General features: G+C 74.0%; 205 protein-coding genes, 3 tRNA genes, 1 rRNA gene, 9 pseudogenes and 4 other annotated features (2 of these 222 only partly in view). Of the genes and pseudogenes, 99 read left to right on the top strand and 119 right to left on the bottom strand.

Annotated features, from left to right (window positions below):
- Positions 1 to 204: the 3' portion of an HNH endonuclease signature motif containing protein gene (locus KPF47_RS27315; RefSeq protein WP_224391696.1), read on the top strand. 1065 nt of this gene lie to the left of the window's left edge; 204 of the gene's 1269 nt are visible here — the last part of the coding sequence; its start codon lies off the left edge, out of view; its stop codon occupies positions 202 to 204.
- A 254-nt stretch (positions 205 to 458) separates the two neighbouring features.
- On the opposite strand, the gene KPF47_RS27310 is transcribed toward KPF47_RS27315, so the two are convergent.
- From KPF47_RS27310 to KPF47_RS27280, 7 genes are read right to left on the bottom strand one after another with little or no spacing between them, the layout of a single operon-like run.
- On the bottom strand, positions 459 to 1211 hold the full coding sequence (locus KPF47_RS27310; protein ID WP_224391695.1) for a DivIVA domain-containing protein: 753 nt from the start codon (positions 1209 to 1211) through the stop codon (positions 459 to 461).
- Positions 1212 to 1270: 59 nt separating this feature from the next.
- Positions 1271 to 1753, bottom strand: coding sequence for a pantetheine-phosphate adenylyltransferase (gene coaD / locus KPF47_RS27305; RefSeq protein WP_224391694.1), 483 nt, complete (start codon positions 1751 to 1753; stop codon positions 1271 to 1273).
- A 30-nt stretch (positions 1754 to 1783) separates the two neighbouring features.
- Entirely contained in the window at positions 1784 to 2530 is a 747-nt protein-coding gene (locus KPF47_RS27300) for a GntR family transcriptional regulator (RefSeq protein ID WP_224391693.1), read from the bottom strand.
- 8 nt (positions 2531 to 2538) lie between these two features.
- Positions 2539 to 3321, bottom strand: a complete 783-nt coding sequence (locus KPF47_RS27295) for a glucosamine-6-phosphate deaminase (RefSeq protein ID WP_224391692.1) — start codon at positions 3319 to 3321, stop codon at positions 2539 to 2541.
- Positions 3321 to 4499: an N-acetylglucosamine-6-phosphate deacetylase gene (locus tag KPF47_RS27290; protein WP_224391691.1), complete on the bottom strand. Its 1179-nt coding sequence runs from the start codon at positions 4497 to 4499 to the stop codon at positions 3321 to 3323. The genes KPF47_RS27295 and KPF47_RS27290 overlap by 1 nt, the downstream gene beginning before the upstream one ends.
- Before the next feature lie 30 nt (positions 4500 to 4529).
- On the bottom strand, positions 4530 to 4796 hold the full coding sequence (locus tag KPF47_RS27285; protein ID WP_224391690.1) for an HPr family phosphocarrier protein: 267 nt from the start codon (positions 4794 to 4796) through the stop codon (positions 4530 to 4532).
- Positions 4797 to 4822: 26 nt separating this feature from the next.
- Positions 4823 to 6109, bottom strand: coding sequence for a PTS transporter subunit EIIC (locus tag KPF47_RS27280; protein WP_224391689.1), 1287 nt, complete (start codon positions 6107 to 6109; stop codon positions 4823 to 4825).
- A gap of 167 nt (positions 6110 to 6276) precedes the next feature.
- On the opposite strand from KPF47_RS27280, the gene KPF47_RS27275 reads away from it, so the two are divergent.
- From KPF47_RS27275 to KPF47_RS27265, 3 genes are read left to right on the top strand one after another with little or no spacing between them, the layout of a single operon-like run.
- Positions 6277 to 6507, top strand: a complete 231-nt coding sequence (locus KPF47_RS27275; RefSeq protein ID WP_224391686.1) for a glucose PTS transporter subunit EIIB — start codon at positions 6277 to 6279, stop codon at positions 6505 to 6507.
- A 17-nt stretch (positions 6508 to 6524) separates the two neighbouring features.
- Positions 6525 to 6965 carry a PTS glucose transporter subunit IIA gene (locus KPF47_RS27270; protein WP_224391684.1) on the top strand — a complete coding sequence of 147 codons (441 nt, stop codon included), beginning with the start codon at positions 6525 to 6527 and terminating at the stop codon, positions 6963 to 6965.
- A gap of 8 nt (positions 6966 to 6973) precedes the next feature.
- The gene (locus tag KPF47_RS27265; protein WP_224391683.1) at positions 6974 to 7630 is read left to right on the top strand and encodes an HAD family phosphatase; all 657 of its coding nucleotides are present in this window, start codon (positions 6974 to 6976) and stop codon (positions 7628 to 7630) included.
- 19 nt (positions 7631 to 7649) lie between these two features.
- Here KPF47_RS27265 and rsmD read toward each other — a convergent pair whose 3' ends face one another.
- Both rsmD and KPF47_RS27255 read right to left on the bottom strand, forming a co-directional pair.
- Positions 7650 to 8204: a 16S rRNA (guanine(966)-N(2))-methyltransferase RsmD gene (gene rsmD / locus KPF47_RS27260; protein ID WP_224391682.1), complete on the bottom strand. Its 555-nt coding sequence runs from the start codon at positions 8202 to 8204 to the stop codon at positions 7650 to 7652.
- A gap of 21 nt (positions 8205 to 8225) precedes the next feature.
- A pseudogene (locus tag KPF47_RS27255) lies at positions 8226 to 11605 on the bottom strand (pyruvate carboxylase).
- A 274-nt stretch (positions 11606 to 11879) separates the two neighbouring features.
- Between KPF47_RS27255 and KPF47_RS27250 the strand changes: the two are divergent.
- From KPF47_RS27250 to KPF47_RS27240, 3 genes are read left to right on the top strand one after another with little or no spacing between them, the layout of a single operon-like run.
- Positions 11880 to 12023, top strand: a complete 144-nt coding sequence (locus KPF47_RS27250) for a hypothetical protein (protein WP_224391681.1) — start codon at positions 11880 to 11882, stop codon at positions 12021 to 12023.
- A gap of 60 nt (positions 12024 to 12083) precedes the next feature.
- Positions 12084 to 12482: a hypothetical protein gene (locus KPF47_RS27245; RefSeq protein ID WP_224391680.1), complete on the top strand. Its 399-nt coding sequence runs from the start codon at positions 12084 to 12086 to the stop codon at positions 12480 to 12482.
- Entirely contained in the window at positions 12476 to 12652 is a 177-nt protein-coding gene (locus tag KPF47_RS27240; RefSeq protein ID WP_224391679.1) for a hypothetical protein, read from the top strand. The genes KPF47_RS27245 and KPF47_RS27240 overlap by 7 nt, the downstream gene beginning before the upstream one ends.
- Positions 12653 to 12662: 10 nt before the next feature.
- Here KPF47_RS27240 and recG read toward each other — a convergent pair whose 3' ends face one another.
- The 5 genes from recG to KPF47_RS27215 all read right to left on the bottom strand — a co-directional run bounded on the left by recG (position 12663) and on the right by KPF47_RS27215 (position 17622).
- Positions 12663 to 14828, bottom strand: a complete 2166-nt coding sequence (gene recG / locus KPF47_RS27235) for an ATP-dependent DNA helicase RecG (protein ID WP_224391678.1) — start codon at positions 14826 to 14828, stop codon at positions 12663 to 12665.
- Positions 14829 to 16559, bottom strand: coding sequence for a DAK2 domain-containing protein (locus tag KPF47_RS27230; RefSeq protein ID WP_224391676.1), 1731 nt, complete (start codon positions 16557 to 16559; stop codon positions 14829 to 14831).
- 10 nt (positions 16560 to 16569) lie between these two features.
- Positions 16570 to 16938, bottom strand: a complete 369-nt coding sequence (locus KPF47_RS27225) for a transposase (RefSeq protein ID WP_374108899.1) — start codon at positions 16936 to 16938, stop codon at positions 16570 to 16572.
- A gap of 68 nt (positions 16939 to 17006) precedes the next feature.
- Positions 17007 to 17219 carry a hypothetical protein gene (locus tag KPF47_RS27220; protein WP_224391674.1) on the bottom strand — a complete coding sequence of 71 codons (213 nt, stop codon included), beginning with the start codon at positions 17217 to 17219 and terminating at the stop codon, positions 17007 to 17009.
- The gene (locus tag KPF47_RS27215) at positions 17170 to 17622 is read right to left on the bottom strand and encodes an IS5 family transposase (protein WP_224387966.1); all 453 of its coding nucleotides are present in this window, start codon (positions 17620 to 17622) and stop codon (positions 17170 to 17172) included. The genes KPF47_RS27220 and KPF47_RS27215 overlap by 50 nt, the downstream gene beginning before the upstream one ends.
- Before the next feature lie 194 nt (positions 17623 to 17816).
- Between KPF47_RS27215 and rpmB the strand changes: the two genes are divergently transcribed.
- A complete protein-coding gene (gene rpmB, locus KPF47_RS27210; RefSeq protein ID WP_020627372.1) occupies positions 17817 to 18008 on the top strand; it encodes a 50S ribosomal protein L28 in 192 nt (63 codons plus the stop codon).
- A gap of 9 nt (positions 18009 to 18017) precedes the next feature.
- Here rpmB and KPF47_RS39230 read toward each other — a convergent pair whose 3' ends face one another.
- Genes KPF47_RS39230 through KPF47_RS27195 form a run of 4 tightly spaced genes read right to left on the bottom strand, consistent with a single transcriptional unit; the run spans position 18018 to position 20022 of the window.
- Positions 18018 to 18152: a hypothetical protein gene (locus tag KPF47_RS39230; RefSeq protein ID WP_255660512.1), complete on the bottom strand. Its 135-nt coding sequence runs from the start codon at positions 18150 to 18152 to the stop codon at positions 18018 to 18020.
- Positions 18153 to 18204: 52 nt separating this feature from the next.
- Entirely contained in the window at positions 18205 to 18792 is a 588-nt protein-coding gene (locus KPF47_RS27205; RefSeq protein ID WP_224391672.1) for a DUF1707 domain-containing protein, read from the bottom strand.
- 28 nt (positions 18793 to 18820) lie between these two features.
- Entirely contained in the window at positions 18821 to 19501 is a 681-nt protein-coding gene (locus tag KPF47_RS27200; protein WP_224391947.1) for a uracil-DNA glycosylase, read from the bottom strand.
- Entirely contained in the window at positions 19498 to 20022 is a 525-nt protein-coding gene (locus KPF47_RS27195; RefSeq protein WP_224391671.1) for a gamma carbonic anhydrase family protein, read from the bottom strand. Before KPF47_RS27195 ends, KPF47_RS27200 begins: the two co-directional genes overlap by 4 nt.
- A 188-nt stretch (positions 20023 to 20210) precedes the next feature.
- Between KPF47_RS27195 and mbhE (KPF47_RS27190) the strand changes: the two genes are divergently transcribed.
- From mbhE (KPF47_RS27190) to mnhG (KPF47_RS27165), 6 genes are all read left to right on the top strand, one after another.
- Positions 20211 to 22949 (top strand): hydrogen gas-evolving membrane-bound hydrogenase subunit E, encoded by a 2739-nt coding sequence (mbhE, locus tag KPF47_RS27190; protein WP_224391670.1) that lies wholly within the window; start codon positions 20211 to 20213, stop codon positions 22947 to 22949.
- Positions 22946 to 23254, top strand: coding sequence for a sodium:proton antiporter (locus tag KPF47_RS27185; protein ID WP_062400935.1), 309 nt, complete (start codon positions 22946 to 22948; stop codon positions 23252 to 23254). Before mbhE (KPF47_RS27190) ends, KPF47_RS27185 begins: the two co-directional genes overlap by 4 nt.
- A 112-nt stretch (positions 23255 to 23366) precedes the next feature.
- On the top strand, positions 23367 to 24779 hold the full coding sequence (locus tag KPF47_RS27180) for a monovalent cation/H+ antiporter subunit D family protein (protein ID WP_224391669.1): 1413 nt from the start codon (positions 23367 to 23369) through the stop codon (positions 24777 to 24779).
- Positions 24776 to 25180: a Na+/H+ antiporter subunit E gene (locus KPF47_RS27175; protein ID WP_224391668.1), complete on the top strand. Its 405-nt coding sequence runs from the start codon at positions 24776 to 24778 to the stop codon at positions 25178 to 25180. The genes KPF47_RS27180 and KPF47_RS27175 overlap by 4 nt, the downstream gene beginning before the upstream one ends.
- Positions 25177 to 25449, top strand: a complete 273-nt coding sequence (locus tag KPF47_RS27170) for a monovalent cation/H+ antiporter complex subunit F (protein ID WP_224391667.1) — start codon at positions 25177 to 25179, stop codon at positions 25447 to 25449. The genes KPF47_RS27175 and KPF47_RS27170 overlap by 4 nt, the downstream gene beginning before the upstream one ends.
- Positions 25446 to 25802 carry a monovalent cation/H(+) antiporter subunit G gene (gene mnhG / locus KPF47_RS27165; protein ID WP_224391666.1) on the top strand — a complete coding sequence of 119 codons (357 nt, stop codon included), beginning with the start codon at positions 25446 to 25448 and terminating at the stop codon, positions 25800 to 25802. The genes KPF47_RS27170 and mnhG (KPF47_RS27165) overlap by 4 nt, the downstream gene beginning before the upstream one ends.
- On the opposite strand, the gene mnhG (KPF47_RS27160) is transcribed toward mnhG (KPF47_RS27165), so the two are convergent.
- From mnhG (KPF47_RS27160) to KPF47_RS27110, 11 genes are all read right to left on the bottom strand, one after another.
- Positions 25730 to 26188: a monovalent cation/H(+) antiporter subunit G gene (gene mnhG, locus KPF47_RS27160; RefSeq protein WP_308015506.1), complete on the bottom strand. Its 459-nt coding sequence runs from the start codon at positions 26186 to 26188 to the stop codon at positions 25730 to 25732. The genes mnhG (KPF47_RS27165) and mnhG (KPF47_RS27160) overlap by 73 nt on opposite strands.
- Positions 26170 to 26436, bottom strand: coding sequence for a monovalent cation/H+ antiporter complex subunit F (locus tag KPF47_RS27155; RefSeq protein WP_062400930.1), 267 nt, complete (start codon positions 26434 to 26436; stop codon positions 26170 to 26172). Before KPF47_RS27155 ends, mnhG (KPF47_RS27160) begins: the two co-directional genes overlap by 19 nt.
- Positions 26433 to 27248 carry a Na+/H+ antiporter subunit E gene (locus KPF47_RS27150; protein WP_224391665.1) on the bottom strand — a complete coding sequence of 272 codons (816 nt, stop codon included), beginning with the start codon at positions 27246 to 27248 and terminating at the stop codon, positions 26433 to 26435. Before KPF47_RS27150 ends, KPF47_RS27155 begins: the two co-directional genes overlap by 4 nt.
- Complete coding sequence (locus KPF47_RS27145; RefSeq protein ID WP_224391663.1) at positions 27245 to 28885, bottom strand: Na+/H+ antiporter subunit D; 1641 nt, start codon at positions 28883 to 28885, stop codon at positions 27245 to 27247. The genes KPF47_RS27150 and KPF47_RS27145 overlap by 4 nt, the downstream gene beginning before the upstream one ends.
- Positions 28882 to 29340, bottom strand: a complete 459-nt coding sequence (locus KPF47_RS27140) for a Na(+)/H(+) antiporter subunit C (protein WP_308015505.1) — start codon at positions 29338 to 29340, stop codon at positions 28882 to 28884. Before KPF47_RS27140 ends, KPF47_RS27145 begins: the two co-directional genes overlap by 4 nt.
- Complete coding sequence (locus KPF47_RS27135) at positions 29337 to 29921, bottom strand: MnhB domain-containing protein (RefSeq protein ID WP_224391662.1); 585 nt, start codon at positions 29919 to 29921, stop codon at positions 29337 to 29339. Before KPF47_RS27135 ends, KPF47_RS27140 begins: the two co-directional genes overlap by 4 nt.
- Positions 29918 to 32290, bottom strand: a complete 2373-nt coding sequence (mbhE, locus tag KPF47_RS27130; RefSeq protein WP_224391661.1) for a hydrogen gas-evolving membrane-bound hydrogenase subunit E — start codon at positions 32288 to 32290, stop codon at positions 29918 to 29920. The genes KPF47_RS27135 and mbhE (KPF47_RS27130) overlap by 4 nt, the downstream gene beginning before the upstream one ends.
- A gap of 173 nt (positions 32291 to 32463) precedes the next feature.
- Positions 32464 to 32898 carry a GNAT family N-acetyltransferase gene (locus KPF47_RS27125; RefSeq protein ID WP_224391944.1) on the bottom strand — a complete coding sequence of 145 codons (435 nt, stop codon included), beginning with the start codon at positions 32896 to 32898 and terminating at the stop codon, positions 32464 to 32466.
- Positions 32899 to 32959: 61 nt separating this feature from the next.
- Positions 32960 to 34180 carry a cytochrome P450 gene (locus tag KPF47_RS27120; RefSeq protein ID WP_224391660.1) on the bottom strand — a complete coding sequence of 407 codons (1221 nt, stop codon included), beginning with the start codon at positions 34178 to 34180 and terminating at the stop codon, positions 32960 to 32962.
- 199 nt (positions 34181 to 34379) lie between these two features.
- The gene (locus KPF47_RS27115; RefSeq protein ID WP_374108898.1) at positions 34380 to 35561 is read right to left on the bottom strand and encodes an MFS transporter; all 1182 of its coding nucleotides are present in this window, start codon (positions 35559 to 35561) and stop codon (positions 34380 to 34382) included.
- 83 nt (positions 35562 to 35644) lie between these two features.
- The gene (locus KPF47_RS27110) at positions 35645 to 37795 is read right to left on the bottom strand and encodes a malate synthase G (RefSeq protein ID WP_224391659.1); all 2151 of its coding nucleotides are present in this window, start codon (positions 37793 to 37795) and stop codon (positions 35645 to 35647) included.
- 175 nt (positions 37796 to 37970) lie between these two features.
- Here KPF47_RS27110 and KPF47_RS27105 point away from each other — a divergent pair, with 175 nt between their 5' ends.
- The 3 genes from KPF47_RS27105 to KPF47_RS27095 are packed head-to-tail and all read left to right on the top strand — an operon-like array spanning position 37971 to position 42020.
- Positions 37971 to 39425 (top strand): FAD-linked oxidase C-terminal domain-containing protein, encoded by a 1455-nt coding sequence (locus KPF47_RS27105; protein ID WP_224391658.1) that lies wholly within the window; start codon positions 37971 to 37973, stop codon positions 39423 to 39425.
- 56 nt (positions 39426 to 39481) lie between these two features.
- Entirely contained in the window at positions 39482 to 40624 is a 1143-nt protein-coding gene (locus KPF47_RS27100) for an FAD-binding oxidoreductase (RefSeq protein WP_224391657.1), read from the top strand.
- Positions 40625 to 40631: 7 nt separating this feature from the next.
- The gene (locus KPF47_RS27095; RefSeq protein WP_224391656.1) at positions 40632 to 42020 is read left to right on the top strand and encodes a (Fe-S)-binding protein; all 1389 of its coding nucleotides are present in this window, start codon (positions 40632 to 40634) and stop codon (positions 42018 to 42020) included.
- Positions 42021 to 42032: 12 nt separating this feature from the next.
- Here KPF47_RS27095 and KPF47_RS27090 read toward each other — a convergent pair whose 3' ends face one another.
- Positions 42033 to 42917 carry a LysR family transcriptional regulator gene (locus KPF47_RS27090; protein WP_224391655.1) on the bottom strand — a complete coding sequence of 295 codons (885 nt, stop codon included), beginning with the start codon at positions 42915 to 42917 and terminating at the stop codon, positions 42033 to 42035.
- Between the two features lie 98 nt (positions 42918 to 43015).
- Between KPF47_RS27090 and KPF47_RS27085 the strand changes: the two genes are divergently transcribed.
- Entirely contained in the window at positions 43016 to 43906 is an 891-nt protein-coding gene (locus tag KPF47_RS27085; RefSeq protein ID WP_224391654.1) for a TIGR03564 family F420-dependent LLM class oxidoreductase, read from the top strand.
- A gap of 48 nt (positions 43907 to 43954) precedes the next feature.
- On the opposite strand, the gene KPF47_RS27080 is transcribed toward KPF47_RS27085, so the two are convergent.
- Positions 43955 to 44374, bottom strand: a complete 420-nt coding sequence (locus tag KPF47_RS27080) for a hypothetical protein (protein ID WP_224391653.1) — start codon at positions 44372 to 44374, stop codon at positions 43955 to 43957.
- 307 nt (positions 44375 to 44681) lie between these two features.
- On the opposite strand from KPF47_RS27080, the gene KPF47_RS27075 reads away from it, so the two are divergent.
- Positions 44682 to 44906: a hypothetical protein gene (locus tag KPF47_RS27075; RefSeq protein ID WP_224391652.1), complete on the top strand. Its 225-nt coding sequence runs from the start codon at positions 44682 to 44684 to the stop codon at positions 44904 to 44906.
- A gap of 52 nt (positions 44907 to 44958) precedes the next feature.
- On the opposite strand, the gene KPF47_RS27070 is transcribed toward KPF47_RS27075, so the two are convergent.
- Complete coding sequence (locus KPF47_RS27070) at positions 44959 to 45960, bottom strand: thiamine-phosphate kinase (RefSeq protein WP_224391651.1); 1002 nt, start codon at positions 45958 to 45960, stop codon at positions 44959 to 44961.
- 85 nt (positions 45961 to 46045) lie between these two features.
- Between KPF47_RS27070 and KPF47_RS27065 the strand changes: the two genes are divergently transcribed.
- Both KPF47_RS27065 and KPF47_RS27060 read left to right on the top strand, forming a co-directional pair.
- On the top strand, positions 46046 to 46282 hold the full coding sequence (locus tag KPF47_RS27065; RefSeq protein WP_020627802.1) for an Lrp/AsnC family transcriptional regulator: 237 nt from the start codon (positions 46046 to 46048) through the stop codon (positions 46280 to 46282).
- Positions 46283 to 46294: 12 nt separating this feature from the next.
- Positions 46295 to 46831 (top strand): DUF3515 domain-containing protein, encoded by a 537-nt coding sequence (locus KPF47_RS27060; RefSeq protein ID WP_224391650.1) that lies wholly within the window; start codon positions 46295 to 46297, stop codon positions 46829 to 46831.
- Here KPF47_RS27060 and KPF47_RS27055 read toward each other — a convergent pair whose 3' ends face one another.
- Both KPF47_RS27055 and KPF47_RS27050 read right to left on the bottom strand, forming a co-directional pair.
- A complete protein-coding gene (locus tag KPF47_RS27055) occupies positions 46832 to 47902 on the bottom strand; it encodes a D-alanine--D-alanine ligase family protein (RefSeq protein ID WP_224391649.1) in 1071 nt (356 codons plus the stop codon).
- Between the two features lie 80 nt (positions 47903 to 47982).
- Complete coding sequence (locus tag KPF47_RS27050; protein ID WP_224391648.1) at positions 47983 to 49320, bottom strand: PLP-dependent aminotransferase family protein; 1338 nt, start codon at positions 49318 to 49320, stop codon at positions 47983 to 47985.
- Positions 49321 to 49387: 67 nt separating this feature from the next.
- On the opposite strand from KPF47_RS27050, the gene KPF47_RS27045 reads away from it, so the two are divergent.
- The 3 genes from KPF47_RS27045 to KPF47_RS27035 are packed head-to-tail and all read left to right on the top strand — an operon-like array spanning position 49388 to position 51527.
- Positions 49388 to 50041, top strand: a complete 654-nt coding sequence (locus KPF47_RS27045; RefSeq protein WP_224391645.1) for a pyridoxamine 5'-phosphate oxidase family protein — start codon at positions 49388 to 49390, stop codon at positions 50039 to 50041.
- Between the two features lie 50 nt (positions 50042 to 50091).
- Entirely contained in the window at positions 50092 to 51120 is a 1029-nt protein-coding gene (locus tag KPF47_RS27040; protein ID WP_224391643.1) for a mechanosensitive ion channel family protein, read from the top strand.
- A 23-nt stretch (positions 51121 to 51143) separates the two neighbouring features.
- Positions 51144 to 51527 (top strand): globin, encoded by a 384-nt coding sequence (locus tag KPF47_RS27035; protein ID WP_224391641.1) that lies wholly within the window; start codon positions 51144 to 51146, stop codon positions 51525 to 51527.
- Positions 51528 to 51847: 320 nt separating this feature from the next.
- On the opposite strand, the gene KPF47_RS27030 is transcribed toward KPF47_RS27035, so the two are convergent.
- The gene (locus tag KPF47_RS27030; protein WP_224391639.1) at positions 51848 to 52318 is read right to left on the bottom strand and encodes a hypothetical protein; all 471 of its coding nucleotides are present in this window, start codon (positions 52316 to 52318) and stop codon (positions 51848 to 51850) included.
- 1 nt (position 52319) lies between these two features.
- Between KPF47_RS27030 and KPF47_RS39775 the strand changes: the two genes are divergently transcribed.
- The 3 genes from KPF47_RS39775 to KPF47_RS27015 all read left to right on the top strand — a co-directional run bounded on the left by KPF47_RS39775 (position 52320) and on the right by KPF47_RS27015 (position 56462).
- Positions 52320 to 53030: a hypothetical protein gene (locus KPF47_RS39775; RefSeq protein WP_305080474.1), complete on the top strand. Its 711-nt coding sequence runs from the start codon at positions 52320 to 52322 to the stop codon at positions 53028 to 53030.
- Positions 53031 to 54582: 1552 nt separating this feature from the next.
- Positions 54583 to 56325, top strand: a complete 1743-nt coding sequence (locus KPF47_RS27020; RefSeq protein WP_224391637.1) for a YncE family protein — start codon at positions 54583 to 54585, stop codon at positions 56323 to 56325.
- The gene (locus KPF47_RS27015; RefSeq protein WP_224391635.1) at positions 56322 to 56462 is read left to right on the top strand and encodes a hypothetical protein; all 141 of its coding nucleotides are present in this window, start codon (positions 56322 to 56324) and stop codon (positions 56460 to 56462) included. The genes KPF47_RS27020 and KPF47_RS27015 overlap by 4 nt, the downstream gene beginning before the upstream one ends.
- Positions 56463 to 56487: 25 nt before the next feature.
- On the opposite strand, the gene KPF47_RS27010 is transcribed toward KPF47_RS27015, so the two are convergent.
- The 6 genes from KPF47_RS27010 to KPF47_RS26985 all read right to left on the bottom strand — a co-directional run bounded on the left by KPF47_RS27010 (position 56488) and on the right by KPF47_RS26985 (position 68796).
- Entirely contained in the window at positions 56488 to 57132 is a 645-nt protein-coding gene (locus tag KPF47_RS27010) for a hypothetical protein (protein ID WP_224391633.1), read from the bottom strand.
- Positions 57129 to 57554 carry a thioesterase family protein gene (locus tag KPF47_RS27005; protein ID WP_224391632.1) on the bottom strand — a complete coding sequence of 142 codons (426 nt, stop codon included), beginning with the start codon at positions 57552 to 57554 and terminating at the stop codon, positions 57129 to 57131. Before KPF47_RS27005 ends, KPF47_RS27010 begins: the two co-directional genes overlap by 4 nt.
- A gap of 11 nt (positions 57555 to 57565) precedes the next feature.
- Positions 57566 to 62371, bottom strand: coding sequence for an NAD-glutamate dehydrogenase (locus KPF47_RS27000; RefSeq protein ID WP_224391631.1), 4806 nt, complete (start codon positions 62369 to 62371; stop codon positions 57566 to 57568).
- Between the two features lie 150 nt (positions 62372 to 62521).
- A complete protein-coding gene (locus KPF47_RS26995; protein WP_224391630.1) occupies positions 62522 to 66466 on the bottom strand; it encodes a hypothetical protein in 3945 nt (1314 codons plus the stop codon).
- A 101-nt stretch (positions 66467 to 66567) separates the two neighbouring features.
- Positions 66568 to 68244, bottom strand: a complete 1677-nt coding sequence (ettA, locus tag KPF47_RS26990; RefSeq protein ID WP_224391629.1) for an energy-dependent translational throttle protein EttA — start codon at positions 68242 to 68244, stop codon at positions 66568 to 66570.
- Positions 68245 to 68268: 24 nt separating this feature from the next.
- Positions 68269 to 68796 carry a single-stranded DNA-binding protein gene (locus tag KPF47_RS26985; protein WP_224391628.1) on the bottom strand — a complete coding sequence of 176 codons (528 nt, stop codon included), beginning with the start codon at positions 68794 to 68796 and terminating at the stop codon, positions 68269 to 68271.
- 263 nt (positions 68797 to 69059) lie between these two features.
- Here KPF47_RS26985 and KPF47_RS26980 point away from each other — a divergent pair, with 263 nt between their 5' ends.
- The gene (locus tag KPF47_RS26980) at positions 69060 to 70565 is read left to right on the top strand and encodes an IS1634 family transposase (protein ID WP_374108799.1); all 1506 of its coding nucleotides are present in this window, start codon (positions 69060 to 69062) and stop codon (positions 70563 to 70565) included.
- 936 nt (positions 70566 to 71501) lie between these two features.
- Here KPF47_RS26980 and rrf read toward each other — a convergent pair.
- Positions 71502 to 71742 (bottom strand): 5S ribosomal RNA (gene rrf, locus KPF47_RS26975).
- A gap of 158 nt (positions 71743 to 71900) precedes the next feature.
- On the opposite strand from rrf, the pseudogene KPF47_RS40475 reads away from it, so the two are divergent.
- From KPF47_RS40475 to KPF47_RS26960, 3 pseudogenes are all read left to right on the top strand, one after another.
- Positions 71901 to 72119, top strand: a pseudogene (locus KPF47_RS40475) (DUF6444 domain-containing protein); the annotation flags it as partial.
- Position 72120: 1 nt separating this feature from the next.
- Positions 72121 to 73212, top strand: a pseudogene (locus tag KPF47_RS41140) (IS66 family transposase); the annotation flags it as partial.
- A 155-nt stretch (positions 73213 to 73367) separates the two neighbouring features.
- Positions 73368 to 74236, bottom strand: a sequence feature (23S ribosomal RNA rRNA prediction is too short).
- Positions 74237 to 74269: 33 nt separating this feature from the next.
- Positions 74270 to 74490: a sequence feature (23S ribosomal RNA rRNA prediction is too short), on the bottom strand.
- 93 nt (positions 74491 to 74583) lie between these two features.
- Positions 74584 to 75441, top strand: a pseudogene (locus tag KPF47_RS26960) (IS5 family transposase).
- A 46-nt stretch (positions 75442 to 75487) separates the two neighbouring features.
- Positions 75488 to 75728: a sequence feature (16S ribosomal RNA rRNA prediction is too short), on the bottom strand.
- Positions 75729 to 75793: 65 nt separating this feature from the next.
- Positions 75794 to 76769: a sequence feature (16S ribosomal RNA rRNA prediction is too short), on the bottom strand.
- A 581-nt stretch (positions 76770 to 77350) separates the two neighbouring features.
- On the opposite strand, the pseudogene KPF47_RS26955 reads toward KPF47_RS26960, so the two are convergent.
- Positions 77351 to 78208: pseudogene (locus tag KPF47_RS26955) on the bottom strand (IS5 family transposase).
- Positions 78209 to 78488: 280 nt separating this feature from the next.
- Between KPF47_RS26955 and KPF47_RS26950 the strand changes: the two are divergent.
- Positions 78489 to 79112 (top strand): methyltransferase domain-containing protein, encoded by a 624-nt coding sequence (locus KPF47_RS26950; protein WP_224391627.1) that lies wholly within the window; start codon positions 78489 to 78491, stop codon positions 79110 to 79112.
- 3 nt (positions 79113 to 79115) lie between these two features.
- On the opposite strand, the gene KPF47_RS26945 is transcribed toward KPF47_RS26950, so the two are convergent.
- Positions 79116 to 79919 (bottom strand): Stp1/IreP family PP2C-type Ser/Thr phosphatase, encoded by an 804-nt coding sequence (locus tag KPF47_RS26945; RefSeq protein WP_224391626.1) that lies wholly within the window; start codon positions 79917 to 79919, stop codon positions 79116 to 79118.
- 193 nt (positions 79920 to 80112) lie between these two features.
- Here KPF47_RS26945 and KPF47_RS26940 point away from each other — a divergent pair.
- Positions 80113 to 80186: transfer RNA gene (locus KPF47_RS26940), tRNA-Arg, on the top strand.
- A 59-nt stretch (positions 80187 to 80245) separates the two neighbouring features.
- Here KPF47_RS26940 and xerC read toward each other — a convergent pair.
- The 7 genes from xerC to KPF47_RS26905 all read right to left on the bottom strand — a co-directional run bounded on the left by xerC (position 80246) and on the right by KPF47_RS26905 (position 85677).
- A complete protein-coding gene (xerC, locus tag KPF47_RS26935; RefSeq protein ID WP_224391625.1) occupies positions 80246 to 81391 on the bottom strand; it encodes a tyrosine recombinase XerC in 1146 nt (381 codons plus the stop codon).
- Entirely contained in the window at positions 81391 to 81579 is a 189-nt protein-coding gene (locus KPF47_RS26930) for an AlpA family transcriptional regulator (RefSeq protein WP_224391624.1), read from the bottom strand. The genes xerC and KPF47_RS26930 overlap by 1 nt, the downstream gene beginning before the upstream one ends.
- A gap of 17 nt (positions 81580 to 81596) precedes the next feature.
- Positions 81597 to 83126 carry a replication initiator gene (locus KPF47_RS26925; RefSeq protein WP_224391623.1) on the bottom strand — a complete coding sequence of 510 codons (1530 nt, stop codon included), beginning with the start codon at positions 83124 to 83126 and terminating at the stop codon, positions 81597 to 81599.
- Positions 83126 to 83425 (bottom strand): hypothetical protein, encoded by a 300-nt coding sequence (locus tag KPF47_RS26920; protein WP_224391622.1) that lies wholly within the window; start codon positions 83423 to 83425, stop codon positions 83126 to 83128. Before KPF47_RS26920 ends, KPF47_RS26925 begins: the two co-directional genes overlap by 1 nt.
- A 26-nt stretch (positions 83426 to 83451) precedes the next feature.
- The gene (locus KPF47_RS26915) at positions 83452 to 84357 is read right to left on the bottom strand and encodes an FtsK/SpoIIIE domain-containing protein (protein WP_224391621.1); all 906 of its coding nucleotides are present in this window, start codon (positions 84355 to 84357) and stop codon (positions 83452 to 83454) included.
- A gap of 61 nt (positions 84358 to 84418) precedes the next feature.
- Entirely contained in the window at positions 84419 to 85228 is an 810-nt protein-coding gene (locus KPF47_RS26910) for a hypothetical protein (protein WP_224391620.1), read from the bottom strand.
- A gap of 125 nt (positions 85229 to 85353) precedes the next feature.
- A complete protein-coding gene (locus tag KPF47_RS26905) occupies positions 85354 to 85677 on the bottom strand; it encodes a hypothetical protein (protein ID WP_010228114.1) in 324 nt (107 codons plus the stop codon).
- 157 nt (positions 85678 to 85834) lie between these two features.
- Here KPF47_RS26905 and KPF47_RS26900 point away from each other — a divergent pair, with 157 nt between their 5' ends.
- Positions 85835 to 86578: an XRE family transcriptional regulator gene (locus tag KPF47_RS26900; RefSeq protein WP_224391619.1), complete on the top strand. Its 744-nt coding sequence runs from the start codon at positions 85835 to 85837 to the stop codon at positions 86576 to 86578.
- A 5-nt stretch (positions 86579 to 86583) separates the two neighbouring features.
- The gene (locus KPF47_RS26895; RefSeq protein WP_224391617.1) at positions 86584 to 87051 is read left to right on the top strand and encodes an NUDIX hydrolase; all 468 of its coding nucleotides are present in this window, start codon (positions 86584 to 86586) and stop codon (positions 87049 to 87051) included.
- On the opposite strand, the gene KPF47_RS26890 is transcribed toward KPF47_RS26895, so the two are convergent.
- Together KPF47_RS26890 and KPF47_RS26885 are read right to left on the bottom strand one after the other, a co-directional pair.
- Positions 87042 to 87596 (bottom strand): HD domain-containing protein, encoded by a 555-nt coding sequence (locus KPF47_RS26890; protein ID WP_374108908.1) that lies wholly within the window; start codon positions 87594 to 87596, stop codon positions 87042 to 87044. The two genes, KPF47_RS26895 and KPF47_RS26890, sit on opposite strands and share 10 nt — an antisense overlap.
- A gap of 133 nt (positions 87597 to 87729) precedes the next feature.
- Positions 87730 to 89592 (bottom strand): IS481 family transposase, encoded by a 1863-nt coding sequence (locus KPF47_RS26885; RefSeq protein ID WP_224388005.1) that lies wholly within the window; start codon positions 89590 to 89592, stop codon positions 87730 to 87732.
- A gap of 364 nt (positions 89593 to 89956) precedes the next feature.
- Between KPF47_RS26885 and KPF47_RS26880 the strand changes: the two genes are divergently transcribed.
- The gene (locus tag KPF47_RS26880; RefSeq protein ID WP_255658826.1) at positions 89957 to 91021 is read left to right on the top strand and encodes an IS630 family transposase; all 1065 of its coding nucleotides are present in this window, start codon (positions 89957 to 89959) and stop codon (positions 91019 to 91021) included.
- Between the two features lie 24 nt (positions 91022 to 91045).
- Here KPF47_RS26880 and KPF47_RS26875 read toward each other — a convergent pair whose 3' ends face one another.
- Complete coding sequence (locus tag KPF47_RS26875) at positions 91046 to 91888, bottom strand: IS5 family transposase (RefSeq protein WP_224386276.1); 843 nt, start codon at positions 91886 to 91888, stop codon at positions 91046 to 91048.
- 561 nt (positions 91889 to 92449) lie between these two features.
- Between KPF47_RS26875 and KPF47_RS26870 the strand changes: the two genes are divergently transcribed.
- The gene (locus tag KPF47_RS26870; RefSeq protein WP_224391614.1) at positions 92450 to 92788 is read left to right on the top strand and encodes a beta/gamma crystallin domain-containing protein; all 339 of its coding nucleotides are present in this window, start codon (positions 92450 to 92452) and stop codon (positions 92786 to 92788) included.
- Between the two features lie 376 nt (positions 92789 to 93164).
- On the opposite strand, the gene KPF47_RS26865 is transcribed toward KPF47_RS26870, so the two are convergent.
- Positions 93165 to 94172, bottom strand: coding sequence for a PHB depolymerase family esterase (locus KPF47_RS26865; protein WP_224391613.1), 1008 nt, complete (start codon positions 94170 to 94172; stop codon positions 93165 to 93167).
- 170 nt (positions 94173 to 94342) lie between these two features.
- Between KPF47_RS26865 and KPF47_RS26860 the strand changes: the two genes are divergently transcribed.
- Both KPF47_RS26860 and KPF47_RS26855 read left to right on the top strand, forming a co-directional pair.
- A complete protein-coding gene (locus KPF47_RS26860) occupies positions 94343 to 94939 on the top strand; it encodes a DUF3887 domain-containing protein (protein WP_224391612.1) in 597 nt (198 codons plus the stop codon).
- Complete coding sequence (locus tag KPF47_RS26855; protein WP_224391611.1) at positions 94936 to 95925, top strand: CPBP family intramembrane glutamic endopeptidase; 990 nt, start codon at positions 94936 to 94938, stop codon at positions 95923 to 95925. Before KPF47_RS26860 ends, KPF47_RS26855 begins: the two co-directional genes overlap by 4 nt.
- A 268-nt stretch (positions 95926 to 96193) precedes the next feature.
- Here the strand turns inward: KPF47_RS26855 and KPF47_RS26850 are convergent, their stop codons facing one another.
- Both KPF47_RS26850 and KPF47_RS26845 read right to left on the bottom strand, forming a co-directional pair.
- On the bottom strand, positions 96194 to 97105 hold the full coding sequence (locus tag KPF47_RS26850; protein ID WP_224391610.1) for an arginase family protein: 912 nt from the start codon (positions 97103 to 97105) through the stop codon (positions 96194 to 96196).
- A gap of 151 nt (positions 97106 to 97256) precedes the next feature.
- Positions 97257 to 98069 carry a serine/threonine-protein kinase gene (locus KPF47_RS26845; protein ID WP_224391609.1) on the bottom strand — a complete coding sequence of 271 codons (813 nt, stop codon included), beginning with the start codon at positions 98067 to 98069 and terminating at the stop codon, positions 97257 to 97259.
- A 404-nt stretch (positions 98070 to 98473) separates the two neighbouring features.
- On the opposite strand from KPF47_RS26845, the gene KPF47_RS26840 reads away from it, so the two are divergent.
- Positions 98474 to 99286 (top strand): LmeA family phospholipid-binding protein, encoded by an 813-nt coding sequence (locus KPF47_RS26840; RefSeq protein WP_224391608.1) that lies wholly within the window; start codon positions 98474 to 98476, stop codon positions 99284 to 99286.
- 123 nt (positions 99287 to 99409) lie between these two features.
- Here the strand turns inward: KPF47_RS26840 and KPF47_RS26830 are convergent, their stop codons facing one another.
- Positions 99410 to 100909, bottom strand: a complete 1500-nt coding sequence (locus KPF47_RS26830; RefSeq protein ID WP_224391606.1) for an FAD-dependent oxidoreductase — start codon at positions 100907 to 100909, stop codon at positions 99410 to 99412.
- Positions 100910 to 100922: 13 nt separating this feature from the next.
- The gene (locus KPF47_RS26825; RefSeq protein WP_224391604.1) at positions 100923 to 101867 is read right to left on the bottom strand and encodes a diiron oxygenase; all 945 of its coding nucleotides are present in this window, start codon (positions 101865 to 101867) and stop codon (positions 100923 to 100925) included.
- 215 nt (positions 101868 to 102082) lie between these two features.
- Between KPF47_RS26825 and KPF47_RS26820 the strand changes: the two genes are divergently transcribed.
- Both KPF47_RS26820 and KPF47_RS26815 read left to right on the top strand, forming a co-directional pair.
- Positions 102083 to 102874, top strand: coding sequence for a collagen binding domain-containing protein (locus tag KPF47_RS26820; protein WP_224391603.1), 792 nt, complete (start codon positions 102083 to 102085; stop codon positions 102872 to 102874).
- A complete protein-coding gene (locus tag KPF47_RS26815; RefSeq protein WP_224391602.1) occupies positions 102867 to 103670 on the top strand; it encodes a YceI family protein in 804 nt (267 codons plus the stop codon). The genes KPF47_RS26820 and KPF47_RS26815 overlap by 8 nt, the downstream gene beginning before the upstream one ends.
- A 127-nt stretch (positions 103671 to 103797) precedes the next feature.
- Here the strand turns inward: KPF47_RS26815 and KPF47_RS26810 are convergent, their stop codons facing one another.
- From KPF47_RS26810 to KPF47_RS26755, 12 genes and pseudogenes are all read right to left on the bottom strand, one after another.
- Positions 103798 to 104127: a hypothetical protein gene (locus KPF47_RS26810; protein ID WP_224391601.1), complete on the bottom strand. Its 330-nt coding sequence runs from the start codon at positions 104125 to 104127 to the stop codon at positions 103798 to 103800.
- A gap of 38 nt (positions 104128 to 104165) precedes the next feature.
- Complete coding sequence (locus KPF47_RS26805; RefSeq protein WP_224391600.1) at positions 104166 to 105461, bottom strand: YeeE/YedE family protein; 1296 nt, start codon at positions 105459 to 105461, stop codon at positions 104166 to 104168.
- A gap of 23 nt (positions 105462 to 105484) precedes the next feature.
- The gene (locus tag KPF47_RS26800; RefSeq protein WP_224391599.1) at positions 105485 to 107491 is read right to left on the bottom strand and encodes a hypothetical protein; all 2007 of its coding nucleotides are present in this window, start codon (positions 107489 to 107491) and stop codon (positions 105485 to 105487) included.
- Entirely contained in the window at positions 107491 to 109323 is a 1833-nt protein-coding gene (locus tag KPF47_RS26795; RefSeq protein WP_224391598.1) for a selenium-binding family protein, read from the bottom strand. Before KPF47_RS26795 ends, KPF47_RS26800 begins: the two co-directional genes overlap by 1 nt.
- A complete protein-coding gene (locus tag KPF47_RS26790; RefSeq protein WP_224391596.1) occupies positions 109320 to 109670 on the bottom strand; it encodes a hypothetical protein in 351 nt (116 codons plus the stop codon). Before KPF47_RS26790 ends, KPF47_RS26795 begins: the two co-directional genes overlap by 4 nt.
- 778 nt (positions 109671 to 110448) lie before the next feature.
- Positions 110449 to 111321 carry a 4-hydroxyphenyl-beta-ketoacyl-CoA hydrolase gene (couO, locus tag KPF47_RS26785; protein WP_224391595.1) on the bottom strand — a complete coding sequence of 291 codons (873 nt, stop codon included), beginning with the start codon at positions 111319 to 111321 and terminating at the stop codon, positions 110449 to 110451.
- A gap of 14 nt (positions 111322 to 111335) precedes the next feature.
- Positions 111336 to 111725 carry a 3-hydroxyacyl-CoA dehydrogenase family protein gene (locus KPF47_RS26780; protein WP_224391942.1) on the bottom strand — a complete coding sequence of 130 codons (390 nt, stop codon included), beginning with the start codon at positions 111723 to 111725 and terminating at the stop codon, positions 111336 to 111338.
- Between the two features lie 66 nt (positions 111726 to 111791).
- Positions 111792 to 112225, bottom strand: a pseudogene (locus KPF47_RS26775) (3-hydroxyacyl-CoA dehydrogenase NAD-binding domain-containing protein); the annotation flags it as partial.
- A 53-nt stretch (positions 112226 to 112278) separates the two neighbouring features.
- Entirely contained in the window at positions 112279 to 114225 is a 1947-nt protein-coding gene (locus KPF47_RS26770; RefSeq protein ID WP_224391594.1) for an acetoacetate--CoA ligase, read from the bottom strand.
- Complete coding sequence (locus KPF47_RS26765; protein ID WP_224391593.1) at positions 114222 to 115013, bottom strand: crotonase/enoyl-CoA hydratase family protein; 792 nt, start codon at positions 115011 to 115013, stop codon at positions 114222 to 114224. The genes KPF47_RS26770 and KPF47_RS26765 overlap by 4 nt, the downstream gene beginning before the upstream one ends.
- Positions 115010 to 116518, bottom strand: a complete 1509-nt coding sequence (locus KPF47_RS26760; protein ID WP_224391592.1) for a long-chain fatty acid--CoA ligase — start codon at positions 116516 to 116518, stop codon at positions 115010 to 115012. The genes KPF47_RS26765 and KPF47_RS26760 overlap by 4 nt, the downstream gene beginning before the upstream one ends.
- Before the next feature lie 57 nt (positions 116519 to 116575).
- Positions 116576 to 117055, bottom strand: a complete 480-nt coding sequence (locus KPF47_RS26755) for a MarR family winged helix-turn-helix transcriptional regulator (RefSeq protein ID WP_224391591.1) — start codon at positions 117053 to 117055, stop codon at positions 116576 to 116578.
- A gap of 85 nt (positions 117056 to 117140) precedes the next feature.
- Between KPF47_RS26755 and KPF47_RS26750 the strand changes: the two genes are divergently transcribed.
- Entirely contained in the window at positions 117141 to 118472 is a 1332-nt protein-coding gene (locus tag KPF47_RS26750) for an MFS transporter (protein ID WP_224391590.1), read from the top strand.
- A 90-nt stretch (positions 118473 to 118562) separates the two neighbouring features.
- Here KPF47_RS26750 and KPF47_RS26745 read toward each other — a convergent pair whose 3' ends face one another.
- Positions 118563 to 120029, bottom strand: a complete 1467-nt coding sequence (locus KPF47_RS26745; protein WP_224391589.1) for a DHA2 family efflux MFS transporter permease subunit — start codon at positions 120027 to 120029, stop codon at positions 118563 to 118565.
- A 147-nt stretch (positions 120030 to 120176) separates the two neighbouring features.
- Here KPF47_RS26745 and KPF47_RS26740 point away from each other — a divergent pair, with 147 nt between their 5' ends.
- The 4 genes from KPF47_RS26740 to KPF47_RS26725 all read left to right on the top strand — a co-directional run bounded on the left by KPF47_RS26740 (position 120177) and on the right by KPF47_RS26725 (position 123644).
- A complete protein-coding gene (locus tag KPF47_RS26740; protein WP_224391586.1) occupies positions 120177 to 121250 on the top strand; it encodes an NAD(P)/FAD-dependent oxidoreductase in 1074 nt (357 codons plus the stop codon).
- A gap of 97 nt (positions 121251 to 121347) precedes the next feature.
- Positions 121348 to 121887 carry an isopentenyl-diphosphate Delta-isomerase gene (gene idi, locus KPF47_RS26735; protein ID WP_224391584.1) on the top strand — a complete coding sequence of 180 codons (540 nt, stop codon included), beginning with the start codon at positions 121348 to 121350 and terminating at the stop codon, positions 121885 to 121887.
- Between the two features lie 24 nt (positions 121888 to 121911).
- Positions 121912 to 122907: a small ribosomal subunit Rsm22 family protein gene (locus tag KPF47_RS26730; protein ID WP_224391582.1), complete on the top strand. Its 996-nt coding sequence runs from the start codon at positions 121912 to 121914 to the stop codon at positions 122905 to 122907.
- Between the two features lie 164 nt (positions 122908 to 123071).
- The gene (locus KPF47_RS26725; protein ID WP_224391581.1) at positions 123072 to 123644 is read left to right on the top strand and encodes a hypothetical protein; all 573 of its coding nucleotides are present in this window, start codon (positions 123072 to 123074) and stop codon (positions 123642 to 123644) included.
- A gap of 16 nt (positions 123645 to 123660) precedes the next feature.
- Here the strand turns inward: KPF47_RS26725 and KPF47_RS26720 are convergent, their stop codons facing one another.
- Positions 123661 to 124662 carry a GTP-binding protein gene (locus tag KPF47_RS26720; protein ID WP_224391579.1) on the bottom strand — a complete coding sequence of 334 codons (1002 nt, stop codon included), beginning with the start codon at positions 124660 to 124662 and terminating at the stop codon, positions 123661 to 123663.
- A 98-nt stretch (positions 124663 to 124760) separates the two neighbouring features.
- On the opposite strand from KPF47_RS26720, the gene KPF47_RS26715 reads away from it, so the two are divergent.
- Positions 124761 to 125783, top strand: coding sequence for a carbohydrate kinase (locus tag KPF47_RS26715; RefSeq protein ID WP_224391577.1), 1023 nt, complete (start codon positions 124761 to 124763; stop codon positions 125781 to 125783).
- Between the two features lie 3 nt (positions 125784 to 125786).
- On the opposite strand, the gene KPF47_RS26710 is transcribed toward KPF47_RS26715, so the two are convergent.
- Positions 125787 to 126695, bottom strand: coding sequence for a glycoside hydrolase family 16 protein (locus tag KPF47_RS26710; protein WP_224391575.1), 909 nt, complete (start codon positions 126693 to 126695; stop codon positions 125787 to 125789).
- 373 nt (positions 126696 to 127068) lie between these two features.
- Here KPF47_RS26710 and KPF47_RS26705 point away from each other — a divergent pair, with 373 nt between their 5' ends.
- Positions 127069 to 127470, top strand: coding sequence for a cupin domain-containing protein (locus tag KPF47_RS26705; protein WP_224391574.1), 402 nt, complete (start codon positions 127069 to 127071; stop codon positions 127468 to 127470).
- A 99-nt stretch (positions 127471 to 127569) separates the two neighbouring features.
- Here KPF47_RS26705 and KPF47_RS26700 read toward each other — a convergent pair whose 3' ends face one another.
- The 4 genes from KPF47_RS26700 to KPF47_RS26685 all read right to left on the bottom strand — a co-directional run bounded on the left by KPF47_RS26700 (position 127570) and on the right by KPF47_RS26685 (position 132834).
- Positions 127570 to 128604 (bottom strand): PHP domain-containing protein, encoded by a 1035-nt coding sequence (locus KPF47_RS26700; protein WP_224391573.1) that lies wholly within the window; start codon positions 128602 to 128604, stop codon positions 127570 to 127572.
- 10 nt (positions 128605 to 128614) lie between these two features.
- Positions 128615 to 130201, bottom strand: coding sequence for a CHAD domain-containing protein (locus KPF47_RS26695; protein ID WP_224391572.1), 1587 nt, complete (start codon positions 130199 to 130201; stop codon positions 128615 to 128617).
- Between the two features lie 60 nt (positions 130202 to 130261).
- A complete protein-coding gene (locus tag KPF47_RS26690) occupies positions 130262 to 131749 on the bottom strand; it encodes an FAD-binding oxidoreductase (RefSeq protein WP_224391571.1) in 1488 nt (495 codons plus the stop codon).
- Positions 131750 to 131880: 131 nt separating this feature from the next.
- On the bottom strand, positions 131881 to 132834 hold the full coding sequence (locus KPF47_RS26685) for an NAD(P)/FAD-dependent oxidoreductase (RefSeq protein ID WP_224391570.1): 954 nt from the start codon (positions 132832 to 132834) through the stop codon (positions 131881 to 131883).
- A gap of 73 nt (positions 132835 to 132907) precedes the next feature.
- On the opposite strand from KPF47_RS26685, the gene KPF47_RS26680 reads away from it, so the two are divergent.
- Entirely contained in the window at positions 132908 to 133519 is a 612-nt protein-coding gene (locus KPF47_RS26680; RefSeq protein WP_224391569.1) for an MSMEG_1061 family FMN-dependent PPOX-type flavoprotein, read from the top strand.
- Here KPF47_RS26680 and KPF47_RS26675 read toward each other — a convergent pair.
- A complete protein-coding gene (locus tag KPF47_RS26675; protein ID WP_224391568.1) occupies positions 133506 to 134465 on the bottom strand; it encodes an o-succinylbenzoate synthase in 960 nt (319 codons plus the stop codon). The two genes, KPF47_RS26680 and KPF47_RS26675, sit on opposite strands and share 14 nt — an antisense overlap.
- A gap of 50 nt (positions 134466 to 134515) precedes the next feature.
- Here KPF47_RS26675 and KPF47_RS26670 point away from each other — a divergent pair, with 50 nt between their 5' ends.
- Genes KPF47_RS26670 through KPF47_RS26655 form a run of 4 tightly spaced genes read left to right on the top strand, consistent with a single transcriptional unit; the run spans position 134516 to position 138200 of the window.
- Positions 134516 to 135121, top strand: a complete 606-nt coding sequence (locus tag KPF47_RS26670; RefSeq protein ID WP_224391567.1) for a TetR/AcrR family transcriptional regulator — start codon at positions 134516 to 134518, stop codon at positions 135119 to 135121.
- A 26-nt stretch (positions 135122 to 135147) separates the two neighbouring features.
- A complete protein-coding gene (locus KPF47_RS26665; RefSeq protein ID WP_224391566.1) occupies positions 135148 to 135909 on the top strand; it encodes a siderophore-interacting protein in 762 nt (253 codons plus the stop codon).
- A gap of 48 nt (positions 135910 to 135957) precedes the next feature.
- The gene (locus KPF47_RS26660) at positions 135958 to 136698 is read left to right on the top strand and encodes a response regulator transcription factor (protein WP_224391564.1); all 741 of its coding nucleotides are present in this window, start codon (positions 135958 to 135960) and stop codon (positions 136696 to 136698) included.
- A gap of 5 nt (positions 136699 to 136703) precedes the next feature.
- On the top strand, positions 136704 to 138200 hold the full coding sequence (locus tag KPF47_RS26655; RefSeq protein ID WP_224391562.1) for a cell wall metabolism sensor histidine kinase WalK: 1497 nt from the start codon (positions 136704 to 136706) through the stop codon (positions 138198 to 138200).
- Here the strand turns inward: KPF47_RS26655 and KPF47_RS26650 are convergent.
- Entirely contained in the window at positions 138186 to 138980 is a 795-nt protein-coding gene (locus KPF47_RS26650) for a MerR family transcriptional regulator (protein WP_224391561.1), read from the bottom strand. The genes KPF47_RS26655 and KPF47_RS26650 overlap by 15 nt on opposite strands.
- Before the next feature lie 349 nt (positions 138981 to 139329).
- A complete protein-coding gene (gene speG / locus KPF47_RS26645) occupies positions 139330 to 139869 on the bottom strand; it encodes a spermidine N1-acetyltransferase (RefSeq protein ID WP_224391560.1) in 540 nt (179 codons plus the stop codon).
- Positions 139870 to 140283: 414 nt separating this feature from the next.
- Here speG and KPF47_RS26640 point away from each other — a divergent pair, with 414 nt between their 5' ends.
- The 3 genes from KPF47_RS26640 to KPF47_RS26630 all read left to right on the top strand — a co-directional run bounded on the left by KPF47_RS26640 (position 140284) and on the right by KPF47_RS26630 (position 144014).
- On the top strand, positions 140284 to 141942 hold the full coding sequence (locus KPF47_RS26640; RefSeq protein ID WP_224391559.1) for an AMP-binding protein: 1659 nt from the start codon (positions 140284 to 140286) through the stop codon (positions 141940 to 141942).
- Between the two features lie 281 nt (positions 141943 to 142223).
- On the top strand, positions 142224 to 143066 hold the full coding sequence (locus KPF47_RS26635) for an IS5 family transposase (protein ID WP_224386276.1): 843 nt from the start codon (positions 142224 to 142226) through the stop codon (positions 143064 to 143066).
- A 36-nt stretch (positions 143067 to 143102) separates the two neighbouring features.
- Positions 143103 to 144014: a sucrase ferredoxin gene (locus KPF47_RS26630; protein WP_224391558.1), complete on the top strand. Its 912-nt coding sequence runs from the start codon at positions 143103 to 143105 to the stop codon at positions 144012 to 144014.
- On the opposite strand, the gene KPF47_RS40465 is transcribed toward KPF47_RS26630, so the two are convergent.
- Together KPF47_RS40465 and KPF47_RS26620 are read right to left on the bottom strand one after the other, a co-directional pair.
- Positions 144011 to 144802 carry an HAD family hydrolase gene (locus KPF47_RS40465; RefSeq protein ID WP_224391557.1) on the bottom strand — a complete coding sequence of 264 codons (792 nt, stop codon included), beginning with the start codon at positions 144800 to 144802 and terminating at the stop codon, positions 144011 to 144013. The two genes, KPF47_RS26630 and KPF47_RS40465, sit on opposite strands and share 4 nt — an antisense overlap.
- Positions 144799 to 145317: a GNAT family N-acetyltransferase gene (locus KPF47_RS26620; RefSeq protein ID WP_224391556.1), complete on the bottom strand. Its 519-nt coding sequence runs from the start codon at positions 145315 to 145317 to the stop codon at positions 144799 to 144801. The genes KPF47_RS40465 and KPF47_RS26620 overlap by 4 nt, the downstream gene beginning before the upstream one ends.
- A 274-nt stretch (positions 145318 to 145591) precedes the next feature.
- Here KPF47_RS26620 and KPF47_RS26615 point away from each other — a divergent pair.
- From KPF47_RS26615 to KPF47_RS26600, 4 genes and pseudogenes are all read left to right on the top strand, one after another.
- Positions 145592 to 146877 (top strand): annotated as a pseudogene (locus KPF47_RS26615) (glycosyltransferase).
- Complete coding sequence (locus KPF47_RS39770; protein ID WP_308015502.1) at positions 146874 to 149030, top strand: glycosyltransferase family 39 protein; 2157 nt, start codon at positions 146874 to 146876, stop codon at positions 149028 to 149030. Before KPF47_RS26615 ends, KPF47_RS39770 begins: the two are co-directional and overlap by 4 nt.
- 154 nt (positions 149031 to 149184) lie before the next feature.
- Complete coding sequence (locus KPF47_RS26605; protein ID WP_224391554.1) at positions 149185 to 149736, top strand: PH domain-containing protein; 552 nt, start codon at positions 149185 to 149187, stop codon at positions 149734 to 149736.
- Entirely contained in the window at positions 149733 to 151397 is a 1665-nt protein-coding gene (locus KPF47_RS26600) for a PH domain-containing protein (RefSeq protein ID WP_224391553.1), read from the top strand. Before KPF47_RS26605 ends, KPF47_RS26600 begins: the two co-directional genes overlap by 4 nt.
- Here the strand turns inward: KPF47_RS26600 and KPF47_RS26595 are convergent.
- Positions 151360 to 152922: a helicase HerA-like domain-containing protein gene (locus tag KPF47_RS26595; RefSeq protein WP_224391552.1), complete on the bottom strand. Its 1563-nt coding sequence runs from the start codon at positions 152920 to 152922 to the stop codon at positions 151360 to 151362. The genes KPF47_RS26600 and KPF47_RS26595 overlap by 38 nt on opposite strands.
- A gap of 79 nt (positions 152923 to 153001) precedes the next feature.
- Between KPF47_RS26595 and orn the strand changes: the two genes are divergently transcribed.
- The 3 genes from orn to KPF47_RS26580 all read left to right on the top strand — a co-directional run bounded on the left by orn (position 153002) and on the right by KPF47_RS26580 (position 153898).
- On the top strand, positions 153002 to 153634 hold the full coding sequence (gene orn / locus KPF47_RS26590) for an oligoribonuclease (protein ID WP_224391551.1): 633 nt from the start codon (positions 153002 to 153004) through the stop codon (positions 153632 to 153634).
- Between the two features lie 66 nt (positions 153635 to 153700).
- A tRNA-His gene (locus KPF47_RS26585) sits at positions 153701 to 153773 on the top strand.
- A gap of 49 nt (positions 153774 to 153822) precedes the next feature.
- Positions 153823 to 153898: transfer RNA gene (locus tag KPF47_RS26580), tRNA-Lys, on the top strand.
- Between the two features lie 80 nt (positions 153899 to 153978).
- Here the strand turns inward: KPF47_RS26580 and KPF47_RS26575 are convergent.
- The 4 genes and pseudogenes from KPF47_RS26575 to KPF47_RS26565 all read right to left on the bottom strand — a co-directional run bounded on the left by KPF47_RS26575 (position 153979) and on the right by KPF47_RS26565 (position 158106).
- Positions 153979 to 154971, bottom strand: a complete 993-nt coding sequence (locus tag KPF47_RS26575) for a zinc-binding dehydrogenase (RefSeq protein WP_224391550.1) — start codon at positions 154969 to 154971, stop codon at positions 153979 to 153981.
- Positions 154972 to 154980: 9 nt separating this feature from the next.
- A complete protein-coding gene (locus tag KPF47_RS39205) occupies positions 154981 to 155187 on the bottom strand; it encodes a hypothetical protein (protein WP_255660502.1) in 207 nt (68 codons plus the stop codon).
- Positions 155132 to 156574: pseudogene (locus tag KPF47_RS26570) on the bottom strand (thiamine pyrophosphate-requiring protein); the annotation flags it as partial. The gene KPF47_RS39205 and the pseudogene KPF47_RS26570, both read right to left, overlap by 56 nt.
- A gap of 140 nt (positions 156575 to 156714) precedes the next feature.
- Positions 156715 to 158106 carry an MFS transporter gene (locus KPF47_RS26565; RefSeq protein WP_224391549.1) on the bottom strand — a complete coding sequence of 464 codons (1392 nt, stop codon included), beginning with the start codon at positions 158104 to 158106 and terminating at the stop codon, positions 156715 to 156717.
- A 670-nt stretch (positions 158107 to 158776) separates the two neighbouring features.
- On the opposite strand from KPF47_RS26565, the gene KPF47_RS26560 reads away from it, so the two are divergent.
- The 8 genes from KPF47_RS26560 (at position 158777) to KPF47_RS26530 (ending at position 165007) form a co-directional block, all read left to right on the top strand.
- On the top strand, positions 158777 to 159517 hold the full coding sequence (locus KPF47_RS26560) for a PIG-L deacetylase family protein (protein WP_224391548.1): 741 nt from the start codon (positions 158777 to 158779) through the stop codon (positions 159515 to 159517).
- An 8-nt stretch (positions 159518 to 159525) separates the two neighbouring features.
- Entirely contained in the window at positions 159526 to 160221 is a 696-nt protein-coding gene (locus KPF47_RS26555; protein WP_224391547.1) for a 4-carboxy-4-hydroxy-2-oxoadipate aldolase/oxaloacetate decarboxylase, read from the top strand.
- Complete coding sequence (locus KPF47_RS26550; RefSeq protein WP_224391546.1) at positions 160218 to 160925, top strand: alpha/beta fold hydrolase; 708 nt, start codon at positions 160218 to 160220, stop codon at positions 160923 to 160925. The genes KPF47_RS26555 and KPF47_RS26550 overlap by 4 nt, the downstream gene beginning before the upstream one ends.
- 11 nt (positions 160926 to 160936) lie before the next feature.
- Entirely contained in the window at positions 160937 to 161218 is a 282-nt protein-coding gene (locus tag KPF47_RS26545; protein WP_224391545.1) for a muconolactone Delta-isomerase family protein, read from the top strand.
- Complete coding sequence (locus KPF47_RS26540) at positions 161215 to 161964, top strand: SDR family NAD(P)-dependent oxidoreductase (protein WP_224391544.1); 750 nt, start codon at positions 161215 to 161217, stop codon at positions 161962 to 161964. The genes KPF47_RS26545 and KPF47_RS26540 overlap by 4 nt, the downstream gene beginning before the upstream one ends.
- A gap of 84 nt (positions 161965 to 162048) precedes the next feature.
- A complete protein-coding gene (locus tag KPF47_RS40460) occupies positions 162049 to 162348 on the top strand; it encodes a hypothetical protein (RefSeq protein ID WP_308015501.1) in 300 nt (99 codons plus the stop codon).
- Entirely contained in the window at positions 162288 to 163391 is a 1104-nt protein-coding gene (locus KPF47_RS26535) for an MFS transporter (protein WP_308015500.1), read from the top strand. The genes KPF47_RS40460 and KPF47_RS26535 overlap by 61 nt, the downstream gene beginning before the upstream one ends.
- 383 nt (positions 163392 to 163774) lie before the next feature.
- A complete protein-coding gene (locus KPF47_RS26530; protein ID WP_224386690.1) occupies positions 163775 to 165007 on the top strand; it encodes an IS110 family transposase in 1233 nt (410 codons plus the stop codon).
- Here KPF47_RS26530 and KPF47_RS26525 read toward each other — a convergent pair.
- On the bottom strand, positions 164973 to 165824 hold the full coding sequence (locus KPF47_RS26525; RefSeq protein ID WP_224391543.1) for a LysR substrate-binding domain-containing protein: 852 nt from the start codon (positions 165822 to 165824) through the stop codon (positions 164973 to 164975). The two genes, KPF47_RS26530 and KPF47_RS26525, sit on opposite strands and share 35 nt — an antisense overlap.
- A gap of 117 nt (positions 165825 to 165941) precedes the next feature.
- Here KPF47_RS26525 and mdlC point away from each other — a divergent pair, with 117 nt between their 5' ends.
- Genes mdlC through KPF47_RS26510 form a run of 3 tightly spaced genes read left to right on the top strand, consistent with a single transcriptional unit; the run spans position 165942 to position 170373 of the window.
- Positions 165942 to 167513 carry a benzoylformate decarboxylase gene (mdlC, locus tag KPF47_RS26520; RefSeq protein WP_224391542.1) on the top strand — a complete coding sequence of 524 codons (1572 nt, stop codon included), beginning with the start codon at positions 165942 to 165944 and terminating at the stop codon, positions 167511 to 167513.
- Positions 167514 to 167534: 21 nt separating this feature from the next.
- Positions 167535 to 168872 carry an MFS transporter gene (locus tag KPF47_RS26515; RefSeq protein ID WP_224391541.1) on the top strand — a complete coding sequence of 446 codons (1338 nt, stop codon included), beginning with the start codon at positions 167535 to 167537 and terminating at the stop codon, positions 168870 to 168872.
- A gap of 40 nt (positions 168873 to 168912) precedes the next feature.
- Positions 168913 to 170373, top strand: a complete 1461-nt coding sequence (locus KPF47_RS26510; RefSeq protein ID WP_224391540.1) for an aldehyde dehydrogenase family protein — start codon at positions 168913 to 168915, stop codon at positions 170371 to 170373.
- On the opposite strand, the gene KPF47_RS26505 is transcribed toward KPF47_RS26510, so the two are convergent.
- The 6 genes from KPF47_RS26505 to KPF47_RS26480 all read right to left on the bottom strand — a co-directional run bounded on the left by KPF47_RS26505 (position 170354) and on the right by KPF47_RS26480 (position 176477).
- Positions 170354 to 171673 carry an alpha-hydroxy acid oxidase gene (locus KPF47_RS26505; protein ID WP_224391539.1) on the bottom strand — a complete coding sequence of 440 codons (1320 nt, stop codon included), beginning with the start codon at positions 171671 to 171673 and terminating at the stop codon, positions 170354 to 170356. The genes KPF47_RS26510 and KPF47_RS26505 overlap by 20 nt on opposite strands.
- A gap of 74 nt (positions 171674 to 171747) precedes the next feature.
- Positions 171748 to 172383 (bottom strand): cyclodeaminase/cyclohydrolase family protein, encoded by a 636-nt coding sequence (locus tag KPF47_RS26500; protein ID WP_224391538.1) that lies wholly within the window; start codon positions 172381 to 172383, stop codon positions 171748 to 171750.
- Positions 172380 to 173252: a formyltetrahydrofolate deformylase gene (purU, locus tag KPF47_RS26495; protein ID WP_224391537.1), complete on the bottom strand. Its 873-nt coding sequence runs from the start codon at positions 173250 to 173252 to the stop codon at positions 172380 to 172382. The genes KPF47_RS26500 and purU overlap by 4 nt, the downstream gene beginning before the upstream one ends.
- Positions 173249 to 174208, bottom strand: a complete 960-nt coding sequence (locus tag KPF47_RS26490) for a bifunctional 5,10-methylenetetrahydrofolate dehydrogenase/5,10-methenyltetrahydrofolate cyclohydrolase (protein ID WP_224391536.1) — start codon at positions 174206 to 174208, stop codon at positions 173249 to 173251. The genes purU and KPF47_RS26490 overlap by 4 nt, the downstream gene beginning before the upstream one ends.
- Positions 174209 to 174240: 32 nt before the next feature.
- A complete protein-coding gene (locus KPF47_RS26485; RefSeq protein ID WP_224391535.1) occupies positions 174241 to 175116 on the bottom strand; it encodes a methylenetetrahydrofolate reductase in 876 nt (291 codons plus the stop codon).
- Positions 175116 to 176477, bottom strand: a complete 1362-nt coding sequence (locus KPF47_RS26480; protein WP_224391534.1) for an aminomethyl transferase family protein — start codon at positions 176475 to 176477, stop codon at positions 175116 to 175118. The genes KPF47_RS26485 and KPF47_RS26480 overlap by 1 nt, the downstream gene beginning before the upstream one ends.
- A 326-nt stretch (positions 176478 to 176803) precedes the next feature.
- Between KPF47_RS26480 and KPF47_RS26475 the strand changes: the two genes are divergently transcribed.
- Together KPF47_RS26475 and KPF47_RS26470 are read left to right on the top strand one after the other, a co-directional pair.
- Positions 176804 to 178609 (top strand): chorismate-binding protein, encoded by a 1806-nt coding sequence (locus tag KPF47_RS26475; protein ID WP_224391533.1) that lies wholly within the window; start codon positions 176804 to 176806, stop codon positions 178607 to 178609.
- A complete protein-coding gene (locus KPF47_RS26470; protein ID WP_224391532.1) occupies positions 178606 to 179949 on the top strand; it encodes a folylpolyglutamate synthase/dihydrofolate synthase family protein in 1344 nt (447 codons plus the stop codon). The genes KPF47_RS26475 and KPF47_RS26470 overlap by 4 nt, the downstream gene beginning before the upstream one ends.
- Here KPF47_RS26470 and folP read toward each other — a convergent pair.
- The 3 genes from folP to KPF47_RS26455 form a co-directional block, all read right to left on the bottom strand.
- On the bottom strand, positions 179938 to 180741 hold the full coding sequence (folP, locus tag KPF47_RS26465) for a dihydropteroate synthase (RefSeq protein ID WP_224391941.1): 804 nt from the start codon (positions 180739 to 180741) through the stop codon (positions 179938 to 179940). The genes KPF47_RS26470 and folP overlap by 12 nt on opposite strands.
- A 105-nt stretch (positions 180742 to 180846) precedes the next feature.
- Positions 180847 to 181692: a class III extradiol dioxygenase subunit beta gene (locus tag KPF47_RS26460; RefSeq protein WP_224391531.1), complete on the bottom strand. Its 846-nt coding sequence runs from the start codon at positions 181690 to 181692 to the stop codon at positions 180847 to 180849.
- A complete protein-coding gene (locus KPF47_RS26455; RefSeq protein ID WP_224391530.1) occupies positions 181685 to 182044 on the bottom strand; it encodes a protocatechuate 3,4-dioxygenase in 360 nt (119 codons plus the stop codon). The genes KPF47_RS26460 and KPF47_RS26455 overlap by 8 nt, the downstream gene beginning before the upstream one ends.
- Positions 182045 to 182318: 274 nt before the next feature.
- Here KPF47_RS26455 and KPF47_RS26450 point away from each other — a divergent pair, with 274 nt between their 5' ends.
- On the top strand, positions 182319 to 183716 hold the full coding sequence (locus tag KPF47_RS26450; RefSeq protein ID WP_224391529.1) for an aminomethyl transferase family protein: 1398 nt from the start codon (positions 182319 to 182321) through the stop codon (positions 183714 to 183716).
- Positions 183717 to 183831: 115 nt separating this feature from the next.
- Here KPF47_RS26450 and KPF47_RS26445 read toward each other — a convergent pair whose 3' ends face one another.
- The 4 genes from KPF47_RS26445 to KPF47_RS26430 all read right to left on the bottom strand — a co-directional run bounded on the left by KPF47_RS26445 (position 183832) and on the right by KPF47_RS26430 (position 187422).
- Positions 183832 to 184530 carry a response regulator transcription factor gene (locus KPF47_RS26445; RefSeq protein WP_073575433.1) on the bottom strand — a complete coding sequence of 233 codons (699 nt, stop codon included), beginning with the start codon at positions 184528 to 184530 and terminating at the stop codon, positions 183832 to 183834.
- On the bottom strand, positions 184527 to 186119 hold the full coding sequence (locus KPF47_RS26440; protein ID WP_224391528.1) for an ATP-binding protein: 1593 nt from the start codon (positions 186117 to 186119) through the stop codon (positions 184527 to 184529). Before KPF47_RS26440 ends, KPF47_RS26445 begins: the two co-directional genes overlap by 4 nt.
- Before the next feature lie 384 nt (positions 186120 to 186503).
- On the bottom strand, positions 186504 to 186941 hold the full coding sequence (locus tag KPF47_RS26435; protein WP_224391527.1) for a MarR family winged helix-turn-helix transcriptional regulator: 438 nt from the start codon (positions 186939 to 186941) through the stop codon (positions 186504 to 186506).
- A gap of 79 nt (positions 186942 to 187020) precedes the next feature.
- Complete coding sequence (locus KPF47_RS26430; protein ID WP_224391526.1) at positions 187021 to 187422, bottom strand: hypothetical protein; 402 nt, start codon at positions 187420 to 187422, stop codon at positions 187021 to 187023.
- A gap of 328 nt (positions 187423 to 187750) precedes the next feature.
- On the opposite strand from KPF47_RS26430, the gene KPF47_RS26425 reads away from it, so the two are divergent.
- Together KPF47_RS26425 and KPF47_RS26420 are read left to right on the top strand one after the other, a co-directional pair.
- Positions 187751 to 187957 (top strand): hypothetical protein, encoded by a 207-nt coding sequence (locus KPF47_RS26425; RefSeq protein ID WP_224391525.1) that lies wholly within the window; start codon positions 187751 to 187753, stop codon positions 187955 to 187957.
- A gap of 153 nt (positions 187958 to 188110) precedes the next feature.
- The gene (locus KPF47_RS26420) at positions 188111 to 189556 is read left to right on the top strand and encodes an MFS transporter (RefSeq protein ID WP_224391524.1); all 1446 of its coding nucleotides are present in this window, start codon (positions 188111 to 188113) and stop codon (positions 189554 to 189556) included.
- Positions 189557 to 189572: 16 nt separating this feature from the next.
- Here KPF47_RS26420 and KPF47_RS26415 read toward each other — a convergent pair whose 3' ends face one another.
- The 7 genes from KPF47_RS26415 to KPF47_RS26385 all read right to left on the bottom strand — a co-directional run bounded on the left by KPF47_RS26415 (position 189573) and on the right by KPF47_RS26385 (position 195410).
- Positions 189573 to 190379: a D-glutamate cyclase family protein gene (locus KPF47_RS26415; protein ID WP_224391523.1), complete on the bottom strand. Its 807-nt coding sequence runs from the start codon at positions 190377 to 190379 to the stop codon at positions 189573 to 189575.
- Positions 190376 to 191707: an MFS transporter gene (locus tag KPF47_RS26410; protein ID WP_224391522.1), complete on the bottom strand. Its 1332-nt coding sequence runs from the start codon at positions 191705 to 191707 to the stop codon at positions 190376 to 190378. Before KPF47_RS26410 ends, KPF47_RS26415 begins: the two co-directional genes overlap by 4 nt.
- A 179-nt stretch (positions 191708 to 191886) precedes the next feature.
- Positions 191887 to 192375, bottom strand: coding sequence for a VOC family protein (locus tag KPF47_RS26405; RefSeq protein WP_224391520.1), 489 nt, complete (start codon positions 192373 to 192375; stop codon positions 191887 to 191889).
- Positions 192372 to 193319: a biotin-dependent carboxyltransferase family protein gene (locus KPF47_RS26400; RefSeq protein WP_224391519.1), complete on the bottom strand. Its 948-nt coding sequence runs from the start codon at positions 193317 to 193319 to the stop codon at positions 192372 to 192374. The genes KPF47_RS26405 and KPF47_RS26400 overlap by 4 nt, the downstream gene beginning before the upstream one ends.
- The gene (locus KPF47_RS26395; RefSeq protein ID WP_224391518.1) at positions 193316 to 193951 is read right to left on the bottom strand and encodes a carboxyltransferase domain-containing protein; all 636 of its coding nucleotides are present in this window, start codon (positions 193949 to 193951) and stop codon (positions 193316 to 193318) included. Before KPF47_RS26395 ends, KPF47_RS26400 begins: the two co-directional genes overlap by 4 nt.
- Positions 193948 to 194739, bottom strand: coding sequence for a LamB/YcsF family protein (locus KPF47_RS26390; protein ID WP_224391517.1), 792 nt, complete (start codon positions 194737 to 194739; stop codon positions 193948 to 193950). The genes KPF47_RS26395 and KPF47_RS26390 overlap by 4 nt, the downstream gene beginning before the upstream one ends.
- On the bottom strand, positions 194736 to 195410 hold the full coding sequence (locus KPF47_RS26385) for a GntR family transcriptional regulator (RefSeq protein ID WP_224391516.1): 675 nt from the start codon (positions 195408 to 195410) through the stop codon (positions 194736 to 194738). Before KPF47_RS26385 ends, KPF47_RS26390 begins: the two co-directional genes overlap by 4 nt.
- A gap of 117 nt (positions 195411 to 195527) precedes the next feature.
- On the opposite strand from KPF47_RS26385, the gene KPF47_RS26380 reads away from it, so the two are divergent.
- Together KPF47_RS26380 and KPF47_RS26375 are read left to right on the top strand one after the other, a co-directional pair.
- A complete protein-coding gene (locus tag KPF47_RS26380) occupies positions 195528 to 196196 on the top strand; it encodes a class I SAM-dependent methyltransferase (protein WP_224391515.1) in 669 nt (222 codons plus the stop codon).
- 75 nt (positions 196197 to 196271) lie between these two features.
- Complete coding sequence (locus KPF47_RS26375; protein WP_224391514.1) at positions 196272 to 197249, top strand: asparaginase; 978 nt, start codon at positions 196272 to 196274, stop codon at positions 197247 to 197249.
- A gap of 58 nt (positions 197250 to 197307) precedes the next feature.
- On the opposite strand, the gene KPF47_RS26370 is transcribed toward KPF47_RS26375, so the two are convergent.
- On the bottom strand, positions 197308 to 198285 hold the full coding sequence (locus tag KPF47_RS26370; RefSeq protein ID WP_224391512.1) for a YafY family protein: 978 nt from the start codon (positions 198283 to 198285) through the stop codon (positions 197308 to 197310).
- A 74-nt stretch (positions 198286 to 198359) separates the two neighbouring features.
- Between KPF47_RS26370 and KPF47_RS39200 the strand changes: the two are divergent.
- The 3 genes and pseudogenes from KPF47_RS39200 to KPF47_RS26360 all read left to right on the top strand — a co-directional run.
- A pseudogene (locus tag KPF47_RS39200) lies at positions 198360 to 198602 on the top strand (carboxylesterase family protein); the annotation flags it as partial.
- A 41-nt stretch (positions 198603 to 198643) separates the two neighbouring features.
- Positions 198644 to 199810, top strand: a complete 1167-nt coding sequence (locus tag KPF47_RS26365) for a carboxylesterase family protein (RefSeq protein WP_308015498.1) — start codon at positions 198644 to 198646, stop codon at positions 199808 to 199810.
- 49 nt (positions 199811 to 199859) lie between these two features.
- Positions 199860 to 200189 carry an antibiotic biosynthesis monooxygenase family protein gene (locus tag KPF47_RS26360; RefSeq protein ID WP_224391510.1) on the top strand — a complete coding sequence of 110 codons (330 nt, stop codon included), beginning with the start codon at positions 199860 to 199862 and terminating at the stop codon, positions 200187 to 200189.
- A 22-nt stretch (positions 200190 to 200211) separates the two neighbouring features.
- Here the strand turns inward: KPF47_RS26360 and KPF47_RS26355 are convergent, their stop codons facing one another.
- From KPF47_RS26355 to KPF47_RS26345, 3 genes are all read right to left on the bottom strand, one after another.
- Complete coding sequence (locus KPF47_RS26355) at positions 200212 to 201216, bottom strand: TerC family protein (RefSeq protein ID WP_208821349.1); 1005 nt, start codon at positions 201214 to 201216, stop codon at positions 200212 to 200214.
- A gap of 110 nt (positions 201217 to 201326) precedes the next feature.
- Positions 201327 to 202163, bottom strand: a complete 837-nt coding sequence (locus KPF47_RS26350) for a hypothetical protein (protein WP_224391509.1) — start codon at positions 202161 to 202163, stop codon at positions 201327 to 201329.
- Positions 202164 to 202182: 19 nt separating this feature from the next.
- On the bottom strand, positions 202183 to 203523 hold the full coding sequence (locus tag KPF47_RS26345; protein ID WP_224391508.1) for an SLC13 family permease: 1341 nt from the start codon (positions 203521 to 203523) through the stop codon (positions 202183 to 202185).
- A gap of 218 nt (positions 203524 to 203741) precedes the next feature.
- On the opposite strand from KPF47_RS26345, the gene KPF47_RS26340 reads away from it, so the two are divergent.
- The 4 genes from KPF47_RS26340 to KPF47_RS26325 all read left to right on the top strand — a co-directional run bounded on the left by KPF47_RS26340 (position 203742) and on the right by KPF47_RS26325 (position 208091).
- Positions 203742 to 205019: an NAD(P)H-dependent oxidoreductase gene (locus KPF47_RS26340; RefSeq protein WP_224391507.1), complete on the top strand. Its 1278-nt coding sequence runs from the start codon at positions 203742 to 203744 to the stop codon at positions 205017 to 205019.
- Positions 205016 to 205705, top strand: a complete 690-nt coding sequence (locus KPF47_RS40455; protein WP_224391506.1) for a GntR family transcriptional regulator — start codon at positions 205016 to 205018, stop codon at positions 205703 to 205705. Before KPF47_RS26340 ends, KPF47_RS40455 begins: the two co-directional genes overlap by 4 nt.
- A 68-nt stretch (positions 205706 to 205773) precedes the next feature.
- Positions 205774 to 207057 carry an MFS transporter gene (locus KPF47_RS26330; RefSeq protein ID WP_224391940.1) on the top strand — a complete coding sequence of 428 codons (1284 nt, stop codon included), beginning with the start codon at positions 205774 to 205776 and terminating at the stop codon, positions 207055 to 207057.
- A 569-nt stretch (positions 207058 to 207626) separates the two neighbouring features.
- Positions 207627 to 208091, top strand: coding sequence for a MarR family winged helix-turn-helix transcriptional regulator (locus tag KPF47_RS26325; RefSeq protein ID WP_224391505.1), 465 nt, complete (start codon positions 207627 to 207629; stop codon positions 208089 to 208091).
- 92 nt (positions 208092 to 208183) lie between these two features.
- Here the strand turns inward: KPF47_RS26325 and glpK (KPF47_RS26320) are convergent, their stop codons facing one another.
- The gene (glpK, locus tag KPF47_RS26320; RefSeq protein WP_224391504.1) at positions 208184 to 209701 is read right to left on the bottom strand and encodes a glycerol kinase GlpK; all 1518 of its coding nucleotides are present in this window, start codon (positions 209699 to 209701) and stop codon (positions 208184 to 208186) included.
- The gene (locus KPF47_RS26315) at positions 209698 to 210459 is read right to left on the bottom strand and encodes an IclR family transcriptional regulator (RefSeq protein ID WP_224391503.1); all 762 of its coding nucleotides are present in this window, start codon (positions 210457 to 210459) and stop codon (positions 209698 to 209700) included. The genes glpK (KPF47_RS26320) and KPF47_RS26315 overlap by 4 nt, the downstream gene beginning before the upstream one ends.
- A gap of 177 nt (positions 210460 to 210636) precedes the next feature.
- Between KPF47_RS26315 and KPF47_RS26310 the strand changes: the two genes are divergently transcribed.
- The 7 genes from KPF47_RS26310 (at position 210637) to KPF47_RS26280 (ending at position 218245) form a co-directional block, all read left to right on the top strand.
- The gene (locus KPF47_RS26310) at positions 210637 to 211467 is read left to right on the top strand and encodes an MIP/aquaporin family protein (protein ID WP_224391501.1); all 831 of its coding nucleotides are present in this window, start codon (positions 210637 to 210639) and stop codon (positions 211465 to 211467) included.
- 62 nt (positions 211468 to 211529) lie between these two features.
- Positions 211530 to 213047, top strand: coding sequence for a glycerol kinase GlpK (gene glpK, locus KPF47_RS26305; protein ID WP_224391499.1), 1518 nt, complete (start codon positions 211530 to 211532; stop codon positions 213045 to 213047).
- Between the two features lie 124 nt (positions 213048 to 213171).
- Positions 213172 to 214884, top strand: coding sequence for a glycerol-3-phosphate dehydrogenase/oxidase (locus KPF47_RS26300; RefSeq protein WP_224391498.1), 1713 nt, complete (start codon positions 213172 to 213174; stop codon positions 214882 to 214884).
- A gap of 10 nt (positions 214885 to 214894) precedes the next feature.
- Complete coding sequence (locus tag KPF47_RS26295) at positions 214895 to 215197, top strand: hypothetical protein (protein ID WP_224391497.1); 303 nt, start codon at positions 214895 to 214897, stop codon at positions 215195 to 215197.
- 111 nt (positions 215198 to 215308) lie between these two features.
- Positions 215309 to 215893: a DinB family protein gene (locus KPF47_RS26290; RefSeq protein WP_224391496.1), complete on the top strand. Its 585-nt coding sequence runs from the start codon at positions 215309 to 215311 to the stop codon at positions 215891 to 215893.
- Positions 215894 to 215973: 80 nt separating this feature from the next.
- Positions 215974 to 216942, top strand: a complete 969-nt coding sequence (locus KPF47_RS26285) for a pyridoxal-phosphate dependent enzyme (RefSeq protein WP_224391495.1) — start codon at positions 215974 to 215976, stop codon at positions 216940 to 216942.
- A 67-nt stretch (positions 216943 to 217009) separates the two neighbouring features.
- Positions 217010 to 218245, top strand: a complete 1236-nt coding sequence (locus tag KPF47_RS26280; RefSeq protein ID WP_224391494.1) for an NAD(P)/FAD-dependent oxidoreductase — start codon at positions 217010 to 217012, stop codon at positions 218243 to 218245.
- Here KPF47_RS26280 and KPF47_RS26275 read toward each other — a convergent pair.
- Entirely contained in the window at positions 218222 to 218755 is a 534-nt protein-coding gene (locus KPF47_RS26275) for a DUF2127 domain-containing protein (protein ID WP_224391493.1), read from the bottom strand. The genes KPF47_RS26280 and KPF47_RS26275 overlap by 24 nt on opposite strands.
- Positions 218756 to 218877: 122 nt before the next feature.
- On the opposite strand from KPF47_RS26275, the gene KPF47_RS26270 reads away from it, so the two are divergent.
- On the top strand, positions 218878 to 220590 hold the full coding sequence (locus KPF47_RS26270) for an MFS transporter (RefSeq protein ID WP_224391492.1): 1713 nt from the start codon (positions 218878 to 218880) through the stop codon (positions 220588 to 220590).
- Between the two features lie 20 nt (positions 220591 to 220610).
- Here the strand turns inward: KPF47_RS26270 and gndA are convergent, their stop codons facing one another.
- Positions 220611 to 222047, bottom strand: a complete 1437-nt coding sequence (gene gndA, locus KPF47_RS26265; RefSeq protein WP_224391491.1) for an NADP-dependent phosphogluconate dehydrogenase — start codon at positions 222045 to 222047, stop codon at positions 220611 to 220613.
- A gap of 181 nt (positions 222048 to 222228) precedes the next feature.
- Positions 222229 to 223128: an alpha/beta fold hydrolase gene (locus KPF47_RS26260; protein WP_224391490.1), complete on the bottom strand. Its 900-nt coding sequence runs from the start codon at positions 223126 to 223128 to the stop codon at positions 222229 to 222231.
- Between the two features lie 75 nt (positions 223129 to 223203).
- Here KPF47_RS26260 and KPF47_RS26255 point away from each other — a divergent pair, with 75 nt between their 5' ends.
- Both KPF47_RS26255 and KPF47_RS39765 read left to right on the top strand, forming a co-directional pair.
- Positions 223204 to 224028 carry a sulfite exporter TauE/SafE family protein gene (locus KPF47_RS26255; RefSeq protein ID WP_224391488.1) on the top strand — a complete coding sequence of 275 codons (825 nt, stop codon included), beginning with the start codon at positions 223204 to 223206 and terminating at the stop codon, positions 224026 to 224028.
- Between the two features lie 46 nt (positions 224029 to 224074).
- Positions 224075 to 226435 carry a UvrD-helicase domain-containing protein gene (locus tag KPF47_RS39765; RefSeq protein WP_308015496.1) on the top strand — a complete coding sequence of 787 codons (2361 nt, stop codon included), beginning with the start codon at positions 224075 to 224077 and terminating at the stop codon, positions 226433 to 226435.
- On the opposite strand, the gene KPF47_RS26240 is transcribed toward KPF47_RS39765, so the two are convergent.
- Positions 226432 to 227062, bottom strand: partial view of an SCO1664 family protein gene (locus KPF47_RS26240; protein ID WP_308015495.1) — the 3' portion only. It continues 254 nt past the right edge of the window; 631 of the gene's 885 nt are visible here — the last part of the coding sequence; its start codon lies off the right edge, out of view; its stop codon occupies positions 226432 to 226434. The genes KPF47_RS39765 and KPF47_RS26240 overlap by 4 nt on opposite strands.

Genomic DNA, 227062 nt, shown 5'->3' with positions numbered 1-227062 from the left:
CCCTACTGCGACGCACCCGCCCGCCACCTCGACCACATCCACCGCCACGCCGACGGCGGACGCACCGAACTCGACAACGGCCGCGCCGTGTGCGAGTTCCACAACCACGTCCGCGAACACCCCGGCTGGCGCGTCTTCCGCGCACCCGACGGCACCGTGGTCACCAGGACACCGACCGGACACACCTACCGTGGACCGGACTGACCGATCATCGGACGGGGACCGAGGGCTCCGCTCCTGTATCTCCCGGCGACCCGGGACCGCGGCGCTCCGGTCCCGACGGTCCACGGGGCGCGGTCGCCGTCCACGTCGTACCGCTGCTGGACACCCTGCTGTGCTGCGGCAGGGTGGGTCGTGAGGATGTCGATCGTGGCGCTGTCGGGTCCGGTACTGCGGCTCCGCAGCCGGGTGCACCTCGGCCGAGCCACGCCCCGCCGGGCCCCCGGGCCGCGCGACCGTCAGTCGATCAGGTCCATCCCGGTACCGGTCCGGCCCGGCTCCGGCGGCCGCCCGCCGCCGTAGTTCGGGCCGTACTGGCCGCGCCAGATCTGGCTCCGACCGCGCCCGACGACGCCGAGCGCGTTGTTCAGGGTGGTCTCCAGCTCGCCCAGCGTGGTGTCGACGTAGTCGTCGCACTCCCGGCGCAGCCGATCGGCCTCGGCGTGCGCGCCGTCGACGATCCGGCCGGCCTCGGCGTGGGCGGAGCGGACGACCTCGGTCTGGGACACCAGCCGGGTCTGCTCGTTCTGACCGTCGGCGATGAGCCGGTCGTGCGCGGCCCGGCCGGCGTGGCTCATCCGCTCGGCCTCGTCCCGGGCCCGGTCGGTGACCTCGGCGTACTGACGACGTCCCTCGGCCACCGCACGCTCCGCCTCGTGGCGAGCCTCGGCCAGGGTGCGTCCGGCCTCCTCCTGCGCCTCGGCGACGAGCCGCTCGGCCTCGGTCCGCGCGTTCTGCAGCGTCTCCTCGGCCTCGGAGTTCGCCGCGCTCCGGGTCTCCTCCGCCTCGCGCTCGGCCTCCGAGACGACCGCGTCGCGCCGGTCGAGCACGTCCTGGGCGTCGTCCATCTCGCCCGGGATCGCCTCGCGGACGTCGTCGAGGAGCTCCAGCACGTCACCGCGCGGGACGACGCAGTTCGACGTCATCGGGACGCTGCGCGCCTCCTCGACGATCGTCACCAGCGCGTCCAGCGACTCGAAGACCCGGTACACGCGACGGATCCTCTCACCGTCGCGGGCCCGGACCCGTTATTCGGCGCCGCTCCCGCGTGTCAGGCGAGCCGCTCCCGCAGCCGGGCGTGCACGCTTGGCGGGAGGAACGCGGTGACGTCCCCTCCGCCGCGGGCGACCTCCTTGACCAGCGAGCTGGACACGTAGACCTGGTCCGGCGCACCGGGCAGGAACAGCGTCTCCACACCGGACAGGTGGCGGTTCATGTGCGCCATCGGGAGCTCGTAGTCGTAGTCCGTCGCCCCGCGCAGGCCCTTGACCATCGCCTGCGCGCCACGCTCGCGGCAGTAGTCGACGACCAGTCCCCGGAACGACTCCACCCGCACGCCGGGCAGGTCCGCGGTGATCCCGGTGAGCATCTCGACGCGCTCCTCGACCGCGAACAGCCCCTCCTTGCGGGGGTTCACCAGGATGGCGACGTACACCTCGGCGAACAGCGCCGCGGCGCGGGTGATGACGTCGAGGTGCCCGACCGTCGGCGGGTCGTAGGAACCGGGACAGACGGCGCGACGGACCTCGGGCATGGCCGGAACCTATCAGCCGGTGATCACCGGTCAGGCCCAGCTCCGGTCGAGCGACATGTGCAGCTCGTAGCGGTCGCCGCGGTAGCGGGAGACGGTGTACTCGACCGGCCGGTCGCCGGAGCTGGCGGTCCGGTCGAACACCAGGATCGGGTGCCCGGCGGGGATCCCGAGCAGGACCGCCGACGCCTCGTCGGCCTGGCGGGCGGCGACGGTCTGCTCGGCGCGGTCGATCGGGAGCCGGTAGTGCTCCTGCAGGATCCCGTAGACCGACCCGCTGAGGTCGTGGGCGTCGAGGTCGGGGACCCGCTCGGCGTCGTACCAGGCGTCGTCGATCGACATCGGCACCCCGTCGGCGACGCGCAGCCGCCGCAGGTGCCAGCACCGGCCGTCGGGCCCCTGGCCGAGCGCGCGCACGGCCTCCGGCGGTCCGGTGGTGCGGGCGACCTCCAGGACGACGGTGGTCGGGGTCAGCCCGAGCCGGCGCATGTCGTCGTGGAAGGACGCGAGGTGCAGCCGGGAGCGCGCGGTGCGGGCGGCGACGTAGGTGCCCTTGCCACGGACCCGGGTCAGCAGCCCGTCACGCTCCAGCTCGCCGACGGCGGCCCGCACCGTCACCCGGCTGACCCCGTGGTCGGAGCAGAGCCTGCGCTCGCTGGGGAAGGGGTCGCCCGGCGCGAAGTCCCGAGCGATCGTCTCCGCGAGCAGGGTGCGGAGCTGCTCGTGCTTGGGGACGACCCCGTCGCCGATCCGGACCTCGCCGTTCATGGTGCTGTCCACCGTAGCCACTACCGCCCCCGTCCCGGTGTGCCGACCTGCCCGGCCGCGACGAGCCCGGCCCGGTCCGGTCCGGCGGCCGCCCGGTCGAGCACCAGCGTGCAGTGCGGGTGGTCGCGCAGCACGGTCGCGGGCACCGCCGTGGTGACCGGCCCGGCCACCGTCGCCGCGACGGCCGCGCGCTTGCTCTCCCCCGTCGCCACCAGCACGATCCGCCGGGCGCCGGTGATCGTGGCCAGCCCCTGGGTGAGGACGCGGTGCGGCACGTCCGCGGGACGGGTGAAGAAGCGGGCGTTGTCGGCACGGGTCCGCGCGGTCAGGGTGGTGACCCGGGTGCGCGAGCCGAACGGCGAGCCGGGCTCGTTGAACCCGATGTGCCCGTTGCCGCCGATGCCGAGGATCTGCAGGTCCACCGGGCCGGATGCGGCGAGCAGCCGTTCGTAGTCGGCGGCGGCCGCCTCCGGGTCGGCGCGGGTGCCGTCCGGGGCGTGCACGGCCGCCGGGTCGATGTCGAGATGGTCGGTGAGCTCGCGGCGGATGACCTCGCGGTAGGACTGCGGGTGCCCCGCGGGCAGGCCCAGGTACTCGTCGAGCAGGAAGGCGCGTGCCCCGGCGAAGGACAGCCCCTCGTCGCGGTGACGGCGGACCAGCTCGGTGTAGGCGGGCAGCGGGGAGCTGCCGGTGGCGAGCCCGAGGGTCACCGGGGGGCCGGTGTCCCGGGCCAGTGCCTCGGCGACGGCGTCGGCCACCGCCCGCCCGCAGGCCCGCGGGTCGTCGAGGACCACGATCTCCATCAGGCACCCCCACCGGTGACGGGCAGGCCGGCGCGCAGCACCTGCTGCGGCCGCAGGTCCGCGTCGGTGACGAGCACGTCCGCGCGGTGCCCCGGGGTCAGCGACCCGACCTCACCGTCGAGCCCCAGGAGCCGGGCCGGGGTGCGGGTCGCGGCGAGGACCGCGTCCTGCAGCCGCACCCCCGCGTCGCGCACCGTCTCCCGCACGACGTCGACCAGGCAGGCCGTGCCGCCCGCGATGGCACCGGGCGGTCCGCCGGTCCCGGCCGCGAGCCGGGCCACGCCGTCGTCGACCCGGACCTGCATCGTGCCCAGGTGGTAGCGGCCGTCGGGCATCCCCGCCGCGGCCATCGCGTCGGTGACCAGCGCGACCCGGTCCGGTCCGACGAGGTCGAACACCGCGGCGACGGTGTCCGGTGCCAGGTGCACGCCGTCGGCGACGAGCTCCACGACGAGCTCGCCGCGGGCGGCCGCGGCCAGGCACGCCGCGGCCGGTCCGGGCGCGCGGTGGTGCACCGGCGGCATCGCGTTGAACAGGTGGGTCGCGCTCATCGGCACGCCCCCCGCCCGTGCGATCCCGGTCGTGGTGGTGCGGGCGTCGGCGTCGGTGTGGCCGATGCTCGGCAGCACCCCGTGGGTCGCGAGCACCGCGAGCAGGTCCGCGGCGTGCGCGGTCTCCGGCGCGTAGGTCACCGACGCGACGGCGCCGTCGGCCTTGGTCAGCAGCTCGTCGAGCAGCGCGGGGTCCCCCGGGACGATCGCGTCCGGGTCGTGCGCACCGCACCGCGCGGCCGCCAGGAACGGGCCCTCCAGGTGGATCCCGGCCAGGTCCCCGGCGACGACGAGCGGGCGCAGCGTCGCGATCCGCTCCGCCAGCACCGCGGGCGGGGCGGAGACCAGCGAGGCGACCGTCGTCGTCGTGCCGTGGGCCCGGTGGTGGGCGACGGCGGCCGCGGCCCCGGCCGCCGTCGCGTCCGGGAACCCGTGCCCGGCGCCGCCGTGGTCGTGCACGTCCACCAGCCCGGGCAGCAGCAACGACGACGACGCCGGCGGGAGCGGCCCGTCGTGGGCCGCGGCCGGGACGACCGCGACGATCCGGTCCCCCGCGACCGTGACCACCGAGTCCGGGAGCAGCCTGCCGTCGGTGACGACGGTGCCGCGCAGCACACGGTCACGCACCGGGCACCTCCCGGGCCGGGTCGGGGACCCTCACGCGTCGTGGTCCGTCTCGAGCAGGGCCACGAGACCGTCCAGCGCGGCCGGGGCGTCGTCCCCGCCCGCCCGCAGGACGACCTCGTCGCCGAAGACGACGCCGAGGGTCATGAGCGCCAGGACGCTGCGCGCGTCGACCGGGCCCTTCTCGGCGGTCGCGACGGTGACGGGCAGCCCGGTGGCGCCCGCGGCGCGGGCGAACAGCGCGGCCGGGCGGGCGTGCAGCCCCACCCGGGAGGCGACGACGGCGGTGCGGGTGTGCACGGTGCTCTCCTACTCCTCGGGGACGGTCACCGGTCGGTCCGCCCTGCGGCGTCGGTGGTCCCGGTGGTCCCGGTGGTCGCGGCGGTGACGGCGGCCGGTGTGGTCTCGGTGCCGGTGGTCTCGTCGTCCTCCCGGCCGGGGGTACGCAGGTTCCAGCGGCGGATCACGAAGCGGAACAGCACGTAGTAGACGACGGCGTAGGCCAGCCCGATCGGGATCAGCCACAGCGGCCGGGTCGCCTGGCCGAAGTTGAGGACGTAGTCGATGGCCCCGGCGGAGAAGGCGAACCCGCTGTGGATGTCGAGCGCGTTCACCAGCGCCAGCGAGGTGCCGGTGAGCACCGCGTGGATCAGGTAGAGCGGCCAGGCCACGTAGACGAAGGCGTACTCCAGCGGCTCGGTGATGCCGGTGACGAACGAGGTGAGCGCGACCGAGACCATGATCCCGCCGACGAGCTTGCGCTTCTCCGGTCGGGCCTCGTGCCAGATCGCCAGGGCGGCCGCCGGCAGCGCGAACATCATGATCGGGAAGAAGCCGGTCATGAACGCCCCGGCGGTCGGGTCACCGGCGAAGAACCGGTTGAGGTCACCGCGAGCGCCCTCGAAGTCGCCGATGAGGAACCAGACGACCGAGTTGACGATGTGGTGCAGGCCGACCGGCAGCAGCAGCCGGTTCACCACACCGAAGATCCCGCCGCCGACGACGGCGTTCTCCCCGACCGCGGTGCCGAGCCCGGTCAGCCCGGCGTTGAACACCGGGTAGACCAGGCTCATCGCCGACGCGATCACCATCATCGACACGGCGGTGAGGATCGGGACGAGCCGGCGGCCGTTGAAGAAGCCGAGGAAGGTCGGCAGCGTCGTGCGGTGGAAGCGCTGCCACAGCAGTGCCGCGACGAGGCCCGCGACGATGCCGCCCAGCACCCCGAAGTCGATCGTGGCCTGCTCGCCCTCGGAGTCGAGCACCCCGGGCAGCAGCACCGGGGACAGCGCGGTGAACACCCCGTCCATGACCAGGTAGCCGACGAGGGCAGCCAGCACGGTGGAGCCGTCGGAGCGGCGTGCCCAGCCGATCGCGATACCGATCGCGAAGATCATCGGCAGGTGGTCGAACAGGGCGCCGCCCGCCGCGGCCAGCACGGCCGCGGGCTGCTTCAGCGCCTCGACCCCGCCGAGCAGGTCGTCCTGGCCCAGGCGCAGCAGCAGACCGGCCGCGGGCAGGACGGCGATCGGGAGCATCAGGCTCCGGCCGAGACGCTGCAGGCCGGCCAGCCCGGCCCGTCGTCGTACCGGTTCCGCTGTGGAGGTGCTCATGGGCGTGCACTCCTCGTCTCGTATCGGCGACCGGGGCCGGTACGGCGGGCGTTGTGGAGCCCTCGCGTCAGCCGGTACGGTCTGGTTATAACCAGTGAGGGTGCGGGCCGGACGGCGCCCTGTCAAGACACTGGTCATGACCAGTAGCGACCAGATGGAGACCTCCTATGAGCAGGGCCGACGACATCGTGGCGGGGCTGGGCGGGCCCGCGAACATCACCGACATCGAGGCGTGCATCACCCGGCTGCGGACCGAGGTCGGCGACCCCGGCCTGGTCGACGACGCGGCGCTGAAGGCCGCCGGCGCGCACGGGGTGGTCCGGTCCGGGACCGTCGTGCAGGTGGTGATCGGCCCGGAGGCGGAGAACCTCTGCGACGACGTCCGGGACCTGCTGTGACATCGGAGCCGACACCCGTGCTCGCACCCGTCGACGGCACCGTGGTCGGACCGGCGGGGGTACCCGACCAGGTCTTCCGCGACGAGCTGCTCGGCGGGGGGACCGCCGTCGAGCCGCCCGCGGACGCCACCGAGGCGACGGTGCTGGCCCCGGTCGGCGGGACCGTCGCGGCGCTGCACCCGCACGCGTTCGTCGTCGCCCCCGAGGGCGGACCCGGCGTCCTGGTGCACGTCGGGATCGACACGGTCTCGCTCGGCGGGGCCGGGTTCACCGTGCACGTCGCGAAGGGCGACACGGTCGAGCCGGGCACCCCCGTACTGACCGTCGACCTCACCGCCGTGCGTACGGCCGGGCTGGCCGCGACCTGCCCGGTCGTCGTGCTGGACTCCCCCGCAGGATCGGTGGACGCCGGCACCGGGCACACCGTCCGCGCCGGCGACGAGCTGTTCCGCCTGTGAGCCCCACCGTGCCCGACGGCGCCCCGGTCGTGTTCGACCTGGACGGCACCCTCGTGCGCAGCGAGCACGTGCACCGCCGGACCTGGGCCCTGTTCTTCGCCGAGTGGGGCGCCGAGGTCGACGACGAGACCTACCGGCAGCGCTTCATGGGCCGTCGTGCGACCGACGCCCTGCGCGAGGTCGACGGGCCGTGGCGCGCCGCGGACCCCGACGAGCTCGCCGAGCGGCTGGCCGGGCACGGCGCGGACCTCGCCGACGAGGTCGAGGTCGTCCCCGGCGCACCCGCGCTGCTGCACGCGCTGGCCGCGCGCGGGCACCGGCTCGCCGTCGTGACCAGCGCCCGCCGCGGCTGGGCCCACCGGGTGCTGGGCGACGTGCTCGGTGCCGCGGAGCTGATCGAGCTCGTCGTCACCGCCGAGGACGTGGTGCGCGGCAAGCCGGACCCGGAGGGCTACCTCGCCGCGTGCCGCCGCCTCGGGGTCGCCCCGGGTTCCTGCGTCGCGTTCGAGGACTCCCCGGCCGGGGTGTCCGCGCTGGTCGCGGCCGGGGTCGGCGGGATCGTCGGGGTCGGGACGACGGCCCGGCCCGCGGAGCTGACCGCCGCCGGGGCGCACCGGACGGTGCCCGACCTGGCACCCGACCGGCTCCTCGGCCCGGCGGCCTGACCCGGCGGCCCGGCCCGGCTCACCCGGTGGGCGAGCCGTGGTGCAGGACGGTGTCGCCGTAGCGGCGCGACCGGCCCGCGGTGAACCCGGCGGGCCAGGCGAACTCCCCGGACGACCTCGCCCGCTCGACCACGACCTCGGCGCCGGGCGCGAGCCATCCGTGCGCCGCGGCGGCGCCCAGCCAGCCGGCGACCTCGGCGTCGGGCACCGCGTAGGGCGGGTCGACCAGCACGACGTCGAAGGCCCGTGGCGCGGGCCCGGCCAGCACCGTGCCCGCCCGCCCGGCGACGACCGACCCGCCGAGCCCGACCGCGGCCAGGTTGCGGCGCAGCACCCCGGCCGCGCGCTTGTCGGACTCGACGAACACGGCCTCCGCGGCGCCGCGGGACAGTGCCTCCAGGCCCAGCGCGCCGGAGCCGGCACAGACGTCGAGCACGGCGGCGCCGCGCAGGCCCGGGTCGTGGTCCAGCGCGGAGAACAGCGCCTCCCGGACCCGGTCCGACGTCGGACGGGTGCCGGACGGCGGCACGTCCAGGCGCCGTCCGCCCGCCGTGCCCGCGATCAGCCTGGTCATGGCCCCATCGTGCCGTGCGGCTCAGTCCAGCTCGACCAGCAGGTCCCCGCCCTCGACCTGGGTGACCGTGCCGATCGCGAGCCGCGCGACGGTTCCGGCCCGGTGCGCGGTGATCGACGCCTCCATCTTCATGGCCTCGATGGTGGCGACGGTCTGGCCGTCGTCGACGGTGTCGCCCTCGGCGACCTGCAACGTCACGACACCGGCGAACGGGGCGGCGACGTGCGCGTCGTTGCCCTTGTCCGCCTTCTCCGCGGCCTTCACCTCGGTGGCGACCGACTCGTCGCGCACCGACACCGGGCGCAGCTGGCCGTTCAGGGTGGTCAGCAGGGTGCGGTAGCCGCGCTCGTCGGGCTCGGAGACGGCCTCCAGCTCGATGATCAGGGTGACACCGGGCTCGAGGTCGACGGTGTGCTCGAGGTCCTCCTCCAGCCCGTAGAAGAAGTCCTTCGACGACAGCACCGCGGTGTTGCCGTACTGCTCGCGGTGGGTGTCGAAGTCCTTGGTCGGGCCGGGGAACAGCAGCCGGTTCAGCGTGCGGCGGCGCTCGTCCCGCAGCCCGCGGCGGTCCTCGATGGACAGCTCCGCCTTCTCCGCCTCGGGGCTGCGTCCCTCCAGCGCGCGGGTCCGGAACGGCTCCGGCCAGCCCGCGGGCGGCGAGCCCAGCTCACCGCGCAGGAACCCGATCACCGAGTCCGGGATGTCGAAGCCCGCCGGGTCCTTCTCGAAGTCCGCGGGCTCCACCCCGGCCCCGACCAGGTGCAGGGCCAGGTCGCCGACGACCTTCGACGACGGCGTCACCTTCACCAGCCGGCCGAGCATCCGGTCCGCGGCGGCGTAGCAGTCCTCGATCAGCTCGAACCGGTCGCCCAGGCCGAGCGCGATCGCCTGCTGGCGCAGGTTCGACAGCTGCCCGCCGGGGATCTCGTGGTGGTAGACCCGCCCGGTCGGCGACGCGAGCCCGGACTCGAACGGCGCGTAGACCTTGCGCACCGCCTCCCAGTACGGCTCCATGTCCCCGACCGCGGCCAGGCTCAGCCCGGTCGCGCGGTCGGTGTGGTCGGTGGCCGCGACCAGCGCCGACAGCGACGGCTGGCTGGTGGTGCCGGCCATCGAGGCGACCGCCCCGTCGACGGCGTCGACCCCGGCGTCGATCGCCGCGACCAGGGTCGCGAGCTGCCCGCCCGCGGTGTCGTGGGTGTGCAGGTGCACCGCAGGTCGAAGCGCTCGCGCAGCGCCGTGACCAGCGTCCGTGCCGCGGGCGGGCGCAGCAGGCCCGCCATGTCCTTGATCGCCAGCACGTGCGCGCCCGCGTCGACGATCTCCTCGGCCAGACGCAGGTAGTAGTCGAGGGTGTAGAGCTTCTCCCCCGGGTCGGACAGGTCCGCGGTGTAGCAGAGCGCGACCTCGGCCAGCGCCGTGCCGGTGCTGCGGACGGCGTCGATCGCCGGGCGCATCTGGGAGACGTCGTTGAGGGCGTCGAAGATCCGGAAGATGTCCATGCCGGTGTCCGCCGCCTCCTGGACGAAGGCGTCGGTCACCTCCGTCGGGTACGGCGTGTAACCGACGGTGTTGCGCCCGCGCAGCAGCATCTGGGTGCAGATGTTCGGCGCCGCGGACTTGAGCGCGGCGAGCCGGTCCCACGGGTCCTCGGCGAGGAAGCGCAGCGCGACGTCGTAGGTCGCCCCGCCCCAGCACTCCAGCGACAGCAGCTCGGGCATGGTGCGGGCCACGTACGGTGCGACCGCGAGCAGGTCCCGGGTCCGGATCCGGGTCGCCAGCAGCGACTGGTGGGCGTCGCGGAACGTCGTGTCGGTGACGGCGACGGCGGTCTGCTCCCGCAGCCGCCGCGCGAAGCCCTCGGGCCCGAGCTCGCGCAGCAGCTGCGCGGATCCGTCCGGGGCGGGCGTCTCCAGGTCGACGCCGGCGGGCAGCTTGTCGACCGGCTCCACGACCAGCGGCCGGTCGCCGTTCGGCTTGTTGACCGTGACCTCGCCCAGGTACTGCAGGATGCGCGAGCCGCGGTCGGCCGACGGGCGGGCCTTGAGCAGGTGCGGGCGCTCCTCGATGAAGCTGGTGGTCACCCGGCCCTGCTTGAAGTCCTCGTCCTCCAGCACGGCGGCAAGGAACGGCAGGTTCGTCGCCACGCCGCGGATCCGGAACTCGGCCAGCGCGCGGCGGGCCCGCCGGGCGGCGTTGGCGAAGTCGTGGCCGTGGCAGGTCAGCTTGACCAGCATCGAGTCGAAGTGCGCGGAGACCTCGGCGCCGACGTGCACGGTGCCGCCGACCAGGCGCACGCCGGGACCGCCCGGGGAGCGGTAGACCGACAGGGTGCCGACGTCGGGGCGGAACTCGTTGGCCGGGTCCTCGGTGGTGATGCGGGTCTGCATCGCCGCACCGGTCAGTGTGATCTCGTCCTGGGTGAGGTTCAGCTCCGGCAGCGTCATGCCGGACGCGATCCGCAGCTGGGCGATCACCAGGTCGCGGTCGGTGACCTGCTCGGTGACGGTGTGCTCGACCTGGATGCGCGGGTTCATCTCGATGAAGTGGTGCTTGCCGCGCTCGTCGAGCAGGAACTCGACGGTGCCCGCGTTGACGTAGCCGATCGTCCTCGCGAAGTTCACCGCGTCGGCGCAGATCCGGTCCCGCAGCTCGGGGTCCAGGTTCGGTGCCGGGGCGATCTCGACGACCTTCTGGTGACGGCGCTGCACCGAGCAGTCGCGCTCGAACAGGTGCACGACGTTGCCGTCGGCGTCGGCCAGGATCTGGACCTCGATGTGGCGCGGGTTGACGACGGCCTGCTCCAGGAACACGGTGCCGTCGCCGAACGCGGACTCCGCCTCCCGGCTCGCGGCCTCGATCGCGTCGCGCAGGTCGCCGGGCTCGGTGACCCGGCGCATCCCGCGCCCGCCACCGCCGGCGACGGCCTTGACGAAGATCGGGAAGTCGATGTCCTCCGCCGCGGCGAGCAGCTCCTCGACGTCGTCGGAGGGCTCCGAGGACTCCAGCACCGGCACACCCGCCTCGCGGGCGGCCGCCACGGCGCGGAACTTGTTGCCGGTCAGGTGCAGGACCTCGGTGGGCGGCCCGACGAAGGTGATGCCCTCCTCGGCGCAGGCGCGGGCCAGGTCGGGGTTCTCCGACATGAAGCCGTAGCCGGGGTAGACCGCGTCGGCACCGGCCTTCTTCGCCGCCCTGATGACCTCGTCCACCGAGAGGTAGGCGCGGACCGGGTGGCCCGGCTCACCGATCTGGTAGGACTCGTCGGCCTTGGCGCGGTGCAGCGAGTTGCGGTCCTCGTACGGGAACACCGCCACCGTCGAGACACCCAGCTCGAACGCGGCCCGGAACGCCCGGATGGCGATCTCGCCCCGGTTGGCCACCAGCACCTTGCGGAACATCGTTCTCCCTCATCACGGTCGCCGACGACGCCCGGGTCGCACGGGGCTCCCGTGGACCGGACGCGTGATCGTGGCACGTGGGACGTGGTCCCGACCACCGGACGACCACGGAGCGGAACACCGGCGCCGTGCGCCCGGCCGCGTCGTGGGGCACGTGGACGGTCCGCTCGCCGCGGCCGTCGCTGGTCCGGCCGGGTGACCGTCGCGCCACCGTCCGGCGGCACCGTGGACGCGCACCGGGCGGCAACGGTGGCGCATCGGGTAGCAAGGGGACATGACACACCGGGCACCCGGCGGGCGGGACGGCACCGGCGCCACCGTGTGCCGGGAGGTGCGCCGGGCCCGGCGCCCGCCCACGAGCGGGCGGGCGGCCGGGTGCGCCGTGCGGGAACGGTGGTGGTCGTGGCGGCACTGGTGATCCAGATCCTGACGATCGCGCTCCTGACGATGGCCGTCCTGGGCGCCTACCGGCGGCTGCGTGCCGAGCGTCCGGAGCGGCCCGCCCCGGCCCGGCCCGAGGTGCCGCGCCGGGACCCCCCCGCTGACCGCGTCCGCGGTGGCCGCCGAGCAGGAGTGGCGCCGCGCCCGGGCGGACTTCCAGCGCGTCCGCGGCGAGTTCGCCGCACACGAGGCCGACCCGCTCGAGGTGCTGCGCCGCCCGGCACTGTCGGACACGACGGTCCCCGCGACCGGACGGTTCGTCGACGCGTTCGCCGCGGCGCAGGCACTGGACACCCCGGTGGGCCCCACGGCGACGGCTACGTCCGCGCCGTCGACGCCGCGCGCCGCGCCTGGCGGGCCGCGAGGGAGGCCGCCGACCGGATCCGGCTCTCCGGGCTCGACCCGGAGGAGCGCCGGACCGTCGAACGCGTGGTGAAGCTGCTGACCACCGCGCGGGACTCGGACTCCGAGCCGGAGCGGCTCGCCGCCTACGCCCGCGCCCGCACCGAGCTGGACCGGCTCGACCGGGCCGGGGTCGTGCACCTGCCGCGGGCCGCCCGCGCCGAGCTGGACGCCCGGGCCCGCGGGGAGCTCCCGGGGACCTGAGCCCGTCCGGTCAGGACTTGTCGAGGTAGGCGGCGCGCTCCTCGTCGCCCAGGGTCTGGGCGACCAGGTCACGCAGACCCGGGTGCCCGGCCAGCCCCGGATCCTCGGCGACGAGGTGCCGCGCGTAGACCTGCGCCTTCTCGATCACCTCGCCGTGGCGCAGCAGCGAGAGCAGCTTGAGGCCGGAGCGCGAGCCGGACTGGCCGGTGCCCAGCACGTCGCCCTCGCGGCGCAGCTCCAGGTCGAGCCGGGCCAGCTCGAAACCGTCGGTGGTCCCGGCGATCGCGTCGAGCCGCTCGCGGGCGGCGGTCGCCGCGGGCATGTCGGTGACCAGCAGGCAGAGCCCCGGTGCGCTGCCCCGCCCGACCCGGCCGCGCAGCTGGTGCAGCTGGGACAGGCCGAACCGGTCCGCGTCGAGCAGCACGATCCCGGTCGCGTTCGGCACGTCGACACCGACCTCGATCACCGTGGTCGCGACCAGCACGTCCAGCTCGGCGCGTTCGAAGGCCCGCATGACGGTGTCCTTCTCCTCCGGCGGGAGCTTGCCGTGCAGGATCCCGACCCGCAGCCCGGCCAGTTTCTCCTCGATCAACGGGGCGATGTCGAGCACCGCGAGCGGGGCACGCCGCTCCTCGCCACCGTCGTCGTCCGGCGGGGGCTCGTCGGCGTCCTCCTTCTCCGTCCCCCCGACCCGGGGGCACACGACGTAGCACTGGTGGCCCGCCTCGACCTCCTCGCGGATCCGCTGCCACACCCGCTCGATCCACGACGGGTGCTCGGCCAGGGGCACGACGGTCGTCGCGACCGGGGAGCGGCCCTTCGGCAGCCCCTTCAGCTCGGACACGGCCAGGTCGCCGTAGACGGTCATGGCCACCGTGCGCGGGATCGGCGTCGCGGTCATCACCAGCATGTGCGGGGCCTTCTCGCCACGGGCGCGCAACGCGTCGCGCTGCTCCACCCCGAAGCGGTGCTGCTCGTCGACCACGACCAGCCCCAGCTCGGCGAACCCGACGGTGTCCTGGATCAGCGCGTGGGTCCCGACGACGATCCCTGCGGCGCCGGACTGCGCGTCGAGCAGTGCCTGCCGCTTGGCCTTCGCCCCCATCGACCCGGTCAGCAGCGTCACCGCGGTCGCGTTCTCCCCCGCGCCGAGCTCACCGCCACGGCCGAGCGCGCCGAGCATCGCGCGCAGCGAACGGGCGTGCTGGGCCGCGAGGACCTCGGTGGGGGCCAGCATCGCGGCCTGGGTGCCCGCGTCGACGGCCTGCAGCATCGCCCGCAGCGCGACGATCGTCTTGCCCGCGCCGACGTCGCCCTGCACGAGGCGGTTCATCGGGTGCTCGCGGGCGAGGTCGGCGGCGATCTGCTCGCCGACCTCCTGCTGGCCCTCGGTCAGCGGGAACGGCAGGTCCGCGTCGAACGCGGCGAGCAGACCGTCGTCGCGGCGCGGGCACACCGGGGCCGGCCGGGCGACGGCGGCCTCCCGCCGGAGCGCGAGCGCGAGCTGGACGCCGAGCGCCTCGTCCCACACCAGGCGGTGGCGCGCGGCGAACAGGTCGGCCTCGGTCTCGGGCACGTGGATGCGCCGCAGCGCCCGCCCCAGCTCCGGCAGCTTCTCCCGCTCGCGCAGCGACCCGGGCAGCGGGTCGGTCGGGTCGTCGATCTGCTCCAGCACCTGGCGCACCGACCGGGCGATGGCCTGCGAGGTCACCTTGGCGTTCGCCGGGTAGACCGACAGGAACGGCCGCAGCGAGTCGCTCTCCTCGATCTCCTCGAACTGCGGGTGGGTCAGCTGCAGCCGGTTGTTGAACACCCCGACCTTGCCGGAGAACACCCCGACGACGCCCTGCTTGATGAAGCCCTGCAGCTTCCAGCCGTTGAAGAAGGTGGCGTCGAGCTCGCCGCCCTTCTCGTCCCGGATGACGGCCTTGAGCATCTTCCCCCGCCGGTTGCGCATCTCGCGCAGCTCGGCGCGCGCCACCGCCGCGACGACGGTGACGTGCTCACCCGCCACCAGCCCGGCGATCTCGGTGAGCCGGCCGCGGTCGACGTAGCGCCGCGGGTAGTGCCGCAGCAGGTCCCCGACGGTCTCCAGCCCGAGCGGGGCCAGCGCGTCCGCCGCCTTGCGCCCGAGCGGCCCGTCGAGCCGGCTGTCCAGGTCGAACCCGTCGTCCATCTACTCCACTCCCAGCACCAGCGGGTAGTCGCCCTGCTCCCCCCGGTGCACCACCACGTCGACCTCCGGGTGGGTGCGGCGCAGGTCCTCGGCGAGCCGCTCCCCGAGATCGTCGGGGGCGGCCGAGCCGAGCAGCACGGTCACCAGCTCCCCACCCGGAGTGAGCATGCGATGAGCCAACCACAGGGCACCGACAGCGAGGTCCGGGGCGATCAGCACGACCTCGCCGTCGGAGATCCCGAGGATCTCCCCCGGACGGCAGGGACCGGCCCAGGTGAGCGCCTCGGCCTCGGCGACGGCCAGCCCGCCGGTCCGGGTGGCGGCCGCGGCCTCGGCCATCGCGACGACGTCGTCCGGGGCGCGCCGCGCGGGGTCGTGCACCGCCAGGGCGGCCAGGCCCTGGAGCACCGAGCTCGCCGGGACCACCACGACGTCGATGCCCTCGAACCGCACCCGCTGCGCCGCGGTCTCACCGACCGTGCGCCGGTGCGTCGCGCACGGCAGCACGACGACGTGCTCGGCGCAGGTCGCGCGGATCGCGGCCAGCACCTCGTCGACGGTCGGGTCGGGGTCGGCGACCAGCACGTTCCCGCCCGCGGCCCGGGCCAGCGCCCCGGCCCCGCTGCTCTCGATCATCAGCAGGACGGCGCGGTCGCGGGTCGGCGGCGCCGGCGGCAGCGCCTCGATCCGGATCCCCGACGGGCGGACCACCGCCAGCCCCGCCTCGACCGCGGGCCCGGCCTCGGTGGTGTGCACGTGCACCATCACCCCGCCGCCGCCGTCCCCGGCGAGACCGACCGAGTCCCCGAGACCGGCGAGCCGGGCGCGCAGCGTCTCCAGCGCGGCCGGGTCGGGTCCGGGCAGCCAGTAGGTGACCTCGTAGACCGGCTGGGGCACCCACGGCACGAGCTCGCCGTCGGCGGTGACCGCCGAGGCCGGACCGGGCGTCCCCACCTGCGACGACGGCGGCGGGCCCGGATCACCGCCCGCCGCGGCGACCAGCGCGTCCAGCACCACGACCAGGCCGAGCCCGCCCGCGTCGACGACCCCGGCCCGCACCAGCTCCGGCGGGCGCCCGGTGGCCCGGGCCAGTGCGGCCCGCGCCGCGTCCGCGGCCACCCGGGCGGCCTCGGCGAGCGCACCGGTCGTGTCGGGACCCCCGCCGTCGGGGTCGGCGTGCCCGGGCAGGCCTGCGACCCGGGCGAGCGCCGGGCCCGACGCCGACGGCCCGGTCGCCGCCCCGGCCGCCACCCGCGCCGCCACGGCCGCCGCGGCGGCGTCCAGCACGGTCAGCGCGGTCCCCGGGCGCGGCGCGGACACCGCGACGGCCGCCAGCCCCGCAGCCCGTCGCAGCGCCCCGGCGAGCAGCTCGCCGGCCGGGGTGTTCGGGCGTCGTGCGGCCGCGGCCGCCAGCTCCTCGGCCAGCCCACGGAACAGCTGGGACAGGATCAGGCCCGAGTTCCCGCGCGCACCGCGCACCGCGGCCGCGGCCAGCGCCGCCGCGGCCCGCACCGGCCGGACGTCCTCGGCGACGGGATCGGCGACGGGCACGCCCCCGTCGAGCGGGGCCGAGGCCGCCGCACGGGCGGTCAGCAGCAGGTTCGACCCGGTGTCGTGGTCGGCGACCGGGAAGACGTTGATCCGGTCGATCTCGGCCCGCCCGGCGGTGAGCCGCTCGGCGGCGGCGTCGATCCAGCGGCGCAGCAGCGCGGGGTCGAACGGCGAGGCCACGGGCCCCACACTAGGGCGTGTCTCCTAAAGTGCGCAACCAGGTGACGATGGCCTTCAGTGCAACTCCGCCGCGGAAGGTCAGGGCGAGTTTGTCGTAGCGGGTCGCGAGGCCGCGCCACTGCTTGACCTCGCAGAACCCGCGTTCGACGACGTTGCGGCCGCGGTAGTCGACCCGGTCGAACGCCGGTGGTCGACCGCCGCGTGTGCCGCGTCGTTTCCGGTGTCCCTGCTGGTCAGCCGGCTCCGGGATGACCGCGACGATCCGTCGTCCGCGCAGGTGGGCGCGGATGGCGCGTGAGGAGTAGGCCTTAGAGCGCCCGGCAAATGAGGTCGTGGGGGTGTCGTTGCAGGTAGAGGCACGGACTCTCCAGGCGACCATCAGGACATCAGCAATCCCATGATCACTTGCAGGTCCGTGTCTCTACCAACACCGACACACGGCCACCTCTACTGCCGGACGCTCTTATCTGCGCGGACCCGCTCGGGCCGGGTCCGCGGTCGGCCCGGACCGACCCGTCCGACGCTCAGATGTGACATCAGGTGCGCGAACATCGGGGCGTCACCGGCCTGGCCAGGGCCGACCAGTACGACCAGCGGGCGGCCGTGTCCGTCAACGAGCTGGTGGATCTTCGTGCCGAGCCCTCCGCGGGAGCGGCCCAACGCGTGATCGGGCGGCTCGATCAGCAGATTCTTGTAGTTCGATCCGGCCCCCTGTGTCCCGCTGCAGGGTCGCGGCGTGTTGGTGAGCGCGGATGATCGTCGAGTCGACCGACACGGCCCAGTCCACGAGACCGGCGGAGTCGGCATCGGCGAGCAGAGCTGCGAGAACCTGGTCCCAGGTGCCGTCACCGCAGTAGCGGCGGTGGCGTTTCCATAGGGTCTGCCACAGCCCGAACTCGACCGGGACATCACGCCAGGCCAGCCCGCAGCGGAACCGGTAGATGATCCCCTCGATCACTCTGCGGTGATCGGCGAACGGGCGCCCTGGCATCCCGTCCGACGAGGGCAGTAACGGCTCGAGTCGGTCCCACTGGGCATCGGTCAGGACGGCACGGCGCGACACCTACTGATCATCGCGCAGGCCCGACCAGCCGGGTTAGGAGACGCGCCCTAGGTGCGGGGGCGCCCCCGGTGCCGCCGGACGGCCCCGCGCGCCGGTCACGACACGGGCGTGGCTAGACTTGAAGGCCGAACCCCGGCACGTCCGTGCCGGGAATCCGTTCGTGAATCTGTTCGTCAACCCGAGGAGTGTCCGACGTGGCTGCCGTCTGCGACGTCTGTGGCAAGGGTCCGGGCTTCGGCATGTCCGTCTCGCACTCGCACCGCCGCACCCACCGCCGCTGGAACCCCAACATCCAGACGGTGCGCGCCGCGATCAACGGCGGCAACCGCCGTCGGATCAACGCCTGCACCTCCTGCCTGAAGGCGGGCAAGGTGACCCGCGTCTGAGAGGTCGTTTCAGAACGACTTGTCGAGTTTCCATTGACCCCTCGACGACAGATCAAACGGCAGGTCAGATAGCCGCTTGTCGTCTACAACAGACACGTCGACCTCGTTCTGAAATGACCTCTGAGTGCGCGAGACCCGAACCACGATCGAGGCCCGGTCCCCCGAGGACCGGGCCTTCGTCGTTCCCGGGGCCGGTTCACCCGACCAGGGACCGCCACCAGCTGCGGCGTGCCCCGCGAACGGTGACCGATCCCATGCCGACCCTGCCGTGCACCACGAGGTGCGGCCCGGCGGCTCCGGGGGTCGCGGGCACCCGGGTCTTCACCTCGCCCCAGGACGCCTTGGTGCCGTCGACGTCGGCGGTGCCGCCCTCGGGCAGCACCAGCACGATCTCGCCCATCCCGAGCGCGACCTCGATGTCGATCCGCGGCGGCAGCGACCGGACCTCGGACAGGTCGAGGTGGATCGTCCCCATCGACGACGACAGGTGCAGGGCCGCGGGCACCTGCCAGTCGCCGGTGCGCTTGATCGTCCCCGCACCGGTCCGCAGGTGCACCCGCTCCGAGCGCGCGGGCGGGCGGGCCGGGGTGGGCGCGAGCGCGGTCACCGACGGCGGCAGCCCGCCGGGCAGGTCCGCCAGCGGCGGCTGCAGGTCCCGGGCGACGCGCGCGGCGTAGACGGCGTCGAGCCGTTCCTCGAGCTCGGTCAGCGTGATGCGGCCCTCGCCGAGGGCGTCGTGCAGGCGGCGGGCCGCCGCCTCACGGTCGGCGTCCGATATGCGCATGTCCCCCGGGTCGTCCACCCGGTCCAGCCTAGGGCAGCTTCCAGTCGACGGGTTCCCCGCCGATCTCCTCCAGCAGGTCGTTGGCCCGGCTGAACGGTCGCGACCCGAAGAAGCCGCGGTCCGCCGACATCGGCGACGGGTGCGCCGACTCGATCGTCGGCACGTCCTCCAGCAGCGGCGCGAGGTTGCGGGCGTCGCGGCCCCAGAGGATCGCGACCATCGGCTCGGCGTCGCGGGCCACCAGGGCGCGGATGGCCTGCTCGGTGACCTCCTCCCAGCCCTTGTTGCGGTGCGAGGCGGGCTCTCCCGGCGCGACGGTCAGGCACCGGTTGAGCAGCAGCACACCCTGCTCGGTCCACGGGGTCAGGTCGCCCGAGGTGGGCGCGGGGTGGCCGAGGTCCTCGGCGTACTCGCGGAAGATGTTCTGCAGCGAGCGCGGCAGGGGGCGGGTCTCGGGGGCGACGGAGAACGACAGCCCGACGGCGTGCCCCGGGGTCGGGTACGGGTCCTGCCCGACGAGCAGCACCCTGACCTCGTCGAAGGGCTGCTGGAACGCGCGCAGCACGTTCGCCCCGGCGGGCAGGTAGCGGCGGCCCGCGGCGATCTCGGCGCGCAGGAACTCGCCCATCGCGGTGATCGTCTCGGCGACCGGTTCCAGGGCCTGGGCCCACCCGGCCTCGACGACCTCGTGCAGCGGCTTGGCCATCAGCCCTCCAGCCGGCGCAGCTGGGAGGCGAAGCGGCGGCCCCGGTCGACGTAGGACTCCACGGCGTACCGCCAGCGGTCGGCGGGCACCTCGTAGCCGTCGCGGACGCGGGCGGGCACCCCCAGCGCCATCCGGTACGCCGGCACGTCGGCCTTCGGGGACACGACCGCGCCGGCGGCGACGATCGCGCCCTCGCCGATCGTCGAGCCGTTCAGCACCACCGAGCCGGACGAGATCAGCGCCCGGTCGCCGATGGTGGCCGCCTCGATGTGCACGTTGTGCCCGACGGTGACCTCGTCCCCGATGACCGTCGGCCGCTCCAGGGTCGTGTGGATGATCGACCCGTCCTGGATGCTGCTGCGGGCACCCACCTCGATCCGGCCGTCGTCGCCACGCAGCACCGCGGTCGGCCAGACGGTGGACTCCGGGCCCAGCGTCACGTTGCCGATCACGACGGCGTCCGGATGGACGTAGGCGGTCGGATGGATGTCCGGTTCGGCGTCACCGAGCGCGTACAGAGGCACACCGGGAGGGTACGAAGCGCTCGCGGGCCGCCACGCCGGGGGCCCACCCACCCGCGGGAACGTGCGCGGCGCAACCGATCGGAGTGACCGGAACCGGCGGTGTGGAAACCCCGTCGAACGGGTAGAAGCTCCCGAGTCATGATCAGGGTGCGCGGCACCCCCGGCCCCCTGGACGGAGGCGCTGCCCGGTGATCCCCCTGGTCACCCTGGGCGGAGCGGTCGCGCTGGCGCTGCTCGCCCCGGTGCTCGCCCGGCTGCTCGGACGCGACGCGGGCTACCCGCTGGCCGTGGGCCTCGCCGCGCTGGCCGTCTACGCGAACACCGCCGCGGGTGACGTCGTCCGCGGGGAGGTCCTCACCGCGGGCGTGTCCTGGATGCCCTCGCTGGGCATCTCCTTCGGCCTGCGGATGGACGGCCTGTCGCTGCTGTTCGTGACGATCGTGCTGGGCGTGGGCGCGCTGGTGATGGCCTACTGCCCGCGCTACCTGGAGTCCTCCTACCCGATCGGCACGGTCTACGGTCTGCTCGCCGGGTTCGCCGCCGCCATGATCGGGCTGGTCACCGCGAACGACCTGGTGCTGCTCTACGTGTTCTGGGAGCTCACCACCGTCCTGTCCTTCCTGCTGATCAACACGGCCGGGCCGGCGGCGGCGCTGCCCGCGGGTCGCGCACTCGTCGTGACGGCGATGGGCGGGTTCGCCCTGCTGGGCGCGGTGGTCATGATCGGTGTCGCAGCCGGGAGCACCAGCCTCGACGTGGTCCTCGCCGACCCGGGTGCGGTGCTGGCCGATCCCCTGGCCCTGCCCGCGGGGGCGCTGCTGATCCTGGCCGCGGCGACGAAGTCCGCGCAGCTGCCGTTCACCTTCTGGCTGCCCGGCGCGATGGTCGCGATGACCCCGATCAGCGCGTACCTGCACGCCGCGACGATGGTCAAGGCCGGCATCTACCTGCTGATGCGGTTCACCCCGATCTACGTGCCGTCGGTGGCCTGGTCGGCGGTGCTGGTGCCGCTCGGGCTGGCGACGGCCGTCGTCGGGGCGGTGCTGGCGCTGCGCGAGCACGACCTCAAGGCGATGCTCGCCCACTCCACCGTCAGCCAGCTGGGCCTGCTCACCGCGGCGATCGGCGTCGGCACCTCGTACGCGCTGTCCGCGGCGGTGCTGCACACCTTCGCGCACGCCCTGTTCAAGGCCACCCTGTTCATGCTGGTCGGCATCATCGACAAGGAGGCGGGCAGCCGCGACGTGCGTGAGCTGGGCGGCCTGCGGAAGGTCATGCCGGTCACCGCGGCACTGACCGGGGTCGCCGCGCTGTCGATGGCGGGCGTCCCGCCGCTGCTGGGGTTCGTGTCCAAGGAGAACCTCTACGAGGGTTTCCTGGAGGCCGACTTCGCCCCGGGCGCCGGTCCGGTCGCCGCGGCCGTCGCGGTCGTGGCGTCGGCGCTGACCTTCGCCTACTCCGCACGGATCGTGCACGGCGCGTTCGGCGGCAGGCTCAGCCAGCCCGGCCTGTACGAGCCGTCCCGGGCGTTCCTCGCCCCGGCCGCCGTCGCCGCACTGCTCGGGCTGGTGCTCGGACCCGCGGTCCGGGTGCTGAACCCGCTGACCGACCGCGCGGCCCGCGACCTCGACCCGGGCTCGGAGCCGGTCACGTTCGTGCTGTGGCCCGGGTTCGGGACCGCCCTGGTCCTGTCGGTGCTCACCATCGCCGCCGGCTACGCGTTGTTCCACTGGCGCGACCGGGTCGACCGGGCCCTGGAGCGGCTCCCGGTGCCCGACGGTGCCGCGGCCTTCGACCGGGTCCGGGCCGGGCTGCTCGCCCTCGGTACCCGGGTGGGACGGCCCGACACCGACCCCTCCCCCGCCGCCGTCCTGGCCCGCCCGGTGCTGGCGCTGCCGGTGCTCGCCGTCGCCGCCGGGGTCGCCCTGCCCTCGCTCACGCCGTTCCCCGCGCCGGTCAGCCGGCCGCTGGACTGGGTGGTCGTGGTGCTCGTGGCGGCCGCGGTCGCCGGGGCCGTGACGACCCGCTCGGTGACCGCGGCGCTGGCGCTGACCGGCTTCGGCGGTCTGGCGACGGCGTTGTGGCTGCTGCTGGCCGGCGCGCCGGACGTCGCGATGACCCTGCTGCTGGTGGAGGTGCTGACCACCGTCGTCGCGGTGCTGGTGCTGCGCGGCCGTGGGGTCCGGCTGCGCCGCCCGGCCCGGTGGCGCCGCGCGCCGGCCGCGGTCGCGGCGGTGGCGGCCGGTCTGTCGCTGGGGGCGGCGACCTACGTCCTGACCGGGCGCCGCGGGCCGTCGCCGGTCGGCGGGTACCTGCTGGACACCGCGGAGGCCGCCACCGGCGGGACGAACGTGGTCAACACGATCCTGGTCGACTTCCGCGGCATGGACACCTTCGGGGAGGCGGTCGTGGTCGGGGCCGCGGCGCTGGGGCTGCTCGTGCTGATCCGGCGCGGCGAGGCCGGAGCCGAGGGGAGCCCGCGGCAGCGCGTCGCCACCGACGGCCCGGCCGACACGATCGTCATGCGGGTGGCGAGCCGGGTGCTGGCCCCGCTGATGCTCCTGATGTCGCTGTTCCTGCTCTGGCGCGGCCACGACGAGCCCGGCGGGGGGTTCATCTCCTCGCTGGTCGGGGGCGTCGCGATCGTGTTCCTGCGGCTGTCCCACCGCGGCGACGCGTGGGCGCTGCGCCTGCGCCCCGAGCCGCTGGTCGGGTCCGGGCTGCTGCTCAGCCTGCTCACCGGGATCGCGGTGTACCCGCTGGGGCTGCCGTTCCTGACGCCGGTGTACCTGCCCGGCGGTGTGCTGCTGTCGTCGTTCGTGTTCGACCTGGGGATCTATCTGATGGTGGTGGGGCTGATCGTGGCCGCGACCGACCGGATCGGCGGGCGCGCCCGTACCGGCTCCCTGCTGGGGAGCTCCGGGTGACGGCCGCGGTCGTGGTCGCCGTGCTGGTCGCCGGCGGGGTCTACCTGGTCCTGCAGCGCGAGCTGCTGCGCACGGTGCTGGGGTTTGTGCTGCTCGGGCACGGGGTGAACGTCCTGATCATCTCCGCGGGCGGGATGGCGACCCGCGAGCCCGCGCTGCTGGGGCAGCAGGACCGGGCGCAGATGGCCGACCCGCTGCCGCAGGCGTTCGTGCTGACCGCGATCGTGATCGCCTTCGCGATCACGGTGTACCTGCTGGCCCTGCTCAAGGCCGGCGACGAGGACGAGGGCGGGGACCCCCGGTGACCGCCTCGAGGCGCTCGTCGTCGCGCCGATCCTGGTCCCGCTCGCCGCGGCGGGCCTGCTGGTCCTGCTCACCGCGCGCCCGCCGGGCGGGGGCGGGCCGTTCCTGCTGCCGATGACGGCGCGGCGGATCGTCGCGTTCACCGCGCTCGCCGCGTCGACGGCGGTGTCCGCGGGCCTGCTGGCCGCCACCGCGGACGGCGCGGTGATCGTGCAACGGCTCGGGAACTGGCCCGCGGGCATCGCGATCCCGCTGGCCGCCGACGCGTTCGGCACGATCATGCTGACCGTCACCGGGGTGCTGGGGATCGCCTGTCTGGCGTTCGCCGCGGTCACCGGATCCGACACCGACCGCGCGTTCCTGCCGCAGTCGCTGCTGCTGCTCGCCGGGGTGCACGGCGCCTACCTCACCGCGGACCTGTTCAGCCTGTTCGTGTTCATCGAGGTCATGCTGGTCCCCAGCTACGTGCTCATCGCGACCGGGCGGGGCCCGGAGCGGATCGCGGCGTCGCGGCTGTACCTGACGGTGAACCTGCTGGCCTCGACCGTGTTCCTGGCCGGGCTCGGCCTCGTCTACGGCGTCGCCGGGACCGTGCAGCTCGGCGACCTCGCCGGGCGCGCGGTGACCGACCCGGCGCTGGCGGCGGCGACCGCGGTGATCCTGCTGGCGCTGTCGGTGAAGGCCGCGCTGGTGCCGCTGCACAACTGGCTGCCGCGGGCCTACACCGCCGCCCCGGCCGCGGTCACCGTGCTGTTCTCGGGCCTGCTGACCAAGGTCGGCGTGTACGCGCTGTTCCGCGTCTACTCCGTCGTCTACGACGGCGACCCGCGCTTCCTGCCCGTCGTCCTGGTCGCGGCGCTGCTGACCATGGTCGTCGGGGTGCTCGGCGCGGTCGGTGCGGGCGGCATGCGTCAGATCTCGACCTTCCACATGGTCAGCCAGATCGGCTACATCGTGCTCGGCCTGGCGATCTCCACCCCGGCCGGGCTGGCCGCCGCGATCTACTTCCTGGTGCAGTACGTGCTGGTCAAGGCGGCCCTGCTGATGGTGGCCGGCGCCGTCGAGCAGTACGTCGGCACCGACACGCTGTCCCGGCTGGGCGGGCTCGCCGCCCGCAACCCGGCGACCGCGGTCGCGTTCGCGCTGTCGGCGCTGAGCCTGGCCGGGATCCCGCCGCTGTCCGGGTTCGTCGCGAAGCTGGCGCTGGTCGTCGGGGCGGTCGAGGCCGGGATGGTCACCGCCGCGCTCGTCGCGGTCGGGGTCAGCGTGGTCACGCTGCTGTCCATGCTGAAGATCTGGAACGGCGCCTTCTGGGGCGGCGACGCCCCGGAACCGGACCCCGGGGCCGGCGCGGGCACCGTGGTCGCGCTGCGGGTCCCGGTCCGTGCGGTGGTCCCGGCGCTGGCGCTGGGGTCGCTGTCGCTGCTGCTCGGGCTGTGGGCGGAGCCGCTGCTGGCGCTCTCGACGGTCGCCGGACAGGGTCTCGCCGACACCGCCGCCTACGTCGGGGCGGTGGGCACGCCGTGACGACCCGTCGACGTGCACCCGGCCGCGGCGGGCGCGCCCGCGCCGCGGTGGGGTTCCTGCTGTGGTTCACCGGCGAGTTCTTCCACGCCAACGCCGTCGTGCTCCGCGAGGTCCTCACCCCCGGGCACGGGATCGACCCGGCGGTCGTCCGGGTCCGGCTGCGGTCGCGGAGCATGGTCGAGATCGCGTCGATCATGAGCCTGCTGAGCCTGACGCCCGGCACACTCGCCCTGAACCTCACCACCGGCTCGCGCAGCCCGGAGCTGCTCGTGCACGGCATGCACGCCGCCGATCCCGAACAGCTGCGCGCGAGCGTGCACGAGATGGAGGACAGGTTGCTGGCGTTCCTGCGTCGCCCCGCCCCGGGCGTCGTCGACCTCGATCCGGAGGAGACCTCGTGAGCATCCTGCTGCTGGACGCCGGGATCGTCGTCCTGGCGCTCGGCCTGCTGGTCGCCGTCGGGCGGGTACTGGCCGGGCCCACCGACGCCGACCGCGGGCTGGCCGTCGACTACGGCTTCGCGGTCGTCGTCGGGCTGGTCGCGCTGCTCGCGGTGCGGCTGGGCTCCACCGCGATGCTGGACCTCGTCGTCGTCGCGACCCTGGTCGGGTTCCTCACCACGGTCGCCGTGGCCCGGCTGATCTGGGCGGAGAAGGGGGCGAAGCGGTGAGCGTGCTCGTCGGCGGACCGGTGCAGAACGCGATCGGCGGGGTCGTGCTCGGTGCCGGGGTGCTGCTCGTCGCCGCCGGCGCGGTCGGCATGGTGCGCCTGCCCGACGTCTACAACCGCACGAACGCCGTGACCAAGGCCGCCGGGCTCGGGATCGTCGCGATCCTCGTCGGCGTCGCGGTCCTGGTGCCCGAGCCCGGGGTGCTGCTCACGCTCGGCGTCGCCGTGGCGCTGCAGCTGTTCACGATCCCGATCGCGAGCTTCGCGATCGGGCACGCCGCCTACCGCTCCGGGGCCCCCTCGACCCCGTCCACGCTGCGCGAGGACGCGCCCGGCTCCGGCGAGGACGGCTGAACGGTCCGCACCTCGCGGGCACGGGCGTCGGCGTCGATGTCCTCCCCCAGGTCGTCGACGACGAGTGCGCTCCGGTCGATCGCGCCGCTGCGGTAGGCCGACCGCCCGACCACCTGCGAGATGACCGGCGCCGTCAGCACCTGGAACAGCACGACCAGGATCAGCGTCGAGGAGCTCTCGAACTCCAGGTTCACCGCGACGCCCAGCAGGATCAGCAGCAGCCCCAGGGTCTGCGGCTTGGTGGTGGCCTGCAGCCGGGCGGGCAGGTCCGGCAGCCGGACCAGCCCGAGCGCGCCGAGCAGGCAGGACAGCCCACCGGCGAGCATCAGCGCGGCGGAGACCACGTCGAGCACGTCGAGCACGCCCATCAGCGGTGCCGCTCCCATCGTTCGACCAGGCGGGCCGCCGTCGCCGAGCCGACCAGTGCGATCAGCGCGACCGCGGCCAGCAGCGGGATGTTCGACCCGTCGGAGTAGATCGCCGCGTACACGGCGGCCGCGGCCACGATCAGCACGACGAACACGTCCAGCGCCGCGATGCGGTCCAGCGTGGTGGGGCCCTTCAGCAGCCGCCACATCGTCAGTGCCGCCGCGGCGGTCAGCATGATCAGTACCAGCGTGTGGACGACGGTCACCGGTCGTTCCTCCCCGCGTCCGAGTCCTCGGCCGCGACCGCGGTGACGGCGGCGGCGCAGCGGTCCCGGTCCTCCTGGCTGCCCACGGCGTCGATCACCCGCATCTGCAGCCGCATCATGTCCCGGCGGAGCCGTTCCACGGCGCCGGGCCGGTGCAGGCCGAGCGCGTAGACGTACCAGCGGTGCCGGGCCCGGTCGATCTGGAGCGTGAAGCTGCCCGGGGACAACGCGCACGCCGCGACGATCGTCGTCGCGGTCCGGTCCGAGCCGGTGCACAGCGGCAGCCCGACGATGCCGGACCGGGCGCGCGGCCCGTGCCGCAGCGTCACCATGCTGACCCGGACGCCGGACACGACCAGGTCCGAGGCCAGGAACCCCAGCAGCCGGAGCAGCTTCCAGGGGCGGAAGGGGAGCCGCTCGGGCATCAGCGGCAGCGGGAAGATCGCCGTGACCGCGGCCCCGACCAGCACCCCGCCCACGATCGCGGCCGGTGAGACGCTCCCCCACAGCAGCACCCACACCAGGGCCAGTGCGAGCACCTGCGGGACCCGACGGCGCACGCTCCCGCCGCGGGCGGACCCGCCCATCGGCTCGGCGACGGTGTCCGGCACCGGCGGGGGCACCCGGGCGGGGGTGGGGGCGTGGTCGGGCTCGGGCGGGTCGCCGACCTCGGCCGCGCCCATCTCCGCCTCCCGGCGGGCCTCCGGGGAGGCCAGCACGCCGTCCTCGCGGTCGTCGCCGTCGGGGCGGCCCTGCGGCTCCGGACCGTCGGCCGTGCCCGCGCCGCCGCGGCTCGGGGTCTGCTCGCTCACGAGGTCACCTCCGTGTCGTCGCCGGCCGCGGTCCGCACGGTCGGGCTCCCGTCGACGTCGCCGGGCCGCCCGCTGGCGCTGATCGTGCCGTCGCTGCCGGGGTCGGCACCCGGGCCGAGGACGGCGCCGGTGTAGCCGGTCCGGTCGTGCAGGTCCACCCCGGCCCGGGCGGTCACCCCGGACAGCGGACCGGCGAACAACGCGATCGCGACGCTGACCGCGACCAGCGCGGACGCGCCGACGTACATGCCGCGGGCGCTGCGGGCGGTCCCGACGACCAGCTCGTCGTTCGGGTCGTCGTCGGCGAGGGGTTCCTTCGGCGCACCCCAGAACACCCGCACCCAGACCCGGGCGACGGCGTAGAGGGTCAGCAGGCTCGCCAGCACGACGACGGCGGCGACCAGCTCCCCGGCGAGGCCCGCCCCCGCGCCCGCCTGCAGCAGCGCCAGCTTCGCGACGAACCCCGAGGTCGGGGGCAGCCCGGCCAGGGTGATCGCGGGGATCGCGAACAGCACCGCCAGGTGCGGGGCCTGTTGGGCCAGCCCGCCCATCTGGGAGATCGACACCGTCCCGGTCCGCCGGGTGATCAGACCGCTGACCAGGAACAGCGTCGCCTGCACCGTGATGTGGTGGACCACGTAGAGCCCGGTCCCGGCGATGCCGTCGGGGGTGTGCAGGGCCAGCCCGAACACCATGAACCCGATGTGGCTGACCAGCAGGAACGACAGCAGACGGTTCAGGTCGTCCTGCGCGACGGCGCCGAGCGCGCCGACCACCATCGTCACCGCGGCGATCACCAGCAGCAGCGTCGAGGGGGTGTCCTGCGGGAAGACCAGGGTCTGGGTCCGCAGCAGCGCGTAGATGCCGACCTTGGTGAGCAGTCCCGCGAACAGGGCGGTGACCGGCGCGGGCGCGTTCGGGTAGCTGTCGGGCAGCCAGAAGTGCAGCGGGACGATCGCCGCCTTGATGCCGAACACCACGATCAGCACCAAGGCGAGCACCGCGCGCAGACCCTCCGGCAGCGCGCCCATCCGCCCGGCGAGGTCGGCCAGGTTGACCGTGCCGGTCGCGGCGTAGACCAGGCCGACCGCGGTCAGGAACAGCAGCGACGAGGTGAGCGACACGATCACGTAGGTCATGCCGGACCGGATCCGCGACGCCGAGGTCCGCCGGGTGATGAGCACGTAGCTCGAGGCCAGCATGATCTCGAAGGCGACGAACAGGGTGAACAGGTCACCGGTCAGGTAGGCCAGCGACACCCCCGTCGACAGCAGCAGGAAGATCGGGTGGAAGGTGGTGCTGGCGGTCTCCCGGCCGTAGTCGGAGATCCGCTGGTCGATCGCGTAGACCAGGACCGCGAGGGTCACCACCGAGGAGATGAGCAGCAGCAGCGCCGACATCCGGTCGGCGACCAGGACGATGCCCATCGGGGCGGGCCAGCCACCCAGCTCGGCGACGACCGGACCGTAGGTGTCCGCGGCGACCAGGAGCACCGCGCCGACGACGCAGACCAGGGCCAGGGTCACCACACCGATGACCCGCTGGGCCGAGGCACGGCGGCTGACGACGACGCTGGTCGCGGCGCCCAGCATGGGCAGCAGCACCGGCAGCGTGACGAGGGCCTGGAGCGGGGTCACCTGCGGCCCTCCTCGAGCTCGTGGGAGTCGGCGGTGTCCTCGGGCTCGGCCTCGGTCTCGTCCGCGGTGCCCTCCTCCATCGCGCCCTTGGGCTTCTGCCGGTCGGCGATACGGCGGTCCTCCACGTCGTCCTGCACCTCGTCGTGCCCGACGAGGGTCCAGGAGCGGTAGCCCAGCGCCAGCAGCAGCGTGGTGAGGGCGAAGGTGATGACGATGGCGGTCAGTGCCAGTGCCTGCGGCAGCGGGTCGGCGATCTGCTCGGGCAGCACGGCGTCGAGGATCGGGGCCCGCCCGGGCGGACCGCCGGAGACCTGCAGCAGCAGGTTCGCGCCGTGCCCGAGCACCACGATGCCGATCAGGATGCGCATCAGCGACCGCTGCATCAGCAGGTAGAAGCCCACCGAGTACAGCACCGCGAGCACGATCGCCATGCTCAGGTTGATCGTGGTGTTCACCCGCGGCCACCTCCGCCCGGGACGTCCTCGCCGGCCTCGCGGGCGTCACGGGCGATGCCGGAGCCGAGCGAGCGCAGCAGGTCGAGCACCACGCCGATGATCAGCAGGTAGACGCCGACGTCGAGCAGCAGGCTGCTGACGATGTCGAGGTAGCCGAACGGGCCGAAGGTGACCGTCCACTTGACCGAGGCGAGCACCGGGTCGCCCCAGGTCACCGGGGCCAGCGCGGTGAGCACCGCGACGATCAGGCCGGTGCCCACCAGCACCGGCGGGCGGATCCGGAACCGGGAGCCCAGGTTGTCGTCGCCGCCCGCGATGTGGCGCAGCACGAACGCGAGCCCGGCGACCAGGCCGCCGGAGAACCCGCCGCCCGGGCCGTAGTGCCCCTCCAGCAGCAGGAACACCGAGAACACGAGCACCACGGGGAACAGCAGCCGGGCCGCGGCCTCCAGGACCAGGGTCCGTTCGCGGACGTCCGGGCAGGTACCGGTGAGCATCCACCGCCCGCTGGGCTGGTCCATCCGGGCCCAGCTCTCGGCGTCGCCGGCCGGGGACGCCGGCTTCTCCTGCGAGGCCGTCATCCGAGCACCTCCATCTCGTGCTTCGGCGATCCCGAGCCGCTGCGCACGACCGTGCCGCCCTTCTTCTTGTCGTAGCGGGTCGCGAGCACCAGGCTCGCGGTACCGGCCGCGCAGATCAGCAGCACGGTGATCTCCCCGACCGTGTCGAGTGCGCGGAAGTCCACCAGGATCGCGCTGATCAGGTTGGTCGCGCCGGCCTCCGGAGCCCCCGCGATGAACGGCCCGGTGGTGGCGGGCGGCAGCGTGCGGGCCCCGGACAGCACCACGGCCATCCCGGCGACGAGCACGCCACCGACCGCGGCGACCGCGGCCTTGGGGGCACGGACGCGGCGCTCGGTGTCCGGCTCGTCGAAGTGGGCGGGCAGCCGGCGCAGCACGAAGACGAACGCGACCAGGGTGAGCGTCTCGACCAGGAACTGGGCGAGCGCCAGGTCGGGGGCGCCGTCGATGACGAACAGCCCGCCGATGCCGTAGCCGACCGCGCCGACCAGCAGCACCGCGGTGAACCGGCGGTGCGCCAGGCAGAGCGCGATCGCCGCGACGATCACCATCAGACCGACCGGGACCTGCATGATCGAGTGGTAGGGCGCCTGGTCGGTCGGGTACGTGCCGGTGACGGCGATGACCGGGCCGGGCAGCGCGATCAGCGTCGCGAGGATGCAGCCGAGGTAGACCGGCAGCGACCCGATCTGGAGCCGGCCGGTCACCGTGATCGCCGACCGCTCCAGCCCCGTCACGACGGCCTCGTACCCCCGCTGGGCGGACACGTGCGGCACCGAGAGGTGCCCGGTCAGGGACTGCCCGTAGCGGTGCAGGAGGAGCCCGCCGACCACCGCGATCCCGGTGAACAGCAGCGGCAGCCCGGGGGTGTGCCAGAGCGCCAGCTCGTAGCGGGCCGCGTAGGCGTCGCCGAGCGGGGGCAGCGACGCGGCGTAGGAGGCGGCGAGCTGCTGGACCAGCGGCGCGGCGAACCCGGCCGCGATCCCGGTGAGCGCGCACAGCCAGGCGGGCCCGGACAGGCCGAGCGGGACCGGGTCGCCGCCGGTGGGGTGGCTGCCCTTGGTCGCGAACGCGCCCCAGAGGAACCGCGCGGTGTAGGCGACGGTGAGCAGGGAGCCCGCGACCAGGCCGATCGCCGTGATCCAGCCGCGGACACCGCCCTCGAGCACGAACGCCTCGAACGCGGCCTCCTTGCCGACGAACCCGAGCATCGGCGGGAGACCGGCCATCGACAGCCCGGCGAGCGTGGCGATCACGGCGAGCCCGCGACGGCGGCGCCCGAGCCCGCACAGCTCGCGCAGGTCACGGGTACCGCACGCCTTGTCGATCGCCCCGACGACCATGAACAGCGGTGCCTTGAACAGTCCGTGCGCCAGCAGCATCGCGATGCCCGCGAGACCGGCGACCCGCGAACCGGACCCGAACAGCACCATGAGGAACCCGAGCTGGGAGACGGTGCCGAAGGCCAGCAGCCGCTTGAGGTCGGTCTGGCGCATCGCCCGCCAGCCGCCCAGCACCATCGTCGCCAGGCCGAGCACCATCACCGGAGCCCACCAGACCGGGTGCACCGAGAAGGCGGGTCCGAGCCGCGCGACGAGCACGACGCCGGCCTTCACCATCGACGCCGCGTGCAGGTACGCCGAGATCGGCGTCGGCGCGGCCATCGCGTAGGGCAGCCACGGGTGGAACGGCAGCTGCGCGGACTTGGTCAGCGCGCCCAGCAGGATCAGCACGAGCGCCACCGAGAGCCCGAGCGGGCTGTCGGGGGCCAGCGTGCCGGAGGTCGCGGCAGCGGTGATCTCCGGGATGGAGTAGGTGCCGGCGAGCTGGCCGAGCAGCACGATCCCGAGCAGCATCGCCAGCCCGCCGAACACGGTGACGACCAGCGCCTGGACCGCGGCCCGCCGGTTCTCCCGGTACTGGCCGCCCTGTCCGACGAGCAGGAACGACGTCAGCGACGTCAGCTCCCAGAACACGTACAGGGTCAGCAGGTCGTCGGCCAGGACCAGGCCGAGCATCATCCCGGCGAAGGCGACCAGCAGCGCCGCGGAGCGGGCCGCGTCGGTGGAGCGCGGCCCGAAGTACCAGGCCGCGTAGATCATGATCAGCGCTCCGACGCCGGAGACGAGCACGATCATCGCGATCGCGAGCGCGTCCATCCGCAGGCTCAGCGTCAGTCCCAGCTCGGGTGCCCACTCGATGCGGTCGGTCACCCCGCCGGAGAGCGCGGCCGGGGCCTGCGTCATCGCCCACACGAGGGTCACGGCGAGCAGGGCGGCGCCGGCACCGAACGCCAGCCGCCGGTGGTACCGGGCGAGCGCGGGCAGGCACAGCGCCAGGACGAGATGGGCGGCCACGACGGCGAGCACCGACACCTCCTGGAGTCACGGGGTCGTTCGGACCAGCGGTTCCGCTCACGTCACGGCCGGACCCGGGGAGCGCCGGAAGAGGCCGCCGCACGATCACCGGAAGGGACGCGGCGACGACGCCGGACTCATCCTATCGGCCGAACCGGACGTTCCGCCCGTGACCGTACCGAGGCTCACGCCCGGAGCGGGACGGCGAAGCACCGGGAGCGGGGATCGTTCCGGTACACACCGAAGTTGCTGGTCCGACGGTATCCGCTGCTCTCGTACAGCGCGATCGCAGCGTACTGGGGATCGCCCGTCTCGAGGATCATGCGGCGACGCCCGGCGGCGGCCGCCGAGCGCTCCAGCGCGGTCAGCACCGCCCGGGCGTGTCCCCGCCCGCGTGCGGCCGGCTCGACGTACATCCGCTTCAGCTCGGCGTCGCCGTCGCGGAGCCCCGGGTCGGCCGGGTCGGCGTCGACGGCGCGCCACGCCCCGGTCGCGACGGGGACGCCGTCCTCGTAGCCGACCAGGAACAACCCGGACGGGGCGCGGAAGTCGGCCGGGACGACGGGTGTGACGTCACCGTCGCCGTAGACCTCGCCGTAGAACGCCTGCAGCCGCTGCATCAGCGGTGTGACGTCCGGATGGTCGATCGCCGACACCCGCAGCTCGAGCTCCCCCACCCCCTCATGATCGGTCCCAGGTGACCGGCAGCGCACGCAGCCCTCCGGTGAGGACGTCCGAGCGCAGCTCCAGCTCGGTGCGGTCCACCGCGAGGCGCAGCGACGGGAACCGGGCGGGCAGCGCCCGGAACACCTCGGTCAGCTCGACCCGGGCCAGGCTCGCGCCCACGCAGAAGTACGGCCCGTGCCCGAACGCGAGGTGGGTCGGCTTCCGGTCGGGATCGAAGTCCGCGGCCGCGTCGAAGTGCCGTGGGTCCCGGTTCGCCGCCCCCGGGGCGAGCAGGATCGCGTCCCCCTCCGGGATGTGCACCCCGGCGATGTCGATGTCGGCGTGCGCGTAGCGCGGGATGCCGCCGTTGCCCCCGCTGGGCACGGCCAGCCGCAGGACCTCCTCCACCGCGCCCGCGGACCGCTCCGGGTCCGCCACCAGTGCCGCCCACTCCCCCGGGCGGTCCAGCAGCAGGACGGTGCCGGTGTCGATCCGCCCGACCGTCGTCTCGTGCCCGGCGAACAGCAGGCCGGCGCCGAGCGCGGCGAGCCGGTCGCGCTGCTCGGGCGCCGAGCCGAGCGCGGCGAAGTCGGACAGCACGTCCTCCCCCGGCTCGTCGTCCTTGCGGTCGATCAGGCCGCGGACGTAGGCGAACAGCGCCTGCGCGGCGGCCTCGGCACGGGGCCGGTCGTGGAGCAGCCCGAGCTCGCCGGACCAGCGACGGAACTCCTCACGGTCGGCGAAGGGGACGCCGAGCAGCTCGCAGATGACCAGGACCGGCAGCGGGAAGGAGAACAGCTCGTGCAGGTCGCAGCCGGGGCCGGCGGCCTCGACGACGTCGAGCCGGCTGTGCACCAGCTCGGCGACGTGGCCGGAGAGCCTGCGCATCCGCCGCGCCGAGAACGCGGGCGCGAGCAGCTTGCGCATGACGGTGTGGTTGCTCCGCTCGGTCTCCGGCGACTCGCCGCTGGGTCCGCCGAAGATCATCGAGTCGGAGATGCGCGCGGCCCGCTCCGGCTCGGGATGGCTGCGGCCGAGCCGGTCGTCGGCGAACAGGGCGCGGGCCTCGTCGTAGCCGGTGACCAGCCACGCGACGTCGCCGGCCGGGGTCCGGACCGGGGTGATCGGGGACCGCTCCCGCAGCCGGGCGAACAGCGGTGGGAGCTCGAGGACGTCGTGGCGCGGGAACGGGAGGCGCGGCAGGTCCGTGGCGTCGGGACCGGTGGTGGTGGTCACCCGCCCGACGGTACGAGCGCGGGCCGGCACCCGCCTCCGTCCCGGGGTGGACATCGGGTCGATCCCCGGCCGGGCGCGACGGCGCGACCGAGCGGCACGATCCGCACCGCGCGCGGTGATCCGTCGCCCGCGCGGGCCCGGACACGCGCGCCGAGCGGATCAGCGCGCGGACCGCGGCCGGCCGGGCCGTGACCGGGGGTCAGACCACCGCGGTCCGCTCCCGCGGCGCCCGGTCCACCCGGTGCGCTCCGGCCCACACCAGGACCAGGCAGAGCGCCTGCACCCCGGCGACGACGAGCAGCAGGACCGGGTACCCCGCGACCCCGGTCAGGGCGGACAGCAGCATCGGCAGCAGGAAACCGGCGTAGGTCAGCGAGTAGAACACCGCGGTGAGCCCGGCCAGGTGCTCCGGCGCGGCGATCCGCTGGACCTCCTGCAGCCCGGAGAGCAGCACGAAGCCGTAGCCGGCGCCGAGCAGCGCGGCCGCGCCGAACGCCACCGGGACGGAGCGGCCCGCGGCGCCCGCCGCGGCCACCACCGTCCCGACCACGACGAGTGCGAGCCCGATCCGGGTGGCGGCGAGCGGCGAGCGGGCGTCGATCACCCGGGCCGCGGACTGGGCGAGGAACCCGCAGCCCAGGGTGACGGCGGTCAGCAGGGTCGCGACGAGCAGCCCGTAGCCACCGACGACGTCGCCGAGTGCGGTCGGCTGCACCGCGAACGACAACGCGGCGGCGCCGAACACCCAGGGTGCGGCGGGCAGTACCAGCCACCGGAAGCGGGGGTGCACGGCAGCGGGCACCCGCAGGTCACGCAGCCAGGACCGGGAGCGGCCCGGCACCACCGTCTCCGGGGCCGCCACGAGCCACCAGGTGACCGGGACCATCAGCACGATGTGGACCAGGTAGGGCAGCTCCATCGGCAGCGGCGCGAACTGCGCGAGCAGCCCGCCGACCAGCGGCCCCAGGCCAAAGCCCGCGGTGAGCGCGAGCGCGGCGCGCCGGGCACCCTCGCCCTCCCCGGACAGCTCCTTGACCCACGTCGTCGCCACCGCCATCGCGACGCCGATGCACAGGCCGAACAGCAGCCGGCCCGCGTAGAGCAGCCCCTCGGAGAACGCGCCGAGCGCGATGACCGCGCTGGCCGGGATCGACGCGGCCGTGGCGGGCAGCAGCACCCGCCTGCGGCCCCAGCGGTCCGACGCCGGTCCGCCGACGAGCAGGCCCGGGGCGAGACCGAGCACGTAGACGCCGAAGAACGCGGCGACCACGGTGGCCGAGTAGTGGCCCTGCTCGCGGTACATGACCATCAGCGGGCTGAACTGGTTGGCGCCGTACCCGACACCGAACAGCACCAGCGCGGGCCGCATCCACGGCTTCACGATCGGTTCCCTCCTGGCCACGACGAACGCCCCCGGGAACGCGTCCCGGGGGCGTCGTCGTCGACGGTGGTGGTGGTGCGGCCTCAGGCCGCGGACTTGGCCCGCTGGCGCCAGCGGGTGAGCGTGCGCTCGGTGTAGCCATTCGGCTCGGTCGCGCCGCTGAACACCAGCTCCAGGGCGGCCTGGAACGACTCGCTGGACTCCAGGTCCTTGGCCATCGCGGGATAGCCGTCCTCACCGGCGTTCTGCTCGTCCACCACGGCCGCCATCCGGGCGAAGGTGTCGCGCACCCCCTGCTCGTCGACGATGCCGTGCCGGAGCCAGTTCGCGACCAGCTGCGCGGAGATCCGCAGGGTGGCGCGGTCCTCCATCAGCCCCACGCCCTCCAGGTCGGGCACGGTGGAGCAGCCGATGCCCATCCCGACCCAGCGCACCACGTACCCGAGGATCGACTGGGCGTTGGTCTCCAGCTCGTGGGTCACGGCGTCGGCCGGGAGCGAGGCCGCGTCGGTCACCGGCACCTCCAGCAGCCTGCGCCGGTCGGCGGTGGTGCGGGACGCGATCTCGTCCTGCACCGCGTGCACGTCGACGCGCAGGTAGTGCAGGGCGTGCAGGGTCGCGGCGGTGGGCGAGGGCACCCAGGCGCAGTTCGCACCGGCCTTCGGGTGGCCGATCTTCTGCTCGATCATCTCGGCCATCGCGGCGGGCTTGGCCCACATCCCCTTGCCGACCTGCGCGGTGTGCGCGAACCCGGCGGCGAGCGCGACGTCGACGTTGCGGTCCTCGTAGGTCGTCAGCCACGTCGTCGACTTCATGTCGCCCTTGGGCAGCACCGGCCCCGCGGCGAAGCAGGTGTGGATCTCGTCGCCGGTGCGGTCGAGGAAGCCGGTGTTGACGAAGATGACCCGGTTCGCGGCCTCGGCGATGCAGGCGGAGAGGTTGACGCTGGTCCGCTTCTCCTCGTCCATGATGCCGATCTTGAGCGTGTTCGGGGTCAGCCCGAGGGCCTCCTCGACCGCGCCGAAGAGCTCGACGGTGAGCGCGACCTCCTCCGGCCCGTGCTGCTTCGGCTTGACGATGTAGACGCTGCCCGCGCGGGAGTTGGTGTGCGGGCCCTTCCCCTGCAGGTCGTAGAGCCCGGCGCCGGCGGAGACCAGCGCGTCGAGGACGCCCTCGGCGACCTCGCCGCCGTCGGCGGTGCGCACGGCGTTCGTGGTCATGTGGTGGCCGCAGTTGCGGACCAGCATGAGCGAGCGCCCGGGCAGGGTGCGGGCGGAGCCGTCGGGCGCGGTGTACTCGCGGTCGGGGTTCACCCGCCGGGTGACCGTCTTCCCGCCCTTGGTGAACTCCGAGGTCAGATCGCCGCGCAGCAGCCCGAGCCAGGTCCGGTAGGCGAGCGTCTTGTCCTCGCCGTCCACCGTCGCTACCGAGTCCTCGAGGTCGACGATCGTGGTGACGGCGGACTCCAGGACGACGTCGGCGACGTCGGCGTGGTGCTGGCGCCCGACCTGCGTCGTCGGGTCGATCGTGATCTCCAGGTGCAGCCCGTTGCGGGTGAGCAGCACGGCGCCGCGACCGTCACCGTCGACCGGGCGGAACCCGGCGAACTGCGCGGGGTCGGCGAGCCCGACGGTGCCGTGCGCGGTGGTGTCGGCGACGACGCCCTCGGTGCCCGCCCGGTAGGCGGAGACGTCGGCGTGGCTACCGGTGGCCAGCGGGAACAGCTCGTCGAGCAGCTCGTCGGCGGCGGTGATCACCTGTGCGCCGCGGCGCTCGTCGTAGCCCTTCGCGAGCTCACCGTCCTGCGGGAGCGCGTCGGTGCCGTAGAAGGCGTCGAACAGCGACCCCCAGCGCGCGTTGGCGGCGTTGAGCGCGTAGCGGGGCACCGTGGAGGGCACGACCAGCTGCGGGCCGGGGACCTCGGCGATCTCCGGGTCGACCCGGTCCACGCTGATCGTCGGGGACTGCTCCGGGAGCAGGTAGCCGAGGTCGGTGAGGAAATTCTCGTACTCCTCCACCGAGCCGGCTCCGTGCTCGCCGTGCCACTCGTCGATGCGCGCCTGGATCTCGTCACGACGCGCGAGGGCCTCGGCGATCCTCGGGGCGAAGCGCTCCTGCAGCCGGGCCAGGGTCGCCCAGAAGTCGTCGGCCGTGAGGTCGACGTCGGACAGGAGCTCGCCCTCGACGAAGGACCTCAGGTGCTCGTCGACCTGCAGGCCGGCGGTGTCGGCCATCTGTGACCACCCTCTCCGTGTGGATGTCAGGACTGGTCGTATTTCTACCAGTGGATTATCTTTTCCGCATCACGGAAGTGACACGAGCCCTGCCCGTGACGTCGAACAGGCGTGGCGTCACCGTGTCGACGTACCCTCCCGTGAGCCCCGCCACGCGCAGCAAGGGAGTGCAGCGATGCCTCTGGCCCGCTCGATCCACGACGAGTTCGTCGCCCTCCTGGGCGCCGCGGACGTGCTCGACGACCCGGTCCGCACCCGCACCTACGAGTGCGACGGCCTGACCGGCAGCCGGGTCGTCCCCGAGCTGGTCCTGCTGCCCCGCACCGCCGAGGACGTCGCGGGCTGCGTCCGGATCTGCGCCCGGCACCGGATCCCGTTCGTCGCACGCGGCGCCGGCACCGGCCTGTCCGGCGGCGCGCTGCCGGTGGCCGAGGGCGTCGTCATCGGGCTGAACCGGCTCAACCGGGTGCTCGAGGTCGACCCGGAGAACCGGCGTGCGGTGCTGGAACCCGGCGTCACGAACCTCGAGATCACCGCGGCCGCGTCGCCGCACGGGCTCTACTACGCCCCGGACCCCTCCAGCCAGCAGGTGTGCACGATCGGCGGCAACGTCGCGGAGAACTCCGGCGGCGCGCACTGCCTCAAGTACGGGTTCACCACCAACCACGTGCTGTCGATGGAGGTCGTGCTCCCCGACGGCGAGGTCGTCACCCTCGGGTCGGACTCGATGGAGCAGCCCGGGCCCGACCTGCGCGGGGTGTTCCTCGGGTCGGAGGGCACCCTCGGGATCGTCACGAAGGTGACCGTGCGGCTGCTGCGCACCCCCGAGGTCATGCGCACGCTGCTGGCGGACTTCCCGTCGGTGTCGGCGGGCGGCCGGGTCGTCTCCGACATCGTCGCGGCCGGGATCGTGCCCGCCGCGGTCGAGATGATGGACGCACTGGCCATCGAGGCCGCCGAGGGCGCCACCGGCGCGGGCTACTCCCTCGACACCCCGGCCGCACTCGTCGTCGAGCTCGACGGCACCGTCGAGGAGTGCGAGGAGCAGTTCGCGCTGGTCAAGGAGATCTGCGACCGGCACGGCTGCACCCGGCTGCACATCGCGGGATCGCCGGAGGAGCGGGCGAACATCTGGCGCGGCCGCAAGGCCGCGTTCGCCGCGGTCGGCCGGATCTCGCCGGACTACATCGTCCAGGACGGCGTGGTCCCCCGGACCCGGCTCGCCGAGGTCCTCGAACGGATCGACGAGATGGGCGCCGAGGCCGGGCTGCGCGTCGCGAACGTGTTCCACGCGGGCGACGGCAACCTGCACCCGCTGGTCCTGTTCTCCGCCGCGGAGGGCCAGACCGAGCACGCCGAGCACCTGTCGGCGCGGATCGCGGAGCTGTGCGTCGAGATGGGCGGCTCGCTGTCGGGCGAGCACGGCATCGGCACCGACAAGGCCTGCTCGATGCCCCGGATGTTCGGCGAGGACGACCTGGCCGTCATGCGTCGCGTCCGCGACGGGTTCGACCCCGACCACATCTGCAACCCCGGCAAGCTCCTGCCCACCCCGCGGCTGTGCGGCGAGAAGCCGGGGCGCTACCGCCCGCACCCGCTGGAGGAGGCGGGCCTGATCGAACGGCTGTGACCCGTCCGGCCGACCTGTCCGACCGACCCGTACGAGACCCGGAAGGGCCCGACGACATGACACGCGCTGCTCCCACCACGCTGCGCCCCACCTCGGCGAAGGAGGTCCGGGACGCCGTCCTGGACACCCCCGGCCGCCTCGCGGTCACCGGCGCCGGCACCGCGTCCGGCTGGGCCGGGCGCGCGGACGACGTCACGGCGACGCTCGACCTCTCCGCCCTGTCCGGGGTGATCCACCACAACCCCGGGGACATGACCGTCTCGGTGCACGCCGGGACCCCGGTCCGTGCGCTGCAGGAACAGCTGGCCGAGCACGGCCAGCGTCTGGCGTTCGACGCGGCCCGGGTCGCCCGCGGCGCCACCGTCGGCGGACTGCTGGCCACCGCCGACGCCGGCCCGTCCGCCCTGGTCTGGGGCGGTCTGCGGGACCTCGTCATCGGCACCACCTCGGTACTCGCCGACGGCACCATGGTCCGCTCGGGTGGACACGTCATCAAGAACGTCGCCGGCTACGACATGGCCAAGCTGGCGCACGGCTCCTACGGCGCCTTCGGCCCGCTGGTCGAGGTCGTCCTGCGGCTGCACCCGGTCCCGAAGGCGGTCGCCTGCGTGCAGGTCGACGGACCGGTGGGCGAGGCCGCGGCACGGGTGCTGGAGCTCATGGCGAGCCCGCTGGAGCCGATCGCGGTCGAGTGGGTCTCCGGCGACCCGGGGCGCCTGCTGGTGCGCCTCGAGGGCGGGACCTCGACCCTGCCCGCACGGGTGGAACGGCTGCGCGAGCTGCTCGGCGCCGACGCCCACGAGGCGGGCCCCGAGGCCTGGGACGACCACGCGGCGCTGGCCGACGGCCCGCACGCCCGGGACGACGCCGACGGCCCCGCGCTCGACGGCGCCGTCGTCCGGATCGGGTGCGCCCCGACCCGGCTGGCGCCGCTGGTGGAGCAGCTGCCCGCCACCGCCGTGACGGCCGGGCTCGCGACCGGCGTCGCGACCGTCACCGTGCCGGGTGCGGCCGTCGCGGAGGTGCACGACGCCGTCGCCGCGATCGGCGGCACGAGCGTGCTGCGCGACCGCGCCGAGGCCCTCGACGCCCCGGCGTGGGGCCCCGCGCCGTCCGCGCTGGCCCTGCTGAAGGCGATCAAGAACCAGCTCGACCCCGAGGCCCGGTTCGCCGCCGGTCGCTTCGCCCCCTGGATGTGAGGCAGGCATGACGAGCACCCACGAGCCCGCAGGCACCCCGACCGGCGCGGCCGAGACCAAGATCCCCCAGCAGGGGCCGAGCGCGTTCGACGACGTGCACCCGCCGCAGCGCGAGCTGCTCGACGACTGCGTCCACTGCGGCTTCTGTCTGCCCACCTGTCCCACCTACGTGCTGTGGGGCGAGGAGATGGACTCCCCGCGCGGCCGGATCCTGCTGATGGACCTGGCCGAGAAGGGCGACATCACCCTCGACGGGCCGTTCACCGAGCACATCGACAACTGCCTGGGCTGCATGGCGTGCGTGACCGCCTGCCCGTCCGGGGTGCAGTACGACAAGCTGCTGGAGTCGGTGCGCCCGCAGATCGAGCGCAACGTGCCGCGCACCGCGTCGGACAAGCTGTTCCGCGACGCGATCTTCTCGCTGTTCCCCTACAAGCGACGACTGCGCGCCGCCGCCCTGCCCGGCGCGCTCTACCAGCAGCTGCGCCGGGTCCCGGCGATCCGGAGACTCGCCGAGAAGCTGCCCGGCCAGCTCGCGGCGATGGAGTCGCTGCTGCCCCCGGTGTCGGTGCGCGAGGCGTTCGCGCGGCTTCCGGTGCACACCCCCGCCGTCGGCGTCCGCCGGGCCCGGGTCGCGCTGCTCACCGGCTGCGTGCAGGACGTGTTCTTCCACCGGGTCAACGAGGCCACCGTGCGGGTGCTCGCCGCCGAGGGCTGCGACGTGCTCGTCCCCCGCGACCAGCAGTGCTGCGGAGCCCTGGAGGTGCACGCCGGGCGGGAGGAGTCCGCGCTGGACCGGGCCCGGCGCACCATCGCCCGGTTCGAGACCCTGGACGTCGACGCGGTCGTCACCAACGTCGCGGGCTGCGGCTCGTCGATGAAGGACTACGGCCACCTGCTCGCCGACGACCCGGACTGGGCCGAGCGCGCGAAGCGCTTCTCGGCGCGCGGCCGCGACGTCCACGAGGTCCTCGCCGACCTGTACTCCCGGGACGACGACGGCGGCCCCCGCGCCCCGCGCACCCCGGTCTCCGGCCGGGTCGCCTACCACGACGCGTGCCACCTCGGGCACGCCCAGGGGGTGCGCAGCCAGCCCCGGGATGTCCTGCGGACCATCCCCGAGCTGGAGCTCGTCGACATCGCCGAGGCCTCGCTGTGCTGCGGCTCGGCGGGCATCTACAACATGGTCAAGCCGGACGCCGCGGCCGACCTGGGTGTGCGCAAGGCGGAGAAGATCCGGGAGGCGAAGCCCGACGTCGTGGTCACCGCGAACCCGGGCTGTCTGCTGCAGATCGGGAAGTACCTGCCGAACGAGACCTTCGCCGACGTCCCGCTGCTGCACCCGGTCCAGCTGCTCGACGCGAGCATCCGCGGGGCGGCGGTGCCCCGGCGCTGAGCCGGTCGCCGGTCAGGCCGACGCCAGGCCGGTGAGGTCGGCGTCGCGGAACGCGTCGACGACCGCGGCGAGACAGGCCGCGGTCGTCGACGAGGGCGCGACCACCGACCCGGTGACCGTCACCGGTGGGTCGAGCGGGATCTCGCGCACCCGCGACGCCCCGGACGCCGCGGCCCACCCCGCGGGCAGCAGCGTCCATCCGGTCCGGTCGGCCCCCATCTCCGCGACGACGGCCTCCCCCACCCCGACCGGCCGCCCCACCCGGGCGCCGGCCGGGGCGACGATGCCGGCGAGGGCGGCGTGCCAGGGCGGGTCGGTGTCGCGGCACGGCGGGCGGAACGGCCCGGACCCGGCGAGCGTCGACAGCCGTACCGAGGACCGGCGGGCCAGCGGGTTCCGGTCGGACACCACCGCACTCAGCTGCTCGTCCCACGCCCGGTGCACGACCAGGCCGGGGCCCACCGGTTCGCCGCGGGCCACCGCGAGATCGAGGCGTCCGTCGCCCACCGCCGCCAGGCGTTCCGGCACGGGCAGGTCGAACAGCTGGATCTCCAGGTCCGGGGAGCACTCCTGCAACCGGCGCAGCCCCAGCTCCAGACGGCCGGTCAGCCCGGGAGCCGTGCCGATGCGGACCCGGGTCGCCGGCGCGTCCACCGCGGCGTGCACCCGCTCCGCCGCCGCCAGGGCCTCCCGCGCGGCGGCGAGCACCCGGTGCCCGGCGGGGGTGAGCCGGACGTGGCGCGAGGACCGGTCCAGCAGCCGGGTCCCGAGTTCGCGTTCGAGCCGGGCCACCTGCTGGCTCACCGCGGGCTGCACGATGTGCAACCGCTCGGCCGCGCGGCCGAAGTGCAGCTCCTCGGCCACCGTCACGAAGTACCGCAACCCGCGCAGTTCCATCCCGTGCCCTCCCCGACCTCTGTCGATAACGAACGCCGATCGCTGTGCGGGTTGTTCCGGCCTGGTTCCCCGGGCCCGGCGCGGCTGCACTGGTGACCATGCGGATCGGAACCCTGAACCTCGCCGCCGACGGCCCCGCCGCCGTCCGGGACACCGTGCTCGACGCGGGCCGCCGGGGCCTCGACGCGGTCTGGACGAACCAGATGCCCGGCAGCTGGGACCCGTTGACCCTGCTCGCCGCGGCGGAGCCGGGCACCGGCCCCGCCGAGCTCGGCACCGCGGTCACCCTGACCGGTCCCCGGCATCCCGTCGCGCTCGCCACCCAGGCGCTGACCACGCAGGCGGCCCTCGACGGCCGGCTGACGCTCGGGGTGGGCCCGGGCCACGCCCCCTACCTCTCCGGTGAGCTGGGGCTGCCGTTCGACGCGCCCGCCGCCCGGACCCGGGAGTACCTGGAGGTGCTGGTCCCGCTGCTGCGCGGGGAGCGGGTGACCCACCGGGGCCGGTTCCTCGAGGTCGACACGCAGCTCTCGTTGCCGCGACCGGTGCCGGCGCCGCGGGTGCTGCTGTCGGCCCTCGGCCCCCGGATGCTGGAGATCGCCGGGGAGCTGACCGACGGCACCGTCGTGACCTGGGTGCGGCCCGAGCTCGTGCGCGACCACCTGCGGCCCGCGCTGCCGGACACCGCCCGGGTCGTGGTCACCGTGGTGGTGGGCGTGACCGCCGACCCCGACCGGGTGCTGGAGTCGGTCGCGCGGGACTTCGCCCCCGTCGGGACGCTGCCCAGCTACCGGGCACTGCTGGACCGCGGGGGGCTCCGCGGGCCCGAGGAGACCGTGGTGGCCGGCTCGGAGGAGCACCTGGCGCGGGTCCTCGCCCGGTACGGCGAGGCGGGTGCGACCGACCTCGTCGTGGTCGACCTGAACCCCGAGGGCCGGTCGGCGCTCGACGTGGCGGCCGAGCTGTCCTCCACCCGGGCCGCCGCCTGACGACGGCCGGCCCCGTCCGGGCGGGGGTGCCGAGCAGCAGGGCGCCGTTCAGGACGGGCGTCGCCGGGTGCGCCCCGTCGGCCGGCGGTGCGCCCGGCGCCATGCCGTCGCGCCGGCCGTCCGGGCGCGGTCGGCCGTCCCGGGGGTCGGGGCCGTACCCCCGCCCACGGGACCGGTGGGCGCCGGGTCGGAGAGCGCCGGGACGACGGGCTCGGGCGCGACGGGCTCGGGGGCGGTCACGTCGAGGTCGGACACGGCCGGACCGGACCGGGGGTCCGCCGGCCCGTCCGGATGCCGGTGCAGCGCCCGCAGCTCGGCACGCAGCGCGACGATGTCCCACTTGCGGGCGGTGTGCTCCCGCTCCAGGCGCTCCAGCCGCCGGTGGGCGAGCACGAGCAGCACACCGGCGGCGATCCCTCCCGCCAGCGCGGTCCACGCGACCACCGCCGCCAGCCCCGACACACGCACCCCGTCCACTCGTCTCCACCGGTGACGCACTCACCGTAGCGAGCGGACGGGCCCCCGACGGCCCGCCGGGTGAGTCACCGCACACGCCGTCGCACGACGTCACGTCGGTATCGTGGGCACGCAGGCACCGCCGCCCCGCGCTCCCCGTCCGGGTCCCCGTCGTGGCCGTCCCGGATGCGACTCGCGCGGGTGGACCCGGCCCCGGCGGGTACGGGAACAGGCGATGCGCCCCGCCAGTGAGACCGTGAGGAGGCCGGAGATGCAGGCGATCGGTAACGATCCGACCACCCTGAGCGATGGACCGGCCGTGGAGGAGACGACCGTGCACCCCGAGACCAGCCCGTCGCCCGACCCCCGCCACTTCCCGCAGACGCTGGTCGCGATGGACCCGCCGACCCTCCCCGCCGCCCACCTGACCCCGCCGCCTGCCGAGTTCCGGCAGTTCCCGGCCCCGCAGCGCTCGGTGCCCGGCCACCCGACCCTGCGCAGCCGGCTGCGCAGGGTGCTGCTGTTCTGGCGTCGCAGCGCCTGACCCCCGGGCCCGCCCGGCCCGACCGGCCCGGCCCGACCGACCGCGCGCCGTCCTAGTAGCGCGCGAAGTGCACCCAGCCGGCGTCGCCGTCGTAGGTGCGGCCGTCGACGGTCACCCCGGGGCCCTCCGGGTCGGGGGCCTCGACCGTCCCGACCTCGGTCCAGCCCTCGGGCAGGGGCGCCGCACCGGGGAAGGTCGCCACCAGCGCGTGGTCCTCGCCGCCGGTCAGGACCCAGCGCAGCGGGTCCAGCCCCAGTGCGGACGCGATCTCCGCCATCCGCGGGGCCACCGTGAACGCCCGCGACCGCAGCCGCAGCGCCACCCCGGAGGCCCGTGCGACGTGCGCCAGGTCGGCCAGCAGCCCGTCCGAGACGTCGATCATGGACGTGGCACCGGCGTCGGCGGCCCGCGGGCCGGCGGAGTAGGGCGGTTCCGGCACCCGGTGGGCGTCGACCAGGGCGGCCGGGGAGCGGAACCCGCGTCCGAGCACGGCCAGCCCCGCCGCCGACCAGCCCAGCCGTCCGCAGACCGCGATCCGGTCCCCCGCCCGGGCCCCCGAGCGCAGCACCGGCGCCCTGCCCTGCAGGTCCCCCAGCGCCGTCACCGAGACGACGATCACCGGCGCCGAGGTCAGGTCGCCGCCGACGAGCCCGGCGCCGGTCGAGCGGGCCTCGGCCCACAGCCCGTCGGCGAGCTGCTCGAGCTGGGCCGCCGGCGTCGACGAGGGGCCGGCCAGCCCCACCAGCAGCGAGGTCGGCACCGCCCCCATCGCGGCGATGTCGGCCAGGTTCGCCGCCGCGGCCTTGCGTCCGACCTGCTCGGGGCTCGACCAGTCGAGCCGGAAGTGCACGCCCTCGACGAGCACGTCGGTGCAGGCGACGACCCGTCCGTCGGCCGCGGTGACGACGGCCGAGTCGTCCCCGGGACCGAGCTCGGTCGTAGCCGGCTGGACACGGTCCGTGGTGACCCGGTCGATCAGGGCGAACTCACCGACCTCCCGGAGTGAGACACCGGTCTCGGAACCGCCCTCGGGCGTGCTCGCGGATGGGGTCACGGGGGCTGCCTCCGGTAGGTTCTGCGTCCGACATTCCTGCCGCCAACCATCCGGCAGGGCGGCACGTACCGGAAAGGGGCACGCCGTGGTGCAGGCATACATCCTCGTCCAGACCGAGGTCGGCAAGGCCGCCTCCGTCGCCTCCGAGATCGGGGGTCTGCCGGGCGTCGTCTCGGCCGAGGACGTCACCGGCCCGTACGACGTGATCGTGCGCGCCGAGGCGGACGATGTCGACGAGCTCGGCCGGCTGGTCGTGGCGCGGGTGCAGAACGTCAACGGGATCACCCGGACGCTCACCTGCCCCGTGGTCAAGCTGAGCTGAGACGGGCGGAACGTGGCAGGGGCACGCGTGTCACCACCGGTCGTGGTGGCGATCGCGCTGCCCCTGCTGCTCGCCCTCGTGGTGGCCGGGCTCGCGGTCTGGGCCCGCCTCACGACGGGGCCGGACACCGGCCCCCTGGAGCTGCCCGCGCAGGCCGCCCCGCAGGCGACGTCGGCGTCGTGCGACGCGGTGCTGCGCGCGCTCCCGACACCGATGCCCGGTGACACCGGCGACCTCGCACCGCGCGAGGTCGACCCACCGGTCCCCGGGACGCGGGCCTGGGTCGCCGAGCCGGAGCCGGTGGTGCTGCGCTGCGGCACCGAACGCCCGGCCGAGCTGGGGCCCACCTCACCGCTGATCGTCGTCAACGGGGTGAGCTGGCTGCCGCTGGCGACCCCGCAGGGCGCGCTCGCGACCACGTACGCCGTCGTCGACCGGGGGGTGTACCTCGAGCTGTCCGCCGCCGCGGAGACCGGCCCCGGCCCGCTCCAGGCCGTGTCCGACGCGGTCGTCGCCACCCTGCCCCCGCAGCCGGTGCGGGTCCGGTAGCTAGCGCAGCCCCGTCCCCCGGGCCAGTGCGGTGTCGATCATGGTGCTGAGCAGCTCGGGGTAGTCGAGCCCGGTGACCGCCCACATCTTCGGGAACGCCGAGCTCGGGGTGAAGCCGGGCATCGTGTTGACCTCGTTGACGGTGATGTCGCCGTCGTCGGTGACGAAGAAGTCGACCCGGGCCAGGCCCTGCACGTCCAGCGCGCGGAACGCGGTGATCGCCTTCCAGCGCAGCGACTCGGTGATCTCGTCGTCCAGCTTGGCCGGGATCTGCAGCTCGGAGGTGTCGAGGTACTTGGACTCGAAGTCGTAGAACTCGCTCGAGTAGCGCAGCTCGGCGGGCAGGCTGGCCCGGACGCTGCCGTCGGGGAACTCCAGCACCGCGCACTCGATCTCGCGGCCGGGCACGGCCGCCTCGACGAGCACCTTGGGGTCGTGCCGACGGGCCTCGGCGACGGCCGCGTCGAGTGCGGCCGGGTCGGTGACCCGGGTGACGCCCATCGAGGACCCGGCGCGGGCGGGCTTGACGAACAGCGGCAGCCCGAGCCGGTCGCGGTCGGCGAACCCGATGTCGGTCCCGGGGCGGAGCACGACGCCGTCGGCGACGTCCAGGCCCTCGGCCCGCAGCAGCTTCTTGGCGAACTCCTTGTCCATGCCGACCGCGGAGGCCAGCACGCCCGCGCCGACGTAGGGCAGCCCCGCCATCTCGAGCAGGCCCTGGATCGTGCCGTCCTCGCCGAACGCGCCGTGCAGGATCGGGAAGACGACGTCGACCGCGGTCAACGCCTCCCGCGCGTCCAGGCGCACCAGGCCGCGACCCGGCTCACCGGGCAGCGCCAGCGACTCGGCGGTGCCGTCGACCTCGGGCAGCTCGCGACCGGAGATCGCGAGCTCCGCGGGGTCGGACGGGCCGACCACCCAGGCGCCGTCCGGGGTGATCCCGACCGGGACCACCTCGAACCGCTGCGGGTCGAGGTGGGTCAGCACGCTGCCGGCGGACACGCAGGAGATCGCGTGCTCGGAACTGCGGCCGCCGAAGACGACGGCGACCTTCACCCGGTCGGCACTCATGGGGCCCGAGGGTAGGCGGCGGCTCCGCGGGGTCACGCAGCCGGGCGTCCGCCGGTCCGCCGGGGCGGGGCCCGGGCGGCTCACCCCACCAGCGCCGCCAGCGCGGCGGTCAGGTCGGCCCGTGTCCCGGCGGCGTACCCGACGACCAGGCCGGACGTGCGGGGACCGCCCCGGTGGTAGTCGGCCAGCCCGCGCACGGCGACCCCGCGCCCGGCCGCCGCGGCGACGGCGGCCCGCTCGCCCGCGGGCGGGTGCAGCACCAGGTGCGCCCCGGCCGGGTCCCCCTGCACGGCCCAGCCCGCACCGCGTGCCGCGGCCAGGACCAGGGTCCGGCGTTCCCGCAGCTCGCGACGCAGCCGCCGCAGGTGCCGGGAGAGGTCGCCGTGCGCGGCCAGTGCGGTGAGGACCAGCTGCCCCGCGGGCGACGGCCGGGTGCCCGTCCGGGCGCGCAGGTCCCGCCACGCGTCGACGACGGCGGGTGGCGCGACCGCCCAGCCGACCCCGAGCGTCGGGCTGAGGATCTTGCTTGCCGGGCCCAGGTGCACGACGTGGCCGGGTGCGAGCGCGGCCAGCAGGGGCAGCGGGGCGACGTCGTAGCGCAGCTCGCCGTCGTAGTCGTCCTCGATGACCAGGAAGTCCTCGGCCCGGGCGCGCTCGACCAGGGCGACCCGGCGGGCCGCGGAGAGCCGCACCGCGGTCGGGAACTGGTGTGCGGGTGTGCTGTAGACCGCCGCGCAGCCGCGCGGGACGGCGTCGACGACCAGACCGTCGTCGTCGACGGGCACACCGACGACCCGCAGCCCCGCCGCCCGCAGCGCGCTGACCGCCCGCGGGTAGCCGGGGTCCTCGACGGCGACGGTCGCTCCCGCGGGCAGCAGCCGGGCCAGCTCGGCGACGGCGGCGGAGGTCCCGGCGGTGGTCAGCACGGTCCCCGGCGGCGGGATGAGGCCGCGGTGGCGCAGCAGGTGCCCGGTGACGGCCTCGTGGAAGGAGCTCAGCCCGTCGGCCCGCGGCCGGTCGTCCGGGTGGGTGTCGGCGGCGGCCCGCCAGGCGCGGCGCCACATCGCACGGTCCAGCGCGGCCACGCACGGACGCCCCGGGTCCAGCACCGACGGCACGGCCTGCGGCGGGGGGCCTGCGGGCACCGGCGGGTCGGCGGGGGCGGGACCGGGGACCGCGGTCACGAAGGTGCCCGCCCCGACCCGGCCGGTGACCCAGCCCTCGGCGAGCAGCTGGTCGTAGGCGGCGGCGGTGACCGTCCGGCTCACCCGCAGCGTCGCGGCGAGGCCGCGGGTCGAGGGCAGCCGGTCCCCGGGTCGCAGCGCCCCGCCGGCGGCGGCGGCCCGCAGGGCGTCGGCGAGCTGGACCGCCAGCGGGGTACCCCCGGCGCGGTCGAGGTCGATCGGGAGCTCCTGCACGGTGGCATTCCGTTCACGACGGGAATTGGCCGTTCCAGGATGCCACTGCGCCCGTCATCCTCGGGCGGTGACACTCTCCCCCACCCCCCGCAGCACGCTCGGCCGCAAGCGCGACCGGGCGGCCGTGGACCGGTCCGCGCTGCACGCGGTGCTCGACGAGGGCCTCGTCGCCCATCTCGGCGTCGTCCGCGACGGCGCGCCCGTCGTGCTCCCGACCGCCTACGGGCGCGACGGCGACACGCTCTACCTGCACGGCTCGTCCGGTGCGCGGTACCTGGCCGGGGACACGCTGCCCTGCTGCGTGACCGTGACCCACCTCGACGGCATCGTGCACGCCCGCGCGCTCATGCACTTCTCGATGAACTACCGCAGCGCCGTGATCCACGGCGAGGCCCGCCGGGTGACCGGCGACGAACGGCGCCGGCACGCGCTGCGGGTGATCGTCGAGCACCTCACCCCGGGGGCGTGGGACCACGCCCGCCGCCCGGACCGCCGGGAGCTGGCCGCCACCGCGGTGTTCGCCCTGGACCTGACCGAGGCCAGCGTGAAGAGCCGCACCGGGCCGCCGTCGGACGACGACGCCGACATCGCCGCCGGGCTCGCCTGGGCGGGCGTGGTGCCGCTGCGAACCGTGGCCGGGCCCCCGGAAACCACCCCTGACCTGCAGGGGGACCGGCCCGTTCCGGACCACGTGCGCGACGGCTGTCACACCGGAGGGTGACGTAGCCTCGGGGGCTCCGACGCAGCCCTCACCGCCCCCGAGGAGGACTCGTGACCCCCCGTGTGCTGCCCGGCCTGCCCCTGCAGGACGCGACGCTGATGCCGGACTGCGTGCAGGACGCCGGCTCGTGGTGCGCGACGCTCTACCGCTGGACCAGCAACGACTTCCTGGCCCAGCACGCGGACGCCCTCGTCGGCAGGACGGTCGCGATCACCGTCATCGTCGTGGTCGCGGTGCTGTTCCGCTGGCTGGCGCACCGTGCGATCGGGCGGATGGTCGACGGCGCGACCAACGGCCGGTTCACCGCGCTGGTGGGCCGGGCCCGGCGGTTGCGCCCGGGCGGCGGGCCGGTCGCGCCGGCCGCCGACCCGGGCACCCAGCGGCGGGCGCAGCGGGCGCGCACGATCGGCTCGGTACTGCGCTCGATCGTCTCCGCGGTGGTGCTGCTCGTCGCGGTGATGATGGTGATGAACGAGCTCGGCTACCCGCTCGGCCCGCTGCTCGCCGGCGCCGGGGTGATCGGGCTGGCCATCGGCTTCGGTGCGCAGAACCTGGTGCGCGACTTCCTGTCCGGCATGTTCATGCTGCTGGAGGACCAGTACGGGGTCGGCGACGTCGTCGACGTCGGGGAGGCCGTCGGCACCGTCGAGGCGGTCGGCCTGCGGATCACCACGATCCGCGACATCAAGGGCACCGTCTGGTACGTCCGCAACGGTGAGATCCTGCGCGTGGGCAACATGAGCCAGGGCTACGCGGTCGCCGTGGTCGACCTCCCGATCGCCCACCACGCCGACGTCGAGGAGGCCACGGAGCTGGCCGGGAGCACCGCGACCGGACGCGCCGCGCAGGACGACATCGCCGGGGACGTGCTGGAGGCCCCCGAGGTGCTCGGCGTCGACAAGATCGGCCCGGAGGGCGTCACCCTGCGGATCACCGTGCGGGTCAGCCCGGGCAGACAGTGGGCGGTGCAGCGTGCGCTCAACGGCGCGATCACCGACGCGTTCGACGACCACGGCATCCCCCGTCCGATGGTCTTCCCCGGTCCCGCCCGCGACGGGCAGGCGCAGAAGCAGAACTGACGGTTCCTGGGAGACTGGTCGACGTGAGTGCACCGCAGAACTTCTACGCCGAGGTGGGTGGCGCCCCGGTCTTCCACCGGATCGTCCACCGGTTCTACGAGGAGGTCGCCCGGGACGAGGTGTTGCGGCCGCTGTACCCCGAGGAGGACCTCGGGCCGGCCGAGGACCGCCTGCGGCTGTTCCTGGAGCAGTACTGGGGCGGCCCACGCACCTACTCCGACCAGCGCGGTCACCCCCGGCTGCGGATGCGACACGTGCCGTTCAAGATCGGCCCCATCGAGCGCGACGCCTGGCTGCGCTGCATGCGGATCGCCGTCGACGAGGAGGGCCTCTCCCCGGAGCACCGCGAGCAGCTGTGGAACTACCTGCAGTACGCCGCGGTGAGCATGCAGAACTCCGAGTTCTGACCCGGGTAGGGCTACTACCACGGAGAGTTACGGTTGCTCCGTCCGTCTGGCGGCCATTCGAGTGGCGTTCGGACGCTTTCCGGGTCGATCTACCGCTGAACGTGACCGAATGCGTCCGTCTCGTTGGACGGTCGCCGCCCCGGCACGTCGGGCGGCTCGACGTCACCCGTCTTGGGGGTTCATCGTGAGCGTCTCTCCGTCGCCGTCCGGTCCGCACCGGCACGAGCCGGTCAACGGGTCGTCGCGGCACACGCACCGCGGTGGCGACACCGGGGTCCACTCCGACCGCGACCGTCACGACGGCGAGGACGGCTCCTGGTTCACCGTGTGTGCTGCGCGGCTACGACCGCGGTGAGGTCGACACCCGGCTGGCCGAGCTCGACCACCGCATCCACGACGAGATCCGCCGCGCCGACGCCGCCGAGCAGTCCCTGTCCGCGGCCCGCGCCCAGATCCGGCGGTTGCAGGAACAGCTCGAGGGCGACCCCGCCCCCCGGGCCGGCGACGAGCGTCGTGCCGACGACGCCGGGTTCGGACGCCGGGTCGAGCGGGTCCTGCAGGCCGCCGAGCAGGAGGCCGCGGAGCTGCGCGAACGCGCCGGCGACGAGGCGGCCGAGATCGTCGAGCGGGCCCGCCGCGAGGCCGAGGACCGCCGCGCCCGCACCGAGGAGGCGCTGCTCGGCCGCGCCACCACCCTGGACCGCGAGTTCACCTCGCGCAGCAGCACCCTCGACGAGCGCGAGCACGACGCCGAGCGCCGCGAGCGCGACCTTCGCCGAGCGGGAGCGCACCGTGTCCGACCGGCTCTCCGGCGTCCACACCGAGCGCGAGCGGATCCTCGCCGACGCCCGCGCCGACGCCGAGCAGACGCTGTCCGCGGCCCGCGCCGAGGCCGACGCGCTGCTGCGCGACGCCGAGCAGGGGGCCGGGGAGCGCCGGTCGACCGTCGTGCGCGACGTCGAGCGGCTCGCCGCACTGCGCGACGAGGTACGGGGCGAGCTGACCCGGGTGCAGCGCAGCCTCGCCGAGGAGCTGGACCGCGAGCCGGTCTCGGCCGCCCTCGACGACGCCCTGTTCGGCCCGCGCCCGTCGACCCGCCGGTCTCGTCGACCCGGCCGTCCCCGGACGAGGACGCCCTGGCCTCGGTGTCGGAGCTGGGCGGCCGGCCGTCGGTGGAGCCCGCCGGCTCCCGCTCCTCCGACGACGGTCCCGCCGACGACGTGGAGGCGCCCGTCACCGCTCGCTGGTCCTCGGTCCCGGGCGTCGCCCGGCCGAGGAGGACCCGGACGGCACCACCGTCGGCCGCATCCCGCCGATCTCGCTCACCTCGATCGGGTCCTCCCGTTCGGTGATCTCGGAACGGGCCGTGACCAGGCCCGGACCAGGACGGACGTCGCAGGTGGGACGACCCGGACCGGCCGGGGGGCGACCCGGGTCCGGGCCCGGGGCGACGCTCGCGATAATCGAATCGTTATGTGCACCCGACCGCCGCAGAACGCATGACGTCGGCGCCCGGTCACCCGGGCCCCGACGACCGCTCCCCCCGGCGTGCCGACGGCCCGCCGGAACCGGACCCGGACGGGCTCGGCGAGGCGATCCGGACCGGCCGCGTACCCGTGGTCCCCGGCTCCCTGGTCGACCTGGTCATGCGGTCGGGTTCGGGGGACGACGCCCCGGAACCGGGGGCTCCGTCCGAGGACGACGGCGCCCGGCGCGATCCGACCCCACCCCGACCGGGTTCACCGAACTGGTGTCCCGGGAACGGGGCCCCGCGCCCGGCGCCCGTCCGACCCCGGGACCGCGGCCCGCCGCCGCACCCGCCGACGACGAGCCGCCGTCCGATCCGGGCGACTACGCCGACCTCGGTGACCTCGGGGACGACCCGCTCGGCGTCGGGCCGCTGCCCGCGAGCCCGCCGACGACGGTCTCGACCCCCCGCACACCCCGGCGGACCGGTTCGCTCCCCCCGTCGTTCGCGCCGGACACCCCGGGCGGAACGACGCCGGAGGGCTCGACACCGGACGGGATGACACCGCCCGCGGCGGGCCCCGTCCCGGCGCCGCCCCGGCCGGGCCCCGCGCAGGACGACCCGCCGGCGCCCCGGTCCGACCCGGCCGACGCCGCCGCCCCGGCGGCCCGGCCCGTCCCCGATGCGGGGCCGGCCGGACCCCGCCGCCACGCCGGCGGAGGGCGGTCGTCGCACCGACGCGGGCCCCGGCCCGGACGGTGCCCCGGTGACCGCACCCGCGCCCACCGTCGTCCCGCCGATCGCGCCGACCCCACGACCGCTCGGGCGACACCGCCCGTCCCACGACAACCGCCCGTCCCACCGACGACGGACGCCCCGCCGACGACGCCGGTGCCGCACCGGAGCCGGACGGCGCCCCGTCGGCGGGCCGGGACACCAGGGACACCAGGGACACCACGGACGCCGGGGGCACGGACGCCCGGCACCGACGCCCCGGACACCCGCGGAGCAGCGCACGACCAAGCGGTGGCCGCCGCGCCCGGCGCGTTCCGGCGCCGACGGCCCCGAGACCGACATCCTCCCGCCCGGCGCGCTGATCGGGCACTACCACCCGCGTGCGGACACCTCCGACGACCGGACCGGACAGCCGCCGTCGCGGCCCGCGACCCCACCGTCGGGGAACCGCCCGACGATGCCCGGCCGCAGGCCCGCCGCCCCCTCGGGCCCGGACCGGCGTCCGGCACCCCGGCCCGCGATGGGTGGGTCGCCGTCCGGTCCCGCGATGGCCGGACTGTCGGGCAACGACCTGTTCGCGACCAACCGGCGGCGACCCGGGCAGCAGCGGCTTCGGGCGGCTCCCGGGCCGCGCCGACGAGGTCCGCGGCTCCGATCCCGGTACCTCGGCCGGCTCTCCCGTCACGCGTGAGCAGGACGGCACGGAGTCCGGGGACGTCGGTCCCCGGCGCCGGCCCGGGATCCGCCGCCGAGGAGCCGGTCCCCGGTCCCCGCCGCGCGGCCGGGTTCCCCGGGAGCCCGGGACACCTCGCCCTGGGACGGCTCGGTCCGGGACGGGCGACCGTCCCGGCAGTGGGCGACGCGACGCCGTCGCTCGACGCGACGTCCGCGACGGCCGGGCCGCGCAGCACCGGTCGTCCGGGGCCCCGGACGAGGACCGCCCCCCGGCACTCCGGGGCGTTCGCCGGTCCGGGCCGGACCGGGACGTTCCCCGCCTCCGCCCCCCGTCCGGCCGATCGGCCCGGCGGACCGGGCACCGGCGCGTTCCCGCCCGGCGGACCCGGCACCCGGCGCGCCACCCGACGGACCGCCCCGGCGGACCGGTGCGGGCGGGCGCCCCGGCGGTGGGCCGCACCGTCGAACGGGTCCGGCCCACCCGCCACCGGCGCGTTCCCCGTGGCGGGCGGGCCCCGCCCGGATCCCCGTGACCCCGGCGCCCGGTTCCGGGGGCCCGGCGGGCCGCCCGGACGGCCCGCACCCCGGCCGGACAGCCCACAGGTCCCGGCGCCGGACGCCCCGGCCGGCACCGAGACCACCGTGGTCCTGCAGGCCGTGGGGGCCGACGGCGAACCGGCGACGCTGCAGGGCCTAACCCCCGTCCCCGGGAACCCGGACGGCACGAGCGGCCCGGCGGAGCCGGACGGGCCGGACGCCGGGACCACCAGCCGCCACGCCGCCGCGGCGGCCTCGGTCGGGGCCGTCTCGGTGGCCGCCGCCCGTGCCGCGTCCGGCCGGGACGGGACGGTCAGCGACACCGGTCCGGGCACCGCGGTCCAGCCCGCCGCCGCGGCGGCCGCCGCGCACGCGGCGGCGACCGGGGACACCCCGGTCACACCGCGCCGCGAGGCGATCATGTCGGCCAGGCCGCGCAACGGCAGGCGCAGCCCGTCCGCCGCCGGACTCGCGATCGCCCTGGCGATCGTGCTGCTCGGCGCGCTGACGTTGTGGGCGATGCTGTCGCCCGGGCGGCCCGACACCGGCGCGAGCGAGCCCCCGCCGGCCGTCTCGGCCGGTCCGGGCACGGGGCCGCGTCCGGAGGCGGTCGCGGCCGCGACGAGCCTGGGGCAGCCGGCGGTGCGGGCGACCGTGTCCGTCGGCGGCGCCCCGCTCGCCGTCGCGACCGCCCCGGACGGCGCGACCGCACTGGTGGCCGTGCGCGACACGAACCGGCTCGCGGTCCTCGACACCGCCTCCGACGCCGTGGTCGGGGAGATCGAGCTCGCGGGCGCACCACAGGGGGTGGTGACCTCGCCGGACGGCACGCGTGCCTACGTCAGCACCGACGGCCGGGACGGCGGGCAGATCGCCGTCGTCGACGTACCGGGGCGGACGGTCGTGTCCACCGCCGCCGTCGGCGGGGACCCAGCCGCGGCCGCGGTGTCCTCCGACGGGCGGTTCCTCTACGTGCCGTCCCGCGCGGACGGCACCGTGCAGGAACTCGACCCGGGCGTCGGCACCGTCACCCGACCGTGCCGGTGTCGCGCGACCCGTACGCGAGCGCCACGAACGACGCGGGCGACCGTGTCTACCTGGCCACGCGGGGAGCCGACCAGCTCACCGTGCTCGATCCGGACAGCCTCACCGTGCTCGGCAGCTTCCCGGTGCGTGGTGGTGCCGAGTCCCTCGCCGTCAGCCCCGCGTCGGTCCCGCAGACCGTGGTCGCGGTCGGTGGGCCGGAGTCGGGCACCGTGGCCGTCCTGGACCCCGCCGACGGCCGCGAGATCGCGACCGTGCAGGTCGACGGCGGTGCCACCGGCATGGCCTTCGCCCCGGACGGCCGTCACCTCTACGTCGCGACCCGGCAGGGTCTGGTGACCGTCGACACCGGGACCTGGCAGGTCTCCGGCACCACCGACGTCGACCCGGACCCGACCGCGGTCGCCGTCGCCCCCGACGGTCGCACCGGCTGGGTCACCGGCGACGGCGCGGTCAGCGTCCTGGACCTGAGCTGAGCCGACCTCTCCCGTACGAGGAGGGTCAGCGGGCCACCGACAGCGGCAACGACACCACCCGCCGTTTCACCACCGCCCCGAACCGGGCGTCGAGACGCATCCACGACCCCGACGCCGACACCCGCACCCGCGGGCCGTCGGTCTCCTGCGGCGCCGAGCCGAGGAAGCCCATCCCCGACATCGCGAACAACACCCGCATCGGGACGGTCACCGGCCGGCCCGCGTCCGGCGGGGAGACGGTCAGCACGGTCTGGTCGAGCAGCGAGGCCGGCGGCCCCATCGGGCCGGCGTGCTCCCGGGCCAGGGCCAGGCCCCGGTCGGCCAGCTCGTGGAGCTCCGCGGCGGGGACGTCGTCGACCCGCGACCAGCCGTCGTCGGGCGGGAGCTCGTCGAGCCACGGTGCGGGCGGACCGGGGTCGACCGCCGCGGACCGGTCGACGGCCAGCGCCGTCAGCAGCGTCGACGCCTGGGCCGTGACCGCCACCGCCGGATCGAGCTCCCCCGCCACGGACCGGGTCACGAGTACGTCGAACGGCGTGCGGGCCCAGGCGGTGACCCGGCCCACCCCCGCGGTGAGCCGCACGGCGGCGCCCTGGTCGAGCCGGGCGACCCGGGCGGTGAAGGCACCCAGGTCGTCGCGTTCGGTCGCGTCGGCCAGCCGCAGGGTCACGACGCGTCTCCCCGGTGGCGGGCCAGGAAGTCGCGCTCGTCGGCGGTCAGCCGGCGGACCCGTCCGGCCCCCAGGTCGTAGAGGGCCATCCGGGTCCACGCGGTGACCGCGACCGGGTCGCCCGCGGCCGGACCGTCGTGCAGGGCGTAGTCGAGCACGAACGACGCCGCCCGCAGCTCCCGCACGGTGATCGCGCAGCGCAGCGGCTCCGGCCGCCACGGCAGCTGGCGCCGGTACTCCACGTGCAGCGCGGCCACGAGCAGTCCCGAGGAGAACCCGGTGAGGCCCTCCCGGCCGGCGGCGGTGAAGGCCAGCGCGACGCGGGCCTCCTCGATCAGCGTGACGATCCGGGCGTGGTTGACGTGCCGGTAGGCGTCCTGGTCGGTCCAGCGCAGCGGGACCTCGGCGACGAACGGGGACACGGTCGGCACCCCTACCGGGCCAGTCCGCGCAGCTGACGGGAGATCACCGACAGCGTCGCCAGGTCCAGCGACGCCGACGCCCCGATCTCCTCCAGCGCACTGCGGGCCCGGGAGAGCTTCGAGGCGTTCGCCTGCTCCCACGCGGCGATCGCGTCGTCGACACCGGTGCCGGGCGGGGTCTCGCGCAGCGCGTCGAGGGTGATCGAGCGCAGCGACCCGTAGAGGTCGTCGCGCAGCGCCAGGCGGGCCAGTGCATGCCACCGGTCCCCGCGGTCCAGCCGGGACACCGCGGTCAGCGCCTGGTCGACGCCGAGGTGCTCGGACAGGGCGTAGTACAGCCGGGCGACCTCGGTGCCGGGGCGCGGCTCGGCCTCACGGTCGGAGAGCTCGACGAGCTCGACGACGTCGAGCAGGCCGTAGGCGTAGAGCGACAGCGCGGCCGACTCCACCATCTCCGCCGGGACCCCGCAGTCGCGCAGCTCCGCGGCACGGGCCTGCACGGCGTCGAGCTCGCGCCCCTGGAGCAGCTCGGGCAGGCGCGCCCGCAGCTCCGCGATCGGTCCGGCGAACCGGTTGACCTCGGCGCCCACGGCGAGGGGCTGCGGCCGGTTCGTGAGGAACCAGCGCGAGACCCGGTCCAACAGCCGCCGCGACTCGAGGACGACCGCGTCGGCGACCGCGACGGGGACCCCGGCCGAGCGGACCGCCTCCCAGAGCGCCGGCAGCTCGAACACCCGGGTGGTGACGGTCCAGGCCCGCACGACGTCGTCGGGGCCGGCGGAGATCTCCTCGCCGAGCCGGAACGCGTAGCTGATCCCTGCGCCGTCGACCATGTCGTTGACCAGCGAGGTCCCGATGATCTCGCGGCGCAGCGGGTGGTTGCGCACGGCGTGGTCGAAGCGTTCCCGCAGCGGGTGCGGGAAGTAGCCGGGCAACGTCGGGGCGAACGCGGGCAGGTCGGGCAGGTCGGTCTGCAGCAGCCGGTGGGTGAGGTCGAGCTTGGTGTGGGCGAGCAGCGTCGCCAGCTCGGGGCCGGTGAGGCCGAGCCCGTCGGCGGCGAGGCGGGCGAACCCGGCGTCGTCGGGCAGCACCTCCAGGGCACGGTCGAGCCCGGCCCGCCCGGCGAGGTCGGTGACCATCCGGGCGTGCACGCCGACCATGCCGGGGGCGTGTGCGCGCGCGACGCCGAGCACCTCGTTCTGCGCGACGTTGTCGGCGAGCACGAGCGCGGACACCTCGTCGGTCATCGACGCGAGCAGCTCGTTGCGGGCGTCGCGGTCCAGGGAACCGTCCGTGACCGGGCGGTCCAACAGGATCTTGATGTTGACCTCGTGGTCGGAGCAGTCGACGCCCGCGGAGTTGTCGATGGCGTCGGTGTTGATCCGCCCGCCGGAGCCGTCGGGTCCGCCGTGGCGGGCGAACTCGATCCGGCCACGCTGGGTGAGCCCGAGGTTGCCGCCCTCGCCCACGACCCGCACGCGCAGGGCGCGACCGTCGACCCGGATGGCGTCGTTGGCCTTGTCCCCGACCTCGGTGTCGGTCTCGCCGGACGCCTTGACGTAGGTGCCGATCCCGCCGTTCCACAGCAGGTCCGCGGGGGCGAGCAGGATCGCGTGGATCAGCTCCGGCGGCGACATCGCGGTGACCGTGTCGGCCAGACCCAGCGCGGCGCGGATCTCCGGTCCGACCGGCACCGACTTCGCCGTGCGCGGCCACACCCCGCCCCCGGCGCTGATCAACGAGGTGTCGTAGTCGGCCCAGTAGCTGCGGGGCAGCTCGAAGAGCCTGCGACGCTCGGCGTAGGAGGTCGCGGCGTCCGGGGTCGGGTCGACGAACACGTGCCGGTGGTCGAATGCGGCGACGAGCCGGATGTGCTCCGACAACAGCATCCCGTTGCCGAACACGTCGCCGGACATGTCGCCGACGCCGACGACGGTGAACTCCTCGCGCTGGGTGTCGACCCCCAGCTCGCGGAAGTGCCGCTTGACCGACTCCCACGCGCCGCGGGCGGTGATGCCCATGGCCTTGTGGTCGTAGCCGACCGAGCCGCCGGAGGCGAACGCGTCGCCCAGCCAGAAGCCGTAGGACTCGGCGACGGAGTTGGCCAGGTCGGAGAACGTGGCCGTGCCCTTGTCCGCGGCGACGACGAGGTAGGAGTCGTCGCCGTCGTGGCGGACCACGTCGGTGGGCGGGAGCGTCTCGGTCGCGCCGTCGGCGTGGGTCAGGAGGTTGTCGGTGATGTCGAGCAGCCCGGAGATGAAGGTCCGGTAGCAGTCGCGGACGTGCTCGGGCGCCGGTCCGGGGCGGCGCACGACGAACCCGCCCTTCGCGCCCACGGGGACGATGACGGCGTTCTTCACCGCCTGGGCCTTCACCAGGCCCAGGACCTCGGTGCGGTAGTCCTGCTGGCGGTCGGAGAAGCGCAGGCCGCCGCGGGCGACCGGGCCGAACCGCAGGTGCACGCCCTCGACCGCGGGCGAGTACACGAAGATCTCGAACCGCGGACGGGGCAGCGGCATGTCCGGTACGGCGGACGGGTCCAGCTTGAAGGAGAAGAACGGGCGGTTGCGGAACCAGTTGGTCCGCAGCGTCGCCTCGATGACCGAGAGCAGGCCCCGGAGGATGCGGTCGGCGTCGAGCCCGGAGACCTGGTCGATCAGCGTGGTGACGTTCTCCGGGGCCCGGCGGTGGGCGGCCTCGCGCTCGTCGGGGTCGGTCGTGGCCGGGTCGAACCGGGCCCGGAACAGGGTGATCAGCCCCTGCGCGACCTGCGGGTGCCCGACCAGGACATCGGCGGTGTACTGCAGGGTGAACAGCCCGCCGAGCTGACGGGTGTAGCGGCTGTAGGCCCGCAGGACGGCGGCCTCCCGCCAGTGCAGGCCGGCCCGCAGGACGAGCGCGGAGAACCGGTCGGACTCGGCGTCACCCCGCCAGGCGGCGGCGAACGCCTCCTCGAAGCGACGCCCGGCGTCCTCGACGGTGACCGTCGGGACGGCGGGCGCGCCGGCCGGCTGCGGGGGCCGGAGCCCGAAGTCGTAGAGCCAGCAGCGGCGGCCGTCGGGACGCCGGAACTCGTAGGGCCGCTCGTCGACGACCTCCACGTCGAGCTGCTGGAGCAGCGGCAGCACGCCGGTGAGGGTGACCGGGTCGTCGCCGACGTAGAGCGCGAACCGGATGTCGCCGTCGATGCTGCGGTACAGGCGCAGGTCGAACGCGTCGGCGCCCTTCTCGCCGAGCGTCATCAGCCGGCGCAGGTCCTCGACGGCCCGCAGCGGGGTGACCGTGGCCTTGTAGGACTCGGGGACGCCGCCGAGCATCGGGCGGGCGGCGGGTCCGGCGTCGCCGAGGGCGGCGACGAGGAGGTCGTCCCAGGTCCGGGTGGCCTCGGCGACGTGGTCCTGGAGCTCGGCCAGGTCCACCGCGACCGGCTCGGCGGCGGGGTCGGTGGTGATCGTCAGGTGCAGCAGTGCCAGCTCGACGTCGCCGACCTGGGCGGTGTAGCTGACGTCGGTGCCGCCGAGCCGGGTGCGCAGGATGTCGGTGATCCTCAGCCGGGTCGCGGTCGTGTACCGGTCGCGCGGCAGGTAGACCAGGCAGGACAGGAACCGGCGGTACGGGTCGGCGTGGACGAACAGCCGCACGGCACGGCGGGCGCCCGCCTCCAGGACGCCGACGGCGGTGTCGTGCAGCCGCTCCTCGGAGGAGGTGAACAGCTCCGCGCGGGGCAGCTGGGAGAACACCTCGAGCATCTGCTGCCCGGAGTAGGAGTCGGCGGGGAAGCCCGCGCGCCGGATGGCGCCGCGGATCCGGCGGGCGACGACCGGGATGTCCAGGACCGACTCGTGCCGGGCCGGGACGGTCAGCATCCCGAGGAAACGGTGCTCGCCGGTGACGGTCCCGTCGGCGTCACGGGTGCGGACCCCGACGTAGTACGGGTGCACGGCGCGCAGCACGCGGCTGCGCTCGCTGGCCCTGGTGAACAGCAGCAGACCCGCCGGGTCGGCGGCGCCGGTCTCCTCGGGGAGGAACACGTTCGCGCCCGCGTCGTCCGGTCGCAGCACCCCGAGGCCGGTGTCGGTGTCGGGCCGCAGGCGGCCGTCCCGGTCGCCCTCGCCGTCGGTGCGCCGGGAGTAGTGGCGGTAGCCGACGAACACGAAGTGGTCGTCGACGAGCCAGCGCAGCAGGTCCGCGACCTCCGCCGGGTACACGTCGCCCTCGTCGGTGTCGGCGGCCGTGGCGGCACCGGCGCCGGAGAGGTCGTCGGCCAGGGCGCGGGCCCGCAGGGTCATCGCGGCGGTGTCGTCGACGACCTGCCGGACCGCGGCGAGGGTGTGCTCGAGCTCGGCGTGCAGCGCGTCGGGGTCGAGATCGCCCGCGGACACGACGTCGACGTGCATCCACGACTCGACCGCGGCCCCCTCGGGCGGGTCGGTCGGGTCGGCGCCGGTGTCGATGCCGGTGAGGGTGCCGTCGGCGGAACGGTGCACGACCAGGATCGGGTGGACGACGCGTCGCGTGGTCCCACCCGCGCGGCCGATCCCGGCGAGCGTAGACTCGACGATGTAGGGCATGTCGTCGGTGACGATGTCGACCGTCACGGCGTCGCCGCCGGCGGAGGCCACCCGGACGGCGGCGCGACCGGGTTCACGGTGGGCGCCGAGTGCGAGGTGGGTGTCGACGACGGTCGCCGGGCCGGGCGGCTCGGCGCCCGCGGGCGCGTCGGTGGCGGGGGTGTGCCGGGCGTACAGACGGACGAGGTCCGCGACGGCGTCACTCCCGGGTCGGAGATCACCGCCCGGCCCGTCGGTGCTCGTCATGTTCCCGGTCTGCCCCGTCGTCCCGCTGCTCACGATCCACTCCGGCCCCGCGCGTGTGTTGACGCCGTCACCCTATCCCGCTGCTCCGGCGCCACCGGCCGACCGGGACACCGCCCCACGACGCGCGGGTTGTCCCTCACCGACGTCCGGTCAGATCTCGCGGTACGCCGCGAGGGCACCGGCGAGGAGGTCCGCGAGCCCCATGTCCGCGGGGATGCCCGCGGGGTCGGAGGGGGGCGGGTCGTCCGGGTCCTCCGGAGCGCCGTCCGCCGGGGACGACACCGTTCCCGGCTGGGCAGCGGCCGCGTTCCCGACGGTCGTTCTCCCGGCGGCATCCTCCCCGGCTGTCGGCTGCTCGACCGCCGCGTCCCCGACCGGCGGGGTGCCGGGCACCGGCTGCTCGGAACCCCGGCCACCGAGCGTCGAGCCGTCCGCCCCCGGCTCCGGAGCAGGGCCCGACGCCGACACGTCCGCCGCGGCCGGTCCGGCCGCCGCGGTGGGTGCGGGCGAGGGGACCGTCCGGTCCGCGGGGTCGCGTCGGGTCGCGGGCGGGCGGGCCTCGGCCGGCGCCCCTGCTGTGACGTCCGGTCGTGTCGGGGCGGTGGTCACGTCGGCCGGCGCGGCGTGAGCGGCACCGGATCCGTTCGTGGGTCCGTCGTCGGGTCCCGGGGCGGACAGGGCGGGCGCGGTGGCCGGCTCGGGCCCCGTACGCACCGTCCAGGTCGCCGCGGCCACGCTGTCACCCTCGGCCCGACCGGGCGCGCCGACGTCCTCGCCGGCCGGGGCGGGGGCGGTCCCCTCGACGGCGGGCCACCCGCCGGGCACCGCCCGGAGGTGGTCCGACGACGGGCCGGCACCACGGCCACGGCGACGCGGCAGCGCGGACTCCTCCGCCGCCGCGTCGACCTCGGACCACCGCACCGGGAGCCCGGCCCGCTCGCGGGACGGACCGTCCTGCCGCGAGGCGTCGCCGTCGGGCCCGGGCAGGTCGAGATGGGCCCGCACGGCATCGGCGAGACGCCGGTCGGGCTCCGCAGGCAGTGCGAACCGGGTGTCCAGCGGATCCGGTTCCGAAGCGTGTCCCACGGGCGCGGGATCGTTCCCGGCCTGCACCGCGTCCAGACCGGGTGGGACGGGGCCGGACGGGGCGGGCCCGCTGCGGTCCCGATCGGCCGCGGCCCGCGGCGTGGAGGCGTGCGGTTCGGGGTCCTGCGAGCCGGGGCCGGGTACGACCGTGTCCCGGGTGGCGGCGTCCCGGGTGGCGGCGACCTGGGCCGAGGAGCCGTGCGCGCCGGGATCCCGCGCTCCGGGACCGGGTACGACGGTGTCCGGGGTGGTGGAGTTCCGAGGCGTGCCCTCGGACCGCCGTCGCCCTCCGCTCCCCGGGCGCACGGTGATGCCGACGGCCGACAGCGACGACGTCGCGTCGCCGGTCGTCCGGCGTCGCCCGCCCCGGGCGGCACGCCCGTCGGACAGGTCCAGCGGCGTGGCGAGCGCCGGCCCCGCGACCGGCTCCGCGACGGGGGGCACCGGCCCGTCCCCGGTCTGCTCCGCGGAGGTGTCGGGCAGGGGCGGCACCGTGTCCGGGCCGGTTAGCTCGGTGACGATCTCCTCGCCCTCGACCCCGTGCGGTCCGACGGCCTGCATCCGCAACGACGTCCCCGCCGGCAGCCCACCGCGGCGTACCCGTCCGCCGAGGTGCGTGGCGAGCGACCGCGCCCAGAGCAGGACGGTGACGTGGTCGACGTGAGGCAGGGTCACCCGCACCGTGTCCTGGTCGCGACGTGTGGTCCCGGGCGGCGGCACCAGCCGGCGGGCCCGGGTGGCGACATCGTGCAGGGCGCCGACGGCCGCGGTGCCGGTGACGGCCTCCAGGTCCGCGTCGACGAGGTCGACGACGATCGACCGCTCGGTGGGACCGGGCGGGCCCGTCGGGGGAGTCTGTGCGAGCGGTGCGGCGACCGGGCCGTTCCCGGTCTCCTCGGCCGGGGAGGGCGCCGCCGCCGGGCGGTCGGGGACATCGACGGCATCCGGGCCGGCGACCCCGTCCGGGGCGCCGCCGGTGGTGCCGGGCGAACCGGGCCGAGCCGTCGGGATCGCACCGGGACGGTCGCCGGAGCGGTGGGCCGCGACGCGGCGCACGCCGTTTTTCGGTGTGGCGTCGGCGGGGCGAGGACTGCTGATGTCTTCGACGGGCGGCGGCTGCTCGGGAGTGCGCCATTCGGCGAGGAGGGCGTCGGCGAGCGGTGAGCCGCCGGCGATGTCGGGTGTCCAGGACGGCCCGGTACACGACGGGTCCCGGGGTGTCGTCGCTGCAGTCTCCCCGCCCGGTACGAGCCCCGACACACCCAGCGGGTCGGCCGGATCGATGCCCGCGGCCCGTTCCCGCCCGGACACCCGGGCGTCGGACGACCGGTCGGCGGAACCGTCGGCCTCGGGTCCACCGGTCGCGCCCGGTGCGCCGCTGGTCCCCGGGACGCCTGTGGGGTCCGGCGCGGTGCCCGGGTCACCCGGGTGGTGACCGTTCCGGTGCACGAGCTCGGACGGGTCCGTGGTGCGGACGTCGGACGGCGGGCCCCCTGCCGGGGCACCGTTCGTGCCGGGGCCGTGCAGCAGACTGTCCGGCGGGGTCCAGCGCACCGGGAATCCGCCGACCCCGAACAGGTCGTTCGCCGAACCGCGGTCCGCCGAGCCGCTGTCCGAAGCGACGCCGTCCGCTGAGCCGTGGTCCGCTGAGCCGTCGCCCGCTGAGCCGTCGCCCGCTGGGCCGTTGTTCGACCGGCCGCCCTCGGTGGAGCGGTCGCTGCCGGTCAGGGAGCCGGGACGTCGCCCGTCCTCGATTCCGCGCGCGACGGACCGGTGCGCTCGTGCCCCGGGCGAGCGGGTGCCCCCGGTCGACGCGGTGCGTCTGTTCCCGGCCCCGGGGGTGCCGTCCCCATCGGGCTCGCGCGCAGCTGCCGCACCGCCGCTCCGTGGGAAGGGCGTCGGCCGTCCGGCTACGCGGACGGCCGCGAGCGGCAGCAGCGTGGCCACCGCCGCGCGGAAACGGGTCCCGCGATCGCGGTCGACCTGGTCGGCGTCCATCGCCGCTCGCATCGCCTCGAGTGCCTCGCGGTACCGGCCCGAGCCCTCGTACAGCTCGGACTGGGCGGTGCGGCAGGCAGCGACCAACGCGGGGACCCCTGCGTGCTCGGCTCCGTCGGCCGCCTCGACCAGGGCGCGGGCGGCGTGGTCCGCGCGGCCCGCCTGCACCCGGGCGAGGGTCAGGCGGAGCAGCACACCCTGGCGACCGGCGTCCCCGGCGTCGCGCTGCACCGCCGCCGCGGCGACCGCGTCCGCGGGTACGCGACCGGAATCGAGCAGCGCAGTGATCCACTGGCTGAGCAGCGCCACGGCGAGGTGGGCCGACAACGGTCGGGCCCCGGGTCGTTCCGGCGTCCAGCCGAGCTGGGCCAGGCCACGCAGTGCCCGGTCCACGGCGGCCTCGTGTTCGCGCCGTGCCCTGTGCACCGAGCCGACGACGAGGTCCGCGTAGGCCGCGGGCTCGCCACCGAAGCCTGCCCCGCACGCCTCGACATCGCTCCGCAGACGCTCGAGCTCCACGGCGGAGGCGCCGGCGAGTGCACACCGCACCTCGACCGCGAGCCGGTCGAGACGCAGCAGGCCCGGATCCTCCCCCGGGGCGTCGTCGGGCAGTCCGAGGACCAGCGCCCGGGCCGCGTCGAGCTCGCCGTCCGCCTGGGCGACCCCGGCCAGCTCGACCCGCAGGCGAGCGCCCTCGGGGCGGGTGAGCACCTCGGTTCCCGGCGTGCGAGCGGGAACAGGGATCGGCTCGGCTCCCGGGGTGACCTGCCCCGACATCCCGGCGATGACGGCGGTGGCGACATCTCGCGCGTCCCCCCCGGCGGCGTGACCGTCGAGCAGCCAGCCCGCGGCCTGCACCCAGCGCAGGTCGTCACCGTCAGCGACGGCTCGCGCGCACGACTGTTCGGCCAGCTCCGCGGTGAGCAGTGGCCGCTGCCACCGCAGGGCCGCCGCCGTGCGCAGTTCGGCCGTCGTCGCGCTCGCGGCCCGACCTCCCAGGTCGAACGTCACATCGCCTCCCGTGAGCGACACCACCGTCCGGACCTCCCACAGACCGGTCGCCCGTTGCCGGGGACCGGCCCGATCGGAGGGAGGTCCGGACCGGGCGGTGATCAGTCGCGGGTGAGCTTACGGTGGGTGACCCGGTGCGGTCGCGCCGCCTCCGCGCCCAGCCGCTCGACCTTGTTCTTCTCGTAGGCCTCGAAGTTGCCCTCGAACCAGAACCACGACGCCGGGTTCTCGTCCGTGCCCTCCCACGCCAGGATGTGGGTGCAGGTCCGGTCGAGGAACCAACGGTCGTGGGAGATGACCACGGCGCAACCGGGGAACTGCTCGAGCGCGTTCTCCAGCGAGCCGAGGGTCTCGACGTCCAGGTCGTTCGTGGGCTCGTCGAGCAGGATCAGGTTGCCGCCCTGCTTGAGCGTGAGCGCCAGGTTCAGACGGTTGCGCTCACCGCCGGACAGGACCCCGGCCGGCTTCTGCTGGTCCGGGCCCTCGAAGCCGAAGGCGGCGACGTACGCCCGGGACGGCATCTCGGTGTTGCCGACCTGGATGTAGTCCAGACCGTCGGAGACCACCTCGAAGACGGTCTTCTTCGGGTCGATGCCGCCGCGGTTCTGGTCGACGTAGGAGAGCTTGACCGTGTCACCGATCCTGACGTCCCCGGAGTCCGGGTGCTCCAGGCCGACGATCGTCTTGAACAACGTCGTCTTACCGACACCGTTCGGGCCGATCACGCCGACGATGCCGTTGCGGGGCAGCGTGAACGAGAGATCCTTGATCAGCTGGCGGCCGTCGAACCCCTTGTCGAGATGCGAGACCTCCACGACCTGGCTGCCCAGACGCGGGCCCGGCGGGATCTGGATCTCCTCGAAGTCGAGCTTCCGGTGCCGCTCGGCCTCGGTCGCCATCTCCTCGTAGCGGTCGAGCCGCGAACGGCTCTTCGCCTGGCGGGCCTTCGGGTTGGAGCGGACCCACGCCAGCTCCTCCTTCAGGCGCTTCTGGAGCTTCGCGTCCTTCTTGCCCTGGACGGCGAGCCGCTCGGCCTTCTTCTCCAGGTAGGTGGAGTAGTTGCCCTCGTAGGGGAAGGTGCGTCCCCGGTCGAGCTCGAGGATCCAGCCGGCGACGTTGTCGAGGAAGTACCGGTCGTGGGTGACCGCGAGAACGGCACCCGGGTAGTTCGCGAGGAACTGCTCGAGCCAGAGCACGCTCTCGGCGTCGAGGTGGTTCGTGGGCTCGTCGAGCAGGAGCAGGTCGGGCTGGGACAGCAGCAGCTTGCACAGCGCCACGCGCCGGCGCTCACCACCGGAGAGGTGGCTGACCTCGGCGTCGCCGGGCGGGCACCGCAGTGCGTCCATCGCCTGCTCCAGCTGGGAGTCGATCTCCCACGCGTCGGCGTGGTCGAGCTCCTCCTGGAGCTGGCCCATCTCCTCCATCAGCTCGTCGGTGTAGTTGGTCGCCATCTCCTCGGCGATCGCGTTGTACCGGTCGAGCTTGACCTTGACATCGCCGAGGCCCTCCTCGACGTTGCCGAGGACGGTCTTCTCCTCGTTCAGCGGGGGCTCCTGCTGGAGGATGCCGACCGTCGCCCCGGGCTTGAGGAAGGCGTCGCCGTTGTTCGCGTTCTCCAACCCTGCCATGATCTTGAGGACGGTCGACTTCCCGGCGCCGTTCGGGCCGACGACGCCGATCTTCGCCCCCGGCAGGAAGCTGATCGACGCGTTCTCCAGGATGACCTTGTCGCCGTGCGCCTTACGCACGTTCCGCATCGTGTAAATCAGATCCGCCACCATGCGATGGTAGATCGGGCCCGCTCAGCCGCTCGAAGCCGGTGCGGTCGTCAACCGCGACAGTGCGTCGAGCTCGGCACTCTCGGCCTCGTCGGGAGCCTCGTCGCCGTACCCGTCGTCCTCCGGGGATCCGGTGGGCGGGGCGCCCCAACGGTGGGTGGCGTCCTCGCTCTCGTGGGCCGGCGGGGCAGCCGGCCGCGGAGCCACGGCCGCCGGGGAGAAACGGATGTCGAGCCCGACGCTGGACGGTTCGATCCGGACGCTCTGCCGCACGTCGCCCTCCCGACCGGTCCACTCCTCGACGTAGACGCGGCCGATGACGATCACACGGTGTCCCTTCTCGAACGTCCGCACCGCGTGCTCGGCCAGGGCCCGCCAGCACGTCACCGTGTAGTAGGTGCACGTGATGTCGCGCCACTGGTCGGTCACCGGGTCCTTCCGGCGGTGGTTGACCGCGACGGTCAGGTCGGTGACCGGGATGTTGTTCGCGGTGTAGCGCAGAACGGGGGTACGGGTCAGGTTCCCGACGATGGTGGCGGTGTTGTCGCTCATCGGATCCTCCGGAGCTCTCGGCTGTGGTGTCCCTCCGAGCTTGGCCCGCGCGGGCCCCGCTGACGGGACCGTCGAGCTGTCTGTGGACAACCGTCGTCATTGGGGACGGGTGACCGTCCCGAACCGGATGAGCGCCGACGCGTGTCGACCCGGTGTGCTCCGCGGTCAGACCTGAGTTGCACAGGTAGTCGGGGGTTGTGAGGTGTCGTTGCTGGTCAGCGGGCTGTGGGGTCGGGATCTGGGGCACTAATCGGTAGTCTCGGGTGGTGTTCGTCCGGAAGGTGAAGACGGCGTCCGGGGCGACGGCGGTGCAGATCGTGGAGAAGCGCCACGGGGTCCGGCGGATCGTCGCCCACGTCGGTTCCGCTCATGATGACGCCGAGCTCGCAGTGCTGATCGCCTCAGCGCGGGATCGCATCCATGCAGGTCAGCAGGCCCTCGACCTCGACGCCCCTGCCACCGGGGGCGCGGCGGGCGCGGTCGTGACCGGGTCGGCGAGCGAGGTCCTGTGGAACGTCCTGTGCGATGCCTACCGCCGGTTGGGGTTCGACCAGCTCGCCGACGAGGTGTTCCGGGCGCTCGTGCTCGCCAGGATCGTGGAGCCCACCAGCACCTCTGCCGCGGTCGGGGTCCTCGATGAACTCGGGGTGGTCGCGCCGCATCGCAACACCTTCACCGCGGCGCTGCGCCGCTGCAGCGACAAGGACTACCGGGCCGTCCTGGCCGCCGCCTGCACCGTGGCCTCGCGGGTGGGGGCGGCGTCGCTGGTGCTCTATGACGTGACCACGCTGCATTTCGAGGTCGAGCACGAGGACACGCTGCGCAAGGTAGGGATGAGCAAGGAACGCCGGGTCGACCCGCAGATCCAGGTCGGGCTGCTCGTCGACCCGTCCGGGTTCCCGCTCGAGGTCCGCTGCTTCGAGGGCAACAAGGCCGAGACGACCACTCTGCTACCCGTTCTGGAGGACTTCCGCAAACGGCACGACGTGAAGGACATGGTGGTCGTCGCCGATGCCGGAATGCTGTCCGCGTCGAACCTGAACGCGTTGGAGGACAACGGGTTCTCCTTCATCGTGGGGTCGAGGATCAGCAAGGCGCCCTACGATCTGGCCGCGCACGTCGAGCGTCACGGCAACGCCTTCGACGACGGCCAGGTCCTGGAGTCGCGCCGCGACATGGGGACAGGGAAGGCGAAACGGAGCCGGCGGGTCGTCTACCAGTACCGCTTCGCCCGCCACAAACACGATGACCGGGCGATCAACGCCATGGTCGACCGCGCGGAGAAGGTCGCCGCCGGCACCCGGCCGTTGAAGAAGGACCGCTTCGTCCGCATCGCCTCCACCGGCACCGAGGTCGACTGGGGCCTGGTCGAACGCGCCCGCCAGCTCGCCGGGTTGAAGGGCTACGTCACCAACCTGGCCGAGTCCACCATGGACGGGCACAAGGTCGTGGCCGCCTACCACGACCTGTGGCAGGTCGAGGCCAGCTTCCGCATGGCCAAGTCCGACCTGCGAGCCCGACCGATCTTCCACCGCGAACGCGACGCCATCGAAGCCCACCTCACCGTCGTCTTCGCCGCCCTCGCGGTCTCCCGACACCTCCAGGACGCGGCAGGCGTGACCATCAAGAAGCTGGTCACAGCCCTGCGCCCACTACGAACCGTCCGAGTCGACGTCGGCGGTCACCCGATCACCGCCGCCCCGCAGATCACCAGCGGCGCGCGTGCCATTCTCGACCGGCTCCCCACCATCACCGCGCCGGGGCACTAAACCTGTGCAACTCAGGTCAGACGTCGGCGGGCGTCGGCGGGCTTCGGGCGGTGCGGCTTGCCTCCACGCCACCTGCCCCGGCGCCCTGCAGCGGCGTGCGGCGGCCCCGGCGACGGCGACGAGGCGCGGGCACCGCCGCCACTCGGTCACGCGTCCTGCCGGCGCGGAAGTCACACCCGGTACTGCCTGGTGGGGACACCGCCACCGTCCGGGACGGCGGAGCCGGCAGGACACCGCAGCCCCGGTGCGACGTCGTGTCCGGTCCGTCGCGTCGTGGTGCCGCCCAGGGGAGGTACGGCACCACGGTCACGACGTGGTCGCCGACGTCTCCGTCCCGTGGATGGCCGAGGACACCATGGTCAGCTCTCAGAGCGGTGGACAGGTAGGCGGTCGGTCTGCGGGGGGCCGGCCCGCCACGGGCTGCGACAGGGCGACGCTCGACCGTCTGCGGACGGGACGCGCTCAGCCGTCGGGATGCGCGGTCCTCTGTCGTGGGCGGTGCTCTGTCGTGGGCGGCGTTCTGTCGTGGATGCCGGCTCGGCGTCGTGTCGACGCCGATCTGCGCATTCCGCGCCGGCCGGGTGCGACCGGGCAGGGCCGCGACCGTGTTTCTGCCATCGGGGCTTCATCGGTGGCGCACCCGTATCCGGCGTCGTCGCAGTGGGTCGATGTCGCACACGTTCCTGGCCGTCGCCATCCCACAGACTGCGAGGTCGCGCGACCCCTGTGCCACGTCCGCCGGACCGGCACCGGTGTCCGGCACCGACATCACCGCGGGACCGGTACCGCCGCTGACCTCCGCACAGCCCGCGGCCTGAGTCGACGTCCGGCTCGGCTCGGACCCGTCGCTGGGCGGACACGGCCACACCACCAGAACACCAGAAACGAGAAATGCCCCGGACCATCAGGTCCGGGACATCTCCCACCCACATTGAATGTCGGCGACGACCTACTCTCCCACACCCTGGCGAGTGCAGTACCATCGGCGCAGGAAGGCTTAGAGGTCATTTCAGAACGAGGTCGACGTGTCTGTTGTAGACGACAAGCGGCTATCTGACCTGCCGTTTGATCTGTCGTCGAGGGGTCAATGGAAACTCGACAAGTCGTTCTGAAACGACCTCTTAGCTACCGGGTTCGGAATGGGACCGGGCGTTTCCCTACCGCAATGACCACCGACAACACTATTCAACAAACCCCACCACAAAAAAGGGTGGGGGACCAACGAACACACAACCCGCACAGGGTTGTGAGCTCGTAACCATTCAGGTCCTGGCTCGATGATCTACCGGTGTGTCGGTGCGTGACCCGAGGTCGGCGGTGTGCTGATCATGTGCGGTGTCCGGGTCGCAGCAGCCGTCGCGCGAGGAGCTCCTCGCGCTGATCGAGGCGCAGGCCCGCACGATCGAGGAGTTGCGGGGCGAGGTCGCCGAGCTCAAGCGCCGACTGGGTCGCAACTCGGGCAACTCCTCGCAGCCTCCCTCGGCGGACGCGCCCACGGCCTCGCCGTCGAGGATGGCCAGGCGGCGCAGCGGCCGCAAGCCCGGCAAACAGCCCGGTGCGGGCGGATCGGCGTTGTTCCAGACCAGTGGCCCCGGACGAGGTCGTCGATCACGTCCCGGATGCCTGCATCGGCTGCGGCACCGAACTATCCGGTGCGAACGTGGCCGGGATGGTGCGTCGCCAGGTCCACGACATCCCGACCATCCGCCCGGTCGTGGTCGAGCACCGGCTGCACCAGAAGCGGTGCGGCTGTGGCGCGACGACGACCGCGGCCGCTCCGGCCGGGGTGGGCGCGGCGGCGGTCTACGGGCCGAACCTGCGTGCGCTGGCGGTGTACCTGCTGGTGTTCCAGCACGTCCCGGTCGCCCGCACCGCTCAGTTGATCGCCGACGTGACCGGGGCGCGCCCGTCGACCGGCTGGATCAGCTCGGTGCTGACCACCGTGGCCGAGCTGCTGGTCGACGTCGAGAAGCTGATCAAATCTCTGATCGTGCTCGCGCACGTGATCCACGTCGACGAGACCAGCAGCAACATCAACGGGGCCCGGTGGTGGCTGCACGTCGCGGGCACCGAGAAGTTGACCGCCTATCACCTGCACCCCTCCCGCGGACGCGCCGCTGTGGCCGAGTTCGATGTGCTGCCCGCGTTCAGCGGAACCGTCGTGCACGACGCGCTGTCGGTCTATGACGCCTACCCGCAGGCCCGGCACGCCCTGTGCGGGGCGCACCTGGCCCGCGAGCTGGTCGCCGCCGGCGAGACGCACCCCGACCAGGACTGGCCAGAGCAGGCACTACGCGCCCTGCACGGGCTCAACACCGCCGCCCACCAGGCCCGCGAGCAGCACCTGTCGGCGATCCCAGCCGAGATCGTCGACCCCCTGCTCGACTCGTGGCGCCACGCGCTGCTGGTCGGGCTCGCCGAGCACCGCCGCGTGCCCGGGCGCCGACAATCCAAGACCCGTAACCTGCTCGAACGCCTGCGCGACCGTGACGACCAGGTGCTGCTGTTCGCGCGCGACCTCGCCGTGCCGTTCACCAACAACCAGGCCGAACGCGACGTCCGACCGACCAAGACCCAGCTCAAGATCAGCGGCTGCCACCGCTCGGAGACCACCGCGAAGGCGTGGCTACGGATCCGCGGCTACATCTCCACCGTCACCAAACACGGCGACGACATCCTCACCGCACTCCGCGACGCCATCACCGGAAACCCCCTGGCCACCGCCCCACGCAGCACCGACCTGAATGGTTACGTGAGCTCAGGGTCACACAGTGGATGCGAACAACTCGTTGTGGCAAGCCCTCGGCCTATTAGTACCGGTCAACTCCACCCCTCACAAGGCTTCCATCTCCGGCCTATCAACCCAGTCATCTCCTGGGGGCCTTACCCACTCAAAGGTGGTGGGAGACCTCATCTTGGAACAGGCTTCCCGCTTAGATGCCTTCAGCGGTTATCCCTCCCGAACATAGCCAACCAGCCGTGCCCCTGGCGGGACAACTGGCACACCAGAGGTTCGTCCGTCCCGGTCCTCTCGTACTAGGGACAGCCTTCCTCAAGTCTCCAACGCGCGCGGCGGATAGGGACCGAACTGTCTCACGACGTTCTAAACCCAGCTCGCGTACCGCTTTAATGGGCGAACAGCCCAACCCTTGGGACCTACTCCAGCCCCAGGATGCGACGAGCCGACATCGAGGTGCCAAACCATGCCGTCGATATGGACTCTTGGGCAAGATCAGCCTGTTATCCCGGGGTACCTTTTATCCGTTGAGCGACACCCCTTCCACAAGGTGGTGCCGGATCACTAGTCCCGACTTTCGTCCCTGCTCGACCCGTCAGTCTCACAGTCAAGCTCCCTTGTGCACTTACACTCAACACCTGATTGCCAACCAGGCTGAGGGAACCTTTGGGCACCTCCGTTACTCTTTGGGAGGCAACCGCCCCAGTTAAACTACCCACCAGGCACTGTCCCTGAACCAGATCATGGCCCGAGGTTAAGACACCCAATTCGACCAGAGTGGTATTTTAACAACGACTCCACCACCACTGGCGTGATGATTTCACAGTCTCCCACCTATCCTACACAAGCCGAACCGAGCATCAATACCAAGCTATAGTAAAGGTCCCGGGGTCTTTCCGTCCTGCCGCGCGTAACGAGCATCTTTACTCGTAGTGCAATTTCGCCGAGTCTGTGGTCGAGACAGCGCCCAAGTCGTTACGCCATTCGTGCAGGTCGGAACTTACCCGACAAGGAATTTCGCTACCTTAGGATGGTTATAGTTACCACCGCCGTTTACTGGCGCTTAAATTCTCCGCTTCGCCCCCGAAGGAGCTAACAGGTCCTCTTAACGTTCCAGCACCGGGCAGGCGTCAGTCCGTATACATCGTCTTGCGACTTCGCACGGACCTGTGTTTTTAGAGCGTCCGGCAGTAGAGGTGGCCGTGTGTCGGTGTTGGTAGAGACACGGACCTGCAAGTGATCATGGGATTGCTGATGTCCTGATGGTCGCCTGGAGGGTCCGTGCCTCTATTGCCAGAATCGCTGATCGACCCCCTCTGGGTCGAGTTCGCTGCCCTGATCGAGGCAGAGCGGCGCCCGGAGTTCGACCCGGCCCATCCGTGGGGATGTCACCGCCGCCGTATCCCCGACCGCCTGGTGTTCGAGCACGTGCTCGCGGCGTTGGTGCACGGCAGCGGCTACGAACGCATTGCCACCCCCGGCTGCTCGGACCGCACGATCCGCCGCCGTCTCGCCCAGTGGGCCGCCGCCGGCGTCGGGGAGCAGGTCCTTCGGGCCGCGCTGGCCGGCTATGACTAGATGATCGGTCTCGACCTCGACGATCTGTCTGCCGACGGAGCGATCACCAAGGCTCCCTGCGGTGGCGAGGTCGCCGGCTGTAACCCGGTCGACCGGGGCAAACAGGGCACCAAACGCTCCGTGGTCTGCGACGGTGCGGGGATCCCGCTGCACCTGATCAGCGCCCGCGCCAATGACCACGACTCGCCGTTGCTGAAACCGACCCTGATCGGGATCTACGACATGATCGGGCCGCTGCCCGAGCGACCGTGCCTGCACCTGGACCGGGGCTATGACTCAGGCAAGACCCGCGATCTGCTCGAACGACTCGGGTTCGACGCACAGATCGCCACCAAGGGCCGGCCCGCCCCGATCCAGGTCGGTAAGCGGTGGCCGGTCGAGCGCACCCATTCCTGGATGAACGGCTACGGCAAGCTGCGCCGGTTCACCGATCGCCGGAAGATCATCGTCGAGTTCTACCTCAACCTCGCCGCCGCGCTCACCGTGATCCGCCGGCTGATCAACCATGCCCGCAGCCGCTACCGCTGGACAACCCGACCCACGACCCGTCGACTCCGATAACCATCAATCGCCGGACGCTCTAAGAGGTCATTTCAGAACGAGGTCGACGTGTCTGTTGTAGACGACAAGCGGCTATCTGACCTGCCGTTTGATCTGTCGTCGAGGGGTCAATGGAAACTCGACAAGTCGTTCTGAAACGACCTCTTAACCCAACATCTCACGACACGAGCTGACGACAGCCATGCACCACCTGCACACCAACCACAAGGGAAGCCCTATCTCTAGGGATGTCTGGTGCACGTCAAACCCAGGTAAGGTTCTTCGCGTTGCATCGAATTAATCCACATGCTCCGCCGCTTGTGCGGGCCCCCGTCAATTCCTTTGAGTTTTAGCCTTGCGGCCGTACTCCCCAGGCGGGGCGCTTAATGCGTTAGCTGCGGCACAGAAACCGTGGAATGGTCCCCACACCTAGCGCCCAACGTTTACGGCGTGGACTACCAGGGTATCTAATCCTGTTCGCTCCCCACGCTTTCGCTCCTCAGCGTCAGTATCGGCCCAGAGACCCGCCTTCGCCACCGGTGTTCCTCCTGATATCTGCGCATTTCACCGCTACACCAGGAATTCCAGTCTCCTCTGCCGAACTCAAGTGATGCCCGTATCGACCGCACGCTCAGAGTTAAGCCCCAAGTTTTCACGGCCGACGCGACACACCGCCTACGAGCTCTTTACGCCCAATAATTCCGGACAACGCTCGCACCCTACGTGTTACCGCGGCTGCTGGCACGTAGTTGGCCGGTGCTTCTTCTCCAGGTACCGTCAATTGCTCTTCGTCCCTGGCGAAAGAGGTTTACAACCCGAAGGCCGTCATCCCCCACGCGGCGTCGCTGCGTCAGGCTTCCGCCCATTGCGCAATATTCCCCACTGCTGCCTCCCGTAGGAGTCTGGGCCGTGTCTCAGTCCCAGTGTGGCCGGTCGCCCTCTCAGGCCGGCTACCCGTCACCGCCTTGGTAGGCCATCACCCCACCAACAAGCTGATAGGCCGCAGGCCCATCCCCCACCGAAAAAACTTTCCACCACCAACCATGCGATCAATGGTCCTATCCGGTATTAGACCCAGTTTCCCGGGCTTATCCCAGAGTGGAGGGCAGGTCACCCACGTGTTACTCACCCGTTCGCCGCTCGTGTACCCCCGAAAGGGCCTTACCGCTCGACTTGCATGTGTTAAGAGGTCGTTTCAGAACGACTTGTCGAGTTTCCATTGACCCCTCGACGACAGATCAAACGGCAGGTCAGATAGCCGCTTGTCGTCTACAACAGACACGTCGACCTCGTTCTGAAATGACCTCTAAGCACGCCGCCAGCGTTCGTCCTGAGCCAGGATCAAACTCTCCAACAAAACCCTGACAAACAAACAACTGGCCACAACACCCGACGGGGTCGAATGCTGCAACCACAATTTGGCACAAAACGCCAAACCGAATAAAAATAGCTCGACACACTGTTGAGTTCTCAAAAGACCCCCGCACCGCACTCACCCACCCCCACACAAGGAGCAGGATCCTGAAGACGGATCATCTCGACCCACCAAGACAATCACACCGAGAAACTCGGCAAACCACCGGGGGTCATCGCCAGCGGGGCCTGTTGACCGAACCCCTCCGGGACCCGTTCTGTCCGGCTCACTCGCTGACAGGAAGAAAGTTACGGCATGGCATTCGGGCTCGTCAAACCGGGGTCGAAAACACGCACTGACCTGCGGAAACCTGTCTCGAGGCCGCGCAGGACCACGGTCGAACCCGACCCTGTCGAGCGACGAACGGTCGCCCTGACGAGCTCACCACGAATACTGGTTGACCAGCGACGATCGCGCAAGGGGAAGCCCGGATCGGGGCTCGGAACCGGGGGGTCCATCCGTCGTTCGTCCTGCGCCCGCCTGCTCGCCCACCTATGAGCGTCCGGCGATTGATGGTTATCGGAGTCGACGGGTCGTGGGTCGGGTTGTCCAGCGGTAGCGGCTGCGGGCACGGTTGATCAGCCGGCGGATCACGGTGAGCGCGGCGGCGAGGTTGAGGTAGAACTCGACGATGATCTTCCGGCGATCGGTGAACCGGCGCAGCTTGCCGTAGCCGTTCATCCAGGAATGGGTGCGCTCGACCGGCCACCGCTTACCGACCTGGATCGGGGCGGGCCGGCCCTTGGTGGCGATCTGTGCGTCGAACCCGAGTCGTTCGAGCAGATCGCGGGTCTTGCCTGAGTCATAGCCCCGGTCCAGGTGCAGGCACGGTCGCTCGGGCAGCGGCCCGATCATGTCGTAGATCCCGATCAGGGTCGGTTTCAGCAACGGCGAGTCGTGGTCATTGGCGCGGGCGCTGATCAGGTGCAGCGGGATCCCCGCACCGTCGCAGACCACGGAGCGTTTGGTGCCCTGTTTGCCCCGGTCGACCGGGTTACAGCCGGCGACCTCGCCACCGCAGGGAGCCTTGGTGATCGCTCCGTCGGCAGACAGATCGTCGAGGTCGAGACCGATCATCTAGTCATAGCCGGCCAGCGCGGCCCGAAGGACCTGCTCCCCGACGCCAGCGGCGGCCCACTGGGCGAGACGGCGGCGGATCGTGCGGTCCGAGCAGCCGGGGGTGGCAATGCGTTCGTAGCCGCTGCCGTGCACCAACGCCGCGAGCACGTGCTCGAACACCAGGCGGTCGGGGATACGGCGGCGGTGACATCCCCACGGATGGGCCGGGTCGAACTCCGGGCGCCGCTCTGCCTCGATCAGGGCAGCGAACTCGACCCAGAGGGGGTCGATCAGCGATTCTGGCAATAGAGGCACGGACCCTCCAGGCGACCATCAGGACATCAGCAATCCCATGATCACTTGCAGGTCCGTGTCTCTACCAACACCGACACACGGCCACCTCTACTGCCGGACGCTCTATCTCAAGATTTTTTTCGACCGTCCGTCGCGGGTCCACGGACCGACGAGCGGTCGACGCGGGGATCGCGGTCGCCACGGCAGACCGGTCCGGGTGGGTGGTCACGATCGTCGTCCGCGGGGGGCCGTTCGTCGTGGTGCACGTGGAGGTCGGCTGTCGGCACGCGAGACTCGGCGCGTGCACCCCGACGGAGACGTCCTCCCACCCGTCCTGCACCGGCTGCGGGCCGGTGCGGAGCTCACCGCGGCGGCCTGGTGCCGTACCCCCGGTGCGACGGGCCGGGTCCGCGCGACCGTCGTCGCCGGCCGGGTCGTGGTGGAGGCGGGATCCGCCGGCCCCCTGTGCGTCGCGGCGTCGCCGGGGGCACTTCCCCTGCGGGCCCGGTCGGTGGACCGGGTCGCCGTCCCGATGCTGCTCCCCCACCTACGGGACATCGACGGTCTGTTCGCCGAACTCCGGCGCGTCCTCGCCCCGCACGGGCTGATCTCGGTCCTGGTACCGGCTCCGCGGTCGTTCGGCTGGCGGGGCGGAGCACTGCGGACGGCGGTTCGCGACGCGTGGCGGCACCGGTCGGCCGTCGAACATCCCGAGTGGCTCGCGGCAGCCGCGGACTTCGCCGTCCTCGCCGACGACCGTCTCGACTTCACCCTCGACGGATCGGCACCGACGGACGGGGTGGAGGACCTGTGCGCGGCCGGCGTCTACCCGCCCGATCTGCCGGAGCGGGCCCGCGCGGACCTCGCGGCGCACCGTCGGGCGGTCCGGACGGTGCGGCTGCGCCGGGTCGTGGCCCGCCGTTGACGGTCAGTCCGCGGTGGCGATCTCGGCGACGGCCCCCGCGATCCGGAGATCCTGGGCCGGGCCGTGGGCGTCCTCGGTCTCCACGACGTCGGCGACGATGGCGGTGATGTTGTCGGGCCCCCCACCGTCGTTGGCGAGCGCGATCAGCTGGGTGACCACCTCGTCCGGCTCGGCGCCGGAGGCCAGCTCGCGGTGCAGCGCCTCGTCGTCGAGTACCGCGGTGACGCCGTCCGAGCAGAGCAGGTAGCGGTCCCCGGCGAGGATGTCGACGCGGTCGAGGTCCGGGTCCGGCGCGTGGTCGGTGCTCAGTGCACGCATCAGCACGGAGCGCCGCGGGTGGTGCGCCGCCTCCTCGAGCGTGATCTGCCCCTGGTCGACGAGCTGCTGCACCATCGTGTGGTCGTGGGTGAGCCGGCTCAGCTCGCCGTCCCGCAGCAGGTAGATGCGCGAGTCACCGATGTGCGCGAGCACCAGCTGGTCGCCGGCGAGCAGCAGGGAGACGACGGTCGTGCCCATCCCCCGCATCTCCGGCTCGTCGGCGGCGCGGCGGGCCAACCGGTCGGTGGCGTCGTTGAGCGCCTCGGTGAGCTCGGCGGCGAGGTCGATGTCGGTGAGGTCCTGCGGGAGGCGGGCCTCCAGCTCGGTGAACACCGACACCGTCGTCGCACTGGCGACCTCGCCATGGGCGTGACCACCCATCCCGTCGGCCACGATCAGCAGTCGGCCGGTCGTCGCTCCGGAGTCCTGGTTCGACGTCCGGCGACGGCCCACATCCGACCCGAGCGCGGATCGCAGTCCCAGCACCATGGGGACAGTATGGACGTCACGGTTCCCCGGCGTCGCAGGCGAGGCCCGTTCGGCGTGTGCTTCAACCGGTCGGATGGCGCTCCGCCCTGCACACGGGCCGGATCGGGTGGTTCCCGACGGCGGTGCCGCAGCCGTGATCGCTTGCCCCACTCGCTACGGTGGGGAGCGCGCCGGACGAGGTCCGGAGCGACCGGCCCTCGTAGCTCAGCTGGATAGAGCAAGAGCCTTCTAATCTCTAGGTCGCAGGTTCGAGTCCTGCCGGGGGCACATACGACCAGGTCAGCTGGTCAGGCGGGTGATCGGTCCATGATCGACCTACCGAATACCTACCGTTTACCGGGCGAGCCGAAGCCGTCCAGGGCGGCGGACGCGGCGGCTCCGGCCACCCGCCGGGACATGTAGACGTCCTGCGTCATGGACACCTTCTCGTGGCCCAGGTAGTCCGCGATGTCGCGAGCCGATAGCCCGACCGCGTCGAGCCGGGTCGCGACCAGCCGGCGGAACGCGTGCGGGTGCAGGCCCTCCCACTCGGTACCGGCGAGGACCTGGCGCAACTGCTTGCGCGTGTTGTCCGGGTCCCGAAGGGTGCCCGCCGTCGAGGGGAACACCCACGGCCCGTGGGACTCCTCGTGTCGGCGGCGCAGGGTGTTCATCAGCCAGGCCGGCGGCTGGATCGTCCGCATGCTCGCGCGGGACTTGGTGTGCGGCTGCACCACGAGCCCCTCCCCCGGCACACGGATCACCGTGCCCTCGATCGCGAGGGTGTTGGCGACGTCGTCGACACGCGGCCAGTCCAGCGCCAGCAGCTCCCCGATCCGGCAGCCGAGCCCGGACAGCACGGTCACCATGTCGACGAGGTCGTACCTCCGCGCGTCGTCGGAGCTGCCCAGGAACGCGACCAGCCGGGTCACGCCGTCCTCGGTGAGCGCGACCTTCTCCGCCGTCGACTTCCGGCGCGCGGGTGTCAGCTCGCGGACCGGGTTCGAGTCGATCGCGTCGTGGCGGACGGCCATGCTCGCGATGCCGGACAGCACCACCTTGGCGTGGTGGGCCGATCCGCTCCCCTGCCGAGCTCGCACCTCACGGATGACCCGGTCGACGCTCGACACCCGCAGGTCGCTCAACCGCAGCTCACCCACCGCCGGTTCGAGGGACCGTCGCCACGCGTCGCGGTAACTGATCTTCGTACGCAGCGCCCGGTCCGAGTCGTCCAGATCGCGGAGCCACATCTCCGCCACGACCCGGACACGCGTGTCCCCGGTGATCTCGCCGTCCAGGGCGAAGCGGCTCCGGTCCCGCAGTGCCTCCTTGAGCTTCTTCACGGACGCGGGCCCGGTCGCGGCGTACCGCTGAACGCGGCGGGTGATCCCGTCGTAGTCGCGGTAGTTGGCCCAGGACCGGAACCGGCCGGGCCCGAGCCTGGTCGTCAGGATCTTCCCGTAGGTGCCGATCGGCAGTGGTGGACGAGCCATCACGCAGCCCCGTCCTCCAGGTCGGCGAACCACCGCCGCACCGCCTCCGCCTCGTACCGCAGGTACCGACCGACCTTCTTGGCCTTCGGGCCGTAGCCCTTGCACCGCCAGTCGTAGAGCGTCGCCACCGGGACGCCCAGGTAGTCGGCGACGTCCTGCACCGACCACAGCCGCTGCTTGATCTCCATGCTTCTCACCTCCGTTGTCATCCGGTCGTCCACAGCTCCTCGCGTGCGGTGCGCCTCCTGGCCCGTGCCTGGGCGGCAGCAGTGTTGGCCAGTAGGGCGTCGGCGGTGGTGTGCCAGCCGATCCCGGCGAAGTGCAGCGCGGAGATGACGACCTCGGTGGTGTCCTCCCCGTCGTCCAGACGCTCGACCTTGTTGGCGGCGGGGCGGGGGTTGGCGTGGTCGCGTTGCCAGTCCCGGCGTGCCTGCCGCAGCGCGGTGAGGGTGGTGGAGTACCGGCGGGAGCGGGTGGAGAAGTGGCCGGCGAAGCCGAGCATGTGGGCCCACCGCCACAGCCGCCCCCAGGACGTCGACCACTCCTCGGGGTCCCAGCCGACGGGGCGTTGTCCGAGCCGCCAGCAGGCGTCGATCTGACGCCCGGAGTGGGTGGTGTGGTCGGTGTAGGAGCGCACCGTGTCCGGCCGCAGCCGCGCCGACAGATGCCCGGCGGTCTCGGTCGCCTTCGTCGCGTACTTCGCCAGGTATGCCGCGACGGCGGTCGTGGTGATCTCCGCAGCGTCGTCGAGGTCGCGGGCGGCGAGCCGGACCGGGCGCGGGTCGACCTGCTCACCCCAGCCGATCGGCCACCCGTGGGGCCGGTAGGGGTGCGGGGCGGTGGTGAACGAGGTCTCGGTGACCGCGGAGCGCAGCAGCAGGGCGACCTGCGCGGCGGAGATCCCGGGCGGGGGCGACAGGGTCAGGTGGGACAGGGCCGGGTCGGGGTCGCGGCCGTCGAGCCGAACCAGGGCGTGCAGGTGCACGGCGCCGCGGGCCTGGAACTCCGCCACCTTGGTGTAGGACAGGCGGAGCTTGTGGCCGGTGAGTTTCTCGAGCTGGCGCAGGTTGCGGGTGGCGGCGATCATCGTGCGGCGCCAGAGTTCGCCGACGTGCAGGTTCCACACCGCCTGGTGCGGGTGGTCGTAGCAGTCCAGACACAACGGCTGGCCCACGCGCGGGTCGTCTTCTGTGTGGCGTTCCCAGCAGGCGTGCCCGGTCCCGTGCTCACAGGACGTGTCGTCGCGGCGGGGACGGCACGGAAGTGGCCGGCCTTTGCGGTCGGTGCGGTGGGTGTGAACCGGACCGAACGAGGGTGCGGTGACGGTCAGGAACACGCACGGGTGCGCGGCGACGGTGGCGGGGGTGCCTTTGCCGCCGACGAGGCCGGCGGTGACGAGCTGGAAGGTGTCGGCGCGATAGGTCTCGGCGCAGGAGGGGCAGACGGAGGCGCGGCGGTTGCCGCAGGCGGTGTAGATCAGGCCGTCGGGCATCTGCGCGGTGTGGCGTTCGCTGGTGATGCGGCCGGTGGCCTGTTCGACGCGGAATACGGTGCCGGACAGCCGGATCGGGTGGGCGCATCCCGCGGCCGGTGTGACGTGGCGCAGCCAGCCGGCGAAGTCCTCGCGCCGTCCTGCGGCGGTGACCAGCTCGGCGGCGGGAGTGGATCCGGCCAGGCGGGACAGGCGTCGGGCCGCGAGGCTGTCGACGGTCGCGGAGCCGTAGCCGGTGCTCATCACGCCAACCGGGCCGGAGCAGTCGCAGCGGTGGTGCGGGTGTAGGAGCCGGCCGAGTCGGCCCAGTGAGCGTCCTCGGTCAGCGCTGCGCCCTGAGCGGTGGCGACAGCCGAGATGTAGATCGTCGGGATCGAGTGGTCCCGGGCCGCGACGCGGACCAGGACACCCCACCACCGGGCCTCCCGGGCATAGGAGTCCGCACGCGCAGTTCGCCACTGCACCGGGGTGATCGCGCCGCGCTGATAGCGGGCGAAGGCGGCACGGCAGGCCTCGGATTCGCGGCGGAGCCCCGCGGCCACCAAATCATCAGTCGTCGGTCGAGTGGTCATGCCGCACCGCCGGTGACGTCGTCGAGGCCCTGGTCCTCGGTTTGTTCGGCGATGCCGGCGGCGAGGCGGCGCATGGCGGCGCGCTCGGCCAGGGCGTAGACCTGCTCGTCGGACAGGTGCGCAGCCTTGATCCGGCGCGGGACACCGCCCTCAGCGAGCAGGAACCCGATGCCCTTGGTCTCCGGAGCCACGCTCGCCGCGGAGTGACCGCGGGCCGCCCAGCCGTGCCCGAGCACGATGTCCGACGACGCGTCGGTGGTGCAGCGGAACGCCCACCGATACCCGAACAGATCCCGCAACGACGTCGGGATGATGTCCGAGCTGGGCCGCTGCGTGGCCGCAACGACAATGATCCCCGCCGCACGGCCCCGGGCCACCAGGTCACGCACGAGCACGGAGAAGGCTTCCTGCTCGCGCTTGGTCCCGACGGTGGCGGAGAAGTAGGCCAGTTCGTCGAGGACGACCACGATCGGCGGGACGCCGTCGGCGGGGGCGATCTTGCGGCGCCGTTCGTCGTCGAGGACGGCGTAGCGCTGATCCATCTCCGACTGCAGGTCCAGCAGAGCGGCGATGGCGTCGTCGAGGCTGTTGGCGACGAACCGGTCCGCGCACGAGCGCCACAGGCCGAGTTCGACGATCTTGCCGTCGAACAACCACAGGCGGCAGTCCGTGGCGAGCGCGGCGTGGGCGACGATGTTGTTCAGCCCCACCGACTTCCCCGCGCCGGGCTCACCGGCCAGGAGCATGTTGCGGTAGATCAGCGGGACCCGGACCGCACGGCCGTCCTCGCCGGTGCCGAGGTGGATCGGCTCCCAGATCGACGGACCGGCGTCGGTGCGGCGCTCGCGGCGGTGGGCACGGTACTCATCGGCCCAGCGGCGCAGGACCAGCAGCGGGCGCACGAGCCGTCCAGGCGCGTTCTCGTCATCGGTGATCAGCGGTAGGGGCTGTGTGGGCGGGTGCTCATACATAGTCCGACCAGTCCCCACCACGCCCGTTGTCGGACGGGCCGTCGAACGCGGGCTGCGGGGCCGCGGGCAGCGCCGGGCGGGACGGCTCCGGGCGCGGGGCCCGGACGTCGGAGTTGGGGCCGTCGTGAGTGGGCCAGCCCGGGTCGTGGATGTCGCCGGAGGCGTAGCGGAACAGGTCCGAGCGGATCAAGTTCGGTGCCAGCGGGTCGCGGCGGATGATCTCGACCCGCACGACGTTGGTGAACCGCGGCCACACGACCACCCGCGCCTCACGGGCGAAGCACGCCGACGCCAGCTCCTCGGCCTGGTCCGCGACGGCGTGCGGAGCGATCCCAGCCCGCAGTATCACCCACACGACCTCACCGACCCGCGTCGGCCGCGCCCACACCGTCAACGGGCACGCCCGGGAGCGGGAGTTCAGGACCCGGCACTCGACCAGGACCTGACGGACCCGGTGGCGGGTGAGCACGGCCTGGGCGCGGTGGAACAGGAACCGCCGCGTCCACGGCAGCCCCGCCAGCACCAGCCCGACCGCGACGAACAGGGCGACCCGCGTCGTGGTGTCGAAGCCGGTACCCGGGACGGCGACGAATCGGCCGGCCTCGTCGCGGATGTGGTCCGGGCCCAGCGCCACCCACGCCCACACCCCGACGGCGAGGACGAACAGCTCCGCGCGCAGCCGCAGCAGCAGGGCGGCGACGCGGACGGCGGGGTTGGCGGGCGGGGCGGAGATGATCTCGAAGGAGTCCACACGGGACTTCCCGGCACCGAAGGTGCGGGCAGGAGCGGCGTTGCGAGCCATGACAGGGCCTTCCGGACGCGGGGCGAGCGACGAGGCGGGGAGCGCGAACAGCGGCGGAGCGTCGAGGTGCGGGGCGGGGCTCTGGGGAAGACAGCCCCGACCCGCACCACCGACCAGACGGGCGGTCAGGAGGCCTTGGACGCCTGCGCGTGCGCGGGCTCGATCCGGTCGGCTTTGAACGCCACACCGGCCCGCTGGCCCTGCTGCCACGGGATCGCGATCAGCCCCACCGGGCGCACCTCCGCGCCCTGCTCGACCTGCGGGGCGCCCGGGGTGGTGATGGTCAGGATCTCCGCGCCCTCGGCGTCGACCTTGACCAGCTGCGTGGTGAACAGCGGCGTCCCGGTCTGGCGGTCCGTGCGCTGACGGCCGTCCATGTCGTTCTTCGGACGCGGAGCCGCGCCCACGGTGTAGCGGGTGCCGGTGGTGTCGACCTTGATCGTTGCCATGACCGTCCTCCAGGGACTGAATCGGGATGGCCCTCGTAGCGGGGCAGGTCCAAGACTCCGGAAATCACCGGGACGGCCCGACCACACAGAGGGACATCTCAGGACGTCTCAGCTAGAATCAAGACGTCCCAGCTCGTGTCCACGGAGGGGTACGGCGATGGCGAACGAGCGACTGCGCGACGCACTGATGAGCGCCGGCCTCACGCCCGCGACGGCCGCCGAGCAGATCGGCGTGGACGCCAAGACCGTCGAGCGGTGGGCCACCCAGGGCCGCACCCCGTACGCCCGGCACCGGGCCGCGCTGTCCGCGCTGGTCGGGCAGAGCGAGTCCTACCTGTGGCCCGCAGCGGTACCGCCCGAGCGTCAGGCGAAGATCGCGGCCTCGGAGATCGTCGCCGCCTACCCGCACCGCGGCGCGGTCCCCGCAGAGCTGTGGGACGAGCTGCTCGCCGCGGCGACCGACCGGATCGACATCCTGGTCCACGCCGGCCAGTTCCTCATCGAGCGCCCGGACTTCATCCGCACCGTGGCCGAGAAGGCCGGCGCCGGAGTGACCGTTCGGATCAACTTCGGCGACCCCAACAGCGACGCCGTCGAGCTCCGCAGCCAGGAAGAACACCTCGGGACCGGGACGCTGGCCGCGCGGATCCGCTACGGACTGGCCGCGTACCGGCCGCTACTGGACACCCCCGGCGTCGAGTTCCGGTTCCACACGACCACGCTCTACAACTCGATCTTCCGGTTCGACGACCAGGCCATCATCAACACCCACGTCTACGGGGTCCCCGGCGCCCACGCCCCGGCGCTACATCTGCGCAAGCTCGGCGCCGGGGACCTGTTCGACACCTATGCGCGTAGTTTCGTCGACGTGTGGAGCACCTCGACCCCAGCGCGTTGGTGACCGGCGTGGCCCGGACCGACCACTTCCACGACCCCGACGCCCCAAAGGCGACCAGCATCGTCATCGCCGTGAGCGCGTTCGTCACCGACGAGCGCGACCGGCTACTGATGATCCGCCGCACCGACAACAACCTCTACGCACTCCCCGGCGGACGCCACGAGCTCGGCGAGACCATGACCGAGACCGCGGTCCGCGAGACCGACGAAGAGACCGGCATCCGCATCGAGGTCACCAGCCTGGTCGGGATCTACAGCAACCCCGACCACGTCATGGCCTACAGCGACGGCGAGGTCCGACAAGAGTTCTCCATCTGCTTCCGCGCCCGGCCGGTAGGCGGGGAACCGCGGACGAGCGATGAGTCCTCAGAAGTGCTGTGGGTCGAGCGGGCCGCGCTGGACGGCATCGACGTCCACCCCTCGATCCGGCTGCGCATCGAGCACGGATTCAGCCGGCGGGACCCGTACTACACCTGACCAGCCAGGCCCACGGACGACAGCCACGCCTCTGCGCGGTCTACGGCGCCACGGCGGTCGGCCATGCTGCCGTCGAGAGCGCGGCTCACGTAGTGGTCTGCGGGATAGCGCTCCTGCACCTCGGCCATGCGGTCGTCGAACGAGACGCGCTCGCCGTCCGGGCTCGTGGTCATGTCGAGGTACCAGAGCAGATCGCGCACCAGGCCGCGTGGATCGTCGAATGCGTGCAGCTCATCGAGCAGGCCCAGGACGTCAGCCTCGTGGGCCGCAGCGGAGTGGAATGCGACCAGGCCGCACATCAGGTCGTCCGCACCCCAGTCGCGGAGTGCACGGGCACCGTCGAGCGGGTGGAACCGTGTCGCACCGAGGTTCGGGGCGTAGCCGACGTCGTGCAGCCAGCAGGCGGCGACGAGGACCGGGCCGCCGTCGAGATGTGGGCCGATGACCTCAGCGCGTGTGGCCACGCCCTGGACGTGGTTCCAGCGACGCGGCAATGCCTCGGCGAGGTGGCGTTCAGCCACCGAGCGAGCCGCATCGAGGACCATCACATCTCCGAGCCTAGGAGGCCGTCCGGACGCTTGCCCGGACCATTAGCCGTAGCCGACCAGACTCCACCCGCTCGGTGTCTGGGTTCAGATGATGCGGGACGGGTTGGCTTCAGATGATCGGTAACTGCTCCTAGCCAGTTGTTCGGTCTCGGACACCGTAGGCCTTGAAGCGGGTCAGGGGCCGGGTGCTGGTGCGGGGGATCTGGGTGATGACGTGGTGTGCGTGTTCGTCGTAGACGGTCAGGGTGGTCTCGCCGATCTCGATGGTGACGAGCTGTCCGGCGTAGCGCTGGCCGACCAGGACGCGCTGGTTGATGACCTGGGTGGCGCCCTGGGAGGAGACCCGGCGTTGGGTGCGGGCGGGGCGGTCGTCAGGGGCGGGTAGTGGGCCGGCGGCATGAGCGCCGCGGAGTTTGCGTCGCTGGGCCGGGGTGAGTTCCAGGGTGGTGGTGCGGGTGCGGACGCCGTCGACGATCACGTGGGCCAGGCCGTCTTCGAGGTGGATGGTGACGCGGCGGCCGGCGTGTTGGGCGCCGACGTTGAGGTGGGTCCCGGCGACCGAGACTCCTCCGGTGTAGTTCGCGGTGCGGTGGATCTGCAGCGGGCCGGGATGTGCGCGGTCGGCGGCGGGCAGGACTGGGGCCGGTCCGGCTGTGCGGGCGCCCTCGGCGCGCAGGCGGGCCAGGTGGGTGGTGGTCATCCGGGAGGGCACGGTCTTGCGGTGGACGCCGTCGAAGCTGAGATGGACGGTGGTGGTGTCGATCCAGAGGGTGGCGATCCGCCCGGTCAGGGCTGTGCCCAGCCAGAACTGCTGACCGCAGACTCCGAGGTTGCCCGAGGTCGGGACGACGCGTTCGATCTCGACTGCGGCCGTGGGAACGGGATGGGCCGGCGGCGGTGACGGGACCGGGACGGTGACGGGGGCGGGCTGTTCGGTGGGTGGGACTGGGGCGGGGGTCTCGGATAGGTCGTCCGGGAACGGGTCGTGGTCGTCGGGTTCGGGCAGGCCGGTGAGCTCGGGCGGGCTCCAGATCCGGGGTGCTGGGTCCGGGCGCTGCTGGGCCGTGGGGAAGTGGGTGGCCGGGCTGGTCATGGCCCGGGCCTGGTGGGGGCGGTGGTGGTTGTAGTCGTGGACCCAGTGCTCGATCGCGGATTGGGCGGCGTCGAGGGAGTCGAACGGGCCGTGGTCGTCGAGTAGTTCGGCTTGGATGCTGTGATGCCAGCGTTCGATCTTGCCGGTAGTGGTCGGGGACCGGACCTTGGTCAGTAGGTGGTCGATGCCGTTGCGGCGGCAGATCCGGTCGAAGAGCACCTCGACCCGGCGGGGTCGGGCGAAGCGGCCGGTGAACTGGCGTCCGTTGTCGGTCAGGACCTGTTCCGGTGGCCCGTAGCGGGTCATGGCGTCGCAGAACGCGCGGCAGACCGCGCGGGAGGTGGCGCGTTCGACCACGGTGGCGATCACGGCGAAGCGGGAGTGGTCGTCGATACCGGTGACGAGCTTGACCTCCCGGGCCCCACCTTGCGCGGTGGGGTCGGTGATCCAGACCGAGCCCATGATGTCGAGCTGCCAGAGCTGCATCGGCTCAGGTCGTTCCCAGCGCTGGTAGTCGCCCCGTGCCCGGCGCCGCGATGTGGGGACGATCAGGTTGTTGCGCACCAGGGTCCGGTAGATCGACGACCGTGACGGCGGGGTCAGGCCGGTGCGGGCGAGTTCGTGGCCCAACCGGCGTGGGCCCCATCGGGGATGGTTACGGCGCATCTCGCAGATCAGGGCCTCGACCTGCTCGTCGAGCTGCCAGGGATGGCGGTGCGGACGATGGGAACGATCGGCCAGCCCGGCCAGGCCCTCCTCGCGGTAGCGGCGCACCCAGGCGTGCACCGTCTTGCGCGAGACCCCGTAGCGGGCGGCGACCTCGACCACCGGTGCGCGGGCCGAGAGGACTTCCATCACCGCGTGATAGCGCTGCTCCACGACGCTCAACTCCACGAGCATCAGTCCTGGCCCCTCTCGCACGACGACCGTCGTGCACAGCAGAGACCAGGAGCGGAGCGTTACCCCTCATCTGGAGCCAGCGTGTCACCCATCAAGCGGAACCCGACAACTCCACCCGCTCGGTCGGTGAGGACTTTCTTTACGTCTTCAAGCCGGCCCTGGCGGGCCGGACGGGCGGCGTCGCTGCCGTCCGCCTCCTGCCTCCGGCCCGGCGGCCGGCGCGCGCACGCCCGCCAACTCATGACCCGCCGGATGAGACAAGGACAATCAAGGAATAACAGTATTCAGCGTTGTATCGACCTAGTGTTGCGGTAACTAGGTTACTTTACTCACGGGCTGGTTTACGGGATCATGAGCTGTGCCGTTGACTGTGACCGTGGACGTTCCGGCCGCCGACCGCGAGGTGCTGGAGTCCTGGCTGCGTTCCTCGTCGGTTTCGGCGGGACTGGCCCGACGGGGCAGGATCGTGTTGCTGGCCGCGGACGGGGTGGCGGTCAAGGACATCGTCACACTGGTCGGGGCGTCGAAGGCGACGGTGATCGGGTGGAAGAAGCGTTACGCCGCTGAGGGGATCGCCGGGCTGGCCGACCGGCCCAAGGCGGGCCGGCCGCCGGTGATCGACGAGGTCGCGGTCGTGCTCGCCACGCTGGAACCGCCGCCTGAGCGGCTCGGAGTCACGCACTGGTCGTCACGGCTGCTCGGTGCCGAGCTCGGGATCTCCCACGTGTGGATCGGCAAGATTTGGCGGCGGTGGGGGCTGCAGCCGTGGAAGTCCGAGACGTTCAAGTTCTCCACCGATCCCGAGCTCGAAGCCAAGGTCCGCGACATCGTCGGGTTGTATCTGAACCCGCCGGACAAGGCCGTCGTGCTCTGCGTCGACGAGAAATCCCAGGTCCAGGCCCTGGACCGGACAGCGCCGATCCTGCCGATCATGCCCGGTATCCCGGAGAAACGGACGCATGACTACGTCCGTCACGGCACCACCACGCTGTTCGCGGCGTTAGAGGTCGCGACCGGGCGGGTCGAGCAGGCGTGCCTGCCGCGGCATCGCCATCAGGAGTTCCTGCGGTTCCTCAAGCAGGTCGCGAAGGCCTACCCGCGGCGCAAGCTGCACCTGGTGGTGGACAACTACGCGACCCACAAGCACCCCGCAGTGAAGGCCTGGCTGGCCCGCAACCCGCGGATCACCCTGCACTTCACCCCGACCTCGGGATCGTGGCTGAACATGGTCGAGGTCTTTTTCGGGGTCATCACCCGCCAGGCCATTCGCCGTGGCAGCTTCGGCAGCGTCAGAGAACTGATCGGCGCGATCGGCCGGTTCATCGACGGCTGGAACGAACGCTGCCACCCGTTCATCTGGACCAAACCCGCAGACCACCTACTCAACCACTGCCGACCCGGTCAAAGAACATCGTTTACGCGACACTAGGAGGTCGCGCGGATTGGTTGGTGATCATGGACGTCGTGCAGGTCGGGCGTTCCAGCGGTGTGTGGTCCAGGCCTGCCGAATCAAGCTACGGAGTGTGACGATCGTGTCGGCGAGGTCGAAGAACGCGTCGACGACGATTTCTCGTCGTTCGTAGCAGCGCTGCAGCCGGTTGAAGCTGTTGTGCCAAGCGTTGGTCCGCTCGACGTGCCAGCGGCGGGTGGCCTGGATCGGCGCTTTCTCACCCTTGTGCGCGATCTCGCCGTGCAGGCCTCGTTCGGCCAGCGTGTCGCGGGTCTTGCCGGAGTCATAGCCGGCGTCGAGGTGCACGGTGATGTCGTCGGGCAGCGGGCCGAGAGCATCGAGGCGGTCGAGGGTGGGGCCCAGTAGCGGGGAGTCGTGCCGGTTGGCTCCGGCCAGGACTCGGCCCAGCGGGATGCCGTATCCCTCGACGAGCACCGAACGTTTCATACCCTGTTTGCGCCGGTCCACCGGCGACGGACCGGCGACCTCGCCGCCGCCGGGGGCCTTGGTGATGGCGCCATCGACGGCGATGTCGTGCAGCAGCAGACCGACGATGCGGTCGTAGGCGTCCAGGACGATCCGACGCAGCTGGGCGAAGACCCCGAGCCTGATCCACTCGTCACGACGATCGCGGATGGTGGTCGCCGAGCAGGTGCTGTCAGCGATGCCCTCATACGAGCAGCCGAACCGCAGTACCTGCAGGAGCTTGTCGAACACGATCCGATCCGCGATCCGGCGGCGATGGCAGCCCAGCGGATGGGTGGGATCGAACTCGTCTCGATGAGGCAGCAGCGCGGTGAACTGGTCCCACAACGGCTCGGTCAGCCATGATGGCAGGGTGGGCACGCGGCCTCCAGACGATCACGAAGCGTAGATAACTTCATGATCGGCAGGCCCGTACCCGCCCTCGCCCCCAGACACTCGACCGCGGCCAAGCTGTGACCAATCCGCGCGACCTCTAGGTCGCAGGTTCGAGTCCTGCCGGGGGCACACTTTCCACAGCTCAGCGCGTCGCTGCTCCGACCGCCTCACGATCAGCCCCACGTTGTGGTTCGGGCGGAACACCTCCAGAGCCGCGGCGGCGTCGGTCCCGTGGGTCGTGCACGACAGGGAGACGTCCTGGTCGGCGGCCTGCGGCCGGCCGGATCCTGCGGCTCCCGGCCCAGGACACGCTCGGCGCGCGACCGACCGGCATCGTCAGGACGCCACCCACGAGCAGCGGTCCCTGTCCGGTGAGGCCACCCCCACCCCGATCCCGCGGTGATGTCGGGCCGGTCGCCCTATGCCGCTCCCCGACCACGGTGTCGTCCCGGCACCGGGCGCGGTCCGGTCCGTTCGTCCGCACAGAAGGGCAGACCAGCGCGATCGCCGTAGTCGACCGGATGCCGGTGAACGACAGTCTGGACCATGCGTATCAGGAGCTTCGTCCTCGCGGCCGCAGCGGCCCTCGGCCTGCTCGTCGTGGTCCCGGCCGCCCCCGCTTTCGCCATCAACCAGGTCTCGTGCACCAGCCAGACCGTCAAGCTCGACATCGATCACGGCAACGGAGCCGGCACGGGCAGGTGCTTCGCCAACAGCGGCACGACCGGGGTGAACATCGGCGGTGTCTACCGGGCCTCTGCCGGGAACAACCGGACGACGATCAACTTCGAGGTCAACGGCCGGTACTACACGAAGACCCTGGACCGGGGTCTGCACATCAACTTCGCCGGCAACGTGCGCGTGTACGAGGTCCGCATCTGGTGACGTCCCCCGCCCCGCCGGGTACGACCGGGGGTCGCCCTCGGGCCGAACACACCTCGCACTGCCGCGGAGTCGAGGAGACGCCCGGGCTCCCCGCGATCCGCGGGTCCCACGCCGCCGTCGGCGGACTCCCACCGGTCACCAGGTCGACCGACCCGCCCGGGCCTCACACACCCCGGCCGCGGGCTCGATCCCTGCCGGGGGCACCGGGTCGGGGACTCACCCCGATGACACCACCGGAGGGCCCGGACCGAACGTGACGGCGTGCCGCGTCGCCGCCGCCGTGGCCCGTCGGCCCGTCGGCCCGCACGGCAGGGCGGCCGCGGGGCGAGGTCGGGTCCGCGCCGACCCGCGCGACGACGGGCCGGTGTCCCCGGTCTCAGCCCAGCGGTCGGGTCTCGGCGAACTCCCACACCGACTCCGACAGGTCGGGCCCGGCCCGGTCGGCGAACAGGCCGTCGGACCGGGGCCCCGACCAGGAGTGCCCCATGCCCTCCACCAGGTAGGAGTCGATCGTCGCCTGGCCGGGGACGCGGTAGCCGGTGCGGGTGTACGGGTAGCCGTCGGCGGGCTCGACGCGGTCGACGGCGTCGGGCGTGGTGTCGACGTCGGGCCGGCCGGTGGCGACGAGCGCACCGAGAGCCAGCCACTGGGACACCAGGCGTTCGGCCATGAACGGCCGGACGACCTCGTCCTGATCGCCCTGGACGACGAGCAGCGGGACCTGCCGGGCCCGCGGGCCCATCTCCGCCAGCGCGAGCCGCGCCGTGTCGACCGGGGTCACAGCGGGGTCCTCCGCGAACCGGTGGAACCGGTACTCCCCGCCCGCCACCGAGGTCACGGTCGCGACCAGGTCGGGGTAGGTGACCCCGAGGATGACGGCCGTGCCCGCGCCGGAGGATGCCCCGGCCACGTGCACGCGGGCCGGGTCCGCCCCGTAGAGCTCGACGACCTGCCGGATCGCGCCGGCCAGCAGCTCGGGCTCGCCGCGGCCCCGCTGCTGGTGCTCCGGCGACAACGAGTTCCAGCACATCTGCACGTTCCGCAGGATCGACTGGGTCGGGTAGACGACGAGGAAGCCCTCGCGGTCGGCCAGGTCGTCGAAGCGGGTCATCGCCCGCATCGAGTTCAGGCCGGATCCGGTCATCCCGCAGCCGTGCACGGCCACGACCACCGGCATCGGCCGGTCCGCCCGCCAGGACGGCGGCAGGTGGACCTGGTAGTCCACCCGGCCCTCGGGGCTGGAGTAGCTGCCGTGCCGGTCCTGACCTCCCTCGGGGGTCCGCGCCTCGGCGACCGCGGCGGGCACCACGACGGCGATCAGCGCCACCGCCGCCAGCCCCGCGAGCCACACCGTGGCTCGGCGTACGGGTCGACGTTCGTCCATACCGGCATCAGCTCCGTTCTCGATCCGACGGGCGTAGTGCACGCCATGCCGTTGCGGCCGGGTCAACCCGGGCTACGCACCGCGGTGCGCACATCCGCAGCCGGCTCCCCGGCAAGCCTGGTTGACGGGCACGTGTCTGTCAATTTAACGTTGACATCGTGAAGTTGAAGTTGACAGACGCCGTCCGGGCCCTGCACGGTCGCGCCGACGCACTCCTCGCCGCACGAGTGCTCTCGGCCGACGCGGATCACGCCGGCGCGGTGGAGCGGGCCCTGGCCGTCCGCTCGGCCGCCGACGACGTGGTGCGGGCCGTCGTACAGGAGGCCCGGGAGGCGGGCGCGACCTGGCAGGTCATCGGCGACGCGCTCGGTGTGAGCCGGCAGGCGGCCTTCCAGCGCTACGGACGACCCATCGACCCCCGAACGGGAGAACCCATGAACACCACCCCGCTGCCCGGCGCCACGGACCTGGCCACGACCACCGTCGAGGATCTGGCCGCCGGACGCTGGTCCCGGATCACCGCGCAGTTCGACCCGGCCATGCGCGACGGCCTGTCCGAGGATGCCCTGGCCGCCGCCTGGGCACAGGTCGTCGGCCGGTCCGGCGCCTTCGAGGCGCACGGCGAGCCGGAGGTCTCCCGGGCCGGCGACGTGACGGTCACCGACACCCGGCTGTCGATGGAGGCCAGCGACTACACCGCCCGCATCTCCTACCGCGACGACCGCAGCATCGCGGGTCTGTTCATCCTTCCTGTGGACGAGTCGTGACCGCGCCCGCCCTCGGAGCGGACCGCTCGACCACCGGGCCCGGCGGCCGGATACCCCGGGCGGACCTGGCGTCGGTGGCCGTGTTCCTCGTCCTGGCGTTCGGGCTCGCCTGGCTGGTCGCGCTCCCGTTGTGGCTCGGCGGTGGGCTCGCCGACCCCGCGTTCACGCCCACCGCGCTGGCCATGATGGCGACACCGGCCATCGCCGCCGTCGTCGTCGTGTTCCTCGTGGAGCGGCCGGCCCACCGGGCGCGGGCACTCGGGCTGTGGCCGTTGCGACCGCTGGGCAGGCTGGTCGGGTACGTCGCCGCCGGGATCGCCGTGGCCATGGCGCTGGTACTCGTCGCGCTCCCGGTCGGCGCGCTGTTCGGGGTCTACCCGGCCGACCTCACCGGCCTGTCCGGCTTCCGGGAGACGCTGGCGGCCCAGCTCGGCCCCGACCGGGTTCCCGAGTCGGTCGGCCCGATCGTCCTCGCGCAGCTCGCCGTCGTCCCGGTGGCCGCGGTCGTCGGTGTCCTGCCCGCGCTGGGCGAGGAGATCGGCTGGCGGGGCTGGCTGTTGCCGAAGCTCGTGCCGCTGGGCGCGGTGCCGGCGATCCTGATCTCCGGTGTCGCCTGGGGAGTCTGGCACGCCCCGGTCGTCCTGCTCGGGTACAACTACCCGCACGCACCCGGCTGGCTGGGCGTGCTCTCGATGGTCGGGATGTGCACCGTGGTCGGCGCGGTCTTCGGCTGGCTGCGGCTGCGCTCCGGCTCCGTGTGGCCCGCGGCCGTCGCGCACTCGGCGTTCAACGCGACGGCCGGGTCGTACCTGCTGTTCGCCGCGGCCGGCGCGCCCGTGGACACCACCCGGGCGACCGTCCTCGGCTGGAGCGGCTGGATCGTGCCGCTGGCCGTGGTCGTCGTGCTCGTCGCGACCGGACGGTTCGGGCCCGCGACACGTCCCGACGCCGGGCTGGGCGCCCGGACCCGCCGGCACCGGTCGTGAGCGCGTGGCCGGTCACGACCGGATCGGTTGTCCCGGCCTCGACGGTCGTCCGGTGTGCCCCGCCCGGTCACCACCGCGCCGGCCACCCGGACGCGAGGCGTCACCGGCCGGGACCCGTACCGCCGCGGCGCCCGCGCGTCCCACGTCGTCGAGGCCGGGCCACGGAACCATCCACACCAGGACGCTGCCGGCACCGACGGCAGCGGCTCCACCGCGAACACCCGCGAGCCCCGCTCCAGCGGGTCAGGTCCACCGCGGGCCCGGCGGGTCAGGCCCGTCCGGCGAGCGCTCCGACCACCAGCTCGACGTAGCGGTCGAGCAGCGCCCCGTCCGGATCGTGCGTCGGGTTCACCTCGGTCAGCACCACCGCGGCGACGCCCGGCGCGGCCAGCAGACCCCGCAGCACCCGTCGGGCGGTCTCCGCCGGCACGCCGGTCCCGTAGTGCGGGAAGTTCGCCAGGGGGAGGTCGCGCGAGTCGACGGCGTCGATGTCGAAGTGCACCACCACCGCGGCGTCCCGACCGCCCCGGTCCCGCAGGGCCGCCAGCGCCCGGGCCGTGCACCCGTCGGGATCCTCGCGCAGCCGACGGTCGTCGGCGTGGACCAGCTCCGGACGGGCGGCGAGGGCGGCGGCGTCGTAGCTGTCGCGGTCGGTGGCGTCGTAGCCGAGCAGCGTCAGCTGGTGCGCAGCGAGCAGCGGATGCCGCGCACCGATCCGGGCCAGCTCGGTGTCGGCGATCCCGAGCAGGTGCGCGACCCCGGTCGCGTCCAGCACCCCGCTGCGGGTCCGTTCCGGCGACGACAGGTCGGCGTCCCCGTCGACGTAGGCCAGCCGGACGTCGTCGTTGACCCGTTGCAGGCCCGCCACGACACCCGGGGTGATCGTGCAGTCCCCGCCCACCACCAGCGGCACCCGGCCCGCCCGGCTCTCCCGCTCGACGGCGTCGGCCACCCGGCGGGCCACCCGCACCACCGCGGCGATGTTGCGTGCCGCCGCGCCGACGGCGTCCGGCGACCACACCTCGCCCGCCACGTCACCGGAGTCGGTGACCGGCACCCCGGCGGAGCGCAGCCGGCTCAGCAGGCCACGCTCCCGCAACACCGCCGGCGCCCGGTCCTGGCCCGCGTGGTGGGCGCCCGCGCTGGTCGGGACCCCGATGAACGCCAGTTCTCCCTGCATCCGTGCAGCCTGTCGGACACCGGCGCGGTCCACCATCGGTGCCGCGGCGGCCGCCGCGCGCACGGGCCGGCGTCGCCCGTGCCCCCGGACGGGCCGTCCCCCGCGGCGTGGCGGCGGACGGGGCCGCGGGCGTGGGCCGGCCCCGCGCCCGTCACCGGTGGGTTCCGGGGCGGTGGGCCCCGAGGCGGTCCGCGGACCCGGCCGCGGTCGCCCGCCCGCCCGGCTGCCGGGAGGTCATGCCGGACAGCATGCGGCGCAACCGGACCGGCAGTCCGTCCGGGACACGCGGGGACCGGTGCAGCCGGGCGACGGCGGACTCCACGGTGGTGCCCGGGTACTCCCGCTCCCCGGTGAGCGCCTCGATCAGCACCAGGCCCAGTGCGTAGACGTCGGCGGCGGGGGTGACGGCCTCGCCGGCGACCTGCTCGGGAGCGAGGTAGGCCGCGGTGCCGAGGACCGCGTCGGTCCGGGTCAGCACCGAGTGGGCCAGCACGCGGGCGATGCCGAAGTCGGTGAGACGCGCCCGGCCGGTCTCGGCGCAGAGCAGGATGTTGGCGGGCTTGACGTCGCGGTGCACCACCCCACGGGCGTGCAGATGCGCGAGCCCGGACGCGATGTCGGCGCCGATCCCGGCGACCTGTGCGGCGGACAGCGCTCCGCGGGCCAGCCGTGCGGCCAGGGTCTCCCCCTCGACGAGCTCGCACACCAGGAACGGACGACCACGGTCCACGCCCAGCAGCCGCACCAGGTTCCGGTGGTCCAGGTGGGCCATGGCCCGCAGCTCACGGCACTGCCGGTCCACCCCGCCGGTGTCGCAGCGGTCGAGGAACAGCTTGACGGCGACCGCGCGGTCCTCGTGCGGGTCCCACGCCCGGTAGACCGTCGCGGTCGACCCGATGCCGATGTGGGTCGCGAGGATGTAGCGCCCGGCGATCACATCGGTCTCCGGGACCGGAGAACGCATCACTGTCATGACAGACGGTGCCGTCAGCACCGGTGCACTTGTCCATACCGCGGGCCCCCGATCACCCGGCCGGGGTGGTGTCAACGCCCCGACGAGGCCCTCCCGGCGGTGACGGCGCGTCCGGTCCGGCCAGGTCCCTCACCCGGATGGCCTTGCGGGACAACGACGGAGGAGACGCGCCTGGCGCCCCGGTCCGGTGCGCCCGACGGCGCGGGACCGGGCACCGCCGGGCCGCCGTGGACGGTGGCGGCGCCGGTGCACCGGGCCCGGGCGACCGCCGTCGCGCCACCGGCCGACGCCGCCGTGCGGGTCGTCGCACACCCCGGCCCGCGACGGGCGGGACGCCGCCGGGCCTGCGACGCTCGACCCGTCCGTGCCCACCGTCCGAGGGAGCCCGCAGCGTCATGGCAGTCGAGACGCCGGCCGGGGCCCGGGCGACGACGGCCCTGCTGGACGCGGGCACCGCGCCGGGGTCGGCACTGCTCCTGCGCGCGCTGCTGGAGGCGGCACGGCTGCGCTACGTCGGACGACCGACGACGCTGCGGTCCCGCGGAGCGGAGGTCCGGCTGGTGCCGACCGCCGTCGCGTCGTCCGGGCTCGGGGTCCGGGCACTGACGACGGGACGGTTCGACCGGGTCACCCTGGCCGCGCGCGAGGTCGTGCGGCCCGGTCTGGCGCTGCGCGGGCTCAGCGTGACCGCCGCCGACGTGCGGCTGCGCGCCGGCCTCGCCCCGGAGCTGGTGTCCGGCCCGGTGGAGATCGAGGCCGAGCTCGACCCGGCGTGGGTCGCCGGGCGGCTGCGGGAGCACGTCCCCCAGGTCGAGGTGGGTGTCGACCCCGATGGCGTGGCCCGGGCCCGGCTCCGTCGCCGTCCCGCGCTCGGGGCCGCCGACCTCGCGGTGTCGGTGGACGGGCACACCCTGTCCTGGAAGGTCAGTGGGCTGACCCTCGCCGGGCGGTGGATGGGCCCGCCGCGCTCGGCCGACACCCGTCGCTCCGTGCGGGCGATGGTCGACCGCAGCCCGCTGGCCGCCGTCCGCTCGGGCCGGGTCGAGCTGCCCGGGCTGCCCGCGGCGCTGCGGCTGCACGGCCTCGACCTCGCCCCCGACCGGATCGTGGTGCGCGGCCGGCTCGACGGGTGGCGGCGCACCGTCCCGCTCGCCCGGATCGACGACGTGCTGCGCGGCGCCCTGTCCCTGCTGGACCTGAGCCGCTGACCCGGGACGGCCGCCCCCGGCCGCCCGGCAGCCCGCGCCCACCCGGCTTGTCGATCAGTACCCGAGCGTCGTCGTCCGGCGCCTGGACGGCGCTGAGGTACTGATCGACGGCGAGGTGGGGGGTCAGCCCCGGCGGAGGCGCCGGGTGAGCGTGCCCAGGCGCGAACGCGGTCGGCGCGACGGGAGCCGACCGGCGACGGCGTCGTCGAGCAGGGATCCGACCGTCTCGGCCGCGCAGGTGCGGTTCGTCCCGATCCCGCCGGACGGGCCGCGCTTGATCCAGCCGACGACGTAGTGGCCGGGACGGCCCTCGACCCGCCCGGCGTCGTGCGGGACGACGCCGCGCTCGTCGTCGAAGGGCAGACCGGCGACCGGGCGGCCGCGGTGCCCGACCGCACGCACGACCAGACCGGCCGCGATCAGCGTGCCGTCGGCGGTGTGCACCCCCTCGGCCCGGGTGCTGCCGTCGACGCCCTCGGGCGCCGAGTGGAACCGGAACACCACCCGCGGCCGCTCGGCGGGCACCGACCAGTCGATCTTCTCCCGGCGGGCGCCGCGGAGCAGCGCGTGCGCCGGGGACGCGGCGGGACCGTCGAGGGACTCGGCGATCCGCGGGTCGTGGTCGTCCACGACCACCTCGACCGTGCTGCGACCGAGGAGCTCGCGCAGCTCCGGGGCGGTCGCGGCGACCGCCTCCGGGCCGCGACGGGCGAGCAGCACGACGTCGGTGACCGCACCGGCACGCAGCGCCGCGAGCGCGGCGGGGTCGATCGGCGTGCCCTCCAGGTCGGCGGCCGGGGCGGTGAGCACCCGGGCGACGTCGATCGCGACGTTGCCGGTACCGACCACGACGACCCGCTCCACCGACGTGTCGACGGCGTCGCGCGGCACGTCGGGATGGCCGTTGTACCAACCCACGACGGTGTCGGCGGCGATGCTGCCGGGCAACCCCTCCCCCGGCAGGCCCAGGTCCCGCGGCGCGGGCGCGCCGACGGCCCAGACCACGGCGTCGTGCCGGGCGGCCAGCTCCTCGACCGACACGTCGCGGCCGATCTCGGTGCCCAGCCGCATCCGCACCCGCGGGTGCGCGTGGAACCGGGCGAAGGACTCCCCGACCCCCTTCGTCGACGGGTGGTCGGGCGCTACCCCGAACCGGACCAGCCCGCCCGCGACGTCGAGCCGGTCGTAGAGCGTGACCGTCGACGAGGTGTGCAGCAGCAGGTCCTGCGCGGCGTACATCCCCGCGGGCCCGGTCCCGACGACGGCGACGTCGAGCGGCGCCATGTCCGCGGGCAGCGACCGCGTGAACGACAGCGGGTACCACTCGTGGAACAGCGGGGAGTCGCCCTCCAGCTTCCCGGCGACCGGCCTGCCCTCGTAGTAGTCCGCGTTGACCTCGGCGTACCCGGCGAGCGAGGCACTCAGCCTCTCCACCGGGAAGATCGCGTCGACCGGGCAGGCGTCGGCACACGCCCCGCAGTCGATGCACGCCCGCGGGTCGATGTAGAGCATGTCGGTCGTGGCGAAGTCCGCCTCACCGGGCGTCGGGTGGATGCAGTTGACCGGGCAGGCCGCGACGCAGGACGCGTCGGTGCAGCAGGTCTGGGTGATCGCGAAGGGCACGGCCGGCTCCGGGTCAGATCAGGTTCGCGCGGCGGTAGAAGTACAGCGCAGGCTTCGTGAGCAGGCCGCAGGAGGACAGGAACTCCATCAGCCCGGCGCAGGAGGACCGCAGCATCGCCTTGTGGTGCTCGTTGTTGCGCGCCTCGTGCAGCGCGCGCCTGCGGTCGAGGCCCGCGTTCTCGTACAGCTCCTCGTTCCACATCGCGGTGACGATCTCGTAGGCGGCCAGCGCCACGAACAGCGCCTGGACCCGGCGGCGCACCGGGCCCGCCCCGCGGAGACGGTCACGCGTCTCCTCGCGGGCGAACTTCATGTGCCGCGACTCCTCGACCACGTGGATGTTGTTGATCGTCCGCACGAACGGGACGACGCGCTCGTCGCGCATCCAGTCCCGCTGCATCACGTCGAGAACCTCCTCGGCGACGAGGATGGAAGCGTAGGCGGCTTCCCCGGAGTAGACGGCAGCACAGAGCCGCCCCAGCGCGACGACGCGCTTCTTCGGGATGTAGGCCGGGGCGCCGAGCTTGGCCGAGCCGCGGGCGAACATGATCGAGTGGCGGCACTCGTCGGCGATCTCGGTCAGTGCCCACTGGAAGGCCGGGTCGGTCGGGTCCTTGGCGTAGAAGTCCCGCAGGATCAGCTGCTGCAGGATCATCTCGAACCAGATGCCGGTCGAGGCGACCGATGCGGACTCGTGGCGGGTCAGCTCCTTGCGCTGCTCCTCGGTCAGCTCCGCCCAGTAGGCGGTGCCGAACAGGCTGCTCCACTCCGGGCTCATGCCGTGGAGGTCGCGGTCCAGCGGGGTGTCCCAGTCGACCTGGGTCGCCGGGTCGAAGGACATCTCCGCGGACGAGCGCAGCAGACGCTCGGCGGTGTCGTGACGGTCGGCGGCGTGCTGGTCCGCCGGGCGCCGGTCGTTCCCGGCCTCGAGCCCGTGCTCCGGAACGGTGGCGGTCATGTCGACTCCTCGCAGACAACGACGTCATTGCTGTAACCACCGGTAACGTTACCACCGGTTACACGTGACGCAAGCCCCCGCGTGCACGGCGACACGATCCACGGCCGACGGCACCGGTGGGGGTGACACGGGGTCCACCCGGGAGGGTTATCGTTGCGATGCACAACTAACTGGGAGGTCGCGACGTGACACCGGAACGGGACGGACCTGCGGTCGTGGGCACCGTGCGGGGGCGGACCGGTGCCCCCGTGCCGGGCGCGACCGTCACCGTCGCCGACCTCGACGGCCGCCAGCACGGGCGCGCCGGCGGCGGCGAGGACGGCACCTACGGCGTCGGTCTGGGCACCGGCGGGACGTACCTGGTGGTGACCCGCACCGACGGCGCCGGGCCCGACGCGGGGCTGGTCGCCGTCGGCGCCTCCCCCGCCCGGCACGACGTGACCGTCGCCGGCGGCGGCACCGTGCGGGGCACGCTGACCGACGCCGTCGGGCGGCCGGTCGGGGGCGCCGCCGTCACGCTGATCGACACCGCGGGCGAGGTCGTCGCCCACACCCCGACCGACCCGGGGGGCCGGTTCCTGGCCGAGACCCCCGGCACCGGTCCGCACACCCTCACCGCGACCGCGCCGGGGCACGGGCCGCTGGCCCGCACGGTGGACGCCGACCCGGCGGCGCCGCCGGTGGAGCTGCGGTTCCCGGCCCTGGCCGGGATCGCCGGCGTCGCCCGCAGCGGCGACGGTCGTCCGGTCCCCGGGGCGCGGATCGTGATCGGGGACAGCGACGGGCGCACCGTCGCCGAGACCACCACCGGGCGGGACGGGAGCTACGAGCTGCACGGCCTGCCGCCCGGCCGCCACGAGCTGACGGCGAGCGGCTGGGCCCCGGTCGTGGTCGCGGTGCAGGTGGCACGCGGCGCGACGACACCGGTCGAGGTGCGCTTCGGCGCCCCCGACCCGACCGGCGACCGGATCGGCGGCCCCACGAGGACGGAGCAGGGACGTGGCTGAGCTCTACGGACGGCTGAGCACACCCGACGGCTGGCCGGTGATCGGCGCGACGGTCACCGTGATGGACGCGGGCGGGGTCCAGCGGGGCCGGGCGGCCAGCCGGGCCGACGGCGGGTTCGCGGTGGCGGAGCTCGCACCGGGACCGCACACGGTCGTCGTCGCGGCGGCGGGGTACGAGCCGTCCGCGCGGTCGGTCGCGCTCATCGGGGACGGCACCGACCTCGGCCGCATGGAGCTGGCCCGGGCCGGTGGCGCGGTACTGCCCGCTCCCGGCCTGTGGCGGATCGACCCGCAGCACTCCAGTATCCGGGCCACCGCCCTGCACCTGGGCATGAGCCGCATCCACGGCAGGCTGCGCCGGTTCTCCGGCGACCTGCGGGTGGCCGACCCGTTCGAGGCCAGCTCGGTGAGCGTGTCGATCGACGCGGGCTCGGTGGACTCCGACGACCCCGACCGCGACACCCACCTGCGGACCGCCGACTTCCTCGACGTCGACGCCCACCCGGCCATCGGCTACGAGGGCGACGGCCTGACCCGGGTCGACGCCACCCGGTGGACGGTGCACGGCATGCTCGCGCTCAAGGGGGTCAAGGCCCCGGTCGACCTGCACATGACCTACGGCGGCACCGGGCCCGACCTCTGGGGCGGCACCCGGGCGGCGTTCACCGCCACGACCGAGATCTCCCGCGACGAGTTCGCGATCGACTGGAACCAGTCGGTGCTGGCCGGTGTGCTGGCGGTCGGGCGGACCCTGCGGATCGACCTCGACGTGCAGGCGGTCCTGCAGGAGGGCTGAGCACCTCACCGCGCACACGACCGCCCCGTCCGGAGATCCCGGACGGGACGGTCACCGGCCCGCCTGCCCCGTGCGAGCCGGGTGCACCCCGGGCGGCCCTGTGCGCAGCCACCCGGGGTGGGACCGGTCAGGTCAGGCCGTCGAGCACCCCGAACGCGGGTGCGGTCAGGTCGACCGGCTTCAGCAGGTCCTCGGGCAGCGGCGCGCCCGGGACCCCGGAGAGCAGGTACACCGGGGTGTCCCCGCCCTCGCCGGCGGACTCGTCGAGGTCCGCCGAGTCGCTCGGGGTCACCTCGCCGTCGTAGCGCCAGACGGAGCCGTCGTAGTAGGCGTCGCCGTGGCCGTGCCGGCTGTCGTGGTGGCCCTCGTCGGCGTGCGCGAGTCCACCGGCCAGGGTGGCCAGCGCCCCGGCGCCGGCGACAGCGGCCAGCGCGCGGACGGTCGTGCGTGCGGTCATCGTGTGAACCTCTCTGGTGGGGGGAGCGTCCGGCAGGCTCAGCAGAGCGAGTCGGCCGGTTTGGGGTTGGACAGGCCGAAGAGCGGCCGCAGCCGCAGCCCGACCCAGGTGCCGCCGAGTGCGACGACGGCCCAGATCCAGCCGTGCAGGCTGAACGAGGCGATGCCGGAGAAGTAGGCACCGATGTTGCAGCCGCCCGCGAGGCGCGCGCCGTAGCCCATCGCGATGCCGCCGAGGACCGCGCCGAGCGCGAGCTTCCACGGGACCCGCTTGTGCAGCACGAACGCGCCGCCGACCGCGGAGGCGACCAGCGCGCCGATCATGATGCCGACGTCGAGGTTCGAGATCCGGTCGGCCAGCACCGGGGCGGCGAGCGACCGGGCGTTCGCCGGGACCTGCCAGTAGGCCAGGCCCGCCATGTCGAACCCGAGCGCCTGCAGCACCTTCGAGCCCCACAGCGCGAAGGCCGAGGTCACGCCCCAGGGGGCCGCGGAGACGAACAGGACCGCCGCGTTGAGCGCGGCGAGCACGATCGCGCCGACCCACATCGGCCACGAGCCGCGCAGGACCCGCGCGACGCCGCGGGCCGACGGAGGTCGCTCCACCGGCGGCGGGGTGCGGCGGCGGGCGACCACCCAGGTGACCGCGGTGATCGCGGCCGTCACGAGCAACGTGAGGGCGACGGCCCCGGGGTAGCCCAGCAGCTGGGCCAGGTTGACGCTCGGACCCTGCGGGACGGTCTGCGTCCAGAAGGTGTGGGTGAACACCGCGAACATCGAGCCGAGGACGAACCCGAACAACGTCAGCACGATGGCGGACTGCCCGCTGCCGACGGCGAACAGCGTGCCCGAGGCGCACGACCTGCCGACCTGCATGCCGATGCCGAACAGGAAGGCACCGACGACGAGCCCGATGCCGATCGGGTTCGTGAACCCCTTCGGCTCGCCGGCCAGGGCGAACCCGGACGAGAGGATCACCGCGAACAGCACCGACGCCGTCGCCAGCATGACCATGTGCGCGCGGATCGCCGCGCCCTGCCCGACCGCGACGAGCTGACGCCAGCCGGAGGTGAAGCCGAACCGCGAGTGGAACAGGGTGAAACCGAGTGCGAGGCCGAGCGCAGCGGTGCCGACCATCGTCGCCGGGGCCACCGTGCTCACCCCGACCAGGAACAGCACGGCCAGGACCAGGCCGACGGCGACGACCCGCCACTGCGGCGGGGCGGCCGCGCGGTCCTGCGGGCCGAACGCGGTGCGCCCGGTTCCGGGAAGCTCGCGCAGCGCGCGGGTCAGGGATCCCGGCGACCGGCCGGGCGGATCCTTCGTGATCGACACGGGAGTCTCCTCGTGGGGGGTGGTCAGGGGGTGGGTCCGGCGGGGCCGCCGGGGTCGAGGGCGGAGCCGATCCGGACGACGGCGCCGCCCGGGAACCAGGCGGCCTCGTTCGGAGCACCGTGGTGCCCGCCGTCGCCGGTGTCGGTGGTCATCGGCACGCTGACCGGGGCGGCACCGTACAGGGCGGGCGACGGGTCGGTGTAGGGATCACCGGTCGTCGCGGCCCAGGCACGCAGTCCCGACAGCGACGGGGCGGACCCCGGTGCGACCGCGGCGAGCGTCCGGACGTAGCGCTGCGGAACCTGCTCCTGCGGTCCGAAGTCCAGCGGCAGCAGGGTGCCGGGGCTCTGCCCCAGCACTCCCCCGGTCAGCAACCAGGGCGCGAGGTAGGTCCCGCCGAGTGCGGTCGGCGTGGTCAGCGCCGTGCGGGCGGTGTCCCGCACGGTGGTCGCGGCGTGCTGCCACCCGGACAGGACGACCAGGGCGTCGTCCGGTCCCGGGGCCGAGCGCACCGGCAGCCCGGCGGCGGCGGCCTCGGCGCGCACGGCGTCGGCGGCGGCGCGGGAGCGCGGTGAGACGTCCCCGGCGATCGCCAGGCCCGGTGCCTGCTGCGAGGCGAGCGCGCGGACGGTGCCGCGCAGGGCGCGGGCGTCGGCCGGGTCGAGGGTCTCCGACGGGCACGGGCCGAGCTCGGGGTCGCCCCCGGCCACGATCCGCCCGAGGGCGGCCGACAGGCACTCCGGGCCGTCGGCGCCGGTCGCGCCGGCGGGCGCGGTCCGGTCGGTGCCGACGTCGACCGGCACCGCGCGGGCCAGTCCGCCCGCGGTGAGGGTGATCGAGGTCGTGCCCTCGGGCAGGTCGACCAGTGCCCAGCCGCCCGGGGCGCCCGAGCGCGCGGTGAAGGGCACGTCCCGGTCGCCGGCCCGCACGGCGTAGCCGGCGGGGGCGCCCTCCGCGGCGTGACCGGCGGGCATGGTGGCGTCCGGGCCGGTCACGCTGACCCCGGCGCCGGTGAGCTGCACCAGGTTCGGGCCGGGCCGCATCGGGGCCACCGCCAGCGTGAGCGGCCCGGCCCCGAGGTCGACCGCACGCACCAGCGCCTGTCCGGGGACGGCAGCGGGAGCCGGCGCGGGCAGTGCCGCCAGCAGCGTGGCGGCCCCGACCGCGGTGACCGCGGCCAGCGCGGACGGCGTGCGGAGCCGGTCGCGCACCTCGTCGGCACGCACGGCCTCGGACCGGCTCCCGCCGGCGGCGCGGCGGGTCAGCCACGTCTCGGCGAGCAGCAGGCCCGCGACGGCCGCGGGAGCCACGACGGTCACCAGCGCGGCCCGGCCGAAGCCGGTGCCGTGCAGGTCGGTGAGGGAGAAGGGACCGGCGACGACGAGCCGGACCACGGCGAGCACGGCCCCCACGGCTCCCGCCGCGACGCCGAGCACGCGCACCCGGGCGGGCCGCGCGGAGTCGTCGGTACGGGTGGTGACCAGGTGCACCGCGGCGCCGGCGGCCAGCGCCCCGGCGACGGCGTACCCGGCGTCGAGCGCGAACCGCGGTCCGGCGCCCGGGGTACCGGCGAGCTGCAGGACCAGCAGTGCCGTGACCACCGCCGCGGGGAGCACGGAGAACACGGGGCGGGACGTGGCCAGCAGGGCCGGCACCGCGACCGTCGCCGCGAGCAGCAGGGTCCAGCCGGTCGGCCCGGCGCCGGACCGGGTCACCGCGGCAACCGCGGCGGAGACGGCGACGAGCGCCGCGACTCCCGCGACGACCCGTTCGGCGCGTCCGGGCGCACCGGCGAGGACGCGCACCAGGCCGGACCCGGCCACCACGGCGAGCGCGGTGAGCAGGACCAGGCGCAGGGCCGCGTCCGCGAACGGCACGCCGTCCTGAGGTCCTGCGGCGAGGACCGCCGGGGCGGCCCCCGCCACTGCACGGAGCAGGGCGGGGGCGTCCCCGGCCGGGCCGGCGGGCAGGAGCCCGCCGGCCGGCACGAGCGCTGCCCCGACGGGCAGCAGGAGGGTCGGCACCGACATCAGTCCTTGATGTCCTCGTCGGCGGCGACGAACAGCATCGAGTGCGGCTTGGCGTTACCGAAGTCGCCGTGCGGCCAGCTCTCGCGGTTGAAGTTGACGCAGGTCTCGCCGGTGTCCTCGTCCTTGAACGACTCGTCCAGGCTCAGCGTGCCGTCCGGGGCGATGTCGGTCATGCACAGGCGGTGGTCACCGTCGAGCCCGGTGCGGGCCACGAAGTAGTTCGCGGTCGCGAGGCGCCGGGGCTGGTCGGTGTGCCGGTAGTAGCCGTCGTCACCGCGCTCCAGGTTGTCCAGCGCGCCCCGGTGCGGGCCCGCACCGGTCTGGTCCGGGTTGATGCCGACCGTGCCCTTGATGGTCGGGCAGTCGCTCTCGGCACCACCGGCGGTGCTCTCCTCGATGGTGTCGATGGAGCACTGCGGCGCGTCGCCCGAGGCCAGCAGCTTCTCGATGTCGAGCGAGAAGACACCGCCCGCCGTGCCCTTGTCGTCCGGGCCCAGCGTGCCGGCCTTGCGACCGATCGTGGCGTGGTAGAGCGTCGTGTCGTCGGCGCTGGTCTGGATCCAGCCACCGTTGGCGCTCGGGCCGCCGTTCTCGCCACCGACGCCCAGCTCCGGGGCGACGGTCGCCAGGTCGAAGACCTCCTTCCAGACCGGGTTCTCGGCGGTGATGTCCGGCGTGTAGTGGATCGCACCGCCCTGCATGGTCTGGGCGAAGGCGCCCTTGTGCTCCGGCCGGTTGGTGACCGTGGTCTCCATGACGGCGCGGTTCTCGTTGCGCAGCGGGTCGACACCGTTGGAGCGCGGGCCGGTCGGCAGGTACTGCACCGACTTGACCTTCGACTTGTTCAGGTCGGAGATGTCCCAGGTCCGCACGGTCGGCCGACGCAGGTACGGCGACGGGTTCTTGACCGGGTCGAGGATGATCGACCGCGGCTCCGCGTAGTCACTGGTGACCATGGTGTTCAGGTCCTCGCGGACCTGGATGCCGTGCGGGTTGGCGCAGGTGGGGTTGCCCAGTGCCGGCATGTTGAGGCACTGGGTCGGGTCCTCCGGGGTCTCGGTCGCGGCCGGGGCCTCGACCAGGTTCTTGCCCTCCTGGTCGAACCGCACGACCGAGCCGGGCGCGCCCGCGAAGCCGTTGCCGGTCCGGACCTCACCGTTGGTGTAGCGGCACGGGCCCGGGGCGACCGGGCCGCCCATGTAGGTGCCGTACGCGGTGCCGTCCTTCAGGACCCAGTAGGCGTCGGGGACCGAGCCGCACAGCGTCTGGGACGGGAGCGAGATGCCGGAGAGCTTGATCTCCGGCAGCGCCGCGACGTCGAAGACGTAGGTGGCCGCGGAGTACAGGCCGCCCGCGTAGATCTTGTCGCCCTTGCGCCACGAGTACTGCATGTGGTGCGGCTCGTTCTCCACCAGCGGTCCGACGGTCGCGGTGTTGACGACCTTGCCGTAGTCCGGGGTGTCCTCGGTGACGTCGACGACGGCCAGGAAGTCCGGGCCGGGCGCCGCGTCGCGGACCTTGTCGACCGGGTCGAGCAGCGACCCGGGCAGGTTGCGCACGTCCGCGACCGCGGTGTCGGCGATGTTCTCGTCACCGGCCCAGACGAGCGCGTACTCCTTCTTGGGCCCGTCGGCGGACTGCTGACGGGCCTCCGGCGTGAGGTTGTTCTCGACCCAGTAGTTCTTGCCGTCGGCGCCGGTGACCTCGGACTTGACCTTGTCGATCGTTCCCTGGGCCGCCGCCGGGATCGCGACGACCCCGGCGACGACGGCGGCACCGGCGAGGGCGACGAGCCCTCGTCGTGCCCAGCGGGACTGCGGGAGCAGGCTCATTCGCCGGCCCCGCCGGACAGGAAGGTCGGGGTGATCTGCTTGGGCGCCTTCGACACGACGTCGACCAGACCGGCGGCGGGGACGCCCGCGGGGGCGAAGTCACGCAGCTGCTGGATCGGCTGGTCGGAGTCGAACGCCTCGTAGGACGACTCGACCGGCGGCGCGGTCGGCGCCGGGTCCGGCTGGTCGTCGTTCGGGGCGCTGAGGATCGGACCCAGGTCGGGGACCAGGTCCGGCGTGGCCGCCTGGGCCGCGCCGGACAGGCCGATCAGGGCGGTGCCGGCCAGTGCGGCGCCGCCGGCGATCAGCCGGACCCGGGACGCGGACCGTGCGCGGTGCTGAGGCACGACGTGTCTCCTTCATTCGTGACGGGGAGCGGATGGTGCGGTCCGATGTGGACGTTCGCGCAGCGGCGGGCCGCCGCACCGTCCGTGCGGGACGGTGACGGGGGGGGCGCGGCAGGTGCGGACGTGTGCTCCGGCGGGCCTCGACCCCCTCCCGGGCCGCCGTGCGGGCGGGGCGGGAGGTCCGCGCGGGGGCGCGGGCGGTCGAGGAGGAGCTCGGGGCGCTGGGGCGGGCCCGTGGCTACCGCGGCTGCGGGCCCCGTGGCGGGGACGGCGTGCGGCGGAGCGCGGGCGCGCCCCGGGAGCCGGGCGCGGTCAGGCGACGGAACAGAGCGCGCTCGCCTGGCGGCGCAGATCGACGTGGCGCCGAACCGCGAACCGGGGGACGAGGTGCATGGGAGGAAGTGTGCAGACCCGTTCGGAGTAACCGGCGACCGGCCCTGTCCACATCATGGGACCGGGACCGGTTCGGCGCGAAACGGGGCACGGAACGTGACCTGGGCTACTCCGGGCGAGCCCGGACGGTCCGCACGAGACCGCCCGAAACGGCAACCATCAATCACCCGATCGTGTCAACGACGTCGGGAACCGGATCGCTCCACGCCGCTGACCTGCGACGACGTCGCCGCCGATGATCTCCCCGAGAAGGAGTCCGGACATCCGGTCGTCCGGTGGGGGCCGTCGCGGGCCGGATCCGGCGCCCCACGACGGTCCGGGCGCCGGTCGCGACGACCGAGGGGTCCGGTACCGGATGCGGCACCGGCCCCCTCACCGGGGCCGATCACCCCAGGCCGAGCACCCGCACGGCGTTGTCCTTGAGGATCAGCGGACGGACCTCGGGCCTGATCTCCTGCGTCTCGAGGTCGGCGAGCCAGCGGTCCGGTGTGATGACCGGGTAGTCCGACCCGAACAGCACCTTGCGGCGCAGCATGGTGTTCGCCGCCCGCACCAGCTGCGGGGGGAAGTACTTCGGCGACCAGCCGGACAGGTCGATGTAGACGTTGGACTTGTGGGTGGCGATGGAGATCGCCTCGTCCTGCCACGGCACCGACGGGTGCGCCATGATCACGGTGAGGCCGGGGTGGTCGGCGGCGACGTCGTCGAGCAGCATCGGGTTCGAGTACCGCAGCTTGATCCCGCGCCCGCCCGGCAGCCCGGCGCCGATCCCGGTCTGTCCGGTGTGGAACAGCGCGGGCACGCCGAGTTCGGCGATGGCCTCGTAGAGCGGGTAGAAGCGCACGTCGTTCGGCTCGAACGCCTGCAGGCTGGGATGGAACTTGAAGCCGCGGACCCCGTGCTCGGTGACCAGCCGCCGGGCACGGGCGACCGCGGCCTTGCCGGTGTGCGGGTCGACCGAGCCGAACGGGATCAGGATGTCGTCGTGCGCGGCCGCCGCGTCGGCGATCTCCTCGCTGGACAGCGGCGGGTGGCCGGTTCCCGACGGCGCGTCGACGGTGAACACCACCGCGGCGATCCGCCGCGACCGGTAGTGCTCGGCGATCGCGTCGATGGTCGGGGTGCGGTCCTGGTCGGCCTTGAAGTACTTGGCCGAGGCGTCGAGCAGCTCCTGGTCGAGAGCGAGACAGCCGTGGCCGTCCTGCTCGACGTGGACGTGCACGTCGATCGCGTCGACGGCGGCGGGGTCGATGGGCATGCGGGGAACCTCCGTCAGGGGAGCTCGGTACGGGACTTGGCCTCGAGCAGTGCGGCGAGGACGGTGTCGCGGCGGGCGGCGAGCTCGGGGCCGTCGAGGCCGTCCAGCGCGTCGCGGACGCCGTCGACCAGCGTCGTGGCCAGCTCGGGGGTGAGCGTGACCTGTCCGAGGTCGCGCCACCACCGCTCGGTGGGCGGACCGAGGTGCTCCAGGATGTGCGCGAGGCCGCCGGGGCCTCCGGACAGGTGCTGGTTGGCGAACGGCCCGAGCACGGCCCAGCGCAGGCCGGGCCCGTGGGAGATGGCGGCGTCGACGTCGGCGACCGTGGCCACACCGCGCTCGACCAGCGAGTACGCCTCCTGCCACAACGCGGCCTGCAGCCGGTTGGCCAGGTGACCGGGCACCTCGGCCCGCAGCCGGACGGGCCGTCTGCCCAGCGCGGTGTAGAACGCCGTCGCGGTGTCCACCGCGGCCTCCGCGGTCCGCTCCCCCGGCACGACCTCGACCAGCGGGATGACCTGCGGCGGGTTGAAGGGGTGCCCGACGAGCACCCGCTCGGGGTGACGGGCGGCGCCGCGGGCGATGCTCGTCGGGAGCAGGCCCGAGGAGCTGGAGGCGAGGACGACGCCGGGGCCGCGGCCTCGTCCAGCTCGGCGAACAGGGCGTGCTTGAGGTCCTCGCGCTCGGGGCCGTTCTCCTGGACGAACCCGGCGGGCCCGGCCGCGGCGCCGGCGCTCGTGGCGAACACCAGGTTCTGCACCGGCAGCGGGCCCGCGTGGCCGGGGAACGGGCCGAGCGCGGCGAGGTCGGCGCGCAGCCGGTCCTCCGCGTCCGGGGCGGGGTCGAAGGCGCGCACGTGCAGCCCGTGGGCCAGGAACAGCGCCGTCCAGCCGACGCCGATCACCCCCGTCCCGACGACGGCGACGGTGCCGACCCCGGCCGCGGTGCCGGGCGCGCTCACGCCGACGCCCCGGAGGCGGGACGGACGAACGCGTCGAGCGCGGTGGGGTCGGCGAGCACGTCGCGGGAGGCGACGTCGTCGACGGCGGCGCCGAGCAGGATCCGTTTCACGGGGACCTCCAGCTTCTTGCCCGTGCGGTTGCGCGGCACGACCGGCACGGCCTCGATCCGGTCCGGCACGTGGCGCGGGGTGAGCTCGCCGCGCAGCGCGGTGCGGATCCGGGTGACGAGGGCGTCGTCGAGGACGGCGCCCTCGGCGGTCTGCACGAACAGCAGCAGCTCGCCGTTGCCGCCCGCGGGGTCCTCCAGGTGCACCACGAGCGAGTCGTCGACCTCGGGCAGCTCCTCCACGACGCGGTAGAACTCGGCCGTCCCCAGCCGCACCCCGCCCCGGTTGAGGGTGTCGTCGGAACGGCCCGCGACGACCGCGGAGCCGGCGGCGGAGAAGCGGACCCAGTCGCCGTGCCGCCACACCCCGGGCCAGGTGGCGAAGTAGGTGTCGCGGTAGCGGGTGCCGTCGTCGTCGCCCCAGAAGCCGACGGGCATCGACGGCATCGGGCCCCGGATGACGAGCTCGCCGAGCTCGCCGACGACCGGGTGGCCCGCGTCGTCGACGGCGGCGGCGTCGACGCCGAGGCAGGGTCCCGATATCTCGCCGGACCACACCGGCTGGAACGGGCTGCCCTGCACGATGCCCGAACAGACGTCGGTGCCGCCGCTGCCGACGTTGAGCAGGACGTCGGGGCCGAACTCCTCGGCCACCCAGCGGTAGCCCTCGGGCGGCAGCGGGCTCCCCGCGGCGCCGATCTGGCGGACCGCGGACAGGTCGTGCTCGGCGGCCGGGTGCAGGCCCGCCGCGCGCGAGGCCATGAGGAAGCCGGGGCTCGCGCCCACCAGCGTCGCCCCGGTCTCCGCGGCGAGGCGCCACTGCCACCCGAGGTCGGGGTGGGCGGGGTTGCCGTCGATCAGCACGATCGACGCCTGCCGCAGCAGCCCGGAGACCAGCGCGTTCCACATCATCCAGGCGGTCGTGGAGTACCAGAGGATCCGGTCGCCGGGGCCGAGGTCCCAGCTCAGGGCGTGGTTCTTGAGGTGCTCGAGCAGGATGCCGCCGTGCCCGTGCACGATCGCCTTGGGCAGCCCGGTGGTGCCGGAGGAGAACAGCACGCACAGCGGGTGGTCGAACGGGACCGGCTCGGCACCGGGCTCCGGGTCGGCGGCCAGCAGCTCGTCCCAGGACAGCGCGTCGGGCACGGCGTGCGGCCCGTAGGGCACCGCGACGACGTGGCGCACGGACGGGAGCCCGGCGCGGATCGCGGCGACCTCGTCGCGGCGGTCGACGTCGCGCCCGGCCCAGCCGTAGCCACCGACGGTGAGCAGCACGACCGGGTCGAGCTGGCCGAACCGGTCGAGCACGCTGCGCGGGCCGAACTCGGGTGCGCAGCTCGTCCAGACCGCGCCGAGCGACGCGGTCGCCAGGAACGCGACGACGGTCTCGGGTAGGTTCGGCAGGTACGCCGCGACCCGGTCGCCGCGCCCGACACCGAGCCTGCGCAGACCGGCCCGGGCCCGGGCGACCTGCTCGCGCAGCCCGCCCCAGGTGAGCTCGACCCGCTCGCGGGTCTGCGAGTACGCGACGACGGCGGTCTGGTCCTCCGGCCCGTCCAGGGCGTGCCCGGCGTAGTTCAGGGTCGCGCCGGGGAACCACTCGGCACCCGGCATCCCCCGGTTCCCGAGCACCGCCCGGGGCGGGGTGTCGAACCGCACGCCGAGGTGGCTCGCGACCGCGGACCAGAACGCCTCGGGCTCGGTCACCGACCACCGGTGCAGGGCGGGGTAGTCGTCGAGGGTCCGGCCGTGCTCGCGCTCGACGGCGGTGACGAACCGGCCGATCTCGGTGGTCTCCCGGACGTCGGCGGCGACGGGACGCAGCAGCTCGCTCACCGGCGCACCTTCCCGCCGCGGCCGTCGAGGAAGGCCCGCATCCGTTCCTGGGCCTCGGCGCTCGACGAGGCGACGGCGGCGACCAGCGACTCCATCATGAAGCCGTGGTCCGGGGACGCCTCGGCGATCCGCGGCAGCGCCTGGAGCACCGCGACGTTGGTGATCGCGGAGTTCCCGGCGACGGTGCGGGCCAGTTCGCAGGCGCGCGCCAGTCCCTCCCCCGGGCCGGCGCGGTAGTGCGACAGGCCCAGGGCGTGGCCCTCGTCGGCGTCGAGGACGCGGCCGGTCAGCATCATGTCGGTCATCCGGTGCACACCGACCAGCCGTGGCACCCGCACCGACCCGCCGCCACCGACGAACAGGCCGTGCTGGCCCTCGGGCAGCGCGTAGAACGTGGAGTCCTCGGCGACCCGCAGATGGGTGGCCGAGGCCAGCTCCAGTCCGCCGCCGACGACGGCCCCCTTGAGCACCGAGACCACCGGCAGGCGCCCCTCGGCGAGCCGGGCGAACGCGCGGTGCCACATCCGGGAGTGCTCCATCGCCGCGACGACGTCGCGGTCGCCGAGCTCGGACAGGTCCAGGCCGGCGCAGAAGTGGTCGCCCTCGGCGTCGAGGACGACGGCGCGCACCCCCTCCGGTGGCCGGGCGAAGAACTCCTCGATGCCGAGCACGGTGGCGTCGTCCAGCGCGTTGCGCTTGCGCGGCCGGGACAGCCGCAGCACGGCCACCTCGTCGTCCAGTTCCACGGTCAGCGACTCGGGCAGCGACTGCACGACGGCGGGGTTCACGACAACTCCTCGGCGCCGGCCGCGGCCGTACGCAGGTCGACGCGCCGGACCTTGCCGGACGCGTTGCGGGGCAGCTCGTCGACGAACCGCACGTACTTCGGGACCTTGTAGCGGGCCAGCCGCCCGGCGAGCAGTGTCTGCACGGCCTCGGCGTCCAGGGCGGCGCCGGGGCGCAGCTGCACGTAGGCGGCACCGACCTCGCCCCAGCGCTCGTCGGGCACCCCGACGACGGCACAGTCCGCGATGTCGGGGTGGGTGACGGCGACCGCCTCCACCTCGGCCGGGTACACGTTCTCCCCGCCGGAGATGATCATGTCCTTGACCCGGTCGACGGCGAACGCCCAGCCGTCGGACCCGGCGCGGAGCACGTCACCGGTGCGGAACCACTCCCCGCGACGCGACGCCGCGGTCTCGTCGGGCCGGTTCCAGTAGCCGGGGCTGACGTGCGGGCCACACACGAGCAGCTCACCGGGCTCGTCGTCGAGCGGGACGAGCCGGCCGTCGCGCTCGACGGCCACGTCGGTGAAGAAGTGCGGCACCCCGACCGAGGTCGGGGGGTGCGCGCCCGTGCCGTCGCGGGTCGCCATGTGCACGCCGGGGGCGGCCTCGGTCATCCCGTAGCCCTGCTGCAGCGCGACCCCGCGCTCCAGCCACGCCCGGGCCACCCGCTCCTGCACCGGGGAGCCGCCGTAGACCACGGTGCGCAGCGACGTCAGGTCGGTGGCCGCGAACGACGGTGCCTCGCACGGCATCTGCAGCATCGTCGGGACCGCGGCGAAGCTGGTGATCCGGGCCTCGGCGATCCGGCCCAGGACCACCGCCGGGTCGAACCGTGCGGCGAGCTCCACGCTGCCGCCCTTGAACAGCGTGGGCAACGTGACCTGGGACAGGCCGACGCAGTGGAACAGCGGCGAGATGCACAGCGTGCGCTCGTCGGAGCAGACGTCGACGTGGGCGAGCTGGTTGACGGTGTTCCAGGTCAGGTTGCCGTGGGTCAGCACGGCCGCCTTCGGACGACCGGTGGTGCCGGAGGTGTAGAGCAGCACCGCCGGGTCGTCGAGACCGGCGCCGGCGTCGTCGCGGGCGGGCCCGCGGGCCAGGTCCTCGACACCACGGACCACCGGGACCGACGGGGCGGTCGCGGCGACGAGGTCGTCGGCGTCGGCGCCGTGGACGAGCAGTGCGGCCCCGCAGTCGTCGAGCATGTAGCCGATCTCGGCGGGCGCCAGGCGGTGGTTCAGCGGGACCGCGACCGCGCCGAGCCGCCACGCGGCGAAGAACGTCTCCAGGGTGGCGACGGCGTTCACCCCGAGCCAGGCGACCCGGTCGCCCGGCCCGATGCCCCGCTCCGCCAGGCCGCCCGCGATCCGGGCGACACGCTCGGCCAGCTCGGCGTGGTCGACCGCACGGTCCCCGTCGGACAGGGCCGGGGCGTGCGGACTGATCCGCGCCCGGCGGGCGGGCCAGGTGCCCAGCCCGAGGCCGGGACCGGTGATCGGACTCATGGGGCTCCCTCGCTCCTCGATATCAAGTAGCTTGATAGCAAGGTGCTTGGCATGCGGTCAAGCATCGCCGTCCGGCGGGATCGGGTCGCGACCGGCCAGCGCGGCGAGACAGCGGTCGAGGGCGTCCGCGAACACCTCGGCCTGCTCCGGCTCCAGCGCGTCGAGCATCCGGCACTCGACGACCCCGGCCGCGCCGTGGCACCCGGCCAGCGTCGCGTCGCCGTGCGGGGTGAGCCAGACCTGCAGGATCCGGCGGTTGTCCGGGGCCGGGCGGCGCTCGACGAAGCCGTCACGCTCCATCGCCGCCACGAGCTGCTGCATCGCCTGGGGGGTCACGAAGTGCCGCCGTGCGAGCTGGGCCGAGGACAGCCCGCCACGGCGTTCCAGCACGCTCAGCGCGGTGTACTGGGCCAGCGTCACGCCCAGCGGGCGCAACGCCTCCTCCATCCGGGCCCGTTCGGCCATCTCCAGGCGCTTGACCAGGTAGGTCAGCCGCTGTCCGCGCGCCCCCGTCGGTACCGCCGCCGCATCCGTCACGTGTGCGATCCTAACGACCGCGGCACTGATCACAAGGTTCTTGCTATAAAGCTGCTTTCCATTCCACCGATGGCAGGGAGCTGCGATGACGCACCCCCGGTTCTCCCAGACCCAACGCCGGCGCGCCGTCCTGTCGAGCTATCTCGGCAGCCTGATCGAGTACTACGACTTCCTGCTGTACGCGACGGCGTCGGCCGTGGTGTTCAACGCGGTGTTCTTCTCCGACCTCGACCCGCTGGTCGGCACGGTCGCCGCCTTCGGGACGCTGGCCACCGGCTACCTGGCCCGCCCGATCGGCGGCATCGTGTTCGGCCACTTCGGGGACCGCGTCGGGCGCAAGAAGATGCTGGTGATCAGCATGGTCGTGATGGGGGTGGCGAGCACCCTGATCGGCCTGCTGCCGACCTACGCGCAGGTCGGCGCGCTGGCCCCGGTGCTGCTGATCGTCCTGCGCGTCGTGCAGGGCATCGCGGTGGGCGGCGAGTGGGGCGGCGCGGTGCTGATGTCGGCCGAGCACGCGTCGTCGCGACGCGGGCTGTGGGCGAGCTTCACCAACGCGGGCGCACCCAGCGGCATGGTGCTCTCGACGCTGGTGCTGGCGCTGTCGGCGTCGCTGACCGGGGACGCGTTCCTCACCTGGGGCTGGCGGATCCCGTTCCTGCTGAGCGTGGTGCTGCTGGGCATCGGCCTGTTCGTCCGGCTGTCGGTCACCGAGACCCCGGTGTTCGCCGCCGCGGCCGCCGCGACGCCGACGACGCCCGCCCGCGCGCCGCTGCTGGAGGTGCTGTCCCGGCCGCGCAACCTGCTGCTCGCCGTCGGTGTCGGGTTCGGGGCGTTCGTGGCGCAGGGAACGCTCACCACGTTCCTCATCTCCTACTCGGTCGGTGCCGGGTTCGAGCGCCAGACCGTGCTGAACGCACTGACCCTGTCCTCCGTGGTCGCCATCGTGGGCATCATCGGGTTCTCCGCGCTGTCGGACCGGGTCGGACGACGACCGGTCGTCCTGGGCGGGGCGGTGGCCACCGGACTGTGGTGCATCGCGATCTTCCCGATGATCGACACCGGTTCGGCCGTGCTGCTGACCCTGGCCGTGGTGGTCGGGCAGGGCGTGACGCACGCGGCCTGGTTCGGGCCGTCCGCGGCGCTGTACTCCGAGATGTTCTCCACCGGCTCGCGCTACACCGGCGCGTCACTGGGCTACCAGATCTCCGGGATGGGCGCGGGCCTGTCCCCGGCGCTGTTCGCGTCGCTGCAGGCCGCCGGGTTCGGCACCGGGCTGCTCTCGGCGGTCATCGTGGTGCTCGCGCTGGTCTCGGTCGGGTCGGTGCTCGCACTGCGCGAGACCTCCCGCGACGGGCTGACCGGCCCGGAGGTCCCCGCACCCGCGGGGACCACCGAGGACGCGGCCACCCGCTGACCCGCCCCGTCGCGGGAACCGGCACCCCTCCACCCGCTGGAGCGGTCCGTCACCTGCCCCGGCACCCCGCGCGCGGGGTGCCGGGCGACGTCACGGGGCGCCGCGGCGGGCCGGGGCGTCCTGCGCGGCCCCGGTGGGGGCGGGCAGGCGGGCCGCCGCGACCGCGACGGCCACCGTCACCAGCGACACGACCGCCGCGACCAGGAACGCCGCGTGCACGCCGGCCGCGTCGACCCCGGCGCCGGCCGAGGCCAGCGTCATCACGGTGATGAACAGCGCCGTCCCCGCCGCGCCGGCGACCTGCTGGAGCGTGGTGAGGATGGCGCTGCCGTGCGAGTACAGCTCGCCCGGCAGCGAGCCCAGCGCGTCGGTCATCAGCGGCGTGAACATCAGCGCCAGCGCCGCGGACAGGCCCACGTGCAGCAGCACCACCAGCAGGATCGGGGTGTCCGCGCCCAGCGTGGTGAACCCCCACATCACGACCGCGAGCAACACCGAGCCGGGCAGCACCAGCGGACGCGCGCCGAGCCGGTCGTAGGCCCGGCCGACGAACGGGCCCAGCAGTCCCATCACCAGCCCGCCCGGGAGTACCACCAGCCCGGCGACGAACGCGCTGTCGCCCAGCACCTCCTGGATGTAGAGCGGCAGCAGGATGATCGCGCCGAACAGCGACATGAATCCGGTCGCGACGAGCACCAGCGACAGCGAGTACCGGCGGACCGCGAACGGGCGCAGGTCCAGCAGCGGCGCCGTGCCGGTGCCGCGCTGCAGCCGGATCTGGCGGTGCACGAACACCGCCAGCGCCACCGCACCGAGCACCAGCGGGACCCAGGGCGGGACCGCGGCGTGCGTACCCCCGGCCGCGGACTCACCGATCGCGGACAGCCCGTAGACGATCCCGGAGAACGCGACCGCCGAGATCAGCACCGAGGTGACGTCGAGCGGGGAGCGCGTGGTCTGCGCGGCCACCCGCAGCCGGAGCGCCCCCGCGAGGAGGGCGACCAGGGCGATCGGCAGCACGATCCAGAACATCCAGCGCCAGCCCAGCGCGGACAGGATCACCCCGGACAGCGTCGGGCCGACCGCGGGCGCCACGGCGATGACGATCGAGATCGTGCCCATGGTCTGCCCGCGGCGGCTCGCCGGGACCAGGCGCAGGATCGTGGTCATGAGCAGCGGGATCATCACCGCGGTGCCGGTGGCCTGCACGACCCGCCCGGCCAGCAGGAACCCGAACGCCGGCGCGATCGCACACAGCAGGGTGCCGGTGCTGAACAGCCCCATCGAGGCGAGGTACACCGAGCGCGGCGGGAACCGCCCCAGCAGGTAACCGGTGATCGGGATGACCACCGCCATCGTCAACAGGAAACCGCTGGTCAGCCACTGCGCGGTGGCCGGGGTGACCCGCAGGTCGGCGATCAGCGCCGGCAACGCCACGCTCATGATCGTCTCGTTCAGGATCATCACGAAGGCCGAGCCGACCAGCAGCGCGATGATCAGCAGGGCTCCGGCGGGCAGTCGCCCGGCGTCGCGGCCGGCAGCCGGCTCGGTGGTCACAGCGTGGTCCTCTCCGACGTGACGGGCGTGCCCACCCGCGGTGGCGGCCGGGCGGCCGGCCGGCGGGGTGGCGGTGCGCGAGTGGACCACGGCCTCCCGGGCGGTGGCGAACCGTTTCCGCCCCCGGCGGGGAGGGAGAATGACGCCATGTCCACCTACGACGTCGTCGTGGTCGGTGCCGGTCCGGCCGGCTGTGCCGCGGCGCTCAACGTGCTGCGGCTGCGCCCGGCGGCGTCGGTGCTGCTGCTCGACGCCGCGGCCTTCCCCCGCGACAAGACCTGCGGCGACGGCGTCGCGGCCGAGGTGTTCGACCTGCTCGACGAGCTCGGCGCCACCGGGATCCGGACGCTCGGCGTCGCGGCGCCGCGGCTGCGCCTGCGCACCGCGGCGGGCCGGGTCGTGCACCGCACCGCTCCCCGGCCGAACCGGGTCGTCCCGCGGCTGGAGCTCGACGCCGCGCTGGTCGGGGCGGCCGTCGCGGCCGGGGCCGAGCTGCGGCGCCACCGGGTCCGCACCCTGGTCCCGCACGGCGACCGGGTGCTGCTCGACGACGACATCGCGGCCCGGGTCGTGATCGGCGCCGACGGCGCCCACTCGGTGGTCCGCCGCGCGCTCGGCGCGCCGGGCGTGCCGCCGTCGTCGACGGCGGTGGCGATCCGCGGGTACGCCCCGGTCGCCGCCGAGCCCGGCACGCTGTCGATCGAGTACGCCGGCGGCACCGTCCCGGCCTACGCCTGGTCGTTCCCGATCGCGGGTGGTGGCGCGAACGTGGGCTACGGCGTGTTCGACGAGCGCGGCGCCGGGAACCGTGCGGCGCTGCTGGAGCGGCTCGCCGCGCTGCTGCCCGGCCAGCAACCCGACCCGGCGACGCTGCGCGCGCACCACCTGCCGCTGTCCACCGCGCCCCGCTTCCAGCCCGACGGGCGGGTGCTGCTGGCCGGCGACGCCGCGGCGAAGGTGAACCCGCTGACCGGCGAGGGGATCTTCGACGCCGTCGCCTCCGGGATCCTGGCCGGCCGCAACGCGCTGCGCGGCGACGACGCGGGCGCCGCGATCGGCGCCGCCGCGCGGCACCAGCGGGTGTTCGACTGCGCGGTCGGGCTGGGGCTGGCACGCGGCACGGTCTCCCCCACCGCGCTCGCGGTCGTCGCCGCCCACCTGCCGGGTGCCGCGCTCGCCGGTGTGGTCCGGCGCCGGGGAGCCGCCCGCCCCGGCGTCTGAGCCGCGGCCGTCCGGTAACCCGGGCCGCCCGCCCCCGGCGTGTGAGCCGGCGCCGGCCGACGGGCCTCCACGGCCGGGCTCCGGTAGACAGGACGGCATGGAACAGGTCGTGCTGCTGGATGACGACGGCAACCCGGTCGGCGTCGCGGACAAGGCCACCGTGCACGGTGCGACCACCCCGCGACACCTGGCGTTCTCCTGCTACGGGGTCGACGACTCCGGCCGCCTGCTGGTGACCCGGCGGGCCCGGACCAAGAAGGCCTTCCCACTGGTCTGGACCAACACCTGCTGCGGTCACCCCGCCCCCGGTGAGGACATGGCCGACGCGGTGCACCGCAGGCTGGCCGACGAGCTGGGCATCCGCGCGACCGAGCTGCGGGTGGTGCTGCCGGACTTCAGCTACCGCGCGTCGCAGGACGGGATCGAGGAGAACGAGCTCTGCCCGGTGTTCGTCGCCCGGATCACCGGCGAGCCCGAGCCGCGCCCCGACGAGGTCGAGGACGTGGCCTGGTGGAGCTGGTCGCGCTTCCGCGCCGCCGCCGACGACCCGGCGTCGGGGCTGTCGCCGTGGGCGCGGCTGCAGGCCCCGCTGCTCGACGCGCTGGCCGACCCGCTGCTGGTCGGCGCCCGGGGCTGAGCACCGGGCTGGTGGAATGGGGCGGTGGTCCCCGACCTGTCCCCCGACCTGTCCGGCGCGCTGGCCGCCGCCCTCGACGACGCGCTCGACCGCGTCCCCGCCGCGCGGCTCGCGCCGGTCGTCGGCCGGCTGATCCGCGACTACCGCAGCGGCACGGTGCCGACCGCGCCGATCCTGCGCACCGACGACGACGCGGCCGCCTACGCCGCGTACCGGATGCCCGCCACGCACGCGGCGGTCCTCGACGTGCTGGAGCGGGCGGCCGCGCGGGTGCCGGAGCCGGCGTCGCTGCTCGACCTCGGCGGCGGGACCGGTGCCGCGGTGTGGGCGGCGGCGCAGGTGTGGCCGTCGCTGCAGCGGGCCACCGTGCTGGAGGCGGCCACGCCCGCCCGGGCGCTGGGCCGCAGGCTCGCGGGCGGGGCGCCGTCGGCGCTGCTGCGCGGGACGCGCTGGGAGGCCGCGGTGCTCGGCACCGCCCCGGCGCTGCCGGACACCGACCTGCTGACCGCCTGCTACCTGCTCGGGGAGCTGCCGGTCCCGGTGCGCGACGCCGTGGTCGACGCCGCGGCCCGGGCCGCGCGGGTGGTCGTGCTCGTCGAGCCGGGGACGCCGGCCGGGCACGCCCGCATCCTCGACGCGCGCACCCGCCTGCTCGCCGCGGGCCTGACCGTCGCCGCGCCCTGCCCGCACGACGGCGCCTGCCCGGTGACCGGCGACGACTGGTGCCACTTCGCCGTCCGGGTCGGACGCAGCTCGCGGCACCGGGTGCTGAAGGCGGGTTCACTGGGTCACGAGGACGAGAAGTTCTCCTACGTCGTCGCCGTCCGTGACGAGGACGGCAGCGCCGGGCGGGCCCCGGGCCGGGTGGTGCGGCATCCGCAGACCCGCAAGGGACTGGTGACGCTACGTGTCTGCGGGGCGGACGGGACGCTGCGGGACACCCCCGTCCCGCGCAGTCGCCAGGAGCTGTTCCGGCACGCCCGTGACACCGCGTGGGGCGACGCCTGGCCACCCGGGTGAGCCCTCCGGGTTGCTCGCAAGCGGGGGAGGCGAACATCACAGACCGGACGCGCCGAGGAACGTTGTGAATCTGTAACACCGACCGGCATCGTGGGCGACTGACCGGGCGAGACGGCCATCAGGTGGGCCGCGAGCAGCAGCATTCTCACAGATCGAGCACGACCATGAACGACTTCGCCGCCGGCGCCCCCGCCGACCGCCTGCCCACCCTCGTCCGCACCCGTACCGGATACCGCGTGTACGACCCGGCGCTGGTCGCCGGCACCGACTACGTCGTCGACGACGCGGGCGACCTCGTCTACACCCGCCTCCCGGCCGGTGCGATGACCGGCACCGCCGTCGTCGCGGCCGCCGTCGTGGCACTCACCGTCGGTGACAACAGCTGGTCGTGGTCGGCGCTGGCGTTCCTCGTCTGCCTGCCCGTCACGCTCGGGCTGGCGATCGCGGTGCTCTCGGTCATCCACGCCGTCACCGACCCGGTCCGGGCCTACCGCGCCCGCACCGGGCACACCCGCTTCGCCCGGGACATCACCGAGGACGACCCCGCCTCCCGGCAGCTCTGCGCGCGCGCCGAGCGGCTCGCCGCGACGCCGTCCTGGCAGGCGGGCCGGATCGACCCGACCCGCACCCTCGGTGTCCTGCTGTGGACCGCCGTCGCCGGTGGGGAGGCCTGGGCCGCCGAGGCGCTGACCCAGCTGGCCGAGCCGGCGACGGGCCCGGACCTCACCTCGGTCTGAGCCCTCCCCGGGGCCGTCAGGTCGCGTAGCGGGCGACCGGGAGCAGGGCGTCGGGGTCGCGTCGGTCGGAATCGGTCGCGACGCAGGCCTGCAGCGACCGGCGCAGCGCGTCGGAGTCCAGGCCGGTGCCGATCAGGACCAGGGTGGTGCGGCGGGACTCGCCGGCGTCCCACCGGGTCCGGCGGAACCGGACGTAGCGGCCGACGGTGTGCAGGTCCCAGCGTTCCCGCTCGGGGGCGGCGGCGAAGCGCACCGACCCCTTGATCCGGTACAGCCCGGACGGCCGGGCGTCGAGCAGGTCCTGCAGGCGGGCGGCGTCGAGCGGCTCGTCGCACAGGAACGTCAGGCTCTGGTAGCCGGCGTGCAGGTGGTGCTCATGCGGTTCGTCGACCCGCTCGCCCAGCATCAGCTGCCGGCCCGGCACGATCTCGATGTCGAACAGCAGGGCCGGGTCCACCGCGCCGTCGCGGACCGGGACGATCGGCGCCCGCGGGTTCGCCTCCCGGCACAGCCGCCGGACCCGCCACAGCGGCCCCGGCCCCACCCGGTCGATCTTGTTGAGGACGACGAGGTCGGCCAGCCCGACGTGCTTGTCGAGCTGCGGGTGGCGGCGGCGCGAGGTCTCGAACTCCGCGGCGTCGACGACCTCGACCAGCCCGCCGAAGCTCAGGTGCTGCCCCAGCGCGTCGAGCACCAGCTGCACCAGTGTGCCGGGCTCGGCGATGCCGCTGGCCTCGATGACCACGACGTCGATCTCGTCGCGGCGCCGGGTCAGCTTCTCCAGCACCGAGGACACACCGCCCTCGCCGACCTCGCAGCACAGGCAGCCGTTGCCCAGTCCGACGACGTCACCGGCCTGACCGGCCACACGCATCGCGTCGATGCCGACCGACCCGAAGTCGTTGACGACCACGCCGATCCGGGCGTCGCCGCCCGCGGCGAGCAGATGGTTCAGCAGCGTCGTCTTGCCGGCTCCGAGGAATCCGGCCAGCACCACGACCGGGATCTTCCGGGGCATCCGTCATGCCTACCACGTGCGTGTCGACGCACCGTGACGTGGTCGTGACCCGTCACGGACCCGACCGTGGGCGCGGATCGGACCACTACAGTGCGGCCATGCCCGACACAGCTGCCGGACGCCCGCCACGCGGAGTGATCGCCGTCGCCGGAGAAGCCCTCGTCGACATCGTCCCCGTGACCGCGCAGCGGGAAGCGCAGGCGGACCGCGCATCGACACAGCAGTACTGGGAGTTCGCGCCCGGTGGCAGCCCCGCCAACGTCGCGGTCGGGCTGTCCCGCCTCGACGTGCCGGCCCGGATGCTGGCCCGGCTGGCCGACGACCTGCTGGGGCGCAGGCTGCGCGCCCACCTCGCCGACAACGGCGTCGACCTGTCGCGCTCGGTCGAGGCGGACGAGGCCTCGTCACTGGCGATCGTGGAGCTTGCCGCCGACGGGCAGGCGTCCTACGACTTCCGGATCGCGGGCACCGCGGACTGGCAGTGGACCGACGACGAGCTCGACGGCGCCCTCGACGACGGTCCCGCCGGTCCCGTCCTCGCCGTCCATTCCGGATCGCTGGCGCTGACCACCGCCCCCGGCCACGAGGCGCTGCGCGAGCTGCTCGCCTCCGCTGTGGACACCGCGACGGTCAGCTACGACCCGAACTTCCGGCCGCTGCTCATGGGCACCCCCGAGGAGGTCCTGCCCGGCGTGCACGAGCTGCTCGGCGTGGCCGACGTGGTGAAGGTCAGCGAGGAGGACCTGGGCTGGCTGCACCCCGGGCGCGAGCCCGGCGACGTCGTCGGCGAGTGGCTCGAGCTCGGCCCGGCGGTCGTGGTGGTCACCCTCGGCGCGGAGGGGGTGCTGGCCGGGACGTCGTCGGGGCTGCACCTGGTGCTGCCCGGCCGCACCGTCGACGTCGTCGACACGGTGGGCGCCGGGGACAGTTTCACCGCCGCGCTGCTCGCCGGTCTGCACCGGCGCGGGCTGCTGGGCGCGACCGCCCGCGACGACCTGTACCGCATCGACCGGCCGACACTGGAGGCCGTGCTGACCGAGGCCGTCGCGGCCTCGGCGATCACCTGCTCGCGGCACGGCGCGAACCCGCCCACCCGCGCGGAGCTCGACGCCGCGGTCTGAGCCTCAGCCCGGATCGCGGGCGAGCATCGCGGTCTGGGCCTGCTGCTCGGGCTCCGACAGCTCGCGCGGCGTCCGGTCGGGGAAGTCGCGGGGCTGGCCGGTCGCGGCCGAGCCGGGCGGCAGGCTCAGCGTGGCCGCGGTGCTCTGCGGCAGCGCCCACTGCCGGGCCCAGTCCAGGTGCATGGCGGTCGGGCCGCCGGCGTTGCCGAAGTAGTCGAGCTGCATGGTCATGTTCATCGGGCGCGGCGGGAACTGGTCGGTGTCGGTGTTGGAGTACCACTCCTTCCCGTTCACGTACGCGGTGATCTTCTCCGGCGTCCACTCCAGCGCGTAGGCCGACCACTGCGTCGCGTCGTGCGTCACCGACCCGTGGTCCTGGTCGTTGTCGCGTCCGTAGTGGAGGAAGAAGTTGGTCTTTCGGCGGGAGTCGTCGGTGATCTCCATCCAGTCGACCTCGCCGCCGACCGGGAAGTCCTCGGCCACCGGCCAGAGCAGCAGCAGTGCGTTGATCCCGCCCTCACCCTCGTCGGACTTCACGCAGGCCTCCCAGCGGCCGTAGCGCTGGCCCGGGTGCCAGCTGACGGCACCGGTGTTGCCGTCGGCGTCGGCGGAGATGGTCATCGCCCCGTCGGCGACCGTGACCGCCTCCGGGGTGCGGGTGCCCTTCTTGTCGTGGCCGGGCTCGGGGCCGTAGGGGTGCCAGTCCGGCGGGACGGTGGTGCCGTCGAAACCGGACTCGCGGGTGGGGGCGCCCCAGCCGAGCGTCTGCGCCGCGGTCTCGGCGCAGTGCGACGACGCCGGGGGTGCGGCGGGGTCGGCCGGGGTCGCCGTCGCCGTGCCGGCCGTCGTGACCGCCGACAGCGCGAGCGTCGCGGCGAGCACCGCCACCGTCGTCCTGGTCCTGGTCCGCACCGTGGATCACTCCCGTCACTCGGTCACCTGCGGTCCCATCTCACGTGCGGTGGGTGAGGAGCACCAGTCGAACCACCCGTCCGGGGAGCGCGCGTATGGGTGGGATGCGGTCGCTCGTGGACGGACGGTGAGCCTCCTGCGGGCGCCGGTGACGTCGGGTGACCGGCCGGTGCGCGACGGCGGGTGTGGCACCCGTCGCCGCGTGGGGCGCCCCGCGGACGGAGGTGTCGCACCCCGGCGGGGGCGCCCGCACCCGCCGCGACGGGTGCGGCGACCGCACCAGGGGTGCGACGCGCCCCGGGGCCGATGCCCCGGGGGCGCCCCGGGGTGGGGACCGGGGACGGACCGCGCGTCCGCCTGCCACAGTGGCGGCGTGGCTCGCCCCGACCTCGCCGTCGCGCTGGACCTCGCCCCGCACCCGGAGGGAGGGTGGTACCGGCGGACCTGGACCTCCCCGGTCGTCGTCGACACCCCGTACGGTCCGCGTCCCTCGGCGACGGCGATCCTCTACCTCTTCGACGCCCCCGGCCGCTGGCACCGTGTCCGGTCCACCGAGCTGTGGTGCCGGCACTCGGGCCCGGAGGCGGACCTGGTCCTCGGGGGTGACGGGCCGGATCCCGTCCCCGGGCCACGGCTGCGCCTCGGGCCGGCCTGCCCGCAGCAGGAGGTGCCGGCCGCGGTGTGGCAGCGGGCGGAGCCGGCGGGACCGGGGGCGGTCCTGGTCAGCTGCGTCGTCTCCCCCGGCTTCGACGTCGCCGACTTCGAGCTGCGCTGAGCCGGGCACCCGGGAGCCCGCCGGCGCAGCGGGCCGGCAGCGCGGCCCTCACCGGCGCAGCGGATCGGCGGCAGCGCGGAGACGCGGAGACGCGGCGGGTCAGCGGCGCAGCAGGCCCGCGAGGTCGCGGGTGTTGCGGATCCGCTCCGGGTCCACGCCGCAGGCGACGGCACGGGCGCAGCCGTGGTCGAGCCAGTCGAGCTGGCCGGGCGCGTGGGCGTCGGTGTCGATGGTGAACTCACACCCCGCCTCGACGGCCAGGCGCAGCAACCGCTTCGGCGGGTCGAGGCGTTCGGGGCGGGCGTTGATCTCCACCGCGACACCGTGCTCGGCGCAGGCGGCGAACACGGCCCCCGCGTCGAACTCGGACTCCGGGCGTGTGCGGCGACCGGTCACCATCCGGCCGGTGCAGTGCCCGAGGACGTCCACGTGCGGGTTCGCGACGGCGGTGAGCATCCGCTCGGTCATCTCGTCGCGCGGCATGCGCAGCTTCGAGTGCACGCTGGCGACCACGACGTCGAGCGAGGCGAGCAGGTCCTCGGCCTGGTCGAGTGCCCCGTCGTCGAGGATGTCGACCTCGATCCCGGTGAGCACGCGGAAGCCCGCCCCGGACGCGGTGATCCTCTCGTTCAGCTGTGCGATCTGCTCGACCTGGCGGCGGAGCCGGTCCGCGGACAGTCCGTTCGCGACGGTCAGGCGCGGCGAGTGGTCGGTGACGACCAGGTAGTCGTGGCCCAGTCCGATCGCGGTCTCGGCCATCTCGGCGAGCGGCGAACCGCCGTCGGAGGCGTCGGTGTGGCTGTGGCAGTCCCCGCGCAGCGACTCGCGCAGCCGCAGCGCCGCCTCGGCCAGGGGCACACCGGTGGCGTCGGCGCGGGCGACGGCGTCCTCCAGCCGACGCAGGTAGACGGGCTCCTCGCCGGCGACGGACTCCCCCACGCAGCGGGCGGTCACCTCGCCGACGCCCTTGACGTCGGTGAGACCACCGGAGGCGTGCAGCCGGGCCAGCTCCTCCGCGTCGCGACCGCGCAGGGCGGCGGCCGCGGTCCGGAACGCGCGCACCCGGTAGGTCGACTCCTGGGCACGTTCGAGCAGGAACGCGATCCGGCGCAGGTCGGCGACGGCGTCTCTCACCCGGTGCAGGCTAGCGGCGCATCCACCGGCGGGCGCGCCGCGTCCACGCCGTCTCCCACACCGTGGGCAGCCTGCGCTCCAGGTCGAGCATCGTCGCGGTGTCCCGCCCGTGCAGCACCCCGAAGGTGAACCCGTTGCCCCCCTCGGCGCCGGCGCGGGCGCCGAGGCTGCGCAGCGTCTCCCGGGAGACGACGGCGTCCTGGTGTTCGCCGAGCACGTCGGACACCTTCTTGAGCCGCTTCGCGAACGCCCGTGCGCCCCGGCCGACGCTGGGCCGGGCGACCTCGGTGGCGTAGCGCAGCTGCTTGCCGGTCTTACGGGCGTCGTGCAGCGAGTCGGGGGCGGTGTGCCCGGCCTCGAGATCGGCGAGCGCCCGCTCCATCCGCCGTTCCAGCTTCCGCGCGGTCCGGCCGACCATCGCGGGCACGACCTTCGTCGCGGGCCTGCGGGCCCTCGCCGACAGCGGCGGGTCGGCGAGCAGCCTGCGCAGCGCGCCCTGCAGGGCGGCGTAGCGCTCCCCGCCGACGACGTCGAGCACCGCGGCCCCGGTCTCGGCCCGGGTGCGGGCGAAGTGCCGGGTGACGGCGGCCTGCACCGGCCCCAGCAGCAGCTCCGGCTCCAGCGCCCCCAGCCGGGCGTTCAGCCGTTCCTCCTGGACCTCCGCGTCGCGCTCGCCGGCCAGCGCCCGGCCCAGCCAGCGCAGCTCGGAGACCACGTGCGCGGCCCGCGGCCCCTCCAGGAGCCCGGCGTAGGTACGCAGCGCGCTGCGCATCCGGCGGGCGGCGATGCGCATCTGGTGCACCGCGTCCGGGCGGTCGGCGCGCAGGTCCTGCTCGCGGGCGGCGAGGGCGTCGACCTGCTCACCGAGGTAGCGCAGCAGCAGCGCACCGGCGCTGCCCCGGCGCCCGGTCCGCCGGGGTGGACGGGCGGGCGCGGCCTCGGCCAGCAGCGCGGCGAGCCGGGCGTGGGCGCCGCGCGGGGCCCGGACCATGCCGGTGGTCCGCAGGGCGTCGTCGAGCTCCTGCAGCAGGGCGGTCCCGGCCGTCCCCGGCTCGACGACGGCCTCGGTCCAGCTCTCGACCGTCGCCGCGGTACCCAGGGTCGCGACGTCGACCTGGTCGCGGGTCAGGGTGGCCAGGTCCCGCCCGGCCGCGTCGCGCAGCCTGCCGACGGTGCGGGTGAGGTGCACCCGCCCGACCGGCACCAGCGGCGCCTCGCCGCGGACCCGGCGGACGAGTGCGTCGACGCCGTCGGGCACCGACCGGTCGGCGACGCCCTCGACCTCGCTGCCCGGCAGCGGGACGCGCAGCTCGTCGTCGGGGCCCGCGTCGGGCAGCCGCAGCACCCAGACCGCGCCGGGCGCCACCACCGAGGCGCGGTCGGGCACCACGTGCTCCACGACGAGCTCGATCCCCGCGGAGAACAGCCGCAGGTCGGCGGTGTCGATGCGCTCGACCTCCCGGACCTCCGCCGCGACCACCGGTACGACCTCGTGCACCCCGTCGATCCCGGACAGCCGCGGCGCCCCGGTGTGCGCGGGCCCCCGGTAGGTCAGCGCGAGTGCGGAGGGGACCAGGGCCGGGTCGGTCGTACTCATCCCGCGGGGTTCCCCGGTACGCGGACGATCACGCGCGGCCATCCGGGCGACGCGTCGGGCTCAGACAGCCTTGCCGGGGTTCAGGATGCCGTCCGGGTCCAGTGCCGCCTTCACCGCACGCTGCAGGGCGAGCACCCCGGGACCGAGCTCGCGCTCCATCCCGTCCCGCTTGAGCAGCCCGACACCGTGCTCGCCGGTGACCGTGCCGCCCAGCTCGACGGCCGCGGCGATGATCTCGTCGAACGCGGCCCGGGTGCGGTCGCGGGCGTCCGGGTCCTCGTGCGGGGTCAGCATCAGCGGGTGCAGGTTCCCGTCGCCGGCGTGCGCGACCGTGGCGATCCGGACCGCGTGGCGCCGGCCGATGTCCTCGATCCGGGCGAGCATCTGCGCCATCCGCGGCCGCGGGACGCAGACGTCCTCGGTCAGCATGCCCATCCCGAGCTGCTCCAGCGCCGGGTAGGCCATCCGGCGGGCGGCGAACAGCGCCTCGGACTCGGTCCCGTCGGTCGCGGCCATCGCCTCGGTCGCCCCGTGCGCGGTGAACGCGGCCAGGATCGCGTCGGCCTCGGCGGTCGCGGCGGGCTCGGGCAGGTCGGTCTGGGCGAGCAGGAGCGCGGCGGCGCCCTCGGGGAGCCCGGCGTTGCGCCACGCGTTGACCGCGGCCAGGCACTCCCGGTCGACCAGCTCGAACACCGCGGGCTGCAGTCCCTGCTCGGTCACGGCGGCGACCGCGGCCCCGCAGTCGGCGAGCGAGTCGAAGAACCCGACGACGGTGCGCGGCGCGGCCGGTCGCGCCGGGCGCAGCTTCACCGTGATCTCGGTGATGATCCCGAGCGTCCCCTCCGAGCCGACCATCAGCCCGGCGAGGTCGTAGCCGACGACCCCCTTCGCGGTGCGCCGACCCACCCGCACGACCTCACCGGTCGCGGTGACCACCTCGAGTGCGAGCACGTAGTCACGGGTGACGCCGTACTTGACGCAGCACAGCCCGCCCGCGTTGGTGGCGACGTTGCCGCCGATCGTCGACCAGGGCGCGGACGCCGGGTCCGGCGGGTACCAGAGGTCCCGCTCGGCACAGGCGGCGCGCAGGTCGTCGTTGACCACACCCGGTTCGACGACGGCGAGCCGCTCCCCCGCCGAGATCTCCCGGATCGCGGTCATCCGCTCCAGGCTGAGCAGCACGCAGCCGTCCACGGCGTTCGCCCCGCCGGACAGCCCGGTGCCCGCGCCCCGCGCGACGACCGGGACCCGGTGCGCGGCGCAGGCCCGCACCGTCGCCGCGACGTCGGCGGTGGTCCGCGCCCGCACCACGCACACCGGGGTGCCGTACTCGGCCCACTCGGCCTCGTCGTGGACGTAGGGACGCACGACGTCGGGGTCGGTGAGTACCCGGTCGGCGTCGAGCGCCGCGGCCAGCTCGGCGAGGACCGCCCGCCCGGCCTCGGACGGTCCGCCCGGCTCGAGCTCGACGGCGGCGGTGGAGCCGCCGAACGGCCGCTCCTCCGGTCCCGGGGCGACGGGGGCGGCAGCAGTGACGCGATCGGACATGACCCGACGGTAGGTCGCCGACGCCCACGCGGCCAGGGCCCGCCACCACCCACCCTCCCCGGGACCCGCCGGGGCTCGTCGAGGCTCGGCGACGGGGCGGGGCGGGGGGTGCGGGGCGGTGCGTGCGGGGTTCAGCGGCCCAGGCGGTCCGCGAGCGCCCCGGCCAGCTCCAGCCCGGACAGCCACGCCGTCTGCACCCGGGACCGGCCCCAGCCGTCGCCGGCGAGCCCGATGCCGTCGTCGTCGAGGTGGAAGGTCTCGTCCCGGGTGCCCGCGGGCGCGGCGAGGCGCCAGCGGTGCACGTGCGTCCAGCCCGGCTCGTCGGTGACGCCCAGCAGCTCGCGCAGGGCCGCGGTCATCGCGGGCGCGGCGCCACCGGGGTCGGCGTCGTGGGTGCGGGCGAGGTCTCCGGTGGAGTGCGCGACGAGCACCGGGGCGTCGTCGCCCCGGCGGTCGCCGTCGTCGGCGACCAGCGTGAGGACCGGGTGGTCGTTGACGAACGCCGCGGGCAGCCGCGGCCAGTCCCGCCGGGCGAACCCGGCGGTCAGCGCGAGCACGGGGTTCCACTCCCGCCCGGCGACCGCGGCGCCCGCGGGCGTGTCCGGGTCCAGCAGCCGCGCGGCCTGCGGGTCGGGCATCGCCAGCACGACGGCGTCGGCGCGCGCACCGTCGACGGTCGGGCCGTCCGGGCCGGGCCGGACCCGCTCGACGGTGCGGCCGGTGCGCAGGTCCAGCTCGCCCGCGGTCGCGGTGACCAGCGACCGCAGCCCGGCCGGAGCGGCGAACCGCACCGGGCCCGGGGTGTCGTCGCCGCGGGTGGTGCCGTCGAACACCGCCAGCGTGTCGGTCCACTCACGGACCAGGCCGTCGTCGGCCCAGCGGCGGACGCGGGCGGCGAAACGGTCGTCGGAGACGGTGAAGTAGGCGGCGCCGATGTCGGCGGGACGGCCCTCGTGGCGGTGGACCGCAAGCCTGCCCCCGGCCGCGCGGGCCCGCTCGTACACCGTCACGTCGACGCCGCGCGCGGCCAGCTCCGCGGCACAGCTCACCCCGGCGATACCGGCCCCGATCACGATCACGCCCATCCCCGGGACACTAGGCGGGGGGCGCCCGCACGGCGCGTTCGGTATTAGGGTGCCCTAAGAACAAAGGGGGTCCATGGACGACGTCACCGACGAGGCCAGGCTCAGGGAGATCATCGGCGAGGTGCCGGACTTCATCCGGGACAAGGCCCGCGACCGGGTCGACCCGGTGACCGCGGAGTTCCTGGCCGCGTCGCCGTTCTTCCTGCTCGCGACGACCGGGCCGGACGGGGTGGACGTCTCACCGCGGGGCGACCCGGCGGGCTCGCTGCTGGTGCTCGACGAGCACTCGGTCGCCTTCGCCGACCGCAAGGGCAACCGCAGGCTGGACTCGATGCGCAACATCCTGCACGACCCGCGGGTCGGCATGATCGTCGTCGTGCCGGGGTCGAACGACACCGTGCGGATCAACGGGCGGGCGCGGATCGTGCACCGGCCGGACTTCGCCGAGCGGTTGACCGTGCAGGGCTCGACGCCCGAGATCGCGATCGTCGTGGAGATCGACGAGCTGTTCCTGCACTGCGCGAAGGCGTTCCTGCGCTCGTCGCTGTGGGACCCGGCGACCTGGCCGGAGACGGGTGCGGTCCCCAGCGCCGGGAAGCTCGTGAAGGGCCAGTACCGGGTCCCCGGCCCGGCCCGGGCGATCGACGCGGCGCTGCGCCGCGACGGGCGGGTCAACCGGTACTGAGCGGCGCGGTGTCGAGGAGCGCCGCGACCCGGTCGTGACGTCCGTTCCACCACGCGGCCCGGTCCGCAGCGGCGGCGACCCGGGACCGGTGCACCGGCTCGGGCGCGCGGCGCGGCACCGGGAGGAGCCCGTCCACCGGACGCAGCGGCTCGTCGACGACGTCGTCGGCCAGCAGCGACGCCGTCGCCAGCCCGCAGGCGTGGTGCAGCTCCGGCAGCGCCCCGGCCAGCGCGAGCCCGGCGGCGAGCCCGACGCCCGACTCGACCGCCGAGGACACGACGACCGGCAGCCCGACCTCCTCGGCGATCCGCAGGGCCCGGCGCACCCCGCCCAGCGGTGACACCTTGAGCACCACGATGTCGGCCGCGCCCGCCGCCACCACCCGCATCGGGTCCTCGGCCCGGCGGATCGACTCGTCGGCGGCGATCGGCACGTCGACGGCCCGGCGGACGGCGGCGAGGTCGTCGACCTCCCAGCACGGCTGCTCGACGTACTCCAGTCCCCCGGCGGCCCGGTCGAGCTCGCCGATGGCGGCGACCGCCGTCGCGACGTCCCACGCGGCGTTGGCGTCCACCCGGACCAGCCCGGCGGGGCCGAGCGCGTCACGGACGGCGGCGACGCGCTCGAGGTCCTCGGACAACGGGGCGCCCGCGTCGGCGACCTTGACCTTCGCGGTGGTGCAGCCGGAGGCGCGCACGATCCGCTGCGCGTGCTCGGGGCCGACGGCGGGCACGGTGCAGTTGACCGGCACCTGCTCGCGCACCGGCTCCGGCCAGCCCGCCCCGGCCGCCTCGCGGGCCGCGGCCAGCCACGCGACGGACTCGCGGTCGTCGTACTCGGGGAAGGGGCAGAACTCGCCCCAGCCGGCCGGGCCGGCCAGCAGCAGTCCCTCCCGTACGGTGATCCCGCGGAACCGGGTGGTCATCGGCAGGGCGTAGACGTCCATTCCCGCTCGCTTCCTACCGCCAGTAACTTACTGCGGGTAATATCTCCGACGTGACCGCGCAGACCGTACCCGGCCCCCGCCGCCGCGTGCCCAGGGCGGAGCGCGAGCGCCAGATCGTCGACGCGGCGGTCGCGGTCTTCGGCGAACGCGGCTACGCCGAGGTCTCGATGGAGCAAGTCGCCGAGCGGGTCGGGGTCACCAAGCCGGTGCTCTACACCCACTTCGGCTCCAAGGAGGGCCTGCTGCTCGCGGCGATCGCCCGGGCCCGGGCCGAGCTGCTCGAGGTCGTCGCCCGGGCGGCGGGGGACGCGGAGTCACCGGAGGCGATGCTGCGGGGCGGCACGCTCGCGTTCTTCCACTACCTGGACCGGCGGGCGCCGGCCTGGCAGCTGTTCTGCTCCGAGGCCGGGGTCACCGGCACCGCGCTGGAGGAGATCCGCGCCCAGCAGACCGACTTCATCGCCGCGCTGCTCGCCGCACAGGTACCGGGTACCGGGCCGGCCCGGCTGACCGGCTGGGCGCAGGTGATCGTCGGGGCCTGCGAGCGGCTCGCGGTCTGGCGCGGCCAGGACGAGTCGGTCACCGCCGAGCAGGCCACCGAGTACCTGATGGACCTGGTCTGGACCGGCCTGGCGGGCCTCGGCCGCCGGGCCTGAGCGCGCGTCCGGGACAATTCCCGGCCATGAGCACGACCGCACCACGCCTGCTGCAGGTGGCCCGCACCGAGCGCGTCACCCCCGGCATGGTCCGGGTGACCCTGACCGGCGAGGAGCTGGCCGGGTTCCCCGGGCACGGCCCGGACCGTCGGATCAAGATGTTCTTCCCGGTCGAGGGTCAGGAGCGTCCCGCCGTGCCACGCGCCTCGACCGGCGGCCCGGTCTGGCCCGCCGGCGAGGCCAGGCCGGCGATCCGCACCTACACGGTGCGCCGGTTCGCCCCCGGCGCGGGCGAGCACGGCGAGCTCGACGTCGACTTCGTCGTCCACACCGGACACGGGCCTGCGGCCGCCTGGGCCGTGTCGGCCGCACCCGGGGACTGGGTCGGGGTGTCCGAGCCCGGCGGGCGCTGGGAGCCGGACCCGGCGGCCGCGCACCACCTCGTGATCGGCGACGAGTCCGCGCTGCCGGCCATCGCGACCGTCTGCGAGACGCTCGCCGAGGCCGCCCCCGGGGTGCCGGTACGGGTGGTCGCCGAGGTCGCCGACGCCGGCGAGGAGCAGTCGCTGCCCGGCGGGCCGGCCGTCACCTGGGTGCACCGCGGGGACGCACCCGCCGGAGAGCCGCTGGTCGCGGCGGTGCGGGCGGTCGAGCTGCCCGCCGGGCCCGGCCAGGCGTGGCTGTCCGGGGAGTCCGCGGCGGTCAAGGACCTGCGGGCGCACCTGCTCGGCGAGCGCGGTTTCGACCGGCGCGCGGTCTACGCCACCGGGTACTGGCGCGCGCGGTAGAGAGACCGCCCACAGCCGTCGCACAGGTCCGTGCGGTGTGCTCCTAACATGAGCGAGGTGATGGACCGGGACGCGGACCCGCTGCGCCGCGCCGACGGCGGCCCGATCCGCGTGCTCGTCGTCGACGACGAGATGACGCTCGCCGACCTGCTGTCGATGGCCCTGCGCTACGAGGGCTGGGAGGTCCGCACCGCCGCGGACGGCCTGGCCGCCGTACGCCACGCCCGCGAGTTCCGGCCGGACGCGATCGTGCTCGACGTGATGCTGCCCGACGTCGACGGCTTCGAGGTCCTGCGCCGGGTCCGCGCCGACACCCCCGAGGTCCCGGTCCTGTTCCTGACCGCACGCGACGCCGTCGAGGACCGGGTCGCCGGGCTGACCGCGGGCGGCGACGACTACGTCACCAAGCCGTTCTCGCTGGAGGAGCTCGTGGCGCGGCTGCGCGGCCTGCTGCGCCGTGCCGGGATGGCCGCCGCCGCGCGCAGCTCGGAGCTGGTGGTGGGCGACCTGGTCCTCGACGAGGACGCCCACGAGGTCTCCCGTGCGGGCGAGCCGGTCGAGCTGACGGCCACCGAGTTCGAGCTGCTGCGCTACCTCATGCGCAACCCGCGCCGGGTGCTGTCCAAGGCCCAGATCCTCGACCGGGTGTGGAACTACGACTTCGGCGGCCAGTCCAACGTGGTCGAGCTGTACGTGTCCTACCTGCGCAAGAAGATCGACGCCGGCCGACCGCCGATGATCCACACCGTGCGCGGCGCGGGCTACGTGCTGCGGCCCGGCGCGGACTGAGCGCGATGGTCGTCACCCGCGTCTCCGGCCGGGTCCGCTCGCTGCGGGCCCGGCTCGTCGCGACGGTGCTGCTGCTGTTCACGGTGGCGTGCGTGGCGATCGGCGTCGCGACGACGCTGTCCCTGGACCGGTACCTGTCCACCCGGCAGGACCGCGAGCTGTCGTTCTCGCTGGAGGGCTTCGTCGCCCAGCAGACCGGCCGCGCACCCGGCCCGCTCACCCGCGACGACGGGTCCCGCGGCACCCCGGCCGAGGGCCCGGGCCCGGGCGGGCCCGGCGGGATGTTCCTCGGCCCCGGACCGGGCGCGAACTCGATCGGGGCGGTGTTCGTCGACGGCCGCGTCGTGACCGCCCGGCTGGCCCAGCGCGGCGGGACCACCGCGACGGTGTCCGAGGCCGACCTGGCCGCCCTCGGTGCGGTTCCGGCCGACACCGCCGCGCACGACGTCACGCTCTCGCTCGGGGACTACCGCGCGACCGGCTGGGCCCAGGGGGCGACGACCTACCTGATCGCCCAGCCGGACAACGCCGGCGCGACCGTCAGCAGGCTGGTGGTCACCGAGCTGGTCGTGCTCGGCGGCGCGGTCGTGCTCGCCGGGATCGCCGCCGCGGTGCTGGTGCGCCGGGAGCTGCGCCCGCTCGAACGCGTGGCGGGCGTCGCCGCGCAGGTCGGGGACCTGCCGCTGGACCGCGGCGAGGTCCACCTCGCCGCCCGCGTCCCCGACCCGGACCCGCGCACCGAGGTCGGCCAGGTCGGGACCGCGCTCAACCACATGCTCGACAACGTGGAGGGTGCACTCGCCGCCCGCCAGGAGTCCGAGACCAGGCTGCGCCGCTTCGTCGCCGATGCGAGTCACGAGCTGCGCACCCCGCTGACCGCGATCCGCGGCTACGCCGAGCTGTCCCGCCGCGAGCGTGACCCGGTGCCGGAGCGGACCACCCACGCCCTCACCCGGATCGCCTCGCAGGCCGAGCGCATGTCCACGCTGGTCGAGGACCTGCTGCTGCTCGCCCGGATCGACGCGGGCCGTCCGCTGGAACGCGCCGAGGTCGACCTGACCCGGCTGGTGCTCGACGCGGTCGGGGACGCCCACGTCGCAGGCCGTGACCACCGCTGGCTCCCGGAACTGCCCGACGAGCCGGTCACCGTCACCGGCGACGCCCACCGGCTCGCCCAGGTCGTCACCAACCTGCTCGCGAACGCCCGCACCCACACCCCGCCCGGTACGGCGGTCACCGTCTCCCTCGACCGCCCCGCGCCCGGCCGCGTCCGGCTACGGGTCGCCGACGACGGCCCCGGCATCGCCCCGGACGTCGCACCCCGGGTGTTCGAACGGTTCGCCCGCGGCGCCCAGGGGCGCAGCCGTGCGGGGAACGACACCCCCAGCACGGGACTCGGCCTGGCGATCGTGGCCGCGGTCGTCGCCGCCCACGACGGGACGGTCGGGGTCGACAGCGTCCCCGGCCGGACGGTGTTCACCGTCGACCTACCGGTCCGGTGACGGCTCCGCGGACCCGGGGTCGACCGGCGGGTCGGCCGGTGCGAGGTCGACCGACAGCCGGCGGATGAAGTCGTCCATCGCCTCCTGCATCGTCTGGCGGAAGGCACCCAGCAACGACTGGGTGGCGACCGGCTGCAGTGCCTCGACCGCCGTGCGCAGGTCGGCGACGCCGCTGCGGGGCAGCCCGGCGGCGACGTGCGCGGCCCAGACCTGCTCGCGGAACAGCTCGACGAAGATCTCGGCGATCTCCCGGGTGCGGCCGAGCAGCTCGTCGCCGACGGCCTGCACCGCCTCCGGGGCCAGGCCGAGCGCGACCGCGTGCGCCCCGGACCGGACCATCGACGGGTTGAGCACGCGCAGCCGCCCCGGACCGGTGCGCTCGACCAGCCCGGAGGCGACGAGCTGCTCGACGTACTCCGGGGAGGTACGGGCACCGGCCCACTCGGCCAGCTCCTGTTCGGCCAGCTCGACCGGCCCCTCCGGCTGCCACGGCGCGAGCATCCCGCGGTAGAGGCGCAGCGCCTCCTCGGCGCTGCCGGAGGGCGTCTGGTTGATCAGGACCCCGATCGCGGCCAGGGAGAACCCCCGTCGCTGCAGACCGGCGATGAGTTCCAGCCGGGCCAGGTGGACCGGGCCGTACCAGGCGGTGCGCCCGCGCATCTCCCCCGGCTGCAGCAGCCCGCGGGACAGGTGGGCGCGCACGTTGCGGACGGTCATACCGGCACGCGCGGCGAGCTGGTCGATCGGGAACTCGTCCCCGGCCGTCGTCGATCCGGACATCGGGGCGGATCCTACTCGGGGTAGCCGGGCGCGCACGGCGACGACGGGCGGGCCGCAGCCGCCCCGTGCCCCCCGGCGACGGCGGTCACGGGCCGTCACCCGGGGACCGACGATGTCATCACGTGGCCGATCCGCACCGCGACATCGCGTCCGGACCGAGCCACACACGGTTCCTGCAGGTCATGGTCGCAGCGTAGCGAAACGTTGACACGGCGACACACCAGGCGGGTAGTGTTCATGGGTGTCGTCGTCATCATGGTCGACGCGCTCGACTCCGGTCGCATGCCCGCGACCGGTGCACGCCGGGCCGGCCGACGGGTCCCCCTCCCTGCCGGCCGGTCCGGTCGGTTCAGGGCGCCCCGCCGACCACGCGGCCGAGGTGCTCGCGCTGCAGCACCGCCATCCGGTAGGCGTCGTGGTAGCGGCCGCTGGCGAAGTACTCCTCGCGCAGCTCCCCCTCGACGACGAAGCCGGTGCGCTCGTAGGCGCGCACGGCACGGGCGTTGTCGACGTCGACGACCAAATACACCTTGTGCAGGTTCAGCACGCCGAAGGCGTGGTCGAGCGCCGCGGCGGTGGCGCGGGCCGCCAGCCCCCGGCCCTGGAAGGCGGGGGCGACGATGATCTGGAACTCGGTGTTGCGGTGGATGTAGTCGATCTCCACCAGCTCGACCAGGCCGGCACGCTCGCCCGCGCAGTCGATGATGAAGCGCCGCTCCCGGTTGTCGTGCACGTGCCGGGCGAAGATCTCCTGCAGCTCGACGAGCGACTCGTAGGGCTCCTCGAACCAGTACGACATGATCCCGGAGTCGTTCGACAGCCCGTGGACGAACGGCAGGTCCTCCCGCTCCAGGGCGCGCAGCCGCATCTCGGGGGTGGGCGTGCTCATGTGGCCTCCGCGGTCGACGGACCCGGCGTCCGTCGCCACGGAACCTACGAGGCCGGAGCGCTCAGCGCCCGGCGCGGGGTACAGGACGGGCAGTCGCGCCACGGCAGGCCGCGCGCGTCGGCGGGGCGGGCCGCTCCGCAGCGGCAGACGCCGGCGAGACCGCCGACCCCGGGCATCGACGTGGCCGGACGTCCCGCACGGACCAGGGTGCGGCCGGAAGCGGACGTGCGTGTGGGCAGGTAGAGACGCATCAGGATCCCCGACGGTGTGTGGTGGAGTGCGGCGACCTGTGGGTCACCGACAGACACATCGTCCTCACCCTTCGAAACATGACGGACAGGCACAGTGACCTCTGACACAGATCCCCGTACCGGACACGACGGCGCGTCGGGTGGCCCTGCCAGACTGCGCCGCATGGCTGGCTCCCCGCTGCTCCAGAACCTCTCCGGCACCGCCCGCGCCGCCTACGAGCTGGGCAGCGGCACCGCCCGCGCCGCCGTGGCCCTGACCCGCTCGGGCGTCGTGCGCCCGCTCGGCCCGGGGAAGCTGTACGGGATGGGTCGCGCACTGGTGCGCTACGGGAACAGCATCACCGCGGCGTTCGCCGTCGGGGCGGCCCGCCATCCCTACCGGCTCGCGGTCGTCGACGACGACGGGGTCACCACCTACGCCGAGCTGGAGGAGCGCACCGACCGCCTCGCGCTGGCGCTGCTGGACTCGGGCGCCGGGCCCGGCGCACCGGTCGGCGTGCTGTGCCGCAACGCCCGCGCCCCGATCGAGGCGATGGTGGCCGCCGGCAAGGCCGGTGCCGACGTCGTGCTGGTCAACACCGGGCTCTCGGCCGAGCAGATGCGGGGGGTGCAGGAGCAGCAGCAGCTGCACACCCTGGTCGCCGACCCGGACTTCCTCGACATCGTCCCGGCCGGGCCGCGGGTCGTCCTCACCCACAACCCGGACGGGCCGCGCCCGGCGGGCGACCGCGCGATCGACGACCTCGAGGCGATGGTCCGGCGCGGCGGGCCCGGCGAGCTGCCGTTCATGCCGGAGCCGTCCAAGCAGATCGTGCTGACCTCCGGCACCACCGGGACGCCGAAGGGCGCGAAGCGCCCGCACCCCTCGACCCTGGCCCCCGCGGCGTCGATCCTGTCCGCCATCCCGCTGCGTGCGGGCGAGCCGACCCACATCGCCGCGCCGCTGTTCCACACCTGGGGCAACGCCGGACTGCTGCTCGCCTCGCTGCACGGCGCGACCGTCGTGCTGCGCCGCAGGTTCACCCCCGAGGGGTTCCTCGCCGCCGTGCGCGAGCGCCGGTGCACGACGGTGTTCGCGGTGCCGGTGATGCTCCAGCGGGTCCTGGAGTCCGAGGCCGAGGGCTGGGGCTCCGACGAGGGCCCGCGCATCGTGGCCGTCTCCGGGTCGGCGCTGCCCGGCGGCCAGGCGAACCGGTTCATGGACCGCTTCGGCGACTGCCTGTTCAACCTATACGGCTCCACCGAGGTCTCCTGGGTCTCGATCGCCGGACCGGAGGACCTGCGCGACGCCCCCGGCACCGCGGGCCGCGCCCCGACCGGGACCACCCTGGTCATCCTCGACGACGACGACCGGCCCGCCGCCGCGGGTGTCGACGGCCGGGTCTTCGTGGGCAACGACCTGCCGTTCGAGGGCTACACCGGCGGCGAGGACGGCCTGGAGGAGCGCGACGGGCTGCTCGGGACCGGCGACGTCGGGCACCTGGACGAGCAGGGACGGCTGTTCCTCACCGGCCGGGCCGACGACATGATCGTCTCCGGCGGGGAGAACCTGCACCCCGGCCCGGTGGAGGACCTCGTCTCGGGCATGGACGGGGTACGGGAGGCCTGCGTGCTCGGCGTGGACGACGACGAGTACGGCCAGCGCTTCGCCGCCTGGGTGGTGCTGGAGCCGGGTGCCGACGTCACCGCGGACGCGATCCGCAGCCGGGTGAAGTCCGACCTGGAGAAGTTCGCCGCCCCGCGCGACGTCCACTTCCTCGACGAGCTGCCCCGCAACCAGACCGGGAAGGTGCTGCGCGCCGAGCTGCCCGGCCGCGGGTGACCCGTCCGGGCACCCCGGGTTGAAGTCAGGGAAACCTTCCCTAAGAGGTCGTTTCAGAACGACTTGTCGAGTTTCCATTGACCCCTCGACGACAGATCAAACGGCAGGTCAGATAGCCGCTTGTCGTCTACAACAGACACGTCGACCTCGTTCTGAAATGACCTCTAAGAGGTCGCGCGGATTGGTCACAGCTTGGCCGCGGTCGAGTGTCTGGGGGCGAGGGCGGGTACGGGCCTGCCGATCATGAAGTTATCTACGCTTCGTGATCGTCTGGAGGCCGCGTGCCCACCCTGCCATCATGGCTGACCGAGCCGTTGTGGGACCAGTTCACCGCGCTGCTGCCTCATCGAGACGAGTTCGATCCCACCCATCCGCTGGGCTGCCATCGCCGCCGGATCGCGGATCGGATCGTGTTCGACAAGCTCCTGCAGGTACTGCGGTTCGGCTGCTCGTATGAGGGCATCGCTGACAGCACCTGCTCGGCGACCACCATCCGCGATCGTCGTGACGAGTGGATCAGGCTCGGGGTCTTCGCCCAGCTGCGTCGGATCGTCCTGGACGCCTACGACCGCATCGTCGGTCTGCTGCTGCACGACATCGCCGTCGATGGCGCCATCACCAAGGCCCCCGGCGGCGGCGAGGTCGCCGGTCCGTCGCCGGTGGACCGGCGCAAACAGGGTATGAAACGTTCGGTGCTCGTCGAGGGATACGGCATCCCGCTGGGCCGAGTCCTGGCCGGAGCCAACCGGCACGACTCCCCGCTACTGGGCCCCACCCTCGACCGCCTCGATGCTCTCGGCCCGCTGCCCGACGACATCACCGTGCACCTCGACGCCGGCTATGACTCCGGCAAGACCCGCGACACGCTGGCCGAACGAGGCCTGCACGGCGAGATCGCGCACAAGGGTGAGAAAGCGCCGATCCAGGCCACCCGCCGCTGGCACGTCGAGCGGACCAACGCTTGGCACAACAGCTTCAACCGGCTGCAGCGCTGCTACGAACGACGAGAAATCGTCGTCGACGCGTTCTTCGACCTCGCCGACACGATCGTCACACTCCGTAGCTTGATTCGGCAGGCCTGGACCACACACCGCTGGAACGCCCGACCTGCACGACGTCCATGATCACCAACCAATCCGCGCGACCTCTAAGATGGCCCGATGACGGTCACCGCGGCACGTGGCGCACTCGGCGGTCCCCCCGCCGGAGCGCCGGCCGCGGGCTGCGCCGGGCTGAGCGAGGCCGTCGGGGAGCCGTTGACCGGCACCGCGCCGCACGTGCGGCGCCTCGTCGCCGTCGAGCACGTCGGCGCGTGGCCGCGGAAGGTCGCCGACCACCCGGACCCGGCCGTCACCGCGCTGTGCGACCGGCTGCGCGACGACGACGTCACCCTGCTGCTGATCCGCCGTCCCGGTCGCGAGGGCCGCTGCGACACCGACGGCGAGCGCACCGTCTACGTCGCCGACCTCGCACCGGGTGACTCGCGGGTGTGGACGCACACCGTGCGCGGCACCGACGACCTCGCCCGCATCGACCTGGACCCGGGCGCGGGCGTCCCGGTACTCGACCCGGTGATGCTGGTGTGCGCACACGGCAGGCGCGACGTCTGCTGCGCCGTCCGGGGCCGCGCGCTCGCCGGCGAGCTGGCCGCCGAGGGCGCCGACGTCTGGGAGTGCACGCACCTCGGCGGGCACCGGTTCGCCCCGACCGCACTCGTGCTGCCCACCGGCTACGCCTACGGCCGCCTCGACACCGGCGGCGCGCTCGCCGCCCTGAAGGCCGCGGCCGGCGGTGGGGTGGACCCGTGGGGCTGCCGCGGGCACACCGGGCTGGACCCGGTCCGCCAGCTGGCCGAGCTGGCCGTGCGCGAGCACACCGGCATCGGCGACGCCTGCGCGCTGCTGGTCGACGCCGTCGACGGGCCGGGCGAGGTGACCGTGCGGTCCCGCGACGGCCGGCGGTGGACGGTGCCGGTCGTCATCGACACCTCGCTGCCGCCCCGGCCGCCGTCCTGCGGGGCCGCGCTCGAGGCGGCGACACCGCTGGTCGCGGACACCCCCGTCGAGCACTAGCCGAACACGCGCTCCAGGGCCCGGGCCAGGCCGTCCTCGGCCACGGTCGCGGTCGACTCGTCGGCATCGGCGTGCACCTGCGGCGGGGCCTGGCCCATCGCGATCCCCCGGCCCGCCCAGCGCAGCATCGCGCGGTCGTTGTCGCCGTCGCCGTCGCCGACGGCGAGGACCTCGGACCGGTCGACGCCGAGCCGGGCCGCGACCCGGGCGAGCCCGGACGCCTTGGACACCCCGGCCGACACCAGCGTCACCCACGGCAGCTCGTGGTCCAGGGTCGGCTCGGTGCCGGGCACCCGCAGCCGGGCCGCGCGGGCCGCGGTCTCGGCCGGGTCGTGGTCCGGCCAGTACATGACGAGCTTGGGCGTCGGCTCGTCGAGCAGCCCCTCGCGGCCGACCTCGGTGACGGTGCCGGCCAGCACGCCGTCCGGGAACGGGGCGCTGACCCGCTGTCCGACACCGACGTGCTCGCAGGCGAACACCGCGCCGGGGAACAGCCCGGACATCGCCTCGACGGCGGCGGTCACGGCCTCGGGGGCGAGCCGTTCCATGCCGAGGACCCGACGGCTCGCGGTCTCCATCTCGACGGCGCCGTTCGAGGTCAGGGTGACGCCGTCGCGCAGCCCGATCGCGTCCAGCGCGCCGGCCACGCCGACCACCGTCCGTCCGGTGCACAGCATCACCTGGGCCCGGGACCCGGCGAGCGCGATCGCGTCCAGGACCGCGGGGCTCGGGGGCCTGCGCCCGTGGACGATGGTGCCGTCGATGTCGAGCGCGACGAGCCTGATCACGCGCCCGACCCTACGTCGAGCCGGAACCGCACGACCCCGTCACGGGTCCCGGTGGGGCGCATCCCGATCCGCTCCAGCACCCGCTCCGAGGCGGGGTTGCCGGGCTCGACGCCCGCGACCAGTGGCGACGCCCCGGCCGCGCGGGCGAGGGCGAGCAGCACCCGGGCGGCCTCGACGGCGTAGCCCCGGCCGCGCCGGGACGGTACGACGCCGTAGCCGAGCTCGACGGCCGACGGGCCGTCGTCGGGGGCGGGGAACAGGCCTGCGCCACCGACGACCGCGCCGCCGTCGCGTTCGACGAGCAGCCGGTGGCCGAGCTCGCCCCACCCCGGCCCGGCCGGGTCGCGGGCGAGCAGCCGTGCGACCACCCGGTCCCCCTCCGCCGGGAAGTCCGACGACCAGTCGTCCCGCCGGGTCCCGGCGACGACGGCCGCCGCGACCTCCGGGGTCCACCCGGGGAGCATCAGCCGCGGGCCGGCCGGGACCGACGCCGGGAGCGGGGCGGAGATCGGCACGCCGTCGATTCTCCCCCGGGCCCACCCACCCCGCACCGCCGCGCCCGCACCCACGCCCGCCCTCCCCGGCGCCGTGGCGTCGATCAGTACGTCAGTGCTGTCGCAGCACGGACGGACCGCACCCGGGTACTGATCGACGGACCGGGGTGGAGCGGCGGCGCAGCACCGGACGTCCACCGGTTCATCGGCTCCGCGGGGACCGGACGCCCGGCTCACAGCCGACGCACAGGTCGATCACACCGCCACGACAGCCCGGGACCCGATCGTCGACCCCATGACCACAGTCGTCACCGGCCCCGCAACCGGCACCCACCCGGGACGCCCCGGAGCGCGTCCGTCCGACCGCGACCGGACCGTGCTCGACATCGTCGTCCCCGTCTTCGACGAGGAGCGCGACCTGGAGTCGTCGGTGCGGCGCCTGCACGCGTTCCTCGCCTCCGGGTTCCCCTACACGTTCCGGATCACCGTCGCCGACAACGCCAGCACCGACGCCACCCCGCAGATCGCGCAGCGCCTCGCCGCCGAGATCGCCGAGGTCACCACGGTGCGCCTGGACCGGAAGGGCCGTGGCCGCGCGCTGCGCCAGGTCTGGTCCGGCTCCGACGCCGACGTGCTCGCCTACTGCGACGTCGACCTCTCCACCGACCTCGGCGCGCTGCTCCCGCTGGTCGCCCCGCTCGTGTCCGGGCACTCCGACCTGGCGATCGGGACCCGGCTGGGTCGCGGGTCACGGGTGGTGCGCGGACCGAAGCGGGAGTTCCTCTCCCGCAGCTACAACCTGCTCCTGCGCGGCGCGCTCTCGGCCCGCTTCTCCGACGCCCAGTGCGGGTTCAAGGCGATCCGCTCCGACGTGGCCCGGCGGCTGCTGCCGCTGGTCGAGGACACCGGCTGGTTCTTCGACACCGAGCTGCTGGTGCTGGCCGAGCGCTCCGGGCTGCGCATCCACGAGGTGCCCGTCGACTGGGTCGACGACCCGGACTCCAGCGTGGACATCGTGGCGACGGCCGTCGCGGACCTGAAGGGCGTGTGGCGGGTCGGCCGGGCGCTGGCGACGGGTGCGCTGCCGCTGGCCGAGGTCCGCGCGCAGCTCGGCCGGGCGCCGCTGGCCCCGCCGGAGGTCCCCGGGGTGCCGCGGGCGATGCCGTTCCAGCTGGCCCGCTTCGCCGCGATCGGCGTCGCGTCGACGGTGGCGAACCTGCTGCTGTTCCTCGCGCTGCGCGGGACGCTCGGACCGATCGCGGCGAACGTCGTCCGCTGCTGGTCTGCGCGGTCGCCAACACCGCGCTGAACCGGCGGTTCACCTTCGGCGTCCGGGGCCGGGACCGCGCGGTCACCCACCAGTTCCAGGGCCTCATCGTGTTCGCGCTCGGCCTCGTCCTGACCACCGGAGCCCTCGCCGTGCTCGGCGCCCTCGCCCCCGGCGCGCACCTCGCCGTCGAGGCCGCGGTGATCGTCGCGGCCAACCTGGTCGCGACGGTGCTGCGCTTCGTCCTGTTCCGTTCCTGGGTGTTCCGCACCCGGTCCACCCCCTCCCCGCTCGAGAAGGCGACCGCCGCGTGACCAGCACCCTCGACCGGTTCCCCACCCGGTCCGACGCTCCTCCGCCCCCGTCCGACGGTCCGCGCCGCTGGACCCGGCCCGTCTCGGTCGTCGCGCTGCTCGTCGCGACGGGCGTGCTCTACCTGTGGAACCTGGCCGCCTCGGGCTGGGCCAATTCCTTCTACGCCGCCGCGGTGCAGGCCGGGGCGAACGACTGGACGGCGTTCTTCTTCGGGTCCCTCGACCCGGAGAACGCGATCACCGTCGACAAGCCGCCCGCGTCGCTGTGGCCGATGGAGATCTCCGCACGGATCGTCGGGTTCTCGTCCTGGAGCCTGCTGGTGCCGCAGGCGCTGATGGGCGTCGCCGCGGTCGGGCTGCTGTACGCCGCGGTCCGCCGGGTGTCCGGGCACGGCGCCGGGCTGCTGGCCGGGGCGCTGCTGGCGCTCACGCCCGTCGCGGCGCTGATGTTCCGCTTCGACAACCCCGACGCGATGCTCACGCTGCTGCTCGTCCTGGCGGCGTACCTGCTGGTCCGGGGTCTGGAGGACGGCCGGACCCGGTGGATCGCGGCGGTCGGGCTGGTGCTGGGGTTCGCGTTCCTGACCAAGTCGCTGCAGGCGTTCCTGGTGCTGCCCGGTCTGGCCCTGGCCTGGCTGTGGGCCGCGCCCGGCCGTCCGTCGCGACGGGTGTGGCAGCTGCTCGTCGGCGGTGCCGGGATCGTCGTCGGCGCCGGCTGGTGGCTGCTCGCCGTCGCCCTGTGGCCGGTCGACGCCCGCCCCTACATCGGCGGGTCCGGGGACAACACCCCGCTCGGCCTGGCCTTCGGCTACAACGGGCTGGGCCGGATCGTCGGCGGCGAGGGCGGCCGGGGCCGTGACACCGTGCGCGACGCCGCGGCCGGTGCGTTCCCCGGCGGCGCGTTCCCGGGTGGTGCGTTCCCGGGCGGTGTTCCCGGCGGTGGCGGCATGCCCCCGGGTGGTCCCGGCGGCGCGAGCTTCGGCGGTCAGGCCGGGTTCCTGCGGATGTTCGGGACGTCGTTCGGCACCCAGATCTCCTGGCTGCTCCCGGCGGCGCTGCTGCTGCTCGTCGCGGCGCTGGTGCTGCGCGGACGCGCGCCGCGCACCGACGCCGTCCGCGGCTCGCTGCTCGTGTGGGGCGGCTGGACGCTGGTGACGGTGCTGGTGCTGTCGTTCATGGAGGGGATCGTCCACCCGTACTACGCGGTGGCGCTGGCGCCGGGGATCGCGGCGCTGGTGGCGGTCGGCGGCCGCGAACTGCTCGGACACCGTGACCTCGGGTGGGTCCGCGGGGTGCTCGCCGTCGCCACCGCCGGGACCGCGGTCTGGGCGTTCGTGCTGCTCGGCTGGTCGCCGCAGTTCCTGCCCTGGCTGCGCTGGGTGGTGCTGGTGGCGGGGGTGGTGTCCGGTGCGGCGCTGCTGGCCCCCGCGCGGGGACGGCGGTGGCTCGCCGTGGCGGTCGGTGTCGCGGTCCTGAGCGGGGTGGCCGCACCCGCGGCCTACGCGGTCCAGACCGTGGCGACCCCGCACGAGGGGTCCATCCCGACCGCAGGGCCGGCGGTCGCCGGGGCCGAGGGCCCGGGCGGGTTCCGCGACGGGCGGGGCGATCGCGACCGGGCCGACGGTGCCGGGACGACCGGCCCCGAGGGCACCGGGGACACCGGGGACACCGGGGGCCCGGCCGGTGCCGCCCCGCCGGACGCCGGTGGTGGTCTCCCGGACGGTGCCGCGCAACCCGGTACCGGACGGACCGGTGCGGGTGGGCCGGGCGGGATGTCCGGCGGTGGTCCGGGGACCGAGCGGACCGGCCCGCAGGTCGTCGCGCTGCTGCGGGACGCGGGCCCGGCCCGCTGGGCCGCGGCGACGATCGGTTCCCAGGGCGCGGCGTCGATGATGCTCGCCGCGGGCGGGGACACCGCGGTCATGGCGATCGGCGGCTTCTCCGGCAGCGACGCCTCCCCCACCCTGGACCGGTTCCGGCAGTACGTCGCGGACGGCGACATCCGGTACTTCGTCAGCGGCGGTGAGCGGGGCGGCCCCGGCGGCGCCCGCGGCGGCACCGGGGCCGAGATCACCGCCTGGGTCGCGCAGCACTACACCGCGACGACCGTCGACGGCACCACGGTCTACGACCTGTCCGCGCAGGCCCACTGACCGTCGTCGCCCGCCGAGTGGCACACCACGTACCCGTCACCGGTCGACGGCGCACGTGGGGTGCCACTCGGCTGCACCCCACTTTCGGCCACGGTGGGGTGCTCGACGGCGCGCGCGGATGCTCCCGGCGCGTTCCGTTCGGCAGAGTGGGGCCATGACCGCCACCGGCCCCCGCACCGGCGACCCCGGGCCCGGGATCCCGACCGACGCGCCGCCGCTCCCGCTGCGCCCGCCCGCGAACCGGCTGGATCCCCGCGCGATCTGGTGGTGGCGGCTCTCGGCGGTACCGGTCCCGCTCGTGCTGCTCGTCGGCCAGGTCGTCGCGTGGTTCCTGCTGCCCGCGGTCCCGTGGCACGGGCTGCTGATCGCGACCGGGGTGCTGACCGTGCTGTGGCTGCTGGTCGGGACGCTCGTCGTGCCCGGTCTGCGGTACCGGCTGCACCGCTGGGAGGTGACCGAGGACGCCGTCTACACCCGGTCCGGCTGGCTGGTCCGGGAGTGGCGGATCGCGCCGATCCCCCGGGTGCAGACGGTCGACACCGAGCACGGGCCGCTGCAGCAGGCGCTGGGCCTGGCGACGGTGACCGTGACGACCGCGTCGGCCCGTGGCCCGGTCCGCATCGCCGGGCTCGACGCCGACGCCGCCGCCGAGCTCGCCCGACGGCTCACCGAGACGACCGGGCGGCACAGCGGGGACGCGACGTGACCGAGCCCGACGCACCCGCCGCGGGCACCGGCACCGGCACGACCCTCGACGAGGTCGAGTGGCGACGGCTGCCGGTCCAGATGCTGCTCGTCGGCCCGGCCACCGCGCTGCTGCGCCTGGCCCCGGCGCTGGTCGTGCTCGTCCTGTTCGGCGCGGGCAGCGGCAACTCGACCCAGGTCTGGATCGCGGGGGCCGCGGTCGTCGTCACCGTCGCGGCGGGTGTCGTGCGGTGGCGCACGACCCGCTACCGGATCACCGACGAGCGCGTCGAGCTGCACAGCGGGCTGCTGATCCGGCAGCGTCGCTCGGTGCCGCGGGACCGGATCCGCACCGTCGACCTGACCGCGCCGCTGCTGCACCGGATCGTCGGGCTGTCGGTGGTGAAGGTCGGCTCCGGGCAGAGCAGGTCGGATGCGGGCCTCGACCTCGACGCCGTCACCACCGACGAGGCCGAACGGCTGCGTCGTGAGCTGCTCGCCCGGCCCGCCACGGCCCCCGCGACGACCGCCGCCGGGATCGATCCCGGCGGGACCGGGACGGCGCCCGCCGGGATCGACGGAGGGGATGCCGGCGGGACCGGCTCCGCGGCCCGCCCGGTGGACCAGGAGGAGCCCGCCGGTGAGGAGCTCGACCGGATCGACTGGTCCTCACTGCGCTACGCCCCGCTCACGGTCAGCTCGCTGGCCGCGATCGGCGCGCTGGCCGGCGCGGGCTGGAACGTGCTGAACGAGACCGGTCTCGACCCGCGCTCGCTGCCCGGCGCCGACGCCGTCGCCGGGGAGCTGTCGACCGCGCCGGTCTGGGCGACGGTGCTCGTCGCGGTCGGTGCGCTGCTGCTGGTCATGGTCGTCGGCAGCATCGTGCTGTTCGTCGAACGCTGGTGGGACCACCGGCTCAGCCGCGAGCCCGACGGCACGCTGCGGGTGCGACGCGGCCTGCTGACCAAGCGCTCGCTGTCGGTGTCCGAGCAGCGGCTGCGTGGGGTCACGGTGTCCGAGCCGCTGCTGGTGCGGGCCCTGGGCGGCGGCGCCCAGGCCGGGGCGCTGGCCGTCGGCCTGGCCGGCGACGACGCCGACTCCGGCAGCGGCGCACTCGGCCCGCCGGTGCGCCGCGCACACGCCCACGCGGTCGCCGCGACGGCTGGCCGCGCGACCGGCCCGGTGACCGACGGGCCCCTGCGCGCGCACCCGCGGCGCGCCCGGACCCGGCGCCTGGTGCGCGCGGTCGGCCCCGCGCTCGTCCCGGCCGCCGCCCTCGGGGTGGTGGCCTGGTTCGATGCCGCGGTGTGGCCGGTCGTGGTCGGCGTCGCGCTGGTCGTGGCGGCCGTACCGCTGGCGCTGGACCGCTACCGCGCCCTGGGCCACCGGCTCGACGAGCACTACCTCGTCGCCCGGCACGGGTCGCTGCTGCGCACGACGACCGCGCTGCGCCGCGACGGCGTCATCGGCTGGCGGATACGGCAGAGCCTGTTCCAGCGCCGCGCCGGGGTGCTGACGCTGGAGGCGACCACCGCCGCGGGCGGCGGCTCGGTGCAGGTGCTGGACCTGGACCCCGCCGACGCCGTCGCGCTGATGGCAGCGGTCACCCCGGACCCGGTCGCGCCCTTCCGGATCCCGCCGCAGGTCAGCGACGCCGGCGGGTCCCGAACAGACTGCGGGTGATCTCGCGGGTCACCGTGTTGGTGAGCTGACGACCGGTCGGCGACTGCAGGAAGTCGCCGATCTTGGAGAAGAACCCGCCGCCCGGCTGGTCCTGCGGGGGTGGCGGAGGCGGCGCCTGTCCGGCGTCGGGGGCGGGTGCGGGCTGCCCGACCGGCGTGGCCTCGCCGCCCGGGCCGGACGCGATGGCGGCGGTCAGCTTCTCGTAGGCGGACTCGCGATCGACCATCTGCCCGTACTTCGCCTGCAACGGCGACGCCGCGGCCTCGGCCCGGACCTCGTCGACGGGCAGCGCGGCCATCAGCGAGCGCGGAGCCCGCAGCCGGGTCCACGCGACCGGGGTCGGGGCACCGCGCTCGGACAGCACGGTGACGACCGCCTCGCCCGTCCCGAGCGACGTCAGCGCCGACTCCAGGTCGTAGACCTCGGACTTCGGATAGGTCCGCACCGTGCGCGACAGCGCCTTCTGGTCGTCCGGGGTGAAGGCACGCAACGCGTGCTGGATCCGCGCGCCCAGCTGGGACAGCACCTCGTTCGGCACGTCGGTGGGCAGCTGGGTGCAGAAGAACACCCCGACACCCTTGGAGCGGATCAGCTTGACGGTCTGCTCGATCCGGTCGAGGAACGCCTTCGAGGCGTCGGTGAACAGCAGGTGCGCCTCGTCGAAGAAGAACACCAGCTTGGGCCGGTCCAGGTCGCCCGCCTCGGGGAGCTCCTCGTACAGCTCGGCGAGCAGCCACATCAGGAACGTCGAGAACAGCACCGGGCTCGCGGCGCGCTCGGCCAGCTCCAGCAGCGTGACGACGCCCTTGCCCTCGACCTGGCGCATGAGGTCGGCCGGCTCGAACTCGGGCTCGCCGAAGAACTCCTCGCCGCCCTGGGCCTCCAGGTTGACCAGCGCGCGCAGGATCACCCCGGCCGTCGACGACGACACCCCGCCGATCCCCTTGAGATCGGCCTTGCCCTCGTCGGAGGTGAGGTGCGTGATGACCGCGCGCAGGTCCTTGGTGTCGAGCAGCGGCAGGCCGCGCTGGTCGGCCCAGTGGAAGATCAGCCCGAGCGTGGACTCCTGGGTCGCGTTGAGGCCCAGCACCTTCGCGAGCAGGATCGGGCCGAACTGGGTCAGCGTGGCCCGGACCGGGACGGCGACCCCGCCGTCGCCCAGCGACAGGAACTGCACCGGGTACGCGGTCGGGGTCCAGTCGTCGCCGGTGTCGGTGGCGCGGGAGGTGATCTTCTCCCCCGGCTCGCCCGGGCGGGCCATCCCGGACAGGTCGCCCTTCACGTCGGCGAGCAGGACCGGGACCCCGGCGTCGGAGAGCTGCCCGGCCAGCGCCTGCAGCGTCTTCGTCTTGCCGGTGCCGGTCGCGCCGGCGACCAGCCCGTGCCGGTTCAGCGTCGCCAGCGGGAGGCGGACGGGCGCCTGCGGGTCGCACACACCGTCCACGAGGACGGTGCCGAGCTCCAGCGCCGCCCCCTCGGTCGCGTAACCGGCGGCGATGGTGCGGGCGGGTGTGTCGTCAGCCACGCGCCGAGCCTAGGCCACTCCCCCGACGGTGACGGCGCAGGCGCGCGCCCACCCGGGCGATGTCACCTAGTCTGTGGCGATGACCGACCGGCTGGTGTGGATCGACTGCGAGATGACCGGGCTCGACCTGGGGTCCGATGCCCTGGTCGAGATCGCGGCGCTCGTCACCGACGGCGACCTGAACATCCTCGGCGAGGGCGTCGACGTCGTCATCGCCTGCGACGACGCGAAGCTCGACGCGATGCCCGAGGTCGTGCGCGACATGCACGCCCGTTCCGGGCTGACCGAGGAGGTCCGCCGGGCGACGGTCACCGTCGAGCAGGCCGAGAAGATGGTGCTCGACTACATCCGCACCCATGTCCCGGACGCCCGCTCCGCGCCGCTGGCCGGCAACTCGATCGCCACCGACCGCGGGTTCATCGCACGGGACATGACCGAGCTGGACGCCTACCTGCACTACCGGATGATCGACGTCAGCTCGGTGAAGGAGCTGGCGCGGCGCTGGTTCCCGCGGGTGTTCTACGCCAAGCCGGAGAAGGGCCTGGCGCACCGCGCGCTCGCCGACATCCGCGAGTCCATCCGCGAGCTGGCCTACTACCGGCAGGCGCTGTTCGTCGCGCCGCCCGGCCCGACGACCGAGCAGGCGCAGGCCGCCGCAGCGGCGGTCGCGCACGTCGCGGCGCCCCCGCAGGCCGGTACGACCCCCGGCTGAGGAGCCCCGGGGGCCCCGGTCTATAGTTCCTCCAGCGCTTCCGGGAGTGCCCGGGAGATCGCGATGGTGGGTGTAGCTCAGTTGGTAGAGCACCTGGTTGTGGTCCAGGGGGCCGCGGGTTCAAGTCCCGTCACTCACCCGGTCGCCGATTCTGCAGCAGCAGAGCTGTGCGACGGACAAGTACACATGCGCCGTTAGCTCAATTGGCAGAGCAGCTGGCTCTTAACCAGCGGGTTCGGGGTTCGAGTCCCTGACGGCGCACCACGTGATCCGCAGGGGGTAGGACGTCACCGTCCTACCCCCTGCGGTGTGTCCGGTCCGCGGCTCCGGGACGACCTCCCGTGTCAGACCGCGCCGGAGAGGTCGACCGTGACTTTCCCGCCCCGCTGGTCGCGGGCCGCCTCGAACGCCTGCTGGGTGTCCTCGAGCCGGTAGACCGGCTCGAGGAACGGGGTCACGTCGACGGCCCCGGAGTGGATGAGGTCCACGGCCTCGCGGAACGCGGTGAGGCCCGGCTCGAGCTGGGTGCTGTGGTTGTGCTCGATGGACGGTTGCTTGGCCCAGGCCTCCGCGAAGTCCCAGGGCGTCGGCCCGCTGGGCCGCTCCGGGAAACCGAAGTGCCCGATCCGGCCCTGCGGCCGGACGGCGCGCAGACACTGGATGCGCGTCTCGTCGTAGCCCGCGGCCTCGATGACCAGGTCGGCTCCCACCCCGCCGGTCATCTCGGCGACGGCGTCCTCGAACGGGGTCTGCGCGACGTCCACTGCGGCGTCCACCGTGAATGCGGCCGCGAGCGCCACCCGCGACGGCGCCTTGTCGGCGATGAGCACGGAGCTGAACCCCGCCCGGCGGGCCAGCTGGGTGAAGAACAACCCGGCCGACCCGGCGCCGCAGATCGCCACCGAGCGCCCTTCGCCGCTGCCCATGGTCGAGGGCCAGAACCGGCGCATGGCGTAGATCGTGGTGCCCAGCTGCTGGGCCATCAGCAGCCGGTCGAGGTCGCCGTCCGGGGGCAGGGTCACCAGCGAGCGCTCGGAGACGACCTGCCACTGGGCGAAGCAGCCCGCCGCGTGCGGGACCGGCGCCACGAGGACCGCGTCGCCGGGGGCGAAATCGGCCGAGCGGGACCGTTCCACCACGCCGACGCCCTCGTGTCCGGGGAAGCCGGGCGGGGCGGGGTACCCGCCGGCGTAGAAGCCGTCGAAGACGACGTGGAGGTCGCTTCCACAGATCGAGGCACGGTGCGTACGGACGAGGACCTCGCCCTCCCCGGGCTCCGGGATCGGGACCTCGACGGTCTCGAGACGTCCCGGAGCGACCATCTGTGCTGCGCGCACGGTTCCCCCTCAGCCCTGGTAGGTGGCGTAGTCGAAGGTCGAGTAGGTCTTCTCCCGGGTGGTGACGAACTCCAGGAGCGCCGGTGTGCCGTCCTCGGTCGCGGCGACGGCCTTGCGCGATCTCGGCGGGCGTGGCGACGCGCTCGGCGTGCAGGCCGAAGGCCCGCGCCATCTCCGCGTACTCGCCGGTGATGTCGGTGCTGGCGAAGCGCTCACGGGAGGTGGCCATGATCCGGTCCTCCATCGCCATGGCGGAGTTGTTGAACAGGATCGACAGGACCGGGATGCCGGCGCGCGCGCAGGTCTCGAGGTCCATGCCCGTCATGCCGATGGCGGCGGCGCCCCACACGTTGATGCACAGCCGCTCGGGCTGCGCGAGCTTGGCGCCCATCGCCAGGCCGAGGCCGTAGCCGAGCTGGGTGGACTTCCCCCAGCCCAGATAGCTGTGGGGGGCCACCGACCGCCAGAACGGGGTCAGCTCGTCCCGCGGGCTGCCCGCGTCGTGGGTGATCGTGGTCCGCTCGACGTCGACGGTGTGCAGGAGGTCCCAGATCACGCGGTAGGGCGACAACGGCGTCGCGGTACTGGTCAGGAGGGGTCGCCACTCGTCGAGCCACGGCCCGTTCTGCGCCCGGATCCGCCCGGCCACCTCCTCGGCACGGCCGCGGGGACGGGCGAGGTGGTCGGCCACCGCCTCGAGCAGGAGGTCGAGGGTGAGCGCGGTGTCCCCCAGCAGGGCGTGTTCGGCCGGGATGTTCTTGCCCAGGTCGCCGGGGTCGGCGGTGTTGTGGACGAAGCTCTTCCCCGCGGTGGGGAACCGGATCCCGAACGGGGTCGAGGAGAAACTGGCCCCGACACCGAACACGACGTCCGCGTCCCGCACGTGCTCGAACACCGCGCGCGGCATGGCGACCCCGCCCGAGCCCAGGGCGAGCGGGTGGGTCTCGGGGAACGCGCTCTTCCCCTCGATGCTGGTCGTCACCGGCGCCTCGAGGAGTTCCGCGAGCTCGCGCAGCTGTCGCCACGCCTTCGCGCGGTGCACACCCTGGCCCGCGTAGAGCAGCGGCCGGTCGGCGTCGACCAGGGCGCGGGCCGCGGCCTCCACCGACCCGGTGTCGGGCGCCGAACGCGCGCGGCGCGACGGCGTGTAGGTCTCCAGGCCGGGCGCCGCCTCGTCCCAGACGTCCGCCGGGATCTCGACGAGCACCGGACCGGGGCGGCCGTTGCGGGCCTGGGTGAACGCGCGGCGCAGCGCGGGGACGAGCCCGGCGCCCGTCGTGACCTGCTCGGTCGCCTTCGTCACGTGCCGGAAGTTCAGCGCCGCGTTGAACGCGGGCGGGACCCATGCCTCGGCCCGGGGCGCTCCCCCCGGGATGACGACGAGCGGGACGCCCTCGGCGTAGGCCTGCGCAACGGCGCCGAACGCGTTCTCGATGCCCGGCCCGGACTGCATGCAGGTCACGCCGACGGTGTCGCCGAGCCGGCTGATGGCATCCGCCAGGTGGACGCCGACCCGCTCCTGCCGGACGATCACCGGACGGATCCCCAGGCCCGCCGCGGCCTCGATGAGCGGGTTCAGCGGGTAGGCGGGTAGGTAGGTCACGCCCTCGGATCGGAGGATCTCGGCCGCCGCGGCTGCGACGGTGGGTTCGGACCGGGTCGATTCGGTCGCCACGGGTTCACCGGTGCCCTTCGCTGGTCGGGAGACGACGGGGAGCCCGCCGCCGGTCGTGCGGATCGGGATCAGAGCGACGCGGGAGAGTCCGCGGGCTGCAGGGGCCGTCGGTCGAACACCGTGGCACCGCGTTCCTGCTCGGCCTGGTTGTCCGGGCCGAGGTCGATGTCGGGCCGGTCACGGAGCAGCACGCATGCGATCGTCGCGAGGACGAACATGCCCAGGAGGTAGAAGGCCACCGCGTACAGGGTCCCGGTGGACTGCAGCACCGCGGAGGCGATGAGCGGGGCGAACGCACCGCCAATGATCGAACCGATGGCGAAGGAGATGGCGACACCCGAATACCGCACCGATGCCGGGAAGAGCTCCGTGTACCAGGCCGCCTGCCCGCCGAAGGCGAGGCCGGAGCCGAAGGTGAACAGGGAGACCCCGACGAACAGCAGCCAGACGCTCCCGGTCGACACCAGGGCGAACATCGGGAAGACCGCCAGGATCAGACAGCCGTAGCCGATCAGGTTGATCCGCCTGCGGCCGATGCGGTCGGCGAGCACCCCCGCGGCGTACGTGGTGAACGCCCAGACCACGGCCGCGCCCGTGATCGCCAGCAGCACCGACGTCCGGTCGAGCCCGAAGGGTCCGTCCGGGTCGGTCGTGTAGCTCGAGAGGAAGCCGCCCATGGTCACGTAGCCCCCGGCGTTGTTGCCCGCCATGATCAGCGCGGCGAGCAGCACGAGCGCCCAGTGCCTGCGGAACAGCTCGACGACCGGGGTCTTGCTGCGGGCCCGCTTCGCGGCCATCTCGGCGAAGACCGGGCTCTCGTCGACCGAGAGCCGCACGACGAAGCCGATCACGATCAGCACCACGCTGAACAGGAACGGGATCCGCCACCCCCAGTCGAGGAAGGCCTGGCCGGGCGAGATCACGCCGGTCATCAGGGCCGTGACGCCGGAGGCGAGGATCATGCCGAGCGGCGATCCGAGCTGGGGGAAGGCGCCCGCGCGGCCGCGCCACCCGCGTGGTGCGTGCTCGACCGCCATCAGCACGGCGCCTCCCCATTCGCCACCTGCGGCGATGCCCTGGAGGATGCGCAGGAGCAGCAGGAGGACGGGGGCGAGCACGCCTGCGGTCTCGAACGTCGGCAACAGGCCGATGGCCGTGGTCGCCCCGCCCATGAGGACCAGCGTCGCGACCAGCATCGTGCGTCGGCCGACGCGATCGCCGAGGTGGCCCGCGAGGAACGCGCCCAGCGGCCGGAAGACGAAGCTGATGCCGATGGTGGCGAAGGACAGGAGCTGGGCGACACCGGCCCCCGCGGGCGCGAAGAACACCTGGGAGAAGACCAGCGAGGCGATGGTCGCGTAGATGAAGAAGTCGTAGAGCTCGATCGTGGTCCCGATGAGTGTCGCGAAGGCGACCCGTCGGGACTGGCGCTCGGACATCGCGGAGGCTGGCTCGCTCATGTTGCTCCTCTTCACTGAGGTGGCACGACGACGCCCCACTCCGGCGCCGCACCGATGCTTGCAAGGAGCATCCGACGGCGACCACCGAGCAATGACCGGTCACGCCCGGCGCAGCCGCCGTGCCGGGTCGGGACGGATGACGTACTCCCCGTGCCCCGTCACCGGGGGGCTCCGACCGCGGAGACGGTGGGGGCGCGTCCCGTTCGGGGTCCCAGCGGATCACGGTCGCGACCACGGCCCCGGCCGCGGGGACGAGCGCGGGGACGAGCGCCGTCACGAGGATGGCGCCGCCCACACCGCCGGTCTCCTGCGGCAGCGGGTGACAGAACAGGCCGACGGCCACGGCGCCCGAGGCCGGCGCCATCGTCACGCCGGTGCAAGGCGTCCGCAGCCTGCTCGGGTAGGCGTAGGCCGCCAGGCTCGATCCGCCGGAGGCCGCGCCCCCTGCGTGGAAGAGCAGGAGGGCCGCGGGCGGGGCGACCGCCGCCCACTCCGGGTACCGGGCCGCGGCGCCGCGCCGCCACCACGACGAATGACGTAGGGCTCACCGGCCGAGGCTCCGCACCGGTCCGGTCATTCGCGCATTACCGCGTTCCGGGCCCGTGCCTAGCGTCGTGCTCGGCGCCATCGTGGACGCGCGGTGGCCCGACCCGATCGGCCGAGAAAGGCGATGGCTGCAGCGATGGCTGATGAGAAACGACCCTCCGTACTGGTGGTCAGTGCCCACTCCGGTGACTTCGTCTGGCGCGCGGGCGGAGCGCTCGCCCTCTACGCCGAGCGCGGCTACGACGTGCGCATCGTCTGTCTGAGCTACGGCGAGCGCGGGGAGTCCCAGGGCCTGTGGCGGCAGGAGGGCATGACCCTGGAGAAGGCGAAGGCGGGCAGGCGCTCGGAGGCCGAGGCGGCCGCCGCAACCCTCGGTGCCGCGATCTCCTTCCTCGACCTGGGCGACTACCCGTTGCGTATCGACGACGCCGGGCTCGACCGCATCGTCGGCGCGATGCGGTCGGCGCAGCCCGAGGTGCTGCTCACCCATGTCGCGAACGACCCGTACAACCGCGATCACGACGCCGCGCACGAGGCGACGCTGCTCGCCCGGCAGGTCGCGCAGGCCGCGGGCCACGACCGTTCGACGAGCCCGATCGGAGCACCGCAGGTGCTGCAGTTCGAACCACACCAGCCCGAGCAGTGTGGCTTCGGCCCCGACCTGCTGCTGGACATCACCCCGGTGTTCGACCGCAAGCGCAAGGCCATGGAGTGCATGGGAGCGCAGTCGCACCTCGTGCAGTACTACACCGATCTCGGCCTGCGCCGGGGGGTGCAGGCCGTCCGGAACGGCGGCGCCAGGTCGATCGTGCAGGCCGAGGCCTACCAGCGGGTGTTCCCGATCGTCGGGGACGTGCTGCTGTGACCGGCCACGTGATCGTCCGGACGAAGCGCGGGCCGTCGACCCAAGTCGTCGACGCACTGGCCAGGAGTGGTGTCGCCACCGCCCACGAGGCCCACGGCCGCCGCGGGCTGCTCGGTCCCGAGCTGCGCCCGATCTACCCCGGGGCCCGGATCGCGGGGCGCGCGGTCACCGTCCTGTCCCACCCCGGCGACAACCTGATGATCCACGCGTCGATCGAGCAGTGCCGGGCGGGTGACGTCCTGGTGGTCGCCACCACCTCGCGATCCACCGACGGCATGTTCGGCGACCTGTTCGCCACCCAGCTGCTGCACCGCGGGGTGCGCGGCCTGGTCACCGACGCGGGGGTGCGCGACATCGCCGACCTGCAGGCGATGGGCTTCCCGGTGTGGTCGCGGGCGGTGCACGCGCAGGGCACGGCGAAGGCGGTCCCGGGATCGGTCAACGTGCCGGTCGTGGTGGCCGGGCAGCTGGTGGCCCCCGGCGACGTCGTCGTCGCCGACGACGACGGCGTGCTCTGCGTCCCGCTGTCCGAGGCCGAGTCGGTCGTCGAGGCCGCCGCCGCGCGCGAGGCGAACGAGGAGGCCAAGCGTCGCCGGTTCCGCGCGGGCGAGCTGGGTCTCGACGTCTACGGCATGCGTCCCCTGCTGGAACGGCTCGGCGTCCGCTACGTCGACGACCCCGCCGACGAGCAGGAGCACCCGTGAGCACGTTCCTCCTGGTCCACGGCGCGTGGCACGGCGGGTGGGCGTGGGAGCGGGTGGTCCCGGCCCTGCGCGCCGCGGGCCACGACGTCCACACCCCGACCCTGACCGGGCTGTCCGACCGCGCCCACACCCTCACCCCGCAGGTCGGGCTCTCGACCCACGTCCAGGACGTCGTCGGGATGATCGAGGCCTACGACCTGCGCGAGGTCGTGCTCGTCGGGCACAGCTACGCCGGACAGATCGTCAGCGGCGTGGCCGACCGGATCCCGGAGCGCCTGGCCACCCGGATCTATCTGGACGCCTTCGTCGGAGACGACGGGGAGGCGGCCATCGATCTGCAGCCCGCGACCGTGGCCGGGCACTGGCGCGAGGCCGCCGAGGGACCCGGGTTCGGCTGGCTAGTCCCGCCCCGGTCACTGACCAAGCTCGGCGTCACCGAGCAGGCCGACATCGATTGGCTCACCCCTCGGCTCACCCCGCACCCCTGGCTCACCTACACCGAGCCGCTCCGGCTGACCGGCAAGGGCGATCAGGTCCCGGCCGTGTTCATCGAGTGCGTGGAGTGGATGCGGGTCTTCGCGGCCCACGCCGAACGCGCCGCGGTCCGTGGCTGGCCGACGTACCAGCTCGCCACCGGTCACGAGGCCATGGTCACCGCTCCCGACGAGCTGGCCGCGCTGCTGCTCGACATCGCCACGAGCTGAGAGGACACGTCATGGAGTTCCTGGTCCGCACCGAGAACCGGCTGCCGAACGACACTCCCGCCGAGACCCGGGACCAGCTCAGGCAGGGCGAGCGGGAGCGGGCGACGGAGCTGCGCGAGGCCGGTGTCCTCCGGCGGCTCTGGCGGGTGCCCGGTCGCAACGCCACGATCGGCCTCTACGAGGCCGAGGACCCCGCCGCCCTGCACGACGCACTGGTCTCACTGCCCATGTGGAAGTGGATGGACGTCACCGTCGAGGCGCTGGCCACCCACCCGCAGGAGAAGAAGGAGTGACCGCCCGGCTCGGCGGCGTCGTCGCGATCGTGACCGGCGCGGCGGGCGGTCTCGGGAGCGCGATGGCGCGGCGGCTGGCCGCCGACGGTGCGACCGTCGCCGCCCTGGACCTGGCGACCGGTCCCGCGGAGCCGCGCGGGGACGACCCGCCGGGATCGGTCACCCACTGGACCTGCGACGTCACCGACCGGTCAGCCGTGACACGCACGGTCGACGAGGTGGCAGCACGGTTCGGCGGGGTCGACGTCCTGGTGAACAACGCCGGGCTCCTCTCCGGGCGCGCGAGCCTGCTGGCGGCGACGCCCGAGGAGCTGCACCGCTTCTACGACGTCAACGCCGTCGGGCCGCTGCTCATGGTGCAGGCCTGTCATCCGCACCTGCGGGACAGCACGCACCGCGGCCGGGTCGTGAACGTCGCGTCCCGGACGTTCTTCACCGGTGCACCGGGCCAGATCGGCTACATCGCCAGCAAGGGCGCCCTGCTCGGGATGACCCGGGTCATGGCGCGCGAGCTGGGCGAGCACCGCATCTGCGTCAACGCCGTGCTGCCCGCCCAGGTCGCCACCCCCGGGACCCGCGCCCACTCGGACGACGACGTCGTCGCCCGGAGCATGTCCCAGCAGGCCATCCGCGAGTTCGTCACACCGGAGGACGTCGCCGGCCTGGTCGCGTTCCTGGCCTCGGCCGACGGCGCGCGGATCACCGGGCAGTCGCTCGTCTGCGACGGCGGCGGCCTCCTGCACTGAACCGGCGAGCGGCCCCGTCCCGGGTCGCGCCCCCTCCCACCCGGTCCGAGAGCGGCCGGGTCCCGCTCGACGAGGAGCAGCTCCATGGCCCCTGACACACCGTCCCGGCCGAGTGGCGCGGCGGCAGGCCGCAAGCCCGGCACGGTCGCGTTCGCCAGCTACATCGGCACCACCATCGAGTGGTACGACTTCTTCATCTACGGCGTCGCCGCGACGCTGGTCTTCCGCACCCAGTTCTTCCCGGGCTTCTCCGAGACCGCGGGCACGCTGGCCGCACTCGGCACCTTTGCCGTCGGCTTCATCGCCCGATCGGCGGCATCGTCATGGGACACTTCGGCGACCGGGTGGGGCGGAAGTCGATGCTGGTCGTCTCGCTGCTCATGATGGGCGTCGCGACCACCCTGATCGGTCTCGTCCCGACCTACGAGACCATCGGGATCTGGGCGCCCATCCTGCTGATCGTGCTCCGCCTGGTCCAGGGCGCCGGCGTCGGCGGTGAGTGGGCGGGCGCCGTGCTGATGGCCGTCGAGAACGCCCCGCCGAAGCGCCGCTCGCTCTACGGCTGCTTCCCCCAGCTCGGCCTGCCGTCCGGCATCCTGCTCTCCCAGCTGGCGTTCCTCCTGCTCACCGGCCTGATGTCGGCCGAGGCGTTCGCCGCATGGGGCTGGCGGATCGCCTTCCTCAGCAGCGCGCTGCTGATCATCGTCGGTCTGTTCATCCGGCTGGCCATCGAGGAGAGCGCCGACTTCGAGAAGGTGCGCGACTCCGGTGACGTCGCGCGCATGCCGCTGGTCGAGGTGCTCCGGCGCAGCCCGCGACAGATCCTGGTGGGCAGCCTCGCGTCCATCGCCGCACCGGCCATCGGCTACCTCGTCTCGGTGTACATGGTCACCTACGGCACCGCCACGCTCGGACTGCCCACCTCCACGATGCTGTGGACCCTCGTCGGGGTCAGCGTCGCGTGGATCCTGATGATGCTCGCCTCCGGGCTCGCGGGTGACCGGTTCGGCCGGAAGACCACGTTCGCCGTCGGCGCCGGAGTCGGCGTGGTGTGGGCGTTCCCGATGTTCTGGCTGGTCGACACCGGCTCCGTGCCGCTGGTCGTGATCGCGCTCATCGGCATCACGGCCGCCAACTCGATCATGGCGGGCCCGCAGCCCGCGCTGATCACCGAGATGTTCCCCATCCGCCTGCGCTACAGCGGCGCGTCGCTCAGCTACACGATCGCGGCGATCCTCGGCGGCGGCATCACCCCGCTGCTGGCGACCGCGCTGTTCGCGGAGTTCGGCACCTCGGCCGCGGTCTCCGTGCTTCTCGCCGGGGTCTGCCTGGTCAGCCTGGTCGCGATCCTGTCCGCGAACCGGCGCCTGCTCCGGGCCGAGGAGCCCGAGCCCGACCGCCGGCTGCCCGACGAGGCGTCCGCCTGAACCGGCCCGGTGGGAACGGGCCGCCGAGGCCGTCGGCGGGCCACGCGCTCAGGTCCGCAGCGCGACGATGATCGGCCGCAGCTCCTCCACGAAGGACTCGGCGGGACCCGTCAACGCTCCGCCGCGCCTGCGGAACACCCCGAACCGGCGCGCCCGGGTCCCCCCCCCGTTACCTTCTTGATCAAGCCCGCTGAGGGCTTGCAGGCCGCCGGCCGCGGTATGACTGACTGCCCCTGTCGCCCGATGATCTGGGGGGTGTTGTCGCCGTGGCCGGAGGGCGCCAACGACCGCTGATAGAGACCTGACCCGTGTGGTCTGCTCGTAACGTGGCTGCCGGCGCGGGTGCTCGTGGTCGGCCTGCCGCGACGAGAAGGGAGCGGCGGTTGCCCGATCCTGACCAGCACCCGACCGGGTTCGCGGTGTTCTGCGGCCTGGACGTGGGCAAGTCCGAACACCACGCCTGCGCGGTCGACACCAACGGGAAGCGGGTGCACGACAAGGCCCTGCCCAACGACGAATCGGCGCTGCGCACCGTGCTGTCCGGGCTGGCCGAGCACGGCGCGGTGCTGATGGTCATCGACCAGCCCGCCTCGATCGGAGCGCTGGCCATCGCCGTCGCTCGTGATCTGGGGATCACGGTGGCCTACCTGCCCGGGCTGGCGATGCGCCGCATCGCCGACCTGCATCCCGGGCAGGCCAAGACCGACGCCCGCGACGCCCACGTGATCGCCGAGGCCGCCCGGACGATGCCGCACACCCTGCGCCGGGTCGGCACCGACGACGAGACCCTCGCCGAACTCACTGTGCTCGCCGGTTACGACGATGACCTGGCTGGGCAGAGCACCCGGCTGACGAACCGGCTGCGCGACGCCCTGCTGCATGTTCATCCCGCCCTGGAACGCCTGCTCGGGCCACGCCTGGACCGCGGTGGCGTGCTCGACCTGCTCGCGGCCGCGCCCACCCCGCAAGCCCTGCGAGAGCTCGGCGCTGACGGGATCGCCGAGACGATGCGGGCCCGGTCGCCTCGACTGGCCCGCACCCTTCCCGCCCAGATCCTGACCTCGCTCGACGCCCAGAGCCTGACCGTTCCCGGCACGGCCGCGTTCGCCCGTGTCATCACCGGCGTCGCCGGGCAGCTGCGCCAGGTCCACACCGAACGCGACCAGCTCGCCGACGAGCTCGAAGCCCGCCTGGAGGCCCACCCTCTTGGACCGGTCCTGACCTCGATGCCCGGACTCGGGGTCAGGACCGCCATCAAGATCCTCACCATCGTCGGCGACGGCTCCGGGTTCCCCACCGCCGGGCACCTCGCCGCTTACGCCGGCCTCGCCCCAGTCACCCGCCGCTCCGGCACCTCGATCAAAGGCGAAACCCGATCCCAGCGCGGCAACCACGCCCTGAAATCCGCGCTGTTCCTGTCCGCATTCGCCGCCCTGGCCGACCCCGCCAGCCGCGCCTACTACGACCGCAAACGAGCCGCCGGCAAACGACACAACGCCGCCCTGATCTGCCTCGCCCGACGCCGCACCGACGTCATCTACGCCATGCTCCGCGACCGCCGCCCCTACAACCCGCCCACGGTCAACAACCCCGATCCAGAACTCGCCGCCGCTTGACGAACCCATAGAGACACCCCCCCGGGACGTGGAGGGACTCGATCGTCCCGGCCCGGCGCTCGGCGGAGAAGAGCGGGCGGGGCATGACGCTGAGGAATCCCGCGTCGGCCACGAGCGCCTTCAGCGCGACCACCGACCGGGTCGTCACGGTGGTCCGCGGCTCGTCGAGCCCGGCGCGGCGGAAGATCTCGGTGAGGGCACGGCGGGGAGCCGTCCGCGCCGGCGGCATCGCCCAGCGCCGGTCCACGAGGTCGGCGAGCTCCACCCCGGGCTCGGCGCGCAGCGGGTGCCCGGTCGCGGCGACCACCGTGACGTGGTCCTGCCAGCGCAGGCTGCCCACGACGGCGATCCGCTCGTCCGCGTCGAGCTCACCGCCGACGGCGACGTCGATCTCGGCGGCCGCCAGCGCCCCGACCAGCACGTCCTCGACCCCTTCGAGGATGTGGACCTCCAGCCCCGGGTGCCGGACCAGCAGCGCGTCGACGGCCCGCGGAACCAGGTGGGCGATCACCGACCCGACGCTGCCCACCCGCAGCGTGCCCCGGCCCCGGCCCTGCATGGTGTGGATCTCCTCCACGGCACGCTGGGCCTCCTCCTCGATGGCGCGGGCCCGCGGGGCCAGCGCGCGGCCGTACTCGGTCAGGCGCATGCCGGTGCTGTGCCGCTCGAACAGCGGTGCGCCGAGCGCCACCTCCAACCGGCGCAGCGACCGGCTCACCGCGGGCTGGGTCAGGCCGAGGTCGGCGGCCGCCCGCCCGACGCCCCCGTGTTCGGCCACCGCCAGGAAGGCCCGCAGCTGCCCTGCCTCGAAGGTCATGCCCAGAGGTTATGACTCTCGGCAGGCCTATGCATTGGTTGCCTGTCTGCGATCCAGGATCCTCAGGCCCGGCCGGCCATCGGACCGGCGCTCTGCACTCGCAACGGGGGGATGGGCATGAGCACGACCGTGCGCGACGTCGTCGTGGCGCAGCTGCGAGCCCGCGGCATGACGACGGTCTTCGGCAACCCGGGCTCGACCGAGCTGCCGATGTTCCGGGACTTCCCCGACGACTTCGACTACGTCCTGGGCCTGCAGGAGTCCGTCGTCGTCGGGATGGCCGACGGTTTCGCCCAGGCCTCGGGCACCGCGGCACTGGTGAACCTGCACTCGGCGGCGGGGGTGGGCCACGCGATGGGCAACCTGTTCACCGCGTGGCGCAACCGCACGCCGCTGGTCGTGACGGCCGGACAGCAGGCGAGGTCGCTGCTGGTCGGCGAGCCGTTCCTGATGAACGAGCGGGCGACCGAGCTGCCGCGCCCCTACGTCAAGTGGAGCTGCGAGCCGGCCCGACCGCAGGACGTCCCCGCGGCGGTCGCCCGCGCCTACCACGTCGCGATGACGCCACCGCGTGGCCCGGTGTTCCTCTCGATCCCGGTCGACGACTGGGAGGCACCCGCCGAGCCCGGGGCGGACCCCCGGCCGCGCCCCGTCGGCGCGGCGGCGCGACCGGACCCCGATCTCGTGGCGGGACTCGTCGCCGCGCTCGACCGGGCGGTCTCCCCCGCGCTGGTCGTGGGCGCCGAGGTCGACCGTGACCACGCCTTCGCCGAGGTGGTCGCGCTGGCCGAACGGCACCGGGCCCGCGTGTGGACCGCACCGCTGTCCCCGCGGTGCGGGTTCCCGGAGGACCACCCCCTGTACGCCGGGTTCCTGCCCGCGGCGCGCGAGTCGATCCGGGAACGGCTCGCCGGCCACGACCTGGTGGTGGTGCTCGGCGCCCCCGTGTTCACCTTCCACGTGGAGGGGCACGGTCCCCTGCTGCCGGCCGGCTGCGTCCTCTTCCAGGTCGTCGAGGACCCGGACACCGCGGCGTGGACGCCGGAGGGGACGGCGATCGTGGGCGGCGTCCGCGCCACGATCGCCGAGGTCCGGGCCGCGAGCACCCCGCCCGCTCGCTCCGCTCCGCCGGGCAGGCCACGCCCTCCGCGGCTCACCGCGCCCGCGGAACTCACCGAGGCCTTCCTGCTGCAGACCCTCGCCGACGAGCGACCGGAGTCCGCGATCGTGGTCGAGGAGGCGCCGAGCACCCGGGCGGTGATGCAGGAGCGACTGCCGTTCACCGGTCCGGAGACCTTCTTCACCTGCGCCAGCGGCGGGCTCGGGCACGGCATGCCCGCCGCGGTCGGTGTCGCGCTCGCCCGGCCCGGACAGCGGGTGATCGCGCTGCTCGGCGACGGGTCGAGCATGTACGCGATCCAGGCGCTGTGGTCGGCGGCGCACGAGAACACCCCGGTCACCTTCGTCGTGGTGAACAACGGCGGCTACGCGGCCCTCGACGGGTTCTCCGCCCACTTCGGGATCGACAAGCCGGTCGGCACCGCGGTGACCGGCATCGACTACGCCGGGCTGGCCCGCGACATGGGGTGCGCCGGCGTGACGGTGCGGCGCCCCGCGGAGCTCGCGGACGCGCTGCGGCGGGCATTGACCTCGTCCGGCCCCGTGCTCCTCGACGTACACGTCCGCTGACCCCGGGAAGGAACGACGACGATGTCCACCTACTCGGAGAACACCGCGGCCGGAGCCGCCGCCGACCCCGCACCGGGAGGCGGGGACGCGAAGGGCTCGCGTCGCATGCTCGCCTCGACGTTCCTCGGCACCACCATCGAGTGGTATGACTTCCTGGTCTACGGCTTCCTGGCCCCCGTAGCGCTCGACGTCCTGTTCTTCCCCCAGTTCAGCCCGCTGGTCGGCACCATCGCCGCCTTCAGCGTGTTCGCGGTCGGTTTCCTCGCCCGTCCGCTCGGCGGCATCGTGTTCGGTCACCTGGGTGACCGGGTGGGCCGCAAACCGATCATGATCTGGACGATGGCCCTGGCCGGCGCCGCGACGACGGCGATGGGGCTGCTGCCGACGTATGCGACCATCGGGCTCCTCGCCCCGGTCGTGCTCGTCGTGCTGCGTTTCGTCCAGGGTCTCGCGCTCGGCGGCGAGTCCGCGGCCGGACCTCTGCTCGCCACCGAGAGCGCCCCGGGTGGCCGCCGCGGGTTGTTCGCCGCGATCGTGCAGAGTGGCGCCGCGGGGGGCACGGTCCTCGGCGCCACCGCGGTGCTGCTCGTGGGGCTGATGCCGCGGGAGGACCTGCTCGCGTGGGGCTGGCGCCTGCCCTTCCTGGCCAGCGCGGTGATCTTCTTCGTCGGTCTGTACATGCGGGTGCGGGTGGCGGAGTCGCCGTTGTTCACCCGGGCCGTCGGCGCCGCGGGCGCCGAACGGATGCCGCTGCTGGTCGTGCTGCGCAGCCACAAGGCGGCCACGGCCCGGGTGCTGTTCGCCGCGGTGGCCGAGTCCTCGGTCTTCTACTTCACGGCGATCTTCGGCCTGTCCTACGTGACGGGCACCCTCGGGTTGAGTCCGGCGCTGCCGTTGCTGGGGATCGTGATCGGCAACGGCCTGGGGATGCTGACCAATCCGCTGTTCGGCTGGCTGAGCGACCGGGTGGGGCGCCGGCCGCTGCTGCTGCTGGCCTACGCGCTCGGCTGCCTCTACGTGGTGGCGGCCTTCTTCCCCCTGCTGCGTACCGCCGATCCGGCCCTCGTCGTGCTCGCGCTCGCGATCCCCGGCGCGGTACTGCAGCCCATGAGCCTCGCGGTGACCGGCAGCTTCTACCCGGAGCAGTTCGACGACGCCCGGGTGCGCCTATCCGGGATCGCCCTCGGCCGCCAGATCGGCACCGTCCTGGGCGGCGGTCTGCTGCCGGTCGTCTCGGCCGCGCTCGTCGCCGCGACCGGAGGGCTCACCGCCTCCCTCGTCTACTACACCGCGCTGTGCGCGGCCGGCTTCCTCGCCGTCCTCCTCTCGCGGGAGAGCGCCCGCACCGCCCTCACCTGATCCGCTGTCCGGCCCCATCCCCTCTCACCGGAGGTACCCCATGACCACGTCCGACGTGGCGGCCCCCGAGGTCACCGCCCTGCTCCACATCGGCGGGCAGGACCTGTCCACCGCGGAGTTCTTCGACGTCCACGACCCGGCCGCCCCGGAGCGCGTCGTCGGGCGCGCCGCGTCCGCCACCCCCCAGGACGCCGAGCACGCCGTCGCCACCGCCCACGCGGCCTTCCCGGCCTGGTCCCGGCGGGACACCGCCGAGCGTGCCGAGATCCTGCTCCGGGCGCTCGCCCCGCTCGCCGAGCGGGCCCCGGCCGTCGCGCCCGTGCTGACGGCCGAGAACGGGAAGGTCCTCGGTGAGTCCTTCGCCGACCTGGCCGTGTTCGAGATGCGCTGCAGGCACGCCGCCTCGCTGGCCGCGACCTTCGAACCGTCCCGGACCCTGCCCGCCCAGCCCTTCCACACCGAGGTGCTGCGGCTACCTGTCGGGGTGGTCACGGTGGTCGTGCCGTTCAACTGGCCGCTCGCCATCCTGGCCGCGAGCCTGCCCTACGCGCTGGTGGCGGGGAACACCGTCGTGGTCAAGCCGCCGCCCACCACCCCGCTGTCGGTGGTGCAGACGGTGCGGGCACTCGCCGAGGGGCTCCCGCCGGGCGTGCTGAACGTCGTCACCGGCACCAACGCCGCCGTCGAGCCGCTGCTCGTCGACCCGCGTGTGCAGCACGTCGTGTTCACCGGCAGCACCGCGGGCGGTCGCGCGGTGATGGCGCTGGCGGCGCGGTCACTGGCCGCGGTGACCCTGGAGCTGGGCGGCAACGACCCGGCCGTCCTGCTCGACGACGTCGAGCTCGACGAGCGCACCGTGTCCGCCCTGGTCGGGGCGACGTTCATGACCTCGGGCCAGGTCTGCATGGCCGTCAAGCGGCTCTACGTCCCGCGCCGCCGCCGGGACGAGGTGATCGAGGCCCTGGGCGCGGAGCTGGACCGGCAGCGGACCGGGCCGGGCCTCGACCCGGCCGGCACCTACGGTCCCGTGCACACCGCCGCCGGACGCGACCGTGTGCTCGCCCTCCTCGACGAGGCGCGCGCCCGGGGGGCGGAGGTCCGCGAGTACGGCAGCCTGTCCGACGCGGTGGGCACCGGCCACTTCCTCCGGCCGTCGCTGGTCGTCGACCCCGATCCGGAGCTCGCGATCGTCCGCGAGGAGCAGTTCGGGCCGACCGTGCCCGTGCTCTCCTACGACGACCTCGACCCGCTGCTGGCCGGTCTGGACGAGGAATGGTCCGGGTTGTGCTCCTCGGTCTGGTCCGCCGATCCGGACCGCGCCGCCGCCGTCGCGCGGCGGATGCGGACCGGGACCACCTGGGTCAACCAGGCGAACGCCACCGCGGCGGACGACCGCGCCCCGTTCGGCGGGTTCCGGCAGAGCGGGATCGGGCGAGAGCTCGGTCAGGACGGTCTGTACGCCTTCACCGAGCCGCACACGGTCACTCGACCGGCGTCGTGACCCGGGGTCCGTGGGCGGGCGGGCACCGCAGCAGGTGCGGTCCCAGCTCGCCCACGGACGTCACCCCGAGCAGGGCGAGGGCACGCAGGAAGCCCTGCCGGTAGAGGTCGTGGACCCGATCCACCCCCTGCTCACCCCCCGCCATCAGCCCGTAGAGATAGGGCCGTCCCACCAGGACGGCGTCCGCCCCGTGCGCGAGCGCGGCCGCGAGGTCGGTCCCGGAACGCACCCCGCCGTCCAGGTAGACCTCGGCGTCGGTCCCGACCGCCGCCCGGACCTCGGGCAGCGCCGCGAGCGTCGACGCGGCACGGTCCAGCTGCCTGCCCCCGTGATTGGAGACCGCGACCGCCTGGACCCCGCAGTCGACGACGGTCCGCGCGTCCCGGGGGTTCAGCACGCCCTTGACGACGATGTCGCCGGACCAGTGCTCCCTCATCCACTCGAGGTCCGCGAAGTCCACCCCCGGATCCATGATCCCGTTGACGACGTCGGTGAACCCGCCCCCCACGTCCTCCAGGGCGGCGAACCGCAGCGGTTCGTGCGTGACCACGTCGAACCACCACCGCGGCCTGCGGGCGATCCCCGCCAGGGTCCGCAGCGTCAAGGTGGGCGGGATGGTCATGCCGCTGCGCAGGTCGCGGAGCCGGGCTCCGGGGACGGCGACGTCGACCGTCACGACGAGGGTGGTGAAGCCGGCGGCCGCGGCACGCCCCAGCAGTCGCCGGGACGCGGCACGGTCGCGCCAGACGTAGAGCTGGAACCACCGGTCGGCCCCCGGCGCCGCCGCGGCGAGGTCCTCCGGCGAGATCGTGCCCATGGTCGACAGCGCGTACGGCACGCCCTCCCGCTCGGCCACGCGGGCCACCGCGGCCTCGCCCTCGTGCTGCACCATGCGGGTGAAGCCGGTCGGGGCGAAGACGAACGGCATCGACACGGGGCGGCCCAGGATCGTGGTGCTCGGATCGACCCGGCTCACGTCGCGCAGGACCTGCGGGAGGAACTCGACGTCGTCGAAGGCCGAGGCGTTGCGGCGTCGGGTGCTCTCGGTCTCCGCTCCGCCGTCCACGTAGTCGAACACCGAACGGGGCGTGCGGCGGCGCGCCATCTCCCGCAGGTCCTCGATGTCGTGTGCCCGCGCGAGCCTGCGCCGTACGGGGTCGCGGTCGCGCGGGGCCGAGGTGAGCAGGGGCGCGATCTCACTCCATCGCGGGAGGCGTCGCGACCCGCGGGGCCGGGCAGCGCCGTGCGCGTGGGCGGAGGGCGGACGCGGCTCCCGCGTCCTCCGGCTGATCTCGGTCATGGCTGTCGGCTCTCCTCGTTCCGCCGGCGCGGCCGTCCGGCCCACCGGATCTCCCTCGACGCGCTGCCGGCCGGTCAGCGGAGCAGGGCCCGCACCCGCTGCTCGACGGCGGCCGCCCGGCCGACGACCTCCGGCACACGCTCGGCGACGCCGACCAGCTCGGCGCGGACCCGGTCGTCGCGGATGCCGCCGAGGTTGATCTCGACGTTGAGCCGCGCCGTCGTGGCGGCGGCCCGGGCCGCCTCGGTCGCGGCGGCGACGTCGGTGACCACGGCGCGGTTCGCCACCGGGAGCAGGACCTCGGCCAGGGACACCAGCGACCCGGCGGCACCGATCACGTCCGCGGGCGGTCCGGCGGCACCGACCAGCGCGTCGGCGATCGCCGCGGTGCGCCGGGCCTTCTCCTCGTCGGTGCCGCGGGGCAGGGCGTAGGCGTCGGTGACCGCGGTGAACGCCGTGGCGTCGGCGTCGGCGAGCGCGAGGGCCGCGGCGCGGGTGGCCTCGGCATCGGCGAGGATCCCAGAGACCAGGTCGGCGTGGTCGGTGTGCTTCGGGCCACTCGTGTAGCGGGCGACCATGCCGATCAGTGCCGCGGCCTGCGCGGCGTGCAGCGCCGCCGTCGCCCCGCCGCCCGGAGCGGGCACGCGGGCGGCGAGGGAGTCGAGGAAGTCGCCGACCGTGGTACCGGCGAGCGTTCCGTCGTCGGTCACCCGAACACGACCGTCCGGTTGCCGAGGACGGCGATCCGGTTCTCCGTGTGCCACCGCACGGCACGGGCCAGGGCCCGGCTCTCGGCCTCCCGGCCACGGGCGGCGAGCTGGTCGGGGCTCAGCGAGTGGTCGACCCGGATGAGCTCCTGCTCGATGATCGGGCCCTCGTCGAGGTCCGCGGTCACATAGTGGGCGGTCGCGCCGATGAACTTGACCCCGCGGGCGTGGGCCTGGTGGTAGGGCTTGGCGCCCTTGAAGCTCGGCAGCATCGAGTGGTGGATGTTGATGGCCTTGCCGTCGAGCTGCGTGCACAGGTCGTCGGAGAGGATCTGCATGTAGCGGGCGAGGACGACGAGATCGACGTCCTCGCTCCGGACGAGCTTGACCAGCTCGGCCTCGGCCTCGGCCTTCGTCTCCCCGGTCACCGGGATGTGACGGAAGGGCACCCCGAAGCTGTCCGCGATCCGGCCGAGATCGGGGTGGTTGGACACGACTGCGACGACGTCGAGGTTCAGCTCCCCGATGGAGTTGCGGAACAGCAGGTCGTTGAGACAGTGCGCGAACCTGCTGACCATGATGACCACCCGCTGCCGCCGGGCGGCGTCGGCGAGCTGCCAGGTCATGTCGAACCGCTCGGCCAGCGACTCGACGCGGCGGCCCAGGGCGTCGAGGTCCAGCGGGGAACCGTCGATGTGGGCGAACTCGACCCGCATGAAGAAGGTGCCGCTCGTCGCGCTGCCGAACTGCGCGCTCTGCACGATGGTGCACCGCTCCTCGGCGAGCAGGCCGGTGACGGCATGCACGATGCCGGGCGCGTCGGGGCAGGACAGCAGCAGAGCGCCGTGCTGGGCGCCCAGGGGCGGGGTCACGATGCCTCCAGGAGTACGCGCGCCGGCGTCGGCAGGGACGGCCGGGCCCGGTCGATCGGCTGGCCCGCGAGCAGGCGGGCCGCGGTGACGGTGTTGCGGAGGAGCCAGACGTCGGTGACCGGACCGACCCCGCCCGGCACCGGGGTGAGGGCCCGGACACGCGGGGCGACGGAGTCGTGGTCCACGTCGCCGACCATGTGCACGCTGCCGTCCGGTCCGGTGGCGGCGTTGATGCCGACGTCGATGACCACGGCGTTCTCCCCGACGTGCTCGGCCCTGATCAGCCCGGCCTTGCCCGCGGCGACGATCAGGACGTCGGCCCAGCGGGTGTACCTGCCGATCCCGGTGGTGCGGTCGGCCCACTCGTCGACGGACTGCACGGTGGCCTGGCGCTCGTAGCCGAGCGAGATCGCGGGTTTGCCCACGTTGTTCGAACGGCCCACCACCACGATGTTCGCGCGGTGGTAGAACTCGGCGCGGTCCTCGCCGACGGAGTCGAGCCAGGTGTCGAGCAGGTGGAAGCAGGACGCGGCCGTGGAGGGCACGAACCGTGGGACACCGAGGGCGAGCAGCCCGGCGTTCTCCGGGTGGACCGCCTCGATGTCCTTCATCGGATCGATGGCCTGGAAGACGGCGGCCTCGTCGATGTGTCGCGGCAGCGGGCGCAGGACCAGGACGCCGGACACCGACGGGTCCGCATTGAGCTCGGCGATACGGGCCAGGACGGTGTCCTGATCGGTGTCGCCGGGCAGGGTCTGCGGTGTGTAGGGCACGCCGAGCCGGCCGGCCAGCCGGCGCAGGCGCCGTTCGTAGGCACCGGAGCTGTACTCGTCCCCGACCACGACGGTGGCCAGCCCGATGCCAGGACCCTCCTGGCGGAGGCGGTCGACGTCGGCCTCCAGGCTCTGTGTGAGGGCGCGGGCACACGCGCGCCCGTCGATCACCTGGGCACTCATCGCTGCAGGACTCCTCGGGTGGCGCGGACGGGTCAGGAGAGCTTGGCCAGCCAGCGCTGCCGCCAGGCCTCGGTGCTGTCCAGGTCGTTGAAGGTGAAGACGTGGAAGCCCGACAGGTTGTTGTCCGGCCGGGCGAAGGCCGGGGTGAGCCGCTCGATGAGCTTGTTCGGGCTGTACCCACCGGGCAGGAAGAACCGCCACAGCATGTTCTGCTGCTTGCTCAGGAACTTCGCGGACTGGCCCAGGCCGAGGCCCGCGGAGACCCGGATCAGCTTCTGCCTGCTGATGGCGCCGGGGATGCCGACGCGGATCGGCAGGCCGACACCGTCGGCGGCGACCGTGCGGGCCCAGTCGACGGTGGTGTCGCCGTCGAAACACAGCTGGGTGATGATCTGCGTGGCGTGCGGCGCCTTGGCCTTCAGGGCCGCCTCGATCAGCTCGTCGCTGATCTTCCCGTGCCCTTCGGGGTAGCCGCCGACCCCGACGGTCGAGAACGGGTGGCCGATCTCCTGCAGCGCCTGCAACAGGCTCAGTGCGTCGGGGTACTCCCCCGCCTCGGCCGCGTCGCCGCCGATGACGAAGATGCTGTCGGCGCCCGCCTCGCGCAGCCGCGCGACGAGGTCCTCGAGGTGCGCCCGGTCCCTGACCTGCCGGGCGGCCAGGTGCGGAGCGGCCCGGTAGCCGGCCTCGCCGAGCTTCACCGCGAGGTCGATCGTCGGGCCGAGCCCCTTGGCCTCGGTGGTGGTGACGGTGAGCGCGACGTCGGTGGGGACGTGGGCGAGTACCTTCTCCTCGGCGCTCGTGAACGGCAGGATCTCGTAGGTCGCGTCGCGCAGAGCACGCGCGAGGGCCTGTCTGCCCGTCGGACGCCCGGCCGCGGGGGTCCGCTCATTCTGCACCGAGGTCATCACGTGCTCCGGTAGTCGTTGCGTGCGAACCGGACGAACGGCACGGGTGCGACGGTGGCCCGGATCGTCCAGGTCGTGTGCTCCTCGACCTGTGGCTTCGCCGAGTTGGGCTCCTCACCCCAGACGACGGTGACCTCGGTGCCGGGCTCGGCGTGCTCCTTGTCCACGGTCGCCAGCGAGACCATGGCTCGCTCGTTGGCGATGTAGCCGCAGTCCAGCGAGATACCGATCTGCTCGCCGTCGCGCAGGACCTTGTCCTCCTGGTGCAGCGCGTAGCGGATCTTCGGCAGGTCGAGGTACTTGGCGCCGGGCCCCTTGCCGAGCAGCGAGCCGATCGCGGCGGTGACGTCGTCGCTGTCCCAGACGAGCGTGACCTTGGTGCGCGGCGGGTTCGTCGCCAGCTCCTCGAGGGCTGCGCGGCCGACGAACTCGTGGTCGAACCTGACGTTGCGGTCGTAACCGATGTCGTAGGGCGTCAGGTAGTAGTCGGCGATGTCGTCGGAGTCGACGCTGCCGCCGATGGCACCGACGGCGGACGCAGGCAGCCACTCACGGTAGGCCGCGAGCAGCGGGTCGTCCCCGAAGATCGCCGGGATCGGCGCGGGCACCCAGCCGGACTCCAGGTTGGCCGTCGAGTAGGCCTTCGCCCCGGCCCGGACCAGCCCGTGGTCCTCGCCGGCCTCGAGCAGCGCGGCCAGGACGGCCTCGCCCTCGGCCCACGGTCCGAACAGCTCGAACCCGGGCTGGCCCGCCATGCCGTGACGCAGACCGCGCACGGCGTGGCCCGCGACGGTGAAGTCGGCCATGTGGAAGAACTTCGTGTCGGGCAGCGCGGCGCCGGTCGCCTGCTCGAGCACCGCCGCCGCCGTGGGGCCCTGCAGCTCGTAGCGGTAGAACCGCGGCGGGCCGTCGGTGCGCACGGCGGAGTTGTCGTCCCGCTCGGCGGTCACCTCGTAGTCGCCGCGCTCGAGGTGGAACAGCACCCAGTCGATGACCATCGGGGGGCCGACGAGGTCGAACAGCTCCTCCTCCAGGTGGAACAGGATCGCGTCGCCGATCAGCTGCCCGCTCGGGTTCACCGCGACGAACTGTTTGGCCCTGTTCACCCCGAAGTTCGCGAAGGTGTTGACCGCCAGGTCGCTGAGCAGCCTCAGCGCGTCGGGACCCTCGAGGAACAGGTCGGTCATGTGGTGCGACTGGTCGAGCAGCGCGCACGACTCGGCCCACGCCCGCTGCTCGGAACGCCAGTTGCTGAACTCCGGAGCGACCGGGAACGTGTGCGCGCGGGCCGCGGTGTTGCGCAGCAGCTCGACGGGGTTCCCGACGCGGGCGAGGGCCGCCGCAAGACTCTCGGAAGTCATGATCGTGTGTGAACCTCTCCTGGGTGGCCTGGGTCGGTGCACCGCCTGCGAGACCACCTCGGGCAGCGCCGCCGGTCCGGGGGTGTGGACCTACCACGACGCTAGGAAACGAGCCCGTCACCAGGGATCACGCGGATGACCGGACCGGGCATCGCCTGCCGTCGCGGGTCGACCGGGACAAGTGACGTAGACCCGGCGGGACCACGTCGGATGTCCTGCCCGGGGCGCGACGCACCGCCTGGCGGCGGCCGACCGGACGCCGATCCCGGTGGACCGCAGGCGGGGCAGGATCGCGGGTGCCCCACCTGCGGCGGAAGGACCCGACGATGCGCGACGACCAGGCACCCCGGGGACGGTTCGACGACCTCGTCGCCGGGACCGGCACCCGGTTCGACGGAGTCCGGCGGGTACTCGTCGCCCACCGGCCCTCCGAGGTCGCGCCGGTGCTCGACGAGGTGGACCGCCTGACCCGCGACGGCCTGTGGGCGTTCGGGTTCCTCGCCTACGAGGCCGCGCCGGGGCTCGATCCCGGCCTGACGGTCCCGCCACCGTCCGACGGCCTTCCGCTGGTCTGGTTCGGGGTCGTCGACCGGCCGGAGCAGGTCCCGCCGCTCACGGTCGACGGTCCCGAGGTGCCCGCCCTCGGCTGGGCCGCCGACTGGGACGCCGCCGACCACCGCGTCGCCGTCGAGCGGGTGCGCGACCGGATCGCGGCGGGCGAGACGTACCAGTGCAGCCTGACCACCCGGCTGCGGGCGGTCCCGCCCGCCGAGCTGGACGCCGAGGCGCTCTATCGCGAGCTCGCGCACGGACAGCGCGGTGCGCACAACGCCTATCTGGACCTGGGTCGGTTCGTCGTCGCGAGCGCGAGCCCCGAGCTCTTCTTCGAGCAGCGTGGCGACCGGATCCTCATGCGCCCCATGAAAGGCACCGCCGACCGCGGCCGCACCACCGCCGAGGACGAGGCCACCGTCGCCCGCCTCCACGGGAGCGACAAGGAGCGCGCCGAGAACGTCATGATCGTCGACCTGGTGCGCAACGACCTCGGACGCATCGCGGTGCCCGGCAGCGTCCGGGTGACCCGGCTGCTCGCTCCCGAGCGCTACGCGACCGTCCACCAGCTCACCTCGGACGTGACCGCGCAGCTGCGCCCGCAGATCGGGTTGGTCGAGACGTTCCGGGCCCTGTTCCCGTGCGGGTCGGTGACGGGCGCGCCGAAGGCCCGGACGATGGAGCTGATCACCGAGCTCGAACCCGCGGCGCGGGGTGTCTACTGCGGCGCCGTCGGCGTCGTCGGGCCCCCGACGGCGCCGGTCCGGGCCCGGTTCTCGGTCGCCATCCGCACGGTGGTCCTCGACCGCGAGCAGCGCAGGCTGGGCTACGGGACCGGGGGCGGGATCACCTGGGGCTCCCGGCCGGCGGCCGAGTACGCCGAGCTGCAGGCCAAGGCCCGCGTGCTCGACGCGCGCCACCTCGACTTCCACCTGGTGGAGACGATGCACCACGATCCCGCCCGCGGGCTCCGCAACCTCGACGGCCACCTGGGCCGCATGGCCGACTCGGCCGACTACTTCGACATCCCGTTCGACGCCGCCGCGGCGCGTGCCCGCCTCCGTGCGGCGGTCCACGGCGTCGGTGACGCGCGAGTGCGACTGCGCTGCCACCGGGACGGCGCCCTGGGCGTCGACGTCGGTGCCGCACCCGCCCCGCTCGGTCGTCCCGTCCGGCTGGCGGTCGCCCCGGAACCGCTCGACACGCAGAGCTGCTGGTCGCGGCACACGACGAGCCGTCGCACCCCGTACGACGAGCGGCTGGCCCGCCATCCCGAGGCGGACGACGTGGTGGTCGTCAACGAGCGGGGCGAGCTCACCGGGACCTGCACCGCCAACCTCGCGCTCCGCATCGGCGGCCGCTGGTGGACACCACCGCCGGACAGCGGCTGCCTCCCGGGTGTCGAACGCGCCCGGCTGCTGGCAGGCGGCCGTCTCCAGGAACGCGTGCTCCGCCCCGCGGACCTGCACCGCGCCGAGCGCATCGAGGTGGTCGGCTCGCTACGCGGCAGGCGGCCCGCCCGGATGGTCCCGGCCCCCGACGCGCACTCCCTCCCCCTCCCGACGGGGAGCTCCGCATGACTCGGTTCGCCGACATCGAGAAGGCGCTGGACGCGCGTTGGCCGGAGAGCCGCCTCGACCCGAGCCTCGACCGCATCGCCGCGCTGACGGCGCTGCTCGGGGATCCGCAGCACGCCGTCCCCGCCGTCCACATCACCGGGACCAACGGCAAGACCAGCACCGCCCGCATGGTCGACGAGCTGCTCCGCGCCACCGGGCCGCGTACCGGCCGCTCCACCAGCCCCCATCTGCAGACCGTGCGCGAGCGGATCGTCATCGACGGCGCTCCGATCTCCGAGGAGGGCTTCGTCGCCGCCTACGAGACCGTCCGGCCCGCGGTCGAGTCGCTGGACCGTGAGCTGCCCGTCCGGCTGTCCTTCTTCGAGGTCGTCACGGCCATGGCCTTCGTCGCGTTCGCCCGTGCCGGGCTCGACGCGGTCGTGGTCGAGGTGGGGATGGGCGGGAGCTGGGACGCCACCAACGTCGTCGACGGCCGGGTCGCGGTCGTCACGCCGATCTCGCTGGACCACACCGAGTACCTCGGCCCGGACGTCGCCTCCATCGCCCGCGAGAAGGCGGGGATCATCAAGCCGGGATCGGTCGCCGTGCTCGCCGCCCAGCCCGAGGCGGCCGAACTCGTGCTGCGCGATCGATGTCGGGCGGTGGCCGCGGAGGTCCGCGGCGCGACGGCCTCCCACCACCGCGGCGAGCCGACCGCGCGGCCCGACGGCCAGACGCTGTACCTGACCGTCCGCGGCCGGGACTGTCCCGGGTTGTTCCTCCCCCTGCTCGGGCGCTACCAGGCGGAGAATGCGCGCGTCGCGCTCACGGCCGTCGACGCCTTCCTCGGCGCCGAGGGCTCAGTCCTGTCCGCCGCGCAGGCCCACCGGGGCATGTCCCGGGTCCGCGCTCCGGGACGCCTGGAGCACCTGCGGGACACCCCGCCCGTGCTCGTGGACGCCTCGCACAACCCGGCGGGCATGGCCGCCACCGTGCGCGCCCTGCGCGAGTCGCTCGCGGCGCTCGGCGTGGAGCGGGTGGTGGTCGTGCTCGCCGTGCTGCGCGGGAAGGACGTCGACGGAGTGGTCCGCGCCCTCGACCCGGTCGCCTCCGCCGTCGTCGTCAGCCAGAACGAGTCACCCCGGGCGCTGCCCGCGGCCGAGCTGGCGGCCTCGGCCACACCGCTGCTGGGCGCGGGCCGGGTCCTCGTCGAAGCCCGTCTCGACGACGCGATCGACGTCGCGGTACGGCTCGCCCACGGTCCCGAGGGCCGGGCCGCCGTCCTGGTCACCGGCAGTGTGGTGACGGCGGGCGCCGCCAGGGGGCTGATCGCCCCGGACACCGCCCGGTCAGCGTGGTGAGGGCGTCGCGGACGCGCGGCCGACGACGCGCACCGCGTCCGCCGACGCCGCCACGTCGTGGACCCGCACCGCCCAGGCACCCGACCGGGCGGCCAGCACCGTGGTCGCGACCGTCGCGGCGTCCCGGAGCAGTGCCGGGCCCTCGGCGCGCCCGCCGGTGAGCACCTCGGCCAGGAAGCGCTTGCGCGAGGAGCCGACCAGGACCGGGAACCCGAGCTCCTGCAGCTCGTCGAGGCGAGCCAGCAGGGTCCAGTTGTGCTCGGTGAGCTTGGCGAACCCCAGCCCCGGGTCGAGCACGAGCCGGTCCGGGTCCACACCGGCCTCGACGGCGTCGTCGACCCGCATCCGGAGCTCGTCCGCGACCTCGCGCACCACGTCGCGGTAGACCGCCGCCGCGTACATGTCCCGGCTGCCGCCGCGGGAATGGTTGAGCACCCACGGCACCCCGGTCGCGGCGACGACCCCGGCCATGGCGGGATCGGCGAGACCTCCGCTGACGTCGTTCACCAGCACCGCCCCCGCGGCCACGGCGGCCTCGGCCACCGCGGCCCGGGTGGTGTCGATGCTGACCGCGACGCCGGCCGCCGCCAGCCGCTCCACGACCGGGACGACCCGACGGAGCTCGTCGGTCACCGGCACACGCTCCGCGCCGGGCCGGGTGGACTCCCCGCCGACGTCGACGTAGTCCGCACCCGACTCCCACATCAGCGCGCCGTGGGCGACGGCGGCAGCGGTCCGGTCGTACAGCCCGCCGTCGGAGAACGAGTCCGGGGTGACGTTGAGGACCCCCATCACCAGGCACCGGTCGGTGCGCGGCAACGCAGTACGGGACGCGGGGACACGGTCCGGCAGATCGATCGACACGGCTCCTCCTGGTGGCCGGCCCCGGACGGGCGGTCAGGCGCGGTTGTCGAACAGCGCCAGTCCCGCGGCGGTGTTCGAGGCCGGGACGTGGTAGGCGGAGTGGACCGTGCGCACCTGCTCGTTCAGTGCGCCGCGCATGACCAGCCACATGATCAGCTCGATGCCCTCCGAACCCGCCTCACGGATCAGCTCCTCGCGGGTGAGCTGCGCCAGCTTCTCCGGGTCGTTCCCGATCGCCTCGAGGAACATGTGGTCGAACGTCGGGTTGATGAACCCGGCACGCGCGCCCGCCAGCTGGTGGGACATGCCACCGGTGCCGAGGATCCCGACCGTGCCGACGCCGTCGTAGCTCGCGATCGCCCGCCCGAGTACCCGGCCCAGGGCGTGGCACTGGGCCGCGGTGGGCTGCGGGTAGCGGATCACGTTGACCATGATCGGGATGACCGGACAGGGCCAGGCGTCACCGGGCTCCGGCGTCCACACCGACAGCGGCACGGTGAAGCCGTGATCCACGTCCAGCTCCTGGAAGACGGTCATGTCGAAGCCGTCGTCCACCAGACTCTGCAGGAGATGGAACGACAGGTCCGGATCACCGACGATGTCCGGGACGGCGCGCCTGCCGAAGCCCTCGTCCGCGACCTCGTAGCTCTCGGCGGTACCGATCGCGAAGGTCGGCACGATGTCCAGGTCCACGCCGTTCGCGTGGTCGTTGTAGACGAGGATCGCCACGTCCGGTGTGTGCTGCGCCAGCCACTCGCGGGCGGGCCGGTAGCCCTCGAACAGCGGTGCCCACACCGGCTCGTCGGTCATCCCGCGGTCCATCGCCGCGCCGATCGACGGGACGTGCGACGTGGCCAGCCCCCAGATCACCTCAGACATCGGTGCGCCCTCCGGCCAGCATCGCGGCCTTGAACTCGTCCTCGGACATCCCGGTGAACACACCGCCGAGGTACTGCATGGACAGCCCGTCCATCATGGCGAGCTTGTAGACGTAGAAGATGCTGCCGCCCAGGTCGAGCATCGCCTGCCAGTCCCGCTCGAGGACGGCGGTCGTCTGCTCGTCGGACAGCGCGTAGCGCGCGCAGTACGCGGCCTCGTCGGCGACGAACTCGCTGCGGGCGGTCCTGCTCACCAGTGACATGAACAGCGTGTTCATGCGGTGACCGCGACGGCTGGTCGGCCCGTCGAAGACGTAGGTCCCCGGCAGGTCCGGCCTGCTCTGGCTCGTCATGTCATGCTCCCTGGCTCGGGCCCGCGTCGCAGTCGCGCCGTTACGGTCCCCTCCGACGCTAGGACGGCGACCCGCGCAGGCCATCGCCCGCTTGTCGAGACCCGTCCGGGACACATGACGTAGACGCACCGGCCCGTCCCGGCCGTCCGGCTCCCGCCATTCCACGGTGCCGCCGGGCCCTCCGGCCTCCCTAGCGTGGGCGACGATGGCCGTCGACCCCCATGTCCGGCCGTGTGTCAGCGCAGAACACAACCGAGACCAGAACGGGTGGCAGATGAGCGCCAAGAATCTCCAGGAAGTGCTGGACCGGTCCGGGAGCACCGTCGAGCTGCTCCGCAACTCCCGGCTGGGTGCCTACATCTACCCGGTCGTGCCGGCCGAGTTCACCAACTTCCGCCGCGAGGTCACCGCCTGGCAGAACACCGCGGTGCTCTTCGACCAGTCGCACCACATGGTCAACCTCTGGGTCGCCGGACCGGACGCCCTGAAGCTCTTCACCGACACCGGGGTCAACTCCACCGCGACGTTCCCGGTCGACTCCGCCAAGCAGTTCGTGCCGGTCTCCCCCGAAGGCGGCGTGATCGGCGACGGCATCCTGTTCCGCCTCGCCGAGGAGGAGTTCGTCTTCGTCGGGCGCGCGCCGGTGGCGACCTGGCTGCAGTTCCAGGGCGAGGGCTACGACGTCGAGGTCCGCTACGACGACCGCTCACCCTCGCGGCCCTACGGCAAGCAGGTCACCCGCGACGTGTGGCGCTTCCAGATCCAGGGCCCCCGAGCCTGGGAGGTCATCGAGAAGGTCAACGGCGGCCCCGTCGAGCAGGTGAAGTTCTTCAAGATGGGCTACATGACCGTCGCCGGGGAGCGCATCCGCACCCTGCGCCACGGCATGGCCGGCGCGCCCGGCCTGGAGATCTGGGGCCCGTACGGCACCTACGACAAGGTCCGCGACGCCATCCTCGAGGCCGGTCGCGAGTTCGGCCTCGAGCCCGCCGGGGCACGCGCCTACTCGTGCAACACCCTGGAGTCGGGGTGGATCCCCTCGCCGCTGCCCGCCGTCTACACCAGCGAGGAGCTGCGGCCCTACCGCGAGTGGCTCGGCCCGAACAGCTACGAGGCGGTCAACGCCCTCGCGGGCAGCTTCGTCTCCGACCGGATCGAGGACTACTACCTCAACCCCTGGGAGCTCGGCTACGGCGGCTTCGTGAAGTTCGACCACGACTTCATCGGCCGCAGCGCGCTGGAGGCCATCGACCCCGCGACCCAGCGCCGCAAGGTCACCCTCGAGTGGAACACCGAGGACGTGGCGACGCTCCTCGCCTCACCGGTCACCGAGGGACCCGGTTACCAGTTCTTCGACCTGCCCAACGCCAACTACGGCTCCTCGAACTACGACGCCGTCACCGACGCGGACGGCAACACCGTCGGCCTCTCGCTGTTCACCGGTTACAGCGCCAACGAGCGCAAGGCCCTCTCGCTGGCCACCGTCAACCCGGACGTCCCGCTGGGCGCCGAGGTCTCGGTGATCTGGGGTGAGCCGGACGGCGGCTCGGGCAAGACCACGGTGCAGCCGCACGAGCAGTTCGCCGTGCGGGCGATCGTCAGCCCCGCCCCGTACGCGGCCATGGCCCGCGAGACCTACCAGACAGGGTGGCGCACCGCAGCCACGGGCTGATCCCCGCTCCCGAGGACGCCGGCCCCGGTCGCCCGGGGCCGGCGTCCTCGTGCCCGTCGCAGGGGCCGTCCGGAACCGGCCATCGGGCGAGGGCGCCGGACCTCCTGCGACGGCATCAGGCCTGGGGCGGCAGCAGCCCCTGCCGGACGGCGATCAGCGCAGCCTGGGTCCGCGAGGTCAACTGCAGCTTGCGCAGCACATTGCTCACGTGGGTGCGTGCCGTCCGCTCGCTGATGACCAGCTCGTCGGCGATCGCCTGGTTGGAGTGGCCCTGCGCCACCAGGATGAGCACGTCCCGCTCCCGGCCGGTCAGCGCACTGATGCCGGTCGGCGGTGCGACGATCTCCCGGGTCAGCTGTCGTGCGACGGCCGGGTCGAGGAAGACGTCCCCCTTCGCCGCCGCCCGGATCGCGGCGACCACCTCGCCCGGCTCCGCGTCCTTGAGCAGGTAGCCGGACGCACCGTTCGCGAGCGCGGCGTGCACCCGTTCCATCTCGCCGAAGCTGGTCAGCACCACCACGCGCACCCCGGGGAACCGCTCGGTGATCCGCGAGGTCGCGACCACCCCGTCCATCCTGGGCATCAGGAGGTCGATCAGGACCACGTCGGGCAGCTCGGAGTGCGCCGCCATCGACTCCAGACCCTCGAGTGCCTCCTGACCGTCCGCTGCCTCCGCGGCGACCTCGAGGTCGTCGAGGACCTCCAGATAGGCCCGGATCCCCCGCCGCACCACGGCGTGGTCGTCGACTATGAGGACCCGGACCCGGGTCACCACCTCGGGCCGGTCCGCGGTCGTACCGTCGAGAGCATTCATGGCCTGGCCTCGTTCCGTCGGTCCACGGGCGTCGCCGGGACGCCCTCCTCGTCGCCCGGCGTCAGGGGCAGGACAGCGCTCACCGCGGTGCCACCGGCCTTCCGGGGCCGGACGCACACGGTCCCGCCCCAGCGTTCCGCGCGCTCGCGCATACTCGTCAGGCCGTAACCGCCGCCCAGCTCGTCGCCGCCGTGCCCGTCGTCGCCGACACGACCCGCCCCGATGCCGCGACCGTCGTCGGCCACCGTGATCGTCAGCGTGTGGTCACGCACGCCCATCCGGATCGTCACGCGGCCCGCCTTCGCGTGCTTGACGACGTTGTGGACGGCCTCGGCGAGGATGCGGTAGACGTCCTCGGCCATCTCGGGGGGCACCCTGGCCAGGCCCTGCTGGATCCGGAGACTGAAGCGCAGCCCGGTCCGGTTGGTGCTGCTCTCCACGAGGGCCCGGACCGCCTCCTCCAACCCCGGTTGCGGCGGGGACGAGGGCCTCAGCTCGTGCACCATCGCCCGGAGGTCCGCCAGGACCGTGCGGGCGAGCAGGCCCACCTCGTCGGCGCTACGACGCACACTGTCGGCGGACACGGTCTCGCCACGCCCGCCGAGGACGGCCATCGACTTGGCCTGCATCCCGATCGAGAACACCTGCTGCACGATGGAGTCGTGCAGGTCACGCGCCAGCTTCTGGCGTTCCCCGCGCCGGGCCAGCTCCCGCTCGTTCTGCAGCAGCGAGGCGTAGTCCACCGCCACCGCGGCCTGTTCGGCCATCGCGACGAGGAACTCGACCGCGCGACCGCCGACGACCTGTCCCGGGGCGAAGAAGGCGTTGAGGATGCCCGCCGAGCGACCCCGGACCAGGAGCGGGACGCTGGCGAACCAGTTCCAGTCGAGCTCCCCGAGATACTCGTGCAGGGGCTGCCAGGCCGGGTCCTCCTGGATGGACGCCCAGCGGTCGGCGACGACCACGGGCTCGCGCTGCTCGAAGGCGTCCAGCATCCGCAGTCCGGCGCTGCGCTCCCGGCACTGCAGGAGGCGTTCGAAGAAGTCCGGCCAGCGCCGGAAGCCGGCCGAGCCCATGATCCGGAGAGCCTCGCCCGACCGGTCCAGGGTCAGGATCTGTACCCCGGCCAACGCATCGGCCTGGAGCACCTCCCGGGCCAGGGCGTCCAGGGTGGCGGTGATCGACCCTTCCGAGGCGAGCGTCGCCGAGGCGCGGGCGATGGCGGTCACCCGCCGCTGCCGGTGGCGCTCCTCGCCCACGTCCCGGAAGGTGACGACGGTGAGCCCGGAGTCGTCGGGCAGCGGTCGCGTCCGGTAGGCGAACTCCCGACGCACCCCCGCGGCCGGAGCCCACAGGCAGACCTGCTCCGTCCCGCCCTCGTCGAGGAGGGCGAGGGGATCCACCTGCGGGCTCCGGGAGAGCTCGAAGGGCGCCGGCATCCCGATCAGGTCGTCGAGGGGGCGGGCGCACAGGACGACCGCAGCGTCGTTCAGCTGGAGGAACAGACCGTCCGGATCCACGACCGCCAGACCGTCCGGGGCATGGCGCGCGAGCGTGGACCAGGACACGAACGGCCCCGCCTCCACCATCGGTGCTCCTCCCGCGCCCACGCCCCTGCCGACAGCATGCCGACCCGGCGAGCGGGCGTCACCCACCCCGGCCCGATCTACGTCATCCGTCGCAGGGGCACCGGGCGGACCGTCCGGCACGTCCGGGGCGGAAGCCTCGGGTCGGCCACGAGGATCGGGGACGGCCCGGTGTGTGGGAACGGCCCCGGTCGTCCCGCCCCGCTGCCCGGTCGCGGTCGGTGCTCATCACCGCGGACGGACGTCGGCCGACCGCGGTACGACGGTGAGGTCTCGATCGGCGGGACGCCCGGGTGCGGGTCGGGGCCCGCCGGCGGCCGCCTCCGGCACGGGCGTCGGCAGCGTGGCGACGGCGGCGACGCGGTCCGGTGCGCCGGGACCGGCGAGCTACGGGCGGCCGGGCCCGTGGCCGGGCGCCGGTCCGAGCAGGGCGAGCAGGATCCGCGCCAGCTCGGCCCGGTCGTGGGGCGGGATCCGTGCGAGCCTGCGCTCGAACTCCCGCGCCAGCGCGGCGAGCGCCCGGTCGCGGGCCGCCTCCCCCTCCGCGGTCAGGACGAGCCGGTGGCGGCGCAGGTCGGCGTCGTCGATCTCCCGGCGCAGGTAGCCGAGACCGACCAGGGTGCGCACGTACGCCGTCACGCTCGCCTTCGGGATGACCAGCGTCGTGGCGAGCTGGGCCGGGTAGGGGGACGTGGCGACCTCGGCGAGGACGAAGAACTCCTTCGGCTCCAGGCCCAACTCCGCCAGGTCGGCGACGCACTCCTCCAGCACGACGGTCAGCAGCCGGTGGTTCAGCGACCACAGCTGCGCGGCGTCGACCGGCACGGGGACCTCCCATTCAGTACGATGTCGAACAGGTTCGACGTCGAACCATCTGCATCTCGAACGTCGACCGCGGTCGACCCTAGACGGAGGGACTCCCGTGCCGCTGCAGCACATCACGATCCCGCGCGGGCCCATCCAGCTCGCCGCCGACCTCCACCTGCCTCCCGACACCGGCGGGTCGACGCCCGTGCCTGCCGTGGTGCTGTCGACCCCGGGCAGCAGCGTCAAGGAACAGATCGGCGCCAACTACGCCCGCCGTCTCGCCGACCGCGGCATCGCCGCGCTCGTCGTCGACCCCGCCCATCAGGGCCGCAGTGGTGGTGAGCCGCGCGATCTCGAGGACCCGTACCGGCGGGGCGAGGACATCAGCTACGCGCTCGACGCGCTCGACACCACGGCCGGGATCGACCCCCGGCGCCTCGGCGTGCTCGGCATCTGCGCCGGTGGCGGGTACGCCGTCCACACCGCCCGCACCGACCACCGCATCAGGGCCGTGGGCGTGGTCGTCCCCGGCAACATGGGCACCTCGTTCCGCGGGTTCCAGCCCGACGGCCCCGCCGCCGCCCTCGACACGATGGCGCAGGCCCGTGCGGCCGAGAACCGCGCAAGGGACCTGGTCCGCGAGAAGTGGCTCCCCGACAGCGCCGAGGAGGCCGACGCGCTCGGGGTGGACGACCCGGACACGCGCGAGGCGATCCGCTACTACCGCACCGGACGGGGCGGGAGCGAGTACTCGACGAACCGCCGCCTCGCGCGGGGGGGACTCCCTGCTGCTCGGCTACGACGCGTTCCACCTGGTCGACCCGCTCATGACCCAGCCCCTGCAGGTCGTCCTCGCCGGCCGCATCGGCACCACGGGCTCCTACGAGGCCGGCATGCGGCTCTGGGAGGCGGCCCCGAACCCCGTGGACCTCATGGTGGTCGACGGGGCGGGCCACTACGAGATGTACGACGAGCCCGCCTACGTCGACGCCGCGGTCGAGCGGCTCGCCGGCTTCTACACCGCGCACCTGTAGGCCCCGGGCCGCGGCCGCCCCGCCGTCCCCACCGGGCAGGACCGCTCCCCACCGGGCCCGCGCCGGGGTGAGCCCGGTCGCCGTCGCCGTACCCGGCGCGACGCGGCGGGCTAGGGTCGACACCGGTTCGTTAGCTCCGAACAAGGAGATGCCGTGGGGAACGACGTCGCCGTACCGGCCGGTCCCGCGGGGCGGCGGCACCGGCTGCTCATCCTGGCCGTGCTGTGCACCAGCATCCTGATCGTCTCGATGGACGTCACGATCATCAACGTGGCGCTCCCCGCGCTGGACACCGACCTGCGCGCCTCGATCACCGAGCTGCAGTGGACCGTCGACGCCTACACGGTGGTCCTGGCCTGCTTCCTGATGCTCGCGGGCGCGACGGCGGACCGGGTCGGACGCCGTCGGGTGTTCCGGACCGGGCTCGTCGTGTTCGGACTCGGGTCGCTGCTGTGCAGCCTGGCCCCGACCGTGGGCTGGCTGATCGGCGCACGGGTCGTGCAGGCACTCGGTGGCGCGATGCTGAACCCGGTCGCCATGTCGATCATCACCAACGTGTTCACCGACGCCCGGGAGCGGGCCCGCGCGATCGGCGTGTGGGGCGCGATGGTCGGCATCTCGCTCGGTGTCGGCCCGGTGCTGGGCGGACTGCTCGTGGACTCCGTCGGCTGGCGGTCGATCTTCTGGGTCAACATCCCCGTCGTGCTGGCGGCGTGGGTCCTGACGGCCCGGCTCGTCCCGGAGTCGCGGGCGGCCCGTCCGCGGCGGGCCGACCCGGTGGGCCAGGTCCTCGTGGTGGCGCTGCTCGGGTCGACGGTGGCGGCGGTGATCGAGGGGCCGCGGCTGGGCTGGTCGTCGGCGGGGGTGCTCGGGCTGGCGGTGCTGGCCGTCGTCGCGCTGGTCTGCCTGCTCGTCTGGGAGCGCCGCCATCCCGAGCCGCTGGTGGAGCTGCGGTTCTTCGGGAGCGTCCCGTTCACCTCGGCGACGCTGATCGCGGTCTGCGGGTTCGCGTCGTTCGGCTCGCTGCTGTTCCTGTCCGCGCTCTACCTCCAGGACGTGCGGGGTCTCGGCGCGCTGCAGGCCGGGCTGACGCTGCTGCCCGCCGCCGTCGCGACGACCGTGGTCGCACCGCTGGCCGGGCGGATGGTCGCCGCCCGCGGCGCCCGGCTGCCGCTCGTCCTCGGCGGGACGGCGATGGTGGCGGTCGCGCTGACCTTCTCCCAGCTCTCCCCCACCACCCCGCTGTGGGTCGTGCTGGTCGCGCACGGGGTGTTCGGCTGCGGGTTCGCGCTGCTCAACCCACCGATCACGAACACGGCGGTGAACGGGATGCCGCCCGAGCGGGCCGGCGTCGCCGCGGCGGTGGCCTCGACGAGCCGGCAGGCCGGGCAGTCGTTCGGCGTCGCGATCAGCGGGACCGTGGTGGCGACGGCGGCCGGCACCGCGGCCGGGATCGCGACGGCGTGGGCGGTGGTGGTACCGCTGACGGTCGCCGTCGTGGTGCTGGGGGTGCTGGGGACAACCGCCCGGGCGCACGCCTCCGCGGCCCGGGTCGCGGCGCTGTTCCCCGCCGCACCGTCCCCCGCCCGCGCGGCCTGAGCGGGGGACGGCGGCGTCATCGGCGCGGGCCCGTGGTCGCGGCCGCGTCGACGGAGTGGTCCAGCACCACCATGTGCCCGGCCGCGTGGGTGAACACGTACTCGGCACCGCAGCCGGGCAGGGCCAGCTGCGGGGTCACGCCGCAGGCCCAGAACACCGGCACGTCACCGTCCTCGACGACCGGCTCCGGCCCGAAGTCCGGCCGGGTCAGGTCGGTGATCCCGAGCGCGGCCGGGTCCCCGGCGTGCACCGGTGCCCCGTGCCCGGTCGGGTAGCGGGCGGTCACCTCGGCGGCCCGGGCGACGAGCGCGGCGGGCACCGCGCGCATGCTCACCACGAGCGGTCCGTGCACCCGGCCCGCGGGCACGGTCGGGCGGGTCGTGACGTACACCGCGGGTGCGGACGAGGCCGGGTTGCGCCGCACCGGGACCCCGGCCCGCTCCAGCGGTTCCTCGAAGGTGTGGCTGCAGCCGAGCAGGAAGGCCACCGAGTCCGCACGCCACCGGTCGCACAGGTCGGTGGGCTCGGGGCCGGGGACACCGTGGTCCCAGGTCCGGTAGCGCGGGAAGTCGGTGCGGACGTCGACCCGGGTGTCCCCGACGGTGACGACCGGGTCCCCGGTGTCCCCGACGCCCAGCAGCGGGCACGGCGTCGGGTTGCGCACGCAGAACAGCAGGAACTCGTACGCCACCGCCTGTGGGACGACCACCAGGTTGGCCTGCTGGTGTCCGCCGAACAGACCCGCGGTCGGACCGGTCCAGGTGCCCGCCGCCGCGAGCGCGCGCAGCTCGGCCGGGGTGCCGGGTGCGGCGACGGCGGTCATCGGGCCAGCTCCCGGCGGGCGGTCTCGCGGACGGTGAGCAGGGTGAGCAGGGCGACGACCGTCGCGACCATCAGCAGGTAGCCCGGCGCGAGCGGGTCGCCGGTGACCGAGGTCAGCCAGGTCGCGAGGAACGGGGTGAGGCCGCCGCCGATGATGGTGCCGCCGTTGAAGGCGAGCGAGAGGCCGGTGTAGCGGACCCGGGTGGGGAACTGCTCGGCGTAGGTGGGGTAGGTGACGGCCTGCACGACCGGCATCGGCAGGGCCAGCAGGAACATGCCGAGGACGGCGAGGGTGAAGTCGCCGGTGCCCATCAGCGCCATCGTCGGGAGGACCAGCACGGAGTAGCCGAGGAACCCGGCGACGATGAGCTTCTTGCGGCCGAAGCGGTCCGACAGCGCGCCGGCGACCGGCATCAGGCAGGCCACGAACAGCCCGATCGCGGCCATCAGCCAGAACGTGCTCGACGTCGGGTAGCCCAGCTCCGAGGTCAGGTAGATGTTCATGAAGATCAGGCCGATCCAGTAGCCCGCGTTCGACCCGGTGGCCAGCAACAGGACGGTCACCAGTGCGCGCCGGTGGTGGGTGAACACCTCACGGACCGGGGACTCGGGCAGCTCACCGGCCGCGCGGCCCTGCTGGAACTCCTCGGAGTCCTCCAGCCGGTGCCGGGCGATCAGGGTCAGCACGACCAGCGGCAGTGCGAGCAGGAACGGGATCCGCCAGCCGAACGCGCTCAGCTGCTCGGCCGTCAGCAGGGTGGAGGTGATGCCCGCGACCAGCGCGGCGGTGCCGCCGCCGAGCGCGACCCCGACCGGGGTGAACGACCCGAAGAAGCCACGCCGCCCCGGCGGGGAGGACTCGGCCAGGTAGGTGGCCGAGCCGGGCACCTCGCCCCCGGCGAAGAAGCCCTGCGCGAGCCGGGCGAGCACCAGCAGGGCCGGGGCGAGCAGGCCCGCGGTGGCCGCGGTCGGCAGCAGCCTGACCAGGGCGGTCGCGGTGCCCATCCCGGTGATGGTGAAGACCAGGACGGGTTTGCGGCCCAGGCGGTCGCCGAGCCGGCCGAGGACGATCCCGCCGAGCGGGCGCATGAGGAACGCGCTGCCGAACACGGCCAGTGTCGACAGCAGCGAGGCGACCGGGTCGGCGCTGGGGAAGAACAGCGGTCCGATGACCACGGCCAGGTAGCCGTAGACGCCGAACTCGTAGTACTCGACCGCGGTCCCGCACGCCGCCGCGAGTGCGGCCCGGCGGGACCGGGACGCGCTCGGCGGCGGGGTGGCGGGGTTCTCGTCGGCCCGCCCGGTAGGGGCGTCGCTTGATAGGGTCATGGGTGTCTCCCGGTGGGGGTCCCGCTGCTGCGGGCAGGCGTGATCGCGGTGTGATGGGTGGAGAGACCCGGCGCGCGCGGTACGGCGACACCGGTGGCACAGCGGGTCATCGGCGGGCGGCATCCCGCCGATGACCCCGGCCGCGGGCCCGTCCGGGACGGGCCGCGACCGTGCGGGGATCAGACGGCGAACAGCTGCTCGGGGTCGGCGAACGCCTTGAACTCGAGCGCGTTGCCCGCGGGGTCGAGGAAGAACATCGTCCACTGCTCCCCCGGCTCGCCCTCGAACCGGACGTACGGCTCGATGACGAACTGAGTGCCCGCCGCGGTCAGCCGCTCGGCCAGTGCGCGGAACTCGGGCACGCTCAGGACGAGACCGAAATGCGGGACGGGTACGTCGTGGCCGTCGACGGGGTTGGTGCCGGCGACACCCGCGCGCGGGGTGTCCGACGGCTCGCCGACCTGATGGGTCACGACCTGGTGGCCCGCGACGTTCCAGTCGGTCCAGCGTTCGGCGGAGCGGCCGCGGGGGAAGCCGAGCAGGGTGCCGTAGAACTCGCGGGCCGCCTCGATGTCGTCCACCGGGATCGCCAGGTGGAACGGCGGGCGCACGGAGGTGACGATCGCGGCGGTTTCCGTGGTCGGTGCGGACACAGGGGTACCTCTCATCCTTCGGTGTCGCGTCCGGACGGAACGGCGTCCAGACGCAGGGGGTCCCCGGGCCGGAGCTGGCCGAGGAGGTCGATGTCGGCGTCGGCGACGACGCCGACGACGGGGTAGCCGCCGGTCACGGGGTGATCGGCGAGGAACAGGATGGGCTCGCCCGACGGCGGGACCTGGACGGCGCCGAGCGGCACACCCTCGCTGGGCAGCGACCGGTCCCCCACGGCGAGGGTGGCGCCGGTGAGCCGGATGCCGACCCGGTCGCAGTGCCCGGAGACCCGCCACACCGCTCGGCCGAGCAGCGCACGGTCGGCCGGGCCCAGGACCCCGTCGCGCGGACCCCAGTGGAACCGGACCCGGGTGGCGGGACCGGGCAGCCGGGGCGCCGCGAGCTCGACCGGCACCGCGGGCGGCTCGCCCGGCACGGGACCGAGCGGCAGCTCGACGCCCGGGGTGACGGCGGGCGGTCCGAGCCCGGTCAGCGAGTCCCGGGCGCGGGAGCCGAGCACGGGGGTGGGGCGGATCCCGCCGCCGACGGCGAGGTAGCTGCGCAGCCCGCGCGCCGGCGTGCCGAGCCGCAGCTGCGCCCCGGCCGGAACCCGCAGGCAGCGCGGGTCGGCGACCGGACGGCCGTCGAGGGTGACCGGGACCGGGGCGCCGGTGACCGCCACCCAGCGCGGCGCGTCGAGGACCACCGCCAGACCGCCCAGGGTGACCTCGACGGCGGCCTCCCCGGGGCGGTTGCCGACCAGGCGGTTCGCGGTGGCGAAGGCGGCCCGGTCGACCGGCCCGGAGGCGGTAACGCCGAGGTGCGCGAGCCCGGGGCGGCCCGAGTCCTGCACGCTGGCGCCCGGCCGGGCGTCGAGCACCCGCAGCCGCGGGCCGGAGCCGGGATCCGCGGCCGACGGGACGGAGACGGCGCGGGCGGGCGGGTCGAGCAGCGCGGTCATCCGGGGACCTCCACGAAGCGGACACGATCGCCGAGCCCGAGCCGGTTGGGCGGGGTGGCGTCGACGTCCCAGAGGACGGCCGTGGTGGTGCCGATCTGGTGCCAGCCACCGGGTGTCCCACCCGGGTAGACCACGGTCTGGTTCCCGGCGATCGCGACGACCCCGGCCTCGACCCGGGGCCGCGGGGTGGACAGCCGGGGCAGCCGCAGCCCGTCGGGGAGCCCGTCGAGGTAGGCGAACCCGGGGGCGAACCCGAAGAAACCGACGTGGTGGGCCGCGGCGGTGTGCGCCCGGGCGACCCCGGCCGGGGTGGTCCCGAGCCGGTCGGCGACGGCGAGCAGGTCGGCGCCGTCGTAGCGGACCCCGACCTCGACCGTGCGCGGCGCCGGGCCGGACGGGCCCGCGCCGGCGTCCGCGCCGGCGGCGAGGGTGCGCAGGTGGCGGCGCAGCGCGGCCATCCGGGTGCCGGGACGGGTGACGACCAGCACGGTGGCCGCGGCGGGGACGACGTCGGTCACCCAGGCGTCCCAGCCGTCGGTCGCGGCGCCGTCGGCGACCGCCCGCACGGTCCCGGGGAGGCAGTCCACGACCCAGGACCGGTCGCCGGCGCGGTGCACGGCGGGCGCGGTCACCGGGCCGCCCCGGCGAGCGGGGCCAGCGGGGCCGCACCGCAGCCGATCCCGGCGGTGGCCAGGGCGTCGCGGGCCGCGCGGGCCAGGGCCTCGGCGCCGGGGGTGTCGCCGTGCACGCACAGCGCGGCGACCGGGCCCCCGGGCGGACCCACGGCGACGACGGTCCCGTCGACGGCGGTGACCGTCCCGTCGCGGGCGATCGAGACGGCGCGGGCGGCGGCCTCGGCGGGGTCACGGACCAGGTCGCCGGGCCGTCCGCGCGGGACCAGGCCCCCGGCCGGGGTGCAGCCGCGGTCGAGGAACGCCTCGGCGCGCGGGCTGAGACCGGCCGCGAGCGCGCGCTCCCACACCTCGGTACCGGGCAGGCACACCAGCGGCAGTTCCGGGTCGACGAGCCGGACGGCCTCGACGAGCGCGTCGGCGTGCTCGGGGTGGGTGCCGCTGGCGTGGTAGAGCGCGCCGTGCGCCTTGACGTACCCGACCCGGGTGCCGGCCGCCGCGGCGAACACCGCGAGCGCGCCGACCTGGTAGACGACGTCGTTGACCAGTGTGTCGCGGGCGACGTCGACGAAGCGACGGCCGAACCCGGCGAGGTCGCGGTAGGAGACGTGGGCCCCGACCGCCACGCCGCGGGCCGCGCAGTCCGCACAGGTGCGGCGCATGACGTCCGGGTCGCCGGCGTGGAAGCCGCAGGCGACGTTGGCGGCGTCGACGACGTCGAGCAGCGGCCGGTCGTCGGACACCCAGGCGCCGAACCCCTCCCCGACGTCGGTGTTCAGCGCGATCATCGCGCGTCCCGTCCGGCCCAGAACGCGGACAGTTCGCCACGGTCGGCCGACCAGGCGGCGTGCAGCCCGTCCTGGCCGCCGTCGATGTGGGCGAGCACGAGACCGCGGAGCTCGTCGGCGTCGCCGTCGGCCAGTGCCTGGACCATCCCCCGGTGCTCGTCCTGCACGCGGTCGTAGGCGCCGGTGCCGTGCACGTAGAACCGGGAGTAGGGCTCGAGGCGGTGGTAGAGCCGGGAGATGAGCTCGTAGCGCAGCGGCAGCCCGGCGAGCCGGTACATGTCCAGGTGGAACGCGAGGTTGGTGCGCGACCAGGCGGCGGCGCCGGTGTCGGTGACCCGGTCCATGTCGCCGGCCATCCCGTCGAAGCGGGCGACGTCGCGCCGCGACACCCGTTCCGCGACGTGCGGGGCGAAGCTGGGCTCGACCATCCGGCGCAGGTCGTAGATCTCGTCGATCTCGGCCAGGTCCAGCTCGGTGACGAAGGTGCCGCGCCCGGCCTCGCTGCGCAGCAGGCCCTCCCCCACCAGCGTGCGCAGCGCCTCCCGCAGCGGGATGCGGCTCACGCCGTAGCGGTCCGCGAGCTCCTCCTGGACCAGCCGGTGGCCGGGCGGGTACACGCCCTCCACGATCGCGCGACGCAGGGCGTCGACCAGCGCGTCATCCGAAGCCATGCGTTCTGTATACGGTGGATCCAGCGTGTACGGAAGACCCCGTCGCCGCGCTTAGGACCGACACCGCAGGACACACACCTGTCGCGGGCGCGGCGGAGTGACCCGGGTCGCCCCGACATGACCGCGGAGCCCGCGGCCGCCACGATGGTGCGCATGGGCCGACCCGACCACGCCGTCTTCCTCAAACGCTCGTTCTCGAAGATGGACCAGCTCGCGACCCCGTTCCTGACCGGGCGGCGGCTGTGCCGCCAGCTCGCCGGGGTGGTGCCGCGCGGGACGAACGGCGTCGTCGTCGAGCTGGGGGCGGGGCCGGGCGTGCTCGCCGAGCCGATCCGCGAGCGCCTCGGCCCGCACGCCCGCTACCTCGCGATCGAGATCGACGACGAGCTGGTCGCCCACCTGCGCCGGCACAAGCCGTGGCTGGAGGTCGTGCAGGGCGACGTCGCCGACCTCGACCGGATCCTCGACGACGCCGGCATCACCGAGGTCGACGCGTTCGTCTCGACCCTGCCGTGGGCGGTGTTCCCGCAGACCCTGCGCCTGCAGGTGATGGGCACGATCGCGCGCCGGCTGGTGCCGGGCGGCGTCATGAGCATGATCATCACCTGGATGGCGCTGCCGAACCGGGTGCGGCAGCTGCGCGACCTGCTCGACACCCACTTCGACGAGGTGGTCGAGACCGCGACCGAGTGGCGCAACCCGCCGCCCGCCCGCACCTTCCTCTGCCGGCGCCCGCTCCCGCAGTTCACCGCCCTCGGCGGGCAGGACACCCGCTCGGCGAGCTGACGGGCCCGGGCGGCCCGGCGCCGGTCCCGGTCCCCGCCCGGGGACGGGTCGTCGGGCCGACGTAGCGTCGCCGGGGTGACCGTCTCCACCCGATCCACCGCGAGGACCGTCCTGGACGCCGCCGTGCCGCTGGCCGCCGTCGAGCGGGAGGGCACCGTCGAGTCGGTGCACCTGGGCACCGTCGCGGTGCACCACCCCGACGGCACCGTGACCGGCTCCGGTGACCCGGACGCCACGTTCCTGCCGCGCTCGGCGCTCAAGCCGGTGCAGACCGTGGCGATGCTGCGGGCCGGGCTGGACCTCGACGGCGAGCTGCTCGCGCTGGCCTGCGCATCGCACTCCGGCGAGCCCGGCCACGTCGACGGCGTGCGGCGGATCCTGGCCGGCGCCGGGCTCGGCGAGGCCGACCTGGACAACACCCCCGACCTGCCGCTGGGCGTCGAGGCCGCGGCGCTCGCGCGGGCGGCGGGCACGGCACCGTCGCCGGTGCTGCAGAACTGCTCGGGCAAGCACGCGGCGATGCTCGCCGCCTGTGTCGCCGCGGGCTGGCCGACGGCCGGCTACCGCGACCCCGCGCACCCGCTGCAGCGGCTGGTCCGGGACACCGTCGCGGAGCTGACCGGGGTGCCGGTCGGTGTCACCACCGTCGACGGGTGCGGGGCACCGCTGTTCGACACCACCCCGGCCGGGCTGGCCCGGGCGTTCGCGACGCTCGCGACGGCCGCCCCGGACACCCCCGAGGGCCGGGGCGGGGCCGCGGTCCGCGCCCATCCGTGGTGGGTCGGCGGTACGGACCGGCCGGTCACCCTGCTCGCGGGTGCGGTGCCGGGCCTTGTCGCCAAGGACGGCGCCGAGGGCGTGCTGGCGGCCGCGCTGCCCGACGGACGGGCGTTCGCCGTCACCGTGCTGGACGGGTCGCCGCGACCGCTGCCGGTCGTCGCCCGCGCCGTGCTGGAGTCCCTCGGCGCCGGGTCCGACGCACTCACCGCGGTGACCCGCACCGACGTGCTCGGCCACGGCACGCCCGTGGGCGCGGTCCGCGCGCTGCTCTGAGCGGCGCGCCGGCTGCTCCGGGGGCACCCCGCCCCGGAGCGGCGGGGCAGCCACCGGGTCAGCCGGCGCCGCCCGCACGCGCGTGGTCCGCGGCCCGGCCGAGGCGGGCGGCGACCGCGTCGAGGTGCTCGACCAGCTCGACCGGCTCGACCACCTCGAAGTCGACCCCGAAGAAGCACAGCCACACGGCCAGCGACTCCAGCGTCCAGGCCCCGGCCGCCAGCTCGCAGCGGTCCCCGCCCAGGTCGGTCACGATCCCCGACGCCGGGGTGACGTGCTCGGCGATCCGCTCCGCCGGGGCGTGGAACACGATCCGTGCCCGGTGCGGGTAGGCGCCCGAGGAGATGCCGCGCTGGGCGAACGCGGCGATCCCGCCCTCCGGTTCCGGGCGCGGCGCGAAGCGGGGCCCGGCGGGCAGCTTCGGGCGCATCCGGTCCACCCGGAAGGTGCGGCGGTCGTCGCGGCCGGTGTCCCAGGCGACGAGGTACCAGCGACGGCCGGTGTGCACCAGCCCCTCCGGCTCGGCGACCCGGCGGCTCTCGGTCCCGTCGCCCGCGACGTAGTCGAACCGCAGGACCTCGTGGTCGCGGCAGGCCGCGGCCAGCGCGGACAGCACGTCGGCGTCGACGGTCGGGCCGCGCGCGGCGAGCGTGGAGGTGGCGGTGCCCAGGGCGGCGACCCGGCGGCGCAGCCGGTTCGGCAGGACCTGCTCCAGCTTGGCCAGGGCCCGGACCGAGGTCTCCTCGATACCCGCGACGGATCCCCCCGCCGCGGTCCGCAGCCCGACCGCGACGGCGACGGCCTCGTCGTCGTCGAGCAGCAGGGGTGGCAGCGCGGCCCCGGCGCCGAGCCGGTAGCCACCGGTCACCCCGGCCGTGGAGTGGACCGGGTAGCCGAGGGTGCGGAGCTTGTCGACGTCCCGGCGGACCGTCCGCACGTCGACCTCGAGGCGCTCGGCCAGGGCCGGGCCCGTCCAGTCGCGCGGCACCTGCAGCAGCCCCAGCAGGCGCAGCAACCGCGCCGATGTCCCCATCACCGGGCCAGTGTGCCCCCGATCGCGGTCGGATCCTGTCCTGGATGAGGGTGGGTGGATCGGAGTAGACCGGGACCATGGCATCCGAGGAGATCGTCGGCACCACCTCCGGCCCGGTCCGCGGCGCCCGCACCGGCGGCGTCGTGCGGTTCCGGTCCGTGCCCTACGCGGCACCGCCGGAGGGGCCGCTGCGCTACGCCGCCCCGGCCCCCGCACCGGTGTGGGAGGGCGTCCGCGACGCGTCGGGCCCGCCCGGGCCGAACGCCCCGCAGCCGCCGCGCGCGATCGTGGGCGAGCTGGACCTGAGCCCGGTGATCGGCACCGGGCGTCGCCCCGGCGAGGACTTCCTGACCGTCGACGTGTGGACACCCGACCCGGCGCGGGCGGGCTCCCGGTGCTGGTGTTCCTGCACGGCGGCGCGTTCGTCGCGGGCGAGGCCTCGGCCCCCGCCTACGACGGGACCGCGCTCGCGGCGGGCGGTGCGGTGGTGGTCGCGGCGAACTACCGGCTCGGCGCGGAGGGTTTCCTGCCGCTCGACGGCGGTGTCACGAACATCGGGCTGCGCGACCAGCTGGCGGCCCTGGAGTGGGTGCGCGGCAACGCGGCCGCGTTCGGCGGGGACCCGGACCTGGTCACCGTGGCCGGCGAGTCGGCGGGCGCGATGAGCATCGGCCTGCTGCTGGCGTCGCCGCACTCGGCCGGGCTGTTCCGCCGGGCGGTGGTGCAGTCCGGGGGCGCCCAGATGTGCCGGTCCGGGCCGGAGCGGGCGGCCCCGCTGGCGGCGGCGCTGGCCGCCGAGCTCGGCGTCGCACCGACCGCCCGGGCGTTGCGCGCCGTCCCGGTCGACGAGGTGATGGCCGCCCAGGCCCGGGTGGACCTGCCCGGCCGCCGCGGCGACCTGCGCGAGCCCGACGGCGGCGACCCCGGCTTCGGCCTGGCCGGGTTCCTCCCGGTCCTCGGCGACGATCTGCTCCCCGCCGACCCGCTCGACGCCCTGCGCGCCGGGGCCGCGGCCGACGTCGACGTGCTGGCGGGCAGCAACGCCGAGGAGATGAACCTCTACCTCGTCCCGACCGGGGTGCTCGACGCGCTCACCGAGGACCGGGCCCGCGACGCGCTCGACGCCGTCGCACCGCACGTCGCGCTGCCCGACGGCGGGACCCCCGGCGAGCGCTACGCCCGCGCCATGACCGAGCTGGTGTTCGCCGGGCCGACCCGGCGGCTGCTCGACGCGCACACCGGACGCCGGTTCGGCTACCTGTTCGCCCACCGCTCCGACGCCTGCGGGGGCCGGCTCGGCGCGGCGCACGCCACCGAGCTGCCCTACGTGTTCGGGACGCTGGACTCCGCGTCCGGCCCGGCCGGACTCGCCGGGCAGCACCCGTCGGCGGAGCTGTCGGAGCGGATGCGGGCGACCTGGCTGCGGTTCGCGGCCACCGGGGATCCCGGATGGCCCGTCTGGGACCCGGCCGCGCCGGTGCGCCGCCGCTTCGACGGCCCCGGCGACACCGACGAGCCCGCGGGCTGAACCCGACCCGACCCCGGGGCGCCGGGCCGGGCCGTCTACGGTCGCCGCCGTGGACACGAGCGAGCGGGTCGGCCGGTACGTGCGGATGGTGGCCCTGGACGGACAGGGCACCGAGCTGGCGGGCGCGCTGCTGCGGGTCGCCGACGACATGGCCGCCCAGCCCGGCTGCCTCGCCTACGTCGTGAACGCCACCCCCGACGAGCCCGACGTCGTCTGGGTCACCGAGATGTGGTCCGACGCCGCGTCGTCGGAGGCGGCGCTCAGCCGCGACATCGGCGAGAGCGGCCTGGGCGAGGTGCTGGCACTGCTCACCGCCCCGCCGGACTACATCGAGGTCACCCCGCTCGGCGGGCCGGGCCTGGCCGGCCTGCCCGGCTGAGCGCCGGGCGGGCCGGACAGGCTCAGTCGCGCTGCTCGGAGCGCTCCTTGCGGGCACGCAGCGACCCGGCGTGAGCGGTCATCGACGGGTCGTTGCGGGTCTTGATCAGGCTCGCGACGGTGACCACGGCGAGGATCCCCAGGATCACGACCAGGCTGGCCATGGTCGGGATCTCCGGGACGGCCGGGTTGATGTCGACGTGGGCCCAGTGCAGGACCAGCTTCACCCCGATGAAGCCCAGGATGACGGCCAGGCCGGTCGAGAGATAGACCAGGCGGTCCAGCAGGCCCTTGACCAGGAAGAACAGCGCCCGCAGGCCGAGCAGCGCGAAGGCGTTGGCGGTGAAGACGATGAACGCCTCCTGGGTCACGCCGAACACCGCGGGGATCGAGTCGAGCGCGAACAGCAGGTCGATGCCGCCGATCGAGACCAGCACGATGAACATCGGGGTGGCGACCCGGCGACCGTTGTCCCGGGTGAACAGCTTCCCGCCGTCGTACTCCTCGGTGACCGGGAAGAGCCTGCGCGCGCCCTTCACGACCATGTTGTCCTCGATGTCGGGGTCCTCGTCCTTGTGCCGGTACAGCTGCACGGCGGTCCACAACAGGAGCAGACCGAAGACCAGGAACATGAACGAGAACAGGTTCAGCAGCGTCGCCCCGACCGCGATGAAGATCGCGCGCATGATCAGGGCGAGCACGATGCCGAACGTCAGCACCTTGTGCTGGTGCTCCTCCGGCACCGCGAACGTCGTCATGATCACGACGAAGACGAACAGGTTGTCGACCGACAGGCTCTTCTCGACGATGTAACCCGTGAAGTACTGGGTTCCGAAGTCCCAGCCGTGGATCGTCGCGAACACCAGTCCGAACGCGATCGCGACCAGGATGTAGAACACCGACCAGGCGGTGGCCTCCTTGAATCCCACCCGGTGCGGCCGCAGCCAGCCCAGGACGAGGTCGAACGCGAGCAGCGCGATGATCACGCCGATCGTGACGGCCCATTCGAGACCGCTGATCTCGAGCACCGGAGGCCCTCCCGCAGGTCACCGCCCCGACCACGGTGGTCGGTTGCGGAGCGCACCATATCGGGCAGTCGGGACACCGCGCCCGTCGTGGGACCGGGCGCGGATCGCGATCAGCCCTTCGGACGTGCGGCGAAGACCCCCTCGGCGGGGAACGCCCCGTTGGCCAGGGCCGTCCGGACGAACGCCCCGCCCAGCTCCCCGAGCCGCGTGACCCCGTCGGCGCCGAGCGCGGACCACGGGGCGGCGCCGAGGCGGTGGGTGTCGTTCTCGATCCGCGTGCGCAGCGCCGTGCCCTCCTCGGTCAGGACCGGTTCGACGGCGTCGTCCCCGGCCGTGTCGGCCGGCTGCAGCAGGCCGCGGTCCGCGAGTCCGGCGACGGCGGCGTTCCACTCGGCGACCGACCAGCCGCGGCTGGCGCGGGCGAAGGCCACGGTGAACCCGGTGCCCGTCGCGGTCGCGGTGACCAGCGCCTCCAGCCCGGACAGCCCGGCCTCGACCAGCAGACCGATGTGCCCGTCGCCGCGGTGCTCGCGCAGGATCGACAGCGCGTGCCAGAGGACCAGGTGCGGCGCGGTCGGCCAGGGCACGTCGAGATGGCCGGCGGCGAGCGGGCGCCCGTCGGGGGTGACGGCCCCGGCCGCGGTCCGGGCCAGCCCGGCGGCCTCGGCCATCTCGGGCGAGCCGACGGCCTCGTCGCCCAGGGTGCGGCGCAGTGCGGCGTCGGCGACGGCGAACCGCACCTCGAGCAGGTCCGGTACCGACACCAGCTCCCAGGCCCGCGGGATCGACCTCGCGACCAGGCGCGGGGAGAAGTTGTAGAACGTCGCGACCACCACCGACGGACCGACCGCACCCATCGGCGCGGCCCGCGGGGCGAAGTAGACCTGGGAGTGCAGCGGTTCGAGCCCACGGGCGAGGCGCCCGGCGGCCACGGCGGCGTCGTTCATACCCCGGACGCTAGCCCGTTCAGAGCACCCCGGGCAGCACGAGCAGCGCCCACGCCAGGAATGGCCCGACCAGCACGACGACTCCGGCGTAGGCGAGCATCTGCCGGTAGAAGCGGTCCCGGTCGACGTCGGCCGGTGCGTTGGCCAGGATCAGCGCCCCGTTCGTGGAGAACGGGCTGACGTCGACGACGGTCGCGGCCACCGCGAGCGCCGCGACCATCCCGACCGCCGAGACCTCGCCCTGCTGCAGGAAGGGCAGGGCCAGCGGGATCGCGACACCCAGGATCGCCACCGAGGACGCGAACGCCGAGAGCACGCCGCCGACGTAGCAGAGCAGCAGGGCCGCCAGCAACGGTGCGCCGATCCCGCTGATCCCCGACGAGACCAGGTCGACCGCGCCGGCCTCCAGCAGTACGCCCACGTAGGTGACGACACCGCAGATCAGCAGCACGGTGCCCCAGGAGATCTTCCCGACGACGTCCGGACGCCGCGGGGCGACCAGCCGCAGCACGACCGCGACGGCGAGCGCGACGATGCCGACGTCCCATCCGAACGCGGCCGCTCCCACCGCCATCAGCGCGATACCGGCCAGGGTGATCACCTGCTCCGGACCGACCCGCCCGACGGGCGGAGCCGCGGTGGCGGTGGCCGTCGTCGCGCCCCCCGTCACGGTGGGGGTCGCGGCGCCACCGGGTGCGGTGCCGTCGGTCGCGGGGGCGGCCGGGTCGGCGGGGACGCCCGCGGCGGGGTCGACGGTGCGGCCCAGCAGCGAGCGACCCCCCAGGACCAGGAAGATCCCGACACCGATCACGACGTTGACCACCAGCGGGGTCAGGAACAGCGCGACCGGGTCGCTGGGCAGGCCCACGGTCGCCATCGTCGAGTTCACGAACGCGCCGTAGACGGTGATCGGCGAGAACGCGCCCCCGAGCGCACCGTGCACCACCATCATGCCCATGAGCAGCAGGTTGATGCCGTAGCGGCGGGCGAACGGCATCGCCAGCGGGGCGACGATCGCGACCGCGAACAGCGCGCCGAGCGCGGAGAGCCCGCAGGAGATCGCGAAGAAGACGAACGGGGCGAGCACCAGCCGCCCGCGGACCGCCCGCATCGCCCAGTGGACGAGCAGGTCGACGGTGCCGTTGGCGGTCGCCAGGGCGAACAGGTAGGTCAGGCCCACGAGCAGCAGGAACAGGTCCCCGGGGAAGCCCGCGAGGACGTCGTCCAGGCTGAGCCCCAGCAGTCCGATCCCGACCCCGGCCGCGGCGAGGAACCCCAGGGCTCCGAGGTTGACCGGCATCGTCGTGGCGATCACGAACATGACCACCAGCACGGCGATCGCGATGATCTCGGGCCCCATCGGTCTCGGCTCCTCGGTGTCGTCCGGCCCGGACGGCGGTGACCGGGCCGGACGACACCGTGACAGATCACCCACATCGTGAGCAAGTAACCACATCGCAGTTCCCGGTCCGTGGTCGACGCTCTGGTCAACCATTGACAGTCGACCGTGTCACGGCGCACGGTGCGAGCGGCCGGTCACAGCGGGGTGGCGCGGCGGCGCAGCGCGGAGGGCACCGGATGGGTCTGTTCGAGACGATGCAGCAGCGCTCCGCGCCGGTCCGGGTCGGCGTGCTCGGTGCGGGCACCTTCGCGACGATGTTCCTGCACCAGGCGGCCCGGGTGCCGAACCTCCGGGTCAGCGCCGTCGTCGACCTGTCCGAGGAGCGTGCCCGCACCGCCCTGGACACCGCAGGGCTGACCGGCGCCCGGGTGGCGACCTCGGCCGACGCGGTGATCGGGGCCGCCGACGTGGACGTCGTCGTCGAGGCGACCGGATCCCCCGTCGCCGGGGCCGCGCACGCGCTGGGCGCGATCGAGGCCGGGCAGCACGTCGTGATGGTGACCGTCGAGGCCGACGTGCTCGTCGGTCCGGTACTCGCGGCCCGCGCGGCCCGGCGGGGCGTGGTCTACACGATGGCCTCGGGCGACCAGCCCAGCCTGATCTGCGAGCTGGTGGACTGGGCGCGGACGAACGGCTTCGACGTCGTCGCCGCCGGGAAGGGCACCAAGTACCTGCCGGAGTTCCACCGCTCCACCCCGGAAACGGTGTGGGGGCACTACGGGTTCACGCCCGAGCCCGCGCGGGCGTCCGGGCTCAACCCGGTCATGTTCAACTCCTTCCTCGACGGCACGAAGTCCGCGATCGAGATGGCCGCCGTCGCGAACGCCACCGGCCTCCTCCCGCCCGACGACGGGCTCGCCTTCCCGCCCGCCGGCACCGACGACCTGCACCGGGTGTGCATCCCGCGCGAGGCGGGCGGCGTGCTGGAGCGCACCGGGACGGTCGAGGTCGTGTCGTCGTTGCACCGCGACGGCCGCCCCGTCGACGGCGACCTGCGGTGGGGGGTCTATGTGACGCTCGAGGCACCGAGCGACTACGTGGCGGGCTGCTTCGCGAACTACGGGCTGCGCACCGACCCGTCCGGCCGCTACACCGCGATGTACCGGCCGTACCACCTGATCGGCCTCGAGCTGGCACAGAGCGTCTGCGCCGCCGGGGCCCGTGGGCTGGACTCCGGGCGGCCCCGGGACTGGGTGGCCGACGTCGTCGCCACCGCGAAGCGCGACCTGGTTCCCGGCGACCGGCTCGACGGAGAGGGTGGCTCGACGGTGCACGGCGTCGTCCGGCCCGCGGCCACCGCGCGGGCCGGCGGTCTGCTGCCGATCGGGCTGGCCGAGGGGCTGACGCTGCGGCGCGCCGTCGCCGCGGGCGCCCCGGTCTCGCGCGACGACGTGGAGCCGGGTGCCGCATCGGGTGTCGCGCACCGGCTGCGGGCCGAGCTGGAGGCCGGGTGAGCAGCCCGGAGGCGTGGGGTGGCGATCTCGCGGCGCACCCCGGTCTCGGTGCCGCCGCCACCGACCGGGTCCGCGGGCTGATCCTGTCCGGGGAGCTGCGCGACGGCGACCGGCTGGTCGAGCGCGACCTCGCCGAGCGGCTGGGGATCAGCCGCGGCCCGGTCCGCGACGCGCTGCGCAGACTCGACGCCGAGGGCCTGGTGGTGCTCCTGCCCCGCCGTGGCGCCCGGGTCGCGACGCTCACCGCCGACGACACCGAGGAGATCATCGCCCTGCGCGCCGCGACCGAGCCGCTGGCCGTGCGGGCCCTGGCCACGGCGCGCTCGACACAGCACGCCCGCGAGCTCGGCCGGATCGTGGAGGAACTGCAGGCCGCGTGCGCCGCCCGGGACAACGCCGCTGCGGTGTCGCTCGACTTCGCGCTGCACCGCCGGATCCACGAGCTGTGCGGCCGCCGACGGCTGCTGCACACCTGGGAGACGATCTCGGCACCGCTGCACCACGTCTTCCGGCTCTCCCGCGATCTCTACGACGACCTGGGCGACATCGCGGACAGCCACCGGACGCTGCTCGACGACATCACCTCCGGCGACCCGGCCCGTGCCGAGGCCGCCGCGCGGGCCCACGTGACCCGCTTCGGACCGGAGCTGTTGCGGCGGATACCGCGTGAGGAGGGGAACCGGTGACCGAACCGGACGCATCGACCGAACCCGGCGCCACGAGGGGGTCGGAGGCGGGCACCGCGGCTCCGACCATGTCGGCGCAACGCATCGCCGTCGCCAGCTTCATCGGCACCGCGATCGAGTTCTACGACTTCTACATCTACGGCACCGCCGCGGCCCTGGTCTTCGGCACCCTGTTCTTCCCCGACCTCGACCCGCTGGTCGGCACGCTCGCGGCGTTCGCGACCTTCGGCGTCGGGTTCGTCGCGCGCCCGGTCGGCGCGGTCGCCTTCGGACACTTCGGCGACCGGGTCGGCCGCAAGGCGACCCTGGTGGTCTCGCTGCTGACCATGGGTGTCGGCACCGTCGCGATCGGACTGCTGCCGACGTACTCGACGATCGGGATCGCGGCGCCGGTACTGCTGGTGCTGTGCCGGTTCCTGCAGGGCTTCGGGCTCGGCGGCGAGTGGGGCGGTGCGGTGCTGATGGCCACCGAGCACGCGCCCGAGGGACGTCGCGGGCTCTACTCGAGCTTCCCCCAGGTCGGTCCGGCCGTCGGGTTCATCGTCGCGAGCGGTGCGTTCCTCGCACTGTCCTCCGCCCTGACCGACGCGCAGTTCGCCGCCTGGGGCTGGCGGGTGCCGTTCCTGGCCAGCGCGGTCCTGGTGGTCGTCGGGCTCTACATCCGGTTGCGGATCGCCGAGACCCCGGTGTTCGAGAAGGCGATGCGCGAGCAGGAACGGGAGAAGGCGCCGGTCGCCGAGGTGGTGCGCCGCCAGCCCCGGTCCCTGCTGCTCGCGACCGGCGGGATGATCATCACCCACACGATCTTCTACACGGTCACCACGTTCAGCCTGTCCTACGGCACCTCCGAGCTCGGCCTGTCCCGCACGACGCTGCTGGTCGCGGCCATGGTCGCCGCCGCGGTGATGGGCGTGGCGACCCCGGTCCTCGCGGTGCTCTCGGACCGGGTCGGACGACGCCGGGTCTGCCTGTGGGCCTGCATCCTGGCGGTCCTGTGGGCGTTCCCGCTGTTCTGGCTGCTCGGCACCGGTGACGGGATCCTCATCGCCATCGGCTTCTCGGTCGCGATGATCGCCTTCGCCGGCGTGTTCGCCCCGATGGGCGCGTTCCTGCCGGAGCTGTTCGCGACGCGCTACCGCTACACCGGCGCCTCGATCGGCTACAACGCCTCCAGCATCGTCGGCGGCGGCATCACACCGCTGCTCGCGACGAGCCTGGTCGCCACGACCGGCGCGTCCTGGCCGGTGTCGATCCTGATCGCCGGCCTGGCCGCCGTGTCGGGTCTGTGCGTGTGGGGCCTGCACGAGACCCGAACCGCCGACCTGACCGACGCCGGGGCGTTCACCCGCTGATCCGACGCCACGATCGCGAACGACGCACGTGGGTTCCGCCGTGGCGGGCCCACCCGGGCTGCTACCGCTTCTCCGTGCGACGCGACACGGACCACACCACCACCACCGCCGCCGGCGACGGGCCCGACCCGGGGCGGCGGGGTACCGCGGTTCCACGAATCCGCTTACCCGGTAAGCGGATTCGTGGCACAGGGTCGCCGGACTCCTCGCACCGCGGAGTACCGACCACTCCGGGCGTCGGCTCCGGCTCCGGTCCCGGCTCCGGTCCCGGGTCGGACCGACCGGGCGCAGAGGACGCGTCGACCGTGGCGCCGGGTGGGGATGTGCGTGGAACTCGCTTACCCGGTGAGCGAATCCGTCCGGAGGACACTCCGGGACGTCCGGGTCCCGACACCCCAGCGGCGCCGGGATCCGGCGGAGACACCGGGGCCGCCGCCAACAGGACCGCCGCCAACAGGACCGCCGGCAACGCGACCGCCGGCAACGGGACCGCCGAGCGGGACACACGGGCGAGGCAGGCGGAGGAGGACCGACGAGCCCGTGCCGAGACCGCGGAGGCGCTCGCGCCGATGCTCGCCCGGGCGGAGCTGCTCGGCTTCTACCGGATCCGGTCGGTCGCCGCGCGCTCCGGGCTGACGGTGCACGAGTACACGGTGCTCGCGGAGCTTCTGCTGGGCCGGCGGGCCATGACCGGCGCCGAGGTCGCGGAGACCGTCGGGCTCGGCACCGGCGGTACCACCCGGCTGCTCGCCCGGCTGGAGGAGCGCGACCTCGTCGAGCGCGAGCCGGATCCCGACGACGGACGCCGGCTGCTCGTCCTGGCGACCGCGCGGGCCCGCGAGATCCTCTGGACCGACGTGACCGACACCGGCGCCGGGCGGATAGTGACCGGCGTCCCTGCGGAGTGGGTCGACTGGTTCCGGCCGGTCGCCGGACGGGTCCTCGACGTCGGTGTGCGCCGGATCCAGGAGATGCGCGATCGCGAGCACCGGGACCGGGTCCGACGACGTCGGCAGCGGGCGGCCGGCCCCTGACGGGTGCCCGGCGGCCCGCCCGGGCCGGGTCCGCCGGGCCGCGTCCGCCGGGCGGGGAGCCGTGCACGCCGGGCCGGGCCGGGTCCGCCGGCTCAGTCCGGGCGCGCCCAGCCCGTGCTCCGCTGTACCGCACGGCGCCAGTTGTCGTGCTCGCGGCGGCGCAGGCCGGGATCCATCGTCGGCTCCCAGGCGGCGGCGCGGTGCCAGTTGCGGCGCAGCACCTCCGGGTCCGGCCAGTAGCCGACGGCCAGGCCGGCCGCGTAGGCCGCGCCGAGCGACACCGCCTCCGAGCCCAGCGGGCGTTCCACCGTGAGGTCCAGGACGTCGGCGACGCACTGCATGAGCAGGTGGTTCGCCGTCATCCCGCCGTCGACCCGCAGCCGGGTGACGGGCAGGCCGGAGTCGGCGTTCATCGCGTCGAGCACCTCGCGGGTCTGCCACGCGGTCGCCTCCAGCACCGCGCGGGCGAGGTGGCCGCGGTGGATGTAGGAGGTCAGGCCGACGATCACCCCCCGGGCGTCGGGGTACCAGTGCGGGGCGTAGAGCCCGGAGAAGGCGGGGACGACGTAGCAGCCGCCGTTGTCCGGGACGGTCAGCGCGAGTGTCTCGATCCGGGCCGCCGTCGCGATCATGCCGAGGGCGTCGCGGAACCACTGGACCAGCGAGCCGGTCATCGCGATGGAGCCCTCGAGCGCGTAGACCGGCTGGTCGCCGAGCAGGTAGCCGACGGTCGGGATCAGGCCCGCCTCGGACCCGGCGATGCGCGAGCCGGTGTTCTTCAGCAGGAACGCACCCGTCCCGTAGGTGCACTTCGCCTCGCCGGGCGCGAAGCAGGTCTGGCCGACCAGCGCGGCCTGCTGATCGCCGAGCGCCCCGGCGACCGGGACCCCGTCCAGCAGACCGGTGCACCGGCCGTACACCCGGGAGTTCGGCACGATCGTCGGCAGCATCGCCCGCGGCACCCGCAGCGCCGAGCACAGCGCGTCGGACCACTCCAGCGTGCGCAGGTCCATCAGCATCGTGCGGCTGGCGTTGGTGACGTCGGTGACGTGCACGCCGCCGTCGGGGCCGCCCGTGAGGTTCCAGATCAGCCAGGACTCCATCGTCCCGAACAGGACCTCGCCGCGTTCGGCGCCGTCGCGCGCACCCGGCACGTGGTCGAGCAGCCACTGCAGCCGGGGGCCCGCGAAGTAGGTCGCCGGACCGAGCCCGCTCACCCGCGCCCAGCGGGCGGCGTCGGCGTCGGCGGCGAGCCCGGCGACGATGTCGGTGGTCCGGGTGTCCTGCCAGGTGATCGCCCGCGCCAGCGGGACACCGGTGCGGCGGTTCCAGACGACCGTCGTCTCGCGCTGGTTCGCGATACCGAGCGCCACGACGTTCTGCGGCCCCAGGCCGGCGCGACGCAGCGCCGCGGGCACGACCCGGGTCACCGCACGCCAGATCTCCGACGCGTCGTGCTCGGCGCGGCCCGGGCTCGGGAAGTGCTGCCGGTGCTCGCGCTGGGCGACGGCCACCATCCGGCCCGAGCGGGTGAACAGCAGGCACCGGGTCGACGTCGTCCCCTGGTCGATGGCGGCGACCACCCGCTCCCCCGCCGCCACGGTGCTCACGTCAGCCCCTCCAGCCCGTCGGCGATCTCCCCGGCCGCGGCGACCAGCTCGACGACGGGCTCGGGGCGGGCCCGCCCGTCGGCGGTGAACAGCTCCTCGACCGGCGCGCCGATCCCGAGCGCCGCGACGGTCAGCCCGCCCCCGCTGCGCACCGGGACCGCGAGGCCCCCGACACCCGGCTCCCAGCCGCCCGCGTCGTCCGCCCAGCCGCGCCGGCGCGTCGTCGTGATCTCCCGGGCCAGCACCGCCGGGTCGGTCACGGTGGCGCGCGTGTAGGTCTCCAGCGGCTCCACCGCGCGCACCGACGCCGGGGCGAACGCCAGCAGGCACCTCCCCCACGCCGTCGCGTGCAACGGCTGGGTGGTGTTGGTCCGCAGCCGCTGCGGCGTGTCGTCCGGCCGGAACACGTGGTGCACCAGATCGACCCCGGCACCGTCGGCGGAGGGCACTCCCAGGTACACCGCGCAGCCGGTGCCCGCCGCCAGCGCGTCGGCCCAGTTCATCGCCCGCGCGCGCAGGTCGTGCCGGTCCCACGGGGCGCCCAGGCGCCCCAGCCCCTCGCCCAGCAGGTAGCGGCCGGACGACGGCTCCTGGGCCACCAGTCCCTCCTCCCGCAGCGTGCGGAGCAGCCCGTGCGCCGTGGGGCGCGGCAGGTCCAGCGCCGCGGCCAGCTCGGCGAGCGCCAGCGGGCGCCCCGCACCGCCGAGCAGCCGCAGCAGTGCCGCCGCCCGCTCCACCGACTGGATCGCCCGTGCCACGCCGCGATCGTAGGCCGTACGGACGCCGCGTGGACTCGATCATGCGCCGATCGACCCGCAACGTTCGGCATCGTCGAACGGCTCGCGTTGCCCGGCACCCGGCGCGCTCCTAGCGTCCCGTCGCACACGGCGGGGCCGCCCGGTCCCGCGAGGGGGACTCACCCAGAAGGGGGTTCGATGACGAGCTCCGAGAACACCGCGGCCGCGCCCGCCACCACCGAGAGGACGCCGTCGCTGCTCGGCGAGCTGAGCGCCGAGTTCGCGGGCACGATGATCCTCATCCTGTTCGGCGTCGGTGTCGTCGCACAGGTGACGACCACGCCGGACGGCGCCAACGGCCAGTACGACTCGATCGCCTGGGCCTGGGGCTTCGGCGTCATGCTTGGCGTCTACGTCGCCGGCCGGATCTCCGGCGCGCACCTCAACCCCGCGGTCACACTGGCCTTCGCCGTGTACGAGGGCTTCCCGTGGCGCAAGGTCGGCCCGTTCGTCGCCGCCCAGACCCTCGGCGCGTTCGTCGCGGCGCTGATCGTGCGGTTCGTCTACGCCGACTTCATCCGCTCGGTCGACCCGGGCCTCACCGAGACCCAGGGCATCTTCTCGACCTCGCCGGGCGCGCCGACCACCATCACCACGGCGTTCTTCGACCAGGTCGTCGGCACCGCGATCCTGGTGTTCGTGATCTTCGCGTTGGTCCACCCGCGCAACAAGGGCCCGATGGCCAACATGGCGCCGTTCATGATCGGCATCCTGGTCGTCGGCATCGGCATGGCCTGGGGCGCGAACGCCGGCTACGCGATCAACCCCGCCCGCGACTTCGGGCCGCGGCTGGCCTCCTGGGTCACCGGCTACGAGACCGCCTGGGTGACCGGCGACGGCACGCCCTACTGGTGGCTGCCGATCGTGGCCCCGCTGATCGGCGCGCTGGTCGGGGGCGGCCTGTTCAAGGTCCTCATCGACCGGTACATCCCCGCCGAGGACGCTCCGCAGGAGGTCGGGCGGGTCTGACCCGGCCGACCGCCGTCCTGCCGCACCACCCCCGCCCCGATCCCCGCAAGAAGGAGAGCTCAATGGCCGAGTTCGTCGGCGCCGTCGACCAGGGCACCACCTCCAGCCGCTTCATGATCTTCGATCACGGCGGCAACGAGGTCGGACGCCACCAGCTGGAGCACGAGCAGATCCTGCCGCAGGCCGGCTGGGTCGAGCACGACCCGATCGAGATCATCGAGCGGACCAACACCTGCCTGCAGCAGGCGCTGACCAAGACCGGGCTGTCCGCGTCCGACCTGGTCGCGCTGGGCATCACCAACCAGCGCGAGACCACCGTCGTGTGGAACCGGCGCACCGGGCGCCCGTACTACAACGCGATCGTCTGGCAGGACACCCGCACCGACCGGATCGCGACCGCGCTCGACCGCGACGGCCGGGGCGACGTCATCCGCCGCAAGGCGGGCCTCCCGCCGGCCACCTACTTCTCCGGCGGGAAGATCCAGTGGATCCTGGAGAACGTCGACGGCGTCCGCGAGGCCGCGGAGAACGGCGACGCGGTCTTCGGCAACACCGACACCTGGGTCATCTGGAACCTCACCGGCGGCACCCAGGGCGGGCTGCACGTCACCGACGTGACCAACGCCAGCCGCACCATGCTGATGGACCTCGAGACCCTCGACTGGGACGACGAGCTGCTCGGCTTCTTCGGCATCCCGCGGCAGATGCTGCCGGAGATCAAGCCGTCGTCGTCGGCGACCGCGTTCGGGAAGACCCTGGCGAGCGGTCCGCTCGGCGGCGAGGTGGCGATCACCGGCGACCTGGGCGACCAGCAGGCCGCGACCGTCGGCCAGGTGTGCTTCGCCCCCGGCGAGGCCAAGAACACCTACGGCACCGGCAACTTCATGCTGCTCAACACCGGTACCGAACTCGTCCGCTCGGAGTCCGGCCTGCTCACCACGATGTGCTACCAGTTCGAGGGCGAGCGTCCGGTCTACGCGCTGGAGGGCTCCATCGCGGTCACCGGCTCGGCCGTGCAGTGGCTGCGTGACCAGCTCGGCATCATCTCCGGGGCCTCGCAGTCGGAGTCGCTGGCCCGCCAGGTGGACGACAACGGCGGGGTGTACTTCGTCCCGGCGTTCTCCGGCCTGTTCGCGCCGTACTGGCGCTCCGACGCCCGCGGCGCCATCGTCGGGCTGTCCCGGTTCAACACCAACGCGCACCTGGCCCGGGCCACCCTGGAGGCGATCTGCTACCAGTCGCGCGACGTCAGCGACGCCATGACGAAGGACTCCGGGGTGACTCTGGAGGTGCTGAAGGTCGACGGCGGCGTCACCCAGAACGAGCTGTGCATGCAGATCCAGGCCGACGTGCTGGGCGTTCCCGTCTCGCGACCCGTCGTCGCCGAGACCACGGCGCTCGGCGCGGCCTACGCGGCCGGCCTGGCCGTCGGGTTCTGGAAGAACACCGACGAGCTGCGGGAGAACTGGAACGAGGCCCGCCGCTGGGAGCCGACCTGGTCGGACGCGCAGCGCGACGAGGGCTACGGCCGGTGGCGCAAGGCCGTCGAGCGGACCCTGGACTGGGTCGACGTCGAGTAGGACCACCCGCCCGGTGTCGCCCTCACCACACGTGGGGGCGACACCGGGCACACCCGCGGTCGGACGGGTGTTCAGCGGGTAGTCCCCCGGCAGGACAGCACGAACCACTCAGGAAGGTCTGATCATGAAATCGGTGGCGCTCTCCCCGGAGGCCCGTACCACGGCGCTGCAGGCGATGGGCGACCGCGAACTGGACGTGCTCGTCGTCGGCGGCGGCGTCGTCGGCGCCGGCGCCGCGCTCGACGCGGCCACCCGCGGTCTGACGACCGGCCTGGTCGAGGCCCGCGACTTCGCGTCCGGCACGTCGAGCCGTTCCTCCAAGCTCATCCACGGCGGCCTGCGCTACCTGGAGATGCTCGACTTCCGGCTGGTCGCCGAGGCCCTGCAGGAGCGGGGGCTGCTGATCCAGACCCTCGCACCGCACCTCGTCCGTCCGGTGCCGTTCGTCTACCCGCTCAAGCACCACGTGTGGGAGCGGTTCTACGCGGGCGCCGGCGTCGCGCTCTACGACTCGCTCGGGCTGCTGTCCGGCCGGGCCCGCGGCCTGCCGCACCACCGGCACCTCACCCGTCGCGGCGCCCGCAAGGTCGTGCCGTCGCTGCGCAAGGACGCCCTGGTGGGCGCGCTGGAGTACTACGACGCCCAGGTCGACGACGCCCGCCACACCATGGAGATCGCCCGCACCGCGGCCGCCTACGGCGCGCACGTCGCGACCCGCGCCCGCGTCGTCGGGCTGCTCAAGGACTCCGGGCGCGTGATCGGCGCGACCGTGCAGGACCTGGAGTCCGGCGAGCGGTTCGACGTCCGCGCCAAGGAGGTCATCAACGCCACCGGGGTGTGGACCGACGACACCCAGGGCCTGGCGGGCGAGCGCGGCCAGTTCAAGGTACGCGCCTCGAAGGGCATCCACCTGGTGGTCCCGCGCGACCGGATCCGCGGCGACGCCGGCCTGATCCTGCGCACCGAGAAGTCGGTGCTGTTCGTCATCCCGTGGGGCCGGCACTGGATCATCGGGACCACCGACACCGACTGGGACCTGGACAAGGCGCACCCGGCGGCGAGCGCGGCCGACATCGAGTACCTGCTCGCCCACGTCAACGAGGTGCTGGAGCAGCCGCTCACCCACGAGGACGTCGAGGGCGTCTACGCCGGGCTGCGCCCGCTGCTGCACGGTGAGTCCGAGGCGACCTCGAAGCTGTCCCGCGAGCACGCCGTCGCCACCCCGGTGCCGGGGCTGGTCGTGGTGGCCGGGGGCAAGTACACGACTTACCGGGTGATGGCCAAGGACGCCGTCGACGCGGCCGTGCACTCGCTCGACGCCAAGGTGCCCGCCTCCTGCACCGAGAACGTCCCGCTGCTCGGCGCCGAGGGGTTCACCGCGCTGCGCAACTCCACCCACCAGCTCGCCGCGCGCAGCGGCCTGCACCCGGTCCGGATCGAGCACCTGCTCGGCCGCTACGGCTCGCTGATCGACGAGGTCCTCGACCTCCTGATCGCCGACCCGACGCTCGCCGAGCCGCTCGCCGGCGCGGAGGACTACCTGCGGGCCGAGGTCGTCTACGGCGCCTCGCACGAGGGCGCGCGGCACCTGGAGGACATCCTCGCCCGCCGCACCCGGATCTCGATCGAGACCTTCGACCGGGGTGTGGGAGCCGCCGAGGAGACCGCGACACTGGTCGCCCCGGTGCTGGGCTGGAACGACGAGCAGATCGCCCGCGAGGTCGACCACTACGTCAAGCGGGTGGAGGCCGAGCGGGAGAGCCAGCGGATGCCCGACGACGCGACCGCCGACGCCGCGCGGCTGGGTGCGCCGGACGTCGTGCCCGTCAGCGGCTGACGCCCACCGCATGGGCGACCCCGAGCGGACCCCGGACGGCCGGTACATCGTCGTCCGGGGCCGCCGGTGGCGCGCGACCGACCCGACGATCCCGGACGACGTGCGGTCGGCGTTGCAGCAGCACCTCGGGAAGGCACGCGCCGAGGTCGGCGCCGGTCGCAGGACGGGCGACGACGACCGCGTCGCCGCCGCCCGGACCCGGGTCTCGGCGGCCAAGCACGGGCTGGGCGAGCGCGGCACCCCCTGGTGGGACCTCGACGACGACGCCCGCCGTGAGCGCTGGGAGACGGCCCTGCGCGACCTCGCGGACTGACGCCTCGCACGAGTCCCCGACGAGGACCGGATCTGTCCTGGATCGGTCCTATCGTCGTTCCCGTCGGACCGGGACGGACCCGGTCCGCGGAGCCCGAGAGGCGGCCCGGAGATGAACGCCACCGACGAGAAGCAGGTCCTGACCGGCGAGCGTGCCGAGCTGGTCGCCACCCTGGAGCGCCACCGTGGCTTCCTGCTGCAGACCGCCGACGGGCTGACCGAGCAGCAGGCGCGCACCCGCAGCACGGTCAGCGCGCTGACGATCGCCTCGTTGCTCAAGCACGTCGCGGACACCGAGGAGCAGTGGTTCCGGTTCGCCGTCGAGGGCGCCGCCGCGTTCGGCGAGGTCGACGTCTACAACGACTCCGTCGACTGGGACGCCGAGACCGACGCGAACGGCGGCGACTGGTCCGCCTCCGGCGGGGAGTGGGTGGACACCCGGTTCGTCCTGGCCGACCACGAGACCCTGGAGCACCTGCGCACCCGCGTCGAGCAGGTCGCGGCGCGCACCGAGGAGGTGCTGCGGTCCGCGGACCTGGACGCGACGCACGCCCTGCCGGTCGCGCCGTGGTTCGAGCCGAACACGTCCTGGTCGGTGCGGCGGGTCACGATCCACATGCTCGCCGAGATCAGTCAGCACGCCGGCCACGCCGACATCATCCGCGAGGCGATCGACGGCGCACGGACGATGGGCTGACCCCACCCGGCCCCGGTGCCCGACGGCCGGCCGGCGGACCTGACCGGGCACGCCCACCGGGCCGGGGTTACGTTGCGGCGGTGGCGGACCAGGTGGGCATCGCAGACATCGAGACGGCGGCCGAGCGGATCGCCGGGGGCGTCGTGCGCACGCCGACCGTCCCCTCCCCCGGCCTGTCCGCGGCCCTCGGTGCACCCGTGCTGCTGAAGCTGGAGCACCTGCAGCGGGCCGGGTCGTTCAAGCCGCGCGGGGTGCTGGCCAAGCTGGCGTCGCTGTCCGACGCCGAGCGCGCCGCCGGCATCGTCGCGGTGTCGGGCGGGAACCACGGTCTCGCCGTCGCCGAGGTGGCGGGCGCCGCGGCGGTGGACGCCGTCGTCGTCATGCCGCGCAACGCACCGGCCCGGTCGGTCACGGCGGCCCGCGCGGCGGGGGCCGACGTGCGGCTCACCCCGGACATCGCGGCCGCGTTCGCGCTGGCCGGCGAGCTGCAGCGGGCCGGACGGACGCTGGTGCACCCGTTCGACGACCCGGTGATCGTCGCCGCCCAGGGCACGGTCGGTCTGGAGCTGGCCCGGGACGCCGTGGCGCTCGGCGAGCCGCCGACCGACGTGCTGGTCTCCATCGGCGGCGGGGCGCTCGTGTCCGGGATCGCCACCGCGGTGCGTGCGCTGCTGCCCGGCACCCGGGTGTGGGGGGTGGAGACCGTCGGCGCCGAGTCGATGTCCGCGGCGCTGGCGGCCGGCGGCCCGACCCCGGTCACGATCACGTCCGCGATCACCACGCTGTCGGCCCCCTCGGTCTCGCAGCTGACCTACGACCACGTCCGGGCACTGGTGCACGAGGTCCTCGTCGTCGACGACGCCGAGGCCGTCGCCGGCACGCTCACCCTCGCCGAGCACGCCGGGATCTGGGCCGAGCCCGCCGCGGGCTGTCTGGTCCCGGCCGCCCGCCGGGTCGTCGAGCGGTTCCCGGACGCCCGGCTCGCCCTGGTGGTCTGCGGCGCCAACGCCGACGTCGCCGACGTGGTCCGCGCCGCCACGCAGCCATGATCACCGGTTGTGGAACGCAGCGTCCGCGAGGTGGGCGTGATGCTCCACGACCGGCGATCACCGGGGGATGACCGTGCGCGGCCGGGGCGTTGGGCCTGGTGTGGAGCGGACCGGGGTCGTGGTGATCGGCGCGGGCCAGGCGGGCCTGTCGGCGGCGGCCGGGCTGCGGCGCGGCGGGCTGGAGCCGGGCCCCGGGTTCGTCGTGCTCGACGGCGAGGACGGTCCCGGCGGGGCGTGGCGGCACCGGTGGCCCACCCTGCGGATGCGCACGGTGAACGGCATCCACGACGTCGCCGGGGTCCGCTCCGGCTTCGACGCCCCCGACGCCGACCCCGATCTCGCCGCCCGCGACGCCGTACCCGCCTACTTCGCGCGGATCGAGCGCGAGCTGGACCTGCGGGTCGTCCGCCCGGTGCACGTCGACCGGGTGTGCGACACCGGCGGACCGCCGACCATCGACACCGGCGGGCCGCCGACCACCGGCACCGGCGGACCGCCGACCACCGGCACCGGCGGACCGCCGACCACCGGCACCGGCGGACCGCCGACCACCGGCACCGGCGGACCGCTGGCCGTCGAGACCGACCGGGGTACCTGGGTCGCCGACCATCTGGTCAACGCCACCGGTACCTGGACCCGCCCGTTCGTCCCCGCCTACCCGGGTCTCGCGACGTTCCGTGGCACGAGCCTGCACGCCCGCGCCTATCCCGGCCCGGAGGCACTGGCCGGGCAGCGGGTCGTCGTGGTGGGGGGCGGGATCACGGCGGTGCAACTGCTCCTGGAGATCGCCCCGCACGCCGCCGCGACGACCTGGGTCACCCGCCGGGAGCCGGAGTGGCACAGCGCGCCGTTCGGGCCCGAGCAGGGCCGTGCCGCCGTCGCCCGGGTCGAGGAACGGGTCCGGGCCGGACTGCCGCCGCGCAGCGTCGTCGGCGTGACCGGGCTGGGGCTCACCCCCGAGGTGCGGGCCGGGATCGCGGCCGGGGTGCTGGTCCGCAGGCCGATGTTCGCCCGGGTCGTGCCGGACGGTGTGGAGTGGGCCGACGGCACCCACGAGTCCGCGGACGTGCTGCTGTGGGCGACCGGCTGGCGCCCCGCGCTCGGGCACCTCGCGCCGCTGCGGCTGCGCGGTCCGGGCGGCGGGATCGTGCTGGGCGAGCCGCGGGACACCGCCGTCGTCGCCGACCCGCGGGTGCACCTGGTCGGCTACGGCCCCTCGGCGAGCACGATCGGCGCCGACCGGGCGGGCCGGGCCGCGGCCCGCGCCGTCCTGGAGCGGCTACCGGTCGCGGCCGGCACCTGAGCCGGCCGCCTCCCGCCCGAGCAGCCGGTACTCCCGGACCACCAGCACGATGATCGCGAGGTCCAGCGCGGCGAGGAACGGCAGCACGATCGAGTGTGTGTGCCAGGCGTGCACCAGCTCGTAGACGACGAACACGCCGAGGACCACCACCGCGGGCGGGTAGGCGGGGCGCCAGCGGGTGAGCAGGGCGGCGACCAGACCGAGCTTGAGCACGCCGTGCAGCCCGAGGTACACGATCACGAACGTGCGGTCCCCGCCGGCGAACCGGTCGACGCCCTCGGACAGGTGCCGGGCCAGGGTGCCGTCCGGCGGGCCGATCAGGTCGCGGGCGAGGATCTGCGCGGCGACCCGGTGCAGCCAGTCCCCCGACACCAGCACCAGGGCGACGGCGCCGAGGAGCTCCGCGGCGCCGTCGATCCCCTTCACCACCAGCGCGAGGCGGAACAGCTGCTCGGTCCGGCGGGCCGTGGCCGGCGTCGCCGTCGGACCGTCGGGCCGGACGTTAGCCATGCGGGGACTGTAGACCCCGTCCCACCTGGGGATTCCTTTACCCGGGGGAGGATCGGGACGGACCGGACGAGCCGGGCGAGACCGTGGCGCGAAGCTGAGTCGGCGGTCTACAGTTATTAGCGATGCTCAACAATTCGGGACCGGTCGACCGGTACAAGTGGGTCGCGCTGTCGAACACGACGATGGGCGTGCTGATCGTGACGATCAACATGTCGATCCTGTTGATCGCGCTGCCGGACATCTTCCGCGGCATCGGGATCGACCCGCTGGCGCCGGACAACATCGACTACCTGCTGTGGCTGATCATGGGGTACCTGGTCGTCACGGCGGTGCTGGTGGTCAGCTTCGGACGGCTCGGCGACATGTACGGCCGCACCCGCATGTACAACCTGGGTTTCGCCGTGTTCACGGTGTTCTCGGTGCTGCTGGCCGCCACCTGGATGCAGGGCGACGCCGGCGCGGTCTGGCTGATCACGATGCGGGTGCTGCAGGGCGTCGGCGGGGCGCTGCTGCTCGCCAACTCGACCGCGATCCTCACCGACGCCTTCCCGGTGCACCAGCGCGGCCTCGCACTCGGGATCAACTCCGTCGCGGCGATCGCCGGCTCGTTCCTCGGGCTGGTCGTCGGCGGGGTGCTCGCACCGGTCAACTGGCACCTGGTGTTCCTGGTGTCGGTGCCGGTCGGGGTGTTCGGCACGGTCTGGGCCTACGCCCGTCTCCGCGACACCGGCGCCCGTCGCGCGGCCCGGATCGACTGGTGGGGCAACGTGACGTTCGCGGTCGGGCTCGTCGCCGTCCTGATGGGGATCACCTACGGCATCCAGCCCTACGGCGGTGACGTCATGGGCTGGACCAGCCCGCTCGTCCTCGGGCTGATCGGCGGCGGGGTCGTCGTGCTGGGCCTGTTCACCTGGATCGAGCGCCGGGTGCCCGAGCCGATGTTCCACGTCTCGCTGTTCTCGATCCGGGCGTTCACCGCGGGCAACGTCGCGAGCCTGCTGGCCGCGCTGGGCCGTGGCGGCCTGCAGTTCATCCTGATCATCTGGCTGCAGGGCATCTGGCTGCCCGAGCACGGTTTCCCGTTCGAGACGACGCCGCTGTGGGCCGGCATCTACATGGTCCCGTTGACGATCGGGTTCCTCGTCGCCGGCCCGGTGTCGGGCATCCTGTCCGACCGCTACGGCGCCCGCGCCTTCGCCACCGTCGGGATGCTCGGCGCTGCGGCGACGTTCCTCGCACTGCTGGCGCTGCCGGTGGACTTCGACTACCGGGCGTTCGCGCTGCTGCTGGCGCTGAACGGCCTGGCCATGGGCCTGTTCAGCTCCCCGAACCGGGCGGCGATCATGAACTCGCTGCCCGCGCACCAGCGCGGCGCCGGGGCCGGGATGACCTCGACGTTCCAGAACGCGGCGACGGTGCTGTCGATCGGGGTGTTCTTCTCGCTGCTCATCGCGGGGCTGTCGACGACGCTGCCCACGTCGCTGCACGACGGGCTCATGGCCCAGGGCGTGCCGGAACTCGCGGCGGACCGGGTGGCGGCGCTGCCGCCGGTCGGGATCCTGTTCGCGGCGCTGCTGGGCTACAACCCGATCGCGACGCTGCTCGGCCCGCAGGTCCTCGGGGCGCTGTCGCCCGCGCAGTCGGCCTACCTGACGGGCAGGCAGTTCTTCCCGCAGCTGATCTCCGGCCCGTTCGCCGACGGCCTGACCTTCGCGCTGGGCTTCGCCGCCGTCGCCTGCCTGGTCGCCGCGGTCGCGAGCGCACTGCGCGGCGGGAGGTACCACCACGTCGACGACGAGGCCGGTGCGGTGGCCCCGGTCCCCGCCCGGACCTGACCCGGGCGGGGACCGCGGGGTCAGTCCGCGGCGACCTCGCTGCCGTCCTGGCTCCAGCGGGTGTGGAACGCGCCGTCGGCGTCGGTGCGCGCGTAGGTGTGCGCACCGAAGTAGTCGCGCAGGCCCTGGATGAGGTTGGCCGGGCCGCGCTCGCGCCGGTAGCCGTCGTAGTAGGACAGGCTGGAGGAGAACGCGGGGATCGCCACGCCCTGCTCGGTCGCGGTCACCACGACCCGGCGCCACGCGTCCTGCGCGTTCGCCACGGCCTCGGTGAAGTACGGGACCATCAGCAGGTTGTCCAGGTCCGGGTGCGACTCGTAGGCCTCGGTGATCCGGTTGAGGAACTGGGCGCGGATGATGCAGCCGCCGCGCCAGATCCGGGCCATCGCACCGAGGTCGAGGTCCCAGTCGTTGGCCCGGGAGGCGGCGCGCATCTGCGCGAAGCCCTGGGCGTAGGCGACGACCTTGGACGCGTAGAGCGCCTGGCGGATGTCCTCGACCAGCTCGTCGCGGTTCTCCCCCGAGCCCGGGGTCGGGCCGCCCAGCGTGGTCGAGGCCTCCTTGCGCTCGTCGCGCAGGTTGGACAGCGTCCGGGCGAACACGGCCTCGGTGATGCCGGTCAGCGGGACACCGAGGTCGAGCGCGTCGATGGCCGTCCAGCGGCCGGTGCCCTTCTGCTCGGCCTGGTCGACGATCACGTCGACCAGCGGCTTCCCGGTCCGCTCGTCGGTCTTGGCCAGCACGATGCCGGTGATCTCGATGAGGAACGACTCCAGGTCGCCGGTGTTCCACTCCTCGAAGATCTTCCCGATCTCCGGCGCCGAGAGTCCGGCGACGTGCGTGAGCAGGTCGTAGGCCTCGGCGATGAGCTGGATGTCGGCGTACTCGATGCCGTTGTGCACCATCTTGACGTAGTGCCCGGCGCCGCCGGGGCCGACGTGGGTGCAGCACGGGGTGCCGTCGACGTTCGCGGCGATCGCGGTGAGGATCTCCTCGACCTCGCCGTAGGCCTCCTGCGGACCGCCGGGCATGATGCTCGGCCCGTTGAGGGCACCCTCCTCACCGCCGGACACGCCGATCCCCATGAACCGCAGTCCCCGCTCCTCGCAGTACGCGGCGCGACGGTCGGTGTCGGGGAAGTGCGAGTTGCCGGCGTCGATGATGATGTCGCCCTGGTCGAGCAGCGGCGCGAGCTCGTCGATGACGGCGTCGACCGGCTTGCCGGCCTTGACCATCACGACGATCTTGCGCGGGGTCTCCAGCGCGTCCACGAACTCCTGCAGCGACTCGGTGCCGGTGAAGGCCCCCTCGTCGCCGTAGTCCTTGATGAACTCGGTCGTCTTCGCGGTGGTGCGGTTGTGCACCGCCACCGGGAAACCGCGGCGGGCCATGTTGCGGGCCAGGTTGGCCCCCATCACCGCCAGCCCGGTGACCCCGATCCGGCTCTTCTCCGCCATCAGTGCGTCCTCCGTGTCGATGCGTGGGTGTCGATACGTCCGTGGTCGATACGTCCGTGGTCGGTGCGTCCGCGGTCGGTGCGTCCGATGTGCGCGCCCGCCCGGCGCGGGCCGATCCGGGCCGGACCCCATCCTGGCCCGGCGCGGGTGGGGCGCGCGCGGGACGGTCGTGTCCCGTTGGTCACGGCCGGGTTCCCGCCGGCCGATCGTCCCGGTCCCCGGCGGCCAGGAAGCCGGTCAGCAGCTCGGTCGCCCGCTCCGGCGCCTCCTCCGGGATCCAGTGCCCGCAGCCCTCGACGCGCTCGAACCGGAAGTCGTCCACGAACTCCGACGAGCGTCGCATCTGGCCCTCGGTGAGGGCGGCGTCGCCGGCGCTCCACACGCCCAGGACCGGCACCGTGATCCGCGGCAGCTGCGGGATCGAGGTCGGGACGAACGTCGCCGGGTCGATGTTGGCGCGGTACCAGTTCAGCGACGCCGTCAGCGCGCCCGGCCGGGACAGGTCGGCGAGCTGGCGCCGCGGCAGCGGGTGGTCCTCGGGCAGCGACGCGTGCAGCCAGCCGCGCAGGAACTGCCAGTCATCCGCCGGGATCACCTTCTCGGCGACCCCGGGGAACTGGAACCAGAGCATGTACCAGGACATCGCCTTCTGCCGGAACCCGGCGGTGGCGAACGCGACGGGGTGCCCGACGGAGTAGGCGGCGTAGCGGGTGACCCGCGGGGAGGCCAGCGTGACGGCCCAGCCGAGCGAGGCGCCCCAGTCGTGTCCGGCCAGGGCGAACCGGTCGATCCCCAGCGCGTCGGCGACGCCGAGGACGTCGGCGACCAGGGCGCGCATCCGGTAGTGCTCGACCTCCGCGGGCCGGTCGGAGTCGCCGAAGCCGCGCAGGTCCGGGACGACGACCCGGTACCCGGCCTCGGCGAGCGCGGACACCTGGTGGGTCCAGAGGGTGGCGCGGTCCGGCCAGCCGTGCAGCAACACGACCGGCGCGCCGTCGCCGCCGGTGTCGTGCACGGAGAGTGTGACCTCGGGCAGCGTCGTGCCGGGGACGGTGATCCGCTGCGGGGCGGGGAAGGTCATGGGCCGACCGTATCCCGGTTCCCGCCCGCTGGGACGGTGCACGCCCGTGCGGCGTGCGGGGGCGACACTGGCCCGATGGTCCGCCTCTCCCCCGACACCGACCAGGACGGCCGCGTCGGACCGGTGGGGGTGGTCGGGCTCGTCGGCGGCGTCGTCGGCGGCATGATCGGTGGCGGCAGCGGGGTGCTGTTCGTGCCCGCGCTCGCCCGGTTCACCCGGTTGACCCGGGCCCGGATCCACGGGTCGACGACGATCTCGAACATCGGCGTCTGCGTCGCGGGGGCGGCCGCCTACGCCCTCGCCGGCGGTGCGCTGGACCTGCGGACCGGGGCCGGTCTGATCGTCGGCGGGACCGTGGGCGGCTGGGTCGGCCCGAAGCTGCTGGCCCGCGCGTCGGAGACCCTGCTGCGGGTGCTGCTGGTCGCCGTCCTGGTGCTGACGGCGGCGAAGCTCGTCGTCGACGCGCTGGGCGTGCCGCTGCTGGCCGGGGCGCTGGTGCCCCCGTGGCTGGTCGCGCAGCCGTGGTTCCTCTACCCGACGGCGACGCTGACCGGCCTGGTCATCGGCGCCTGGGCCGGGGCGATGGGGCTGGGCGGCGGGCTGCTGGCGGTGCCCGCGATGGTGCTGCTGTTCGGCACCGACCTGCACGTGGCCGCCGGGACCTCGTTGCTGACGTTCATCCCGAACTCGATCGTCGGCACCGTCGTGCACCTGCGTCAGGGCACCGCCTCGGCACGCTGGGGCACGCTGCTGGCGGTGACCTCGGCGCCCGGCACGGTGGCCGGTGCGGCCCTGGGGCTGGCGCTGGACGCACGGGTGCTGGGCTTGGTGTTCGGGACCTTCGCGACGGCGATGGCGGTCCTCGAGACCGTCGGTCTTCTCCGCCGCCGACGACGATGACCTGCACGGACATGCGGAGAGCGGCAGGATCGCGCTACTCTACGGGGTGCGCTCAGAACACGAGAACGTGGACCTGCACCTCAAGTATAACACGGCCGGGAAGCCCCCGGCGACCCCCGACTCCGGGTACGAGGCGGAGCTCGCCGAGGAGACCCGGAACCTGCGGTGGCTGCACGCCCTGCTCGACGCGGAGCTGGCCGACGCCGACGGCTTCGCCCGCGGCGCCGCGGCCGAGCGGGCCGGGGAGCAGCTGAGCGCCCGCTGGGAGCGCGAGGTCTCGGTGCAGCGCTGGTCGGAGCGGGCGCGGGCGCTCACCGCGGCCCGGGCCGGGCTGTGCTTCGGCCGTCTCGACCCCGCCGGGGCCGCAGGCGGCCCGGGTGCCCCGGCCCCGACCCGGGCGGGCCGGATCGGGCTGACCGACCCGGGCGACGGCGAGAGCGCGCTGGTCGACTGGCGGGCCCCGGCGGCGCGGCCGTTCTACTGCGCCACGCCGGTCACCCCGCTCGGCGTGGGCCGGCGCCGGCACTACACGGTCGCGGGTACCGCCCCGCAGGAGCGCGTCGTGGCCTTCCACGACGACCTCCTCGACATCGACATCGGCACCGGCACCGGCACCGAGGGTGCCGCCGCGGGCCCGGTCACGGTGTCGGCGTCGGACCCGGCACTGCTCGCCGCGCTCACCGCGCCGCGCGGCACGCGGATGTGCGACATCGTCACGACGATCCAGTCCGAGCAGGACGAGATCATCCGGTTGCCGCTGTCGGGCACCGTCGTGATCGAGGGCGGGCCGGGGACCGGCAAGACCGCCGTCGCGCTGCACCGGATCGCGTACCTGCTCTACACCCACCGCGAGCGGCTGGCACGCAGCGGCGTGCTCGTCGTCGGACCGAGCGCGGGGTTCGTGCACTACGTCGGCGGGGTGCTGCCCGCGCTCGGCGAGTCCGCGGTCGTGTTCACCACCCCGGGACGCCTCGCGCACGGCGTCGTCGCGGAGGCGACCGACCCGCCGGGGACGGCCCGGCTCAAGGGCGACCTCACCATGGTCGACGTGCTGCGCCGCGCCGTCGACGACCGTCAGCAGCTGCCCGGGGCACCGGTCGCGATCGAGATGGACGACGTCACCGTCGAGATCGACACGGCGCTGGCCGCCGAGGCGCGCCGCCGGGCCCGCGCGACCGGGCGGCCGCACAACACCGCCCGCGCCACGTTCCGCGACACCCTCGGACGTCTGCTCGTGGACCAGGGGCTGGAGCGGCTCGAGGTCGGGCTCGAGGACCCGCCGGAGCTCGCGGAGCTGCTCGCCGGGCTGGACATCCCGGAGATCGAGCCCGCCGGGGCGGCCGAGGTGTCGGCCGAGATGCGGGCGGAGCTGCGCGACGCGGTGCGCACCGACCCGCGGTTCCACGACGCCGTCGAGGCGCTGTGGCCGGTGCTGACCCCCCGGCGCGCGCTGACCGAGCTGTACGCCGACCTCGACCGGTTGGCCTCCGCCGGGGCCGGGGAGGACCTGTCCGCGCTGCACCGCGCGCCGGGCGCCCCGTGGACGGTGGCCGACGCGCCGTTGCTCGACGAGCTGGCCGAGCTCCTGGGCCCGGTCCCTGGGTCCGCACCGGCCGCGGCCGCGGAGCCGGACAGCGCCTACGCCGCCGAGGTCCTGACCGTGCTCGAGTCCGCGGACCGGTCGCTGGCCGGGGAGGACCCCGACGAGCTGCGCCCCACCGACTTCGTGACCGCCGACATGCTCGCCCGTCGCCACGTCGCCGGGGTGCCGCTGACCGTGGCCGAGCGCGCGGCCGCCGACCGCGACTGGCGCTACGGGCACCTCGTCGTCGACGAGGCGCAGGAGCTGTCCGCGATGGACTGGCACGTGCTGCTCCGGCGCTGCCCGGCGCGGTCGATCACCGCGGTCGGCGACCTCGCCCAGCGCAGTGCCCCGGCCGGTGCCCGGGCCTGGGACGACGTGCTCGCCCCGCACCTGGCCGGACGGTGGACCCACCGCACGCTGACGGTGAACTACCGGACGCCCTCGGAGATCATGGACGCCGCCGCACGGGTACTGGCGACCTACGCCCCGGACCGTCGCCCGCCGGAGTCGGTGCGCAGCACCGGTGAACCGCCCCGGACGCACACGGTCCCGGCCGGGGAGCTCGCCGCCGCGGTCCGCCGGATCGTCGACGACGAGCGGGCCCGCACCCCCGGCGGGACCGTCACCGTGATCGCCCCGCCGGGGACGGACGCGGGGTCTCCGGGCGTACCGGTGCACACCCCGGTCTCGGCGAAGGGCCTGGAGTTCGACGCCGTCGTGATCGTCGACCCGGAGCGGATCCGGGCGACCGACCCCGCGGACCTCTACGTCGCGATGACCCGCGCGACCCAGCGGCTCACGATCCTGGAGGTGACCGGCTAGAACGCGGGCCAGGGGATGGCCGGGCCGTGACCGTCCGGGCCGGGGAAGCGCGGCTCGGCGAGCAGGCGGTCGATCCGGGAGCGCATCGCCGCGACCTCGCGGCGGGTGACGTGTGCGCCGAGCACGTCGGCGAACGAGTCCGCCAGCCGGGCGCGCAGCTCCTTGAGCACGGCCGTGTGCTCCTCGCCGAGCTCGTCACCGACCCAGCCCCACAGGACGGTGCGCAGCTTCGGCTCGGAGTGCAGGGTCAGGCCGTGGTCGACGCCGTAGACCCCGCCGTCGCCGGCCACGATCACGTGCCCGCCCTTGCGGTCGGCGTTGTTGACCACGACGTCGAACAGCGCCATCGCCCGCAGCTGCGGGTCGTCGGCGTGCACCAGCACGACCGGGTCCCCGGCGCCGTCGCGGGCGCGCAGCACGGGCAGCCAGCCGCTCGGGATCTCGTGCGGTTCGCACAGCTCGACCAGCGACTCGGTGACGAGCTGCACGGTCTCCTCGGTGACGTCGCCGTCGAGCTCGTCACCGAGGTCGCCGGCCGGGTCGGTCAGGGCGCTCTCGTCGCCCGAGGAGACCCAGGCCTGCACCATCCCGGGTCCGAACGGGGCCTCGTCACGCAGCACGGTGGGC

The sequence above is a fragment of the Pseudonocardia sp. ICBG1293 genome (genome assembly GCF_020131355.1).
In the GTDB taxonomy this organism is placed as follows: Bacteria; Actinomycetota; Actinomycetes; order Mycobacteriales; family Pseudonocardiaceae; genus Pseudonocardia.
The sequence above is the reverse complement of the archived record's forward strand: the minus strand, read 5'-3'. Positions and strand labels throughout refer to the sequence as shown.

Excerpts from the sequence above, each read along its gene's own strand:
- KPF47_RS26290 (WP_224391496.1), top strand. The coding sequence starts at position 215,309 with ATGAACGCCACCGACGAGAAGCAGGTCCTGACCGGCGAGCGTGCCGAG.
- KPF47_RS26560 (WP_224391548.1), top strand. The coding sequence starts at position 158,777 with ATGGCTGCAGCGATGGCTGATGAGAAACGACCCTCCGTACTGGTGGTC.
- xerC (WP_224391625.1), bottom strand. The coding sequence starts at position 81,391 with ATGGCTCGTCCACCACTGCCGATCGGCACCTACGGGAAGATCCTGACG.
- KPF47_RS26470 (WP_224391532.1), top strand. The coding sequence starts at position 178,606 with ATGACTCGGTTCGCCGACATCGAGAAGGCGCTGGACGCGCGTTGGCCG.
- KPF47_RS26680 (WP_224391569.1), top strand. The coding sequence starts at position 132,908 with ATGGACGACGTCACCGACGAGGCCAGGCTCAGGGAGATCATCGGCGAG.
- KPF47_RS26890 (WP_374108908.1), bottom strand. The coding sequence starts at position 87,596 with ATGGTCCTCGATGCGGCTCGCTCGGTGGCTGAACGCCACCTCGCCGAG.
- KPF47_RS27275 (WP_224391686.1), top strand. The coding sequence starts at position 6,277 with ATGAGCAGGGCCGACGACATCGTGGCGGGGCTGGGCGGGCCCGCGAAC.
- KPF47_RS26345 (WP_224391508.1), bottom strand. The coding sequence starts at position 203,523 with ATGGGGCCCGAGATCATCGCGATCGCCGTGCTGGTGGTCATGTTCGTG.
- KPF47_RS26300 (WP_224391498.1), top strand. The coding sequence starts at position 213,172 with ATGAAATCGGTGGCGCTCTCCCCGGAGGCCCGTACCACGGCGCTGCAG.
- speG (WP_224391560.1), bottom strand. The coding sequence starts at position 139,869 with ATGAGCACGCCCACCCCCGAGATGCGGCTGCGCGCCCTGGAGCGGGAG.
- KPF47_RS26475 (WP_224391533.1), top strand. The coding sequence starts at position 176,804 with ATGCGCGACGACCAGGCACCCCGGGGACGGTTCGACGACCTCGTCGCC.
- KPF47_RS26260 (WP_224391490.1), bottom strand. The coding sequence starts at position 223,128 with ATGACCTTCCCCGCCCCGCAGCGGATCACCGTCCCCGGCACGACGCTG.
- KPF47_RS26390 (WP_224391517.1), bottom strand. The coding sequence starts at position 194,739 with ATGATCGCGCTGAACACCGACGTCGGGGAGGGGTTCGGCGCCTGGGTG.
- KPF47_RS26930 (WP_224391624.1), bottom strand. The coding sequence starts at position 81,579 with ATGGAGATCAAGCAGCGGCTGTGGTCGGTGCAGGACGTCGCCGACTAC.
- KPF47_RS26725 (WP_224391581.1), top strand. The coding sequence starts at position 123,072 with ATGAACGACTTCGCCGCCGGCGCCCCCGCCGACCGCCTGCCCACCCTC.
- KPF47_RS26275 (WP_224391493.1), bottom strand. The coding sequence starts at position 218,755 with ATGGCTAACGTCCGGCCCGACGGTCCGACGGCGACGCCGGCCACGGCC.
- KPF47_RS27280 (WP_224391689.1), bottom strand. The coding sequence starts at position 6,109 with ATGAGCACCTCCACAGCGGAACCGGTACGACGACGGGCCGGGCTGGCC.
- folP (WP_224391941.1), bottom strand. The coding sequence starts at position 180,741 with ATGGGGGTCCTCAACGTCACCCCGGACTCGTTCTCCGACGGCGGGCTG.
- KPF47_RS26885 (WP_224388005.1), bottom strand. The coding sequence starts at position 89,592 with ATGCTCGTGGAGTTGAGCGTCGTGGAGCAGCGCTATCACGCGGTGATG.
- KPF47_RS26870 (WP_224391614.1), top strand. The coding sequence starts at position 92,450 with ATGCGTATCAGGAGCTTCGTCCTCGCGGCCGCAGCGGCCCTCGGCCTG.
- KPF47_RS27095 (WP_224391656.1), top strand. The coding sequence starts at position 40,632 with ATGACGAGCACCCACGAGCCCGCAGGCACCCCGACCGGCGCGGCCGAG.
- KPF47_RS26925 (WP_224391623.1), bottom strand. The coding sequence starts at position 83,126 with ATGAGCACCGGCTACGGCTCCGCGACCGTCGACAGCCTCGCGGCCCGA.
- KPF47_RS26440 (WP_224391528.1), bottom strand. The coding sequence starts at position 186,119 with ATGGTGGAGGCGGGGCCGTTCGTGTCCTGGTCCACGCTCGCGCGCCAT.
- KPF47_RS26525 (WP_224391543.1), bottom strand. The coding sequence starts at position 165,824 with ATGACCTTCGAGGCAGGGCAGCTGCGGGCCTTCCTGGCGGTGGCCGAA.
- glpK (WP_224391499.1), top strand. The coding sequence starts at position 211,530 with ATGGCCGAGTTCGTCGGCGCCGTCGACCAGGGCACCACCTCCAGCCGC.
- KPF47_RS26655 (WP_224391562.1), top strand. The coding sequence starts at position 136,704 with ATGGTCGTCACCCGCGTCTCCGGCCGGGTCCGCTCGCTGCGGGCCCGG.
- KPF47_RS26380 (WP_224391515.1), top strand. The coding sequence starts at position 195,528 with ATGACCGCGGAGCCCGCGGCCGCCACGATGGTGCGCATGGGCCGACCC.
- KPF47_RS26410 (WP_224391522.1), bottom strand. The coding sequence starts at position 191,707 with ATGACCCTATCAAGCGACGCCCCTACCGGGCGGGCCGACGAGAACCCC.
- KPF47_RS26690 (WP_224391571.1), bottom strand. The coding sequence starts at position 131,749 with ATGTCCGATCGCGTCACTGCTGCCGCCCCCGTCGCCCCGGGACCGGAG.
- KPF47_RS26865 (WP_224391613.1), bottom strand. The coding sequence starts at position 94,172 with ATGGACGAACGTCGACCCGTACGCCGAGCCACGGTGTGGCTCGCGGGG.
- KPF47_RS26340 (WP_224391507.1), top strand. The coding sequence starts at position 203,742 with ATGGGTCTGTTCGAGACGATGCAGCAGCGCTCCGCGCCGGTCCGGGTC.
- KPF47_RS27000 (WP_224391631.1), bottom strand. The coding sequence starts at position 62,371 with ATGACGAGCACCGACGGGCCGGGCGGTGATCTCCGACCCGGGAGTGAC.
- KPF47_RS26905 (WP_010228114.1), bottom strand. The coding sequence starts at position 85,677 with ATGGCAACGATCAAGGTCGACACCACCGGCACCCGCTACACCGTGGGC.
- mdlC (WP_224391542.1), top strand. The coding sequence starts at position 165,942 with ATGAGCACGACCGTGCGCGACGTCGTCGTGGCGCAGCTGCGAGCCCGC.
- KPF47_RS26400 (WP_224391519.1), bottom strand. The coding sequence starts at position 193,319 with ATGACCGCGCTGCTCGACCCGCCCGCCCGCGCCGTCTCCGTCCCGTCG.
- KPF47_RS26325 (WP_224391505.1), top strand. The coding sequence starts at position 207,627 with ATGCTCGCCCGGGCGGAGCTGCTCGGCTTCTACCGGATCCGGTCGGTC.
- KPF47_RS26800 (WP_224391599.1), bottom strand. The coding sequence starts at position 107,491 with ATGTCGGTGCCGACCCTCCTGCTGCCCGTCGGGGCAGCGCTCGTGCCG.
- KPF47_RS26650 (WP_224391561.1), bottom strand. The coding sequence starts at position 138,980 with ATGTCCGGATCGACGACGGCCGGGGACGAGTTCCCGATCGACCAGCTC.
- KPF47_RS26415 (WP_224391523.1), bottom strand. The coding sequence starts at position 190,379 with ATGACCGCCGTCGCCGCACCCGGCACCCCGGCCGAGCTGCGCGCGCTC.
- KPF47_RS27085 (WP_224391654.1), top strand. The coding sequence starts at position 43,016 with ATGCGGATCGGAACCCTGAACCTCGCCGCCGACGGCCCCGCCGCCGTC.
- recG (WP_224391678.1), bottom strand. The coding sequence starts at position 14,828 with ATGGACGACGGGTTCGACCTGGACAGCCGGCTCGACGGGCCGCTCGGG.
- KPF47_RS27135 (WP_224391662.1), bottom strand. The coding sequence starts at position 29,921 with ATGACGGCCTCGCAGGAGAAGCCGGCGTCCCCGGCCGGCGACGCCGAG.
- KPF47_RS26350 (WP_224391509.1), bottom strand. The coding sequence starts at position 202,163 with ATGAACGACGCCGCCGTGGCCGCCGGGCGCCTCGCCCGTGGGCTCGAA.
- KPF47_RS26945 (WP_224391626.1), bottom strand. The coding sequence starts at position 79,919 with ATGGTGCTGGGACTGCGATCCGCGCTCGGGTCGGATGTGGGCCGTCGC.
- KPF47_RS26695 (WP_224391572.1), bottom strand. The coding sequence starts at position 130,201 with ATGAGTACGACCGACCCGGCCCTGGTCCCCTCCGCACTCGCGCTGACC.
- KPF47_RS27055 (WP_224391649.1), bottom strand. The coding sequence starts at position 47,902 with ATGAGTGCCGACCGGGTGAAGGTCGCCGTCGTCTTCGGCGGCCGCAGT.
- KPF47_RS26535 (WP_308015500.1), top strand. The coding sequence starts at position 162,288 with ATGGGACACTTCGGCGACCGGGTGGGGCGGAAGTCGATGCTGGTCGTC.
- KPF47_RS26385 (WP_224391516.1), bottom strand. The coding sequence starts at position 195,410 with ATGGCTTCGGATGACGCGCTGGTCGACGCCCTGCGTCGCGCGATCGTG.
- coaD (WP_224391694.1), bottom strand. The coding sequence starts at position 1,753 with ATGCCCGAGGTCCGTCGCGCCGTCTGTCCCGGTTCCTACGACCCGCCG.
- KPF47_RS27110 (WP_224391659.1), bottom strand. The coding sequence starts at position 37,795 with ATGGCCGACACCGCCGGCCTGCAGGTCGACGAGCACCTGAGGTCCTTC.
- KPF47_RS26910 (WP_224391620.1), bottom strand. The coding sequence starts at position 85,228 with ATGGCTCGCAACGCCGCTCCTGCCCGCACCTTCGGTGCCGGGAAGTCC.
- KPF47_RS26505 (WP_224391539.1), bottom strand. The coding sequence starts at position 171,673 with ATGACCGAGATCAGCCGGAGGACGCGGGAGCCGCGTCCGCCCTCCGCC.
- mnhG (WP_308015506.1), bottom strand. The coding sequence starts at position 26,188 with ATGGGAGCGGCACCGCTGATGGGCGTGCTCGACGTGCTCGACGTGGTC.
- KPF47_RS26840 (WP_224391608.1), top strand. The coding sequence starts at position 98,474 with ATGGCAGTCGAGACGCCGGCCGGGGCCCGGGCGACGACGGCCCTGCTG.
- couO (WP_224391595.1), bottom strand. The coding sequence starts at position 111,321 with ATGCCCATCGACCCCGCCGCCGTCGACGCGATCGACGTGCACGTCCAC.
- KPF47_RS26295 (WP_224391497.1), top strand. The coding sequence starts at position 214,895 with ATGGGCGACCCCGAGCGGACCCCGGACGGCCGGTACATCGTCGTCCGG.
- KPF47_RS27225 (WP_374108899.1), bottom strand. The coding sequence starts at position 16,938 with ATGGTCGCCTGGAGAGTCCGTGCCTCTACCTGCAACGACACCCCCACG.
- KPF47_RS27125 (WP_224391944.1), bottom strand. The coding sequence starts at position 32,898 with ATGCAGCGGCTGCAGGCGTTCTACGGCGAGGTCTACGGCGACGGTGAC.
- KPF47_RS26740 (WP_224391586.1), top strand. The coding sequence starts at position 120,177 with ATGTCCACCTACGACGTCGTCGTGGTCGGTGCCGGTCCGGCCGGCTGT.
- rsmD (WP_224391682.1), bottom strand. The coding sequence starts at position 8,204 with ATGACCAGGCTGATCGCGGGCACGGCGGGCGGACGGCGCCTGGACGTG.
- KPF47_RS26750 (WP_224391590.1), top strand. The coding sequence starts at position 117,141 with ATGACGCACCCCCGGTTCTCCCAGACCCAACGCCGGCGCGCCGTCCTG.
- KPF47_RS26515 (WP_224391541.1), top strand. The coding sequence starts at position 167,535 with ATGTCCACCTACTCGGAGAACACCGCGGCCGGAGCCGCCGCCGACCCC.
- KPF47_RS26845 (WP_224391609.1), bottom strand. The coding sequence starts at position 98,069 with ATGCGTTCTCCGGTCCCGGAGACCGATGTGATCGCCGGGCGCTACATC.
- KPF47_RS26850 (WP_224391610.1), bottom strand. The coding sequence starts at position 97,105 with ATGCAGGGAGAACTGGCGTTCATCGGGGTCCCGACCAGCGCGGGCGCC.
- gndA (WP_224391491.1), bottom strand. The coding sequence starts at position 222,047 with ATGGCGGAGAAGAGCCGGATCGGGGTCACCGGGCTGGCGGTGATGGGG.
- KPF47_RS26330 (WP_224391940.1), top strand. The coding sequence starts at position 205,774 with ATGTCGGCGCAACGCATCGCCGTCGCCAGCTTCATCGGCACCGCGATC.
- KPF47_RS26605 (WP_224391554.1), top strand. The coding sequence starts at position 149,185 with ATGACCGCCACCGGCCCCCGCACCGGCGACCCCGGGCCCGGGATCCCG.
- KPF47_RS27090 (WP_224391655.1), bottom strand. The coding sequence starts at position 42,917 with ATGGAACTGCGCGGGTTGCGGTACTTCGTGACGGTGGCCGAGGAGCTG.
- KPF47_RS27100 (WP_224391657.1), top strand. The coding sequence starts at position 39,482 with ATGACACGCGCTGCTCCCACCACGCTGCGCCCCACCTCGGCGAAGGAG.
- KPF47_RS26825 (WP_224391604.1), bottom strand. The coding sequence starts at position 101,867 with ATGACCGCCACCGTTCCGGAGCACGGGCTCGAGGCCGGGAACGACCGG.
- idi (WP_224391584.1), top strand. The coding sequence starts at position 121,348 with ATGGAACAGGTCGTGCTGCTGGATGACGACGGCAACCCGGTCGGCGTC.
- KPF47_RS26565 (WP_224391549.1), bottom strand. The coding sequence starts at position 158,106 with ATGAGCGAGCCAGCCTCCGCGATGTCCGAGCGCCAGTCCCGACGGGTC.
- KPF47_RS26545 (WP_224391545.1), top strand. The coding sequence starts at position 160,937 with ATGGAGTTCCTGGTCCGCACCGAGAACCGGCTGCCGAACGACACTCCC.
- KPF47_RS27105 (WP_224391658.1), top strand. The coding sequence starts at position 37,971 with ATGCCTCTGGCCCGCTCGATCCACGACGAGTTCGTCGCCCTCCTGGGC.
- KPF47_RS26665 (WP_224391566.1), top strand. The coding sequence starts at position 135,148 with ATGAGCACGACCGCACCACGCCTGCTGCAGGTGGCCCGCACCGAGCGC.
- KPF47_RS26900 (WP_224391619.1), top strand. The coding sequence starts at position 85,835 with ATGGCGAACGAGCGACTGCGCGACGCACTGATGAGCGCCGGCCTCACG.
- KPF47_RS26795 (WP_224391598.1), bottom strand. The coding sequence starts at position 109,323 with ATGAGCCTGCTCCCGCAGTCCCGCTGGGCACGACGAGGGCTCGTCGCC.
- KPF47_RS26455 (WP_224391530.1), bottom strand. The coding sequence starts at position 182,044 with ATGACGAGCCAGAGCAGGCCGGACCTGCCGGGGACCTACGTCTTCGAC.
- KPF47_RS26675 (WP_224391568.1), bottom strand. The coding sequence starts at position 134,465 with ATGGACGTCTACGCCCTGCCGATGACCACCCGGTTCCGCGGGATCACC.
- KPF47_RS26460 (WP_224391531.1), bottom strand. The coding sequence starts at position 181,692 with ATGTCTGAGGTGATCTGGGGGCTGGCCACGTCGCACGTCCCGTCGATC.
- KPF47_RS40460 (WP_308015501.1), top strand. The coding sequence starts at position 162,049 with ATGGCCCCTGACACACCGTCCCGGCCGAGTGGCGCGGCGGCAGGCCGC.
- KPF47_RS26715 (WP_224391577.1), top strand. The coding sequence starts at position 124,761 with ATGCCCGACACAGCTGCCGGACGCCCGCCACGCGGAGTGATCGCCGTC.
- KPF47_RS26280 (WP_224391494.1), top strand. The coding sequence starts at position 217,010 with ATGACCGTGCGCGGCCGGGGCGTTGGGCCTGGTGTGGAGCGGACCGGG.
- KPF47_RS26760 (WP_224391592.1), bottom strand. The coding sequence starts at position 116,518 with ATGAGTCCGATCACCGGTCCCGGCCTCGGGCTGGGCACCTGGCCCGCC.
- KPF47_RS26810 (WP_224391601.1), bottom strand. The coding sequence starts at position 104,127 with ATGACCGCACGCACGACCGTCCGCGCGCTGGCCGCTGTCGCCGGCGCC.
- KPF47_RS27250 (WP_224391681.1), top strand. The coding sequence starts at position 11,880 with ATGACACACCGGGCACCCGGCGGGCGGGACGGCACCGGCGCCACCGTG.
- KPF47_RS27180 (WP_224391669.1), top strand. The coding sequence starts at position 23,367 with ATGACGGCGCGGCGGATCGTCGCGTTCACCGCGCTCGCCGCGTCGACG.
- KPF47_RS26985 (WP_224391628.1), bottom strand. The coding sequence starts at position 68,796 with ATGAGCGACAACACCGCCACCATCGTCGGGAACCTGACCCGTACCCCC.
- KPF47_RS26480 (WP_224391534.1), bottom strand. The coding sequence starts at position 176,477 with ATGACTTCCGAGAGTCTTGCGGCGGCCCTCGCCCGCGTCGGGAACCCC.
- KPF47_RS26630 (WP_224391558.1), top strand. The coding sequence starts at position 143,103 with ATGACGGTCACCGCGGCACGTGGCGCACTCGGCGGTCCCCCCGCCGGA.
- KPF47_RS26640 (WP_224391559.1), top strand. The coding sequence starts at position 140,284 with ATGGCTGGCTCCCCGCTGCTCCAGAACCTCTCCGGCACCGCCCGCGCC.
- KPF47_RS26685 (WP_224391570.1), bottom strand. The coding sequence starts at position 132,834 with ATGGGCGTGATCGTGATCGGGGCCGGTATCGCCGGGGTGAGCTGTGCC.
- KPF47_RS27295 (WP_224391692.1), bottom strand. The coding sequence starts at position 3,321 with ATGGAGATCGTGGTCCTCGACGACCCGCGGGCCTGCGGGCGGGCGGTG.
- KPF47_RS26405 (WP_224391520.1), bottom strand. The coding sequence starts at position 192,375 with ATGAGAGGTACCCCTGTGTCCGCACCGACCACGGAAACCGCCGCGATC.
- KPF47_RS26720 (WP_224391579.1), bottom strand. The coding sequence starts at position 124,662 with ATGCCCCGGAAGATCCCGGTCGTGGTGCTGGCCGGATTCCTCGGAGCC.
- KPF47_RS26310 (WP_224391501.1), top strand. The coding sequence starts at position 210,637 with ATGACGAGCTCCGAGAACACCGCGGCCGCGCCCGCCACCACCGAGAGG.
- KPF47_RS26490 (WP_224391536.1), bottom strand. The coding sequence starts at position 174,208 with ATGAGTGCCCAGGTGATCGACGGGCGCGCGTGTGCCCGCGCCCTCACA.
- KPF47_RS26450 (WP_224391529.1), top strand. The coding sequence starts at position 182,319 with ATGAGCGCCAAGAATCTCCAGGAAGTGCTGGACCGGTCCGGGAGCACC.
- KPF47_RS26445 (WP_073575433.1), bottom strand. The coding sequence starts at position 184,530 with ATGAATGCTCTCGACGGTACGACCGCGGACCGGCCCGAGGTGGTGACC.
- KPF47_RS26510 (WP_224391540.1), top strand. The coding sequence starts at position 168,913 with ATGACCACGTCCGACGTGGCGGCCCCCGAGGTCACCGCCCTGCTCCAC.
- KPF47_RS26660 (WP_224391564.1), top strand. The coding sequence starts at position 135,958 with ATGAGCGAGGTGATGGACCGGGACGCGGACCCGCTGCGCCGCGCCGAC.
- KPF47_RS26425 (WP_224391525.1), top strand. The coding sequence starts at position 187,751 with ATGACCCAGCCCCTGCAGGTCGTCCTCGCCGGCCGCATCGGCACCACG.
- KPF47_RS26255 (WP_224391488.1), top strand. The coding sequence starts at position 223,204 with ATGGTCCGCCTCTCCCCCGACACCGACCAGGACGGCCGCGTCGGACCG.
- KPF47_RS27205 (WP_224391672.1), bottom strand. The coding sequence starts at position 18,792 with ATGCGCATATCGGACGCCGACCGTGAGGCGGCGGCCCGCCGCCTGCAC.
- KPF47_RS26270 (WP_224391492.1), top strand. The coding sequence starts at position 218,878 with ATGCTCAACAATTCGGGACCGGTCGACCGGTACAAGTGGGTCGCGCTG.
- KPF47_RS26485 (WP_224391535.1), bottom strand. The coding sequence starts at position 175,116 with ATGACCTCGGTGCAGAATGAGCGGACCCCCGCGGCCGGGCGTCCGACG.
- orn (WP_224391551.1), top strand. The coding sequence starts at position 153,002 with ATGACCGACCGGCTGGTGTGGATCGACTGCGAGATGACCGGGCTCGAC.